Origin of the sequence: Streptomyces sp. NPDC001787 (assembly GCF_040297465.1) — a bacterium.
GTDB lineage: Bacteria > Actinomycetota > Actinomycetes > Streptomycetales > Streptomycetaceae > Streptomyces.
This window is the reverse complement of sequence record NZ_JBEOZE010000006.1, coordinates 172653-375165: the sequence shown is the minus strand read 5'-3', so window position 1 is coordinate 375165 and position 202513 is coordinate 172653. Positions and strand designations below refer to the sequence as shown.

Here is a 202513-nt window from a genome sequence, read left to right as displayed (position 1 = left end):
GACTCCCTCGGCGCGGCGGTCGGTGCCTCGCGTGCCGCGGTCGACGCCGGGTGGTACCCGCACTCCAGCCAGGTCGGGCAGACCGGCAAGTCGGTCTCCCCGCAGCTGTACATCGCCTCCGGGATCTCCGGCGCGATCCAGCACCGGGCCGGGATGCAGACCTCGAAGACGATCGTCGCGATCAACAAGGACGCCGAGGCCCCGATCTTCGACCTCGTCGACTACGGGATCGTCGGAGACCTCTTCGACGTCGTGCCCCAGCTCACCGAGGAGATCAACACCCGCAAGGCCTGACCCCCACCACACACGCAACACGCACACAGCACGCACGCAGCACAACAGCACCACCCACAGCACCACCCCGGCCGGGGCCGCACGGTGACACCCACCGCGCGGCCCCGGCCCCGTTCCCCACACCATTGACGCAGGTCCGACGGCCTCGGCGATCAGGACCTGAGGGCTCCGCGGCGGCGCTGCCAGTCGGTGACGCCGTCGCACCAGTCGTCCAGCTCCGCCCTGAAGAGAGCGGCACAGTGGTCGACGAGTTCGGCACCGAGCAGCCGTACCGGAAGCGGGGACGTGCTGAACCGGTCGAGTGCCTGCCAGGGGGTGGTGGGCAGCCGGTCCTGTTCCTTGCCCGGCGGGGGCAGCGGGAGGCCGTCCTCGATCCCCGAGAGCCCGGCGGCGAGCAACGCCGCGACGACGAGGTGGGGTTGGGCGTCGGCCCCCGGGAACCGGCATTCGAGCCGCAGGGAAGGTCCGTGACCGGCCAGCCGGACGGCGGCGGTGCGGTCGTCGGCACCCCAGCGGACCGAGGTCGGCGCGAAGTCGCCGGTGCGCAGCCGCACATAGGAGTTGACGGTCGGCGCCCAGATCGGGGTCAGGTCTCCCGCCGCCCGCAGCACTCCGGCGAGAAACGCCCCCAGGAGCGGGCTCGGGCGGCGCGGGTCGCCCCCGTCGGGTCCCAGGTTGTGGCCGTCCACGTCGTTCAGCGAGAGGTGGACATGGCAGGAGCTGCCCTGCCCCGGGCCCTCCGCCGCGAGATAGGAGGCGGTGACACCGTGGCGGGCCGCGGCCTGCCGTACGAGGGTCTGCTGGACCATCGCGTCGTCGCAGGCGGCCAGCGCGTCACGGTGACGGAGCACGATCTCGTACTGACCGGGGTGGCATTCCGCACGCGCCGACTCCACTCCCAGTGCCGCCCCGCGCAGCGTGGAACGGATCTCGCGCAGCAGGGGGGTCAGGTTCTCCGTGCCGCCCAGCGCGTAGTCGATGCCGTGGGCGGTGACGGGAGAGCCGTCGGCGCGGTGAAATGTCACCTCGTGTTCCAGGCCGACGGACGGCACGATGCCCAGCGCCTCGGCGGCGGAGAGCCTCTGCCGCAGGACGGTGCGGGGCGCGACCGTGACGGGACGGCCGTCCGGCCAGGCCGCGTCGCACACGACGTACCAGCCGCTCCCCTCCGCGAGGCCGTCTCCCGGATCGGGCTGTGGCAGCAGCGTGGCCGGGTCAGGGCGCAGGACGAGGTCGGAGTAGGTGCCGTAGTAGCGCTGGAGCTCGGGCGCCGGGGAGGTGCCGCGCTCCACGGTCCAGGCGCAGAGATAGGTGCAGGCGCCGTAGCCGTCGTCGAGCACGGACTCCAGGGCGAAGGCTCCGTCGAGGTCGACGGCGGCGAAGCGGGCGTGCGGATCGGGAGCCAGGAGGGTGATCCGCGAGGGGGCCCGCCCGGCCAGCTCCTCGCGGATGGTGGCCCCTGCCCCGGCACGGGCCGCGAGGGTGCGCGGGCCGGCGGGACGCTGCCAGAAGGCGGCGGCCGGGCGTGGGCCCGTGTTCACCAGGCGCCCTCCGGGTCGGGACCGGCCAGCGGGTTGGGTACGCGGCCGAAGCGCACGTCGAACTCCTCGTCCCGGTCGACGCGTTCGAAGCCCTCCCCCGCGAGGTGCTCCCGGTTGAGACACACCCGCTCGACGTCCGGGGCGAACAGGTCGAGGTCCGGGTAGCGCCCGGCGTCCTCGGGGAAGCGGTCGGCGTAGGCGCGGACGACCGTGCGCACCTGCTCCCACATCGCGGGACGGGAGTGGCCGAGGTCGTCGTGGGCGATCTCGGCGAGGAAGCGGATCTGGCCGGAGAAGACGGACGAGAACAGGGACTGGGCCATCAGCGGCGCCGGCCAGCGCAGCATGTCCGTGCGGGCTTCCGCCGCGAGCGTGTCGTGGACGGGAAGTTCGGTGTCGACGAGGTCGACGCCCTGGGCGAAGTCCTTGATCATGACGCGCAGCGGGCGGCCGTCCGGGTCGGTGATCAGGACGAGGTTCTGGCTGTGCGGGCAGAAGGCGACACCGTACCGGTGGAACCAGTGCAGCAACGGGGTGAGGATCAGGTCGAAGAGCCTGCCGAACCAGTCCTCGGCCGCCATGCCGGAGGTGTGGATCAGATGGGTGAGGACGCTGTCGCCGCGGTGGTCGCGGTAGGGAAGCGCGGCCAGCGACACGGCGCGCTCGCCGGGGGCGACCCGGGTCCGCAGCGGCTCGCGCCACAGGACGCCGAGCGTCTCGTGGAAGCGGTAGGGCAGCTCTTCCAGGGGGCCGAGAAGCGGGTGGGTGACGGAGACCGCGGCGACTTCGCCGAGCAGATCGAAACGGTACTCCTCGCGCAGCAGCGGGTCGCTCCCGTGGATGCCGAGCAGCCATTCGGTGACGGCGGGCCCGGCGAGGGTGGCGGCGGAGTTCAGGCCGCGGTAGACGAGGGTGTTGCGCACCGAGCAGGCGGTCTTGACGTCCCGTCGGGTGGGGTGGCTGACATTGGCCAGCGTACGGACGGTCTGGTGCGGCACATAGGTGTCGGCCGAGTCCCCGAGGTGCACCACGCGGCCCGTGGCCAGCTCGGCCGCGTAGAGGGTGCCGACGATCTCGTCCCACTGCCAGGGGTGGACCGGCATCCACACATAGTCGGCGGGGTCGGTGCCGGCGGCGGCGCTGCTGTCGGCGAGGCGCTCGGTGAACGCCCGCCGGGTGGCCTCGTCCAGTTCCTCGGCGAGCAGGGTGGCCGCGTCGAGCCCGGCCACCGAGCGGAACGCGGCCAGGTCCCGGTGGACGGCGGCCCAGCGGACGGCGAAGGCTGTACGGGCCTCGGGGGCGAGCCGGACCCGGTCGGCGGCGGAGAATCCGACCCGGCCCTTGTTGACGACGATGCGCGGGTGGCCGGGCAGATACCCCTCGGCGATGTCGTAGGGCAGGGCGGCGAGTTCGGCGGCGGTGATCGGGGCGGTGAGGCGGAGCGCCTCGTTGGAGACGGTGGCGGTCAGCTCGCCGAGGACGTCCGCGAGGCGCGTTCCGGTGAGGCCGAGGACCTGGCGGGAGTCGGTGACCAGCACGCGCGGGTCATCGGCCGAGGCGAAGGACTCCGCGCCGTCGGGACGTGCACGGTGACGGGTGACGGACTTCGGGGTGACGACCCAGCAGCGGAAGGCCCCGTGCCGGGCACGGAAGCGGTACGTGACCCCGTCCGGCAGGTCGAGCCGCCAGGCCGGGTCGCCGCCCCCGGTGACGGGGGCGGCGTCCGGGACCGGCTCGAAGAGGTACTCGTAGCTGAGTTCACCGAGCATCTTCTCGGTGATCTGCCTTCCGGCCTCCCGCCAGGTGACGGCGGCCCTGCGAGCCGCTTCGCGAGCGGACCCGGGGCCCGCCTCGTCGACGGCGGGCTGTGGCTGTGGCTGTGGGTCTATGTACGCGGTCACGGACATCCTCCGGTGGTGCCGGTAGCGGGGCTGGTGGCGTTGGCAGGACCGGCGGCGGGGCCGGTGCCGGCTGCGGGGCCGGCGGCGGCCGTGCCGGGCGTGGCACCGGGCTCGGTGGCGCCGCCATGTGCTCCGGAACGGTCCCCACCGCCGAGGCCGAACGTGGTGAAGGCGGTGCGCTCGGGCAGCGGGTAGGTGTCCTTGCCGGTCAGCGCGTTGATGATGACGGCGGAACGCCAGGCCGCGAGCCCCAGGTCGGGGCTGCCGACCCCGTGTGTGTGCTGTTCCGCGTTCTGTACGAAGACGGAGCCGCCGATCTCCCCTTTGAGCACCAGCCGCTGGGCCTCGTCGACCTGGGGGCGGCCTGCCCCGTCGCGCACGATGTGGGGGTCCAGTGCGGCGAGGAGACCGTCGACGGGCCGCTCCCGGTAGCCGGTGGCGAGGACGACGGCGTCGGTGCCGAACCGGCCCCGGGTCGCCTGCCGGCCGTGCTCGACGCGGAGTTCGATGCGCCCGCTGCCGGTGGCGACGGCACCGATGACCTCGATGCCGGGTGTCAGGGTGACATCGGGCCAGCCGCCGTCGAGACTGCGCCGGTAGAGCTCGTCGTGGATCTCGCCGAGCGTCTCCCCGCTGACACCCTTGTACAACTGCCACTGCCTCGGCAGCAGTTGATCACGTACGGTCTGCGGCAGGCCATGGAAGTAGCGGGTGTAGTCGGGCGTGAAGTGTTCCAGGCCGATCTTGCTGTACTCCATGGGGGCGAACGCCGGGGTCCGGGCGAGCCAGGTCAGCCCCTCTCCCCCGCCGGGCCGCGAACGCAGCAGGTCCAGCAGCACCTCCGCGCCGGACTGGCCGGAGCCGACGACGGTGACATGCCGGGCGGCCAGCAGCCGGTCCCGGTGGGCGAGGTAGTCGGCGGAGTGCAGCACCAGCGAGCCGGGGTCCTCGGCGAGGGCCCGCAACGGCACGGGGACGTACGGCGCCGTACCGACGCCCAGGGCGACATGGCGGGTGTGGGCGAGACCGGCCGCGAGCTCTTCGCCGTCCGGGCCGAGCCGGGTGAAGCCGACGGCGAAGGAGCCCCGTGCGGCGTCCCAGGCCACGGTGTCCACCCGGCGGCCGAAGTGGGTGGAGGCGAGCGTGCCGCTGACCCAGCGGCAGTAGCTGTCGAAATCGGAGCGCTGGATGTGGAAACGCTCGGCGAAGTAGAAGGGGAAAAGCCGCTGACGGGTCTTCAGGTAGTTGAGGTAGGACCACGGGCTGGTCGGCTCGACCAGACTCACCAGGTCGGCCAGGAAGGGGACCTGGAGCGTGGAGCCCTCGATGAGGAGGCCCGGGTGCCAGTGGAACGAGGCGCGCTGCTCGTGGAAGGCGGCACGCAGGCCGGGCACACCGTCGGCCAGTGCGGCGAGCGAGAGGTTGAAGGGCCCTACGCCCACCCCCAGCAGATCGAGGGGCTCGTTCTCCGGTCGGGGCGTCATCGGGTTCCTCCGGCTGGAAGTGCGGGGATGCCGGGCACTCCCGCTCCGCGCGGCGGCAGCGGTCCCGGAACGATGTCGTGGCGGGCGACGGCCTCGGCTAAGTCGCCGCCGCCAACGGTCCTCTGAGCCCATGTCAGGCCGCTCGCACCGTCCATGAACCGAGCAGTCGGCATGACGAATACCCTTCGGTCGAAGTGCGCGGGTGCGCGGGTGCGGGGGTGCGGGGGTGCGGGCCCCCCGGGAGGCAGCGGGAGGCCGTTCAACAGCTGCGCGGGCACGTCGCGCAGAGGCTGTCGGGGCGAATCGTGTAGTACAGACAGCAGCCCGTGCGGGTACGGGTGTACCCGCCGGCCGGGTCCGGGGAAGGACGGAAGCCCGCGCCGCCCATGTACGGAGCGGTGTTGCCCGGAAGCAGGGTGTCCGCCGCCCGGGTGGCGGAGGCCTCCTCCCCCAGATGCCGCCCCATGTGCCAGATCCCCCCGGCCAGTTGATCGGTGACCATGCCCCACAGGGCGCGCGGCCTGCGCCGCACCAGGGGCCGGAACGCGTCGAGCACCGGCCCGGTCTGGCGGGCGACGGAGGCGCGCAGTTCCGCGCGCAGGGCCTCCTCGCCGGACAGGACGCGCACACCGGGCAGATCCGCCGCGCGGTCACCGGGCAGACAGGTCAGCCCCAGGGGCCGGACGGCGAAGGCCCGGTTCTGCCACGCGTACCGGATCCGGTCCAACGGCAGCCACGGCACCCGGCGTTGCAGGTACCAGGGCCCGCTGAGCGTCAGACACGCGGTGAACAGATAGCGCTGCAGCGCCCAGGTGGCGGCCACGTCCCTCCGGGGCGGCTGCCCGTACGCCACCCGGATGCGCTCCGCCTCCGCATCCACCAGGTGTTCCACCCGCTCCGGTTCCGCGGCGATCCGGCTCCCCCGGACCCAGTCACCGGCGCCCCCGGCACCCCCGGCATCGGTACCGGTGCCGACACCACCGGTATCCCGGACCTCGTGTTCCCGTTCCTCGTCCCCGGCCGCGATGCGCACGAGGGGCGAGACCGCCTCCAGCCGTGTGTAGGCGTCCGCGACGAGGGCGGACCAGGTGGGGGTGGCGACATCCGAGGCGCTGACGAGCGGCACTGCACTTCCCGGTTCTCCGAAAGCAATGAGGTTAGGCTTACCTTATATGGCCTGGGAGGTCGGGCGACCACCGTCACCCCGGCGCCACGCCCGGCGAGTTGGGGCGCGCGGGTGCCGCCGGCCTCACGGCGTACGCCGGGCGGTCGCCGCCCGGCGCGGGGGCCGGCCCTCGCACGGCGCCCGGCGCGGAGGGATGATGCTGGTCGGAAACGACGTTGTGAGTGGATATGACCGGCCCGGACGGGACGGTGGAGATGTGGAGGCAGGACTGTGCACGGTGAGTACAAGGTTCCCGGCGGCAAGCTCGTCGTCGTGGACCTCGATGTCGAGGGCGGCGCGCTGCGCAACGTACGAGTGGCCGGGGACTTCTTCCTCGAACCCGACGAAGCCATCCTGGCCATCGACGCGGCCCTCGAAGGCGCCCCGGCCAACACCGACACCGCCGGTCTCGCGGCCCGCATCGAGGCGGCGCTGCCGGAGTCCACGGTGATGCTCGGGCTGTCCGCGGAGGGCGTCGCCGTCGCCGTCCGCCGGGCGCTGGCACAGGCCACCGAGTGGAGCGACTACGACTGGCAGCTCATCCACGAGGCCCCCCAGTCCCCCGCTCTGCACATGGCCCTGGACGAGGTCATCACCGCCGAGGTCGCGGCCGGCCACCGCCCGCCGACGCTCCGGGTCTGGGAGTGGGCCTCCCCCGCCGTGATCATCGGCAGCTTCCAGTCCCTGCGCAACGAGGTCGACCGGGAGGCCGCCGAGCGGCACGGGGTCGGCGTCGTGCGCCGTATCTCCGGCGGGGGCGCCATGTTCGTGGAGCCGGGCAACACCATCACGTACTCGCTCTCCGTCCCGGACTCCCTCGTCTCGGGCCTGTCCTTCGCGGACAGCTACGCCTACCTCGACGACTGGGTGCTCGGGGCGCTCTCCGACATGGGCATCCGGGCCTGGTACCAGCCGCTGAACGACATCGCCACGGACGCCGGAAAGATCGCGGGCGCGGCGCAGAAGCGCGTGGTGGGCCGGGAGGGTGCCGTGCTCCACCATGTGACCATGTCGTACGACATCGACGCGGACAAGATGCTGGAAGTGCTCCGGATCGGCAAGGAGAAGCTCTCCGACAAGGGCACCAAGAGCGCCAAGAAGCGCGTCGACCCGCTGCGCCGTCAGACCGGGCTGCCGCGCGAGGTCATCATCGACAACATGATCGACTCGTTCCGCAACCGGCACGGACTGACCCCCGGCAAGGTGACGGACGAGGAGATGGCCCGCGCCGAGGAACTCGTGCGCACCAAGTTCGGTACGGCCCAGTGGACGGCGCGGGTGCCGTAGCCCGCCCTCGGGAGGCGGCCCCGCTCCCGCCCCCGGCCGGCCCCCGTCCCGGCCCGCGGACGCGACCGCCCCGGCCGGGCACGGGGCCGGCCGGGGCGGGACTGCGGAACAGCGGGACGGGCGTGACCGTCAGACGAGCGTGGCGATCGCCTCGTTGAACGTCGCGGACGGGCGCATGACCGCGGCGGCCTTCGCCGGGTCGGGCTGGTAGTAGCTGCCGATGTCGACCGGCGAACCCTGCACCGCGATCAGCTCGGCGACGATGGTCTCCTCCTGCTCGGCCAGCGTCTTGGCGAGCGGCGCGAACGCCTCGGCGAGCTTGGCGTCGTCGGTCTGCCGCGCCAGCTCCTGGGCCCAGTAGAGCGCCAGGTAGAAGTGGCTGCCCCGGTTGTCGATCCCGCCGAGCTTGCGGCTGGGCGACTTGTCCTCGTTGAGGAAGGTGCCGGTGGCCCGGTCCAGGGTGTCGGCGAGGACCTGGGCACGCGCGTTGCCCGTGGTCGTGGCCAGGTGCTCGAAGCTGACCGCGAGGGCGAGGAACTCACCCAGGCTGTCCCAGCGCAGGTAGTTCTCCTTGATGAGCTGCTGGACGTGCTTGGGAGCGGAGCCACCGGCGCCGGTCTCGAACAGTCCGCCACCGTTCATCAGGGGGACGACGGAGAGCATCTTCGCGCTGGTGCCCAGTTCGAGGATGGGGAACAGGTCGGTGAGGTAGTCACGCAGCACGTTGCCGGTCACCGAGATGGTGTCCTCGCCGCGGCGGATGCGCTCCAGGGAGTACGCGGTCGCTTCCTCGGGCGTCCTGATGGAGATGTCGAGGCCGTCGGTGTCGTGGTCGGCCAGGTAGGTGGTGACCTTGGCGATGAGGTTGGCGTCGTGCGCACGGCCCTCGTCCAGCCAGAACACGGCCGGGTTGCCGGTCGCGCGGGCGCGGGTGACGGCGAGCTTGACCCAGTCCTGGATCGGCAGGTCCTTGGTCTGGCACATCCGGAAGATGTCGCCCGCCGCGACGGCCTGCTCCAGCACGACGTCGCCGTTGTCGTCGAGGACCCGCACCGAACCGGTGGTGGGGATCTCGAAGGTCTTGTCGTGGCTGCCGTACTCCTCGGCCTTCTGCGCCATCAGACCGACGTTGGGTACGGAGCCCATGGTCGACGGGTCGAAGGCGCCGTGCGCGCGGCAGTCGTCGATGACGACCTGGTAGACGCCCGCGTAGCTGCTGTCCGGCAGGACCGCCAGGGTGTCGGCCTCGTTGCCGTCCGGGCCCCACATGTGGCCGGAGGTGCGGATCATGGCCGGCATGGAGGCGTCGACGATGACGTCGCTGGGGACGTGGAGGTTGGTGATGCCCTTGTCGGAGTCGACCATCGCGAGGGCCGGGCCCTCGGCGAGCTCGGCCTCGAAGGACGCCTTGATCTCGGCGCCGACCTGCGGCACGGAGTCCAGGCCCTTGAGAATGCCGCCGAGGCCGTCGTTCGGGGTGAGACCGGCCGCGACGAGCACGTCGCCGTACTTGGCGAAGGTGTTCGGGAAGAAGGCGCGGACCACGTGGCCGAAGATGATCGGGTCGGAGACCTTCATCATCGTGGCCTTCAGGTGCACGGAGAACAGCACGTCCTCGGCCTTGGCGCGGGCGACCTGCGCGGCGAAGAACTCGCGCAGCGCGGCGACGCGCATGACGGCCGCGTCCACGACCTCGCCGGCGAGGACCGGAACGGACTCGCGCAGCACGGTGGTGGTGCCGTCGTCACCGGTGAGCTCGATGCGCAGCGAGCCGTCCTCGGCGATGACGGCGGACTTCTCGGTGGACCGGAAGTCGTCGACGCCCATGGTCGCGACGTTCGTCCTGGAGTCGGCCGTCCAGGCGCCCATGCGGTGGGGGTGCGCCTTGGCGTAGTTCTTGACCGACGCGGGGGCGCGGCGGTCGGAGTTGCCCTCGCGCAGGACGGGGTTCACCGCGCTGCCCTTGACCTTGTCGTAACGGGCGCGGACGTCCTTGTCCTCGTCGGTCTGCGGGTCGTCCGGGTAGTCCGGGAGGGCGTAGCCCTGCTCCTGGAGCTCGGCGATCGCGGCCTTCAGCTGCGGGATGGACGCCGAGATGTTCGGCAGCTTGATGATGTTGGCGCCGGGAGTCCTGGCCAGCTCACCGAGCTCGGCGAGGGCGTCATCGATACGCTGGTCGGCCTTCAGCCGCTCCGGGAAGCCGGCGATGATCCGTCCCGCCAGGGAGATGTCGCGGCTCTCCACCGTGACCCCCGCGGTCGAGGCGTAGGCCTCGACGACGGGCAGGAACGAATAGGTCGCCAGGGCAGGGGCCTCGTCGGTGTGCGTATAGATGATGGTCGAGTCAGTCACCGGGTGCTCCGCTCCACGTCTGCAACATTGCTTGACATCAAGATATCCCGTGGCCGCTCCTCTCTCCACAAGGCCCCCGTACTCGTTCCTGGCCGCCCGGCCCTTCGGCGCCTGTGTTCCAGGGCCTCCCCCGGCCGGGCGCACCGGGAACCGCTGGTCAGCCTTCCCGGACGGAGGTGACGCCGAGCGCGGCGGGGGCGGGCGGGCGGTGCTCGAACCAGCGCCGGTCGTCCTCCAGCTGGGCGGCGAGCGCGATCAGCCGTTCCTCGCTGCGGGAGGGGCCCAGGAGCTGTGCGCCCAGGGGGAGGCCGTCGCGGGTGAACCCGGCCGGAACGTTGATGCCGGGCCAGCCCAGGACGTTCCAGGGCCAGGCGTACGGGCAGGCCGCGGCCATCGTGAGGTCGGTGCGCCAGGCGCTCAGCCGGTCGAAGGTGCCGATGCGGGGCGGTGGGGCGGCCGTGGTCGGGGTGAGCAGTACGTCGAACCCGGCCCCGGAGGCGTCGAAGAGCGCGCCGATCCTGCGGTGCTGGTGCACTTCGCGGGCGCGGGCCGCTCGTACGATCCGGCCGCCGAGGCGGGTACCGGTGCGCAGGGCGCTGCGGGTGCGCGGGTCCAGGAGGGCGGGGTCGGGGTGGCGGGCGGCGAATTCGGCGATCCCGGTGGTGGCGCGGGGGACGAAGGCGAGGCCGATCAGCCCGTAGCGGGGGCGGGCCTCCTCGACGTGGTGGCCCAGGCGGGCCAGGGCCTCGGCGAGCGCGGTGACGGCCCTGCGCACCTCCGGGTCCGGGGCGGCGCGGGTGAGGGTGAGCGGGGGCCGCCAGGCGAGCGCGACGCGCAGCCGGCCCGGGTCGCGCAGCGCGGCGGCCGAGGCGCTGACGGAGGGCGGGCGGTGCGGGTCGTCCGGGTGCGCTCCGGCGACCGCGTCCAGCAGGAGCGCGGCGTCGGCGACGGTACGGGCCAGGGGGCCGTTGACGGTGAGGCCCTGGAAGGCGTCGCTGTGGGGGTGCGTGGAGATCCTGCCGCGCTGCGGTTTGATGCCGACGAGGTGGGTCCAGGCAGCGGGGATCCGGACGGAGCCCGCCCCGTCCGAGCCCAGCGCCGCAGGCACCAGCCCGGCGGCGACGGCCGCCGCGGAGCCCCCGGACGAGCCGCCCGGGGTGTGCCCGGTGTTCCAGGGGTTGCGGGTGGCGCCGAAGGCCGCGCCCTCGGTGAACGGCCACTGGCCCAGTTCGCAGGAGTTGGTCTTGCCGACCACGACGGCCCCCGCGGCACGCAGCCTGCGGACCGCCTCACTGTCGGACGCGGCCGGGGGCAGGTCGCCGTCGCAGCCGAAGTGGGTGGGCAGGCCCGCGACATCGGTGTCGTCCTTGACGGCGACCGGCACGCCGAGCAGCGGCAGCCGCTCCCCCGCCGCGAGCCGCCGGTCGGCTGCCGCGGCCTCGGCGAGCGCGGCCTCGGCCCGCAGGTGCCGGAAGGCGTTGACGGTCCCCTGCGTCGCCTCGATCCGGGCGAGACTGGCTGCGACGAGTGCGGTGGAGGTGGTGTGCCCCTCGGCCAGCAGCCGTGCGCTGTCGGCCAGACCGGGCGGCGCGTGCGCCGGTGACGGCTCCGGTGCCGGGGTCCCCGCCGGCCGGGGTGGGGTGCCCGGTCCGGTGCGCTCGGTGGGTTCGGTTGAGGACATGGGCTGCCGCCTCCCTCGTGTCCGTCGGATCCACCGGTTCTCCCGGTTCCGCCCGCACGAACTTACTGGAGGGTAACGAAGCGGGGGCCGCCCGCTCAAGCGTTTCGCACGGCGGGCCGTGCGGGAGGGGAGCACGCGAGGAGCGGGCGAGGAGCACGGGCTTCGCCCGCCGTGCGCACCGTCGCGCGCCGCGCACCGCGCGGGCGTACTCTCGAAGGCACGGATTCACCCGGATCGCACACACCCTGGACAGGCCCCGGAAACAGGCGCCGAGCAGGCCCGAGGAGGCCGTCGGCAGGCCCTTTCGAAGGAGGCGGCGTGACCGGTCACCGGATGGGCGTACGCAGAACCGTCACAGCGGCGGTGGTCTCGCTCGCCGCCCTCACCGTCACGAGCGGCACCGCGGCGCACGCCGACGACGACATCGGCTCGCTCAGCGCCCAGGAGATCGTCGACCGTTCCCGTGACGCGTTCCTGAGCGTGGACTCGCTGCACCTCACCACTCGCGGCGACCTCGGCAGGGCGGATTCGCCCATGACGCTGGACCTCGTCCTCGACCGGGACGGCAACTGCGCGGGCGGCGTCGACCTCGGCGACGACGAGGGCTCCGTGAAGATCATCAAACGGGGCGACACCGTGTGGCTGAAACCGGACTCGGCCTTCTGGAAGAACCAGGTGCCCATCGGCGGCTCGGCCTTCGAGGCGATCCTCGACGGCCGGTACATGAAGGGCACCGCCACCGACCCGCGGCTGCGTACGGTGAGCGAGGCCTGCGATCTCGATACGTTCCGCAAGCTGGTCACGGACAACGCGAAGTCCGGCGCCGGCCGGGGCACCCTGGTCAAGGGCGAGGAGACCGAACTCGCCGGCTCCCCGGTGATTCCGGTGGTCCGGACCACGGGCGACAGGACGCTGACCCTGTACGTGGCCACCGAGGGCAAGCCCTATCCGGTGCGGCTCACGGTGAAGGGGCCGTCCGCGGACGCGGTCGTGGGCTTCTCGGCCTTCGACCGACCGGTGCCCGCGGCGACCCCCTCGGCGGACGAGAGCGTCGACGTCAGCGCCCTGCTGGGGCGGACGACCTCTCCCGTCTGACCGACCGGACCCCGGCGCCGGACGCGGCCCGGCGCCGGACGCGGCCTCACCGCACGCGCGGGACGCGCTCCTTGCGGCTGAGCACCGCGTACAGCACCAGCGACGAGACCAGCCCGACCGCCCAGCCGTAGTCGGCCAGCGGCTTCAGGAACGGGATCACTCCCCCGGCGGGGAAGGGACCCTTGCCCGGGGCCGAGTGGGATCCGCCCACGGCCAGGACGCCGCCGAGCGCGAAGGCGGCGACGGCGCGCCGATTCCAGCCGTTGGTGTACCAGTAGCGACCGCCGGGCCGGTAGAGGTCCGCGAGGTCCAGGACGGTGCGGCGGATGATCCAGTAGTCGGCGATGAGGATGCCCGCGACCGTACCGAGCAGTCCGCCGACCAGTCCGAGCCAGGTGAAGATGTACAGCTCGGGGGTCTCGGTGAGCTTCCACGGCATGATCAGCACGCCGACGATGCCGGTGATCAGCGCGCCGGTACGGAAGTTGATGAGCTTCGGCGCGAGGTTCGCCAGGTCGTAGGCGGGTGAGACGACGTTCGCCGCGATGTTCACGGAGACCGTCGCGACGAGCACGGTGATCAGGCCGAAGAGCAGCCCGAAGACGTTGTCGGTCCTGGCGACGAGCTGGACCGGGTCCCAGATGGCTTCGCCGTACACGGCCTGCGAACCGGAGGTGACGAGGACCGACAGCAGGGCGAAGAACGTCATCGTGGTCGGCAGCCCGAGCGACTGCCCCCGGACCTGGGCGCGTTGACCGGCGGCGAAGCGGGTGAAGTCGGGGATGTTCAGCGAGAGCGTGGCCCAGAAGGCGATCATGCCCATCAGCGACGGGAAGAAGACCGGCCAGAAGTCCTTGCCCCAGCCCAGCGCCGACGGCTGGTCCAGCAGCGGACCGAATCCGCCGGCCTTGACCGCGACCCACACCAGCAGGACGACGGCACCGACGAGGACGAACGGGGCCGCCCAGTTCTCGAAGCGGCGCAGGGTGTCCATCCCCCGGTGGATGATGGCGAGTTCGAGCGCCCAGAACAGGACGAAACAGAGCCACAGCGTCCACGGCTGGCCGCCGATCTCGGCGGCCTTCGCCCAGCCTCCGAAGATCTTGCCGAGCAGGGTGAAGATCCCGACCCCGCCGATCCAGGTCTGGATGCCGAACCAGGCGCAGGCGACGGCCGCCCGGATCAGGGCGGGGAGATTGGCGCCGCGCAGCCCGAACGAGGCGCGCGCCAGCACCGGGAAGGGGATGCCGTACTTGGGTCCCGCGTGCCCGGTGAGCAGCATCGGCGCGAGCACGATCAGGTTGGCCAGCGCGATGGTGAACACGGCCTGTTTCCAGTCCATGCCGAGCGCGACCAGGCCGGAGGCCAGCAGCCAGGACGGGATGTTGTGGGCCATGCCGATCCAGAGGGCCGCGAAGTTGTACGTCGTCCAGGTGCGCCGTTCCAGGGGTACGGGCAGCAGGTCCTCGTTGGCGAAGCGGGGGTCGTCGGGGATCCGGCCCGGGGCGAGTTCGACGCGGTCGAGAGCGGTGGGTATCGGTTCCGGCGGCGGTGCGGGTGGGACGGTCGAGGTCATGGCGGGCTGGACCCTTCGCTCGGGAGCGGTTCCGTGCGGGGCGGGGGTGTCGGGTGTGGCGCGTGGGACCGGGGATGGCACATGAGGGGACCGGGGATGGCGCGTGGGGGCGCCGGACGTGCGGTGCGGGAGCCGGCCGGTACGCGGGGCCGCCGCGGAGGGGACGGCGCCGCGCGTGCGGTCAGGCCGACAGGGCCGGAATGATCTCGGAGCCGTACGCGTCGATCGTCGCCTCACGCGCGTCGTGCATGTTGTAGACGGCGAACTGGTCGACTCCCAGGTCGCGCAGGGCCCGGAGCTTCTCGATGTGCGCCTCGGCGGGGCCCAGCAGACAGAACCGGTCGACGATCTCGTCCGGAACGAAGGCCGTGTCCGGGTTGCCGGTGCGGCCGTGGTGGCTGTAGTCGTATCCGGACCGCCCGGCGATGTACTCGGTGAGGGCCTCGGGGACCAGACCCGAGTGCTCGCCGTAGCGGGACACGAGATCGGCGACGTGGTTGCCGACCATGCCGCCGAACCACCGGCACTGCTCCCGGGCGTGGTCGAGGTCGTCGCCCACATAGGCGGGGGCGGCGACGCAGATGGTGATGGAGTCCGGGTCCCGTCCGGCGTCGGACGCCGCCTGCCGTACCGCCTTGATCATCCACTCGGTGAGGAAGGGATCGGCGAGCTGGAGGATGAATCCGTCCGCCTTCTGCCCGGCCAGGGCCAGGGCCTTGGGCCCGTACGCCCCCATCCAGACGGGCAGCCTGCCGTCCTTCACCCAGGGGATCTGGACCCGCTGGCCGTCGACGGTGGCCTCCCGTCCCTCCGCCAGGTCACGGATGACGTCCATCGCCTCGCCCAGGCGGGCCAGGGTGTTGGGCTTGCGGCCCGCGACGCGCATCGCGGAGTCACCGCGCCCGATCCCGCAGACGGTCCGGTTGCCGTACATGTCGTTCAGGGTGGCGAACGTGGAGGCGGTGACCTCCCAGGTGCGGGTGCCCGGATTGGTCACCATCGGGCCGACGATCAGGTGCTCGGTCTGCTCCAGGATCCGGCTGTAGATGACGAAGGGCTCCTGCCAGAGCACCGCCGAGTCGAAGGTCCAGCCGTAGCGGAAGCCGTTGCGCTCGGCGCGGCGCATGAGACCGACGACGGCCGAGGCCGGCGGGTCGGTCTGGAGTACGAGTCCGAAATCCATGACAGGTTCTCCTAGTCCAGTGACTGACTGACTGACAGATGGCCCGAGGGATGCGTGCCGTGACCGGTGCGGCCGGTCCTCACATGGTCGAGCAGTCGCCGTCAGCGGCTCCGGGATGCTGCCCTTGGCTGACGCGCTTCGGAGGGAATCCTTCCATGAGGCCGTGCCGAACCGGGTGCAACGACGCCTCGGACGCGAGTCGCGGAGGGACAATCGTGGACTGCTTTCGGGGCCGTGGGAAGAGGCCGTCCGGACATGGTCATCGGAGAGCACACCCCATATTCGAACGCGTGATCCATATCACCGCGTCGCCACTCCGTGCACAGGGGCCTCTCTACGTCACACCGGCGCAGTGACACGGACCGTCGGGCAGCCGGTTCAGGGCCCTGGAGTTCACCGAGTCGACGGCGCGGCGGGACCAGTCCAGCCAGTCCGTCCCCGCACCGGAACCGGACTCGTCGAGGAGCAGCCGGTGGAGCCCGGCCCATACCCCGGCCGTCGACCACTCCGTGAAGCGTCGGTGGGCCGTCGCCCCGGAGGGTCCGAACGAAGCCGTGGGCAGCTGCCGCCAGCCGCAGCCCGAGGTGGCCACGAACACGATCGCGGCCAGCACTTCCCGGTCGCCGTGCCGCCGACGACCGCCTCCCTGAGGCCGTGACGGGGCCTTCGGCACCACGCGCTGGAACAGCTCCCACAGCTCGTCCGGCACCAGCCGCTCCACAATCCCCGCCACGCCGAAAGCCTACTCGGCCACCGGGACACGGGACGGTGACCGCACGACTCGCGCGCCGTCGGTCAACCCGCCTGCGGGGGAGGGTGGTTGGGGGGCCTCGGTCAGGCGCCGCCGAAGGCGACGACCAGCCCGACGACCAGGGCGAGACAGATCAGGGCCGTCGCGACCGGCCGGCGCCGGCCCGTGCGGGAACGGCGCCGCGGCCGGTCCTTCGAGAGCTGCGACGTCCTCGCCCCGCCCGTGCGGGTGTCGGCGGTCTCGGCCAACAGGCCGCGGCAGCAGGCCGCGAGACGGGCGATGTCGCCGTCGAGCGGGGCGATGGTCTCGGCGCGGGCCGGGGCCGTGGTGCCGCCGTCCAGGATCCGGCCGGCGCGGACCAGCGCACGGTCGAGCCCATGGGCGGTGAGGCTGATCCACCGGCCCGCGTCCTCGCCGCGGATCACCACGGTGCCGCCGCGCTCGCGGTAGACGGTGTGCTGCCGCCACAGCAGCTTCGCCAGCGGCCCGGCGATGTCACGCAGCGTCGGCGTCTGTCTCCTCTCGTCGTTCAACGCGGCGCGGTCCATGCCTCGGAGGCGTGCGAGGGCGCACTCCGGCAGAGCGGCGGGGCGGCATGAGCACGGCTGTGTTCCTGCCGGGGCCTGTGCCCCGGGATGTGTCTGGACAACTCGTCAGTCCTTTCGGGCATCACACCGGTCGGCGTGATCACCGCAGGACTCTAAGGCCTCGGCCGCGGGCCGCAGTTGAGAGGGGCCGGATTCCCGTGAGCCACCGGTCGCGGTTGTCCGGATCACCACGAACCGCGCCGCCCCCGACCGGCCGAGGCGTCGACCCCGCCGATCGGGAACGGCCGGGCAGCGGCCGGGGGCTGTTGCGCCGGGAGGACGGGACAGCCCTCAGCCCACCTCCCGCACCCCGTTTCCCCGCAGCCCGGTGAGGGCGACGCCCACGCCGGCCACCCCGACGAGCGCTATCGCGGCCAGCGCGGTCCGCGGCCCGTCGTACCGGGTGAGCAGCGCGGCGACCGCGGGAAGCATGATGACCGATCCGGCCTGCACCCCGGTCTGATAGACGGACACCACGCGTCCGCGCAGGGCGGGTTCGGTGTTCTGGACTGCCTGCATGTTCAGGGCCGCGAAGGACAGCACGAACGCCGCGCCCACCAGCAGCAGCGACGGCAGCGGCCCGGTGAGGTACGAGGCGGACTCCGGGCGGGCCAGCAGGAACAGCTGGCCCGCCGACGCGCACACGGCTCCGGCGGCGATCGGCCGGGCGGTGCCGAACCGCTGGATGCGGCGCGCGGCGAAGGGCACCGAGACCGCCAGCGGGACACAGGCCGGCAGGAGCGCGAGCGCGGTCCGCCAGGGCGACCAGCCGTACTCGCCGCTCAACCGGAAGGTGATCAGCAACAGCAGGCTGATGTAGGTGCCGTTGAGGGTGGCGGCACCCAGGGTCGAGCGGACCAGGGGCCCGTTGCGCAGCACCGTCCGGGTCAGCCGGGGCGGCTTCGTCCGTACGGTGGCCGGAATCACCCGTATCCCCCACACCAGCAGCCCCAGCGCCACCGGGGCGGGGAACAGGAACGTCCAGTGCCAGGCGTCCGCGGCCAGCAGGCCGGAGAGAAGCAGTCCGACCGTGAATCCGGCCGCTCCGAACAGTGAGTAGACCGATACCGCTCTGCGCTGCCGCGGCCCACCGGGAAAGGTGGCGCCGATGAGCGCCAGCCCGGCGGGCGCGGTCAGGGCCGCGCAGGCGCCCTTGACGACCCGGGACGCGATGAGCACCGCGGTGTCGTCGCTCAGACCCCCGACGACGGAGGCCGCGGCGAACAGCAGCATCGCGGCGAGGTAGCAGCGTCGCAGTCCCCAGCGGGCGCCGAGGACCGGTCCGTACATCAGCATGGCGGCGAAGCCGAGGGCGAAGCCGCTCATCAGCCACTGCACGGACATCAGCGGGAGCCCGAGGTCCGCGCCGATCGACGGCAGCGCCACGAGGACGACCGAGACCTCAAGGGCGTCGAGGACCATGTTCCCCGACAGGACGAACAGCAGCGGCCACTGACCTCCCCCCGTACGGGAGGGGGAGGTCCTGGCGGATGCCGGCGCCTCAGCCACCGGCCGACACCTTGTCCCGCTCCGTTCCCGGGGTCCGCTCGCCGGACAGCTTCGCGAGCAGTGCCGGGAGCCGTTCGCTGATCAGCTCGATGTTCCGGGCCACCAGGTCGTCGGGCATGCCGGCGACGCTCGCCCAGAAGATGAGGTGCTTGACCGGAAGTCCCCTGGTCCGCTCGTGGATCCGGGCGGCGGCGTCCTCCGGGGTGAGGATCTCCAGCGTGGCCCAGCCGTTGTCGCCGGGGCTGTCGGGGAAGTCCTCCGGCCTGAGCAGCGGCGGCCTCGGCTGATCGGTGCCCTGCACCGACAGCTGCCGGTAGCTGTTCATCTGATGGGCCAGATGCGGGGCGACCCGGGGCCAGGCCGCTTCGGGGTCGTCGGCCAGGATGACCGGGAGCAGGTCCGATACGCGGGCGTCGGCGGGATCGTGGCCTCCCTCGACCAGACCGGCCCGGTAGTGCGGGAACATCTCGGTGGAGATGTGCAGCAGCCCGATGCCGAGCCGGCCGGCGATGCGTGCGCCTCGCGGACCGTAGAACCCGCCCCACAGCGGCACCGGGCGCTGGATCGGGCCCGGGGTGATGCCGCCCTCCTCCCACAGCCTGCGCACCTCACGGATGTTCCGCTCGACACCGCTGAACCGGTGACCGAAGTCGGCGCCGAACAGGTCGTACTCGGGCACCCGGTAGCCGGCGCCCATCCCGAGCTCCAGCCTGCCGCCGCTGATCAGGTCCACGATCGCGGCGTCCTCCGCGAGCTGGGCGGGCCTGCGCAGATTCGGCAGCATCACGGCGGTGCCGATGCGTACGCGGCGGGTCCGCGCCGCCGCGGCGGCGGCGAACGTCAGCGGCTGCGGCAGATAGCCGTCCTCGAAGAGATGGTGCTCCGTGAACCAGATGCCGTCCGCGCCGCGCCGGTCCGCCTCCTCGCAGAATTCCAGGGAGCGTGCGTAGTGGTCGGCCCACGGCCGGTGCCAGGCGTCCGGGTTGCGCAGATCGAAGAGGATTCCGACGTGCATGCTGAGGTCTCCGTTCGTGGTGGGCCGGGAAGCGGAAGAGCGGGCAGCGGTCAGCCCAGGAGGGTTCCGCCGCTCGCGTCGATGAACGCCCCGGTCACCCAACGGGCCTCGTCGGTGGCCAGAAATGTCACGACGTCCGCGACGTCCACCGCCGCGCCGACCCTCTTGAACGCCGACAGCTGGGCCATCTGCTCGACGGCCTCGGGGATGGCGAACACCGGGCTGCCGTTGTCGGTGATCCCCGGCGCCACGCTGTTGACGGTGATGCCGCGCGGGGCGAGGTGCCGCGCGAAGTGCAGCGAGATCTGCTCGATCGCGCCCTTGGTCATCGCGTACGCCGCCTGGACCGGGTTGGCGAACCGGGTCAGTCCCGACGAGATGTTGATGATGCGGCCGCCGTCGGAGAGCAGCGGCAGGGCGCGCAGCACGATGAAGTACGGAGCCTTCGCGTTCACCGCGAAGAGCCGGTCGAACTCCTCGGGAGTGACGTCCTCGGGCGCGATGTCCGGGGAGGTCCGGCCCGCGTTGTTGACCAGGATGTCGAGCGTGGTCTCGCCGGTCCGCTCCTTCAGCCCCCGCTCCAGACCGAGGAACAGCTCGTGCACATCGCCGGGCACTCCGAGTTCGGCCCGCACCGGGAAGGCCCGGCCGCCGTCGCGCTCGATCAGCCGTACGGTCTCCGCCGCGGCGTCCTCGTTGGAGGAGTAGTGCACGGCGACCAGAGCGCCCTCCTCGGCCAGCCGCTGGGCCGTGGCCCGGCCGATTCCCCGGCTCGAACCGGTCACCAGCGCGGTCTTGTTCGTCAGCCTGCCCATCCTGGAACTCCTGTTGTCCGAAGGGGTCGTGGAAGGTGGTGCGGTGGTGCAAGGTGGTGCGGTGGTGGGACGTGGTGCGGCCCGTTGCCCGAGGGGCCGGAAGGGCGGCGGGCTGTCGAGTCCGCTGATCACCCGGGACAGCCGCCTGCGGACGTCGCCGGACCCCATCAGCGCGGTGAAGGTCTCCCGGAGCCCCTCCACCTCGTGCCCGCCGAGCAGCAGGAACGACTGCGCCTGGATATGGGTGAGGGTCCGGGCGCCGACGGCATGGCGTATCCCGCCGTAGTCGTCGAGCAGTTCGTCACCGGCCGTCCCCGCGATCCGGTCCGCCAGCCGGCCGCCGAGTTCGGCGGCGTCCTGGAGCCCCAGGTTGAGCGCCATCCCGCCGACCGGCATCTGCACATGCGCGGCGTCCCCGGCGAGGAGTACCCGGCCCCGGCGGTAGCGCGTGACCTGGCGCAGGGTGTTGTCGAAGGCGTTCAGCCACAGCGGCCGTCCATGGCCGATGCGCTCGCCCGTCACCTTCGTCCATGCCCCGGCGACCTCGTCGAAGCCCGGCTCACCCGTGCGTTCCGCGGGGGCGGCGCCGAACACGTGCACCATGACCCGGGTACTGCCGTCCGGCCAGCGGTGGGCGGTGGCCAGGCCCTTGGGCAGCCGCTCGAACCGACGGTCCGGGATGTCGATGCCCGCGACATCGGCGCGCAGCATCTCCCGGGTCGCCGCCTCGCCGGCGAAGTCGAAGCCGGCGAGCCGTCGTACGGTGGAACGCCAGCCGTCGCAGCCGACCGCGTAGGAGCCCGTCAGCTGTTCCCTTCCGCCGTCCGACGTGACGGTCTCGACCAGCACCCGGCCGTCCCGGTCGGCGAGACCGACCAGCCGCCGGTCCCGCCGTACGACCGCGCCGAGTTCGACGGCCCGCTCCTGGAGCACCGCCTCGACGCGGGTCTGGGGGCACTTCCACTGTCCGGCGTACGGATGGCCGGGGTCGGCCGCCCCCAGGTCGAGCCGGATGCCGCCGAAGTGTCCCGGTCCCCCGTCCGGGAGGGTTCCGAGCCGGTCCAGGATGCCGCGTTCGGCGAACAGTTCCATCGTGCGGGCGTGCAGGGTGGATGCCCGCGACTCACTCATCGGCGCGGCCAGTTGCTCGACCACCTGGACCCGTACGCCGTGTGTGCGCAGGTCCCCGGCGAGCAGCAGTCCGACGGGGCCGGCGCCGACGATCACCACATCGGTGTCGGCCCCGGTCCGGGGCGGCGGTGCGGACATCGGTCAGCGCCGTGCTTCCGCGTACGCCCTGGCGTGGGCGAGCGTCGCCCGGCTGTTGGTTCCGAGCGCTTCCCTGATGAACTCCCGTGCCTCGGGGATTCCGGCGTCGGGGCCGAGGATCGCGGTGATGTTCTCCTCCTTGATCACCACGGTGTGCTGGGAACTCGCGGTGGCGGTGTTGTCCGGCTCCTCGTCGAACCGCCAGTACCCGGTGTGCAGGGTCATCAGCGCGGGCAGCGTGGTCTGCTTGTACACGATCCGCCGGTGCGGGAAGCACACCCGGACCGATTCGGTGAGATGCGTGGAGCCGTCCTTGGCGCGGGTGTGCATCCGCAGCACCTGGAGCCCCGGGGTGTCCTCGGTCAGTTTCACCTCGCTCACGTGCGGGAGCCGTTCGGTCCACAGCTGGGCCTCGTTGACGAAGTCGTAGAGATCCTTCGCGGACCCTTCGGCCCGTACGGAGTCCACGAACGAGAGCGTCAGCGCGTCGGCCCGCGCGGTCTCCTCAAGTCCGGCCTTGACGGCGGGGAGTTCGGCTCTGCTGTTGCGGTCCACGGCCTCGTCGATCCACCGCAGGCCTTCCGGGTCGTCATCGATCGCCCGGTATTCGTGCAGCAGCCGCAGCCGGGTCTCGTCGGCTCCGAGGGGCTCGATGATCCATGTGCCGCTCATCTCCGCGACGGGAGGTGCGGAGACCTCCTGCCGGAAGGTGATGCGCAGTCCTTCCGGGTCGAGTTCCCGGCGTGACGTCCAGTTCTTCGCCTCGCCGTTGGCGGTGGCCCAGATGCGTATCCGCTCCTGGTTCCCCTCCCGCTCCAGGTACTCGACGTACACCGACGGCGGGAACAGCCGCGGCCAGTTCTCGACCTCGGCGAGCAGTCGGTAGACCTCTGCGGCACTCGCCAGGACGGTGATCTCGTGGGCGACCTCGCGGCCGGCTTGCTCGGACATGCCGTTCTCCCCTCTCGTCCTTACGTCAGAAGTTGCCGAGCCCGCCGCACACGTTCAGCGCCTGGGCGGTGATCGAGGCCGCCGGATCCGAGGCGAGATAGCCGACCAGGCCCGCCACCTCCTCGGGCGTCGAGTACCGGCCGAGCGGGATCTTGGCCTGGAACTTCTGCAGGATGGCGTCCTCGGTGGTGTCGTACGCGTCCGCGTAGCCCTGCCGGACCCGCTGTGCCATCGGGGTCTCCACATAACCGGGGCACACCGCGTTGACCGTGACCCCGGTCGGCGCGAGTTCGTTGCCCAGTGCCTTGGTGAATCCGACGACACCGTGCTTGGACGCCGAGTAGGGGGCGCCGAGCACCACGCCCTGTTTGCCCGCGGTGGAGGCGATGTTGATGATCCGCCCCCGGTTCTTCGCCCGCATGCCCCCGGCGTTGAGCACCTCGCGGGTCATCGTGAAGACACTGGTCAGATTGGTCGCGATGACGTCCGCCCAGAGGTCGTCCGCGATGTCGGCGGTCACCCCGCCGCCGCTGCGGCCCGCGTTGTTGACCAGGACGTCGATCGTCCCGAACCGGGCGACCGCGGCCCGCACCACCTCCGCGATGTCCTCCCGGGACCGTACGTCGCCCGTCGTGCCGTCCACGTCGAGGCCCTCGGCCCGGAGGGCCTCGACGGTTTCCGCGACCGCCTTCTCGTCCCGGGCGCAGAGGAACACCCGGTGTCCCTGCTGGGCGAGCAGGCGGGCCGAGGCGAGACCGATTCCGCTGGTCGCACCAGTGACCAGGGCGACCCTGGCAGTGATGTCGGGCATGTTCCGCACCGTCCTTTCCCGGTCAGAGCGCCCGCGCGGCGGGCAGATGGGTGTTGACGAGGTCGATCAGCTCGCGCGGGGTGCGGGCTCTGGCCAGCACCTCTTCGTCCAGGCTGATGGCGAATTCCCGCTCGATCCGGCCGGCGGTCTCCAGCAGGGCGAGCGATTCGTATCCGAGGTCCTCGAAGGCGGTGTCGATGATGTCCGCGTCGAGGTCGACGCTCTCGTCCGTACCCGCGCCCTCGCGCAGGATGGTCTTGAGCTGTTGGAGGGTGAATGCGTCGGCGGGCATGTCCGGTCCCTTCGTCAGAGGCGGGTGTGATCGACGGCGCGCACGACCATGGCGGAGTTGAATCCGCCCTGGCCACGGGCGAGTACGAGTGCGCTGCGCAGTTCCGCGGGGCGCGCCGTACCGGTCACCAGGTCGATCTCGTACGTGTGCGACAGCGTGGAGCCCGCGGTCGGCGGGATGACTCCGTCGCGTATCGACAGGAAGGCGGCGGCGAGGTCGAGCGGGGCGGCACCGGAGTACAGCCGGCCCGTCGTGGTCTTCGGTGCCGTCACCGGCACCCCGCGGGGCCCGAAGACCTTGGTGATCGCCTCCGCCTCCGCCCGGTCGAGTTCCGGGACGGCCGCGGCGTCCGCGAACACCACCGAGATGTCCTCGGGCGCCGACTCCGCGTCCTTCAGGGCGAGTTCGATCGCGTTCTGCAACGTCGGCGCCCGGTCGGCGCCGGGCCTGGGGTCCAGCGTGGAGGCGTGGCCCGCGATCTCCCCGTAGACGCGCGGAGCACCGCGCTCCAGGGCGTGTCCGGCGTTCTCCAGCACCATCAGCGCGCCGCCCTCGCCGGGGACATGGCCGCGGGCCCGGTCGTCGAAGGGCAGGTACGCGCGTTCCGGGTCGTCACTGGTGCTCAGCCGGCCGCTGGTGAGCTGGGCGACCCAGCCCCAGGGGCAGATCGACGCGTCGACCGCGCCGGAGATCACCATGCTGGTGCCCTTGCGGATCTGCCTGCGGGCCTGCGCGACCGCGTCGAGCCCGCCCGCCTGGTCGCTGACCACCACGCTGCTCGGTCCGCGCAGTCCGCCGCGGATGGAGATCTGTCCGCTGTTGACCGCGTAGAACCAGGCGAACGACTGGTACGCGCTGACGTACTGGCCGCCCTTGCTCCACAGCGCCCTCAGCTCGTTCTGGCCGAACTCGAAGCCGCCGGAGTGGCTGGCCGTGATGACCCCCACGTCGTAGTCGGGCAGTTCGGACGGGACGACACCGGCGTCCGCGAACGCCCAGTCGGCGCCGACCAGGGCGATCCGGGTCATCCGGTCGGTCTGGGGCAGCAGCCGTCCGGGCAGATGCTCCCCGGCTTCGAATCCGCTTATCTGACCGGCCAGCCGGCACGGGTAGGGCGAAGGATCGAAGTGGGTCACCCGGCCGATGGCGCTGCGGCCGGCCAGTGTGGCCGACCAGTACTCCTCGATGCCCAGCCCCGTGGGCGCGGCCACTCCGAGTCCGGTCACCCAGGTGCGGGGCGTCATCGGAGCCTCCGGTCGGGCTTCGCCAGCACCACCGCGCTCTGGAAGCCGCCGAATCCGCTGCCCACCGAGAGCACCGCCTCGGTCTTCCAGTCACGGGCGGTCAGCGGTACGTAGTCCAGGTCGCACTCCGGGTCCGGGGTGTGCAGATTCGCCGTCGGCGGCACCACGTCGTGCGTCATGGCGAGTACCGAGGCGGCGATCTCGATCGATCCGATGGCGCCGAGCGAGTGCCCGACCATCGACTTGATGGAGCTGACCGGGGTGCGGTGGGCGTGGTCCCCGAGGCTGCGCTTGAACGCGGCCGTCTCGTGCCGGTCGTTCTGCTTGGTCCCGGAGCCGTGCGCGTTGATGTAGTCGATGTCGTCGGGGTTGAGCCGGGCCTCGTGGAGCGCGACCCGGATGGCCTCGGCCATCTCCTTGCCGTCGGGGCGCAGTCCGGTCATGTGGAAGGCGTTGGAACGCGTCGCGAAACCGGCCACCTCCGCGTAGATCTTCGCGCCGCGGGCCCGTGCGCTCCCCCACTCCTCCAGCACGAACACCGCCGCGCCCTCACCCATGACGAACCCGTTGCGGCTCGCGTCGAACGGGCGCGAGGCGTGCGCCGGGTCGTCGTTGCGAGGGGTCGTGGCCTTGATCGCGTCGAAGCAGGCCACGGTGATGGGCGAGATGGGAGCGTCGGCCGCACCCGCGATCATCACGTCGGCCGAGCCCTCCCTGATGACGTCGGCGGCGTAGCCGACCGCGTCGAGGCCGGAGGTGCAGCCGGTCGAGACCACGGTGCTCGGTCCTTCGGCGCCCACGGCCCAGGCGACCTCGGTCGCGAACGAGCTGGGCACCAGGTAGTTGTAGAGATGCGGAACGGCGTAGGTGTGGTCGACCAGTTCCAGCCGGCCGTCGTCGCTGACGGTGCGGTACTCCTGGTCCAGGCCGGTGGTCGCGCCCACCGCGCTGCCGATCGTCACCCCGGTGCGGTGCGGGTCCAGCGTGCCGAACTCCAGCCCGCTGTCGGCGACCGCCTCGCGTGCGGTGACGACGGCGAACTGTGCGGCCCGGTCCATCCGCCGGATCTCCTGCGGGGTCAGCCCGGACAGTTCGGCGTCGAAGTCGACCTCGGCGGCGACCTGGGAGCGGAAGGGCGAAGGGTCGAAGAAGGAGATGCGGCGGGTGGCGGTCCGGCCGTCGGTGAGCAGCTTCCAGAAGGCCTTCGCGCCCTGGCCGCCCGGAGCGGTCACACCGATGCCGGTGATCACGACGCGGCGGGCGCCGGTGGTGCTGTGCGCTTCGCTCATGACTCCCGCCAGTGGTAGAAGCGCCGGGCCATGGCGTCCGCGGGCGAGCGCCAGGTCTCGGGGTCGTAGGCCTCGATGTGCGGTTTGAGGTCCTCGCTGATCCGGACGAACCGGGAATCGGTCTTCGCGTCCTCGATCAGCCCGGCGCCGTTGTCCTCGTCGAAGTCCTGCAGATGGAAGTAGAGGCCCCGGTACGCGAAGAGCTGGCGGCGGCGGGTGCCCATGCGGCCGGGCATGTCGGTCGCGTCGAAGGCGCCGAAGAGTCCGGCGACCTCCTCGGCCGACGCCGAAGCCATCCTGGCCACGATCAATGTGCTGTGCATCGTTCCCTCTCGTGTGCTCGTCGGCCCGTACTCGTCGGGCTCGTGTCCATCGGGCGGCGCGTGCTCAGCGCGCCGGCCCGAACCAGCGGTCCAGGGCCATCGGCAGGTCGTGGTGGCTGCCGGGCGCCGCCCAGGCGACATGCCCGTCGGGCCGGACCAGGACGGCGGCGGTGCCGGCCAGCGGGCTGTCCGCCGGGATGTCGTGCGAGGTCGCCGTCACGATGTCGACCCGGTCGCGCCACCCCTGCGCGCGCCGTCGCAGCCGGGCGTTGTCGTCGAGGTCGAGGAGCACGCCGCGGGCGGGCCGCAGCAGCGTGCCGCTGTCGGTGCGCCCGCCGCCGCGGACCAGTGCGAGCCGCGGCATGCGCGCCCCCAGCAGGGGGTGGCTGCCGCCGCCCACGTCGTAGCGGATGTCCAGGCCGCTGACCCGGGCGGCGAGATGGCGTTCGACCTCCGCGTGGTCCAGCAGTTCGCCGAGCACCTCCCGCAGGGGTCCCACCTCGTCACCGCCGAGGATGAGCGTGCTCTGTGCCCGCGTGTTCGTCAGCAGCTTGCGGCCGACCTCGTGCCGTTCCCCGTGGTAGCTGTCCAGCAGCGCCCCGGGCGCCGTGCCGCGCACCACGGCGGCGAGCTTCCAGCCCAGGTTCACCGAGTCCTGCACGCTGGTGTTCATGCCCTGCCCGCCCGCGGGCAGATGGACATGCGCCGCGTCTCCGGCCAGCAGTACCCGGCCGCGCCGGTACTCGGTGACCTGACGGGCGGCGTCGGTGAACGCGCTGACCCACACCGGCTCGGCGGCGGAGATGTCGATGCCGGTCAGGCGTTTCCAGACATCGGCCACTTCACCGAAGCCGGGCGGCCCGGTGCGCCTCTCCGGCGGCGGAGTGCCGCGCTCCCCGACGATGATCCGGTGGATCCCGCCGGGCAGCCGCGCGACCATCACCATGCCCCCGGGGGTCTGCTCGCCGATCATCCGGGGTTCCAGTTCGACGCCCCGTACATCGGCGAGAAACAGTTCCGTGGTGGCGGGCGTGCCCGGGAAGTCGAAGCCGGCGGCCTTGCGCACGGCGCTGCGTCCACCGTCGCAGCCGACCAGATACCGGGCCCGCAGCGCCCGTTCGCCGCCGCGGACCGTCACGGTCACTCCCTCGGCGTCCTCCACGAATCCGGTGAACTCCTGCCCGCGCCGGATGTCCGCGCCCAGCTCCCCGGCCCAGCCTTCGAGCACGGCCTCCGTCCTCGACTGCGGGACGGCCACGGCGGACCGGTGCGGGGCGCCCAGCAGCCCGAGGTCCAGCGGCAGACCACCGAAGTGGCCCGCCTCGCTCGTCCGGATCTCGCCGAACCGGGGAAGCAGACCCCGCTGGTCGAACACCTCCATCGTGCGGATGGTGAACCCGATGCCGCGTGACTGCCCCGTCGGTGCCGGCAGCCGGTCCAGCACGATGACGTCGATGCCCGCCAGGCGCAGTTCTCCGGCCAGCATGAGCCCGGCGGGGCCGGCACCGACGACGATGACTGAAGTGTCCATGCGTTCCTCCGGAGATGTCAGCGAGGTGGCAGAGAGAAGGCCATCAGGAATTGCGGCGCAGGCGCTTATTTCTTGTCAAGATTCTCGGCGATCCGCGCGAGGACCTCGTTGGCCGCGAGAAACTCGTCCTCCGAGATTCCGGCGAGCGATTCCGCCGCATGCGCGTTTACCAGCAATTCGGCCCGCTGGTGCGCCGCCTCGCCCGATTCGGTGAGCGTCACGGTTTCCTCCGTCACCGTGACCCAGCCCCGGACATCGAACTCGTCGATGACGGACTGATACGAGTCGACACCGTCGGCGACCAGGAATGGAGCGAATGCGGCGTCGATCCCCGCCACGGAGTCCACCTTGATGCTGAGGGCGTGCAGCACTTGCCACTGCCGCCGGGTCAGCTTCTGACCCGCGAGGGATCTCCCGGTGGACGCGTCGAACTGCTGGTGAAGAAGGAGGAGCCAGTAGCCGAGGCGCTTCGTCGTGTTCTGCTGGAGCATAGAGCGCACCCTCCCGGGGTTCACGGGCCGATTACCCGGCCACAACGACCCTGACAGCCGGCCGCAGTTCCGTACAAGGGAGGACGGTAGATCCTACGGTGAACCCGCAGGATTCCTATCGGCGGACCGGCCGATTGTTTCGGCGGTATTACCTGAAAGCATTCTCTTGTTTACGGGACGCGAAAGCGCCGCCCCCCTCGGTGCGGTGGGCGGCGCTCGGAGCCGGGTCGGGGCTCGGGGCGTGCGGGTGCTCAGGACATGTCGGTACTCAGTGCGGCGACCAGCTCCCGCCGGCCGGAAATGGAAAGCTTCCGGTACACGTTCGACAAGTGGAATTCCACCGTCCGGACCGTCAGGAACAGCGTCTCCGCGATCCGCCGGTTGCTGTAGCCGGCTCGGGCGAGCTGCGCGATCTTGACCTCCTGCCGGGTGAGCCCACGGATGTCGCGGGCGGCGCTCAGCCGTTCAAGCGCGGTCGTGACGCGGTCCGACCAGAAGGTGTTGCGGCACTCCCTCGCCACCACGGAGGCCGCCTCCAGATGGCGCCGCGCGCTGGTGAGGTCCTTGTGCTCGACCCGCAGCACGGAGAGGTCGTAGAGCGCCCGGACCAACTCCGTACGCGCACCGCCGAGACAGAGCAGCGCGACGGCCTCGTCGAGCAGGGGCACCGAAGTCTCGTCCCGCCGCGCCACCGCCACCGCGTGCAGCGCCGTGCCGACACTGCGCGGGGACCCCCATTTGCGGGCCGCGATCAACTCGTTCTCGGCCAGCGCGAGCGCCAGGTCGAATCTGCGCGCGGCCAGTGCGCCGAACGCGGCCTTCGAACGCCAGGGAATCACCGCGGGGTTGACGACATGGAACGCGGAGAGGATCCGGCCGCAGGCCGTGAAGTCGTCGATGGCCTGCGCGAACCGGCCCGTGGCGGTGTGCAGGGCGCCCCGGGCGGCCAGGATGTGCACCCGGTCGGGCAGCGCCTCGTCGAGCCGGCCCGCCAGCTCGTGTTCGAGCAGCACCTTGTGCGCGCGTTCGTACTCACCGAGGTCGACCAGCGCTTCGACCAGCCAGGAGGCCGCCAGCAACTCCAGTGACCCCGGCATCGTGTGGGTGAGTACGGACCCCAGGAGATCCGACGCCCAGCGCGCGTCGCCCAACAGGAGGCTGCTGCGCGCCTGGAGCAGGGTCAGCAGATCGTGATGGCGGGACGATCCCGCCCACAGGGGATCCTGGGCCAGCCGTTCGCACTGCGCGTTCGCGGACACCACATCGCCCGCGTAGAGCAGCGTGAGGATCGCCCGCCACATGCACCGGGCGTCGGCGCGCGACTCGGCCTCGTCGAGCACGCGCTCCGTCCGCTCGATGACCGTCACACGGCTCGTTCCGAGGTTGGCCAGCTCCATGGTCCGCACAACCGGGCAGGTGTCCGCGGACAGCACGCGGTGGCCGGGCCCCACCCCCGCTTCCCCCGGAATGTACGGGGACGTGCCGCCGCGCGGGCGAGGTGCGGCCCGGTGGTCGAGGTCCTGGATTCCGGGAAGATCCGCTGTCAGGGTTCCGGGTGCGTCGAGAACGTAGGTGTCCGCTGATATATGCCTGCCGTAGTCCTTGGCCATTTCGCTGCTAACCCCCATCGCTGATGATCGGTCTCACATGGCGTCGCATGGTAAATGGGCTCGATCCCGGCCGAAGCGAGAATGCTCCGCGCCATGGCACCCCGCGCCCGGCACCCGATACGGGCGGGGAATCCGGGGCGGGTCGCGATGGCGGAGCGGGGACGGCCGGGTGATTCACGGATCGGTGCCTGCGGACCGCCGTCGGCATGCGGTGGCGGCAATCCTTCCCGACAACGGCCGGACGGCACTGTCCGGCGTGACCGAGCGGCTGTTCGTGGTGGTGGTCCGGGTCGGCCGGATGAAGAGCACGGGGCCTTGACAGCCGCATTAGACCGTACGCGGATCGCGCCGGGGACGGGAACTTTTCCGGCCACTGTCGACGATCTCATTTGGTACCTCGGGCGATGCGGTGGGATTCACGAAATCCGGGAGGGTGGAGCGAGGGCACGAGGATGATCACGACTGGCGGCGAGGCCTGAACCAGCCGCCCCGTCGCGTCCCCACAGAGGAATCCCGGACAGCTACCGGGGCTTCGGCACATGCCAAATGAGATTGCACAGAGAACGGACGATACAGGCTTATCCGGCAGAGATTTGGCCGGAGTGAGAATTACCTTTATCAGACCCTTCACATGCGATGGCCGAAAAATCTCACACTTTGGCACAATATCGCTGCCCGGATCTGTTCGGTATCCCGCCGAGTACCCCGCACGAAGCCCTCGTTCACTTCCGACCGGCCAACGGGAAAGGTGTGGAATGAGGAGAGGAATGGTGGGGCATCGGTGCGAGAGCGCCGAACCCACAGGCGGGGAGGCGCAATTGCGGGGAATGGGGCGATGAGGTGTCCCGTCCGCCCGAAGGAAGCCGCATGCGCGCGAAGGCGCGTGACGGCACGTGACGGCTCATGAAGGCGCATGCGGGCCCCATCGCGGCGGTGCCTGCGGGCCGGATCACGGGGGCGCCTGCGGGCCCGCGTCCCGGCGGCATCTGCGGGCCGGATCACGGCAGCACACACGGGCCGGATCCCGGCGGGCGCGGCCCCACCGCCACGAGCGTGCCGCGCCGCGCCCGGCCGCCGCCGGCGGAGCGGCCGGCCGGCCCCGGCCGCTCTCTCAGCCGACCAGCAGGGCCGCTGTCACCAGCTCCTCGCGCCCGGAGATACCGAGCTTGCGGTACGTGTTCGACAGGTGGAACTCGACCGTGCGCGCCGTCAGGTGCAGGCCGGTCGCCACCTCCTTGTTGGTGCGGCCGGCGAGGGCGAGCCGGGCGACCTTCTTCTCCTGCTCGGTGAGCGAGGGCGTCCAGTGGCCGTCGGCCATCCGCCGGAGGGTGGCCGCGGCGTGGGCGGACCACGGCCGCAGCTCCGTGTCGGCGGCGGCGGAGAGGAATCCCTCGGCCTGTTCACGCCGTCCGAGCGACAGCAGCAGGCACCCGAGGCCGAAACGCACCTTGGTCAGCTCCAGGGTGTCGGGGGCGCCGGACAGCAGCGCCTCCGCTTCGCGGACCGCCTCGATGCCCCCGGCGTCGTCCCGCTGGGCGATGCCGAGCGCGTTCAGAGCGATCCCCCGCGCGCGTTTCGTTCCCCAGCGCCTGGCCAGTTCATGCTCCTGACGTGCGAGGACAGCGGCGAATTCGGTTCGCCCCAGACCCGAGGCGCACACCGCGGCCCGGGAACGCCACGGAAGTACGGCCGGATTGTGCACCCCCCACATGCCGACGCACTCGCCGCTCGCGAGCGCGTCCTCAAGACCCAGCCGGAAGTTCCCGGCGGCCAGATGCGCGGCGCTGCGGGCGGCGAGGAGCTGTGCGCGCTCGGGGTGACTCGTACCGGCGCCGTCGAACCCGCTCTCGTGCAGGGCGATGTACGCCTGGCGGTGCTCTCCGACCGCGCTGAGTGCCTCGGCGTGCCACGCGGCGGCCACACCGACGAGTTCCGGACTCGCGTCACGCTCCCGCCGGACCCGCCCGAACACCGAAACGGCCTTCGGCACCTTCCCCGAAGCCGCCCAGATGCGCCCGCGCAGCAGCGCCAGCGCGTCCCGGTGAAGGGCCGAGCGGGACCACTGCGCCACGGTGGCCGCCCGCGCGCAGGCACCGTTCGCGCCCGCCAGCTCGTTCGCGTAGATCAGGGTGAGCACGGCCGCCCAGAACCCGCCGATGTCGTTCCGTCCGGGAGATCCCAGCACGATGCCGGCCTGCCGGACGGCCTCCGCCCGGTTCAGCCCCCGGTTGGCCAGGAGCAGCGCGCGTACCGCACCGGCGCGCGCCGCGGTGCTGTACCCGAACCGTCCGTCGCCCTCCGCCGAACCGAGCATCCGGGCTCCCGGTACGTACGTCAGGTCGGCCAGGTCCGGTGCGCGGACCGCGTGCGCGTCGCGCAGGGTTTCCCGCAGGGCTCGCTCGACCAGGACGTCCGCCTCCCGCCAGCGCCCGCGGGAGACCAGTTCGTGCCGCTTGCCTCTGGCCTCCGCCAGCAGGTGACACGGTTCGGCCACGGCATGCTGACAGCTCAACTCCGACGCGGTCATATCCTTGTCCCCCATCACACGTCCGCGATGTCTGGTTCCGGGTGTCCGTCGAGGCGCCGGTGGCGGGGCCGCCGGGTGACACCGGACCGGTGCCCGGACGCGCCGGACGGTCCGCGCCCCGGCCGGCGCGCATCGGTGGGTGGGCGCTCGGGAAGCGGTGCCCCGGGTGGGGCGGCGGTTTCGCGCCGGTCAGCGGCGGGCCGGGACCGTCCGGCACGGGATTCCGGCTCGCCGGAGCGCCGCATCGCTGGGACGCTGCCGGAGGCTCTCGCCGTGCGACCGCGGGTGCCGGCCCCCTCTCCTGAAGTGTCCGGGCGGGTGCTGATCGCCCGGCCGTGAGTGGAGGGACCACCCGGCCGCCCCCACCCACCACACGGTCTCATCAGCGCTTCGGGAGAAACAAGGGAAGGCCGCAAAACCTACGGTCGGCCCACAGGTTCGGGCTCCGGCGACCGCACCGTCCGCCCGTACCGGCCGCCCGTACCGGTGCGCGGGGCGGCCACCGGGGGTGCCGGTACCGGGGGCGCCCGTACCGGTGGGGCCGTCGTGTGCGGTCGTCAGCGGAAGCTGTCCGCCAGCGGGTGCAACTGCTGGTCCAGCACCTCGAACCCTCCGTCGACGCGGATCACCTGGCCGGAGGTGAATCCGAAGCCGTCGTCGGCCACGAGGGCCACGGCGCGTGCCGCGTCGGCCGGTTCCACCTTGCGCCCCGCCACGGAACGGTCGGTCGTGTACTTCCAGAAGCCCTCGGTGAACTCCGAGGTGGCGTCGGTGTGCACGGCGCCGAAGGCGACGGTGTTCACCGTCACCCCGTACTGGGCGGCGATACCGGCGATATGACGGCTGAATGTGTTCAGGGCCGCCTTGGCGACGGAGTGGGCCATGGCCATGCCGATGGTGTCCGACGCCGTGCTGGAGATGTAGATGATCCGGCCCGACCCCTGGCCGCGCATGACCGCGAGCGTGCGCTGGGTGAGGAAGAAGGATCCGGCCAGCTCCCCGGTGATCTTCGCGGCGAACGCGTCCCATTCCAGTTCGGCGAAGGGCACGAAGGGCGGGGTCACGGTGTTCGCGTTGCAGACCAGCAGGTCGATACGGCCATGGCGGGCCCCTACCCGCTCCACGAGCGCGGTGACCTCGCCCTCGTCGCAGACATCGGCCCGGACCGCCTCCGCGGTACCGCCGCTCGACTCGATCGCCGTGACCACTTCGGCCGCCGCACCGGCGTCGCTGCGGTAGTTGACGATCACGTGGTAACCCCGGCCGGCCAGCTCCCTGGCCGTCGCTGCTCCGATGTTGCGGCCCGCGCCACTGATCAGGGCGACGCGCTTCGGCTGATTCACGGTTTCTCCCGTTCGGTGTCGCCGGCATTCCCTGCCCTAAGGGCTGTCCCGCAATTCCTGGTGGATCAGCGCGCAGCGTCGGATGCGGTGCATCGCAAGGCGGAGAGGCGCCCGCATACTGGATGTATTCGGGCGTTTCGACAACGCGGCGAGGTGCCGTGGCTGTCGTCGTGCGCCCGCCAGGAATTGCGGGACAGCCCTTAGGGCTGCCCCGACCCTAATCGGGCCGGCGAATTCGCCGGTTTCGGAATGGCCCCAGCAATGGAGGACGGGCCTTGCTCCGCCCGTCGCACGACTGCGAACCTGAGCGCGGTTTCGGCAATGGACGGAAACGGATCCGACAGCGCTCGAAAGGAATCACATGGCGGACGGCGTGGGCCGGGAGGCCCGAATGGACGAACTGTCGGCCAGAGTGCGGGAGCTGGAGGCGGTCCGCGAACTGACCCAGCTGCGCAACGCGTTCCATCACTGCCTCAACGGCCGGGACTGGCCCGGCCTCGGCGCCGTGTTCACCGCGGACGCCCATCTGAACTACGGAAGCTTCGGCGACGCCCGCGGCCGCTCGGCGATACAGGAGTACTACAGCACCCTGCTGCCGAAGATGGTCGAGCTCCAGGGTGCCTCGGAGGTGGTGCTGATGAACTTCAACCAGGCCCACCAGGTATCGGTCGACGGCGACCGTGCGACTGGCGTCTGCTTCTTCGAGGAGCACGTCAGGTTCGACGAGGAGGACGTGGTGCACCAGAGCGTCGGCCGGTTCTCCGACAGCTACGTACGGGAGGACGGACGATGGCTGATCGACGGGGTCCGGCTCCAGCACTACTGGGTCGTCCCGGAGAACAAGGAGTGGCGCTGGCCCTGGTGACGGCGCGCGGGCGGCGCCGTCCGGCGTCATCAGAGGAAGCCGGTCATCGCCAGGAACAGGTGGCGCCGGTCGGGAAGCCGGAACTTCCGGTAGACCGCCGAGAGATGGTGTTCCACGGTGCGGCGCGTCAACGACAGCCGACCGGCGATCTCGGCGTTGCTGTACCCGGCCCAGACCAGTTTGACCACGGCCGTCTCGTGCTTGGTCAGCACCGGTTCGCCGTGCAGTGACAGGAATCCGGACAGCGCCTCGGCGGCCCGGTCGGCGGCGTGCGGGTTCCCGCCCCGTCGCGCGAGATCGCTGATCCGCCGCAGGATCTGCCGCGTCCACACCTCGTCCCGCTGGAGCCCCGGTACGCTGCCGATGACCTGGACGGCGTACGTGACGTCACCGCGGGCGTCGGACGCGGCGAGCAGATCGACGGCCTCGGTGACGAGATCCCTGGCGTCCGGGCCCTCCCCCAGCAACGCGGTGGTGAGCAGGGACCTGCCGATCTCCCGGGGGGAGCCCCACCGCCTCGCCCCGTCGAGCTCGGCGCGGGCGAGCGTACGGGCCGGTTCGACCTGTCTGAGCTCCCGCAGGCACAGTGCGACGCCGCTGCGCCACGGGATCACCGCGGGGTTGGCGAAGTCGCAGGCGGCGACCTCGGCCCCACAGGCCAGGAAGTCCTTCAACGCGTGGTTCGAGCGGCGCAGGGCGAAGTTGAGCTGCCCTCTGGCGTGGAGCAGCAGCGCCTTGCCCGGCAGGTGCGCGGGGAGGTTTCCCGCGTAGCCGCGGACGGTCAGCAGGTTCTCCGCCGTGTACGGCTCGCCCAGTTGGACCAGTGCCTCGGTGAGCCAGCCGACCACGACCGCGTCCAGCGATTCGGCGATGGGGCCCTGCACCAGTTCGCCGAGGATGCGCCGGGTGCTTCCCGGATCCCCGACCAGGAGGCCGATCCGGCCGCGGACGATCTGTATCACCTGCGCGGCGGGGCCGGTGCCCGACCACCGGGGCTGCTCGGACAGGCGCGAGCAGTGCAGGTCCGCCAGCAGCAGGTCACCGGCGAGGACGAGCGCGAGCAGGGAGCGGTAGACACAGCCGGAGTCGGGGCACCGGTCGGCCTCGTAGAGCTGGGCGTCGGCATGGGCCACGACCTCGGCCCGGTCGGTGCCGAGGCTGAGCAGCGCGGGGCAGTCGCGGATGCCGGTTCCCCGGCATCCGCAGGTCCGGGGGGCCCGCTCGCTGCGGGGGCCGCCGAGGAGACGGATGAGATCGGGCGATTCCGGCCGGGCGGGCGGGCCGGGAAGCGAGGTGAGGATCGAGCTGGTGACCCGCTGCACAGGCGTACCTCCTGGATCCTGTCCGGGGAGTCCCGGCGTATGCCCGAAGGGCGTGGCCGGCGGCCGGGAACCCCCGGCGTCGGCCCATCACGCTACTGCACGGTCTCCCGCTGTCATTTCGGAGCGCCCGCAGTTTCCTCCCCCTCCGGGCTGTGGCTCCCCGGTCCGCCGGCGCGTTCGTGCCTGGCCACGCCGGGTCCCGCATTGACACACGGATCGAACTGTCACTAGCCTGGTTACAGTTCGGTCGGCGAGCGTCGGCCGAGAGAAGAGGATCACGGTGAGCGTCAGCAGCAGGAGTGCGGTGGCGATTCACGCGCTCACGATGCTCGGGCGCTGGCGTGATCACTCGCTGACCTCCGCGGAGATCGCGGAGAGCCTGGCGAGCAACCCCGTTCTGGTACGGCGGATCCTCGGCAGCCTGCGGGATGCCGGTCTGGTCTGGTCCACCGAGGGGCGTAACGGCGGCTGGTCGCTCGCCCGCCCCGCACGCGAGATCACGCTCTACGACGCCTACACCGCCGTCGAGGCGGGTCCGGTCCTGTCACGCCACCCCCATCCGCCGAGCGCCGAGTGCGAGGTCGGGCGCAATATGCAGGCCCTGCTCGAAGTGGAGTTCCGGGACGCGGAGCGGGCGATGGAGGAACGGCTCGGCCGGACGACCATCGCCCACCTGGTCCAGCAAGTACTGGCCGGCGAGCGCGAGCTCGCCCAGCGGAATCACTAGGGACTCCTTCCGGGGAAGGCCCCTGACCGACCGGTGGCGGAGGCTCGGCCCTCCGCCGCCTCTATGCCCTAACTGTAACTACGATGGTGGCAGAAAGTCACCCGAAGGACGTGTCGAATGACTTCCACGTCGACAACGACCGAACGGACCGGCTCGGGACTGGCCTTACTGGCGGTGCTCATGCCGGCGATCCTCGTCACGGTCACCGCCAGCGACATGGTCGTTCTGATGCTCCCGACGATCGGGGCGGAGTTCGGGGCCACCGAGGCGGAACTCGCCTGGGTGGTCACCGGGTTCCTGCTGGTGTTCTCGGTCGGGATCCCCCTCTACGGCCGCATCTCCGACCGGGTGAGCCTGCGGCGTCTCTTCGCCTTCGCGCTGGTGACCTACGCCGTCGGCAGCCTGATCTGCGCGCTCGCCCCGAGCCTGCTCGTGCTGGTGACCGGGCGGATCGTGACGGGCATCGGCGCGGCAGCGATCCCCGTGCTCTCGATCATCGCCGTCACGCGGCTGCTCCCGCCGGAGAGGCGCGGCGTCGGGATCGGCGTCGTCTCCGCGGGCGCGGGCATCGGCACCGCCGCCGGACCGGCGGTGGGCGGTGGCGTCGGCCAACTCCTCGGCTGGCCCGCGCTGTTCTGGATCATGCTCGTCGTCTCGCTGCTGCTGCTTCCCGCGGCCCTGCGCGTACTCCCGGACGAGAGTCCGGCCGGCAAGGGCCGGCTCGACCTTCCCGGCGGCATCCTCCTCGGCTTCGGAGCCGGCCTGGTCCTGTTCGGCATGACCCAGGCCCAGGTCAACGGCTTCTCCGCACCACTGTCCTGGGGCAGTCTGCTGGTCGCGGTGGCGGCGCTCGTCCTCTTCGGGTGGCGTACCGTCCGCGTCGAGCAGCCCTTCGTGCCGCCCGCGCTGTTCACCAACCGTGTCTACCGGACCGGCATCCTCGTCGCGTTCCTGGCCATGATCGTCAACCTCGGCGGGCTGGTGTTCGTCCCGCTGCTGGTCGTCGAGGTCAACGGTCTCACTCCGGGAGAGGGCGCCCTGGTCATGATCCCGGCCGGGATCTCCGTCGCCCTGCTCTCCCCGCTGATCGGCCGTCTCGCCGACCGCGTCGGCACCCGCCCCATGGTGCTCACCGGACTCACGCTGATCGGTGTGTTCTCGCTGTGGCTGTCGAGCTTCACCGACGGCTCCTCGGTGATCCCCGCCGGTGTGGGGGTCCTCGGGCTCAGCATCGGCTTCATCCTCGTGATGACCACCATCATCGGCGCCGCCGCGGGCGAACTGCCCCCGGAACAGGCCGGCGTCGGCCTCGGCATCCTCCAGGGCGCCCAGTTCCTCGGAGCAGGCACCGGACCCGCCGTGTTCGGCGTCCTGGTGTCCGCGAGGCAGCAGAGCGGCAGCGACGCCTTCAACCCCTTCTACTCCGATCACGACGGTTCCGCGTACTCCGACGTCTTCCTGGCCATGGCCGGACTCGTCGTCCTCACGCTGATCGTCGCCTCTCGGATGCGTCCCGCCGCGGCGCCCTCGGCGGCACCGGTCAAGGAGGCGAGCGGCGTCCAGTAGGCCGGAGCGTCCTGTGGCGGCGCGCGTCGGCCCCCCTGTGCCGGCGCGCGCCGATCCGGCGGCCGGCCGCACACGCGGCACGGAACCGAAGCCCGCGGGACAGTCCCCGGCGGCCGGGCGGCCGATGACGATCGCCCGGCCATCCCCGTATCAGGGGCCCACCAGATCCACCGGCCTTCGGTGGACGAGCTGACGAGCGACAAGGGGACCGGCATGGCCACGGAAGAACAGACCTTCTCCCGGGAGAACATGGAGTTCGACGCGCTGTACGCGGGTCGCGCGGCGTTCGGCGGTGTGGAACCGGGCGAGACGGTGATCCCCTGGGACATCGGCGAGCCCCAGCGGGCCGTCGTGGACCTGGTGCGGGCGGGAGCCTTCGCCGGCAAGGTGCTCGACGCGGGCTGCGGACTGGGCGAGAACGCCATCCTGCTGGCGGGCGAGGGCTATGAGGTGACCGGCGTGGACGGTTCGCCCAGCGCGATCGAGCAGGCGGCGCACCGCGCCTCGGTCCACGACGTCCAGGTCCGCTTCCTGGTCGCCGACGCCACCGAACTGACCGGCATCGGGACCGGTTTCACCACCGTGCTCGACAGCGGTCTGTACCACTGCCTGGACGGCGGGCAGAGGTCCGCGTACGCCGCGGCACTCCACCGGGTGAGCGCGCCGGACGCCACGCTCCACCTGTTCTGCTTCGCGGAATCCATGCCGGCGGGGACCCCCATCACCGAGGAGGCCCTGGTCGGCAAGGACGATCTGCACGCGCACCTCGGCCCGCACTGGCAGATCCTGGACATCACCGAAGCCGTCTTCGCCACGGCCTTCACCCGCGAACTCCTGGCCAGGATGGCAGCGGCCGGTTCCCCGGACACCACCGCACAACCGGGTCCCGACGCCGTCCAGGTGGACGAGCACGGGCGGGTGCTGACCCCGATGTCCTACGTACGCGCCCGGAGGCGGTGACCGGAGACACGACACATCGGCCGGTGGCGCGACATGAGGAAGGCCGGGGAGAGAACTCCCCGGCCTTCCTCATGAGCCGGTTCCCCGCCGGGTCATCCGGTCACCGGTAGAACCTCGCCGTGCTGTGCAGCTGATGTTCGAGCACGTCGTAGCCGGCGTCCACCCGGATCACCTGGCCGACCGCCGCGCCGAAGCTCTCCTCGGCGACGGCCACCACGGTCCTGGCCGCGTCCTCGGGGGTCAGCATCCTGCCCAGTACCGACCGCTCCTCGGTGTACCTGCGGAGTTCGTCGTCGAGCACACCGGCCGAGGCCTCCGTCGCCACGGTCGCGAAGGCCACGGTGTTGACCGTGACCCCGTGCTCCGCGGCCGAGGCGGCGACATGGCGGCTGAAGGTGTTCAGCGCCGCCTTCGCGGTCGAATGCGCCGCCACACTGCCGACCCAGTCCGCGGCGGTGCTGGAGATGTAGACGATCCGCCCCGCCCCTCGCCGCTGCATCTCGGGCACCACGCTCTGGGTGAGGAAGAACGCGCCGGCCAGTTCCCCGCCGACCTTCCCGATGAAGGTGTCCCACGACAGCGAGAGCAGCGGCTCGAACTGCGGGTTCACCGTATTGGCATTGCAGATCAGCACATCGATCCGGTCGTGGTCGGCATACACCTTCCGCACCATTTCCCCGACCTGCTCACCGTCGCAGACATCGGCCTGCCGCGCCTCCGCGGAGCCGCCGGCCCTCTCGATGGCGTCGACCACACCCTCCGCCGCCGCGGTGTTCTCGCGGTAGTTCACCACCACGTGGTACCCGCGCCGCCCCATTTCCCGGGCGGTCGCCGCGCCGATGCCCCGGCTCGCACCACTGATCAACGCCACCCGGCGTGGCTCACTCATAAGTCCTCCAGTTCGCTCGCACCGCGCACATCCCTGCGCCTGACGCTAATTCCGGGGGGTGTCCGCCGTCCCTGTGGCCGTCCCACAGGGTTCGCCCGCGGATCACCAGGTGACGGGAAGGCGCTTGACCCCGAGCACCAGTGATTCGGTGCGGTACTCGATCTCCTCGAACGGCACCGCGAGCCGCAGGTCCGGAAAGCGGCGGAACAGCGCGGGCAGCGCGAGGCGCAGTTCGAGTCGGGCGAGCTGCTGGCCGACGCACTGATGACGGCCGTAGCCGAAGGCCAGATGCGGTACGGGCTTGCGCCGCAGATCCAGCTCGTCCGCGGACGGGGTCAGGCCCGTGCCGTGATTGGCCATCAGGGTGGAGATGACGACATGCTCACCGGCACGGATCACCTGGTCGTCGACCGACAGATCCGTGGCCGCCCGCCGGACCAGCGGGGGCGCCACCGCCAGCAGCCGCAGCAGTTCCTCGACGGCGCCGACGGACAGCGAGCCGTCGGCGTCGTCGCGCAGGAGCGCGAGCTGTTCCGGATGCGACAGCAGCGCCAGCGCGCTGAGCCCGATCATGCCGGAGAGGGTTCCGTGTCCGGCCACGAGGACGTCCAGGCCCATGCCGACCAGTTCGTCATCGGTCAGCTCCGCGCCGTGCTTGCGCACCAGGTCGCCGAGGATGTTGTCGCCCGGGTCCCGCCGGTGCGCCGCGACCAGCCCGGCCATGTAGCCGGTCATCGCCGCGAAGTTGTCCTGCTGGACCTCCAGCGTGGTGTCGATGCTGCTCGCGGTCGAACTGCGTTCCAGGATGGCCGCCCGGTCCTCGACCGGCGCCCCCAGCAACTCGCAGATCACCATCAGGGGCAGCGGCTCGGCAAACGTCCGGATCAGGTCCGCCCCCGGCCCCGCCTTCTCCACGGCGTCGAGATGTTCCTCGACGATCCGCTCGATCACACCGCTGAGCGCCCGGATCCTCTTCATCGTGAAGGCTCCGGACTGCATCCGGCGGTAGCGGGTGTGCTCGTCACCGTCGTAATTGAGCAGGACGCCCGGCTGGTTCATCACCGAGCGCGGGCCGCTCCAGTCGGGGTCGAAGGCGAACCCGACCTCGTAGCGGGGGTCGGAGAGGACCGCGCGGGCGTCGTCCTCGCGGGTGACGAGGACGGCCTCGACCTCGCCGAGCTGCGAGTTCGGCACCGGCACCCGGCGCAGCGAGGGGTCCTGGTGCAGTTCGACGAGATCGGGTCCGGGCCGGAACGGACAGGTGGCCCGGCGGTGGTTGTGGGGCATCGACACCGGATCGGTCATGGCGTTCGCTACCTTCCTGACGACGTGAGGGTCATTCAGCAGATTGCGCGTACGGTCGGGCACCGGCCCACCGAAGATAACAGACCGATCGGTCCGGCAACAGATTCCCCCGCGCGGACGCCCGCCCGGGGCCCGTGCGTCAGGAGACGCCGAGACGGTCGCGCAGCAGCTCCCGCGTCACGCGGTCCAGCCGCGCCGCCGCGCCCTTGTCGAAGGCCGGGCGGAGAAGACTGAGCGGCACGCCCTCCACGAAGGCGCTCAGCGGTTCCCGGGGCGGAGAGTCGATGATCGCGGCGATCGGCGGAATGGCCGCCTCGACCGGCTGCGCGGCCTGTTTCATCTGGTCGACGTACGCGGCGGTGGCGGGGTCGAAGTCGCCCGCGAAGCCGGTGCGCGTACCGCCGGGGAACAGCAGCACGTACCGGGCGCGGTGCCCCCCGCCCCCCTCGGCGAACGCGACACCGAGAAGGTCGTTCAGCCGTCCCCCCTGGAACATGGCCTGCCAGCCGTCGTAGCCGCGCTCCAGCCCGAGGTCGTCCCACCGGATGCCCGCCGCACCCGCACCCGGGCCGGCGATGTTCATGATGACCGGAGCGTCGGCCTTGTCCATCAGGCCGGCCAGACCGTATCCGAGCAGGTACCGACTGAGGTAGTACAGCGCGAAGTTGTGCTCGAACCCCTCGGAGGTCACCGCGCGGAAGCTGCGGAAGTACCGCGCGCATAACACCAGGGCGTCCACCGCCGCGAACCTCGCGCCGATCTCCTCGATGACGCGCCGGTTCTCGCTGACGAGGCTGAGGTCGGCCTCGACGAAGAAGGCCCGGTCGCCCGCGCCCGCCTTCCGCGCGGCACCGAGGAACGCCCTCCCCTTCGCCGGATCCGGGCCGAGGACGACCACCTGATCCCCCCGGCCCAGATAGGTGTGCGCGAGCGCCTGCCCGATACCGGAGGTGCCCCCTGTCACAACAATGGTCTTCACTGCGGTCCTCCTGGAGAACAACGATGCGCGGATGGGGTTCGGGGCAGCCGAAACACCGCCCCGTGGGCGGACTCCACCCTGGTTCCGGGCAGACTCCACCCCTGGACGTGAGGGGAGAGAGAAATCAGACGGCCGCGGCGGCGATGCCCGACCGGACCACGTCCCGGGCGAGCCCGACGGCCGTGGCCGCGGCACCCGTGGGCCCCAGGGTCGAACCGCTCACATAGAGCCCGTCGATGATCAGCATGATCCGGTCACCGAGCATGTCCGGGTCCGCGGCCGGGGTGCGGCGCGCGAGTTCACGCAATTGCTCACGCACTTCCTGGAAGTGCTTCAGGGACACCTGATGTGCCGGATGATCGGGGTCGGGGAATTCCGCGTGCGTGTTGCGCAGCGGACAGCCCCTGGTGTTCGGCGCCATGCCCTGGACCGCGCGGACCAGTTCGACGAGCTGGTCCTCCGGTCTGTCGACCGCGGCGCACACCTCCGCCACGGTCCGCTCCCAGGCCAGTGCCGACCGTTCGAGATAGGCCACCACCAGCTGGTCCTTGCTGGGGAACTCCCGGTAGAGCAATTGCTTGCCGCACCCGAGCTCATCGATGATCTGCTGCATTCCGACCGCGTGCACGCCACGCCGGTCGAACAGGTCGGCGGCGGCGGCCAGGATGCGCTCTCGGGTACCGGGAGCAGGGGTCCGGGGCATGCGACGACTTTAGCAGACCAATCGGTCCCGTACGAGGATGTCCGACGCGGAAGCGGGGCCGGAGGACCTGAACGGCTGGTCGGCCCGGAGGACCGAAACGGTCGGTCGGCCCGGCCGGCCCGGTGGCGGGGCACGTCGTCGGATCGACCCGGCGTCCGGTCCGGCGGGCCGCGGGTGCCCGATGACACCCGCGGCGCCGGCCCCGCGGCGGCCCTCAGTTCACGAACTGGCAGACGCCGCGCGGCAGATACGTCCCGTGCCCCGCGTGTCCCACGTAGTCGCGTCCGTCGATCACGGGGACACCGCGCGAGAGCACCGTCTCCACCCGGCCCGTCACCCTTTTGCCCTCGTAGGCCGAGTAGTCGACGTTCATGTGGTGCGTGTCGGCGGACATGACCTGCTCGGCGTGCGGGTCGTAGATGACGATGTCGGCGTCGGCCCCCGGGGCGATCGTGCCCTTCTTCGGATACAGGCCGAACATCCGGGCCGGCGCCGCGCAGGCGATCTCGATCCAGCGGCGGCGGCTGATGTGGCCGTCGACAACGGCCTGGTGCAGCAGGTCCATACGGTTCTCGACACCGGGCATTCCGTTGGGAATCTTCGAGAAGTCCCCCCTGCCCCGCTCCTTCTGTCCCGTGAAGCAGAACGGGCAGTGGTCCGTGGAGACCACCTGGAGGTCGTTCGTCCGCAGCCCGCGCCACAGCGCCGCCTGATGCTCCTTCGGGCGCAGCGGAGTGGAGCAGACGTACTTGGCGCCCTCGAAGCCGGGTTCCGCGAGATTGTCGGTCGACAGGAAGAGGTACTGCGGGCAGGTCTCGCCGAACACGGGAAGGCCCTCGTCCCGGGCCCGCGCCAGCTCGGTGACGGCCTCCCGCGCCGACACGTGCACCACGTAGAGCGGCGCCCCCGCCACCTGACTCAGCTTGATGACCCGGTGCGTCGCCTCCGCCTCCAGAAGGGCCTTCCTGACCTCACCGTGATAGCGCGGATCCCTCTCCCCGCGCGCCAGCGCCTGTTCCACCAGTACGTCGATGGCGAGACCGTTCTCCGCGTGCGTCATGATCAGCCCGCCGTTGGAGGCGGCGCGCTGCATGGCCCGGAGGATCTGTCCGTCGTCGGAGAGGAAGACGCCCGGGTACGCGGTGAAGAGCTTGAAGGACGTGATGCCCTCCGCCACCAGGAGGTCCATCTCCTTGAGCGAGGACTCGTTCACATCGGACATGATCATGTGGAAGGCGTAGTCGATGGCGCAGTTGCCGTCGGCCTTGGCGTACCAGGAGTCGAGGCCCTCGCGCAGCGACCCGCCCCTGCTCTGGATCGCGAAGTCGACGATGGTGGTGGTGCCGCCCCAGGCCGCGGCCCGGGTTCCGGTCTCGAAGGTGTCCGAGGCGTAGGTGCCGCCGAACGGCATCTCCATATGCGTATGCGCGTCGACGCCACCGGGGATGACGTACTTTCCGGTGGCGTCGATCCTCCGCTCGGCGCTCCAGCTGTCGGCGGCTTCGGTGCCGTGGGCGGCGAGTGCGACGACGCGCCCGCCTTCGATGAGTACGTCGGCCTGGAGTTCGTCGGACGCGGTGATGACGAGGCCACCGCGGATGACGGTGCGGCTCATGTACCCCTCCTCACTGTGGCGGAATGGGTCTACGCACGTAGACGAGGTGCGTGGTGAAGAACGTAGAAGTCGGTTGCCCACTGTGGCAATACCACTGCCGTCAACCGATGAAGACGTTTCGGTTTCCCGCCCGCGACACCCCACCGGCCCAACGCGCGGCGCGGCGTGGCGCGATGGGATGCGATGCGATGCGGCACGAGAGGAACGACGCCGCCCCATGTGCTTCTGGCACCCCGGGTGCTATGCACGGCCTTCCGCCGCCACATCGGCACGCCTTGATAACGAAACGATTAAGGGTCTGGTCCAAATGTTGAGTGCGGTTCATCGACTGGCCCCACAACCGGCGCGAGGCGCTCACCACCGGCGGCGAATCTCTGACACGCAGCCGGACACCCCGAAGTCCGGTGCGTCCCACCGATCCCGGAGGATCACGTGCACATCTCGCGCTCCGCGCGTACCGCGCTGGCCGCGGCCACCGTCGTGGCCGTCGCCCTGCCCCTGGCCACCTCCGTCGCCCACGCCGAGGAGTCCAAGGCCGCCCCCGCCGCCCCGTACGCCGGTCTGCCGTCCGGTACGAAGCAGGCGAAGACCCTGGTCATCGGTGTCGACGGCGCCTCGATCGACGCCTTCGGCCGGGCCTCCGTACCGAACCTCGACAAGCTGATGTCGACCGGGATGACGGCCCGCAGCAACCTGTTCGCCAACCCCATGGCCCCCACGGTCTCCGGTGCGGGCTGGTCCTCGATCGCCACGGGCGTCTGGCCGGACAAGCACAACGTCAAGGACAACAACTTCACCGCGCCCAACTACGGTCAGTACCCGGACTACGCGACCCGTCTGGAGACCGCCGACCCGGCCACCTCCACGCTGGTCGTCGGCACCTGGAACCCGATCCCCCAGATCGTCTTCGGCGCCGCAACCGACCTGCGCATCGCGGGCGGCAACGACGCGGGCACCACCGCGAAGGCCGAGGACTACCTCGCGCACGGCAACCCCGACTCCACCTTCGTCCACCTCGACGAGGTCGACGGCGCCGGCCACAGCTCGGGAACGGGCAGCGACGCCTACCTCAAGGCCCTGGGGGTCGCCGACGCCCAGATCGGACGGCTGCTCGACGCCGTCACCTCCCGTCCCACGTACGCCCAGGAGGACTGGCTCGTCGTCATCACCTCCGACCACGGCCACACCCCGACCGGCGGTCACGGCGGCAACTCTCCCGGTGAGCGCGGCACGTTCGTGATCGCGCGGGGCAAGGGCATCGCGCCCGGTTCGGTCCGGCACGATGTCAGGATCACCGATATCGCCCCCACCGTCCTGCGCCACGAGGGCGTCGCCACCGACCCCGCCTGGAACCTGGACGGCACCGCGCTCGCCGAGCTGAAGCCCGACGCCTTCGACGCGCTGCGCGGCTCGCTGCGCGCCCCGGTCGACGAGACGAAGCTCCCGGCGGCGACGAAGGGCTGGACGAACACCGCGCCCGCCGGCTGGAGCATCGACAATGCGCGGATGCCGGCCGGGGGCGTCACCGAGTGGCGCGGGTGGTCCTTCGCGACCGACGAGTTCTGGACGAACGCCGAGCTCGGCCAGGGCCGCGAGACCAATGTCCGGGCCCGCGACGTCTTCGCGGTCGCCGACTCCGACGAATGGGACGACAAGGCGCACGACGCCGGGCAGTTCGACTCGACCCTGGTCAGCCCCGCGTACCGGCTGAACGGCGCGGCGACGGCGAACCTCTCGTACGCGACGGACTACCGCGTCGACGGACCGCAGACCGGCGATGTGTACGTCTCCTACGACGGCGGCGCCCCGCAGCTCGTGAAGTCCTACCGGGCGAACGCCAACACCGTCGAGCGCGTGAAGCTCGATGTCCCGGCCGGGGCGAGGACGGCGCGGTTCAGCTTCCGCTACACCGGCACGAACAGCGCGTTCTGGACCGTCGACCAGGTCGCCCTCGGCCAGCCCGCCCCGCCCTCGCAGCTCGCCGTCGCGTCCTTGAAGGCGCACACCAAGCTGCTCGGCAGGCCGGGTTCCCCGTCCCCGTGGACGGTCACCGCCGAGGGCGTCGTCAGGACCGCCGAAGGCAGGCCGGTGCGCGGGGCGAAGGTCACCGCGGAACTGGTCCTGGACGGCAAGGTGCGCAGGCTCACCGGCACCACCGGCAAGGACGGCTCGTTCCGCTTGCGGACCGTCGTGGGCCGGGGCATCGCCAAGGCCGCGCTGACGGTCACCGATGTGCGCTACCGGGACCTCGCCTACTACGGGGAGCTGGACCCGGTCCGCACCCTGGACCTCACCCGCCCCACCGGTCACCGGGGCTGATCCGACGGCCGGGGCGGCACCGGTACTTCGGTACGCCGCCCGGCAGGTGAGCCGGGTCCCCGGGGCCGCACCGCCCCGGGGCCCGGTCCCCTCAGTCCGCCGCGCGCAGGGCCTCCGCCAGGATCTCGGCGCCCTCCTCCGCCTCGGCCACGGTGAGCGACAGCGGCGGAGCGATCCTCAGCACGCTGGTGCTGTGGCCGCCGCCCTTGCCGATGAGCAGCCCGCCCTCGCGGGCCGCCTCCAGCACCGCCGCCGCGGCTTCCGGATGTGCCTCGTCGGTGCCGGGCTTCACCAGCTCGACGCCGATCATCAGGCCCCGGCCGCGCACCTCCCGTACGCACGAGGAACGCGCGCCGATCGCCCGGAGGCGTTCGATGAGCAGACCGCCGACCCGCCGCGCGTTGCCCTGGAGGTCGTGCTCCAGGAGGTACGAGAGGTTGGCGAGTCCGGCGGCCATGGTGACCGGGGAACCGCCGAACGTCGAAATGGAGTTGGCGTCCAGGCAGTTCATGACCTCGGCGCGGGCGACGACCCCGCCGATCGACATGCCGTTGCCGATGCCCTTGGCGAAGGTGAGGATGTCCGGCGGCCCGTGCTCGCCGTGCGCCTGCCAGCCCCAGAAGTGGTCACCGGTGCGGCCCCAGCCGGTCTGTACCTCGTCGGAGATCCACAGGATGCCGTGTCGGTCGAGCACTTCGCGGAAGGCGGCGAACAGCCCGTCGGGCGGCGAGGTGAAACCGCCGACACCCTGGATGGGTTCGGCGATCAGCGCGGCGGCCTCCCGGGTGTGTCCGAGCAGATCCTCCAGATCGGCGACGCACGCCTTGATGAACTGCGCGTCGCTCAGCTCCGCGTACGGGCCGCGGGCGCGGACGCCGCCATGGACGTACAGCGTCTGCAACGGTGACAGACTCGTGGGCGACCAGGCGTGGTTGCCGGTGATGGAGACCGCCGCGAACGAACGCCCGTGGTAGCTGTTGCGCATCGCGAGGATCTGGTTGGACCTGCGGTACGCGGTGGCCAGGAGCAGCGCGGTGTCGTTGGCCTCGGTGCCCGAGGTGGTGAAGAAGACGCGGGCGTCGGGGATGCCGGAGAGCGTGGCGACACGCTCGGCGAGCTCCACCATCGGGCGGTTGAGGTAGAGCGTGGAGGAGTGGATGATGCGCCCGGCCTGCTCGGCGACCGCCTTGGTGACCTCCGGCAGGGCGTGCGCGGTCATGGTGGTGAGAATGCCGCCGAAGAAGTCGAGGTACCGCTTGCCCTCGGCGTCCCAGACGTGGCGCCCCTCGCCGTGGGTCAGCTCCAGTGGCCGCCGGTAGTAGAGCGCCATCCAGTCGGGGCTGACCGCCAGATGGCGCTCGTGCAGACCGCTCACGGCTCCACCAGCCCGTCGTACGCGTCCGGCCGGCGGTCCCGGTAGAACGCCCACTGCCGGCGGACCTCCTCGATCAGGCCGAAGTCGAGGTCCCGGACGAGGAGTTCCTCCTCCTTGTCGCCTGCCACATCGCCGACGAACTGACCGCGCGGATCGACGAAGTAGCTCGTTCCGTAGAAGTCGTTGTCGCCGTACTCCTCCTGGCCCACACGGTTGATCGCGGCGATGAAGTACTCGTTGGCGACGGCGGAGGCAGGCTGTTCCAGCTGCCAGAGATGGCTGGAGAGACCGCGCGAGGTGGCCGACGGGTTGTACACCAACTGGGCGCCGTTGAGTCCGAGTTGGCGCCACCCTTCGGGGAAGTGCCGGTCGTAGCAGATATACACGCCGACCTTGCCCACGGCCGTGTCGAAGACCGGCCAGCCGGCGTTCCCGGGCTTGAAGTAGTACTTCTCCCAGAAGCCCTTGACCTGCGGGATGTGGTGCTTGCGGTACTTGCCGAGGTACGAGCCGTCGGCGTCGATCACCGCGGCGGTGTTGTAGTAGAAACCGGTCTGCTCGATCTCGAAGACCGGCACCACGATCACCATGCCGGTCTCGCGGGCCAGGTCCTGCATCCGCCGGACGGTCGGCCCGTCGGGCACGGCCTCGGCCCAGCGGTAGTGCTCGGGTTCCTGCACCTGGCAGAAGTAGGGGGCGTTGAACACCTCCTGGAACCCGATGATCCGCGCCCCCTGCCGGGCGGCCTCGCGCGCATGTTCCTCATGCTTGGCGATCATGGATTCGGTGTCGCCGGTCCAGGTCGCCTGGACAAGTGCGGCGCGTACGACGTGGGACATGAACTGCTCCTTCGACGCGGCGTCCGAGAGCCTCTACGCATTTCTACGCACGTAGACATGTGCATTGGAGGAGAACGTAAGCCCCGCCACACCGCGGGGCAAGACCATCGCCGTGAACCGATGGAGTCGATCATGATTCGTACCCGAGCGGTCCATACAGGTCAGACATGATCCACAAGGCGGCCTCCCACGGACAACGCCGTACCGATTCCCCTCGCGTTGGAGTGCGCTCCAGCCCATGACCTCCCAGGGAGGGGACCGTTGGGCGGACGTGTGACGGCGCCGGCCAGGGCGGCGGAGGTGACGGCCTCCCCGGCCGGCGCACCGCCGAAGCGGGCGCCGCGCGGCGACGCGGCACCGGCCGGCGGCGGCGGGCACGCGGCGACGCGGCCCCGCGGGCCTCAGAAGGTGACGGCGATCCCGGTGTGCGGGCGCTTGCCGAGCCGTACGACCGTCGCGGGCCAGTCGACGAGCCAGAACTTCCAGGTGTACTTGCGGGCCAGCACCTTGCGCACCGCCCGGGTCCCCGCCTCGTCCAGCAGCCGCGCGGTGCCCTCGGCACTCGGCGCGCCCTCCGCGATCCGGCCGCGCAGATCGCAGACCGTGACGCGGACCCGGGTGTCGTTGCGCAGCCGCTTGACCTTCCACGAGTCGGAGCGGGTCCAGACGCAGAGCACCTCGCCGTCGGCAGCGGCCCAGACGGGCGTGGCGACGGGGGTGCCGTCCTTCCGGTAGGTGGTCAGGCTGACGTACTCGCTGCGGGCGAAATCCTGGAGAGTCACACGCGTGACCCTAACGGCTGCCCCGCCGTCCCCGGCGGGCGCTCGGCGGCAGCCGTCAGGCGATCAGGGGCACCGCGTCCGGTTCCGGTGCGCAGCGGGTGAGCAGTTCGTCCATCGAGAGTCCGAGCGCCCCGGCCAGTGCGGCGACGGTGAAGAAGGCGGGGGTCGGCGCCCGGCCGGTCTCGATCTTGCGGAGGGTCTCGGCGGAGATTCCGGCGCTCGCGGCGACCGCGGCCATGCTGCGTCCGGCGCGCGCCTCGCGGAGCAGCGAGCCGAGCCGTTCGCCGCGAAGGCGCTCTTCGGGTGTCAGTGGCGTACGTACCATGCCGTCATTCTAATACCGCTCGGACCGGTATAGTAATTGGCATGGTGCAACTCAAGACAGACACATCCATCGAAGCGATGCGTGAGACCGGCCGCGTCGTCGCACGGCTGCTGGCCCGCGTGAAGGAGGCGGCGGCGGTCGGCGTCAGCCTCCTCGAACTCGACGGGACGGCCCGCGACGTCCTGCGCGAGGCAGGGGCCACCTCGCCGTTCCTGAACTACCGGCCGCACTTCGCGCCCACCCCTTTCCCCGCCGTGATCTGCGCGTCCGTCAACGACGCCATCGTGCACGGCATCCCCACCGGCTACCGGCTGCGTGACGGCGATCTGGTGAGCATCGACGCGGGCGCCGTCCTGGACGGCTGGGCCGGCGACTCGGCGATCAGCTTCACCGTGGGCCGCGCGCGCCCCGCCGACACCCGGCTGATCGACACGGCGTTCGCCGCGCTGGAGGCGGGCATCACAGCGGCGGTCGTCGGCAACCGGATCGGGGACATCTCCCATGCCATCGGCACGGTCTGCCGGAAGGCCGGTTACGGCATCCCGGAAGGATTCGGCGGTCACGGTATCGGCCGTTCGATGCACGAGGACCCGGGCGTACCGAACGAGGGACGGCCCGGACGCGGTATGCCCCTGAGGCACGGAATGGTGCTCGCGATCGAGCCGATGCTGATCGGCGGCGGTCAGGACGTGTTCCATCCGGACAAGGACGGCTGGACGCTGCGGACCGACGACGGCAGCCGGGCGGCACACGCCGAGCACACGGTGGCCATCACCGACGACGGACCCCGCATCCTCACGGCGCTGTGATACGGCCCGGGTGGGCGGTCCGCGCTCACCCGCGGTCGAGGAACATCCTGGCCAGAGCCTCACCCTCGGCAGTCGCCTTCGTGCGGCTCTCGATCGGTGAGACCCGGGAGTTCCTGAACACGAGGTAGGTGACACCGGAGTCCGTGCCACCGGTCCGGGGGTCGGGGTCGATGCCGAGCGCCTCGGCGGTGGCGTACGAAGCCTCCCCGATGACACCGCTGGGTCCCGTGTCACCGACGACGGCGTAGCGCACCCGGTCCCGGTGGACGACGGCGACGACACTGCCGCCGGAGATCCCGGACCTGCGGTAGTCCCAGACCGAACCGGGCGCGGGCACCACCACGTACGGCAGCGCGGCCGAGTCCAGCGGCTTGCCCCGGGACGTCCGGAAGGCCGTCTCCGGCAGGAAGTACGGGTCGGTCTTCCGGTTGCAGGCCTCGGTCTTCCGGCCGTCGCAGTCGATGTCCATGTCCGCCTTCCAGAACACGGCGTCCGTCGTCCCGCACACCGGGACGGTCGCCTTCGGCCGGTGGGCGTCCGTGCGGTAGGAGCCGCGCGAGATCCGCGTACAGGACGTCGTCCCGGCCAGCAGCGCCGAAGCGGTGACCGGGCCCGCCGGGGCCGCGGCCCCGGAAACGGCCCGCCGGTGGGCCGAACCGGTGCCGCCGGCTCCGGGGCCGGTCGCAGTGGCGGGCAGCGCCGCCGGGCCGAGCAGGGCGGCACCGCAGGCCGCGGTGAGAACGAGCGTTCGGGTACGCACCGTGCGAGAGCGCCTTTCCACTGGGCCGAAGGTCTCCTGGGAGCCCTTGCTGAGCTGTCGCCGCCGAGGCCGCGGGGCCGGTACATCGCGTGGTGCCGCCACATACCGGCCCCGCGGGCCGTGACTCGTCCGGGCGGAGGTCAGCGCCTGCCGCCCGGATGCACCACCATGGCCGAGCCGCCGCCCCGCCGCACCTTTTCCGCCGCCGCCAGCCACCGGCCGTCCGGCAGCCGCTGCACTCCGGTGGCCGCACCGATCTCCGGGTTCGGCTTGAAGACGTGTCCGAGCGCCTCCAGTTCCGCCCGCACGGGGCTGTCCCAGAGTCCCGGCTCGATCTCCGTGGTCGGCGAGTTGCGCTGGCTGGCGCGCGGCGCCGCGATGGCATCGACCAGCGGGAGCCCCCGGTCGAGGTGGCCGGTCAGCGACTGGAGCACGGTGGTGATGATCGTCGCGCCGCCCGGTGAGCCCAGGGCCAGCACCGGCTTGCCGTGCTTCAGCACGATGGTCGGCGAGATCGACGACCTCGGGCGCTTCCCGGGCCCCGGCAGGTTCGGGTCGTGCACCGCGGGGTTGGCGGGCGCGAAGGAGAAGTCGGTCAGCTCGTTGTTGAGCAGGAAGCCGCGGCCCGGCACCGTGATGCCGCTGCCGCCGGTCGACTCGATGGTCAGGGTGTACGCGACGACGTTGCCCCACTTGTCGGCGGTCGTCAGATGGGTGGTGTTCTCCCCCTCGAACGTCGTCGGGGCCGCCGTCCCCCCACTCGCGCAGGCCTTCGGATCGCGGGGGTCGCCGGGGGCCAGCGGGCTGGTCAGCACCGCGTCGTCCTTGATCAGGCACTCCCGCGAGTCGGCGAACCGCTGGCTCAGCAGTCCACGTGTCGGCACGTCCTCGAACGCCGGGTCACCCACCCAGCGCCCCCGGTCGGCGAACGCGATCCGGCTCGACTCGATCAGCCGGTGCAGGTACTGGACCTTGCTCGCCCGCGAAAGGTCCGTGGACTTGAGGATGTTGAGCGCCTCACCGACGCTCGTACCACCGGAGGAGGACGGCGCCATGCCGTACACGTCGAGCCCCCGGTATCCGACCTTCGTCGGGTCCTGCCGCAGCACGCGGTAGGCCCGCAGGTCCCTGCCCGTCAGATCGCCCGGCCGGACCACACGGGTGGCCTCCGGGTCGACGGGAGGCCTGCGGACGGTACGGACGATGTCGTCGGCCAGGTCGCCCCGGTACAGCTCGCCGATGCCCTCCCGGCCCAGCTCCTCGTAGGTACGGGCCAGGTCGGGGTTCTTGAAGACCGAACCCACCACCGGCAGCCGGCCACCGGGCAGGAACAGTTCGGCGGAGGCCGGGAAGTCGGCGAACCTGGCCTGATTCCCCGCGGTCTGCGAGCGGAACGTTTCATCCACGACGAATCCGTCGCGGGCCAGCCGCTCGGCCGGTTTCAGCAGGGTGCGCAGCGGCTTGGTGCCCCAGGTGTCCAGCGCCTTCTCCCAGGTCGCCGGGGTGCCGGGGGTGCCGACTCCGAGGCCGCTGGTGACGGCGTCGTCGAACGGGATCGGCTTCCCGTTCTCCAGGAAGAGCGAGGAGTCCGCGCTGCGCGGTGCGGTCTCCCGGCCGTCGATGGTCCGGACGGTGCGCTTCTTCGCGTCGTAGTGGACGAAGTAGCCACCACCGCCGACACCCGCCGAATACGGCTCGGTGACACCGAGCGCGGCCGCGGTCGCCACGGCGGCGTCGACGGCGTTGCCCCCCTTGCGGAGCACCTCGATACCGGCCGCCGACGCGTCCTCGTCGACGCTGGCGACCGCGCCCCCGTACCCCACCGCCACGGGCGACTTGGACGGACCCGGATGCGCGGGGGCGAGAGGCGCGGATCCGGCGGGGGCGGCTGCCCCGACCGAGGCGACCACCGCGAGGACGGCTAAGAACGTCGTACTACGCCCGACTGAACGGCGCATGCGAACCTCCAGTAAACGACAGTCCGCGCAGGGTAGCCCCGTGCCGCCCCGATCGTCAGGACCGCCTCGGGCGAGAACCCGGATGCCCCTGCCTCCGTCGCACTGCGGCCCATGTCACACACGGAATTCCGGAATATCCGGGGATTTACGGAACCCGGAGTCGGGGGCGAGGACTCTCTCCTGACGAGAAGCACATGTCCTGGAGGTTTTTCCGTTGAGCTCTGCACGCCGGCGCATACGCCGATCCGTTCCGGCCGGCCGCCCGGCCCGGCGCACCCTGATCGGCCCGGTCGTGGTGCTCGGCGCCGCACTCACCGCCTGTTCCGGCGGGCCGGCCACCTCCTCGGAGCGGGTGGCCGGATCGGCGAAGAACCCGGACACCAGCATTTCGGTGAATCTGAAGGGCACGCGGGCCGCGGCGGGACAGCCGGTGAAGGTGACGCTGGCGCGGGGCGAGCTGAAGAAGGTCACGGTGACCGGCGCGAAGGGCGAGGCGCTGAACGGGCGGATAGCGGCCGACGGCAGGAGCTGGACGTCCGCGCGGGTCGCGGCCCCGGGCACCGCGTACACCGTGGCGGCCGAGGACAAGGACGGCGGCAGCGACCGGGCGGGGTTCACCACGGCGGCGGCGGACAAGGTCAACAAGCTGACCCTCGCCCCGGGGAAGGACACCACGGTCGGCATCGGTCAGCCCCTCTCGATCGTCTTCGACAACCCGGTGAAGGACAAGGCCGCCGTGGAGAAGGGCCTGAAGGTCTCCACCTCGGACCACACCGAGGGCTCCTGGGGCTGGCTCCAGGACTACTCCGGCAAGGACCGGGTCGACTGGCGGCCGAAGGAGTACTGGAAGCCCGGTACGAAGGTCACCCTGGACGCGGAGCTGAACGGCGTCGACACGGGTGCGGCGGGCGGCTGGTTCGTGCGCGACTACGCCACGACGTTCACCATCGGCTCCGCCCAGGTGGTCAAGGTGGACCTCGACAGCCACCGCCTCGCCCTGCACCGCGACGGCAAGCAGGTCCTGGACGTCCCGATGTCCGCGGGCACCCCGGGCGGCGACAAGGCGTCCTGGCGGGGCACGGCCGTCCTGATGTCCAAGGAGGGCACGATCAACATGCGCTCCGAGACGGTCGGGCTGGGCGACGCCTACGACAAGATGGTCGACTACTCGATGCGCCTGACCTGGTCGGGCATGTACGCGCACGCCGCACCGTGGAACACCGCCTACTTCGGCCGCGCCAACCACAGTTCGGGCTGTGTCGGCATGAGCGACGCGAACGCCGCCTCGTTGTACGGACAGGTCCGGGTCGGCGACCCGTTCGAGATCACCGGGGCCGACGCCAAGGGCACGGTGGCCGAGGGCAACGGCTACGGCGCGTGGAACGTCTCCTGGGCCGACTGGCAGGCGAAGAGCGCGCTGAAGTGATCGTGGGCGGCGCGGCTCGGCCATGGACCCGCCCGCCCCGGCCGCCGTCCCCCTGCTGCCCGCGCGGCTTCGCACACCACGGTCACCGGCACCGAGGAGAGCGGCACCCTCGTCGCCCGATTCCGCGACGTGGGGCCGCTCGGCCCCGGCAGACCGGCCGGCAACGCCCACCGCACCTTCCGCGGGCGGACCCCCGGGCCGGCCGGTCCCCGTGGCCCCGGAGCGGTTCTCCACGGCCTACGGCGTCCCGGCCGGTACCCGGCTCGCCCTGGTGACCGACACCGTCGATCCGCTGTACATCGAGCACAACCCGACCGGCGCGCAGCTGACCTTCTCCTCGCCCGGCACGGATCCGAGTTGCCTCCCGGTCCCGCCGCGCGAGAAGTGATCACCGGCTGACGCCGGGCGGGCACTGCCCGGCTACTGCCCTCGCGGCAGCAGCGTCCCTGGTTCGGCCGCGGCAACACCTACCGCCTCGGTCTTCGGATTGCGCCGCTGCCGTTTCGCCACCCAGGTGGCGAACCACGAAAGCAGCATGCACATCCCGATGTAGATGGGTGAGATCACCATCACCACAGGGATGAAGGGGAGATCGTAGTCGAGATTCGACGCGATCAGCTTTCCCGCGTGGAGGAATTCCTCGTAGGTGATCAGATAACCGAGCGAGGTGTCCTTCAGGGCCACCACCAGCTGGCTGATGATGGTGGGCATCATGGCGCGCACCGCCTGGGGTGCCAGCACGAAGGTCGTGACCTGCGTCTTGCGCATGCCGAGCGCGTACGCGGCCTCCCCCTGGCCGCGCTCCACGGAGTTGACGCCCGTGCGGAACACCTCCGCGAGGACGGAGCCGTTGTAGAGGGTCAGTCCGGCGACCAGGGCGGGCAGCGGCTGTACCTTCAGCGCCGCGAAGATGAAGAAGATCATCACCAGCACCGGCATGGCCCGGAAGAACTCGACCAGCAGCGTCGCGATCCAGCGCACCGGCCGGTGCGCGGAGAGTCGGCCCACGGCGAGCACCCCGCCGAGCGCCAGCGAGAGCACCGCGGCGTACGCGAACGCCTTGAGGGTGTTGCCGAGCCCGCGCAGCAGCAGTTCCTGGATGCCCTTGTACTCGAAGGGCATCCACTTCTCGCTGGTGAACTGGTCGGTGTCGAAGAGCAGATAGACGACCCAGCCGACCAGCGCCAGGATCAGGACCGTGGAGCCGACCCCGTACAGGAAGTGCCGCTTGCGGGTCAGCGGGCCCGGGATGTCGTAGAGGGCGGTCGCCGAGGGGGTGGAGTGGGCGGTCATCGGGCGACTCCCCAGCGCTTCTCCAGCACGTTGAACAGCGCGCTGATGGACAGGGTGATGATCAGGTAGCCGACGGCGATCCAGATGAACGTCCAGATGATGCTGTAGCCCAGTTCATTGAGCGTCTTGTAGGTGCCGAGCAGTTCGGTGACGCTGAACGCACCCGCGATCGCCGAGTTCTTGGCCAGGGCGATGAGGGTCGAGCCGACCGGCGGGATCACCGAGCGGAAGGCCTGCGGCAGCACCACGCTGCTCAGGGTCTGCCCGAACGTCATCCCCAGGCTGCGCGCCGCCTCGCCCTGCCCCGTGGGTACGGTGTTGATGCCGGAGCGCAGCACCTCGCAGATGAACGCGGAGGTGTAGCAGCCGAGCGCGAGGACCGCGAAGACCTTGAACGGCAGGACCAGTCCGAAGCGCGGCAGTCCGAGCAGGACGGCGAAGAACAGCAGGGTGAGCGGGGTGTTGCGGAGCACGGTGACCCAGACCGTACCGAGCGCCCGGAAGGAGCCCACCGGAGCGACCCGGCAGGCGGCCATGACGAAGCCGAGGACCAGCGCCAGGACCGAGGCGTAGACGGTGAGTTCGACGGTGCCGAGGAAGCCCTCGCCGTAGAGCGAGAAGTTCTCTGTCAGTACATCCATGTGCGGCCGTCCCCTCAGGTCGCCGGGTAGCGGTCGATGGGCGGCGGCTTCGGCGCGGGCACTCCGGACAGGCCCAGCGTCGCTTCGAAGGCCTTCTTCCAGTTGCCGTTCTTCTCGTTGGCCTCCAGCGCGTCGTTGATGGCGGCGCGTAGCGCGTTGTCGCTGCGGGGCACGCCGATGCCGTACGGCTCCTCGGAGAACGGCTTCCCGACGACCTTCATCTCGTCCGGTGCCTTCGCCGCGAAGCCGAGCAGGATCGCGTCATCGGTGGTGACGGCGTCGACCTGGTAGGTCAGCAGGTTGTCGACACAGATCGAGTACGTGTCGTAGGCGACGAGGTCCGCCTTGGGGTAGTCGGCCGCGATGCGCTGGTAGGGGGTGGAGCCCGCCGCCGAGCACACGGTCTTCCCCGCCAGGTCCTGCGGTCCGTGGATGTCGTTCTCGTCGGTGCGCACCAGCAGCCCCTGCCCGGCCATGTAGTAGGGGCCGGCGAAGCCGACGAGCTTCTTGCGCATGTCGTTGATGGTGTAGGTGCCGACGTAGTAGTCGATCTGCCCGTTCTGGAGGGCGGTTTCGCGGTTGGCGGAGGCGATCGTCCTGAAGCTGACCGACTTCGGCGCGAAGCCGAGCGAGGCCGCTGTCATCCGGGCGATCTCGATGTCGAAGCCGGAGTAGATCCCGCTGGCCGGGTCCTTCTCGCCCAGATAGGGCTGGTCCTCCTTGGCGCCGACCACCAGATGGCCCCGGCGTTTGGCCTTCTCCCAGGTCGGGGAGTCGGGCAGGTCGAAACCGGTGTCGACCGTGTACTGCGGCAGCGCCTCCGGCTTCGGGCCCTTGACCGGCGGGCTGCCCTCCTTGCCGCACCCGGCCGCGAGCGCGGCGAGCAGGAGACCGGCCAGAGCGGCTGCCTTCGTCCCGGTGCGGGACCTTGTCGTACGGGACCTTCTCGTACGCGAGTTCGTCGTACGCAACATGGAGCCTCCCGTCAGTGCTTGAGGATCTTGGACAGGAAGTCCTTGGCGCGGTCGCTCGACGGGGACGTGAAGAAGTCCTCCGGCGTGCGGTCCTCCACGATGCAGCCGTCGGCCATGAAGACGACGCGGTTGGCGGCGGAACGGGCGAAGCCCATCTCGTGCGTGACCACGACCATGGTCATGCCCTCCTGGGCGAGCTGCTGCATGACCTCCAGCACCTCGTTGATCATTTCCGGGTCGAGCGCCGAGGTGGGCTCGTCGAACAGCAGGGCCTTGGGGTCCATGGCCAGGGCGCGGGCGATGGCCACGCGCTGCTGCTGGCCGCCGGAGAGCTGCGCGGGGAACTTGTCGGCCTGCGAGGCGAGACCGACCCGCTCCAGCAGCTCCCTGGAACGCTTGTCGGCCTCGTCCTTCTTGCGCTTGCGGACCTTGAGCTGGGCGAGCGAGACATTGGCCAGCACGGTCTTGTGCGCGAACAGGTTGAACGACTGGAAGACCATGCCGACTTCGGCCCGGAGCTGTGCGAGCCCCTTCCCCTCCTCCGGGAGGGGTCTGCCGTCGATGCTGATGTGGCCCGACTCGATCGTCTCGAGTCTGTTGATCGTCCGGCAGAGCGTTGACTTGCCGGATCCGGACGGGCCGATGACCACCACCACCTCCCCGCGGCCGACGGTGAGATTGATGTTCTGCAGGACGTGCAACTCTCCGAAATGCTTGTTGACGTCCCGCAGCTCGATCAACGGATCGACGGCCATACGCTGCCCTACCCACTTGTCGCTGTGTCGAGGTCAGCGCAAACTATCCATCCCGATAAGGGACTTCGCACCCGACACGCGTAAATGGTGCATAAGGCTTTTTATCTCGGCCGGGCCGCGGGGTCAGCCTTCGGCGGACTCCGCGTACACCTGGGAGAGCTCGGGGCTGCCCGCCATCGCCCAGTCGAGACCGGCCTCGACGACATCGATCTCGCGCCCGGAGGCCAGGCGCACCACGGGCCGGCCGCTCGGCCAGATGTCCCACACCGCGCCGGGGACGGTGCGCACGAGGACCGTCCCGAGGTAGAGGCCGGCGTCGTTGCCCAGCCAGGGCAGCTCCTCGGGGTCGTCGCGCCAGCGGGGCGGCAGCTGGTCGAGCGCGGTCAACGAGGCAGGGCTGTCGTCGAGTTCGAGGCCGTTCTGCCCTGCTCGGACGCGCAGCAGTTCGCATTCGGCGAGCAGCTCGGCCACGCCGTCGGGATCCACTTCGACGGCGGCCGCGAGCGCCGCTCCGTGCGTACCGCCCTGACGCTTACGCCAGTTGTCCAAGAAAGGGATGTTCATACCACTAGGGTCCCATCCCCGCCGCGTTCCGCACCACAAGGCGCGCGGCCGTTGCCGATCCGACACCCGGATCGGGTTGCGCTGGACACCTCCCCCGGTCGCGCGACCCGGTATCCGGGCCCGCGGGACCGGCATCTAGGGTGCGGACATGATCTCGCAGACCTATCTGTCCGAACTGTTCTCCCTGGAGGGCCGGGTCGCCGTGGTGACCGGCGGCAGCTCCGGCATCGGCCGGGCGATCACCGGAGCCCTCGCCCGTGCGGGGGCGGGCGTGGTCGTCGTGGCGCGCCGCGAGGCGGAGCTGGCCGCGACGGTGGACGAGCTGACGGCCGAGGGCTGCCGGGCGGCCTGGGTGAGCGCCGATCTGAGCACCGCCGACGGTGTGCGCGGGGGTGCCGAGGCGGCGGCAGCGCCCTTCGGGGAGCCGGACATCCTGGTGAACTGCGCCGGGATCAATCTGCGCCCGCCGATGAGCGAGCTGGGCGAGGACGTCTGGGACACCACGATGACCGTGAATCTGAAGGCGCCCTACCTTCTGGGGCAGCGCTTCGGGCCGGGCATGGCCGAGCGGGGCTTCGGACGGATCATCCACATCACCTCGCAGCAGGCCCACCGCGCGTTCGTGCAGAGCGGCGCGTACGGGGTGTCCAAGGGTGCGCTGGAGTCGCTGGCCCGTTCGCAGGCGGAGGCCTGGTCGCCGTACGGCGTCACCTGCAACACACTGGTGCCCGGCTTCGTGATGACCCCGCTCAACGAGCGGCTCTCCGCCGACCCGGAGAGGGTGGCGGCGCTGGCCGCCCGCACGATGACCGGGCGCAACGGGCTGCCCGAGGACTTCGCGGGCGCGGCGGTGTTCCTGGCGGGCCGGGGCTCGGGCTATGTGACGGGTCAGTCGATCTTCGTCGACGGCGGGTTCTCGGTGCACTGAACCCGCCGCCGCGCGTCGGTCAGGATTCCTGCTGCCACAGGGTCGCGGCCGCTTCGGTCACGGCGGTTTCGACGGCGGCCGAGGCGGCGTCCTTGCCGATGCCGAGTCCGGTGAGCACACCGGAGCCGTCCTCGAACTCCAGCAGGGCCAGCAGGACGTGCTCGGTGCCGACGTAGTTGTGTCCGAGCCTGAGCGCCTCACGGAAGGTCAGCTCCAGGACCTTGCGGGAATCCGCGTCGTACGGGATCAGCTCGGGCACCTCGTCGGCGGCGGGGGGCAGAGCGGCGGCGGCGGCGGTACGGACGGCGTCCGGGGCCACCCCCTGGCCGGCGATGACCCGGGCGGCGATGCCTTCGGGCTCGGCGAGGAGACCGAGTGCCAGGTGGGCCGGGAGGATCTCGGCGTGCCGGGCGGCCTGGGCCTCGTTGTGAGCGGCCATGACGACGTTGCGGGCGCGCTGGGTGAAGCGGCCGAATCCCTGGCTCGGGTCCAGGTCGGAGGCGGAACCGGTGCTCGCGTCGGTCTTCTTGGGGACGAATCGCTTCTGGGCGGCCTGCCGGGTCACTCCCATGCTCCGGCCGATGTCCGTCCAGGAGGCGCCGGAGCGGCGGGCCTGGTCCACGAAGTGGCCGATGAGGTGGTCGGCGACGTCACCGAGGTGGTCGGCGGCGACGACCGCGCCCGACAGCTGTTCCAGGGCGTCGGTGTGGCTGTTCTTGATGGCCGCGATCAGGTCGTCGAGGCGTACGGACGGCGTGGCGGGAAGAGGCTGCGTCATGCGTCAACCGTAGGTTGACACTCTTCAGGTGTCAACCCACGGTTGTCAGCAGATCCCGCTGCCGCCCCTCAGAGGTCGAGGTCGACGACGACCGGGGCGTGGTCGGACGCGCCCTTGCCCTTGCGCTCCTCGCGGTCGACGTAGCTGTCCTTGACCGCGGCCGTGAACGGGGCGTTCCCGTAGACCAGGTCGATGCGCATGCCCTTGTTCTTCGGGAAGCGCAGCTCGCGGTAGTCCCAGAAGGTGTACGGACGGTCGTACTTGAGCGGGCGGGGCATGACATCGCTCAGCCCCTCCTCCCTCAGCGCCGCCAGGGCGGCCCGCTCGGCGGGGGTGACATGGGTGGCGCCCTCGAAGAGGGCGGGGTCCCAGACGTCCTCGTCCACCGGGGCCACGTTGAAGTCGCCCAGCACCGCGAACGGCAGCGGGCCCGCGGCGTCCTCGGCGACGGCCTTCCGAAGCGCCTCCAGCCAGCGCAGCTTGTAGGCGTAGTGCGCGTGCTCGACCTCGCGGCCGTTGGGCACATAGACCGACCAGACACGGGCCGGACCGCAGGTCGCCGAGATGGCCCGCGGCTCCTGCGCCCCGTCGTACTCCGGGCCGTCCGGCAGCCCCATGACCACGTTGTCGAGGCCGACCCGGGAGAGCAGCGCGACCCCGTTCCACCGGCCCGTGGCGTTGACCGCGGACTCGTAGCCCAGCTCCCGCAGCGCGTCCGCGGGGAACTGCTCGGCCGTGCACTTGGTCTCCTGGATGCACAGCACATCGGTGCCGGTGCTCTCCAGCCAGGCCAGCAGCCTCGGCAGCCGGGCAGTGATCGAATTGACGTTCCAGGTGGCGATGCGCATGGCAGCAAACCTAGCCGGTCCCACTGACAGTCGCCCCCGTGCCGGGCGGTGCGGCCGGCCGGGCGCTCAGAGCTCCGTGGTGTCCCCCGGCGCCATCCGGCCGTGACCGGCCCCGCCGAGGCGGCCGATCTGGTTGTCGTAGATGGGCCGCGCGAGATCGGTGAGCAGGGCGTCGTGGATGTCGATGGCGCGCCGCGGCTTCACCTCCCGTACGTAGTCGATGACCTCGGAGATCTTGTTCCACGGGGCCATCACCGGGAGCAGCAGGGTGTCCACCGCCCGGTCGGGGACGGTGAGCGCGTCCCCGGGGTGGAAGACGGAGCCGTCCACCAGGAAGCCGATGTTGGTGATCCGGGGGATGTCCGGGTGGATCACGGCGTGCAGTTCCCCGTGCACGGCCACCTCGAACCCGCCGGCGGTGAACGTGTCTCCGTGGCCCACGGTGTGCACCCGTCCGGGAAAGGCCGCCGAGAGCTGTCGGGCCACACTGTCCAGTGTCCAGATCTCGGCCGCCGGGTCGGCCTCCAGTCCGGCCCGCAGCCTCGCCTCGTCGAAGTGGTCCGGGTGTTCGTGCGTGACCAGGATGACGTCGGCGCCGATCGCGGCGTCGTCCTCGGAGAAGCCGCCGGGGTCGATGACGAGCGTCTGCCCGTCCTTCTCGATCCTGATGCAGGAGTGCGTCTTCTTGGTCAGCGTGAGAGGCGATGCGTTCATACCGCCCATCCTGCTACGCGGGCGGCGTGGTTTCCTCCTGGATCACGGACCGCGCGATGGCGAAGGCGGCCCCCGCGGCCGGAATGCCGCAGTACACGGCGGTCTGGAGCAGGACCTCCTTGATCTCGGCGGGCGTCAGTCCGTTGCGCAGCGCGGCCCGCGTATGGGCGGCGAGGCCTTCCAGACGGCCGGAGGCGACCAGCGCGGTGAGCGTGACGCAGCTGCGGGTTCTGCGGTCCAGGCCCTCCCGGGTCCAGATCTCACCCCAGGCGTACCGCGTGACCAGCTCCTCGAAGTCCTCGGTGAACGCGTCGGCCGAGGCGTTCACCGTGTCGACATGGGCGTCGCCCAGCACCTCGCGGCGCACCTTGACGGCGTTGGCGTACGCCTCGCCGCCGCCCGCCGCGCCGGTGTCGGGACGGACGGCGGCGGGGGCGATCTCCGCGACGGGCAGGACGGGGGCGGAGAGGGCCGGGGCGACGGGCGGCGCCGGAATGGCGGCGATGGTGTCCTGCCAGGACGTGGAGAAGTGCATCAGGAGCAGGTCGCTGACGGCGGCGGGCTGCTCGACGGGGGCGAGGTGGGAGGCGCCGGGGACCAGGGCGAGCCGGGCATCCGGTATGCCCGCGACCAGGGTGCGCGCCTCGGCGGGACCGGTCACCTGGTCCTCCGCGCCGACCAGGACGAGGGTGGGAACGCCGATGCGGCCGAGTTCGGTACGGATGTCGAAGGCGGCGAGCGCCTCGCAGGCCGCGATGTAACAGCCGGGGTCGGTGGTGCGGACCATCTGCACGGCCCATTCGACGATGGCCGGCTGGGCCGCGGCGAAGCCGGGGGTGAACCAGCGCTCCGGGGCGGTACGGGCCATCGGCTCCAGCCCGTTGGTGCGGACGATCACCCCGCGCTGGCGGAATTCGTCGGCGCTGCCGAACCGGGGCGAGGCCGCCACCAGGGCCAGCGAGGCCACCCGGTGCGGGTGCCGCAGGGCGAGGTCGGCACCGATCGCGCCGCCGATGGAGCAGCCCGCGTACCCGAAGCGCTGGACGCCGAGGCCGTCGAGGGTGGCGAGCAGCCGGTCGGCCAGGTCGCCGACGGCGGTGGCCGGGTGGGCGGGGGCACCACCGTGGCCGGGCAGGTCGTACCGGAAGACGCGCCAGTGCTGGGACAGCTCGGGTACCTGGCGGTCCCACATGTGCCAGGAGGTACCCAGGGAGGGGCCGATCACCAGGATCGGCGCGTCCTCCGGCCCGTCGAAGCGGTACTGCAGGGTTTCAGTCGTCGTCTTACTCACCCGCTCACGCTCCCATATCTCACATTCTCCGAACGGAGGGGGTCGGGAGAGGTGCCGGACCTCCCCATATTTCCGCCGCCGGACATCCACAGACCCGTGTGCCCAGTGATGTGCGCGCGGGGCCGGGCCCCCGCCCGGGGCCGGGCGTTCAGGGGGTCGCCGCGGAGACGACGTAGACGACGGGGTTCGCCGGGTCGGTCATGTTGACCGTGATGTTCTGGGTGGGACGCGGATCCTTGTTGGTGTGGGTCGTGCCCGCCCAGTTCGCGCCGGGGCCGAAGTACCAGCCGGTGATCTTGAGGTCGCGTTCGCCGATGGTCACCGCCCCGGTCTCCAGGGCCGCGCGGCCCGTTCCGACCCCGGTGAGGAACCGGTCGAGCCCGGCGGAGGTCGTACGGAACTTCACGTACATCCGGCTGGCCTTCCAGTTGTTGGTCTCGTAGTACTGGACGCCTGTCGCGTTGCCGGGGATCGGTACCTCGAAGATCCGGCGCTGCATCCCCGACGGCCAGTCCTCCCGCAGGCCCTGTGCGGAGGCCTCCGCCTCCTTGTCCTTGCCGGAGCGGCGGCTCTGGCCTGCGGAGATCAGCAGGTATCCGGCCGGGATGCCGATCAGCAGCACGATGATCGTCGCCGTGATCAGCCGTCGTCTGATCACCCGGCGGCGGTCCTGCGGGGGCTTGCCGTCGCCGTCGCCGGGCGGAGCGGGCTGGCGCGGCACGACGGGGTGCTCGGCTGCGGTCATGTTCGGGTGTCCCTTGGTGCTGCGGCTGCTGCGGATGCGGTCACTGGTGCGAGGACGCCGCTCGGTGCGGTCGCGGTTCAGTCCGCGGTGCGGGTGGACCGCGTGCTGCGGATCGTGCTCGCGGCCTGGTCGTAGATCTGCGCGTACCGCTCGTACCGTTCGACGCGGCGGCGGTTCGCGCGGCGGAATCTGCGGGCGACCAGACGGGCCAGGTCCGCGGCGCCGACCATACCCGCCTCGGGGCCGAGCTGGGCCTTCGCGATCCGGGCCTCGGGGCGGTAGCCGCGCCCCGTGAGGTGGCGTTTGAAGGCGTCCCGGGCGGGGCCGATCAGCAGGTCGTCGGCGGCGCTGACGCCCCCTCCGATGACGAAGCAGGAGGGGTCGAGCGCGGCGGCCAGATTGGCGATGCCGACGCCGAGCCACTGGCCGATGTCCTGGAGGAGCTCGATGCACATCGCATCGCCCTCCCGGGCCAGTTCGGTGATGAGCGGACCGGTGATGTCGGGGATGTTCCCCTTGACCCGGTCCAGCAGGTAGTGCGCGACCGGGGAGTCCGCGGCGGCCAGTTCCCTGGCCTCGCGCACCAGGGCGTTGCCGGAGCTGTACTGCTCCCAGCAGCCGCGGTTGCCGCAGGGGCAGCGGTGTCCGCCGGGCACGACCTGCATGTGGCCGAACTCACCCGCGACCCCGTACTTCCCGCGCTTGACCTGGCCGTCCTCCAGGATCGCGCCGCCGATGCCGGTTCCGAGGGTGATCATGACGAGGTGGTCCTCGCCCCGGCCCGCGCCGAAGCGCCATTCCGCCCAGGCCGCCGTGTTGGCGTCGTTGTCGACCATGACGGGGACGACCAGGCGGGAGGCGATCGCGTCGCGCAGCGGTTCGTCGCGCCAGGCGAGATGGGGGGCGAACAGGACCTTCGAGCGGTCCGCGTCCACCCAGCCCGCCGCACCGATTCCCACGGCGTGCACGTCGTGCCGGTCGGAGAGGTCCAGGACCAGCTCGACGATGGTGTCCTCGACGACCTTGGGGCTCTTGGACTTGTCGGGCGTCTCGGTGCGCAGTTGCTCCAGGATGTTGCCGTCCGCGTCGACGACGCCGGCCATCACCTTCGTCCCGCCGATGTCGATGCCGACGGTCGGGACCCGGGGCGCCGTGAGGTGCGAGCGCCGCTCCCTGGTGCCGACGGTCTTGAGGACGGTGGCGCGGGCGGAGCCGCGGTGTGTGAAGTCGCGGTACGTGCTCATCGTCCCTGCGGGGTCTGGGGGGCCGGTCACGTGCTGCCCGGCGGCGGACGGCGCCCACCACGCCCGATTCTGCCACTGCCGGACCCCGGCCGCCGTTGGACGGGGCCCGGCGGCGCCGGAACGCTCAGCTCCGCTACGGGGCGCCGTCGGCGGCCGGGGGCACGTCGATGCGCCCGGGTGCGGGGGCGCGCTCCAGCTCGTGGCTGAGCTCCTCCAGCTCGCTGCCGCCCGCCATCTGGCGGGTGAGCTCGTCCAGGGTGATGTCGTCCTTGGTGTGGCTGCCGGACATGGCGCCGCGCTTGAGCAGCACGAACCGGTCGCCCACGAGATAGGCGTGGTGCGGGTTGTGCGTGATGAGGACCACGCCGAGTCCGGCGTCCCTGGCCGCCGCCACGTACTTGAGGACGACCCCGGACTGTTTGACGCCGAGCGCCGCCGTCGGCTCGTCCAGGACCAGGACCTTGGCACCGAAGTGGACGGCGCGGGCGATGGCCACGCACTGGCGCTCGCCGCCGGACAGGGTGCCGATCGGCTGGTCGACGTCGCGCAGGTCGATGCCCATGCGCAGCAGCTCGGCGCGGGTCGTCTCGCGCATCCGCCGCACATCGAGGCGCTTGAACGGACCCGCGCCGGTCGTCGGCTCGGAGCCGAGGAAGAAGTTCCGCCAGACCGGCATGAGCGGGACGACCGCCAGGTCCTGGTAGACCGTGGCGATGCCGCGGTCCAGGGCGTCGCGCGGGTTGGCCAGGGCGGTCTCCTCGCCGTCGATCAGGAAGGTCCCGGCATCGTGCCGGTGCAGCCCCGCGATGATCTTGATGAGGGTGGACTTGCCCGCTCCGTTGTCACCGAGGACACAGGTGATCTCGCCCGCGTGGACCACCAGCGAGACGTGCTCCAGCGCCTTGATGTTGCCGTAGAACTTGGCCACGTCGGCCAGCTCCACGAGGGCCCGGTCGGCCGTCACTTTGTCGCCTCCGCGCGCTTGCGTACCCATGCGTTGAGCAGGGTGGCCAGGAGCAGCATCGCCCCCAGGAAGAACTTGAACCAGTCCGGGTTCCACTCCGCGTACACGATGCCCTTGCTGGTCATGCCGAAGATGAAGGCGCCGACCGCGGAGCCGATCGCGGAGCCGTAGCCGCCGGTGATCAGACAGCCGCCGATGACGGCCGCGATGATGTACGTCAGCTCGTTGCCCACGCCCTCGCCGGACTGGACGACGTCGTAGCTGAACAGCAGGTGCTGCCCGGAGACCCAGGCCGCGAAGGCCACCCCGAGGTAGAGGCCGATCTTCGTACGGATCACCGGGACGCCGACCGCGCGGGCCGCGTCGGCCTCACCGCCGACGGCGAAGATCCAGTTGCCGAAGCGGGTACGGAGCAGGATCCAGGTCGCGACCGCGACGAGCGCCGCCCACCACAGGATGGTCACCTTGAACTCGACGTCGCCGATCGTCAGCTGGGAGGCGAAGACCTTGCGGGCCGACTCGAAGCCCTCCATGTCGCCGATCGCCTTGGTCGACACGGTGCCGCTGATGAGCTTGGTGAACCCGAGGTTGAGCCCGGTCAGCATCAGGAACGTACCGAGCGTGATGATGAAGCTCGGCAGCTTGGTACGGGTGAGCATGAAGCCGTTGAACGCGCCGACGGCCAGGGTGACCAGCAGGGACACGAAGACGCCGACCCAGACGTTGGCCGTCATCTGGTAGCTGAACATCGAGGAGATCAGTGCGGAGCTGGTGACCAGCACACCGGCGGAGAGGTCGAACTCGCCGCCGATCATCAGCAGCGCCACGGGCGCGGCCATGATCCCGATGGTGGAGGCCGCGTACAGCACGGTGCCGAAGCTGGAGGCCTGGAGGAAGCTGTCGGCGACGATCGTGAAGAAGAGGAAGACGGCCGCCGCGCCGACGACCGAACCGAGCTCGGGGCGGCCGAGCAGCCTGCGCAGCGGTGAGGTGCGCAGCAGCCGTTCGTCGGCCCGGTCGGCGGGCGGGGCGGGCGCGGGGGACGGAGCCGGTGCCGCGGGCTGTCCGGATCCGCTCATCGGGTGCCCCGCTTGGTGTACTCGGCCAGCGCGTCGGCGTCGTCGGCCGTGATGACCTGCGGGCCGGTCAGGACGGGCAGGCCGCCGCCGAGCACATTGCGGTTGTAGCGGTAGAGCCAGAGCAGGTCGACGGCCTCGTAGCCCTGGAGGTAGGGCTGCTGGTCGACGGCGAAGCCGAGCTTCTTCTCCTTGAGACCGGTGGCGACCTTGGCGTTCAGGTCGAAGGTGTCGATCTCCGCCGCGCTGCCCGCGGTCCGCTTGGCCTGGACGGCGGCGTCGGCGAAGGGCGCGCCGAGGGTGACGACCGCGTCGATGCTCTTGTCCGCCTGGAGCTTGGCCTCGATGGACGCCTGGACGTCGGGCATGTTGGTGCCGTCGACGTACAGGTTCTGCATCGTGCCGGCGAAGGCCTTCCGGGCCCCCGCGCAGCGCTGCTCGTGGCCGACGTTGCCCTGCTCGTGCAGGATGCACAGGGCCTTCTTGCGGCCCCGCTCGTCCAGCTCGTCGCCGACCGCCTCACCGGCGATGGACTCGTCCTGGCCGATGTGGGTGAGGGCGCCGAACGCCTTGGACTCCGCGGAGCCCGAGTTCACCGTGATCACCGGGATGCCGGCCTTGACGGCCTTGGCGACGACGGCCTTCATGGCGTCGGGCTTGGCGAGCGTGACGATCAGCCCGTCGACCTTCTTGTCGATCGCGGTCTGGACGAGCTGGGCCTGCTGCTGCGCCTCGTCGTTGTGCGAGTACAGGAAGTTGATGTTGTCCTTGACCGCCGCCTGCTCGGCACCCTTCTGGACGATGTCCCAGAAGGTGTCGCCATCGCCCGAGTGGGTGACCATGGCGAACGTCCAGCGGGGTGTGTTCACCGCGGCCCGGCCCTCGGCGGCCGCGGCCGCGCGTTCTTCCGCCCGCTTGCCACCGGTGCTGCTGCATCCCATGAGGGAGGCGCCGAGCACCGCCGCCAGCACGGCGCCCATCGCGCGTACCCCTGTCCGAACCGTTGCCACGACGCCGTGCCCTTCTTGTGCTGCTCACTGTGCTGCTGTGTGGGGCCTGGGAGAGTTCCGCTCCCGGCCCGGCTGCCCAAGTATCCCCGAGCCCCGCCCGTCATCGCCCGGCAGGGCGGCTGTGGGAGTTGTAGCGGCGTTGTATGACCACCGTCAAGAGTGTGTCCGGGGATACGTCCGGCGGGCCGGCCGGCCCGGGGCTCAGGGACGTACGAGCAGCTGGAACTCGAACGCGTAGCGCGAGGCCCGGTAGACGTGCGAGCCGAACTCGACCGTACGTCCGGAGTCGTCGAAGGTGACCCGCTCCATCGTCAGCAGCGGCGCGCCCACCGCCTCGCCGAGCCGGCCGGCCTCCCGCTCGCCGGCGGCCCGCGCGCCGATGGACTGACGGGCGCTGTGCAGGGTGATTCCCGCGGCGCGCATCATCCGGTACAGCCCGGTCGTCTCCAGCCGTTCCGTGCCGAGGTCGAGGAGCCCGCGGGGCAGGTGGTTGCGCAGCAGGGCCATCGGTTCGCCGTGCGCGTACCGCAGCCGCTCCACGAAGTGGACCTCGCTCCCCTCCTCGACCCCGAGCGCCGCGGCGACCGCGGCGGTGGCCGGTTCGAGGGCGGCGCGCAGCACACGGGTGGTCGGCTGCTGGCCGGCCGCCTCCAGGTCGTCGTAGAGGGAGCTGAGCTCCAGCGGGCGCCGGACCTGGCTGTGCACGATCTGGGTGCCCACGCCCCGGCGGCGCACCATCAGCCCCTTGTCGACGAGCGACTGGATGGCCTGGCGCACGGTCGGCCGGGACAGTCCGAGGCGGGCGGCGAGCTCGACCTCGTTGCCGAGCAGGGTGCCGGGGGCCAGCCGGCCCTGTTCGACGGCCGCCTCCAACTGCTGCGCCAGCTGGAAGTAGAGCGGCACCGGGCTGGTGCGGTCCACGCTCAGCGGGAGCGGCTGGTCGGTTCCTCGTTCGGTCACGGGCCGAGCGTAGTTCGATTGTCCGGACAAAGCCATGGCGGCCAGGGGCGCGGAGGCCGGGCGGTGGGCGACCGGGCCGCCATTTGTCAGGACAAACGCTTGACATGACGACAGGGCAAACGTCACCTTGGGGCCATGCGCATCGGACTCATCGGAACGGGACGTATCGGCACTTTCCATGCGGTGGCGCTGAGCCGCCACGACGCCGTGGACGCACTGGTGGTGGCGGACGCCGACCCGGACCGGGCGGCAGCGGTCGCCGCGCGGACCGGCGCGGAGGCCGTGGCGGTGGACGAGGTGTTCGCGTCCGGCCCGCGGGGCGTCGACGCGCTCGTGATCTCCTCGGCGACCGCCGCCCACGCCGGACTCATCGAGCGGGCCGCCCGCGCCGGGATCCCGGCGTTCTGCGAGAAGCCGATCGCCCTCGACCTGCCCGCCACCCTGAAAGCCCTGGACGCCGTCGAATCGGCGGGCTCCGTACTCCAGTTGGGCTTCATGCGGCGCTTCGACGCCGGGTTCGCCGCGGCCCGCGACGCCGTGCGGGAGGGGCGGCTCGGGCGGCTGCACACCGTGCGGGCGGTCACCTCGGACCCGGCGCCGCCGCCCGCCGCCTATCTCCCGCTCTCCGGCGGCCTGTACCGGGACTGCCTGGTCCACGACTTCGACATGGTGCGGTGGGTGACGGGCCGCGAGGTCGGCGAGGTGTACGCCACCGGGTCGGACGCCGGACCCCCGATGTTCCGCGAGGCGGGCGACGTCGACACGGCGGCCGTCCTGCTGACCCTGGACGACGGCACGCTGGCCACGGCCACGGCCACCCGGTGCAACGGCGCCGGGTACGACGTACGGATGGAGCTGGCGGGCGAGCGCGACCAGCTCGCGGTCGGCCTCGACGACCGCACCCCGCTGACCTCGGCCGAGCCACTGGGGCCCGGCGCCCCGCCGAAGCCGTGGCCGGGCTTCCTGGAGCGGTTCGCCCCCGCGTACGAGGCGGAGCTGGACGCCTTCCTCGACGTGGCCCGGGGCGAGCTGGTCAATCCGTGCGACGGGCGGGAGGCGCTGCACGCGCTGCGTATCGCCGAGGCCTGCGAGCGCTCGCGCCGCGAGCGCCGGCCGGTGAGCCTGCGGGAGATCCCCGGGGGCTGACCGGCCGCGCGCTCCGGACCGGCGGGTTACGCGCTCACCAGGCCACCGGCAGGCTCATCGGCCCCCGCATGAGCATCCCGGTGCGCCACTTCAGTGCCGCCGGGTCCGCGGCCAGGCGCAGGTCCGGACAGCGCTCCAGCAGCGACCTGATGGCGATCCGGGCCTCGATGCGGGCCAGTGGCGCGCCCAGGCAGTAGTGGATGCCGTGACCGAAGGCGACATGGCCGCGGGCGTCCCGGGTGATGTCGAAGCGGTCCGCCGCCTCGTACCGCGCGGGGTCCCGGTTGGCGTCCGACATCGCCACGAGCACCAGCTCCCCGCCGCCGGGGATGACCGTGCCGCCGACCTCGATCGGTTCGGTGGTGAAGCGGTACGTCGGGGTCTCGACCGGTCCCTCGAAGCGCAGGATCTCCTCGACCGCGTTGTCGATGAGGCCGAAGTCCGCGCGCAACGCCTCAAGTTGACCGGGGTGGGTGAGCAGATTGAGCACCCCGTTGGTGACGAGGTTGACGGTGGTCTCATGGCCCGCGACGAGCAGCAGCCAGGCCATGCCCACCAGTTCGTCGGCCGAGAGCCGGTCACCGTCCACGTCCGCCGTGTGGATCAGCCCGCTCATCAGATCGTCGCCCGGCCGCTCGCGCTTCTCGGCGAGCAGACCCTCCAGGTAGGCGGTCACCTCCGCCGTCGAGGTCTCCCGGGCCTCGGCGCCGATCGCCGAGACGGCGTTGTTGGACCACTCACGGAACGCCGACCGGTCCAGGAACGGCACCCCGAGCAGCTCACAGATGACGGACATCGGCAGCGGGAACGACAGCGCCTCGACGAGATCGGCGCTCCGGTTCGGCGCGGCGAGCATCGCGTCGAGCAGCTCGTCCGTCATCTCCTGCACGCGCGGGGCGAGTTGCTCCATGCGCCGCGGGGTGAACTCCCGGGTCACCAGCTTGCGCAGCCGGGTGTGGTCGGGGGCGTCCACACTGAGCATGGACGTACCGGCGGAGACCTTGGCGATGCCCAGCGCGGGCGAGGCCTTCTGCCACGCCTTGGACAGCCTCTGGTCGGCCAGGAGTTCCCGCCCCACGTCGTAGCCGACGACGAGCCAGGCGGGCGCGCCCTCGGGTATGCGGACCCGGTGTACCGGGCCCCGGGCCCGCAGCCGGGCGTACACGGGGTAGGGGTCACGGGTGAAGTCCTCGCCGAGCGCGGCGAGGTCGAGTACGGCTTCGGTGGTCAACGCGGTTCCCTTCCGGGTGACGTGGCGAAAGGTGCGGATCACGGAGCGGAGGTACGGGCCGACGGGCCGGGCGTGTCAGCCCGTACCGGGTGGAGTCACCAGCGCACCGGCAGCCGCCGCACTCCGCGGAACAGCAGGCCGGACAGCCACTCCGGCTCCCCGGCGTCCGGGTCGCGGGCGAGGTCGGGGCAGCGCTCCAGCAGGGCCCGGATCGCGATCCGGGCCTCCATCCGGGCCAGCGGCGCGCCCAGGCAGAAGTGCACACCGTGCCCGAAGGCCAGGTGCCCCTGGGTGTCCCGGCGGATGTCGAAGGTGTCCGGGTCCGGGAAGCGGTCCGGGTCACGGCCGCCCGAGGCCAGTGCCACCAGGACCGGCTCGTCCTTCGGGATGACGGTGGAGCCGACCCGTACGTCCTCGCGGGCGAAGCGGAAGGTGGCGGTCTCCACCGGGCCGTCGTACCGCAGCGTCTCCTCGACCGTGCCGTCGATCAGTCCGTCGAGGTCGGCGCGGAGCAGGGCCAGCTGTTCCGGATGGTCGAGCAGCGCCCGTACGGCGTTGGAGATCAGGTTGACGGTCGTCTCGTGTCCCGCGACGAGCAGCAGGAAGGCCATGCCCACCAGTTCGTCGGGGGACAGGCGGTCGCCGCCCTCGTCGCGCGCCCGGATCAGCGCGCTCATCAGGTCGTCGCCCGGCGATCCGCGCTTGGCCTCGATCAGCTCGACGAGGTAGTCGCCCATCGCGCCGACGGGGTCGCCCTCCCGCTGTTCCTCGGTCGGCGAGACCACCCCGTTCGACAGCCGGCGGAAGGTGTCCCGGTCCAGGTCCGGGACACCGATCAGTTCGCAGATGACGGTCATCGGCAGCGGAAAGGCGAGCGCGTCGATGAGATCGCCGCTTCCCTCGGCGGGCAGCGCGTCGAGGAGTTCGCGGGTGATCTGCGCGACGCGCGGGCGCAGCGACTCGATCCGCCGGGAGGTGAACTCACGGGCGACGAGCCTGCGCAGCCGGGTGTGGTGCGGTGCGTCCAGCTCCAGCATGTTGGTGCTGATCGCGTTGTCGCCGTCCGGCCAGTGCCCCGTGGGCCGCCAGTCCTTCGCGAACCGCGCGTCCGCGAGAGCGGCCCGGCTCTCCTCGTACCCGACGATCAGCCAGGCCCGTTCGAGCTGGTCGGTCCGGATGGCGTGGACGGGTCCCTCGGCACGCAGCTTCGCGTAGTACGGATACGGGTTGGCCCGGAATTCCGGCACATCACTCAGATCGATCACGGACACGGTCCGCCCCCTTCAGCTCCGGTTCGCTCAGCGTATGCCGACCCCGTCCCCGCCCTCCTCGTCGAGCAGCCCCGCATCGTGGATCAACAGAGCAATCTGGACACGGTTGTTGAGTTCGAGTCTGGCGAGAATCCGTGACACATGCGTCTTCACCGTGGCCACACTCAGATACAGCGAGCCCGCGATCTCCGCGTTGGAACTGCCCCGTCCGACGCCGAGCGCGACCTCCTTCTCCCGCACGGCCAGCTCGTCGAAGCGCCTGCGCGCCCGGTCCGCGCGGCTGTTGCGGTCGTCCTGCGCACCGCCCGCGGCGCGGGCCATGAGCTGCCGGGTGACGGCGGGCGAGAGCACCGGGTCACCGGCCGCGACCCGCCGGACCGAATCGACGATCTGCGCGGGCGGGGTGTCTTTCAGGACAAATCCTGCGGCTCCGGCGCGGATGGCGCGCAGCACCTGTTCATCGGCGTGGAAGGTGGTCAGAACGACGACTTCGGGCGCCGAGGGGCGGCGGCGCAGTCGCTCGGTGGCGGTGAGGCCGTCCATGCCGGGCATCCGGATGTCCATCAGCACCACATCGGGGTGCAGCCGGTCGACCAGACCGGCCACCTCGTTGCCGTCGGCGCCCTCCCCCACGATGTCGATGCCGTCCGCGCCACCGAGCATCAGGGTGAGCCCGGCCCGGACGAGGGGGTCGTCGTCGACGATGAGCAGCCGGACCGGTCGCGCCACCGGGGGCGTGGGGGACGTCGGGGTGTTCATGACGGCCACCGTAGCCAGGTCCCTCGACGGCCGTGTACCCCACCCCGCGTCAGCCGGGCACCGCCCCCGCGGACGGGCGCCGGCGGCCTCACGCGGCGGGCCAGGGCAGCCGGGCGCGGACGGCGAACCCGCCGCCGGGCTCGGGTCCGTGGTCCAGATGTCCCCCGGCGAGCGTGGCGCGCTCGGTGAGGCCGATGAGCCCCTGGCCGGAGCCGGGCACCGGCTCGAAGGGCTCGGTGGGGGCCGGGTTGCGGACCTCGATGGTGAGCCCGTCGCCCGGTCCGCCGGTCACGGTGACGGTGACCGGGGCACCGGGTGCGTGCTTGCGGGCGTTGGTGAGGCACTCCTGCGCGATGCGGTAGACGGTGCGGCCGGTGGCGGCGGGCGCGGCGGCGGGGTCGGCGACCCGGTTGTCGAGGGTGACCCTCATCCCGGCCGACCGGGACTCGGCGATCAGCGCGTCCAGGGTGACGAGGGTGGGCTGCGGCCGGTGTGCCTCGTCGCCGCCCCCGGGTCCGCGCAGCACACCGATGATCTCGCGGAGGTCCTGGAGCGCCTCGTGCGCGCTGTCCCGGATCACCCCGGCGGCCCTGGCGACCTCGGCCGGGGGTGCGTCGGGCCGGAATTCGAGGGCTCCGGCGTGCACGCTGAGCAGGGTCAGCCGGTGGGCGAGGACGTCGTGCATCTCGCGGGCGATGGCCTCGCGGGCCAGCCGCTGTGCCTGCTCGGCGCGCAGTCCGGCCTCCGCCTCGGCCCGGCGGGCCCGCTCGCGCAGGGTGAGGACCAGCTGGCGTCTGGACCGTACGACCATGCCCCAGCTGAGCACCAGCAGGATCAGCAGTACGCCGATGATGGTCGAGGCGATGAGCGAGGTTTCCGGATCCGGGCGCAGATAGGGCTGCAGGGGGGCGACGGCGAGGGCGCCCGCACCGACGATCGCGACGGGTCTGAAGGACCGGTGCACGGCCAGGCTGAACAGCGCGACCAGCAGAGCGCCGGCCGCCACCGGCTCCACCACACCCACGACGGTCAGCGCCACGGCCAGTCCGACGGGCCAGCGCCGGCGGACCCAGAGGGCACAGCAGGCGGCCGCGCCGAGCACCGAGTCCACGAGGACGACCACTTCCGGCGTCGTGCGGTCGGCCTCGATGGCGGCGAGGACGAGCACGCCGAAGAACGCGGCGCACAGGAAGGCCGTGATGTCGACGGCCCAGTCCCGCACGGTGCGGCGCGACCGTGCCCGGTCGTCGGGCAGCTCCGGGTCGGCCATCGCCGACGGCAGCAGCCAGCTGTACTCAGTGCGCGTCATACCGACAAAATACGCAGGTGAGCGGCCCGGAACGGCTGTTCCGCGGCAGGAAGCGACCAAAGTCGTACGGTCCCGAGACCTTCGGCGCGAGGAGTCAGACCGGTGGCCGACGCGGAGCCCGCGGGGCGGACGCGAGGCTTCGGCGCATGAAGAAAATCATCGAGTCGGTCGGGTTCCTCGTCTTCGCCCAGGGCGCCGCCGGGCTCCTGTACGAATGGACCGGGTGGTTCCGGCTGGGGACGCTGGTGCGGCGGCTCGACTTCATGAGCGAATACGGAGTGTTCGTCAATATCGTGCTGCTGGTGACGGGCGCCGCGGTGATGATCGCGGCGGACTCGATCACATCGTGACGCCGGCCCGGACGGTGTGCCGCGGTGGTCAGGACGCGGCCGGGGCGCCGTCCGCGCCACGCCGGCCCCACGCCGTGCCCGCCAGCACGAGCACCGCACCGGCCACGCCGAGGACTCCGAGCCGCTCGCCGCCGATCGCGATGCCCACGGCGGCGGCCCACAGCGGTTCCGTTCCGAGGAGCAGGCTGACGCGGGACGGCGAAGTACGGCGTACGGACCACATCTGCACGAAGAACGCGAAGAGCGTGCAGAACACGGAGAGGAAGACCAGACCGGCCCATTCCCGGGCGCCGAAGTCCGCCGCGACCGTCCACGGTGCGGAGCCGGTGCCGGGAACGGCCGCGAGGACGGCGAAGACGGCGACGGCGCTGCCGAGCTGGACGGTGGTCAGCGAGAGCGAGTCCGCGTTGCGGACCGCCCGGATGCGGGCCATCGCCAGCACATGAACGGTACGGGCGAGGGCCGCGAGCAGCATCAGCAGATCACCGGCCGAGGGGCTGGTGAACCCGCCTCCCTGGGTCAGCAGCACCACACCCGCCACGGAGAGTCCGGCCGCGGCGACGAAGCCGGCGGACGGCCGGACCCGGGTCACGGCGGCCTCGGCCAGCGGGGTGAAGATCATGGTGAGACTGATGATCAGCCCGGCGTTCGTCGCCGAGGTCTGCACCACACCGTAGGTCTCCAGGAGGAAGATCCCGCTGAGTACGAGTCCCAGCAGCCCGGCCCCCCGCCACTGAGCGGCGCTCAGCGCCCGCAGACCGCGCCACCCGGCGACGGCCAGAGCGGGCAGCACGATCGCGAAGCGCAGGACGAGAACGGCGACGACGGTACGGTTCGTGGTGATGCCCTTGGCCGCGAGATAGCTGGCACCCCAGACCGCGGCGACCAGCAGTACGGGCAGATCGGTGACCCAGGCCCGGCGCGGCGGCGCGAGGGCGGGCACGGCGACGAAGGACACCTGGTTCTCCTGGTTCTCCACACGGGGAAGCGCTGTGGAGACCTCGCCGGCTCGCACGCGAAGCGATCACGCTACCCGGCGGGAACCGCCTACGGGAACACCTGTCCCCGCGCCCGTTCACCGACAACCGGGCGTCCGCACCGGCCGCGCTCCTAGAATGGCGGAGGGACCGGGCGGACCGAGCGGATCGGACGCGGCAGGTGGATCCAAGGGGGTCGGGAGCATCGGACGGAGCGCGCGGATCGAGCAGGGGACGGACACCCGGGAGCAGGTTCTCGGGCGTGCGGTGCAGGTCGCCTCGGCACAGGGACTGGAAGGCCTTTCCCTCAGGGGGCTGGCCGGGCAGCTGAAGCTGAGCACGAACGAGGTGTTCGCTCTCTTCGGCTCGAAGGAGGAGCTTCAACTCGCCACCGTCCAGCGGGCCGTCACCATCTACGTCGAGCATGTGCTGAAGCCGGCGCGGGCCGCGCCGGCCGGACTGGGCCGCTTGTGGATCCTGTGCGAGAGCTGGATCTCCTACTCCCGGGAGCGGGTGTTCTCCGGCGGCTGCTTCTTCTACGCCACCATCGCCGAGTTCGACGCGCGGGAGGGCAGGGTGCACGACGCGCTGGCGTCCGCGCAGACCGGCTGGATCACCTTCGTCGAGCAGACGGTCGAGGAGGCCCGTGCCCTCGGCGAACTCGCGGAGGACACGGACGTCTCCCAACTGGCCTTCGAGATCATCGCGTTCCTCGAACTGGCCAACGCGGAGTCGGTGCTGCACGACAACACGATCGGATACACGAAGGCGGCGCGCGCCATCCTGGGGCGTCTGCGCTCCTGCGCGACGGACGCGTCGGTCCTGCCGTCGGCACCGTAGCCGGTGGGGCGATGTCCGGGGGCCGGCTCATTCGTCCAGGGCGAACGTCCCGTGGTCCGGCCGGCCCGTGGGGTGGTAGGTGTTGATCGCGACACCCGTGGACGTGGTGCGGGCGGCGGTCAGCTCGAAGGCGGTCGGCAGCCCGCCCTCCGGGAGGAGCCGGAAACCCGCCCCCAGGACGACGGGGTGCACCAGCAGGTTGTACTCGTCGATGAGGCCGTGCGCCATCAGGGACTGCGCTAGCCGGCCGCTGCCGTGGATCTGGATCTCCCCGCCCCGCGTCCGCTCCTTCAGGCGCGTCACCTCGGTCACGAGATCACCGTCGATGACGGTGGTGTGCTGCCACCTCGGGTCCTTGAGCGTCGAGGAGACGACGTACTTCGGGAGCCCGTTGAGCTTGCCCGCCACCGGGTCGTTCTCATCGGTGACCTTGGGCCAGTACCCGGCGAAGATGTCATAGGTGCGCCGCCCGAGCAGGAAGGCCGCGGGGCGCCCGAACACCTCGGTGATGAACTGCCCGAAGTCGTCGTCCGCGAACGGCACCATCCAGCCGCCGTGCTCGAAACCGCCGCTGCGGTCCTCGTCGGGGCCTCCGGGTGCCTGCATGACTCCGTCGAGTGTCACGAAGGTCGTGAGAGTCAGCTTGCCCATGGCGATGCTCCTTGTGGTTCCGCGTCCGGACCGGTCGACGGGGTCCGGCCTGCCCATCCATGACTCCACTCTCGCCCCTGACTCATCGGTCCACCCGCCGAGCGGGGGCGTACGGGGGTACGGGCACGGGTGCGGGCGGGAGCGGGTGGCCGGAGCATGCGACGGGAGTGGGCGTCCGTTTCCCGCCGGTCTCCGGACCGGCGGACGGCTTTCCTTGTCCTTGTCACCGGCCGGCCCGTGGACCGCGGGACGTCCGGCCGGTGCGACACCACTCCCCCAACGGCAAGGAATCCGCCATGTCCAGCACCATCGCCGCCGCCGTCACCACCGGCTCCCCCAGGGCCGCACTCGTCACCGGGGGCAGCCGCGGCATCGGCGCCGCCACCGCCCTGCGGCTCGCGCGGGAGGGGGCCGATGTGGCCGTGACGTACGTCCAGGACGAGGAGGCCGCCACCGCGGTCGTCCGGAGGATCGAGGGCTACGGGCGCCGCGGTGTCGCCCTGCGCTGCGACGCCGCGGACGCGGGGGCCGCCGCCGGGGCCGTCGGCCGCGCGGCGGACGCGCTGGGCAGGCTCGACATCCTCGTCAACAACGCGGGCATCGGTGTCCTCGGGCCGATCTCCACGCTCGGCACCGCCGATGTCGACCGAGTGCTGGCCGTGAACGTGCGGGCGGTCTTCCTCGCCTGCCGGGCGGCGGCCGGCCGTCTCGCCGACGGGGGACGCGTCATCACCGTCGGTACGGCCCTGAGCCGCTACGCCGGTGGCACGGGCGGCACGCTCTACGCGATGAGCAAGTCCGCCCTGGCCGGTCTCACCAAGCCGCTCGCCCGGGAACTCGGTCCGCGCGGCATCACGGTGAACCTGATCCAGCCCGGTCCCGTCGACACGGACCTCAATCCGGCCGACGGCCCGTTCGCCGAGGGCCAGCGCTCCGCGACCGCGCTCGCCAGGTTCGGCACGACGGACGAAGTGGCGTCCCTGGTCGCCTACTTGGCGAGTGCCGACGCGGCGTACATCACCGGGACGGAGGTCGTGGTCGACGGCGGCCACGCGGCCTGACCCGACGGGCCCGCACGGGGGAGGTCACCGGTTGCGCGGGGTGACCTCCGCCATCCGGGACCAGCCCTCGCCCGGCACCTCGACGTTGATGATCTCGGGCACCTCGGCGACCATGTCCGACATCGTCGCGATCGCCGCCGTGAAGTGGTCGGACTTCACATGCGCCTCGCCCGCCGTCGCGTCGGCGAAGGCCTCCAGCAGCACGAACTGGTTCGGGTTCTCGACGCTGTACGACCACTCGAAGAACACGTTGCCCGGCTCCGAACGGGTGGCGACGGTGAAGTCCTCCAGCGCGGAGAGCCAGTTGTCGCGCTCGGCGACGAGAACGGTGAACTTGACGGCGATGAAGATCATGGCAACTCCTGGTCGGGACGTCCGGAGGTGCGGCGCCGCGCCCCGTGGGGCACCTCGCCGCACCTCGACCAGGGTGACACAAGCTCGCTTATCCGGACTCATCGGGCACACCCGAACGCTCCGGATCCGGTCCGGACCGCCGCACCCGTGTCAGCCGCCCAGTTCCTCGTGGCGGGCGGCCAGCCGCGCCGCACCCTCGGCGGTGAGTGAGCCGAAGAGCCGGAGCCGGGAGATGCCGCCGTCCGGGAAGATGTCGATCCGGACGTGGCTGCCCCGGACGGCCCGCTCCAGGACGAATCGGTGGTTCGTGTCGGGCTGGAGCCGGGTCCTGGGCAGGATCTCGGTCCATTCCCCGCCGCCACCGCCCGCTTCCCCGTCCGCTCCCCCGATACCGCTCGCGTCCCGGTCCGCGTCGCCGCCGCTGTGCCCGTCGCGTACCGAAAGGCTCGCCCAGCCCGCGGAGTTGCCCACCAGATACGCGGTGTCGATCTCGACGGCCCGGATCTCCGCCTCGGCGGCGAGCGCGTAGCGGATCCAGTCGTTGCCCCTGTCGCGCCGGCGCCTGGTCTCCCAGCCGTCGTCCATCTTCCGGGAACGGCCCGGCTGGATGGTGTTGGTGGCCGGGGAGTAGAAGCGGTCGGAGGCGTCCTCGACCTGTCCGCCGTTCTCCAGCGCCGCGAGGTCGAAGGTGCCGAGCGCGGCCAGCCAGGCGGGGTCCGGGACGACCTCTCCGTACACCCGGAGCCGGGCGATTCCGCCGTCCGGGTGCTGGTTGACCCTCAGGTGGGTGAAGCGGGCTCCGGCCTCGACCACGAACCCGTTGGCGGCATGGCCGCCGACGGCCGTACGGGGTACGAGCGTTGTCCACACGACGTCGGGGGCGAGCAGCTCACCGGGGGCCGGGGAGCCGGGGACACAGGCGGCCTCGATGGAGACCGCCTGCGGGTAGTTGCCGCGGAAGTGGGCGGTGTCCACGACGATTCCCCGGACGACACCGGGGGCGCCGAGCCGTACCAGGGCCCAGTCGTGGTCCTCGTCGGCGGGGTGCGGCTCGGTGGCGCTCGCTCCGCGTCGGCGGCGGGTCTCCCAGCCGTCCATGACCTTGCCCTTGTGGCCGAAGCGCTCCGGGTCGAACTCGGCGGGCTCCGGCTTCAGCAGGTTCTCGCGCTCGGCGAAGAACTCGTCGTTGGCGGCGATCACACCGGCGCCGAGCCGCCGGTCGGCGAGGTCGACGAGGTGGCTGAAGGGGAAGTCGGCGCTGCGGTGGTCGGCGTACGGGTCGCCGCCCGCGTAGGGGCTCGCGTCTCCGGTGAAGTGCGGTATCGCCGAGTCCGTCATGGTCAGTGATTCCTTTCGAGGAGGCGGCCGGTGGGCTCGGCCAGGACGCCGTCGGCCGCTATGCGGACGCCGCGCAGCCAGGTGGAGCGCACGACGCCGTGCAGGGTCCGGCCCGCGTACGCGGTGACCTGGTTGCGGTGGAAGAGCTCGGCCGGGTCGACGGTGAAGGTCTCCTCGGGGGCGAGGACCGCGAAGTCGGCGTCCCGGCCGGCTTCGATGGCGCCCTTGCGGGTCAGTCCGGCCAGGGCGGCGGGCGCGGCCGACATCCAGCGGACCACGTCGTCGAGGGAGTGACCGCGTCTGCGGGCCTCGGTCCAGATCGCGGGCAGGCCGAGCTGGAGGGAGGAGATGCCGCCCCAGGCGGAGGCGAAGTCGGGGGTCTTCAGATCGGTGGTGCAGGGCGAGTGGTCGGAGACGACGCAGTCGATGGTGCCGTCGGCGAGCCCGGCCCACAGGGCATCCTGGTTGGCGGCCTCCCTGATGGGCGGGCAGCACTTGAACTCGGTTGCGCCGTCCGGGACTTCCTCGGCGGTGAGGGTGAGGAAGTGCGGGCAGGACTCGACGGTGACACGCACTCCCTCGCGCTTGGCGGCGGCGATCAGCGGCAGGGCGTCGCCGGAGGAGAGGTGCAGCACGTGGACGCGGGCGTTCAGCCGCCCGGCATGGGCGATCAGGCCCTCGATCGCGGCGTTCTCGGCATCGCGCGGGCGGGAGGCGAGGAAGTCCGCGTACGCCGGGCCGCCGCGCTGCGGTGCGGCCGACAGCTGGTGCGGGTCCTCGGCGTGCACGATGAGCAGCCCGTCGAATCCGGCGATCTCGGCCATGGAGCACACCAGTTGCTCCTGGTCCAGCTCCGGGAACTCCTCGACCCCCGAGGGCGACAGGAAGCACTTGAAACCGAAGACCCCGGCCTCGTGCAGCGGTCGCAGATCCTTGGTGTTGGACGGGACCGCACCGCCCCAGAAGCCGGTGTCGATGTGCGCCTTGGGAGCGGCGACCCGCTGCTTGGCGCGCAGATTCCCGACCGTGGTGGTCGGCGGCAGGGAGTTGAGCGGCATGTCCAGGAGGGTGGTGATCCCGCCCGCCGCGGCCGCCCGGGTGGCGGTGGAGAAGCCCTCCCACTCCGTCCGGCCGGGGTCGTTCACATGGACGTGGGTGTCGACGAGGCCGGGCAGCAGGACATCGTCGCCGAAGTCCTCCAGCCGGGCGCCGCCGGGTACACCGGCGTCGTACGGCAGCACGGCCTCGATCGTCCCGCCGGCGACGGCGACGGCCGCGGGGCGGGTGCCTCCGGGGGTGACGACGCGCGTCGAGCGCAGTACCAGGTTCACGTCCGGACCGGACACCCGTGCTCCTCACTCAAGAATTCAACGAACTGTTGAACGAGTCTTCACTCGGGGATCCGGACCGTCAAGACCCCCGCCCGCCCCGCCGGAGGGCCGGCGGACCCTGCGGCGCCCACCCGTCAGCCCGACTGGAGGTTTCCACAAAGTAAAAGTCGTATTTCGGAGGGCGGAACGTAGCATGGACCAGGAGCGGCACCGCCGCACCACCTCGCCGACCGTCGGCACCTGGACAAAACAGGCCCTGACCGGCAAGGACGCCGCACCGGGAGCAGTGGGCCGATCCGGAACAGCCCGGTAGGCTGCTGCCTTGCCTTCCGCTTCGAAAGGACCGTTGACGTGCCGCCGTCCCACGCCAGCACATCCGACTCCAAGCCCACCGGTTCCAGCGGTGGGGTGCAGTCCCTTGAGCGCGCCTTCGATCTGCTGGAGCGGATGGCCGACGCCGGGGGCGAGGTCGGACTGAGCGAGCTCTCCGCGAGCAGCGGGCTTCCGCTGCCCACCATCCACCGGCTGATGCGCACACTGGTCGTCTGCGGCTACGTCCGCCAGCAGCCCAACCGCCGCTACGCGCTGGGCCCCCGGCTGATCCGGCTCGGCGAGTCCGCTTCCCGGCTGCTCGGCACCTGGGCCCGCCCCTACCTCCAGCGTCTGGTGGAGGAGACCGGCGAGACGGCGAACATGGCGCTGCTGGACGGCGACGAGATCGTGTACGTCGCCCAGGTCCCCTCCAAGCACTCGATGCGGATGTTCACCGAGGTGGGCCGCCGGGTGCTCCCTCACTCCACGGGGGTGGGCAAGGCGCTGCTCGCGAACACTCCCGCCGAGGAGGTACGGGCCCTTCTCGCGCGCACCGGGATGCCGGCCGCCACCGAGAAGACGATCACCACCCCGGACGGTTTCCTCGAAGCGCTGGAGCAGGTGCGCAGGGCCGGTTACGCGGTGGACGACAACGAGCAGGAGATCGGCGTCCGCTGCCTGGCGGTGTCCGTGCCCAACTCCCCCACTTCGGCCGCGATCTCCATCTCGGGCCCGGCGGGACGGGTGACGGAGACGGCGACGGAGCGGATCGTGCCGATTCTCCAGCAGGTGGCGAAGGAGCTCTCCTCGGCGCTGGCGAGCAGCGGTTCGGCCGGCTGACCTGCGGGCGGAGCCGGGGCCCCCGCCCGGCCGCCGGCGGGCGCGCGTCCGGGCTGTCGGCGTCCCGGCCGTCTGCGGGGCCGGTCAGGCGGCGGGCTCCGGTACGGTCAGCCGCCCGTCGTCCATCGTCACCGTCCGGTCCATCCGGTCCAGGTGCGCCCGGTCGTGCGTGACCAGCACCGTGGCGGTGGACCTCTGCCGGGTCAGGGTGGCCAGCAGGTCGAGCACGGCGGCCCCCCGTTCGTGGTCGAGCGCGCTGGTCGGCTCGTCGACGAGCAGGACCGCCGGTTCGTTCATCAGGGCCCGCGCGATATTGATCCGCTGACGCTGGCCGCCCGACAACTGGTGCGGGCGGCGGTGCGCCCGGTCGGCGAGACCGACCGCGTCGAGCAGTTCGAGGGCCCTGCCGCGGGCGGTGCGGGCCGCCCGGCCCGACAGATGCGCCATCACCTGGAGCTGTTCGACGGCGGTCAGTGAGGGCAGCAGGTTCGGCTGCTGGAAGACGATGCCGATCCGTTCCCGGCGCAGCGCCGCCTGCTCCGCGCGGCTGAGCCCCGAGGTCTCCGTACCGGCGACGACCACGTTCCCCTCGTCCGGGGTGACCAGGGTGGCGGCCACCGCGAGCAGGCTCGACTTCCCGGAGCCGGACGGCCCGACGACCGCGGTGAGCGAGCCGGCGGGAACGTCCAGCGAGACCCGGTCCAGTGCGGTGAGCCTGCCGTCGCCGTCGGGGTAGGTGAGGGTGACATGTGACAGCGTGAGGGTCATCGGGCACTCCCGAGCGCGGTGAGCGGGTCGACGGCGGTGATCCGCCGGATGGACAGGGCGGCCCCGAGCGCGCCGAGGGCGATCATGACGGCCGCCGGGACGAGGACGGTCGACGCGTCCAGGACGAACGGCACGGCACCCCCGCTGATCAGAGCGCCGAGCCCGGAGGCGAGCGCGGTGCCCAGCCCCGTACCGAGGGCGAGCATCACGACGGCCTGCCCGAGCGCGTCGCGCAGCAGATACGGCGTGGAGGCGCCGAGCGCCTTCAGGACGGCGACATCGCCGCTGCGCTGGATCGTCCAGACCGTGAAGAAGGCGCCGATGACGAGGGCGGAGATGGCGAACAGGAAGCCGCGCATCAGCTGGAGGGAACCGTTCTCGGCCTGGTAGGAGCCGATCGCGGTCAGTGAGCCGTCGAGGGTGAACGTGCGGGTGTCCGCCGCCTTGTCACCGGCCGCCAGATCGGCGCCGCCGGTCGTGGTCAGGGCGATGACCGTGGCCTCCTGGGCCGGTCCCGCGCCGTCGTGCCCGATGCGCTGCCAGTCGTCGAGGGAGGTCCAGACGACCGGCGTGTGGCTGTAGGAGTCGTCCGCCGAGACGGCGGCGACCCGCTGCTCCAGGCCGCCCAGACGGATCCTGTCCCCCGCTCCGATGCCGAGGTCCTCGGCCGCCCCCGCGGAGAGCACCACCTCCCCGGGGGCCACCCGGGACCCGGCGGGCGCGAGTCCGCCGTCCGGCTCGACGCCGAAGGCGGACACGGCGGCCGTACGGTCACCGGCGGCGGCGTTCAGGGTCCGGATGCCGAGCGGCTGCGCGGCGGTGACACCGGGCTGCTCCGCCCAGCTCCGCCAGGCGCTCTCCCGGACGGTCGAGTCGGTGAAGGACACCGACCGGCCGTCCGGTGGCGCGGCGAAGGCGAGGTGGTCGGCGTTCAGCCCGGTGACGGCCGAGGTGTTCTCCCGGGCCAGCCCGGCCGTCAGACCGGACAGCAGCCCCACCAGCAGTGTGATCAGCACCACGACCGATCCCATGAGCGCGAAGCGGCCCTTGGCGAACCGTAGATCTCTCCATGCGACGAACATGGCTCCAGCCTCGGGCACCGGGCCGGCGGAAACATCGCGCGGCGGAGGGGCCCGACATCAACCTTTCGATTGACCGGCCGCGCGCGAGGCGCGTCTAGGCTGGACGGACCATGGATTCGCGTTCGCACACCCCGGTCACCGCCGCTCTGCGGCTGTGTCTGCACGCCCTGCTGCTGGGTCTGCTGGTGCTCGCCGCGGCCCGCGCCCTGAGCGAACCGGTCGCGCACGCCCCGGCGGCCGTCGCCCTGGCGGCGGTGATGGCCGCGGTGTACGCGGCGGGCGCCCTGACCCCGTCCGTCCGGCCCCGGACCCGGGCCGCCGCGCTCTGGCTGGCCGCGCTGGGAGCGGTGTGGCTGGCCCTGCTCGTCCTGTCGCCGGACGCCCTGTGGCTGGCCTTCCCGCTCTACTTCCTCCAGCTCCATCTGCTGCCGACGCGCTGGGGCCTGGCCGCCGTGACGGTCACCGCCGGGGCCGCGATCGCCGGCTTCCTCCTGCACGGGCAGGAGATCAGCCCCGGCGCGTTCATCGGCCCGCTGCTCGGGGCCGCGGTCTCGGTCGCCACCGTGTTCGGGTACGACGCCCTGTTCCGGGAGAGCGAGCGGCGCCGCGAGCTGATCGAGGAACTGGTCTCCACCCGGGCCGAGCTGGCGGGGGCGGAACGTACCGCGGGCACACTGGCCGAGCGGGAACGGCTGGCCCGGGAGATCCACGACACCCTCGCCCAGGGGCTGTCCAGCATCCAGCTGCTGCTGCGGGCCGCCGAGCGCTCGCTGCCGGCGGACGCCCCGGCCGCCGCGCACGTGCGCCGGGCCCGTGAGGCCGCGCAGGACAATCTGGCCGAGGCCCGCTCCTTCGTCCGCGCGCTGACGCCCCCGGATCTGGAGCACGGTTCGCTGGCCGCGGCCCTGGAGCGGCTGTGCGCCCGCACCACGTCACCCGGTCTCACCGTGCACTTCGCGGTCAGCGGCACCCCGGTGGAACTGCCCACCCCCTATGAGGTGGCGCTGCTGCGTACCGCGCAGTCGGCCCTGGCCAACGCGGTGCAGCACGCCGAAGCCGGGCGGGCGGAGGTCACCCTCAGTTTCATGGACACCTCGCTCTCCCTGGACGTCGTCGACGACGGCCGGGGCTTCGACCCCGCGTCCGGGCCGCCCGACGAGGCGGGGAGAAGCGGCTTCGGGCTGCCCGCGATGCGGTCGAGGGCGCGTTCGCTGGGCGGCACCCTGAGCGTGGAATCGGCTCCCGGGCAGGGCACGGCGGTCGCCGTCACGCTCCCCCTCCCGCAGGCCCGGCAGACCCCGACGGAGGCGAACACCCTATGAGCGACCCCATCCGGCTGCTGCTCGCCGACGACCATCCGGTGGTACGGGCGGGGCTGCGCGCCGTCCTCGACACCGAGCCGGACTTCCGGGTCGTCGCGGAGGCCGCCACCGCCGAACGGGCCGTGGCCCTCGCCTCGGCGGGCGGCTTCGACGTCGTCCTGATGGATCTGCAGTTCGGCCCCGGGATGCATGGCGCCGAGGCCACGGCAGCGATCACCGCGGCAGCGGACGCGCCCCGGGTGCTGATCCTCACCACGTACGACTCGGACGCCGACATCCTGGCCGCGGTCGAGGCGGGCGCCAGCGGCTATCTGCTCAAGGACGCGCCGCCGGAGGAACTGGCGGGCGCGGTCCGCACGGCGGCGGCCGGCCGCTCGGCGCTCGCCCCGGCGGTGGCCCACCGGCTGATGGACCGGATGCGTACCCCCGCGGAGGCGCTCACCAAGCGCGAGCTGGAGGTCCTGCAACTGCTGGGCGAAGGGCTGTCCAACCAGCAGATCAGCAAGAAGCTGTTCCTCAGCCAGGCGACGGTGAAATCACATCTGGTGCACATCTACGCCAAGCTGGGCGTCGACTCCCGCACCTCGGCGGTCGCGGCGGCGACGGCACGCCGGCTGATCCGCCGCTGACCCCCGGGTCCTTCGAGGCCGGTCCCCCACCGGCCCCCACACGCGATCAGCGGCGCGGCGGCTCCCCGAAGAGATCCACCGCGTTCCGCACGTCCCTCAGTCCGGCCGCCAGCGCGCTGACCGAGCCGATCGCCCCCGCGATCAGCAGCAGCGAGCGGCGCAGCCGGGGAATCTCCGGTGTGCCGCTGATCGCCATGGCGTCCAGCGACGCCAGCTCGTCCTCGGCGATCCCCCGGTCCGGGAACTCCGCCGGGTGACCGGCCAGTTCGCGGCGGAGCCGGGCGACCGCCGTACGCAGCTCCGCGACTCTCGGGTCCTCACCGCTGCCGGTGACCCGCTTCTGCTGCCCCACGCTTCGCAACAAAGCACTCCCCCTCGCACGTCTTTGTGCACGTGTACCGACCAGGCCCCGGACCGTGGTCAAGTGCCTGGGGTTGCCCGCAAGTTAACGCCATGAAAGGTGGCGTGCGCCACTCCGAGGACAGAATTCGGGGTTACCCCTGAGGGTGACATTCTTTTCGCCTGTGCGAACCCCGCGGTGGTATCCAGGGGCCATGGCTCCTACAGACGAGAACCCCGTGGTCGCCGGGGTGCTGCTCGCCGCCGGCGGCGGCCGGCGGCTCGGCGGCAGACCGAAGGCCCTGCTCGGGCACCGCGGCCGTCCACTGGTCGAACACGCCGTGCGGACGCTGCGCGACGGCGGCTGCGGACCGCTGCACGTGGTGCTGGGCGCGGCGGCCGACGAGGTGCGGTCCCGTGCCTCTCTGGAGGGGTGCGCGGTGACCGTGAACACGGAGTGGGAGGAGGGCATGGGCTCCTCGCTCCGGACCGGGCTGGCCTCCCTCGCGGGGACGGGCGCGGACGCCGCGCTCGTCCTCCTGGTGGATCAGCCGGGGATCGGCGCGGAGGCGGTGGCGCGGGTGCGTGCGGCGTACACGTCGCGGGCGGCGCTGGCAGCCGCCTCGTACGGCGGGGAGCGGGGTCATCCGGTGCTCCTCGGCGCGGACCGGTGGGCCGAGGCCGCCGCGACGGCGGTGGGCGACCGGGGTGCCCGCGCCTATCTGCGGGCGCACCGCGATGCGATCACGCTCGTCGAGTGTTCCGATGTGGCCCAGGCGTTCGACATCGACACCGCGGAGGATCTGGCGCGTCTGGAATGAACGGCCCGCGGGCGTCCTGGCACGGTGGGCCGCCGGAGGCGCACGTGTGTCGACCCGGAGAATCTCGACATCAACAAACCATTGAACTTCCACCATGAGGAAACTACTATCCACTGGTCAGAAGCCCTCTGCACCTCGGACGGCACCCCCGGCCGCATCCCGGAGCCATGGCACGCCGTGCCGTTCCGGGCGATCCGGCGGCCCCGGCACGCCGTCCGCACCACCCGCTGAAGGAGTGACAGCTCATGTCCGCACCAGCGCCGTCCCCGCTGGCCATCGTCGATGCCGAGCCCCTGCCCCGGCAGGAGGAGGTCCTGACCGACGCGGCGCTCGCGTTCGTGGCCGAGCTGCACCGGCGGTTCACACCGCGCCGCGACGAGCTGCTCGCCCGGCGCGGCGAGCGCCGCGCCGAGATCGCCCGTACGTCCACCCTGGACTTCCTGCCGCAGACGGCGGCGATCCGCGCGGACGACTCCTGGAAGGTCGCCCCGGCCCCGGCCGCGCTCGACGACCGCCGGGTGGAGATCACCGGTCCGACCGACCGCAAGATGACCATCAACGCCCTGAACTCGGGCGCCCGGGTCTGGCTCGCCGACTTCGAGGACGCGTCCGCCCCCACGTGGGAGAACGTGATCCTCGGCCAGCTGAATCTGATCGACGCCTACACCCGCGCCATCGACTTCACCGACCCGAAGTCGGGCAAGTCGTACGCCCTGAGGCCCGCCGGCGAGCTGGCGACGGTCGTCACCCGCCCCCGCGGCTGGCATCTGAACGAGCGTCACCTCCAGCTCGACGGGACCCCGGTGCCCGGCGCGCTGGTCGACTTCGGCCTCTACTTCTTCCACAACGCCCAGCGCCTCGTCGACCTGGGCAAGGGACCGTACTTCTACCTCCCGAAGACGGAGTCGCACCTGGAGGCCCGCCTCTGGAACGACATCTTCGTCTTCGCCCAGGACTACGTCGGCATCCCGCGGGGAACGGTCCGCGCGACGGTCCTGATCGAGACGATCACGGCGGCGTACGAGATGGAGGAGATCCTCTACGAGCTGCGCGACCACGCCTCCGGCCTGAACGCCGGCCGCTGGGACTACCTGTTCTCCATCGTCAAGAACTTCCGTGACGGCGGCGCCAAGTTCGTCCTCCCGGACCGCAACGCGGTGACGATGACCGCCCCGTTCATGCGGGCGTACACCGAACTCCTCGTCCGCACCTGCCACAAGCGCGGCGCGCACGCGATCGGCGGCATGGCGGCGTTCATCCCGTCCCGCCGCGACCCCGAGGTCAACAAGGTCGCCTTCGAGAAGGTCAAGGCCGACAAGGACCGCGAGGCGCACGACGGTTTCGACGGCTCCTGGGTCGCCCACCCCGACCTCGTCCCCATCGCCATGGCCTCCTTCGACGCCGTTCTGGGCGAGAAGCCGAACCAGAAGGACCGCCTGCGCGAGGACGTCTCCGTGGCGGCGGGCGACCTGATCGCCATCGACACCCTCGACGCCAGGCCCACGTACGACGGCCTGCGCAACGCCGTCGCGGTCGGTATCCGTTACATCGAGGCATGGCTGCGCGGCATGGGCGCGGTCGCCATCTTCAACCTGATGGAGGACGCGGCCACCGCGGAGATCTCGCGCTCGCAGATCTGGCAGTGGATCAACGCGGACGTGGTCTTCGAGAACGGCGAACACGCCACCGCCGAACTGGCGCGCAGGGTCGCGGCCGAGGAACTGGCCGCGATCCGCGGGGAGATCGGCGAGGAGGCGTTCACCGCGGGCAGGTGGCAGCAGGCCCACGACCTCCTGCTCCAGGTCTCCCTGGACCAGGACTACGCGGACTTCCTCACCCTCCCCGCGTACGAGCAGCTGGCCTGACCCGGGCCACGACAGCCGCCCGGCCCCGCCCCCGGTACCGCACAGCGCCGGGGGCGGAGCCGTGCGGCAGCGAAAGCGGACAGCACCCCACCCCAACATTTAGTTAGGTTAGGCTAACCTGACCATGATCAACGTGACGGAGGGGCTGTCGACGTGCGGACGGACGAGAACGGAACCAGGCGGATACGGCTCGCCGGGATCGCGGGCATCGCGGCCTCGGTCGCCTGGCTCATCGGGGACATCCTGCTCCTGGGCGAGCCCGTGGCATCACCCGGGGACCATCCCGTCCTGAAGGGCTACGACGGAACGGCGGGGGACTCACTGGCGGCGATGCTGTCGGCGTCCTCGGCACAGCTGGCGTGGGGAGCGCTGCTCGGCGTACTGACCGGTCCGCTCTACCTGGTCGCGTGCTGGCATCTGTACCAGGGACTCCGGCCGGCGCCGCGACCGCTCTCACTGCCACCGATGGTGCTGCTGGCCACGGGGTTCGCCCTCGCCCCCTTCGTGCACGGCTCCTTCTACTACTGGGGGCAGGCCGCCAGGGCGGTCGACGCCTCCGGTGTACGGTCCGCCGCGCTGGACGCGTTGCCGGGCGACATGGCGGACGTGCTGTTCATTCCCTACGGCGTGCTGCTGTTCTGCTGGGTGCTGGGTTCCGCCTGGATGGCCGTATCCGTGTTCCGGGGCGCCACCGCGTTCCCCCGGTGGATGGCCGCCGTGAATCCGCTGGTCTGCATCCTCGCCGGAGGGCTCGTCGCCGCGCTGACGCCCGGCGCGGCGGGGACCGCGATCCAGGGCGCGCAGCTGAGCATCGGCAATCTGCTCTTCTTCTCGCTGTCGACCGCCGTCCTGTGGAAGGCCCGCCCCGGCGCCGGGGCGCACCCGCCCGCGCCGAGCACGGCCGCCGGCACCTCTGCCGGGACGGCTTGAACGTCCCACACACCACGCCGCCGGTCCGGGGCGCTCAAGCCGTCCCGGCCACCTCCGCCTTGGCCGCCGCGTCGTCCAGCGACTTGAGCACCGAGACGGGATCTCCCTTGTCCAGCACGGCGCGGCCCACGTCCCTGCGTATCGCGCCCCGGACGTCGGGCCAGGACCGCATGTTCACCGGGGCGAAACGGGCCTGCGGCAACTGGTCGATGAAGGGCCACAGGGGACGCTGGGCGGGTTCGTCGCGCACCGCGTCGGACGCGGTGTACGTCACCGGGAGCGCGGACTGGCTGCCGCCGTAGGCCGCCGCCGACTGACCGCTGTACAGGAAGTCGAGGAACGCCCCGCACTCCTTGCGGTGGCCGTTGCGCTTGAACGCCATCAGCCAGTCGCTCAGGCCGATCGGCGCGGGGGTGCCGCCGTCCTTCGCGGGGAACGGGGCGTGCGCGTACGGAAGTCGGGCCTGGTCGGCGGCGCCCATCAGGACGGGGTGGGCGATCATCATCCCGATGTCGCCGCGGAGGAACTGCTCGTACGCCTCGGTCCGGTCGAGCCTCTCCGGGGCCGTGCCCGCCAGCTTCCCGGCGACCAGCTCGTCACGCAGCCAGGTCAGCGCGTCGATGTTCGGCTGCGTCTCGAAGTCGTAGCCGACCAGGTCCGTGAAGCCGCCGCCCGCCGCGAGCATCCAGGAGAGCGCCTCGTCCTCGGCCGCCTCGGGTCCCAGCTGGAGCCCGTACGGCGTCTTCACGCCGATCGCCTTCAGCGCCTCGGCGGCGGCGCGCAGTTCGTCCCACGACGCGGGGGCGTCGCCGACGCGCGCACGGCGGAAGAGCTCCTTGTTGTAGAAGAGCCGGGGCGTGCTGGCCAGGAACGGGAACCCGTACAGCTCGCGGTCGACCGTGCCCGCGTCGGCGAAGGAGCGGATGAAGTCGGCCTGCGTCGAGATGTTGAAGAGCTCGCCCGCGGTGTAGAGCCGGTCGTCCTCGCCGTAGGGGGCGAAGATGTTCGACTGTGCGATGTCGGGCTCGCGGCCCTCCTCGACCCGTCGGGCGAGCGTCTTGTCGATCTTATTGAACGGGACCCGCTCCAGTTTGACCTTGATGCCGGGGTGCTTCTTCCGGAAGGCGGCGATCACCTTGTCCCACTGGTCCCCGAGCGAAGCTCCCACGCTCTTGTCGTAGCTGGCCACGAGCACATCGAGCGTCGCGCCCGAACCGGCGGAGTCACAGCCGGCCAGCCCGAGTCCGGCCGTGGCGCCGGCGAGGCCGGCCGTCTGGAGAAGAAACCGCCGCCGACGCACCGCTGTTGCCACCTTTTGCTCGTACCCGCACCGATTGGGTGACAGATTCTGCCACATAGGCACTGTCTGCCAATCAACTGAGGGTTCCTTATGGGCATAACCTGCCTCGCATGCAAGGTGCTTCGTTGACGGAGCGGCGCAAGGCCGCTACCCGGTGGGACATCGCCCGTGCCGCGGCCGCACTGTTCGTGGAGAACGGTCTGCGGGCCACTCGCGCCGAGGACATCGCGCGGGCCGCGGGTGTCGCGCCGCGCACCTTCTACCGCTACTGCGCGACCAAGGAGGAGGCCGTCGCCCCGCTGTTCGCCGTCGGAGCGCGGCAGTGGGTGGAGGCGGTGCGCGACGCCCCCCGCGCCCTGCCCCTGCCCGGCGCGCTGCGGCACGCGGCGGCACGGGCGCTGGCCGCGGCGCCCGGTGACACGGAGAACAAGGAGTCGCTGGAGTGGGTGCGTTCGCTGCTGCGGATGGCGGCGGACAGCCCGGCGCTCCAGTCGGTCTGGAACGACGCGTGCCGCGCATCGGAGGCCACGCTGGCCGCGGTGCTCGCGGCGCGGACCGGACCGCCCGCCGACGCGGGCGCGCTGGACATCCGGCTGGCGGCGGCCGTGGCCGGAGCCGCGGTGCGGGTCGCGGTGGAGACCTGGGCCGCGGGGGACGCCCCGGCCTCGGGAGCGGAGGGTCCCGCCGCGCTGGCGGAGCGCTGCCTGGCGTCCATGACGGACGCGTCGGCCTGGCGTCCATGACGGCGCGTCGGCCCGACGTCCGCAGCGCGGCCTGGACCGACCGCGCCCCGTCTCAGGTCCAGACCGCGCCCAGTGCCACGAACCCGCAGATCAGCACGAAGAGGATCGCCAGCAACGGCCAGACGAACCGCAGGTACTTGTCGTAGCCCACCTTCGCCAGCGCCACGCCGCCGATGGTGACGGCCGTCGTCGGCACCCACAGGTTCATCCAGCCGCTCGCCGCCTGCCAGGCGGTCACGACGACCGCGCGCGAGACGCCCGCGAAGTCGGCGAGCGGGGCCAGGATCGGCATGGCGAGGGTGGCGTGGCCCGAGGTCGAGGGGATCAGGAAGGCGAGCGGCAGGTTGACGATGAAGACGAAGACCGCGAACACGGCCGAGGAGGTGCCCGAGACCAGGCCCTCGATGGAGTGCAGCACGGTGTCGGTGATCTGCGAGTTGTTCATGATGACCGTGACACCGCGGGCCAGCACGATGACCAGCGCGGGCGAGATGAAGTCGGCCGCGCCCTGGATGATCGTCGCGCTGAGCTTCTGTTCGCCGAACCGGGCGACGACCCCGACCACCACGGCCGCGACCAGGAAGAGCGCCGCCAGTTCCGGGAAGGACCAACCGAGCTCGAAGCCGTACGGGTCGGCGTCGGCGTCACCCGTGATGGCGCTGGACCAGGGCACCACCGAGAAGATCATGAAGGTGAAGACCAGGGCGACCAGCACCAGGATGGTCTTGTGCAGGCCGGTCAGGTCCGGGGGCTCGCCCGCGTCCGCCGCCGTGTGGTCACGGTCGCCGGGCAGGAAGCCGGAGAGCGAGCGGCCGGGGTTCCGGCGGACCCGCGTCGCGTACCGGATGACGTAGGCGATGGTCACGGCGGTCAGGACGACCCACATGACCGCGCGCAGCACGATGCCGTCACCGAGCGAGATGTCGGCCGCGGACGAGGCGACGCCGGTCGCGAACGGATTGACCGTGGAGCACAGCACCCCGATGCCCGCGCCGAGGATGATCGTGCCGGTGGCCACCATCCGGTCGTAGCCCAGGGCCAGCATCAGCGGCACGATCAGGCCGTAGAAGCCGAGGGTCTCCTCCGCGAATCCCTCCACCGTGCCCAGCAGCGCGAAGACCAGCATCACGCCCGCGATGAGGAGCGCCCCCCGGTCGCGGAGCCGGTGGGCGAGGCGGCCGATGCCCCGGTCCAGGGCGCCGGTGGCGAAGACCACCGTGATGAACGCGCCGATCGCGATCACGAACAGGAACACGCCCGCGCTGCCGTACAGTTCACCGGCCAGATCCGGCCCGACCTGGCCGGTCCTCTCGTCCTGGACACCGTAGAGGCCGTTGACCGGCGAGAGGAAGAGATCGTTGAGGCGGTCGACGAAGCTCTGTCCGGAGTCGACCCGGTGGTACGTGCCCTGGACCGGCGAGCCGTCCTTGTCGCGGTCGTAGGTGCCGGAGGGGATCAGGAAGGCCAGTGCCCAGACCGCCAGCGTGACGATGGCGAGAATCGTCAGGGCGCTGGGGAAGGTGAACTTCTTCTTCGCCGGGGGTCTCTCCTCCGGGGCGGCCCGGGTGTCCGCGTCGCTCATGCGGCGCCCCCGCCGCCGTGCGCGGCGGCGAACTCCCGCAGGAAGGCGGCCTCGGCGATCACCGCCGAGCGCAGTTCGGAGAACAGCACCCGCTCATTGGGCGCGTGGAGGTTGCACATGCTGTCCTGGGCGCCGAAGAGCAGCACCTCGGCGCCGGGGACCGCCTTGGACAGCCCGTTGACCAGGGGGATCGAGCCCCCGCTCGCGACGAACGCGGGCTCCGCGCCCCAGCCCTCGCGCAGGGCGGCGAGCGCGGCACGGTAGGCGGGGCCGCCGGTCGCGGGCTCGAATCCGGGGCCCGTGTCGCCGGGGGTGACGGTGAGCGGAATTCCGAACGGGCGCAGTGACTCCAGATGGGTGACGAGCAGGCCCCTCGCCTCCCGGGGATCCTGCTCCGGATGGAAGCGGAGGTTGAGCTTGGCGCGGGCGTAGGGGACGACCGCGGATGCCGCGTGGTCGACACTCGGGGCGTCGATGCCGATCACGGTGATCGCCGGCCCGCTCCAGAGCCGTTCGCCGAGGCTGCCGGAACCGATGAGCGGAATGCCGTCCTGGACCCCCGCGAGGCTCCGGAACTCCTCCTCCGTGTATGTGGTGCCCTTCCACTCCTCGCGGCGCAGACCCTCGACCGCGACATCGCCGTGCACATCGTGGAGGGTGGCGAGGGCCTTGAGCAGAACGAGCATGGCGTCCGGGGCCGCGCCCCCGAATTCGCCGCTGTGGCGCGGTTCGGCGAGCGTACGGACCTCGACGACGACTTCGGCCGCCCCTCGCAGGCCCGTGGTGAGGGTGGGGCTGCCGGGTCGGAGGTTGCCCATGTCGGCGATGACCATGGCATCGCAGGCGAACCGGTCGGGATCGGTGGGCGGGTAGTCGTCGAAGGCGCTGCCGTACTCCTCCTGCCCCTCGATGACGATCTTCAGCCCGACCGGGGGCCTGCCCCCGTACGCCCTCAGCACGCCCAGATGGACGAGGAGATTGGACTTGTCGTCGGCGATGCCCCGGGCCCGCAGCCCGCCCTCGACGGCGGTGGGCTCGAAGGGCGGTGACAGCCACAGGCTCTCGTCGCCGGCCGGCTGCACGTCGTAGTGGCCGTAGAGCAGCACGGTGGGGGCGTCCGGGGACGGCGGGGGGATCTCGGCGACGATGATCGGCGCGGTGTCGGGCAGGTCCAGCCGTTCGACGCGCTCGACGCCCGCGCCGCGCAGCAGGTCCACGAGAAGGTCGTGGGCCTGCCGCACGGGCTCGGGCGGGAAGCCGGGGAAGGCCACGGACGGAATCGCCGTCAGCCGTTCCAGATCCGAGACGAGTCCGTCCATCAGCGCGTCGACCCGGGAGCTCAGGTCCATCGTTCAACCCCTGTTCCTCGTCGTGCCCAGTTCTGAGGGTTCCGGGATCAATGGACCATATGGGGCGGCTCGCCGCACGCCTGAGAAGCGCTCAGTCCCCCAGGACCACGGTGCGCTGGGCGGAGAAGTCGCCCCACTTGCCGTCCGGAAGCTTGGCGCGCAGCTTCAGCGAGTACCGGGTACCCGGCGGATCGGTGAGCGTCAGCCGGTAGGTGGCACGGCCCTTGGGCGGGGTTCCGCCCCAGACGATGGTGGTGGTCATCCTCCCGTTGAGATACAGCTCGTACGCGGGGATCTCACCGCCCGTCCGGGGCTGGTCCCAGGACAGGTCGACGACGAACACCTTCCCCTCGGCCGAGGTGGTGGTGCGAAGACCGGTGGGGGCGGTGCTCGCGGGGGCGCCGGGGGCGGAGTCGGTGGTGAGGTCGAAGGCGTTGCTGTCCGGCGAGGACTTGTCGGAGGCGTCCCGGGCCCGGACGGTGAAGGTGTAGACGGTGCCGGGGCGCAGTCCGGTGAGCCGCGCGGTGGTGGCGGTGCCCGGGACGCTGTGGATCCGGGAGTCCTCCTGGTAGATGTCGTACGAGGTGACGCCGACGTCATCCGTGGAGCCGCCCCAGGTCAGGGTGGCTCCACGGCCGCCGTCGGCGGTGCCGCGCAGCTTCACCGGGGCGGTGGGCGCCCGGTCGTCCTCGGGCGGGGTGGCCTGGGTGGTGACGGGTACGGCGGGGCTCGGCTCCGAGAGGTTCCCGGCGGCGTCCCGGGCCCGGACGGTGAAGGTGTAGGCGGTGGAGGCGGTCAGCCCGTCGACATCGATCATCCGCTTGGCCGCCGGGACGGACTTCACCTTCCTGCCCTCGCGGTAGATCTCGTAGCCGGTGATCGCCTTGTTGTCGGAGGCGGGCTCCCACATGACGTGCACCGATGTGGAGCTGCTGGCCTGGGCGGTCACGCCGTGGGGGGTGGTCGGACTCTGGGTGTCCGCTTCGGCGGAACCGCCGCACGCGGTGAGTGTGGCGAGGAGCAGGGCGGCGGAGCAGGCCAACGCGGCAGGTGCGTGGGGGCGTTGCACGGTCTTGCCTTCCATCCGGACAGCAATGGTCCAGACCTGTATGCCATGGTGCGGGGGTCGCCGACAAGAGGGCGGAGAGGAACGTTCCGCAATGTGCCGGTGTGCACCCGGCAGGGGTGACCGGCCGGCCGGCGATGAGTTTTCCGGACCCGGACGGTCAGAACTGTATGAACCCACACGGCGCACCCGCCCCTGCCCTCGATCTGGAACCGGCCGCCCGGCGGATGGCCGCGCTGCTCGGCTCCGTCGACGACCACCGGCTGACCGCCCCCACCCCCTGCCCGGGACAGCCCTTACGCCGTGCGGGAGCTGCTCGCCCATGTGGTCGGGCTGACGACGTCCTTCCGTGACGCGGCACGCAAGGACCTCGGACCGGCGTCGGACGTCATCCCCGGTTCGGTGCCCCTGGTGCTCGGCGACGACTGGCGCGAGGTCCTGCCCCCGCTGCTCGACGAGTTGGCGGCGGCGTGGCGGGCACCCGCCGCCTGGGAGGGCATGACCCGGGCAGGCGGGGTGGATCTGCCCGCCCCGGTGGCCGCGGCGGTCGTGCTCAACGAGCTGGTCGTCCACGGCTGGGACCTGGCCCGGTCGACCGGGCAGCCGTACCGGGCGGACGAGGCGAATCTGCGCTCCTGCGAGGCGCTCCCGGCGCCCGCCGAGGACCGCTCGGGCGACGACGCGATCTTCGGCCCGCCGGTCCCCGTCCCGGCCGGCGCCCCGCTCGTGGACCGGGTCATCGCCCTCGGCGGCCGTCGCCCGGACCGGCAGCCGGAGGACTGACCTCAGCCGGCGCTCGCGGCTCCCCCGCCCAGCGCACCCACCGCGGCACGGGCCCGCACACGCGCCCGCTCGTCGACGAGTACGGCGGTGCCGTGCACACCGGACACCTCCAGTCTGAGGTCCTGTCCGGCCAGCCGGACGAGCCGGCCACGGACGTCCTCGGTCCCCGCCTCCGGGCCGAGGGCGATCAGGGCCTCCAGTGCCTCGACCGGGGCGGTTCCGGACTCCGCCGCGTCCAGCAGCAGCCCGGCCGTCCTGCCCGCGTCGAGCCGGCCGGGGGCGAGGGCGAGCAGGGCGAGCACCGCACCCGGCACCTGCGCCGGATCCGTCAGCAGCGCCTCCAGCGCGGGGACGAGCGGTCCGTCCGCCGGGACCGTGCCGAGTCCGGCGGCGACCCTCGTCGCCTGGACGAACGCCCAGCGGGTCCAGGTCATCTCGGTGTCGGAGAGCACCCCGGTCAGCACCGGAACGGCTTCCGCCGGGTCGCCGGTGATGCGGTGCAGGGCCGCGGCGATCTCGATGTCCGCCTGCATCTCGGGGATGCTGCGGTGTGCGCCGGGGGCGTTGAACGCGGCCCGCAGCGCGGGCACGAGCCCCGCCGCTGCCGGTCCCAGCTCCGCGGCGGCGGCAGCCGCCTCGCGTATCCCGTTGCGGTCGTCCGCCAGCCGGGCGGCGACGGCGGCCAGCAGCAAAGTGCCGTCCCCGGTCAGGGCGTACAGGGCCCGCGCGGCCTCGAAGCGGTCCTCCGCCGGACCGGACCGGGCCGCCGTGCGCAGCAGTTCGCCCACGGCTCCCCGTTGTCCGGGCGGGCAGACCGCGGCCAGCACCTTGGGCACCAGCCGCGGGAACCGGGGCAGCGCGGCGCACAGTTCGGGCACGGCGTCGGCCGCGTCGGCACCCCAGGACTCCAGCAGGGCCGCCACCCGGAACGGGCTGTTGCCGCCGGGTCGCAGCGTGGTGAGCCACTGCCGGAGCGCCGCGAGCAGTACGGAGTCGTACGGCAGGGCCGGTGCCGCCGCGAAGTGCCCGCCGCATGCCGCGTCGAGGGCGCGCGGACGCTGGGCCGGATTCCGGGCGAGGAGCGGGGCGGCCCGCTCCGGAGCCACGGCGACCAGCACTTCGAGCGCGCCGTCGGCCGCGTCCCCCTCCCCCTCCGCGAGGCGGGCCAGCGTGTCGGCCGCGGGCGCGGCGAGTGCGCCGAGCGGCTTCAGGGCCTGCCGTACGGACGGGACGTCCGCGCCGCGGGGGCCGGTGGCCAGGGCGAGCAGGGGCGCGGCCAGCCGCTGTGGCGCGCCGCGGGAGAGCCGGCAGGCGGACTCGGCCGCCCGCACCGCTTCCTCGCACGCCTCGGGTGAAGCGCTGCTCAGTGCGGCGTCGAGCAGGGTGAACGCCGCGTCGCGGTCCTCGTCGGTGTCGCGGAGCAGCAGGGCGTCGGTGACATGGAGCAGGGGCTCGGCGCGGTACTGGTCGACCCGGCCGGTCATGAGGCCCTCGGCCGGGAGCAGCGACAGCATCGCCCCGTGGTGACTCCGGCCCCAGGGCAGTCCGGTGTCCACACAGGCCAGCAGGGCCGTGATCCGCAACTCCGCCGGGTGGTCCGGGCCGATCGCCTCCGTCGCCGCGGACGCCGTGCCCGCCGGGTCCAGCTGCGCCAGGGCCGACAGCAGTTCGGCGCGCACGAGCGGGACCTTCTCGACGGCGGCCCGCTCGCGGAGCACCGGCAGCACCCTCGCGGCCGCCCCGGTCATCGCGGCGGCCCAGACGGCGCACTGCCGCACTTCGGCGTCATCGGAGCCGACCGAGGCGAGCAGCAGGGGCAGTTGGCCGACGACGGCCCGACGGCACGCGGCCTCGTCGCTCTCCCCCGGCCCCTCGCCCTCCCCCGCCTCCGCGGTCGTGGCCGCCCCGTCGTTCCGGCCGTCGCCGTCGCCTTCGCCGTCGAATTCCGCACCGCCCTCCGCGATTCCGCCGAGCAGGGCCAGCAGGTCGGCCGTACGTATGCCCAGGGCGGCCAGCCGGGCCAGGAACGGCACCGCCTGTGCGGACGCCTCGTACACCGAGCCCTGGTGGAGAATGCTCGCGTAGAGGTCACCGAGCGCTTCGTCCGCCGCCTCCTCGTCGTCCCCGGCGAGCGCCCGCAGGCAGTCCGGCACATCGGCGGCGCTGCCGTAGGCGTGTTCGTAGTCGGCCCAGGGCCGTGCGTCGAGTTCGGCGAAGAACGGTGCGAGATCCATGCCGAAGATCTTGGCAGCGAGGACTGACAACGCCGCCGGACACGTGGCCCGGCGGCGTGGAGGACGAGCGGCGGCCGGCCCGGTCAGCTGGTGAAGAACTCGGTGATCTGCTGCGCGACCTGATCGGCCCGGGTCTCGTGCACCCGGTGGCCACCGGGAACCGTGATCAGCCGGCAGTCGGGGATCAGGGACGCCATGTCGGGCAGCCGGTCCTGCGGCATGCCGCTCTCCGGGCCGCCCGAGATGAGCAGCGTCGGCGCGACGATCTCGCCGAGGCCCTCCGCCCACCGCGGGTCGGGGTCGGCCAGCTGGGCCCGGACGGCGGGCACGGCGTTCCCGTCGTAGTCCACGGGCCCCTCGGGCCGCCCCGCCGGTCCCGGTTCCCCGGGCCATGGCGCGGGGGTCTCCACCAGTACGAGGCGCTCCACCCGGTCCGAGTGCTCCTCGGCCAGCAGCTGGGCGACGACTCCGCCCATGCCGTGACCGGCCAGGCCGACCCGGTCGAGCTCCAGTTCGTCCAGGAAGCCGAGCACATCGTCGCGCATCAGGTCCAGGCCGTACTCGTCCGGCCAGTCGCTCTCCCCGTGCCCGCGCAGGTCGAGGGCGAACACCCGCCACTCCTCACCGAGCAGGCTTCCGGCCGCCTCCCAGTTCGCGGCGGAGCCGCCGAGACCGTGCAGCAGGACGACCGGGGAACCGTACTGGTCACCCCAGGCCCGGTACGCCAGCCGCACATCGCCGACATCCACAACAGACTGATCTTCCATGCCCCTGACGCTACAGGCCGGGCGACCCTCCGGCTCCCGGCCCCGTCCCCGCCCGGTGGAGCGCAGTCGTCCACCGGCCCCGCACCGCGCGTCCCCCGCGCGAGGCGGGGCCGTTCCGTCTCCGGACCGCGGCGGGACCACCGCCCTCAACTCACTTGTGCCGAAGGGGTGTACGGCACACCTACCACCCTGATAGTAAAGCTTCCTAACAGAACTCCGGCACGGCGAACTCCCCTGGAGGACAGGTGCACAACCCCCAAGACGGCACCGTACGTCGCACCACCCGGCTCATCCGCCCCGTCGGCATCGCCGCCGTGACGCTCGGGCTGGCTCTCACGGCGATCCCCCTCGCCGCCCACGCCGACGACGCCCCCTCCCGCCCTTCGGCGGACCGGCCCGCGCGGGCCGCACAGCCGCTCAGGGCCGCCGCGAGCGGGCTGGACGATCCGGCGAAGAAGGAGATCGCCATGCAGCTGGTCTCCAGCGCGGAGAACTCCTCGCTGGACTGGAAGTCGCAGTACAAGTACATCGAGGACATCGACGACGACCGCGGCTACACGGCGGGCATCATCGGCTTCTGCTCCGGCACCGGTGACATGCTCGACCTGGTCGAGCTGTACACCGACCGCAAGCCGGGCAATGTCCTGGCGAAGTACCTGCCCGCGCTGCGCGAGGTCGACGGCACCCCCTCGCACGAGGGTCTCGACCCGAACTTCACCAAGGACTGGGTGAAGGCCGCGTCCGACTCGGCGTTCAAGCAGGCCCAGAACGACGAGCGCGACCGGGTCTACTTCAACCCGGCGGTCAAGCAGGGCAAGGCCGACGGTCTCGGCACGCTCGGCCAGTTCACCTACTACGACGCCATCGTGATGCATGGCGACGGCGGCGACAGCACCAGCTTCAGTTCCATCCGCAAGCGCGCGCTGGCCAAGGCCAAGCCGCCGTCGCAGGGCGGCAACGAGACGACGTACCTCAACGCCTTCCTCGACGCCCGCGTCTGGGCGATGGAGCAGGAGGAGGCCCACTCGGACACCAGCCGGGTCGACACCGCCCAGCGGGTGTTCCTGAAGAAGGGGAACCTCAACCTCGACCCGCCGCTCGACTGGAAGGTGTACGGGGACAGCTTCCACATCGGCTGACCCGGCCACCGCACCGCCGGCACCACTCTCACGGCCCCGCATCTCGGCGGACCTGACGAGCACCCACCCGTCCACGCCTGTGGCGCGTACGAGCGGCCCCCGTGCGGACCGCCGTACGCGCCACAGCGCCGTACGGGCCGCTCAGTGGACGCCCGCACCGGCCGCGGCGGGGACCGCACGGTCCCCGTTCGCGGTCTCCTCCTCCGGCCCCTCGGGGGTGCGCCCCAGGTGGTTGAAGGCCAGGTTGAGCAGGATCGCCACGACACAGCCGGTGGAGATGCCCGAGTCCAGGACGACGAGCAGGTCCTCGGGGAACGCGTGGTAGAACCGCGGCGCGGCGATGGGTATCAGGCCGATCCCCACGGCGGCGGCCACGATCAGCGCGTTCTCGCCCTTCTCCAGTGCGGCGGTGGCCAGCGTCTGGATGCCGCTCGCCGCGACCGAACCGAACAGCACGATGCCCGCACCGCCGAGCACCGGCAGGGGCACCAGTGCGATGACGGACGCGGCGACCGGGACCAGGCCGAGCACGATCAGGATGCCGCCGCCCGCGGCAACGACGAATCGGCTGCGGACCCCGGTCATCGCGACCAGCCCGATGTTCTGGGCGAAGGCACTGCACATGAAGCCGTTGAACAGCGGGCTGATGGCACTGCCCAGGGTGTCGGCCCGCAGCCCGCCCTCGATGGTCCGCTCGTCGGCCGGGCGCCCGACGATCTTGCCGAGGGCCAGCATGTCCGCGGTGGACTCGGTCATGCAGACCAGCATGACGATGCACATGGAGATGATCGCCGCGAGCTCGAACTGCGGGCCGCCGAAGTGGAACGGCGTCGGGAAGCCCACCAGTCCGGCGTCCTGGACGGCGCCGAAGTCGGTGATGCCGACGGGTATCGCGATCAGCGTCCCGATGACCAGGCCGAGCAGGATCGCGATCTGCTGGAGGAAGCCGCGCAGCAGTCTGCGCAGGGCCAGCACGATCACGAGGGTGCCGGCGGCCATGATGATGTTGGTCATCGAGCCGTAGTCGCCGGCCGCTGCGTTCCCGCCCTGGGACCAGTTGAAGGCCACCGGCAGCAGCGAGACCCCGATCAGGGTGATCACGGTCCCGGTGACGACCGGCGGGAAGAAGCGGACCAGCTTCCCGAAGTACGGGGCGAGTACGAATCCGAGAAGGCTGGCGACGATGATCGCGCCGAAGATCACGGCGATCCCGTCGTGCCCGCGGTCCTTGCCGATCGCCACCATCGGGGTCACTCCGGCGAAGGAGACCCCGTTGACGAACGGCAGCCGGGCGCCGATGCGCCAGAAGCCGAGGGTCTGCAGAAGGGTGGCTATGCCCGCGGTGAACAGGCTCGCCCCCATCAAGAAGGCGGTCTCCTTGGCGGTGAGACCCACGGCGGGCCCCACGATCATGGGCGGGGCCACCACTCCGGCGTACATGGCGGCCACGTGCTGGAGCCCGCTGGTGAACATCTTCAGCGGGGGAAGTGTCTCGTCGACCGGGTGCTTATGGTCGGTTCCTGCGACTGCGTCGTTGCGAAACCTGGGCTTAGCGGCCACGGCGGTTCCTCCGGTCGGGTACACGTCGTCGGCGACGTGGGTGTCAGGGAGGTGGAGCGAAGCGGTGCGGTGGTGCGGCTCTCGGCAGGTCGTGCGGAACCACTGCTGTTCCTTCTTCCAACAGCGGCTGCCGCTCCCGCAGTTGATGGTGAGTCACTGAGGGTGCGGGTGCCCATGGTTGTGCGGCGGGGGTGCGCCGCGCGCTCTCGCGGGCAGCGTTCGTCACCGGTCCGCGGGGCGCGCGTTCGGGCGCGCCCCGCGGACCGGCTTGCCGTGGACCCCGCTCGGGTCCGCGGCGGCCGGACGTGGGCCGTCCCCCTCGTCCGGCCGGTCGGGGGGCCGCGGAGCGTCAGGCTCCGGCGGCGATCCGCGCGAGGCGGCGGGCCTCGTCGCGGGTGGCGCGGGCGATCACGTCCTCGTCCACCGTGATCAGGTGGTTCCCCTCGACGACGGGCTTGCCGTCGATGAGGGAGAGGGTGACGGGGGCCGCGGCACCGAGGACGAGCGCGGTCACCGGGTCGGCGATGGAGGCGTGGGCCAGGGTGTCCAGCTTCCAGAGCACCAGGTCGGCGAGCTTCCCGGCCTCCAGCGAACCGATCTGGCCGGCCCGTCCGAGGACCTGGGCACCGCCGTACGTGGCCAGGCGCAGCGCCTGACGGGCGTTCAGGGCCTTCTCGCGGTGGGCGCCGAGGCGGTTGATCAGCAGGGCGTTGCGCAGCTCGGTGTGGAGTTCGCCGGACTCGTTGGAGGCGGTGCCGTCGACGCCGAGGCCGACCGGGACGCCCGCGGCGAGCATGTCGGGGACCCTGGCGATACCGGCGGCGAGGCGGGCGTTGGAGGACGGGCAGTGGGCGACGCCCGTTCCCGTACGGGCGAAGGCGGCGATGTCGGAGTCGTTCATGTGGACGCAGTGCGCCATCCACACATCGTCGCCGAGCCAGCCGGTCGACTCGAAGTAGTCGGTCGGCCCCATCCCGAACAGTTCTTTGCAGAACCGCTCCTCCTCGACCGTCTCGGAGCCGTGGGTGTGCAGCCGGACGCCGCGACGGCGGGCCAGCTCGGCCCCCTGCCGCATCAGTTCGGTGGAGACGGAGAACGGCGAGCAGGGGGCGACGGCGATCCGGGTCATCGAGCCGAACGAGGCGTCGTGGTGTGCGTCGATGGCCGCCTCGGTCCCGGCGAGCGCGCCCTCCAGCGTCTCGACGGCGAAGTCCGGCGGCAGACCGCCGTCCTTCTCGCTGCGGTCCATGGAGCCCCGGGCGAGGGTGAAGCGCACGCCCATGTCGCGGGCGGCTCCGATGATGGCACCGGAGAGGTCACCGGAGCCCTCGGGGTGGACGTAGTGGTGGTCCATCGCGGTGGTGACACCGCCGCGGGCCATCATCGCCAGGGAGCCCTGGGCGGCGGCGCGGACCATCGGCTCGTCGATGCGCGCCCAGGTCGGGTACAGCGCGACCAGCCAGTCGAAGAGGTTGTGGTCCGTCGCCAGACCGCGGGTGATCCACTGGTAGAAGTGGTGGTGGGTGTTGACCAGGCCGGGAGTCGCGAGGTGTCCGGTGCCGTCGACCCGGCGTACGACGCCGGTCAGGCCCTCCGGTGCCCTGCCCGCGCCGACGGACTCGATGCGGTTGCCCGCCACGACGACATGCCCCGATGCGTACTCGGTGTCGTGGGCGTCGACGGTCGCGATCGAGCAGTTCTCGATGACGATGCGCTGAGGGTCTGCCGAAGCTGCCATGGTGCTTCCTTCTTCTCTCATCGGCGATGTGGGCACGGCAGGACCCCAGGAGGATTTGAGTGCCACAGCGTTGCGGCTGTGGGTGCCGAGATGGTGGAGGAACAGGGTGTGGCGCCGCTGTTGATCAGTGGCGGAGTGACGAGGCCCGCGTGCACGGCGGCGCCGTGCCGGAGCACGGCGGGGGCGGGCCGCGAGGGCGGAGGTCTCTCGCCCACCGGGTGAACTTCCGTACCGGCAGCGGCCGGTGGAGCGGAACACGGGCCTTTCGCCGGACCCGTCGCGGGCTGTGCCATGGGGGTTCCCTCCGGGAGGGCCGGCCCCCGCCCGGCTGTGGGCGGACGGGGCCGGCTCAGTTCCGCGTCAGAGGTTGGTCATGTCGACCGGGATCTGCGGCTCGACGCCGTCCCGGAGCACGGTGGCCTCGATCAGGCCGTACGGCCGGTCCGCCGCGAAGTAGACCTCGTTGTCGTTCTTGAGGCCGAACGGCTCCAGGTCCACCAGGAAGTGGTGCTTGTTGGGCAGCGAGAAGCGGATCTCGTCGATCTCGCTGCGGCTGTTGATGATGCGCGAACCCATCTGGTACAGGGTCTGCTGGAGCGAGAGCGAGTACGTCTCGGCGAAGGCGTGGAGCATGTGCTTGCGCGCCTGCTCGTAGGACTTCTCCCAGTTCGGCATCCGCTGCTCGTCGCTGGTCCAGCCGTACCGCCACTTGGCGGACACCTCGGTCGCGAGGATGCGGTCGTGCGCCTCCTTGAGCGTCGTGTACCGGTCCTTCACGTAGCCCCAGAACTCGGAGTTGGTCGAGTTCATCACGGTGAGGTCCTTGAGCCCCGAGATGATCTGCCAGTTCGAGCCGTCGTAGGTGATCTGGGTGGTGCGGGTCTCCTGCCCCTTGCGGACGAAGGAGTGCTTGACCTCGTCGGCGCCGATGAACCTGGAGTTGGCGTCGGAGGTCGCTATGCGCTCCCAGGAGTACTCCTCGATCCTGATCCGGGCGACCTCGATCGGCTCCTGCGAGGTGAGGAAGTGCCGGGCGAGATGGATGCCGAACTGTTCGGCGGACTCTATGCCGTACTTCTTGGCGAACGCGTACACCGTGTTCTTCGTGGTGTCGGTCGGCAGGACATGGGCGTTGGAGCCGGAGTAGTGCACATCGTCCATGTCGCCGGAGAGCGCGACCGAGACGTTCAGGTCCTTGATGTGGTGGGTGTCGCCGTCCCGCGTGATCCTGACGACGCGGTTCTCCGCTTTGCCGTACTGGTTCTGGCCGAGAATCGTGGGCATGTCTGCTAGCTCCCTCGGTAAACGGAGTAGCCGAACGGGTTGAGCAGCAGCGGTACGTGATAGTGCTCGCCCGGCTCGACGGCGAACGCGATCGCCACTTCCGGGAAGAACGCACCGCTGTCCCTTACGCGGGGGGCGTCCTGCTGCGCCTCGGCTTGCTTCTGGGAAAAGTACGACCCGGTGTCGAGGACGAGCCGTACATGGGTGGTGCCCTCCGGCAGTGCCGGCAGGTCCTTGCAGCGCCCGTCCGCATCGGTCGCGGACGCGCCGAGCGTCACATACTCCGCTCCGGCGCCGCCGCGGGCGGCGAGGGAGACGGTGACGGCCCCGGCGGGGCGGCCGATGCTGGTGTCCAGCACATGCGTGGACACCGATGCGGTGGTGTCGGTGCTCAAGACCGTTGCTCCTTGTTCTCAAGAGACCTGTACGAGGTTGCTCTCAGGAGTCCTGTACGAGGCGGGTCAGCCGGATGCGGTTGATCTTGCCCAGTTCGGTGCGCACGATCTCGCGCTCCCGCTCGGGAGAGTTCCCGGTCCGGGTCTTCAGCGCGTCGCGCATCCGCTCACCGGTGGCGCCGGTGGCGCAGATCAGGAAGACATGTCCGAAGCGCTCCTGGTAGGCCAGGTTCAGTTCGAGCATCTCGGTCTTGAGCTCCTCGGAGGCACCGGCCATCCCCCGCTGTTCACGGGAGGAGACCGGGTCCCCGGGCTTCGGGCGGCCGATCGGCGGGTGGCCGGCCATCGCCTCGGCCAGATCCGCCGCGGTGAGATGGGCCGTGGTGGCGTCGCTCGCGGCGAGAAGGGCGTCGGCCGTGGCGTACGGGCGCCGGGAGAGGATGGCCCTCCCCCAGGCCGCACTGGCACAGACCTCGTGCAGTGCGGCGATGGCCACGTTGTCCGCCAGGGTGTTGAACCGGGCGAGGCCCGGTGTGGAGCTCGAAGTCACGGGAGCCTCCGTGGCTGTTTTCCGCTGTGCGTCGTACGGGCTGCGGATAGCTAACGCCCTCGGCAACATCACGTCAACACTTTGTTGAAATCTCGCGGACGAGGAAAGCCGCCGTCCCGGCATGCGGACGGCGGCTTTCCTCGATGTTCGCTCAACTACTCACCCTTGGCGGCATTTTCCCTATTCAAGTAGTTGTAGACGGTGAAGCGGCTGACCCCCAGAGCACCCGCCACGGTCTCCACTCCATGCCGTACGGAGAAGGCGCCGCGCGCCTCCAGGGCCCGGACGACGGACTGCTTCGTCCGGCGGTCCAGCTCGGCGAGCGGCATCCCGTGCCGTCGTTCCATCGCGGCGAGAATGCGGTCCAGCGAGTCGGAGAGCTGCGGCAGCCGTACGGCGACGACGTCCTCCCCCTCCCACGCGAGCACCACATCGTCCGCCTGCGCCAGCTCGGGGCCCAGCAGTTCGGCGCCCATGGCGTCGACGAGCGGCTTCACCGCGGCGACCAGGGGGTGGTCCACCGCGTCCAGGTGCTGATCCGCCGATCCGGTCACCGCGCTTCCTCCCCGATCACGTTGACCTGGAGCGAGACCCGGGTGGCGCCGGAGGCCAGGGCCTCGCGCAGCAGGGAGCCCACGGCGGTGAGCACCTCGTCCGCGCGCCCTTCCGCCGTGTTGCCGAACGGGCCGACGTCCACCGCGTCGAGTTCGGCCGACTGGATGACCTCGCGGGCCACCACCGCGTGGGCGGGTGCCTCGTCGAGATCGAAGGGCTCGGTGGTGAATTCCACCCTCAAGCGCACGGTGCCTCCCTGATGTCCTTGCCGGTAGCCGCCGCGGAGGCGGGCCTCCGCGGTTCGGCCACGACCTTAACCCGCTGGTGACGGGCGGCGGGCGGTCGCGGGCCCGCTCTCAGAGCGGCAGCACGCAGACCGCCACCGGGGCGCTCACCGGTTCACCCGCGGGGCTCAGCGCGCCGTCGGCCCGGTCCACCCGGAAGACGGTGACGGTGGACGAGCGCTGGTTGGCGGCGAAGAGCAGGGCACCGTCCGGGGAGAAGGCGATCTGGCGGGGGAAGTCGCCGCGGACCGGCACGGTGTCCAGCAGCCGGAGCGCCGCGCCGTCCCGCTCGACCGCGTAACGGGTGAGGCTGTTGTGCCCCCGGTTGGCCAGATAGGCGAAGGCGCCGTCGGCGGTCACGAGCAGCTGGGCGGGGTAGCTGGTACCGGGGCCGGTTCCGGTGGACTGGCCGGCTCCGGGCGTCAGGGTGCCGGTGGCGGGGTCGTACCCGCAGACGACGGTGGTGTTGTCCAGCTCGCAGGCCAGGTAGGCGAAGCGCCCGCCGGGGTGGAAGGTGATATGCCGCGGTCCCGCCCCCGGCTCCAGCGCCGCGCGGGAGACTTCGGCCAGGGTCCCGGCGGCCGTGTCCAGCCGGTAGGTGTACACGGTGTCGTTGCCCAGATCGACGGCGAGGACATGGCCGCCGTCGGGCGAGGTGAGGATCTGGTGGGCGCGCGGCCCGTCCTGGCCCGGTCCGGGCGGCGGTGAGGTGTGTGCGACGAGGTCCGTGCGTTCACCCAGCGAGCCGTCGTCGGCGATGGGGTGCACCGCGACACTGCCCGAGGTGTAATTCGCGCTGAGCAGCCACTTTCCCGTGGGGTGCACGGACAGATGGGTGGGACCGGCGCCGCCGGTGCCGCGGGTGCCGAGCACCCGGTGGGACCCGTCCGGCGCCAGGGCGATCGCCGTCACACCGCCCTGCCGCTGCTCGTCGACGGCGTAGACGGTGGCGCCGGACGGGTGCGCGGCGAGGTACGAGGGGTTGTCGACGCCACTGATCACGGGACCCGTGGTGAGGGCCCCGGTGGTGGTGTCGTACGTGGCGGTGCCGATCCCGGTGCCACCGCCCGGGTCCGAGGTGTACGTACCGAGGAGGAGCGGCCGGGTGGCGCGCGGGGCGGCCGGCGGTACGGCCGCGGGCAGGGAACCGGTCGCCGCGGCGGGGGCGGCGGACAGGGCGGCACCCGCCAGCAGGGCTCCGAGAAGGCTGCGACGGGTGGTGGCGGTGTGATTCATGCGAGGCACCTCATGTGGGGGGGGCGGTTGCTTCGGATGCGCAGCCACCCTGGCCCGGTCCGGGGCCCGTCAGCAAGGGGACCCTCCGGGCCGCCGCCCCGCGCGCCACGTCCGCCGGATTTCGGGCACCCCCTTGACAGCCCCATCACCCGCCGGGCAATCTTCCGTTACGCAGAAACTAACTTCCGCAATACGGAAGGAGCGCCGAACCCCTCATGGGATACCCGGACCAGCGCTTCGATGTGAACCTCTCGATCCTCTTCACGGAAGTCCCGCTCCTGGAGCGCCCCGCGGCAGCCGCCGCGGCGGGCTTCACCGCGGTCGAGCTGTGGTGGCCCTGGACCGAGACCCCCACCCCGCCACAGGCGGAGCTCGACGCGCTCAAGCAGGCGCTCGACGACGCCGGCACCCGGCTGGTGGGGCTGAACCTCTACGCCGGACAGCTGCCCGGCCCCGACCGCGGCGCACTCTCCGTGCCCGGCCCGGAGTCGGACCGCTTCCGCGCCAACATCGAGGTGGCGGCGGCGTTCGCGGCCTCGGTCGGCTGCAAGGCCCTCAACGCGCTGTACGGCAACCGGGTCAACGGCGTGGACCCGACCGTGCAGGACCAACTCGCCCTGGAGAACCTGGTGGTGGCCGCACGGGCCGCCGACCGGATCGGGGCGGTCCTGCTGATCGAGACCCTCAACGCGGCGGAGTCGCCGCGCTATCCACTGGTGAGCGCGCCGGCCGGGATCGCGATCGTCGACAGGGTCAACGCGGCGACGGGCCTGGGGAACGCGAAGTTCCTGATGGACCTCTACCACCTGTCGATGAACGGCGAGGACCTGAGCCAGGTGATCAAGGCGTACGCCGCGAAGACCGGCCACGTCCAGATCGCCGACAACCCGGGACGCGGCGCGCCGGGCACCGGCTCGCTGCCGCTGGAGCGGCTCCTGGACGAGCTGGCCGGGGCCGGCTACGCGGGACGGGTCGGCCTGGAGTACAAGCCGGGCGACCGGCCGAGCGCCGAGTCCTTCGCGTGGCTCCCCCGGTAGGGGACGCCGAACCCCCTCACGTACACCCGTTTTCCAGGAAGGCACCCTCATGAGCAACAACCTCCCCAAGGTTGCGTGGATCGGGCTCGGCATCATGGGCTCCCCCATGTCCGAGAACCTGATCAGGGCCGGTTACGACGTCACCGGGTACACCCTGGAGCAGGACAAGATCGACCGTCTGGTCGCGGCCGGCGGCAAGGGCGCCTCCTCGATCGCCGGCGCGGTCGCGGACGCCGATGTCATCGTCACGATGGTGCCCGCCTCCCCGCAGGTCGAGGCCATCGCGTACGGCCCCGAGGGCATCCTGGAGAACGCCCGGCGCGGCGCGCTGCTGATCGACATGTCCTCGATCACCCCGCAGACCTCCGTGGACCTCGCCGGCCACGCCCGGGACAAGGGCATCCGCGTACTGGACGCCCCGGTGTCCGGCGGCGAGGCCGGCGCCGTCGAGGCCGTACTGTCGATCATGGTGGGCGGCGAGCGGGCGGACTTCGACGCGGCCGGGCCGCTGCTCGAAGCGCTCGGCAGGACGATCGTCCTCTGCGGCCCGCACGGCTCCGGCCAGACGGTGAAGGCCGCCAACCAGCTGATCGTCGCGGTCAACATCCAGGCGTGCGCCGAGGCCGTGGTCTTCCTGGAGAAGTCCGGGGTCGACCTCGCCGCCGCGCTCGACGTCCTCAACGGAGGACTGGCCGGTTCGACCGTGCTGACCCGCAAGAAGGACAACTTCCTCAAGCGCGACTTCGCGCCGGGTTTCCGGATCGATCTGCACCACAAGGACATGGGCATCGTCACGGACGCCGCCCGCGAGGTCGGCGCCGCGCTGCCCGTCGGCACCGTCGTGGCCCAACTGGTCGCCTCCCTGCGCGCGCAGGGGGACGGCGGGCTGGACCACTCGGCCCTGCTGCGCTCCGTCGAGCGCCTCTCCGGCACGCGGGTCTGACCCCCGGCCCCGCCCGGGGCCCCTGAACTCCGGGCCGCGGTGGCGCTGACACCTGTCCTGTCGCGCCCAGGCGCCACCGCGGTCCGGACCCATCTCCCCGATTTCAACAAACTGTTGACGCACCGTTCCCGGCGAACCTACGCTCCCCAAGCCGTCAGCAGCTCCGTACGGAAGGTCATCCCGACATATGGCTAAGCGTGTGCTCACGACCGAGTCAGGCGCCCCGGTCGCCGACAACCAGAACTCCGCCACCGCCGGCGTCGGTGGACCGATCCTCCTCCAGGACCAGCACCTCCTGGAGAAGCTCGCCCGCTTCAACCGTGAGCGCATCCCGGAGCGCGTGGTGCACGCCCGCGGTTCCGGCGCCTACGGATACTTCGAGGTGACCGACGACGTCACCGGCTTCACCCGCGCCGCCTTCCTCTCCGAAGTGGGCCGCCGCACCGAGACGTTCATACGGTTCTCCACGGTGGCCGACTCCCTGGGCGGCGCCGACGCCGTCCGGGACCCGCGCGGCTTCGCCCTCAAGTTCTATACGGAGGAGGGCAATTACGACCTGGTCGGCAACAACACCCCGGTGTTCTTCATCAAGGACCCGGTCAAGTTCCCCGACTTCATCCACTCGCAGAAGCGCGACCCGTTCACCGGCAGGCAGGAGCCGGACAACGTCTGGGACTTCTGGGCGCACGCCCCCGAGGCCACGCACCAGGTCACCTGGCTGATGGGCGACCGCGGCATCCCCGCCTCGTACCGCCATATGAACGGCTACGGCTCGCACACCTACCAGTGGACGAACGCCCAGGGCGAAGCCTTCTTCGTCAAGTACCACTTCAAGACGAACCAGGGAGTGCGCTCCCTCTCCACCGACCAGGCCGCCGAACTGGCCGGCAAGGACCCCGGCTCGCACCAGACGGACCTGCTCCAGGCCATCGAACGCGGCGTCAACCCGTCCTGGACGCTGTACGTGCAGATCATGCCTGCCGCCGAGGCCGCCGGATACCGCTTCAACCCGTTCGATGTGACCAAGGTCTGGCCGCACAGCGACCACCCGCTCCAGCGGGTGGGCCGGCTCGTCCTGGACCGCAACCCGGACAACGTCTTCGCCGAGGTCGAGCAGGCCGCGTTCTCCCCGAACAACTTCGTGCCCGGCATCGGCCCCTCCCCCGACAAGATGCTCCAGGGCCGGCTGTTCGCCTACGCGGACGCGCACCGCTACCGGCTGGGCGTCAACCACACCCAGCTCCCGGTCAACGCCCCCAGGGCCGCCACCGCGGACAACTACGGCCGCGACGGTCTGATGGCCACCCGCAACGGCTCGCGCCACGACAAGAACTACGAGCCCAACTCGTACGACGGTCCCGCGCAGACCGGAGCGGCGCTCGCCGCCCCGCTCGCCGTCCACGGCTGGACCGGCACCCATGAGGCGCCCGCCCACACCAAGGACGACGACTTCTTCCAGGCGGGCGAGCTGTTCCGGCTGATGTCCGAGGACGAGAAGGGCCGGCTGGTCGCCAACATCGCCGGGGGCCTCTCTCAGGTCACCCGCGACGATGTGATCGAGAAGAACCTCGCCCACTTCCGTGCCGCCGACGCCGACTACGGCCGGCGCGTGGAGGAGGCGGTCCGCGCCCTGCGCGAGGACTGAGCCTCCGCTCCCGGGCCCTGCCCGCGCCGCGCACCCGGATGAGGGGTCCGCGCGGCGCGGGCAGGCCGGGGCCGCGGCGGCCGAGCGACGCCAGTGCGGTGGTGACGGGGCCGGACGCCGCCCTCCGACCTGAAGGAGGCGGCCGTCGCGGACCCATCGCCGGCGCCGCGGTCCCGTTGCGCCCGCTCCGCACCGTTCCCCATCTGTCCGCGCGAGGGCGCGGAGTACGGGTGTCCTCCGTACTCCGCGCCCTTACGCCGTTCCCCGCACCGGACGGGTGCCCCGCCTGCGGCGGAAAGGCCCCTTCCCCCCGGGAGAGCGGAGGAAGGGGCCGGGTGCGGCTCCGGATCAGGACACCGCGAGGGGGCGGATCGCGGTGGGCGCGTGGGCCGGCTCCGTCGCGACGTCCTCGAACTCGTTGACCGAGGCGATGTCGGTGCCGCTCATCGCGATGTTCGTGACGCGCTCCAGGATCGCCTCGACGACCACCGGCACCCGGAACTCCGCGGCGAGCTTCTTCGCCTCCTCGAAGGCCGGCAGCAGCCGGTCCGGCTCGGTGACCCGGATCGCCTTGCAGCCGAGGCCCTCGACGACCTTGACGTGGTCGACGCCGTAGACCCCGAGCTCCGGCGAGTTGAGGTTCTCGAACTCCAGGCTGACCTGGAAGTCGATGTCGAAGTTGCGCTGCGCCTGGCGGATGAGCCCCAGGTAGGAGTTGTTGACCAGGACGTGGACGTACGGGATGCGGTGCTGCGCGCCCACGGCCAGTTCCTCCAGCATGAACTGGAAGTCGTAGTCACCGGAGAGCGCGACCACCGAGCCGTCCGGGTCCGCGGTGGCCACACCCAGCGCCGCCGGGATCGTCCAGCCGAGCGGGCCCGCCTGGCCGCAGTTGATCCAGTGGCGCGGCTTGAAGACGTGCAGCATCTGCGCGCCGGCGATCTGGGAGAGCCCGATGGTGGTGACGTAGCGGGTCTCGGGCCCGAACGCCCGGTTCATCTCCTCGTACACGCGCTGCGGTTTGAGCGGCACGTCGTCGAAGTGGGTCCGGCGCTGGAGCGTGGCCTTGCGCTCCTGCGTGGAGGCGGCCCAGGCCGAGCGGTCCTTGAGCCGGCCCGCCGCCCTCAGTTCGTGTGCCACCTCGACGAAGAGCTTCAACGCGGCCCCGGCGTCGGAGGCGATGCCGAGATCGGGGGCGAAGATCCTGCCGAGCTGGGTGGGCTCGATGTCGACGTGGACGAACGTACGGCCCCGGGTGTAGACGTCCAGCCTGCCGGTGTGGCGGTTGGCCCAGCGGTTGCCGATGCCGAGGACGAAGTCGGACTCCAGGAAGTTCGCGTTGCCGTAGCGGTGCGAGGTCTGCAGGCCCACCATGCCGGCGTTCAGCTCGTGGTCGTCGGCGAGGATGCCCCAGCCCATCAGGGTGGGGACGACCGGGACGCCGGTCAGCTCGGCGAACTCCACCAGCAGCGCGGAGGCGTCGGCGTTGATGATGCCGCCGCCCGCGACGAGCAGCGGTCGCTCGGAGGCGTTCATCATCTCGACGGCCCGCTCGATCTGCCTGCGGGACGCGGCGGGCCTGTGGACCGGCAGGGGCTCGTACAGGTCGGGGTCGAACTCGATCTCGGTGAGCTGCACATCGATCGGCAGGTCGATGAGGACCGGGCCGGGCCGGCCGGTGCGCATCAGATGGAAGGCCTGCTGGAAGACACCGGGGACCTGGGCGGCCTCCAGCACCGTGGTCGCGGCCTTGGTGACCGGCCCGGCGATGGACGCGATGTCGACGGCCTGGAAGTCCTCCTTGTGCAGGACCGCGGTCGGGGCCTGGCCGGTGATGCAGAGGATCGGGACGGAGTCGGCGATGGCGGAGTACAGACCGGTGATCATGTCCGTGCCCGCCGGGCCCGACGTACCGATGCAGACGCCGATGTTCCCCGCCCCGGCGCGGGTGTACCCCTCCGCCATGTGGGACGCGCCCTCGACGTGCCGGGCCAGGGTGTGGTGAACCCCGCCGGATGCCTTGAGGGCCGCGTAGAACGGGTTGATCGCCGCACCCGGCACACCGAACGCGTTACGGACACCTTCGCGCTTGAGGATCTCAACTGCCGCTCGGGCAGCGGTCATACGAGGCATTGAGTGCTCCTGCTCGGGCTTGGTGGAGTCGGGCTCTGTCGCGCCACCTGAGAGCACCAATTCCGCATTACGGAAGTTTGGTTCTGCTATACGGAAGTAATCTAAAACGAGGCTCCCGTGCCGTCAAGGCAGCGCACCATCGGGGCGCGCGCCGTCGGGGCGGTGCGCCGTCGCCGGGCCGCGTGAAGTCGGGCGATTCCCTCCCCAGGGCCTCGCTCTTGGTAGACGATGGGCGGGACGAGGGCACGGCGCGGCGGACGCGGCGGCAGGCGTGCCGCCGAAGCCGCGCAACGCGGGCGCCCGGCAGGCCCGCGCCGGAGGGAGACGATCGTGGAGTCCGTGCAGCTGCGGTGCCCGGCCTGCGGACGCGGCCACGCGTACACCGCACCGGCCTACCCCTGTCCGTGCGGCACCCCCGTCGTGCCGCCGCTGCTGCGGGACGCGCCGGTCGAGCCGGTCACGCACCGCACCTGGGACGACGACTGGGTGACGGCGCGCTGCGCCGACTGCGGACGCCTGGACCAGTGGCCGCAGCCGGAACTGTGCTGCCCGTGCGGGGCCGTTCTGCGGGTTCCGGTGCGCCCGGTGACCACGGAGGTGGAGCCGAAGACGCCCGACGCACCCGGGTCCGGCGTCACCGCACCCGACGCCGGGACCGGCCCCGCCCATATCCCGCTGCCGCGCACGGCCGCCCATCCGCGCCCGTCGTTCCGGCCGCTGACGATCCGTACCGGCCGGGACGCGGTGAGCGCCGCCGCCCGGTATCTGCAGTGGCTGGGCTACCACGACATCGTCCAGCCCGAGAAGCGGCCCGCGTCCCGGATCGACCTGCGGGCCGCCGGAGTCGTCGCCCAGGTCGACGCCGGCGACCGGCCGACCGGCCTGCGCGATGTCGAGTGCCTCTGGCTGAACGCCCTGAGCGCCTCGGTGGCGGGCGTGTTCTTCTCCCTGGCCGGCTACACGCAGGACGCCAGGTCACGCGCGGACACCCTGGGCGTACCGCTCTTCCTCATGGATCCCACCGGGACGCCGCAGCCGGTGAACAGCCCGGCGGACGAGCTGATCAGCACCGGGGCCTGAGTCCGGTATCCACCACCGGCGACCGAGGCCGCTCGTCATACTGGACGCATGCGTATCCGCCTCGCCAGAGGTTCCGACCTCCCCCTGCTCCAGGACATCGAACGTGCCGCGGGCGAATCCTTCCGCACCCTCGGCATGGCGTCCATCGCCGATGACGACCCGCCGCCGCTCGACGTCCTGGACGGATACCGCCGCGCCGGCCGCTGCTGGGTCGCCACCGACGCCCTCCCGGCGGCCGGCGGCCGTCCGGCCGGGTATCTGATCGCCGATCCCGTCGACGGCGCGTTCCACATCGAACAGGTCTCGGTCGATCCGTCGGCCGCCCGCCGGGGCGTCGGCCGCGCGCTCATCGGGCATCTCGCCTCCTGGGCGGCCGAGCGGCGGCCGACCGCCCTCACCCTGACCACGTTCACCGACGTCCCGTGGAACGCCCCGTACTACACGCGCATCGGTTTCCGGACACTCGGGGAGAGCGAACTCACCGACGGCCTGCGCAAGATCAGGGCGGAGGAGGCGGAACACGGCCTGGACCGCTGGCCACGGGTCTGTATGCGCCGCGAACCCTGAGCCGCGCCGGACCGGTTCAGGACTTCGGGGCACGGCGATGATGTCGCTGTCAGTGGCGGCAAGTAAGCTCAGCGCATGGTCTTAACTCCTCGGCGCCCGATACCGTCCACCCCCGCCCGACCGGCGTCCCCGTCCGCTTCCGCGTCCGCGCCCTGCTCCGGGCCGCCGTCCGCGCCCGCTGCCGGGCTCCTGCCCGCGCCCGCGTCCGCCGACGCGGCGAACGAGGCCATTCGCGCGCTCGTCGACGCGCGAGCGGGTCAGGAGTGGTCGCCCGTGGAGTCCGCGAAGTACGAGATCCTGCTGATCGAGTGGGCGGCGGCGACCCGGACCGGCGGCCCCGACGTCATCGAGGCCGCCTGATCCACCGGTCCGCCCGTGCGCCCCCGTGAGGGGACGGCACTCAGCGGCCGTAGGTCTCGCGCAGTTCGATCTTCCGCACCTTCCCGCTGACCGTCATCGGGAAGGAGTCCAGGATCCTGAGCGCGCGCGGGATCTTGTAGTGCGCCAACTGCTCGCGGCAGTACGCGTCCACCTCCTTGAGCGTCGGCGGATCAGCCGGGTCGCGGGGGATGACGCAGGCCAGGATCTCCTCGCCGTACCGCTCGTCCGGCACCCCCACCACCTGGACGTCGGCGATCTTCGGATGACCGTAGAGAAACTCCTCGATCTCCCGCGGATACACGTTCTCGCCGCCCCGGATGATCATGTCCTTGATCCGGCCGACGATCTGGACATAGCCGTCCTCGCGCATCACCGCGAGGTCCCCGGTGTGCATCCAGCGGCCCGCGTCGATCACCTCGGCCGTCCGGTCGGGCTGTTCCCAGTAGCCGAGCATCACGCTGTAGCCCCGGGTGCACAGCTCACCCGCCTCACCGCGCGGCAGGGTCACCCCGCTCACCGGGTCGACCACCTTGACCTCGATGTGCGGCAGCACCCGCCCGACCGTGCCGGTGCGGCGCTCCAGATCGTCGTCGCGGCGGGTCTGGGTGGAGACCGGGGACGTCTCCGTCATCCCGTAGCAGATGGACACCTCGTCCATGTGCATCTCGGCGACGACCCGCTTCATCACCTCGACCGGGCAGGGGGACCCGGCCATGATCCCGGTGCGCAGCGAGGAGAGGTCGTACGAGGCGAAGCCGGGCAGGTTCAGCTCGGCGATGAACATCGTGGGGACGCCGTAGAGCGAGGTGCAGCGCTCCTGCTGGACCGCCCTGAGGACCGCGGCGGCTTCGAAGGAGGGGCCCGGGATCACGATGCAGGCGCCGTGCGAGGTGATGCCGAGATTGCCCATCACCATGCCGAAGCAGTGGTAGAAGGGCACCGGCAGACAGACCCGGTCCTGTTCGGTGTAGGCGATCTGCTCCCCGACGAAGTACCCGTTGTTGAGGATGTTGTGGTGGGAGAGCGTCGCGCCCTTCGGGAAGCCGGTCGTGCCCGAGGTGTACTGGATGTTGATCGGGTCGTCGCAGGACAACTCCGCTTCCCGAGCGGCGAGCTGACCGGAGGACACGGACCGCGCGGCGGACACGAGCGCGTCCCAGGAGGGATCGCCGATGTAGTGGACGGCGCGCAGGGCCGGGCAGTTGCCGCGCACCTGGCCGACGAGCGCGCGGTAGTCGCTGGAGCGGTGGGCGAGCGAGGCGACGAGCAGGGAGATGCCGGCCTGGTTGAGGACGAACTCCAGCTCGTGCGCCCGGTAGGCGGGGTTGATGTTGACCATGACGGCGCCGATGCGGGCCGTCGCGTACTGCACGAGCACCCATTCCGGGCAGTTGACGGCCCAGATCCCGACCCGGTCGCCCTTGGCCACTCCGGATGCCATCAGGGCGCGGGCCAGCTCCTCGACGTCGGCGCCGAATTCGGCGTACGTCCAGCGCCGGCCGGACTCCATGTCGACCAGCGCCTCGCGCGTGCCGTGCGTCTCGATCGCCCGGTCGAGGTTGCGGCCGATGGTGTCGCCGAGCAGGGCGGTGGTGCCGGTGCCGTGCGCGTAGGACGGTTCGTTCATCGCAGGTCCCCCTCGTCGAATTCGGTGCCCGTGCCACGGGCGGTGCGCTCGCGCAGTTCGATGCGGCGGATCTTGCCCGAGACGGTCTTCGGCAGCTCGGCGAACTCCAGCCGGCGGATGCGCTTGTACGGGGCGAGCACCGACCTGGAGTGGTCGAACAGCACCTTGGCCGTGTCCGGGCCGGGCTCCCAGCCCTCGGCCAGCACGATGTACGCCTTCGGCACGGCGAGCCTGACCGGGTCCGGCGCGGGTACGACGGCGGCCTCGGCGACCGCCTCGTGCTCCAGCAGCGCGCTCTCCAGCTCGAACGGCGAGATCTTGTAGTCGGACGCCTTGAACACGTCGTCGGCGCGGCCGATGTAGGTGATGTAGCCGTCCTCGTCCCGGGCACCGATGTCACCGGTGCGGTAGTAGCCGCCCGCCATGGCCTCGGCGGTACGGTCCGGGTCGCCGTGGTAGCCGGTCATCAGGCCGACGGGGTGGGTGGAGAGGTCGAGGGAGATCTCGCCCTCGGCGGCGCCGGGCTCACCGCTGACGGGGTCGAGGAGTTCCACCGTGAAGCCGGGGCTGGGCCGCCCCATGGACCCGGACTTCAGGAGCTGGCCGGGGGTGTTGGCGACCTGGACGGCGGTCTCGGTCTGGCCGAAGCCGTCCCGGATGGTGACGCCCCATTCACGCCGCACCGTCTCGATGACCTCGGGGTTGAGCGGTTCGCCGGCCGCCACGACCTCGCGCGGCGGCGTCTTCAGCTGGGAGAGGTCGGCCTGGATCAGCATCCGCCACACGGTGGGCGGCGCGCAGAAGCTGGTGACGGCCGAACGGTCCATCTCCGCCATCAGCCGGGCCGCGTCGAAGCGGGTGTAGTTGAAGATGAAGACGGTGGCCTCGGCGCTCCACGGGGCGAAGAGGTTCGACCAGGCGTGCTTGGCCCAGCCGGGCGAGGAGATGTTCAGATGCACGTCGCCGGGCTTGAGGCCGATCCAGTACATCGTCGACAAGTGCCCGACGGGGTAGGAGACATGGGTGTGCTCGACCAGCTTGGGACGGGCGGTCGTGCCGGAGGTGAAATAGAGCATCAACGGTTCGTCGGCGTCGGTCTCCCGGTCCGCCGTGAAGGTCGTGGGCAGGTCGTCGGCTCCCGCGTACGACAGCCATCCCTCGACGCCCGCCTCCGTGCCGCTCCCGCCCCCGGCGTCGTCCCCGGCCGCGCCGCCGACGGCGATCCGGGTGTAGTCACCGGGCACCTCGTCGAACTTCGCCGTGTCCGCCGCCCGCACGAGCACATGGCGGACCCGTCCGCGCTCGACGCGGTCGCACAGGTCGACGGGGCCCAGCAGCGGGGTGGCGGGGATGACGACGGCGCGCAGCTTCATCGCGGCCAGCGCCGTCTCCCACAGCTCGACCTGGTTGCCGAGCATGACGAGGATGCGGTCGCCCTCCCGCACGCCCTGGGCCCGGAGCCAGTTCGCGGCCTGGTTGGAGCGGGCGGACATCCGGGCGAAGGACACCTCGGTGCGCCGGCCGTCCTCCTCCACGATGTGCAGGGCGGTGCGGTCGTTGTTCTCGGCGATGGCGTCGAACCAGTCGAGCGCCCAGTTGAAGTGATCGGACCGGGGCCAGCGGAACCCCTCGTACGCCTTCGCGTAGTCCTCACGGTGTTCCAGCAGGAAGTCCCGGGCGGCCCGGAACGTCTCCGTCGCACTGGTTGCCGACATGTGCCCTCCTCATTGCGGACCGGACCGGTCGCTTAACATCATGTAAACAGTGACCCAGGTCTCACCACCCCCGGACGGGGGTGGTACGAACAGGGCGGAGAGACGTCAACGTGCCCGAATCGGTCGATACGGTCGAGATGCAGGCCGCGCTGCTGCGGCTGCGGCGCTCCAGCGGGCTTCCGGTGGCCTTCGGAGGGCTGCTGTCCGACGCGCGCCACGCCCGCATCATCGAGCTGAACGGGGCGCAGACCAGCGCGCTGCGGGGGCTGGTCATCTCGGCCGGCAGCGGGCTCGGCGGCAAGTCGATCGCCTTGTCGCGGCCGTGCGCGGTGACGGACTACGCCTCCTCGCGCCACATCAGCCACGAGTACGACACGGCCGTCGCGGCCGAGGGCCTGCGTTCGGTCGTGGCGGTGCCGGTCGTGGTGCGCCGGAAGGTGCGGGGCCTGCTGTACGGGGCGCTGCGGGAGCCGGTCACGCTGGGGGACCGTACGTTCGACGCGGCGGTGGCGGCGGCCCGCGATGTGGAGCAGGCGCTCGCGGTACGGGACGAGGTGCAGCAGCTCCTGGCGGCCACCCGGGAGCAGGTGACCGATCCGCGCACGGGCCCGGGGGCCTGGGAGAACGTCCGCGAGGCGCACCGCGAGCTGCGTGCGCTGGCCCCGAAGATCGGGGACCCGGTGCTGCGGGAGGAGCTGCTCACGGTGTGCGGGCGCCTGGCCTCGGCGTCCGGGGCACGGGTCCCGGCGGCCCGGACGGTGCAGCTGGCGCCGCGCGAGGTGGACGTCATCGCCTGTGTGGCGGCCGGAGCGACGAACGCGGCGGCGGCGAAGCGGCTGGGGCTGCGGCCGGAGACCGTGAAGGGATATCTGCGTTCCGCGATGCGCAAGCTCGGGGCGCACACCCGGCTCGAAGCGGTGGTGGCGGCGCGCCGGGCGGGGCTGCTGCCCTGAGCGCGCCCCGCCGGTGGTCCGTGCGGCCCGGCGGGGCTCGTCAGTCCCCGGAGTCTCAGTCCCCGAAGTCGAGGAAGGCGGCGAACCGGACGTCGTACACCGTCGCCTCCGTCATCACCGACAGCATCCGTACGGCCTCCTCGGTGACGGCGTCCCGCTCCGCGCTCACGAGCCTGCCGAGCGGCTGCACCGTGAGGGTCGCGGTGTCCCCGCTCCGCTCGACGCGCCAGACGGCGGCGAGGAACCCGTCGACCAGGACGGTTCCGTAGGACTGGTTCCCCACCCCGTTGCGGCCCTTGTACGCGGGCGGGATCACACGGGCCCGGTCGGCGTGGCCGAGCAGGACGTTGTCGAACTCGGGCAGGAAGCGCGGTGGTGCCGGGGTGCCGGGGTCGGGGCGCGGGGCATCGGGCAGGTCGAAGAGTTCGACGCCGTTCTCGTCGCGGAAGGTGCGCAGCACGGGCCGCAGCCGTTCGAAGACCTCCCGCAGCCGGGTCAGTCCCGCCCAGGTCTGCATGTCCTTCACGGAGGCGGGTCCGAAGGCGCCGAGGTAGCGCAGGACGGTGGCGTCGGGGGCGGGGACGGGCGACGCGGGGCGGCCGAGCCAGTGCTCGACGGTGGTCAGCTCGACCTGCCCGCTTCTGTCCCACAGCCCGCGCGGGGTCACCTGCACCAGGGGCAGGGTGCACCGGGCGGCCACCGAGAGGGCCTGCGGATCGGCGTCCGGCCATTCGGTGAGCAGGGCCGCGCGCAGTTCCTTGTTGGTACGGGGCCGTTCCTCGACGAGTGTCCGGCTGATCGCCGCGAGCCGGCCGATGTCCACGCCGACCAGGCCCCGGCGGAACGTCTTCAGCTCCCGGTCGCGTGCCGCCTGGACCAGCGGGCGCAGGGTGAGGGCGTCGTCGGCGGTGTGGGTGTGGATGGTGGACCGGAGGGTGACGATCCGGACCACCTCGCGGGACTCCATCAGTGCGGAGAGCTCGGCGGGGTCGAACCCTTCGAGCCGGGCGAAGAGCTGGAAGTAGGGCGGCCTGGTGTTCTGGGCCTGGAGCCCGACCAGGTGCGCCACGGCGTCCCCGGCGGACAGGGCGGCCCGGCGCAGCAGGAGCTGGCGCTCCAGGGTGGCGCGGTTGAGGGCCCGGACGGAGAGCACCGGGGGGCGGTCGGGCGGGTTCGTCGTGGCGGCCATGTGCGCACGCTACGCGGGCCGCCGCCCGTGCGGCGGCGAGGGCCGTCCCGCGTCCGGGTCCGCTCGGAACCGCTGTACGCGCCCCCGTTCAGGGCCGGCCGCGCGCCGGGACCTGTTCGGCGGGCGGTACGGGTCCCGGTGCCGTTCCGTCGCCGAACGGACGGCCGCCCAGCTCCTCCCGGTGGTGCGGGCCCAGCCAGCCGGACAGGTCGGGGCCGAGCGGCACGATGCCGGTGGGGTTGATGCCGGTGTGCACCCGGTAGTAGTGCTGTTTGATGTGGTCGAAGTCGACCGTGTCGCCGAAGCCGGGTGTCGTGTACAGGTCCCTGGCGTACGCCCACAGGACGGGGTCCTCGGTGAGCTTCGTACGGTTGCACTTGAAGTGCCCGTGGTAGACGGCGTCGAAGCGCACCAGGGTGGTGAACAGCCGGATGTCCGCCTCCGTGATCGTGTCCCCCACCAGGTAGCGGCGGCCGGCCAGGCGCGCGGAGACCTGGTCGAGGCGGCGGAAGACATCGGCGTACGCGGCTTCGTAGGTCTTCTGGCTGTCGGCGAAACCGGCCCGGTAGACACCGTTGTTGACATCCCGGTAGATGCCGTCCATGACCTCGTCGATCTCCTCGCGCAGCGGCTCCGGGTAGAGGTCGGGGGCGCCGGGGCGGTGCAGTGCCGTCCATTCGGTGGCGAGGTCGAGGGTGATCCGCTGGTAGTCGTTGGTGACGAGCCTGCCGCTCGGTACGTCCACGACGGCGGGCACACTGACCCCGCCGGGATAGCCGCGCTCGCGTGCGTCGTACGCCTCGCTCAGGTAGCGGATGCCCAGGACCGGGTCGCGGCCTCCCTCGTCCAGGGTGAAGCGCCAGCTGCGGTCGTCCTGGACCGGGTCGGTGACGGCGAGCGACAGGGCGTTCTCCAGGCCGAGGAGGCGCCGCGAGACGAGCGCCCGGCTCGCCCATGGGCAGGCGCGGCTGACGACGAGCCGGTAGCGGCCCGCCTCCACCGGCCAGCCGTCGCGGCCGTCGGCGGTGATGCGGTCGGCGAAATGGCTCCGGGAGCGTGTGAAGGGCTTGCGGCCGTACGAGGTGTTCCCGTTCGGGCCGCCGTCCTGGGTGGTGCTCATACCGCACTCCTCGATGGGTTCGTGGCTTTCTCCGCACGGCGTCCGGCCCGTCGCGCGGACCCCACGTCGGCCAGGGCGACGATGAGCCCGGCCAGGACGAACGCGACCGAGACGACGAGGCCGTGATCGTAGGCGGTGGCCCAGCCGTCGGTGCCGACCTGGGAGAAGAACACCGAGCCGACGGCGGCGATCCCGATGGCGGAGCCGACGCGCTGGCCGGTCTGGAGCGTGCCCCCGGCGCTTCCGGCGTGGGCCACCGGTACCTCGGCCAGGGTCAGCGTCTGGTTCGGGGCGATGACCAGGCCGCTGCCGATTCCGGCGAGGAGCAGCGGGGCCGCCATCGCCCAGCCCACGGACCGTCCCGGCACCAGGTGGGCGGCGAGCGCGGTGGCCGCGAGCCCCACCGCGACCATGACGAGGCCGGTCACGATGAGGGGACGCCCGTAGCGGCCGACCAGCCGGCCGCCGATCCCGGCGGACACACCCGAGCCCAGGGCGAAGGGGGTGATGGCGAGACCGGCCTCCAGGGCGGAGTAGTGCAGCCCCGACTGGAGGTAGAGGGTCGTGATGAAGAAGATCGAGGTGAACCCCGCGAAGTACACGAGGATCATCAGACAGCCCAGCCAGTAGGACCGCAGCCGGAACAGCGAGAGGTCCAGGACCGGTTGGACGGAGCGTGCCGCGCACCGCGACTCCCAGCCGGTGAACGCCGCCAGCAGCACGGCCGCCAGGACCACGAAGAGCCACTTGGCGTTGCCCGGCCACTGCTGGGCCTGCACGAACGGCAGCAGCAGGGCCAGCACTCCCGCCCCCAGGAGGACGACTCCGACGGGGTCGAGGTCGCGCGGCCGTACCCGGGACGCCGAGGGGGTGTCCGGGAGCAGCCGCCGGGCGAGCAGATAGCAGACGACGCCGAGCGGCAGGTTGACGTAGAACACCCAGCGCCAGCCCCCGGACGCCCCGGCGACCTGGATCAGCAGACCGCCGAGCAGCGGCCCGACGGCGGTGGAGATCCCGACGACGGTGCCGAACATGCCGAACGCCCGGCCCCGTTCCCGGCCGGAGAACATCTGCTGGATCAGCGCGGAGATCTGCGGGGAGAGCAGACCGCCCGCCATGCCCTGGACCAGTCGGGCGATCACCAGCCAGAGGCTGGACTGAGCGGCCCCGCAGGCGGCCGATGCCAGGGTGAAGAGCGCGAGTCCGGCCAGGAACACCGCCCGGCGCCCGCGTGCGTCCCCCAGCCGGCCCGCGGGGATCAGGAAGAGCCCGAAGGCGAGGGCGTAGCCGGAGAGCACCCATTGGAGGTCGGACTCGGGGGTGTGCAGCCCTTCCCGGATCGACGGCAGGGCCACATTGACGATGGAGACGTCCAGCAGCGTCATGAACCCCGCCACCAGACAGACGGCGAGTGCGCGCCAGCGCCGGGGGTCGGGGCCGCCGGAATCGGGGCCGGGACCCGCACCGCGCCCCGCCGGCCCAGGGTGCGCCGTGCTCTCTGCCATGTTTCGCACCCTAGGGCGCGGCCCGGTTTTCCTCCATACGGGGCGACCGGATCGACGCACTCCGGTTAATGGTTAGGAAACTTTCCCAACACTGTTGACGGGAATCGGAAAGGACCTTTACTTTCAGTTTGCCGACATGGCGCCTCCCTTCCACCGACCCCCGACGGGAGCACCACCATGCACCAGCGCACCAATCCCCCCACCCAGCGGCCGACCGCGTCCCGACGCCGCCGCCGTGCCCGGACCGCGCTCCTCGGCGCGGCCGCCCTCGCACTCGGTACCGCTCTGCTGGCCCCCGCCCCGGCGGGCGCCGCCCCGGCCGCCGCAGCGACGCCCCTGGCCGCGAACGGCCAGCTGAAGGTCTGCGGCCTGCAGCTCTGCAACGCCTCGGGCCAGGCGGTCCAGCTCAACGGCATGAGCACGCACGGCACCCAGTGGTACGCCCAGTGCGTCACCAACGGCTCGCTCGACGCGCTGGCCACCGACTGGCGCGCCGATGTGCTGCGGATCTCCACCTACGTACAGGAGGACGGGTACGAGACCGACCCGCAGGGCTTCACCGCCCGTGCACAGAAGTTCGTCGACATGGCCCATGCGCGGGGCATGTACGCGGTGATCGACTGGCACATGCTCGACCCGGGCGACCCGAACTACAACCTCAGCCGGGCGAAGACCTTCTTCACGGCGATGGCGAAGAAGTACAAGGACAACCCCGGTGTGCTCTACGAGATCGCCAACGAGCCCTCCGGGGTGAGCTGGTCGACGGTCAAGTCGTACGCGGAGAAGATCATCCCGGTCATCCGGGCCCAGGATCCCGACGCGGTGGTCCTGGTCGGCACGCGCGCCTGGTCCTCGTTCGGCGTCTCCGAGGGCGCGGACGAGCAGGAGGTCGTCGACAACCCGGTCAACGCCTCGAACATCATGTACACATTCCACTTCTACGCCGCCTCGCACCAGGACGAGTACCTGGACACCCTGGACCGGGCCTCCGACGAACTTCCCGTGTTCGTCACCGAGTTCGGGACGCAGAACTACGCGGGCGAGGGTGCCGACGACTTCGCGATGTCGCAGCGCTACCTCGACCTGATGAAGCGCAAGAAGATCTCCTGGACCAACTGGAACTACTCGGACGACAACCGCTCCGGCGCGGTCTTCAAGACCGGCACCTGCGACGGCACCCAGTGGACCGGCACTTCGGTCCTGAAGCCGGCCGGGGTCTGGATCCGCGAGCGCATCCGCCAGTGACCTGCGGACCGGACCCGTCCCGGGCGGACTCACCTTCGGACACGCCCTCGGGCAGGGCCCCGGACCGGCCCTAACCGCCGAGGCGGTCCGCGAGGTCGTCGAGGCAGGCCACGAACCACACGTGCCGGCCTCGGTCGACCTCGCGGACGAGGTCCCTCAGCGCCGAACTCGCCCGCAGACGGTCCGAGATGTCCCCGACGACGGCCAGCTGGAGCCGGTAGTTCGCGAGCTTCTGGAAGATCTCTCCGGCGAGACCGGTACGGAGGTCGTAGAAGCCGGGGGCGAACCGCTCCGCCGGAACCGCGACCACCTCCGCACGGCAGAAGGCCGGGGCGACGAGGTGGTCCAGCGCGTCCTGCGCACCGGCGATGGGCGCCCCCTCGGCGTCGCAGACGAGCACCGGCACTCCATGGTGTTCCACGACGAGGTCAGCCACGGCGCACCGCCTGTCCGCCGTCGGCCAGGAACATGCCGTTGCCGGGGCCCAGGGCCCCCTCGATCAGGTGCAGCAGATCCGCCGTGGCGCCGGCGCCACCGAGGATCACGATCTTCATCCGGGCCAGCTTCGCGTCGTGGACCGTCTGGACGCGCAAGGGCTCGGCCGTGTCCCGCCCCGACCGCGCGGCGGCGGTGACCAGGGTGCTCAGCCTGCTCGCCCCGTCCTCGCCGATCGCGTCGATCTGCACGATGCTCGACACCTCCAGATGACCGCGCGGGGCGGCGTCCCCCGGGGGCGCCCCCTCGCCCGTGAGCCCGGCCAGCGCCGCCAGGTCCGCGCGGCTGACGCGGTACTGCTTGCCGATCCGGACGGCCTTCAGCCGGCCGTCGCGGACATAGTTCCGGACGGTCCGTACATGCAGCCCCAGCAGCTCGGCGACCTCGCCCATCGAGTACAGCTCGCGTTCAGCGCTCTCCATAGGGAGGAACCTTACCCTGAACAACCCTCAGAAAGGATCGATAGGGAAGGATGAGGAGTGATAGGGAATCATCGAGAGCAGCCGCGCGGTCATCTGCCGCATCGGCACGAACCCCCCACATCGACTCCACATCGACACGATGCGTGGAATTAACCTCTGATGCCTTGTCACGCCCCATCTACGCGCATAGTTTTCAGCCCTCACTACACAGTTGGGGGCACCTCCCGTGCGCATATCCAGACCCGGTTCCGTCCTGCTGACCGGCGCCGTCGCCGTCGCTCTCTCGGTGACCGCCCTGCCCGCCGCCTTCGCGGCCCCGTCCTCGTCGGCCGTGATCTCCGAGGTGTACGGCGGCGGCGGCAACTCGGGCGCGACGCTCACCCGGGACTTCATCGAGCTGGCCAATGCCGGTTCCACCCCGTTCGACCTGGGCGGCTTCAGCGTCCAGTACCTGCCGGGCAGCCCGTCCGCCGGTTCGCTGTGGCAGGTGTCCGCGCTGAACGGAGCCGTCGCCCCCGGCGGCCGTTACCTGGTCGCCCAGGCCGCGGGCACCGGTGGCACCGTGGCCCTGCCGACCGCCGACGCCACCGGTACGGTGGCGATGTCCGCGGCGAGCGGCAGCGTCGCCCTGGTCTCCGGCACCACCCCGCTCACCTGCAGGACCGCGGCGGACTGTGCCGCCGACACCAGGATCGTGGACCTCGTGGGCTACGGCTCCGCGGTCGTACGGGAGGGCGGCGGGCCCGTGCCCGGCGCCTCCGCCACCGCGTCCGTCGCCCGCGCCGCCTCGCTCGCCGACACCGACGACAACGCCGCCGACCTCGCCGCGGGCACCCCGACCCCGGTCAACGCCGCCGGTGACACCTCCGGCGGCACGGATCCCGGGGAGCCCGGCGGCCCGACCGAGCCCGGCACCGTACGGGTGCACGACATCCAGGGCACCACGCGCCTCTCGCCGTTCACCGGCCGGTCGGTCGACGGCGTCCCGGGCATCGTCACCGGTGTCCGGAGCACCGGCTCCCGCGGATTCTGGATCCAGGACACCGCGCCCGACGCCGACGCCCGTACCGGCGAGGGGCTGTTCGTCTACACGGGCTCCGCCGCACCGGCCGTGGCCGTGGGCGACTCGGTGCTGGTCAGCGGCAAGGTGGCCGAGTACTACCCGTCCGCCACCGCCCAGTCCCTCACCCAGCTCACCTCGCCGCGGACCACCGTGCTGTCCTCGGGCAACGCCCTGCCCGCGCCGGTCGTGCTCGACGCGGCCTCGGTGCCCGGCGTCTACGCGCCCACCGCCGCGGGCGGGTCGATCGACGCGCTCCCCCTCGACCCGGCGACATACGCGCTGGATCTGTACGAGTCGCTCGAAGGCACCCGGGTCAGGATCGCCGACACCCGTGTCACCGGCGCGACGACCGCGTACGACGAGGTCTGGGTCACCGTCAAGCCGCGGGAGAACCCGACGAGGCGGGGCGGCACGCTCTACGCCTCGTACAACGACCAGAACACCGGCCGCATCAAGGTGATGTCCCTCGACCCGGCCCGGCCGGTCCCCGCGGCGAACGTGGGCGATGTACTCTCCGGCGCCACCACCGGCGTCCTGGACTACGCGTCCTTCGGCGGCTACAACCTCCAGGCCACCGAGCTGGGCACGCTCACCGACAAGCGGCTGAGGCGTGAGGTCACCCGGAAGCAGAAGCGCAAGGAACTGGCCGTCGCCACGTACAACGTGGAGAACCTGGACGCGCTCGACGAGCAGACCAAGTTCGACACGCTGGCCGAGGGCGTCGCCGTCAGTCTCGCCTCGCCCGACATCGTGTCGCTGGAGGAGATCCAGGACGACAACGGCGCGAAGAACGACGGCACGGTGGGCTCCGAGGCGACGCTGAAGCGCTTCACCGACGCGATCGTCGCGGCGGGCGGTCCGCGCTACGCCTGGCGCTACATCGCGCCCGAGAACAACAAGGACGGCGGCGAGCCCGGCGGCAACATCCGCAACGTCTTCCTCTTCAACCCTCAGCGCGTCACCTTCACCGACCGGGCCGGCGGCGATGCCACCACCGCGGTGAATGCCGTGGACACCAGGAAGGGCGTCGAGCTCTCCGTCTCGCCCGGCCGGATCAACCCGGCGAGCGCCGCCTGGGACGACAGCCGCAAGCCGCTGGTCGGCGAGTTCCGCTTCCGGGGCAAGCCGGTCTTCGTCATCGGCAACCACTTCGCCTCCAAGGGCGGTGACCAGCCCCTGCACGGCCGCTACCAGGAGCCGACGCGCGGTTCGGAGACCAAGCGGGTGCAGCAGGCGGCGGAGGTCAACACCTTCGTCACCTCGCTGCTGAAGGCGGACAAGTCGGCGCGGGTCATCACCCTCGGCGACCTCAACGACTTCGCGTTCTCCCCGACGATGGACGCGCTGACCCGTGGCAGGGTCCTCAAGCCGCTGATCAGCACGCTGCCCGCGAGCGAGCGGTACAGCTATGTCTACGACGGCAACTCGCAGACGCTGGACCACATCCTGACGAGCCCCGGCATCCGCCGCTTCGACTACGACGTGGTGCACATCAACGCGGAGTTCGCCGACCAGGCGAGCGACCACGACCCGCAGGTGGTGCGCGTGGACGTCGGCGGCAACGGTCACGGACACGGCGGTGGGCACGGCCACGGACACGGCCACCGGCGCTGAGGCCGGCGCCCGGTCCGGGCGGACCTGTTCGCTCAGGTCCGCCCGGCCGGGGCGGGGGTCGTCTGCTGCCGGGGGACGGCGGGCGGCCCCACGGGGAGGTCGGTGAAGAAGCGGGCGACCAGCTCGGCCACATCGTCGGCCCGCTCCAGCACGACCCAGTGGTCCGACTCACCGATCGTCAGGAAACGGCTGCCCTCGATGGTCGCGGCGAACTCCCGCTGCCGTTCCGGCGAGGTCACCGTGTCGTGCTCCCCGGCGAAGACCAGGGCCGGTACACCGGACAGCCCGCCGGAGAAGTCCCGCCGGTCCGTCAGGGCCCGTTGCAGCGAGTCCGAGACGTGCGGCGAGTGGGTGAGCGCGTGCAGGAACGAACGCCGGACGTAGCGCCGCGCCAGCTCCCTGCGGTGCACCGGGCGCTCCGGGTCCAGACACATCAGGGCGTCGGCCGCGAACGCCGCGAAGCCCTCACGGTCCCCCTCGGCCAGCAGGTCCACCGCCCGCAGCCAGCCCGCCCGCTGGTCGGCACCGATGTGTACCGGTACGCCGCCCAGGGCCAGTCGGGCCACGCGGTGCGGGTGGTGCCGGGCGAAGTCGAAGGCGATGGCGGTGCCGTACGAGAAGCCGAAGAGGTTGACCTTGGGAGCGCCGAGGTCGTCGACGATCCGCAGGACCGCTTCGCGCAGCACCCCCGCGCTGGGGCCGGCCGGCAGCGGGTCGGCCGTACCCATACCGGGCAGATCGGCGGTCACCACATCGGCCAGCGGTCCCAGCCGTTCGTCCATCTGGGGCCAGCCGAACATGCCCTGAAGGGCGCCGCCGATGACGAGCACCGGTTCGGTGGCGGGCGCGCCCGCGTCCTCGGGACGGGTCAGCACCCGATAGGCGTAGCGCATTCCGCCGACCGACAGGGGCCGGATGATCTCCTCGGACATGGTCCCTCTTCCCTTTCCCGTCAGGCCCTGGTGAGTACGAGCGCCGCGTTGTGGCCGCCGAAGCCGAGCGAGGTCTTGACCGCGCATTCGAACACGGCCCGCCTGGCCTCCTTGCTGACCACGTCGACCGGGATCGCGGGATCTGGCGTGTCGAGGTTGACGGTGGGCGGCACCAGCTGGTGCTGGAGGGCGAGGACGGTCAGGGCCGCCTCGATGCCGCCCGCGGCTCCGAGGGTGTGCCCGGTCATCGCCTTCGTCGAGGTGACGAGCGGGTCCTCGCCCAGGACCCGGCGCAGCATGGTCGCCTCGATCAGGTCGTTGGACACGGTCGAGGTGCCGTGGGCGTTGACATGGCCGACGTCCGAGGGCGCGACGCCGGCGTCCGCGAGCGCGGTGCGCAGGGCCCGTTCGATGCCGAGGCCGCCCGGGTCGGGGGCGACGGTGGAGTGGGCGTCGCTGGAGGCGCCGTAGCCGTCGACATGGGCGCGGACGGTGGCACCCCGGGCACGGGCGTGGTCGGGGTGTTCCAGCACGAGGAGACCGGCGCCCTCGCCGACGACGAAGCCGTCCCGGTGGGTGTCGAAGGGACGGCAGGCGGCCTCCGGGTCCTCGCGACGGGTGGAGACGGCCTTCATCTGGCAGGCGCTGGCGAGCAGCAGCCGGGTGCAGGACGACTCGGCGCCGCCCGCGATGACGATGTCGCAGGCTCCGCTGCGCAGCATCTGGTGGGCGGTGCCGATGGCGACGGTGCCGGAGGAGCAGGCGGTGGAGACCGCCTGGCTGGGGCCGTGGATGCCGAGGTCCAGGGTGACGCTGCTGGCCGCGCCGTTGACGACGGTGAGGGGCGCGAGCTTGGGGGAGACACGCCGGGGGCCGCGCTCGGTGAGGGCCGTGTGCTGCTCGTCGTAGAAGGGGAGTCCGCCGTGCGCGGAGCCGATGACGACGCCGACCCGGCCACTGTCCCAGAGCGAGGTGTCCAGTCCCGCGTCGGCGACGGCCTCCCGCGCGGCGATCACGGCGAGCTGGGCGAAGCGGTCCATCAGCCGCTGGACGGCCACGCCGAGGACGGCCTTCGTGTCGAGGCCGGTGACCGTGTAGAAGAAGTCGCAGGGCAGGCCCTGGAGCTCGGGCCGCCGCAGGACGGAGGGCGCGGCGGCGGCCTCGCTGACGCCGCGCCAGGCCGCGTCGGCGCCGACTCCGGCGGCGGTGACCAGGCCGATGCCGGTGACGGCGGCACGGAACGGCTCGGTGCGCGGCCGGGTGAACGGCCGGGTGGACCGGGCGGGTGACGGATCGGTGTGCGGGCGGGCCGTCACGCGCAGGCCCTCTCGTGCACGGCCGCCACCAGTCGGCCCACGGTGTCCCGTGAGGTCAGGGCGACATCCTCCAGGTCGATGGCCAGCCGGTCCTCGATGAGCAGCCGCAGCTCCTCCAGGGCGAGGGAGTCCAGGCGCAGCTGACGGAGCGGCACCTCGGGGCGGATGGCCAGGGGGTCGGTGCCGAAGTTCGCTACCAGCAGGGCGCTGATCTCTTCCGAGGTTCTCATCGAGGTCGCTTCCGAGGTGTTCATTGAGGCGCTCCTCCGCTCAGTGACGCGGTGACGCCGGCCGCGTGGGGGGGTCAGGTGGCCATCGGGGGACGCCGGCTGCTCCGGAGGGACCATTTATACGCCTTCGCGGCCCTGCTTCCGGCCCTCGTTCCCCCGTGCGGTGGGGGGTTGTCCAGGTGTACGAATCCACGGGTTCCGGCAGGGTGAGTGCCAGGATGGCGGACGACGCACCGTACGAGAGAGGGAGAGTCCGGATGACGGCGGAGCAGGACGGCGAAGCGGCGGTACGGATCAGCCCGGCCGACTGGGTGGCCCGGCAGGCCGAGCTGTACGAGTCCTCCGGCGGCACGCGGGGCACCACGCAGCTCGGGGTGCCGTGTCTGCTGATGGACTACGTCGGGCGGCGCAGCGGGGCCGTGCGGCGCACGGTGCTGATGTACGGGCGGGACGGCGAGGACTATCTGATCGTGGGATCCAACGGCGGGTCCGACCGTCCTCCGCTCTGGTACCTGAACCTTCTGGCCAACCCCGAGGTCGAACTCCGCGTAGGGACCGAACGCTTCGGCGCACGGGCCGAGACGCTTCCGGCCGAGGAGAAGGCCCGGGTCTGGCCGGGGCTGGTCGAGCTGTTCCCCCGGTACGCCCAGTACCAGGCGGGCACCGACCGCGACATCCCCGTCGTCCGGCTCACCCGACGCTGAGCGATGCCCTTCACGGACATCGGTCCGTCACCATGTCACCCTCTCAACTCCTTTGACATCAAAGGGAATTAGCAGCACCGCTTCGACGCGCCCGGATGTCGTTGTCATGCTCCATTCATCTCGATAGCCTGGGCGCGCTCAACGGCCCTCGGCCCACCCCACCCGGGCCCGAGGGCCTTCTTCTCTCCCCCCACGGAGCCCCACCGGGCTCACAGAGACCCCACAGAGCAGGAGCACCCATGCCCCGACGACACACCGCCGTCCACCGCAGAGCCCGCGCGTCCCTGCTGGCGGCACTCACGGTCACGGCCCTGGTCGCGGCCGGCCACCCGGCGGCCTCGGCCGGCCCCGGGAGCGCGGCCGACGCGACCGCCCCGGCGACCGCCGCCGAGCCGATGAACCGGGCCTTCGCGCGGGCCGCCGAGGAGTTCGGCGTACCGCGCGACCTGCTGGCCGCCGTCGGCTACGGCGAGACCCATCTGGACGGACACGGTGGAGCGCCGAGCCAGGCGAACGGCTACGGCGTGATGCACCTGGCGAGCAACCCGGCCAACCATTCCCTGGAGAAGGCCGCCGCGCTGACCGGCGAGTCGCTCCCCCGGCTGCGCCGGGACACCGCGGCCAACATCCGGGGCGGCGCTGCCGTGCTGCGCGGCCACGCCGACGCGCTGGGCCTGGACCGCGCCGAACGCCGGGACCTCGACGCCTGGTACCCGGCCGTCGCCCGCTACAGCGGCGCCCGGGGACCGGCCGCGGCGCTGTACGCGGACGCGGTCTACACCTTCCTGGCCGAAGGGCTGCGGACGACCGTGCCCGGCGGCGAGGAGGTCACGGTCACCTCCCGCCCGGTCGCCCCGGCCAAGGGCGGTCTCGCCGCGGCCGGCGTCACGGCACAGAGTCCCGACTACCCCTCGGCGCTCTGGGTGCCCGCCCACGCGAACAACTACGCCACCGGGCGGTCGGCGTCGGTCGACAAGGTGGTCGTCCATGTCACCCAGGGCTCGTACGCGGGCTCCATCAGCTGGTTCCAGAACGCCACGTCCCAGGTCAGCTCCCACTACGTGGTCCGCTCCTCGGACGGCGAGGTCACCCAGATGGTGCGCGACAGCAACACGGCGTACCACGCGAGGAGCGCCAACGCCTCCTCCCTCGGCATCGAGCACGAGGGCTGGGTCGACGACCCGTCGTGGTTCACCGACGCGATGTACCGCTCCTCGGCCGCGCTGACCCGCCACCTGTGCGACCGCTACGGGATCCCGAAGGACCGGGCGCACATCATCGGCCACAGCGAGGCCCCCGGGAACGACCACACGGACCCCGGCGCCAACTGGAACTGGACCTACTACATGCAGCTCGTCGGGGGCGCCCCCGGCGACGGCACCGGCAGCGAGGGGCTCGACTTCACCTCGTACACGACCCAGCAGCAGGGCGCGTCGGGGGCGCGGGTCACGGCCGTCCAGCGGCTGCTGACGCAGCAGGGGTACGAGCCGGGCGCCGTGGACGGACAGTTCGGCCCCGCCACCAAGAGCGCGGTCCAGGCCTTCCAGAGCGCCCGCGCGCTCACCGCGGACGGCACGGTCGGGCCGAAGACCTGGACCGCTCTGCTGTCGGCCGGAACCGCCCCGACGCTGACCCTGGGCAGCTCCGGCGACGAGGTGAAGCGGCTCCAGCGGAGTCTGACCGCCGCGCTCGGCTCCACGGTCGGCATCGACGGGAGCTTCGGTCCCGCCACCGACACGGCGGTGCGCGCCTACCAGAGCGCCCGCAAGCTCTCCGTCGACGGGAGCGTCGGACCGGCCACCTGGTCGGCCCTCCAGGCGGGCAGCTGACCCGTCCGGAGCGAAGCGGGGCGTTCCGTGGCACACCGCCACCGGAACGCCCCGGCGCGGGAAGCCTCCCGCCAGGCACATGGGGCACATGGGGCACTTGAGGCACACGCGTCACGTTTCGGTAACCTGCCGGAAACCCTTGACGTTTGTCCTGACACGTTCTTAACCTCACTGCATCAGTACCGAAGTACCGGACCGGGTCCCTGGGGACCCGGTGGTTCGCCGGATCGGCAGTTCAGCAGTTCACGTGCTGCGGCGCTTTCCGCAGTGTTTTGACAGGCACAGACATAGACCACCTGTCGGTGGTTTCGTCATGCCTGTTTCCTGTGCTCCCCGTGCCGCCGATGGGTCTTCCTCGAAGGCGGATTCATGGCACAACGTCCGAGCGTCAAAGGCGTCGGCGACGTCGTTGCGCTCATCGATGGGCTGGGAAAGATCACCGGCCGGGCGCAAGTCATCTGGTTCCTCGTGTTCGGCGGGCTGTTCCTCGACGCCTATTCGAATGCCGCGCTGAGCGCGGGCCTGGGGCCCATGACGTCCCAGATGGAGCTGACCAGCACGCAGGTCTCGGTCCTCACGGCCACCGCTCCGGCCCTGGCGATCCTCTTCAACCCGATCGGCGGCTGGCTCGCCACCCGCTTCGGCCGGGTTCCCCCGCTGCTGCTGGCCAAGGTCTTCGCCATCGCGGGCGCCCTGACCGCCGCGTTCGCCGACGACTTCGGTGTCGTCTGGGTGGGCCGCGTCATGGTGGGCATCGCCTACGGCATCGACTTCGCCGTCGCCATGGCGCTGCTCGCCGAGTACACCCCCGCCAAGCTCGGCGGCCGGCTGAACCTGTGGCAGGCGGTCTGGTACGTCGCCACCACCAGCAACCTCGCCCTCGCGCTCCTCTTCTTCAACATGGACGTCGGCGCGGACATCTGGCGCTGGTCGGTCGGCTCCGCCGCGGTCGTCGCCATCGCCCTGCTCCTCGGCCAGTGGCTGATGCTCCAGGAGAGCCCCACCTGGCTGGCCAGCAAGGGCCGGCTGGACGACGCGGTCCGCAACCTGGACAGGATCTACGGGATCAAGGCCGTCGCCGGACAGCCCGACGCGGCCACCCGGGCCGCCTCCGCCGCCCCCGCCATCGGATTCCGCCAGGCCGGGGTGCTCTTCAAGGGCGACTACCTGCCGCGCACCGTCCTGTCCTCGGTGATCTCGCTCGGGCAGTCGATGCAGTACTTCGCCGTCGGCTGGTACCTCCCGCTGATCAGCCTGACGATCTTCGGCGAGAGCTTCGAGAAGGCCACCATCGGCTCGATGGTGTTCAACGCCTTCGGCATCGCGGGCGGTCTGCTCTCCGCCTACTTCGGCCGCCGCCTCGGACTGCGGCTCAGCTCCGCGGCCGGTTTCGCCGGGGTGTTCGTCGCCCTGCTCGCGATGGGTCTGACCTTCGAGAAGGTCCCCACGGCCGTGGCGTTCCTGCTGCCGGTGCTGTTCATCCTGTGCCACTCCACGGGCCCCGGCGCCAACGGCAAGTCCATCGCCGCCCTCTCGTACAGCAGTGATGTGCGCGCGCTGGGCACCGGTGTCACCGGCATGGTCGGCAGCTTCGGCAGTGTCGCCGGGCTGTACCTCTTCCCGCAGATCAAGGAATCCCTCGGCCTCGCCGACACCTTCCTGGTGCTCTCCGCGGTCCCGCTGCTCGGCATGATCACCTGCCTGGCGATCAAGTGGGACCCGATGAAGGCCGGCCAGTCCCCGGACGGGGCTGCCTCGGACGCCTCCGGCGTGGGCCCGCAGGCCGATTCCCCCGAATCCGCGAAGGCCACGACCGCGCGCTGACGGTCGGCCGCGCCTGCCGCATCACACGATGGTCCCCCTCCCCCGTACCGCCGGATCCGTACGTACCGCTCCGTACGGCCGGCTCCGTACAGCTCGCGATGCTCGCAATGAAAGGGCTGCAATGACGCAGACGTTCCCCGGCGCCGCCCCACGGCGCGGAGTGCTGGCGATCGACGAGGGCACCACGGGCACCCGGGCCGGAGTCGTCCTCGACTCCGGCGCCGCCCACGAGGTGTTCTACCGGCCGATCAAGGTCAGCCATCCGGACGACCTGTCGGTCGAGCAGGACCCGATGGAGATCTGGACCGCCACCCTGGAGGTGGCCCGCCGCGCCGTCGGCCGGGCCCGTGAGGACGGCATCGCGATCACCGCGGTGGCGCTCTCCACCCAGCGGGCCACCGCGATGCTCTGGGACCGGGTCACCGGGCGGCCGCTGCTGCCCGCGGTGGTGTGGCAGGACCGGCGGTACGCCGCCGAGCTCACCTCCTACGAAGCGGAGTGGGACACCGCCCTGCTGGCCCGCCAGGGCCGGCCGGTCGGTGCCCGCGCACCCTTCCTCTGGGCCGCGCGGCAGATCGCCGCGCACCCGGAGGTGGCCGCCGCGCACCGCGCGGGCCGGCTGCTCTTCGGCACCGTCGACACCTGGCTGATCTGGCGGCTCACCGGTGGCGCCGTGCACGCCACGACGCCCACCAACGCCGCGTCCAGCGGTGGCTATCTGCTGGAGCGGCACGCCTGGGACGAGGAGTGGATCGGCCGGCTCGGCTTCCCGCTCGACCTGCTGCCCGAGCTGCGTTCCGACGACGCCGGGTTCGGGCACACCGACCCGGCCGCCCTCGGCATCGCCGTGCCGCTGGCCGCCTCCATGGGCGACCAGCACGCGGCCCTGCTCGCGCTCGGCGGGCTCACCACCGGGCAGGGCATGATCATGTACGGGACCGGCGCCTTCGTGGACGCCGCGACCGGCACCGTGCCCGCCCTGCCCCGGCCGGACATCTCCGGGGTGCTCGCCCAGCCCGGCCGGCGGCAGGGCGACATCAGCCACTACAGCCTGGAGGCCTACACCTCCACCGCGGGCTCGGCGCTGCGCTGGCTCTGTGACGATCTGGGCCTCTTCGCCTCGCCGAAGGAGCTCGGTGAGGAGGCGGGCCGGGTCCCCACCCGGCCGGGCCGCACCCCGCGTTTCGTCCCGGCGCTCGCCGGAGTACGTACGCCGGTCTGGCACCCGGAGGCCACCGCCTCCCTCACCGGGCTCACCCTCGCCACCACCCGCGCCGACCTCGCCCGCGCCGTGCTCGACGGGATCGCGCACTCCGTGTGCGACCTGATCGACGGGGTCGCCGACACGATGGGCACGCCGTTCACCCGCCTGCGGGTGGGCGGCGGGGTCTCCGGCAGCGACCCCCTCATGCAGATCCAGGCCGACCTGACCGGTCTGCCGCTGGAGCGGGTCGCGGACTCGGCCACCGCGAGCCTGCGCGGGACCGCGTATCTCGCCGGGGTCGCGCAGGGTCTCTGGTCCTCGCTGGAGGAGGTCGTCGAGGCCCAGCCGAACGGCCGGGTCTTCACGCCCTCCGTCCCGGCGGCCGAGCGCACCGCGCAGCGCGCCGCCTGGCGGGACGTCCTGATCGGCCACCTCAAGGACCCGGCGCTGCGCCCCCTGGAGGCGCCCGAGACGTAACCGCACACCCCCCACCGACGGCACCCTCACCGTCGCCCCGGCGGACCCTTCGACCACGCGGCCGCCGTACCGAAACACCAGGAGTTGATGTTGTGATCACCTTGCCCGCCCGGAAACCACGGCGCAGCGCCGCGGCGACCCGCCGAACGCCGCTGCTGCTCGACCGCGCCGGAATCAAGCGCCGGCTGGCCGACGACACCTTTGACGTCGTCGTCATCGGCGGCGGGATCACCGGGGCGTACGCGGTGCTGGACGCGGCCTCCCGCGGGCTGCGCGCCGCGCTGGTCGAGAAGGACGACTTCGCCTCGGGCACGTCGTCGAAGTCCTCGAAGATGGTCCACGGCGGCCTGCGCTACATCGAGCAGGGCAACGTCAATCTCGTACGTCACTCGCTCCTGGAGCGCCACCGCTTCCGCAAGAACGCCCCGCACCTGGTGCACCGGCTGCCGTTCCTCTTCCCGATCCTGGAGAAGGAGGGCATCTTCGACGCCCGCCTCGCCAAGGGCTTCGAGGGTCTGCTGTGGACCTACGACCTGGTCGGCGGCTGGCGGATCGGCAAGCTGCACCAGCGCCTCAGCGTCCCCGAGGTCCTCGCGCAGGCGCCGACGCTGCGCGCGGAGAACCTGAAGGGCGGGCTGATGTACTTCGACGCCCGCACCGACGACGCCCGGCTCGTGCTCACCATCGTCCGCACCGCGGCGGCCCTGGGGGCGACGGTCCTGAACGGGGCGAAGGCCGAGGGTCTGCTGACGCAGATGGGCAAGGTGGCCGGGGCCCGGGTCTCCGTGGACGGCGACACCATCGACATCCGCTCCCGGGCCGTCGTCAACGCCACCGGGGTGTGGACCGACGAACTGGACGCGAAGGCCGACGACGGCCACAAGCCGCAGGTCCGCCCGGCCAAGGGCGTCCACATCGTGGTGCCGTGGGAGAAGGTGCGGATCAACTGCACGGTCACTGTCCCGATCCCCGGCCGGGCCCGCCGCGCGACCTGCACCCGCTGGGGCAACAGCGTGGTGCTCGGCACGACGGACGAGGACTACCAGGGCTCCCCCGACGATGTGCACTGCACGCGCGAGGAGATGGACTTCCTGCTGGAGGGCGCCAACACCGCGTTCGAGGGGAAGCTCACCCCGGACGACGTGGTCGGCTCCATCGGCGGGCTGCGTCCGCTGGTGGGCGGCAAGGAGGGCGCGACCCTCGACATGCGCCGCGACCACCACATCACCATCGGGCGCACCGGCATGGTGACGGTGACCGGCGGCAAGCTCACCACCAGCCGGCACATGGGTGAGCTGGTCATCGACAAGGTGATGACGGTGCTGGGCCGCAAGGGCTCCAGCCGTACCGCGAACCTCCCGCTGCTCGGCGGCGCCGGGTACGACGCCGAGGCGGTCGCCGCCTCCGGCGGCATCGCCGCGCACCTGGGCGAGCGCTTCGGCACCGAGGCCCGCTTCGTCGGCGACCTGATCCAGGACGACCCGTCGCTGGCCGCGCCGATCGTCGCCGGACTCCCGTACACCGAGGCGGAGGTCGTGTACGCGGCCCGCGCCGAGCTGGCCCGCTCCGTCGACGACGTGCTCTCCCGCCGGCTGCGGGCCCGGCTGTTCGCCCGGGACGCCTCCGCCGACGCCGCCGCCGCGGTCGGCGCGATCCTCGGCCGGGAACTGAACCTCACACAGGCCGAGGTGGAGCGCTCGGTCTCCGAGTACCTCGCCGCCGTCCGTCACGAAAAGTCCGTACTCCTCGAAGGGGCAGCAGCATGATCAGCCGTCAGACCATCACCCACCCGTTCAACCGGGGCAACTACACGATCGGCGCCCCCAGCTTCGCCAAGTGGGCGCAGAACACCCCCATCGGCGACGGCGAGGCCGCGCTCCAGAGCGACCCGGTCGAGGTCCCCGAGAGCGTGATCGAGGCGCTGCGCGGGGCGGCGCACGCCGTGCACACCGCCCGGGACGAGGTCGTCACCCGGACCCGTGACTGGTGGGCCGGTTCGATGATCGGCGAGACCGAGGGCCGTCCCGCGACGCCGGACGCCGTGGTCGTCGAGGCCGCGGACGCCGACCAGATCGCGGCCGTGCTGCGGATCTGCCACGAGGCGGGCATCCCGGTCACCCCCTCCGCCGGCCGCTCCAATGTCACCGGTGCGGCGCTCCCCGTCTTCGGCGGGGTCGTGCTGGACGTCTGCGCGCTGAACCGGATCACCGGCTTCGACGCCGAGTCGAACGTGGTGGACGTCGAGGCCGGCATGTTCGGTGACCTCTTCGAGAAGCAGCTCCAGGAGGAGTACGGCGTGACGACGGGCCACTGGCCCTCCGCGTTCGCCGTCTCCACGGTCGGCGGCTGGATCGCCTGCCGCGGTGCCGGCCAGCTCTCCACCCGGTACGGCAAGATCGAGGACATGGTCGTCGGGGTGGACGTCATCCACGCGGACGGCACCCGTGCCACCTACGGCGACTACGCCCGCGCGGCGGTCGGCCCGGACCTGCGTCAGCTGTTCATCGGCTCGGAGGGCACCCTCGGCGTCATCGTCTCGGCCCGGCTGCGGGTCCACCCGCTGCCCGAGTACGCCAACGCCGTCGCCTACGGCTTCGCGACCTTCGCGGAGGGCCTGGACGCCTGCCGCAAGATCATGCAGCGCGGTGCGACGCCGGCCGTTCTGCGCCTGTACGACACCCTGGAGTCGGGCACCCACTTCGGCCACCCCGACACCAATCTGCTGCTCATCGCCGACGAGGGCGACCCGGCGATCGTCGACGCGTCGATCAAGGTCGCGTCCGAGGTCTGCGCCGCCTACGGTCCCGAGCTGGACAGCAAGGCGGTCTTCGAGCGCTGGCTGGACGAGCGGATGCTGGTCGGCAAGTCGGCGGACGGCTTCAAGCCCGGCCCCGGCTTCGTCGCCGACACCCTGGAGATGGCCGCGTCCTGGGCCGACCTCCCGGCGATCTACGACGAGGTGGTCGCCGCGATCCAGTCGGTGGACGGCACCCTGGCGGCCTCGGCCCACCAGTCCCACGCGTACACCGACGGTGCCTGCGTGTACTTCTCGCTGCGCGGCGATGTGGCGCCCGAGTCGCGCCGCGACTGGTACCGCTCGGTGTGGGACGCGGCCAACGCCGTACTCATCAAGCACCGGGCGGCCCTCAGCCACCACCACGGCTGCGGTCTGCTGCGCGGCCCCTACCTGGAGGAATCCCTCGGGGCGGGCTTCGCGACGTTCGTCGCGGTGAAGGCGGCCCTGGACCCGGCCGGGATTCTCAACCCTGGCAAACTGGGCCTTCCCAGCCGATTCGGTACGTCTCCGCTGAACTGACCCAGCAGCCGCGAGGCCCGGCCGGCCCCCATGGGCCGGCCGGGCCCAACCCCTTCCCAGGCAGGCCCTTGCCATGACCCCTTCCCCGTCCCGGTTCAGCGCCCCGCTCGATCCCCGGCTCGCCTCGGCCTTCGCCGAGGTGCCGGTGATCGCGTCGGTCGTCGGCACCCAGCCGCTGCGGCAGTTCCTGACCGCACCGGCCAGGGTGTGCATCCTCGCGTCGTTCGCGGTGGGGCAGCTGCCCCAGGTCGTGCCGGCGCTGGGCCGGGCGGGGAAGACCGTGTTCGTGAACGTGGACAGCAGCCCCGGTCTCGCGCAGGACCGGGGCGCGCTGGAGTTCATCAAGAACATGGGCGCGCACGGCGTGGTGAGCACCCGGCTCTCGCTGATAGAGAAGGGCCGCCCGCTCGGCCTGCTGACCATGATGAAGGTGTTCGTCACCGACCGGTCCAACCTGCGCCGTTCCACGGACGCGATCTCCCGCGGGGCGCCGGACCTGGTCGAGATCATGCCCGCCCCGATCATCGGCCGGATGACCGCGCAGGCGCAGCGCGCGATGTCCCCGTCGGTCGCCGCGGGCTTCGTGGAAACCCCCGCGGACGTGGCGCTCGCCCTGGCCCTCGGTTCGGCCGCGGCCGCCACCTCCGACCCCCGCCTCTGGCATCTGCGCCGGGACCAGCTGCCGCCGGTTCCGCCGTCCGCCCTCAAGAGGCCCGCCGCACCACAGGAGTAGTCCCCGTGAGTTACGTGATCGTCGCCCGCTACCGCACCAAGCCCGGCGAGGAGGACACCGTCCTGCCCCTCCTCGACACGATGGCCGCCGCCTCCCGCCAGGAGCCCGGCAACCTCGCCTACCGGGTCCACCAGGGCATCGAGGACCCCCGCGCGATCGTGCTGTACGAGGAGTACGCCACCGAGGCCGACTTCACCGCGCACTGCGCGACCCCGCACTTCCAGGACATCGTGCTCGGCAAGGTCGTCCCGCTGCTGGAGAGCCGCGACGTGCTGCGCTGCGCCCCGCGTGAGCAGGTGCGGGCATGAAGACCCGTGCGGTCGTGCTGCGCGGGACGTCGACGTCCCGCCCCTATTCCGCGACCCGTCCGGTCGAGGTGGAGGAGCTGACCCTCGGCGCGCCGCGCGAGGGCGAGGTACTGGTCCGTATCGCGGCCGCGTCCCTGTGCCACTCCGACCTCTCCGTGGTCAACGGCGACCGGGTCCGCCCGCTGCCGATGGCGCTGGGCCACGAGGCGGTGGGCGTGGTCCAGGAGACCGGTCCCGGTGTGCGCCGCTTCTCCCCCGGCGACCATGTGGCTCTGGTCTTCGTCCCGAGCTGCGGTTTCTGCGCGGACTGCGCGGCGGGCCGCCCCGCCCTGTGCGCGCAGGCGGCCGCGGCGAACGGTTCGGGTGGCCTGCTGCACGGTCCCTCGCTCCTGACGGACGCCGCCGGCCGGACGGTCCACCACCAGCTCGGCGTGTCCGCGTTCTCCGAACACGCGGTGCTGGCCCAGGAGTCACTGGTCCCGATCCCGAAGGACGTGCCGTTCGCCGTCGCCTCGATGTTCGGCTGCGCGGTCCTCACGGGCGCGGGCGCGGTCATCAACACGGCGGCCCTGCGGCCCGGTCAGTCCGCGGTCGTGTACGGCCTCGGCGGCGTCGGCCTCTCCGCGGTGCTGGGCGCCCGTGCGGCCGGGGCGTACCCGGTCGTCGCGGTCGACCCGGTGGCGGAGAAGCGGGAGCTGGCCCTGCGACTGGGCGCGACCCACGCGTACGCCCCCGAGGAGGCGGTGGCTGCCGTGCATGAACTGACGGGCGGCGGCGCCGAGTTGGCGGTCGAGGCAGTGGGCAGCCCGCGGGTGATGGCGGACGCCCTGGCGGCCGTCGCCCGCGGCGGCAGGGTCGTCTCGGTGGGCCTGCCCGCCCCGGACCGCGTCCTGGAGGTCCCGGCGCTGGCCTTCGCGGGCGAGGGCAAGTCCCTGCTCGGCTCGTACATGGGTGACGCGGTTCCGCGCCGGGACATCCCGCGGTTCCTGGACCTGTGGCGGGCGGGCCTGATGCCGGTGGAGCTGATGCACACGGGCACGCTGCCGCTGACCGGCATCAACGACGCGATGGAGGAGCTGGCCTCGGGCCGGGCGATCCGTCAGGTGATCGACACATCGGGCCTGCTGGGGAGTTGAGCCCGCGCGGACCGTTCCCGCGGCGGGCGCCGGGCGCCCCCCGGGAGCGCGCGGACGCGGCCGGGGCGTTGTGCCGGAGTGTGAGGCGGGTGCGCCCGTGCTGCCGCGGGAACGACCGCCGTGCGCCTGTCGCCCGGCTTCCACACCGGGTGATTCTGGGCGGGACCGGCACACACCGACGCGCTCAGAGGCGGTTCAGCATGGCTCGTACACAGTCCATCTGCGGGGCACCGACGACGAAGGGCACCCGGTGCCGACGGCTGGCGATGCTGGGTGCCTCACGGTGCGACCGCCATCGCGGGGACTGGTCGAAGTACACCGTCGAGCGCCGCAAGGCGATGGAGAAGCGGGCCAAGTCCCGCCGGGAGCGCAGGAGGTAGCGAACCGGGGAGCCCTGTGCTCACGGTTCACCGCCAGGGACCGGGATGTGCCCGCGGGCATGTCCCGGTCCTGCCGTTCCCGGCCCCTCCGCCGCCCCGGACCGGACCCGGGTAGAGTGGCGGGCATGTTCCTCCCCCGTGCCTAGGACACGCACCGACCGCACCCACCGCGTGGGTGCGTCACTCCGCTGTCCCCGCACGTTCCGGCGCCCCGACGGCAGCCACGCACGAGCCCGTCGGCCCGGCGCCGCCTCTTCGAGGAATGTCCCATGTCTTCACCGACGCCTTCGCCGCACCCCTCCACGCCCCCGTCCGCCTCCCCCTCGTACGCGGCCGTCCTGCGCACGCGCCACGCTCCGAGCACCTTCGGCGCCGCGCTGCTGGGGCGGCTCAGCTATGGGATGGTGCCCCTCTCCCTGCTGCTGGCGGTCAAGGACACCACCGGCTCCTACTCCGTGGCGGGGGCGGTCATGGCCCTGTTCGGGGCGGCGAGTGTGCTGCTCTCCCCCGTCCGCGCCGCGCTCATCGACCGGTACGGACCACGCCGCTCACTGCCGTTGATGGCCGGCGCGTACGCGGCGACGCTGGCGCTGCTGGCCCAGGCCACCTGGCAGCCCGGCACCCCGGGGATCCGCCTCGGCGCGCTGGCGCTGGCCGCGGGGGTCTGCACACCGCCGCTCGGGCCGGTCATGCGGACCGTGTGGAGCGGCCTCGTACCGGATCGCGCGCTGCTGCGGCGGGCCTACAGCCTGGACGCCGTGGCCGAGGAACTGCTGCTCGTCACCGGGCCGCTGCTGGTCGGGCTGCTGATCGAGTACGCCCGGCCCGCGGCGGGTCTGGCCATCGGCGCCGGGCTCGTACTGGCCGGCTCGCTCGCGCTGGCGTACTCCCCCGCCGTCCGGGGCATCGGGGGGCTCCCGTCCGGTCCGGCGTCCGCGCCCGGCGGGCCCGGCGGAGACAGCTCCGGCGGGCGGACCCAGCTCCTGCGCCGCACGGCCGGGCTGCGGCACGCCGTTCTGGTGATGGCCGGTGTGGGGCTGTGCATCGGAGGGCTGGATCTGCTGGTGGTGGCCTTCGCCGAGCAGCGCCACCAGGGCTCGGCGGTGGCATGGGTGCTGGCCGCCCTCTCGGCGGGCAGCGCGGTCGGCGGCCTCGTCAACGGCGCCGTCCCCTGGCGGGTCCCCAGCCGGGTGCGGCTGGGGGCGTTCGCCGGTGCGCTGGGGCTGGCCCTGTTCGCCGCGGGCTTCTCGCCGAACGTTCCGGTGCTGATGGTCATGATCGCGCTGGCCGGGCTGTTCGTGGCCCCGGTCCTCACCACGGCCTATCTGCTCGCCGACGAGTCCGTCGCGCCCGGCGGCCGTACCCAGGCCGGAGCCTGGGTCAACACGGCGCTCAACGCGGGGATCTCGGCGGGCACGGCCGGGGCGGGGCTGCTGGCGGGCCGCCTGCCCCTGGCCGTGTGCTTCACCGTCGCGGCCCTCCCCGCGCTGCTCGGTGCGGCGGTGGCGGTCCGCCGGACCCCGGCCGGCGGAACGGCGGAGCCGAACGAGCCGAACGAGCCGAACAAGCCGAACGAGCCGAACGAGCCGAACGAGCCGAACGAGCCGAACGAGCCCGTCTAACCGACCGGGTAGCCGATGTCCTTGATGTCCTCGGCCAGCTCCGCGGGCACCCGTTCGGGACTGAGTGCCGCGACGACCTCGCCGGTCAGCGGGCGCAGCGCGAACACATGGCGTACCGCGTCGAGGTCCACCGCCATCTCGAAGTAGTCCTCGGCCCATTCCTGGTAGCTCTCCGGGCTCCGGGCCACGAGGAGCTGGAAGAGCCAGTCCGCGCCGTCCGACTCCTCGCCGTCCTCGGGGAAGTCGATGGCGCCGGCGTGCCACCGGTCGTCGTCGCGCTGCCGCCACAGGCACGCGGTGACGACCGGCATGCCGTGCTCGTCCGTGAACGAGGGCTCGTCGATGTACGCCCGGAAGACCGGCGGGACGTCGTCGAGCACACCGGGCCAGGGCACGTCGTCGACGTACGGGCTCATGGGTGACTCGTGGTCGAACCCGCGGAGGTAGGCACCGGCGGGCGAGATCACGAGGGAGTACTCGTTGCCCGATCCGTCCCGCATCGAGGCCATCGCCTCCGTCGCGGACCACCGCGCGTCGAAGCTGTGCCACCGGTAGTCCCATTCCGGGCACAGGATGGCGTCAAGCATCGCCATCGAGCGGCAGAGGTCGGTGAGGACGGGTATGTCCGGCAGCCTGCGGGCCACGTCATGAACGCTCATACGGCCATCCAACCGCACCGGCCCGGCCGGTCCTTCAGGCGGCACCCCCGGTTCCGCTTCCGCGGTCCCCGCGTCCCGGCGCGTCGTCCGCCGGTGCCGTCCGCCAGGTCTCCCAGACCTCCGCCAGATCGGCCTCCATCTCCGGGGCCACCGTGTCCAGCAGCCGCACCTGCGCTCCGGGGCCCGCCAGGCGGGTGCGGTAGGGGTGCGGCGGGGCCGCGGGAACCGTGCCGAGCGCGGTGACGGAGCCGATGACACGGTTCGGGCCGAGGATGCCGGGCAGTTCACGGATCTCCGCGTCCCCGAGGTCCAGGTCCTCGACCAGCAGCTCCCGGCCGTCGTACGTGGCGTGGGTCCGCGCCCGCAGGCGCCCGCCGCGCTCGCCGCTGCGGCCCAGTACCAGGGTCTCGCGCCAGAGCATCCGGGCACCCGCGGCCATGTCCACCACCATGTGGCGCTCCACGTCCGCTCCGGCCGAGATCACGAACGGCTTCGCGTCCCAGTGGAGTTCGCCGCCCTCCGCGATCTCGATCCGGGCCAGCCAGGTCGAGGTACCGCCGCGGTGGTCGTACGCGACCAGGCCGGACGGTTCGACCAGGCGCAGCCGCGCTCCCGGCCCGACCCTGACGCGGAGGGCCAGGTCGTCGCCCGCGAGGAGCCCGGCCCGGGTGCCGACGAGGGCGATGTGCAGGGCGTCCGGGTCCGGGAGGAGGGGGCGGGGGGCCAGGAAGGCGCCGGGCGTCAGGTCCCGGGCGATGTGGCGGCCCGTCCCGTCGCGCTCGACGGTGAGCACCGTCGGTTCGGCGGCGCCCCCCGCCCGCCCGCTCACGGGTGCGTGTGGCTGTGGGGCGCCATCGGGCCCGGGTCGGTGGGGACATGGGTGCCGGAACGGTGGCGGACGAGCAACGCCCGCACCCAGTCGGCGAGTTCGGCGACCGAGACCGGGTCCTTCTTGGACAGCGCCAGCACCGGGAGGCCGTCGCGGGCCGCTTCGGCGTCGGCGACCATGGCCGCCACGTCGACCTCCACGTACGGGGCGAGGTCGGTCTTGTTGATGATCAGGAGGTCCGCGCCGGTGATGCCGGGGCCGCCCTTGCGGGCCACGTCTCCGCCGCCCGCGACATCGATGCAGAAGAGCTGCGCGTCGGCGAGGGCGGGGCTGAAGGTGGCGGTCAGATTGTCGCCGCCGCTCTCGACGAGGACCAGGTCGAGCGGGCCGTACGCCTCCTCCAGGTCCTCGACGGCGTCGAGGTTGGCGCTGACGTCGTCGCGGATGGCGGTGTGCGGGCACGCTCCGGTCTCGACGGCGCGGATGCGTTCGGTGGGCAGGACGCCCGCCGAGCGGAGGAAGCGGGCGTCCTCGTCGGTGTAGATGTCGTTGGTGACGACGGCCATGGCCAGTTCCCCGGCGAGCTCGCGGCACAGGGTGGCCAGGATCGAGCTCTTTCCGGTGCCGACCGGGCCCGCGACGCCGAGCCGCAGGGCCCGGGGCTGGTTCAGGGGCTCGTGGAAGTGGGGGTTGGCGCGGTCGTCGGGGCTGCCGGTGGGGGCATGGGTCGGCGCGTGGGCGTGGGCGTGGGCGTGGTTGTCAGGCAAGGAAGAGTCTCCGTTCGCGTCGTTCGTGTTCGAGTGCCCACTGTTCGGTGAGCAGGGCCGTGCGGGCGGGCAGTTCGCCCGGGGTCCGTACGGCGAGGGCCGCGGTCACCGCCGCTGCGGCGTCCGGCTCGGCGGCGAGGATCCAGGCCACCGAGTCGAGCGGGTCGCCGGGCAGCAGTTTGAGCGCGGCGGAGGTGATGGTCTGGAGTTCGTCGTAGACGACCGCGTGGGCCAGTTCGGCCTCGGTCGCCCCGACGACGGCGGCGAGCGCGCCGAGCGTGACCGGCCGCAGCGGGCGTGGGTGGAGCGCGGACAGGGCGGTGACCGCCGGGTGGTCCGGGGCGAGGCGGCGGGCCAGCCGGTGCACGCCCCGGCCGAGCGTGGCGGAGGCCTCGCGCAGCGGGGCGGCCGGAGTCCGGGCCGCGAGGGCGTGCTGTACGGGGCCGTAGTCCACCGGGTCCTGTCCTGCGGCGCGCAGGGCGAGGACGGCGGCGGCCGCTTCGGTCACGGCGGTGGTGTGCAGCCGGGCCCTCAGGAGTGCGGGGATGCGGTCGCGGGTGAGTCCCGCCGCGACGGCCGGTTCGAGGCCCGCGCTGTAGGTGTACGCGCCGACCGGGAGGCGCCCGTCGGCCAGCAGGAGCGGGGCGAGCACACCCATCAGAACATGCTGTACCGCTGGGCCAGCGGCAGTTCGGCGGCGGGGGCGGGCTCGACGAGCTCCCCGTCGATGCGGATGGCGAAGGTCTCGGGGTCCACGTCGATCGCCGGGAGCGCGGTGTTGTTCGGCAGGTCCGCCTTGGTGAGGTGGCGGGTGGGCCGTACGGCGACGAGTTCCCGTCGCAGGCCGAGGCGTTCGGCGAGTCCGTCCTCCAGTGCGGCGGGCGCGACGAAGCTGACGGACAGATGGGGGGCGGCACCGGCCGCCGCGGTGGGGCGGAGGAGAACCGGCTGGGTGGTGGGGATGGCCGCGTTGGCGTCGCCGAGCGGGGCGTACACCACCATGCCGCCCTTGATCACCGCTGCCGGGCGGATGCCGAAGAAGGCGGGGTCCCAGAGCACTAGGTCGGCCAGCTTGCCGGGTTCGACGGAGCCGACGACATGGTCGATGCCGTGGGCCACGGCGGGGCAGATCGTGTACTTGGCGACATAGCGGCGGGCGCGCTCGTTGTCGGCGGGGAGTTCGGAGCCCCGGTCGCCGAAGCGCTGCTTCATCACGTGGGCGACCTGCCAGGTGCGGCAGACGACCTCACCGATCCGGCCCATGGCCTGGGCGTCGGAGGAGGTGATGGAGAGGGCGCCGATGTCGTGCAGGACGTCCTCGGCGGCGATGGTGGTGGCGCGGATGCGGGACTCGGCGAAGGCCAGGTCCTCGGGTACGCGCGGGTTGAGGTGGTGACAGACCATCAGCATGTCGAGGTGCTCGGCGACGGTGTTGACGGTGTGCGGGAGCGTGGGGTTGGTGGACGCCGGCAGCACATGGGGGTGCGAGGCGACGGTGATGATGTCGGGGGCGTGGCCGCCGCCCGCGCCTTCGGCGTGGAAGACGTGGATGCCGCGTCCGGCAATCGCGTCGAGGGTTCCCTCGACGTAGCCGGCCTCGTTGAGGCTGTCGGCGTGCAGCGCGACCTGGAGGCCGTAGGCGTCGGCGGCCTTCAGCGCGGCGTCGATCGCGGCGGGGGTGGCACCCCAGTCCTCGTGGACCTTGTACCCTCCGGCGCCGCCGAGTGCGGCCTCGCGCAGGGCTTCCTCACCGACGGTGGAGCCCTTGCCGAACAGCATGATGTTGAGCGGGACGCTGTCCAGGGACCGGTGCATCATCGCGAGGTTCCAGGCACCGGGCGTGACGGTGGTGGCCTTGGACGCCTCGGTGGCCCCGGTGCCGCCGCCGATCACGGTGGTGGTGCCGGTGGCGAGCGCCTCGTGGAGGGTCTCCGGCATCAGGAAGTGGACGTGGGTGTCGACGGCCCCGGCGGTGAGGATGCGGCCCTCGCCGGAGACGACATCGGTGCCGGGGCCGATGACCAGGCCGGGGTGGACGCCGTCGCTCATGTCGGGGTTGCCGGAGCGGCCCAGGGCGACGATCCGGCCGGCCCGGACGCCGACGTCGGTCTTGACGATGCCCCAGTGGTCGAGGACGACGACATTGGTGATCACGAGGTCGAGGGCGCCCTCGGCGCGTGACGTGGTGGCCTGGGCCATCGACTCGCGGATGGACTTGCCGCCGCCGAACACGGCCTCGTCGCCGCCGAAGCAGCGGTCCTCCTCCACCTCGATCCACAGATCGGTGTCGGCGAGGCGGACGCGGTCGCCGGTGGTGGGTCCGTAGAGCGCCGCGTAGGCGGCGCGGGTCATCTGTGCCATGTCACACGGCCTCCGTCTCTGTGGTGCGGGTGCCGGGCACCAGGATGCCGGGCACCCTGCGGCGGCCGCCGAGCTCGACGAGCGTGACGTCGGCGCCGACGCCGGGTTCGAAGCGCAGCGACGTGCCCGACGGGATGTCGAGGCGGAATCCTTCGGCGAGAGCACGGTCGAAGGAAAGCGCGGGATTCGCGTCGGAGAAATGCAGGTGCGAGCCGACCTGAATGGGCCGGTCGCCGTCATTCACAACGGTGAGCTGCAATTGGGTAAGGGTGTCATTGATTTTCAGTACGCCGGATCCGGTCCGGATCTCGCCGGGGATCACGGGATCGGCGAGGTGATCGTGACGAGCTTGCGCCCATCGGGGAACGTCGCCTCGACCTGGACGTCGTGCAGCATCTCGGGGACGCCTTCGAGCACGTCAGCGCGGGTCAGGACGGTACGGCCCGCGGTCATGAGGTCCTGGACGGGAGCACCTTCGCGGGCGCGCTCCATGGCCCAGCAGGCGAGCAGGGCGACGGCCTCGGGGTAGTTGAGACGGACACCGCGCTCACGCCGGTCCCGGGCCACCATTCCGGCGACGCTCAGCAGCAATTTCTCCGTGTCGGACGGAGTGAGAAACATGGGAAACCTCCATGGCGGCAGTCCCCGGAATTCCCGGAATCGCCGTGACCACGCTCCTCTTATAAGCCTCCGAGTGGCTCCGTGGCAACTCGCTCCACACCGCAAAAAGTCCCTTTCTAGGGTTATCGCCCGCCATATACGGGCAAAGTGGACAAATTTCAAGCTTCAAGAGAACGTAAAGAGAGGTGGTCCCGCAGCCCCCGCCGGGGCTGCGGAACCACCTCAAATGGTTCTCTCAGCAGGTCACTTCAGACCGAAGGCCCTGATGATCTCCTGGTCGACGGCCAGGCCGCCGGGGCCCTCCGCGCGCACCTTGAGGGAAACCGAGGTGGCACCCTTCTTCGGCGTCCTGAACTTCGCGGTCCACTCGCCCGACGAGCCCTTGCGCAGCTCCGCCGCGCTCCAGGTCCTGCCCTCGTCGTAGCTGACCGACAGCGAGGCCCTGGTCGCCTTCACGGCGCCGTCCAGCCACGCCTGGGTACCGGCCTCCAGCCCGACCTCGGTCCACTTGCCGGCCTTGACGTCACCGGCCAGGTCGGTGTCCACGTCGTAGTCCAGCTGAAGCAGCGGGATGTCCGCCTGCTGCGGCCCGTTGGCGTCCAGCGCGCCCGAGACGAAGTTCCACTCGGTGTGCGTACGCGTCGAGGTCTTCCAGATCCCGGCGTCCCGGGCGGAGTCGATCACCAGGCGGTACGGCAGTTTCTCCGCGGGCAGGTCCCAGGCGTATCCGGCCCGGCCCGCACCCTTCTTGATCAGCGTGTCGCCCTGGTAGAACCCGTACGAGGTGGTGTCGTACTCGTTCTCCGGCATCGAGCCGGAGTGGCCCTCGCCCGAGTCCGTCCACGGCGTGATGTTGAACTGGATGTCGTTGCGGGCGGTACGGAACGGCCCCCAGTAGCCGGTGCCGAGACGGGGGCCGACCACCGGGGCGAACCACTCGTCGCGGTAGGTCCTGCCCGCCTTGTAGTCCAGCGCCGCGCCGCGCATCTCGTGTCCCGAGACGGAGGCGTCGGTGGGGAGGACCGCGTGGTTCTCGTACCAGAAGGAGTCACCCGGCAGCGGGTTGACCCACTCCGTGCGGGTGCCCGGGAACTTCTCGTACTCCTCGAAGCCGACACCCGGGCCGTAGTCCGGGATGTCGTAGCGGTATCCGGCGCCGAGCGCCGCCTTGTGGCCGTAGAAGGTGTTCTCCACCTTCGCCAGCTGACGGGTCGACGGGGCGAAGGCCAGCGAACGGTCGGGGATGGTGCCGTCGTGCCGGTCGACCAGGTCGTAGACGTAGTCCGCGAACTTCTTCTGGTCGACGGAGAGCTTCTTGCCGCGCTGCGCCGCCTTGATCAGCGTCTGGCCCGCGGTCTTCTGCACCGAGGCGACCGGGATGGTGGCCTGCTCGCCGTAGGGGACGTAGGACTCCATCGCGACCCCGCGGTCGTCGTTGACGACGAAGAGCGCCTTGGCGCCCGCGGCGAGCGCGCCCGCCAGCCGCTCCGCCGGGGTGACCGACCCGCTGCGGTTGACCACGACGGCCTTGCCCTTGGCGTTCAGGCCCTTGTAGTCGGCCGCGGCACCGTTGCCGGCGAAGACGCCGGTCAGCTTCTGCTCGCTGTCCTCGGCGACGGGGGAACCGCCCTGCACGAAGGCCGGGATGTCATGGCCGTCGGCCGTCAGGTCGATCAGCTCCTCGCCCTGGCGCCAGCGGGTCAGGAAGCTGAAGCCGCCCTGGGTGACCTTCTTGGTCGGGCTCGCCCACAGCTGGTCGTGCGTCAGCGGGATCTGGTACGCGTCGCGCTGGAGCGTGCCGTCCGGAGCCGTACGTGCCATGTCATATCGCAGCTGGCGGGTCTCGGTCTCCTTCGGCGTCCGCACACTGACCTTGCGGGCCTTGGAGGCGTCGAGGGTGACGGTGGTGGACTTGTCCAGGATGATCTCGGGGGCCGCGAGGAACGCGATGCCCTTCGAGTCCGCCCGGTCGCCGTCGATCTCGGGGGCACTCCAGGCGGTGTAGTTGCCCGGGGGCAGCCGCAGTGTCGTGTCACCGGAGACATTGACGACGTTCAGCTGTGTGTCGCCGAGCGCGGCGAAGACGACCTGTCCGTCGATCGGCTTGCCGGCGCGGTCGCGGAGCTCCAGGGTCAGGTCGTACAGCTCCTGCTCCTTGTTGAGCGCGAAGCCGGTGTGCGCGACGACGGTGCCCGCCGCGTCCTTGGCGAGGACCTGGCCGGAGAACTGGGTGTTGTTGGCGACCTTGGACGGGTCCAGCGACAGCACGGCCTCGGCGGTGGAACCCGCCGGGACGGTCAGCGTGGAGGTGGACAGCGTGTACGCGTCCGCGTCCGTGTCGGTGGCCAGGCTGAGCGTGACGTCCTTGTCACCCGTGTTGCGGTAGGTGATGGTCCGCTCGGAGACCGGATCGGCGGGGCTGTGCGGCCAGTCGTACGAGGCGACCGCGACGGAGCCGGTGGCCTCGACGGTCGTGTCGATCGCCGCCTTCACATCGAGCCGCCCGGTGCCCTGCTCGTACGGGGTGTAGTCGGGCAGCGCCTTGGACGAGCTCATCAGCGCGTCCTTGATGCGCTGGCCGGACCAGTCCGGGTGACGCTGCTTCAGGATCGCCGCGGCGCCCGCGACATGCGGGGTGGCCATCGACGTACCGGACATCGACTGGTACATGCCCTCGATGCCAGGGACCGACTGCGAGGCCGCCGCGTTGATGTCGACGCCGGGGGCGGACAGGTCCGGCTTGAGCCCGTGGGACCTGACGAGCGGGCCCATGGAGGAGAAGCCCGCGCGGACGTCCTGCTTGTCGACGGCCGCGATGGTGAGGGCCTTCTCGGCCGAGCCGGGCGAGCCGATGGTGCCCGCGCCGTACGCGTTGCCCGCGGCGATCACGAACAGCGGACCGCCGTCGGCCGACAGCGCGTCGACGGCCTGCGACATCGGGTCGGAGCCGTCGTCCGGCACCGGCGAGCCGAGGCTCATGGAGACGACATCGGCGCCCTCCGCCTTCGCCCACTCCATGGCTTCGATGATCCCGGAGTCGGCGCCGGAGCCCTCGTCGCTGAGGACCTTGCCGACGAGGAGGTCCGCGGACGGCGCGACGCCCTTGTTGGCGCCCTCGGAAGCGGCACCCGAACCGGCGATGGTGGACGCGACATGCGTGCCGTGGCCGTTCTTGTCGTCGACCTCCTCACCGGGCACGAAGCTGCGGGAGCCGACGATCCGGTCCTTGACGTCGGGGTGGTCGGCGTCGATTCCGGTGTCCAGGACTGCGACCTTGGTGCCCTTGCCGTCGAAGCCGGCGGCCCACGCCTGCGGGGCGTTGACCTGCGGCACCGACTCCTTGAGCAGCGCCTCGGAGCGGCCGTCGAGCCACAGCCTGGCGATGCCGTTGTCCAGCGAACGGGCCTTCTCCGTGCGGACGATGTCGCTCCAGAAGGAGCGGGCCTCGTCCTTGTCGGCCTTCAGCGCGGCGCCGTGGATGGACTTGAGCGTGCGGACCTTCTTCGCTCCGCGCGGGGCCGCGGGCAGCGCCTTGGCCCTGCTCGCCGGGTAGGTGGCGATCAGCGGGATGCCGCCGGTGGAGCTGTCGTCGTACCCCATCTTCACCAGGGCCGAGACGTTGAACAGCCGCCGGTCGAGCTTTCCGGCCGCGAGCAGCGCCGTGGCCTCGTCGGGCAGCACGTACAGGTCGTCGCCGGCCTGCTGGACGTGGACACCGCCCGGCGCGCCGTCGGGACGGTCCACGGTGACGGTGTCCTGGTTGCCGGGACCGTCCACGAAGTGCACGACGTCCCCGGTGAGCAGGGTGATGTCGTGGCTCTCGACCCGGGCCTCGTGGCGGCCTTCGGCGGAACGCGGCTGGGGGGCGGCGGCGGCCGATCCCGCGACGGGAAGCACGGCGCCGCTCACGAGTGCGACGGAGGTCGCTATGAGCAGCGCTCTGCGTCCTGTGCGAGCGGGTCTCGCCCTGCCGGAAGCGGAGGAGGGGGAAAATGTCATGCAGCTGATCTACCGGTAAATGCGCGGCCACGGACGGGTTCCGGGCTGGCAGGAATGCGCCGTGGCGGTAATCCGCCCATCGGTGGGCGGCGCCGAGGGAAACGATTTCAGGCCGTATCCGGGGACTCGTCCCACACTTCCCGGGCCCGGAACCGGCCCTTCTCCGGGGCGGGGCCGGGCCCGGATGGTCTGTTTCAGGCCACCGAGGCGAGCGGCGAGCCGTCCTCGTGATGGATCGGGGTGTGGGCGCCGGTGAGCGGTACACCGCTGCCGCCGCGCCGCACGGCGACGATCTCGGCGGCGATCGACAGGGCCGTCTCCTCCGGCGTACGGGCACCGAGGTCGAGGCCGATCGGCGAGCGCAGCCGGGCCAGCTCGGGTTCGGTGACCCCGGCCGCACGGAGGCGTTCGTTGCGCTCCAGGTGGGTGCGGCGCGAACCCATCGCGCCGACGTAGGCGACCGGCAGCTTGAGTGCCGCCTCCAGCAGCGGTACGTCGAACTTGGCGTCATGCGTGAGGACACAGAGCACGGTGCGCGCGTCCACCTCGGTGGCGGCGAGATAGCGGTGCGGCCAGTCGACGACGATCTCGTCGGCCTCCGGGAAGCGCGCCCGGGTCGCGAACACCGGCCGGGCGTCGCACACGGTGACCCGGTAGCCGAGGAAGGAGCCCGCCCGCACGAGTGCGGCGGCGAAGTCGATGGCCCCGAACACGATCATGCGGGGAGGCGGAACGCTCGACTCGACGAGCAGTTGGACTGGCCTGCCGCAGCGCGAACCCTCCGCGCCGATGGTGAGCGGCCCGGTGCGGCCCGCGTCGAGCATGGCGCGGGCCTCGGCGGAGGCCGTACGGTCCAGCGCCGGGTGGCCGCCGAGCCCGCCCTCGTACGTCCCGTCGGGGCGCACGAGGAGCGGGCGGCCGAGAAGTCCGGCGGGGCCGTCGGTGACGCGGGCGACAGCGGCCGCCGCCCCCTGAGCGGCCGCCGCCAGCGCGGCGGCGAACACCGGGCGGGCGGGATCGTCCACCCGCACCGGTGTGACCAGGATGTCGATGACGCCGCCGCAGGTCAGACCGACGGCGAAGGCGTCCTCGTCGCTGTAGCCGAACTGCTCCCGGACGGTTCTGCCGTCGTCGAGGGCCTGTCGGCACAGCTCGTACACCGCTCCCTCCACACATCCCCCGGAGACCGATCCGACGGCCGTGCCGTCACGGTCGACGGCGAGGGCGGCTCCCGGCTGCCGGGGCGCGCTGCCGCCGACCGCCACCACGGTGGCGACGGCGAACTCGCGGCCCCGCCCGACCCACCGGTGCAGCTCTTCGGCGATGTCCAGCATGGCGTGTCTCCTTGGGCGAAGTGGGAGGGGCGGGCGTCAGTGGACGCCCAGCCAGCTCTCGATCGGATGGAGGGCGAAGTACACGATGAAGATCACGGTCAGGCCCCACATGAAGGCCCCGACCTCGCGGGCCCGGCCCTGGGCGAGCTTGATGGCGGCGTACGAGATGACGCCCGCGGCGACGCCGGTGGTGATGGTGTACGTGAAGGGCATCAGGACCACGGTGAGGAAGACCGGGATGGCGACGGAGCGGTCGCCCCAGTCCACGTGCCGGGCGTTCTGCATCATCATCGCGCCGATGACGACGAGGGCGGCGGAGGCCACCTCGGTCGGCACGATCGCGGTGAGCGGGGTGAAGAACAGGCAGGCGGCGAAGAAGAGCCCGGTGACGACGGAGGCGAACCCGGTCCGGGCCCCCTCGCCGACCCCGGTGGCCGACTCGACGAACACGGTCTGCCCGGAGCCTCCGGCGACTCCGCCGATCGCGCCGCCCGCACCGTCGATGAACAGCGCCTTGGACAGTCCCGGCATCCGCCCCTTGTCGTCGGCGAGCCCGGCCTCCGTACCGACCCCGATGATGGTGGCCATCGCGTCGAAGAAGCCGGCCAGCACCAGGGTGAAGACGATCATGCCGACGGTCATCACCCCGACATCGCCCCAGCCGCCGAACTCGACGTCCCCGAAGAGCGAGAAGTCCGGTGCGGAGACCGCGCCGCCGTTCAGCTCCGGCGGGCCGCTGCTCCAGGACTTGGCGTCGATGTCGGCGATCGCGTTGACGGCGATGGCGATCAGGGTGCCGACGACGATGCCGATCAGGATCGCGCCGGGGATGTCGCGGGCCTGGAGCATGAAGATCAGCAGCAGGGTCACGCAGAAGATGAGTACGGGCCAGCCGGAGAGTTCACCGGCCGGGCCGAGCGATACCGGGGTCGCCTTGCCCTGGTGGACGAAGCCGGCCTTGTAGAGGCCGATGAGGGCGATGAAGAGCCCGATCCCCATGGTGATGCCGTGCTTGAGCGCGAGCGGGATCGCGTTCATGATCATTTCGCGTAGTCCGGTGACCACCAGGAGGCAGATCACCACACCGTAGATCACACACATGCCCATGGTCTGCGGCCAGGTCATATTGGGCGCGACCTGTGAGGACAGCACGCCGGAGACGCTCAGTCCGGCGGCGAGCGCCAGCGGGACCTTGCCGACGAAACCCATCAGCAGGGTGGTGGCGGCCGCCGCGAGCGCGGTCGCGGTGATCAGGCCGGGCTGGCCGAGGAGGTTGCCGTCGACGTCCTTGCCGCCGAGGATCAGCGGGTTGAGCAGGAGGATGTACGCCATGGCCATGAAGGTCGTGACGCCGCCGCGCACCTCGCGCGCGACCGTGGATCCTCGTTCGGATATGTGGAAGTACCGGTCGAGCCAAGATCTTCCGGCGGGGACGCGCGAGCCGGGGCCCGCGTCCTCCGCACCGGTCCTGGGCTCCGCTGACTGCTGAGTCATGATGCCTGACTCCCAAGGTTCACAGGGGCACCCGCGTGGTGAGTACTGAGTGCGGGATTTGGGATGACTGCGCTGGCGGCACGACCCGGGGGACGGCCCGAGGCGAACTGTTCATGCAGGTAAGGATGTACTGAGGCCTTGCGAAGAGCCGCGAGCGGTACGGCACTTGGTGGTCTCCGGACGGTGCGGTACGCGGGGAAGTGTGACGTTCACGGCACTTCGCACCGCCCGGAGAGTTCAGGGGGAACGGCCGGGGCGCGTCCGGGAAGTCCGGGGACGCGGAGTCCGGCGGGTTCCGGGCGTGCGCCCGTGGGCCGGGGGCGCGGGGGCGCACCGGCCGGCGGAACGCCGCCGGCACGGCAGCCCGGGAGCCGTTGCCCGCCGGCGGAACTCTGCGGGCAGGGCCGCCCCGGGAGCCGTGCCCGGCGGCGGCCCCTCAGGCGCCGGTGAGGTGCTCGGGGCGCACCGGAGTCCTGTTGAGCTCCAGACCCGTGGCGTTCCGGATCGCCGCGAGGACGGCCGGGGTGGAGGAGAGGGTCGGGGCCTCGCCGACGCCGCGGAGCCCGTACGGGGCGTGGTGGTCGGCCAGTTCGAGCACGTCGACCGGGATCGTCGGGGTGTCCAGGATGGTGGGCAGCAGATAGTCCGTGAAGGACGGGTTGCGCACCTTCGCGGTCTTCGGGTCGACGATGATCTCCTCCATGACGGCGATGCCCATGCCCTGGAGGGTGCCGCCCTGGATCTGGCCGATGACCGACAGCGGGTTGAGAGCCTTGCCGACGTCCTGGGCGCAGGCCAGTTCGATGACCTTGACGAGGCCGAGTTCGGTGTCGACCTCGACGACGGCGCGGTGCGCGGCGAAGGAGTACTGGACGTGGCCGTTGCCCTGCCCGGTGCGCAGGTCGAACGCCTCGGTGGGGCGGTGACGCCACTCCAGCTCGATGTCGATCGCCTCGGTCCCCAGCACATCGGCCATCTCGGCCAGTACCTCGCCACCGTCGGTGACGACCTTGCCGCCCTCCAGCAGGAGTTCGGCTGTGGCCCAGGCGGGGTGGTACGTACCGAACTTGCGCCGGCCGAGCTCCAGGACCTGCTCCCGGACGGCTTCGCAGGAATTCTTCACGGCGCCGCCGGTGACGTACGTCTGACGGGACGCGGACGTGGACCCGGCCGAGCCGACCCGGGTGTCGGCCGGGTGGATGGTGACCTGGCTGACGCCGAGTTCGGTACGGGCGATCTGGGCGTGCACGGTGACGCCTCCCTGGCCGACCTCGGCCATCGCGGTGTGCACGGTGGCGACCGGTTCGCCGTTGATGACCTCCATCCGGACACGGGCGGTGGAGTAGTCGTCAAAGCCCTCGGAGAAACCGACGTTCTTCAGGCCGACCGCGTAGCCGACGCCACGGACGACGCCTTCGCCGTGCGTGGTGTTGGAGAGTCCACCGGGCAGGGCGCGGACGTCGACGGAGCTGCCCGCCGCGTCGGCGGCCAGCCACTGCTGCGCGGGCGGCAGCGGCCGGGACTTGACCCGTCGCAGCAGCTCGGCGACCGGGGCCGGGGAGTCGCAGGGCTGGCCGGTCGGCAGCAGGGTGCCCTGCTCCATGGCGTTGATCCGGCGGAACTCCACGGGGTCCATGCCCAGCCTCGCCGCGAGCTTGTCCATCTGCGCCTCGTACGCGAAACACGCCTGGACCGCGCCGAAGCCGCGCATGGCTCCGCAGGGCGGGTTGTTGGTGTAGAGCGCGATCGCCTCGATGTCGACGTCCTCGATGGCGTACGGGCCGGCCGAGAGCGAGGAGGCGTTGCCGACGACCGCCGGGGAGGCCGACGCGTAGGCGCCGCCGTCCAGGACGATGCGGCACTTCATGTGTGTGAGCTTGCCGTCCTTGGTGGCGCCGTGCTCGTAGTGGAGCTTCGCCGGGTGCCGGTGGACATGCCCGAAGAAGGACTCGAACCGGTTGTAGACGATCTTGACCGGCTTGCCGGTGCGCAGCGCCAGCAGGCAGGCGTGGATCTGCATCGACAGGTCCTCGCGGCCACCGAAGGCGCCGCCGACGCCGGAGAGCGTCATACGGACCTTGTCCTCGGGCAGCCCGAGGACGGGGGCGATCTGCCTCAGGTCGGAGTGCAGCCACTGGGTGGCGACGTACAGTTCGACGCCGCCGTCCTCGGAGGGTACGGCGAGGCCGGACTCCGGGCCGAGGAAGGCCTGGTCCTGCATGCCGAAGGTGTAGTCGCCCGTGACGATGACATCGGCCCGCTTCGCGGCCTCGTCGGCGTCGCCGCGGATGATCGGCTGACGGTGCACGATGTTGGGGTGCGGGACATGGCCGATGTGGTGGTCCTCGCGCCCCTCGTGCACCAGGACCGCGTCGGGGGCGGTCGCGGACGCCTCGTCCGTGATGACCGGCAGTTCGGCGTAGTCGATCCTGATCAGGGCGGCGGCCCGGCGGGCGGTCTCCGGGTGGTCGGCGGCGACCAGCGCGACCGGCTCCCCGTGGTGGCGGACCTTGCCGTGGGCGAGAACGGGGGTGTCCTGGATCTCCAGGCCGTAGTTCTTCATCGCGGCGGGCAGGTCGTCGTAGGTCAGCACGGCGTGGACACCGGGCATCGCGACGGCCTCGCCGATGTCGATGGACCTGATCTCGGCGTGCGCGACGGTGGAGCGGAGCGTGTGGCCCCACAGCATGTCCTCGTGCCACATGTCGGAGGAGTACGCGAACTCTCCGGTGACCTTCAGGGTGCCGTCGGGGCGCAGGGTCGACTCGCCGATGCCGCCCTTGGTGGGCGAGCCCTGGGTGATCTTGGTGGGAGTGCCGGCCGGGACGGTGGCGGCTCGTGGACGCAGCGCCATGGCTATCGGACCGCCTCTTCCTGACGGGCGGCCGCGAGACGGACCGCGTCGAGGATCTTCTCGTAACCGGTGCAGCGGCACAGGTTCCCGGAGAGCGCCTCACGGATGTCCTGGTCGGACGGGGAGGGGTGCTTCTCCAGCAGTTCGTCGGCGGCGATCAGCAGGCCGGGGGTGCAGAAGCCGCACTGGACGGCTCCGGCGTCGATGAACGCCTGCTGGACCGAGGACAGCTCGGTGGCCTCGCCGCTCTGCGCGTCGGCGGGCCTCGCCTGCCATCGCCGGGCGGCGTCGAGCGTCGTACCGCAGGCCCCAAAGGCGCAGCCGCTGCCCGGATGGGCGTCCTCGCGGTGCCTGGCGTAGTCGGCCAGGCCCTCGACGGTGACGACCTCGCGGCCCTCCACCTGACCGGCGGCGACGAGACAGGAGCAGACCGGCACACCGTCCAGCCGGACCGTGCAGGAGCCGCACTCACCCTGCTCGCAGGCGTTCTTCGAACCGGGCAGACCCATGCGCTCACGCAGGACGTACAGGAGCGACTCGCCCTCCCAGACATCATCGGCTTCCTGCCGACGGCCGTTGACCGTGAAATTCACTCGCATGGTTATGCAGCTCCTTCAAGCGTGCGGCCCTCGCCCCGGTACTGCTCCCAGGTCCAGCCGAGCGTGCGGCGGGCCATGACGCCGACCGCGTGCCTGCGGTACTTCGCGGTGCCGCGGACGTCGTCGATCGGGTTGCAGGCACCGGCGGCGAGCGCGGCGAACTGCTTGGCGACGGACGGGGTGATGATCTTTCCGCTCTCCCAGAAGCCGCCCTCCTCCAGCGCGGCGTTCAGGAACTCCTCGGCCTCCCTGGCCCGGACCGGGGTCGGGGCGGCGGAGCCGATGCCGGTGCGGACGGTGCGGGTCGCGGGGTGCAGCGCGAGGCCGAAGGCGCAGACGGCGATGACCATCGCGTTGCGGGTGCCGACCTTGGAGAACTGCTGCGGTCCGTCGGCCTTCTTGATGTGCACCGCCCGGATCAGCTCGTCCGGTGCGAGCGCGTTGCGCTTGACGCCGGTGTAGAAGGCGTCGATGGGGATCATCCGGGTCCCGCGCACGGAGGCGGCCTCCACCTCGGCTCCCGCGGCGAGCAGGGCCGGGTGGGCGTCACCGGCGGGCGACGCGGTGCCCAGGTTGCCGCCGACGCCGCCGCGGTTGCGGATCTGCGGGGAGGCGACCGTGTGCGAGGCGAGCGCCAGTCCGGGCAGCTCGGCCCGGAGGTGCTCCATGATGGCGCTGTACGGGACGGAGGCGCCGAGCCGTACGTTCTCCGGGCCCGCCTCCCACTCGGACAGCTCACCGACGCGGTTCAGGTCCAGGAGGTACTCGGGCCGCCGGTGGTCGAAGTTGATCTCGACCATCACATCGGTGCCGCCCGCGATGGGCACCGCCGTGGGGTGCTCGGCCTTGGCGGCGAGCGCCTCCTCCCAGCTGGCGGGGCGAAGGAAGTCCATGAGTGGCTCTCTTCTTCTCAATCGGGTCGTTCGCTGGGGCTGGGGACGGCCGGCCCTCGACTGGCTCGTTCATGTGCTGTTCACGTGGTGTGACCCAGTACACAAGCCTCCGCTCCGGCCGGTGCAGTCACCGAAACACTGAAGGAGTTGGCTGGTCTCCTCCCTCGTCTTGTAGATTCGAACGAATGGTGGGAATCAGTGACCTCACCGCAACTCACAGGTACCCCCGCTGCCCCTCCGTCTCTCCCGCCAACCGGTCGGTCCCCCGATCCGGCCACCGATCCGCCCCCGGTCCGTCCCCCTCGAAGAACCGGTCGAGTCCCCTCGACCGGTCCGTCCCACCGACCGGTCCGTCCGCCCGTCCGTCCCGCCGACCGTCCGCCCCACCGACCGTCCCTCCGTCCCACCGAAGAACCGATTCGTCCCACCTACCGAAAGAACGGCGGCAACGAGATGCGGCTGCGCGCACTGCTGGACACCGAGGCGCTGGGCCTGCGGCTGCTCGGCGGCGAGGACGAGCTGGACCGCGCGGTCCGGGGCGTCATGACCACCGATCTCCGCGACCCCAGCCGCTACCTCTCCGGCGGCGAACTGGTCCTCACCGGTCTCGCCTGGCGCCGTGACGCCGCGGACTCGGAACCGTTCGTCCGGATCCTGGTGGGGGCCCAGGTCGCCGGACTCGCGGCGGGCGAGGCGGAACTCGGCGACATCCCCGAGGATCTGGTCGAGGCGTGCCGGCACCACCGTCTCCCACTCTTCGCCGTGAACGAGACCGTGGCATTTGCAACGATCACCGAGCATGTCGTGCGCCAGGTCTCCGGCGAGCGGGCCGGGGACCTCGCCGCGGTCGTCGACCGGCACCGCAGGCTGATGACCTCGGGCCCGGCGGGCGGCGGCCCGGAGGTGGTCCTGGACCTGCTCACCTCCGACCTGGACCTTCGCGCCTGGGTGCTCTCCCCCACCGGCCGGCAGATCGCGGGGGCGGGTGAGCCGCTGCCCGCACGGACCGGGGCCGAACTGGCCGGACAGCACCTGGCCGCGACCCGCACCGGACGCCGGGGGCCGCACCGCGCCACGCTGGACGGTACGACGTATTCACTGTTCCCGATCCGGAACAGCGGTCGTGGCGCCCTGCCGGCGTCCCGCGACGTGCGCGAGTCGGTGCTCTCCGACTGGCTGCTGGCCGTCGAGGCCGACGCGGGCGACTGGCCGGCCGCCCGGCTCGATCTGCTCCAGGGCGTCACCCAGCTGATCGCCGTCGAACGCGACCGGCGCGACGCCGCCCGCACGGTACGCCGCAGGCTCGCCCAGGAGGTTCTGGAACTGGTCCAGGCGGGCGCGCCCCCGGCCGAGATCGCGGCCAGGCTGCGGGTCGCCGCACCGGTCCTGCTGCCGGGCCTGGGGACCGCCCCGCACTGGCAGGTCGTGGTGGCCCGGGTCGAGTGGACCACCGAGGGCGGACCGGCCGCTTCCGGTTCCATTCCGGACATCGCGGGCGGCCCCGTCGCCCAGGCGCTGCTGGAGGAGATCCTGGTGGACCCGGCGGTCAGCGGCCCGGACACCGCCGACCGGATCGCGGTCGCCCACACGGGCGACGAGGCCATCGCCCTCGTACCCCTGTCCTCGGCGAACCCGGCGGGACCGGCCGACGGTGCCGACGGTGCCGACGAGGAGAGGGACGGGGCCGGTGAGACGCCGGAAGGGGACGGTCCGGCACTGCACGCCGACGTGCTGCTGGCCGCCGTCCGCGATCCGCTCTCCGCCGGGCTCGCCGACGACGGCCGGCTGACACTGGGTGTCAGCGCGGCGGTGCACTCCGCCGAAGGCCTGCGCGGCGCCCTGGAGGAGGCCCGGCACGCCCGCCGGGTGGCGGCGGCCCGGCCCGGCCGGGTCTGCGCGGCCGGGCACCACGAACTCGCCTCGCACGTACTGCTGTTGCCGTTCGTGCCCGACGACGTGCGCCGGGCCTTCACCGCCCGGCTGCTGGACCCGCTCCGCGAATACGACCGGCGCCACCGCGCCGAGCTGATCGAGACGCTGGAAGCGTTCCTGGACTGCGACGGTTCCTGGACCCGCTGCGCGGCCCGGCTGCACCTGCACGTCAACACGCTGCGCTACCGCGTCGGACGGATCGAGCAGTTGACGGGACGTGATCTTTCCCGCCTGGAGGACAAGCTCGATTTCTTCCTGGCCCTGCGTATGAGCTGATCTCCCGGGCCTCCCGGACCCCCAACAGGGCCCGGCCGATTGTGAATTATTTCACCTGACATCGGCCGGACCCCTTGGCCCGGCGTGCCAATCCGTGCTGAGATGCGCCCAGACTCAACAGCTCAATGGCGCGCTCGGGGAGGGCAATGTGGCGCATACCGCCATGTCTGGTTCCGGAACGACAGCAGATGACGATCCGCCGCTCCAGACAGCGGTATGGCGGCTGCGGTCACGCGCCTGCTGGACGGATGCGGCCGCGCTGCTCGAACCGCACGCGGTGACCGACCCGGCCGCCGCGCTCCAGCGGACCTCACTGCTGACCGAGCGATGTCTCTACACCGGCCAGGGCTGGACCGACGCGGAGGACGCGCTGCGCACCGCCGAGGCACTGGCCCGGAGCGACACGGAGCGCGGGTCGGCCGCCTGCGAACGCGGCTATCTCGCCTATGCCTCGACGCTCCTCGGGACACGTGACCGGGCGGACGAGGCCAGTGTGGCACTGAGCAGGGCCGCCGCCCTGCTGGCGCCCGCCGCACCGGGACGCCCGCTGCTGGACTTCCGCCGCGGGCTGATCGCCCAGAACATCGCCGACTCCCCGCAGTCCGCGCGGGCGGCGTACCGCAGGGCGCACGCCGGTGCCACGGCCCAGGGCGACGAGCTGCTTCTCTCGTTCACCTGGCGGCACCTCGCCTCGCTCGCGCTGCGCGAGGGAGAGCTGGCCGAGGCCCGGCACGGCTTCGCGGAGTCCCTGCGGATAAGGGAGGAGCTGGGCTATCTGGTGGGTACGGCCCCGGCGCTCATCTCCCTCGCGGACGCCGAGGCGGAGCCGGAGGCGGGGCGGCTGCGCGCCGAGGCGGGCCGGCTGTTCCGGCTGCTCGGCGGCGTGCCGACCTGGCTGGCACCGCGGCTGGAGCCCCCGGCACCGGAGACGGCCGGGGCGAACTGAGCGACCGTGCGGCGGTGCGGCGCCGTGTGACCCGGTGCCATGTGACCCGGCGCCGTGTGACCCGGTGCCCGGCTGTTCCGATGCCGTGTGATCCGGCGCCGTGTGACCGGATTCCGTATGACCCGGTGGGCGGGGAACGTGCCGCTCGCCGGGATCAGCCGCCCGCACCCGCGAAGTGTTCCCGCACGAGGGACTGCACGACGGCGACGTCCTGGGCGATGAGGGCGTCCAGCAGGGCGGTGTGTTCGGCGGCGTCGGCGAGCAGTTCGGCCCGGTGGGTGGCCGAGTGGCTCACCGGCGGCCACTGGGAACGCCGGTGCAGATCGTCCGCGACCGCGACCAGCTGCTCGTTGCCGGAGAGCGCGAGGACCGCGCGGTGGAAGGCCCGGTCGGTCTCGGCGTAGCTCGCCCGGTCGCCGACCGCCGCCGCCGCGACCGTCGCCTCCGCCAGCGGGCGCAGCGCGCTCCAGCGGCCCGCCGGCACGGTGCGGGCCAGACGGAGCATCACCGGGACCTCGATCAGGGCACGTACCTCGGCCAGCTCCGCCAGCTCGCGCGGTCCCCGTTCGCTGACCCGGAACCCGCGGTTCGGTACGACCTCGACGGCACCCTCGATCGCCAGCTGCTGCATCGCCTCGCGCACCGGGGTCGCGGAGACACCGAAACGGGCGCCGAGCGCGGGCGCCGAGTAGACCTGTCCGGGTACCAGCTCACCGTCGACGAGGGCGGTGCGCAGGGCGTCCAGGATCTGGCCGCGCACGGAGTGCCGTTGCACGGCCCGCGCCGCGGGGGCGACGGGCGGGGCAGCGGGCGGACGGGCGGGAGGCCGCACGGTCAGGGGGGCGGGCGGCTCGCTGTGGGTGTGCTCGCCACGCGCCTGTTCGGGCACCCGGACGACCCGCAGGGCGTCCCCGTACGCTGCGGGCGTGCACGGCGGCCGTACGTCCTCGCGCGCTCTGCCCTGCTCCACCCGGACCTCCTCGGCCAGCCGCGGGCCCGGCTCGCGTGTGCCATGCCCCCTGTGCACGATAGGCGGAGGACGCCGCAGTTCAAACATCGATCCATTCGGGTAAGGTAAGGCTTACCTGTAAACGATCGTGATTCGGTGGTCCGAGATGACCGTCTCCACTCTGCCCTCCAGCACCGCGGCGTCCTCTGTGACGGCCGCGTACGCACGCCTGACCGAGGTGTTCCCGGGACTGCGCGCCGAGCTGCTCGCGGAGGGCGTGGCGGCGCCTTCGGGAGCCGGATGGGTGGGTGCCGCCGAGCTGGCCCGGGGCGGCGGCGCACTGGACACGTTCCTCGCCTGGGACAACGCCCAGGTGCTGCGGGATCACGGGCACCAGGCCCGCCCCGACGTGGTGGCCAGCTTCGGGCTCCACCGCTACTCCTGGCCCGCCTGTCTGCTGATCACGGTGCCGTGGTTCCTGCACCGCCGCGTGCCCCGGATCCCCGTCGGGGATGTCTCCTTCCAGCGGGCACTCGGTCATTTCACCATCCGGGTGCGGGAGTTCGCCTGTCTGCCGGACGACCCGGCGGCGGCACTGCCCGGCGCCCGGGTGGTCCCGGACGAGGCGGCGCTGCGGGCGGAGGTGCTGGACGCGGTGGCCGAGCACATCGGCCCGGTGCTGGAGGGGTTCGGGCCCCGAATGCGGCGCGGGAAGCGGGCGCTGTGGGGCATGGCGACGGACGAGATCGTCGAGGGCCTCTGGTACATCGCCCATCTGCTCGGCGAGGAGCGCCGTGCGATGGCCGAGCTCGAACTCCTGCTGCCGGGCACCACCAAGCCGTACGTCGGCAACGCCGGATTCCGGGAGCTGACCGGACCGAACGGCGAATCGCTGCCGACCCGCGACCGGGCCAGCTGCTGCCTCTTCTACACCGTGCGCCCCGAGGACACCTGCGTCACCTGCCCGCGTACCTGCGATGCCGAGCGGGTACGGAAGCTCACGCCCGCCTCCTGATCCACACCGCCCGACCGGATGACGCGATTCGAACGTAATCGGTCTTCTTCGTCAGGGCATTCGATCAGATTCCGTCCATAAGTATGCTGTGTCACCCCAATGGCGTGCTCTTGTCCCAAAACCCCCTGACCGGGGTGGGATTTCCGTCACGATGGCGCCCGAAACGCCCTACGTGACGCAAGGGACCGCGCATGAGACTGACCGACATATCGCTTGACTGGCTGCTTCCGGGCGCCGTGCTGCTCGTGGGGGTCATGGCGGCGGTGACGGTGGTCGCGCGCGGCAAGCGCGCCGCTGGAAAGGCCGCGGCCGACGACAACTGGGAACGCAGCGAGGAACGCCGCAGGCGCAAGGAGGCGCTCTACGCGACCGCCTCGTACGTCCTGCTCTTCTGCTGCGCGGCGGTCGCCGCAGCCTTGTCCTTCCATGGGCTCGTCGGCTTCGGCCGGCAGAACCTCAACCTCACCGGGGGCTGGGAATACCTCGTCCCGTTCGGCCTCGACGGCGCCGCGATGTTCTGTTCCGTGCTGGCGGTCCGCGAGGCCAGCCACGGCGACGCGGCCCTCGGCTCCCGGCTGCTGGTGTGGACGTTCGCCGGCGCCGCCGCCTGGTTCAACTGGGTGCACGCGCCGCGCGGCATGGACCACGCGGGCGCCCCGCACTTCTTCGCGGGGATGTCCCTCTCGGCCGCCGTGCTCTTCGACCGCGCGCTGAAGCAGACCCGCCGGGCCGCCCTGCGCGAACAGGGCCTGGTGCCCCGGCCGTTGCCGCAGATCCGGATCGTACGGTGGCTGCGGGCGCCCCGGGAGACCTTCGGCGCCTGGTCGCTGATGCTCCTCGAAGGCGTACGCACGCTGGACGAGGCCGTCGACGAGGTACGGGAGGACCGGCGGGAGAAGGAACAGGACCGGCTCCGCCGCCGGGACCAGGAGAAGCTGGACCGGGCCCGCATCAAGGCGCTGAACCGGCAGAACCGGGCCTGGGGACGCGGTGGCCGCGGAAGTGTCCGGGCGGCGGCGGACGTCCCGGCCATCGCACCCGCTTCGGGCTCCGCGCAGTCCGTCGCGGAGCCTGCCATAGCAGAGCCGGGTCAGCTGCCTTTGCGACCCCGGCCATCCCTGCAAGCCGTACACGGCCCGAAGCGGACCGCGAACGGCTCGAACTCGAAGGATCCCGCCGCACCGCCCCCGGGGAATGACTCCCGGACCGTCGACCTCACCGCCGAGGACGACACCCAGGCCCTGCCCCGGCTCGACTCGCTGGAGCAGAAACTGAAGGACCTGGAGCAGCAGTTCGGCTGAGTACATGAACAGGTGAGCAACTGAATCGAGTGGGTGATAGTGACTGGGTGACAACGGATGAGTGGGTACGTGGGCGTGTGGACGAGTGGAATCACGCATGATGTGTTCCGTGCGTACGCCCGCCCATGTGCCCGCGGGCGCGGATGGCTGGTCCCGCTCGCTCACGGAACGGTGAGGCGCCCGGTCAGGGCCTCCCGCCCCTCAGCTCGAACCAGACCACCTTGCCCAGCATCTGGGTATCCACACCCCAGGCATCGGCGAGGCTCCGCACCAGAATGAGGCCCCTGCCGTGCGTACCGTCGTCGGCGTTCGGTACGTACGGCGCGGGCAGGTCCGACATGAAGTCCCTGACTTCCACCCGGATTCTCCCGGGTCCCGCGGTGGCCGTGACCACCGCTCCATGACGGGTGTGGATGAGCGCGTTGGTGACCAGCTCGCTCGTGAGCAGTTCCGCCTCGTCGATCCGCTCGGCCACGGCGTGCCGCCCGAGGAATTCCCTCAATTCCCGGCGCACCTCCCCCACGGCGGATCTGTCCGTATGGCCGATTCTGCGGCGCATTCGGTCGGGCGGATTCCCCGCCCCGGCCCGTCGGCCATCCGGCTCTCGGTCCGCGGCATCCGTGGTTCTTCCCTGCCGCTTCGTCATTTCCCCCGCGCGCACTGTGAACCGACCTCCCCTGCTCCGACAATTCCTCGAACAGCTTCACGGGATGCATGCCCCGCCCGAGCGTTGTCACGCTTGTCGATTCATCAACAAGGAACCGGAGGCCGCGCGGAGCCGCGCCGGTGAACGCGGTCGCACCGTCTCCTCACTGCCTCCACCGCCGGGAAATGTCTTCGCCATACAGGCGCACCTGCGGTTAACTTCCGCAGAATTCACACGAGTTGGTGTTGACGGATGCAGATCTACGCGCGTCATCATGATGGGTATGCGAATCCCCCCACGGATCACCATGCTCGGCGGCACCGCCGCCCTCCTGTCCGTCCTCTTCGCCTCGGGTCCGGCTTCGGCGGACACCGCCGCACCCCCAGCCCCCACCACCACGCTCTCCACCTCCCCGTTCCTCACCGCCTCGTACGTCACCCACTCGTACGCCGCCTCCGCGCCCTTCGCCGCCGCCTCGGTCGGGAGCATCTGCTACTCGGACCTGCCGTCCCAGGCGCACGACACTCTCGATCTCATCGATGCGGGCGGCCCGTTCCCGTACGACCAGGACGGCACCGTCTTCCAGAACCGGGAAGGCATCCTGCCGGACCGGAGCACCGGGTATTACCACGAGTACACGGTCATCACCCCCGGCTCGCCCAACCGCGGCGCCCGGCGGATCGTGACGGGTGAGGAAGTCCAGGAGGACTACTACACCGCCGACCATTACGCGTCCTTCGACCTCGTCGACCACGACTGCTGATCCCGCACCCACCGGTCCGGTCCGCGCCGTCGCTCCCCCACCTGCGGCGCGGATCACCGGACCGGACCCGCCCGGCCTCCCGGAGGCCGGGCGGAAACGGAGCGGAAACGGAAACGGAGCGGAACGGTGGCCGCCCCCGGCAGCCACCGCCCCGCCCCTCACACGCCGCTCAGCAGATCGGTCAGAATCGCGTCGCGACGGTGGCTCCGTCGAATCCCTTGACCGAGTAGAGACTGATGAAGTGCCTTCCGGCGCTGGGGTTCTGGACGGTCAGGGTGTGCTCGTTCCCGTCCCCCGTGGCACGGCTGGTGTAGTCGCCGGTCATCGCCCACGAGTTGGCGTTGTAATAGAGGTCGGCTTCACCGTTGCCGCCCGTCATCGTGATCTTCAGCTCTGTCGTGCCCGAAGGAATGTCGATGTAGTGGTAGGAGTAGTTGCCCTCGGTGGCCGACAGATTGCTGCGCTTGCAGTTCTTCGCCAGCTTCCTGACATCGCTCTCCGTGCACTCGGGTCCCAGATCCACCGGCGGGTTGGTGGCAGTGCCGCACTTGCCGGCGGCACACGCCGTCAGCCAGGAACTCCAGTCCGCGTCGTACCGACTGCCGATGGTCGAGGTGAGCAGAGTGCGGGCACCCTCCCAGTCACCGCTGCGGTAGAGGCCCAGCAGCTGGTCGACGTCGCCGCGATGCGACTGGAACATGTAACGGGCCGCCAGGTAACCCCAGTTGTAGATGCGGGTCTGGTCGGCGTTCTCGTAGGTGGTGTCGAAGAGCGAGCGCAGGGTGTAAGTGCCCTTGCCGGCCTGGCTGATCGCGGCGTCATAGGTGACATTGCGGTACGAGTAGGAGACGTACTCCGCGAAGCCCTCGACCCACCAGATGGTCGGGGTCGTGAGACCGTCCTCGAAGTCGCCGTGCATGTTGAACCGGCCGTCGAGGTAGTGCGTGTACTCGTGGTTGAGGTTCCAGATCTGGAACTCCGGCCTGACCCACTCCGCTTCGTAGGCGATGAACCGGGGCTGGTTGCCCTCGACGGACGGGTCGCCCTCCAGGTACATCCCGCCGTTGTTCGTGTTGATGCCGTAGATCGCGCCGGCGTAGGTCTGGTAATCGGTGCTGGAGTCGAAGACCACGACCTCGATCTTGTCGTTGTGGTCGTCGGCGACCGGTCCCTTGTCCCGTGCGATGTTGTGGAAGTAGGCGTCCTGGTTGCGCAGGCTGGTGCAGCTCGCCTCCAGGTCGGTGGTCGAGATCTCCTGGGCCAGGATGTTGATGCTGTCGCTGCACGTGTGCTTGACCGGCAGGACGGCGGCCTTGAGGCGGGCGGAGAGGTCACAGATGTCGTATGTGGAGCAGTTGGCCCGGTCGTAATAGTCCGCCATCTCGGCCACACCGACCCAGAGCGCGGCGGTGGGTCCGGTGATGGAGCTCTTCTTGAGCAGCGAGACGGCCAGGGGGCTCGCCTTGCCGCGCAGCGACGGCTCCTGGAGGAAGCGGCCGAGCTCACGGCCGGCGTTGGAGGCCAGGTAGGACCGCTCGGTGCCCAGCAGATCCAGGTGGTTCGCCGCGAAGTCGTGCAGCGCGTCGATCACACTGGGGTCGGCCTCCACCGCCGAGATGAACTCCGGCACCTGGTGACCGCGGAATGTCACGGTGTACACGGCGTTGACCGCGTTGAGCATGTACCAGGAACTGTTGTATGAGGAGTCGTATCCCGCGAGCAGCCGCTTGACGACATTCAGATAACGGGCGTTCTCCACGGCGCTGTCGATGAGGATGACCGCTTCGGACAGGGTCTCACCGTTGGCGTCGGTCACATCCGAGGAGTGCGGGGAGGCGAAGAATCCGTCCAGGGCTCCCTGGATGGCGGAGCGGAGCGCGGGGCCGTAGCTGCCGACCGTCGACGGGTCGTAGTACTGCACGTAGTAGCCGGCCCTGAGGAAGAGGACCAGTTGCGGCATACCGGTGCTGCTGTCGCCGGGGTAGGCCGCCGTACGCGCACGCATGGCGTCGGCGATGGTGACCATCTGCGCCTCGCGGAAGACGTTGTAGCCGTCCTGGCCCTTGATGGTGAACAGGGTGTTGACGCAGTCGGTGGTCGACGAGATCACCTGCTGCACGAGCGCGTCACCGGTGCGCCCGGCGAAGTCGCTGACATTGCACGCCGCGGCGGCGGTGAGACCGCGCGACTTGGCCGCGAGGCGCGCCTTGCTGGACATCGAGGGGGCGCGGCGGCTCGGTGCGGTGGCCGCGGAGTCGTCGTAGTCCCGCTTGAGCGCGTCCTTGTCCGCGGACTGGGGCGCCCGGTCCGCGGGCTTGAGGGGCGCGGTGCCGACATGCTCCGGGTCCTCGGCGGTCGGGGCCGACGAACGCGCGGTGGGACCGTCCGGGACCGGGGCACCGGTGGCCGGGGCGCCCGATGCCTTCGCCCCGGACTTCGCCCCGGCAGCGAGGGCGAACGACGGCTGGGCCGACTGGGCCGGGCCGGCGAGCAGCCCCACACCCAGACAGGCCGCCAGTACCGCGGCTGAAATTCCGGCGGATATCCGGGCTGGTGACCGGGTGGATGTCCCGGTTTCTCTCTGTCGAACCGATCGGTTCTTCACGTGCCGCCTCCCAGCGGAGTGGTGGCCGCGCCGGGGAACGCGCGGCCTGTGGAGGGTTGAGCAGGGTGGGGAAGCAATGGAGTTGACGGCCAACCGAATGGCATGAGCACGACTCCACGTCCCTGCGATCAGTACAATGGCACATGTCACATGTCCTTCGGAAGCCGTTGAACCCACATTCATTGCCCCGCAACTCAGCCGAGCGGCAGGCGAGTCGGCCGGCCCCACGGCGGACGGCGGGGATGAGCAGGTCGGGGCCGGTGCGAAGGCCTGGTCATGGGTCCGGGGGGCATGGGTCCGGGGGGCATCGGTCTGGGGGCATGGGTCCGGCGGTCATGGGTCCGTCGATCGCCGCCCGTGCCCGGCTCCGGCTCGTCCACCCGCCGCCCGGCGGCCGGCCGCCGCCTGCCAGCGCCCTTTCGGCGGACCCGGAGAAGCCGGGCCGGCCGGGCCCGGAGAGAACGGCCTCCGCCCCATCGGGCTGGATCACAGCGTCGCGTGACGCGACCGCGCTCACGAACAAAGGGGCGATCGGTTGTTCATGTTCGTCGTGCCGGCCCTGGCGCTGTCCATCCTCGCCATCATCTGGGCCGTCCTCGGAGTGCACGCCCTACCGCTCTGCCGCCTGTCCGGTCAGTGGCTCCAGCAACGAGTACACCGGCCCGGGCTCCGGGGAGCGGGCGCTCTGCTGATGGTGGTCAGCTGGAACGCGCACCCGCCATCACTCCTCGTCGTGGGAATCGGCCTCGTCGTCCTGGGGCATGCCGTGAAGCCCACGCGATGAATCCGCCGGCCGGGAGTCCGCCGCGAGCCGATGCCGAGCTGACGGCGCACCCTGGGCTCCGCGGGGCCGACACCACTGCCGGCCCGCGCTCAGCCCCGCTCAAAGCTGTGGGAGCGGCCGATGGCGGAGAACCCGCGGCGCTCGTACCAGTGCCGGGGCCAGTCCGCCGCGTCGGCGGTCAGGAAGCGGGTGGCGCAGCCCGCATCCGCTGCCAGGCGCAGGGCGGTGGTGAGTACCGCGTCGCCATGGCCGCGGCCGAGGTGGGCGGACGCGGTGATCAGGTCCTCGATCTGGGCGATGCCGGTGGCCGGGTCCAGATAGAGGTCGGCCCATGAGGCGACCTCGCCCGCCCCGGTGCGGGCTCCGATGAAGTGGACCGTATCGGCCCCCCGGTGGCGGGCCTGACGTCGGTCGACGAGGTGGCGTACGACCTCGTCGTCGACGTCCGGCAGGAAGCCCCGCCATCGCCGGGCGAGAGGGACACGCAACGCGTCGAGGTCGACCTTCTCCGCGTTTCCGCCCGCCGGTACCGGGCCCGTGTGCACCATGATCAGATAGGTGGAATGGGTGTATCCGGCCCGGATCAGCGGCTCCGCGCATGCCTGCGCGACGCTGTCGTCGAGGACCGAGACCAGCCGGTGCGGCAGATGCCCGAGTGCCTCGTCCATGAGCGCGGGCAGCGACTCGGCTTCGACAGCCGTGTCGATGACCACCTGGTTGTTCGCGCGGGAGTGTGCGTAGGCATCGTCGTATGCGGCGAATCCTCCGGGGAGGTCGACGACCCGCGCGGCCTGACGGCGGGCGAAGGCCGACAGGAAGGAAACGATGGGCTGCAGCTCCGAGTTCGGCATGGCAGGAGCCTAGGGCGTCAGACGCCCGACAGCCCCTGCCCCTGCCCCTGCCCCTGCCCCACCCTGCGGTGCGTGATGCGTTCGGCGCCCTCGCCCTCGCCCGTCTCTCCGCCATCGGCCCACAGGGACCGGACATGTGACATATGAGCGAGCATGCAGATCTCGGCGCGCTTGGCGTCTCCCGCGACGATCAGATCGAGCAGTTGGATGTGCTCCTCGGCGGAAGTGATCAACTGCCCTGTCTCTGCCAGCCGGTTGAGGCCGAAGAGCCGTGAGCGCTTGCGGAGGTTCCCGACCTCCTCGACCAGCCGGCGGTTGCCGGCCAGGGCGAGCAGCTCCAGATGGAAGCGCCGGTCCGCCTCCAGATAGCCAAGGATGTCGTGTTCACGCGCGGCGTCGACGATCGCCAGCGCCAGCGGCCGCAGGGCCTCCAGCTGCCGGGTCTTCCCCAGCCCGGCGATCCGGCCGACGGTGGGAACCTCGATCATCGCCCGGAGCTCCGTGAAGTCGTCGAGGTCCTGCTCGGTCAACTCCGTGATCCGGAAACCCTTGTTGCGCACGGCCTCGACCAGACCTTCGCGGGCCAGGTCGAGCATGGCCTCACGGACCGGGGTGGCGGAGACTCCGAACTCCGAGGCGAGCGCGGGCGCGGAGTAGATCATCCCCGGACGCAGATCACCGGCGATGAGCGCCGCCCTCAACGCGTGGGCCACCCGGTCCCGCAGATGCTCCTGGGCCGAGATGGTGTTGAGGGATGAGAGGCGGGTCATGTGATTTCCTCCAGCACCGAGCGGGGCCTCAGAATACAATGTCACGTTACGCCTGCGTCCCGCTTTCGGTGGTCCCCTGACCTGCGGTGCGCCCCCGCCCCGGGCTCCTCACAGCAGGAAGCCCTCGGGGAACGGATCTGTCGGGTCCAGGAAGAACTGCGCCGTACCGGTGATCCAGGCCCGGCCCGTCACCGTGGGAACGACGGCCGGGATACCGGAGACACTGGTCTCCTCCACGAGCCTTCCCGTGAACGAGGTACCGATGAACGACTCGTTGACGAAGTCGGTGTTCAGGGGAAGTTCGCCCCTGGCGTGCAGCTGGGCCATGCGTGCGGAGGTACCGGTCCCGCAGGGGGAGCGGTCGAACCAGCCGGGGTGGATGGCCATCGCGTGCCGGGAGTGCGCGGCATCGGACCCCGGGGCGAGAAGCTGGACGTGCTTGAGGCCGCGGATGTCCGGGTCGGCCGGGTGGACGGGCGGGTCGGTGGCGTTGATCGCGTCCATCACCGCGAGCCCGGCCGCGAGGATGTCGTCCTTGCGTGCGCGGTCGAAGGGCAGCCCGAGGTCGGCCAACGGCAATATGGCGTAGAAGTTGCCGCCGAAGGCCAGGTCGTAGCGCACGGTGCCGTGGCCGGGAACGTCGACCTTGCGGTCGAGACCCGCGCTGAAGGCGGGCACGTTGGTGAAGGTCGCCGAGGTCGCCGCACCGTCCTCGACCCGGACCTCGACACTGACCGGACCGGCGGGAGTGTCCAGCCTGACGACGGTGAGCGGTTCGGTGACGGCCACCATGCCGGTCTCGACGAGGACGGTGGCCACACCGATGGTGCCGTGACCGCACATCGGCAGGGCGCCGGAGACCTCGATGTAGAGGACACCGTAGTCGGCGTCCGGCCGGGTGGGGGGCTGGAGGATCGCGCCGCTCATGGCCGCGTGGCCCCGGGGCTCGTACATCAGCAGCGTACGCAGGTCGTCCTGATGTTCCAGGAAGTACCGTCGCCGCTCCGCCATCGTGGCGCCGGGGATGGTGCCGACCCCGCCGGTGATCACACGGGTGGGCATCCCTTCGGTGTGCGAGTCGACAGCGTGGAAGATACGGCGTGTGCGCAAGGTTCCTCCTTGGACGGCCCCGTGGACGCGGGGCGGGGACGGGCACGGGGCGGCCAGCAGGGCAGAGGCAGGACAGCCGCGGATACGGAGTGTTCGCCGGTACGGCGGTGGCGCGGGCGCAGCGGGAGCGGGAGCGGGTACGGACGCGGGTACGGGTACGGACACGGTTGCGCGTACAGGTACAGACACGGGTACGGGTACGGGGCAGTGGCGCGCGTACCCGTACGCACCCTTCGCTGCCGCCGTGCGCCGCGGTGGACGGTCCGGAAGGCCCTTCGGGGCTGCCGCGCCCCGGCCCCGGTCCCGCCCCGCCCCCCGGACGACCGGAAGGTCAGTTCATTCCCTCGGCGACGGCCTTCTCGGTGTCCGCCCGGACGGCGGCGACCGAGGTTTCGGGCAGCGGGAACCGGGGCGGCCTGGTGGGGCCACCGTGCCACCCGACGAGATCCATCGATGCCTTGATCGCCTGGACGAACTCCGGCTTGGAGTCCCAGCGCAGCAAGGGGTGCAACCGCCGGTAGAGCGGCAGTGCGGTCTCCAGATCTCCGGCGACGGCGGCTCGGTACAACGTGACACAGCTCGCGGGCAGCATGTTGGGACAGCCCGCGATCCAGCCGACAGCTCCCGCCAGGGCCAGTTCGAGCAGGACGTCGTCGGCGCCCACGAGGACATCGAGACCGGGAGCCAGTTCCGCGATCTCGTACGCACGGCGCACATCACCGCTGAACTCCTTCACCGCGACGATGCTGCCCTCCTGGTGGAGGCTGGCCAGCAGCGCGGGTGAGAGATCCACTTTGGTGTCGTACGGGTTGTTGTACGCGACGATCGGCAGGCCGGCTTCGGCGACCGCGGCGTAGTGGGCGCGGATCGCCGTGTCGTCGCAGCGGTAGCCGTTGGGAGGGAGCAGCAGAACGGATCCGGCGCCCGCGTCCGCGGCTTGTTCGGCCCAGCGCCGTGATTCGTCGCTTCCGTAGGCGGAGACCCCGGGCATGACCCGGGCACCGTCGCCCGCGGCCTCCACGGCCACCCGGACCATGCGGTCGCGCTCGTCGTCGGTGAGCGTCTGGTACTCCCCCAGTGAGCCATTGGGGACCACACCGTCGCAGCCCGCCGCGATGAGGCGGCTGACATGTTCGCCGTACGCGTCGAAGTCGACGGACCGGTCCTCCCTGAGAGGCAGCGGCGTCGCGACCATGATCCCGTGCCACGGACGCGACCGGAGAGGGGTGTGCGTGTCGTTCGTCTGCATCAGGACTCCTTGAGAAGAGATGTGACATGCCACTGGTGGCCGCGGTCCGGGGTGCGGGCGGGGGCCGGGTGCGGGTGTGACAGGACGCGTAGCAGGAGAGTGTGGCCTCAGTCCACCGTCCCGGGCTTGTGCGGATCGCCGGCCAGCGCGGACAGCGGGACCGGGCACGCCAGGGGCCGCCGTCCGGGACCCGCCCCGCCGGCCGCCGGGCCGACGAGTTCCCGTACCGCGAATCCGCAGGTCTGCCCCTGGCACCAGCCCATTCCCGCCCGGGTGAGGAGCTTGACCGTACGCGCGTCCCCGGCGCCCAGTTCGGAGACCGACGTCAGGATCCGCCCGGCGGAGACCTCTTCGCAGCGGCAGACCTCCGTATCGCCGGACAGCCACTGCCGCCAGCCGGGACGTGGCCGGTGTACGGCGCCCATGACCTCGGCGAACCGGCGCATCCGGGTCCGTGCCCGGTGCAGCGTCACCGCCCGCCCGCTCCGTGCTCCGCCGCGGGACACCTCCTGCGGGCCGGCCTGGCGGGCCACCGAGAGAGCGGCCAGTTCGCCCTCGATCAGCGCCAGTTGCACCCCTCCGATACCGCCCGTCTCCCCCGCTGCCCAGACCCCGGGCACGCTGGTGCGCAACTGCGCGTCCACGACCACCCCATGGGTGCCGTCAGCACGCTCGCGGGTCTCACAGCCCAGCGCGGTGGCCAGTTCGACGCGCGGCTCCAGCCCATGGCCGAGTGCCACGGCATCGCAGGCGTGGTGGCGCTCCGTGCCCGGCACCGGCCGCCAGTACCGGTCCAGACGGCTGACGGTGACACCCTCCACCCGGTGACCGCCGTGCACCGCCGTCACCGCGCTGTGCATCCGGATACGCACCCCGTGGCGCAGCAGCTGGAACGCGTTGCGGGCGCCTTCGGCGGACTTGGCCGGGTTGGCCGCCAGGGTTGCCAGGGACCGCGCGTAGGACTCGTACCCCGCCGCCTCGACGAGCAGTGGGACCTCGGCCCCGGCCCGGACCAGGGAGACCGCGACCGCCTGGAGCAGCGGGCCGCTGCCCGCGACGACGATCCGCCGGCCCGGCAGAACCAGGCCGGACTTGAGCATGGCCTGCGCCCCCGCGGCACCGACGACACCCGGTGTGGTCCAGCCCGGCGACGGCAGGTGCCGCTCGTGCGATCCGGTGGCGATGAGCAGCCTGTGCGCGTCGATCTCCGTCCGGGCCTCCCCCTCGGTCCCGGTCAGCGCGTGCAGCCGCCAGCGGTCGTCCACCCGTTCGACGGCCCACACCTGGTGCCGTGCGAGGTGCCGTATCCGTCCGGCGTGTACGTGCCGGTCGAACCGTGCGGCGAGGACGGTGAACACCGACCAGCCGTGGTGCAGGGCCTCGGGCCGGGTGGCCCCGAGCCCCGGTTCCGGGGAGCGGTAGAACTGCCCACCGGGGCGCGCGGCCGCGTCCAGTACGGTCACCTCGACCCCGTGGTCGGCCGCGGTCACCGCCGCCGCCATCCCGGCGGGCCCGGCGCCCACCACCGCCAGCCCGGCCGCCCCGTCTGGAGAGGGGCCCGCCTCCGGTGCCGGCGTCAGCGGTTCACCTGGTGATCCGTCCCGCATGACCGTCCCCCTCCTGTGTGGTGATCTCGTCGCCGGGTGCGGCGGGCAGCAGACAAGCCCGTTGGTTGGGGCGTCCGTTGACGGTGGCGAGGCAGTCGAAGCACGATCCGATCCCGCAGAAGGCGCCGCGCGGGCTGCCGTTCACACGGGTCGTGCGCCAGCTCAGGATTCCCGCGCCCCAGAGCGCCGCGGCGATGCTCTGTCCGGGCAGGGCGCGGACCGGGCGGGAGTCGATGGAGATCGTGAACTCCAGGTCGGGTGTCGCTCCGACCAGCTCGGCCGGGGTGCGTGCGGCCCGGTGTCGCGGAACGCGTTTCACGACGAGGACTCCCTTCGGTTCTGCCGTGGAATCCGACGGCGGGGCTCTTCCGAACGCCCGGACTCCTCCGGCCGACCGGACTCCTCCGACTGACGGGACCCCTCCGGCTGACGGGGCACAGCCCATTGGCCGGGCTCCGCCAACCGGGCGTACGGACCATGCCGTTCGAATCGTTCCGGGCTGAACGGGCGGGCGTCCACAGCGGGTTCCTCCCCCCGGATGGCCGCCACGACGAGCTGCCCGGTGGCCGGGGCCAGACCGATCCCCGCCCCCTCGTGACCACAGGCGTGGTAGAGGCCGGGAGCGCGGGGGTCGTGGCCGATCGCGGGCAGGTGGTCGGGCAGATAGGGGCGGAAGCCGTGGTAGGCGCGCAGCACCCGGACGTCGGCCAGGAAGGGGAAGAGAGCGGCGGCCTGGGCGGCCAGCCGGCTCAGGACCGGGACGGACAGCGACCGGTCGAAGCCGACGCGTTCCCTGCTGGCTCCGATCAGCACCGGACCGGAAGGGGTTCCTTCGACCACGGCGGACGTCTGGAGTGCGGCGGACTCGCTCGACACGTCCGCCACGTACTCCGCCGCGTACACCTTGTGCCGGATCAGCTGCGGCAGGGGCTCGGTGACCAGGACGAACCCGCGTCGTGGCAGGACCGGCAGCCGCACCCCGGCCATGGCCGCCAGCTCGCCGCCCCAGGTCCCGGCGGCGTTGACCACGGCGGGGGCGCGCAGCTCGCGTCTGCCGGTCCGGACGCCCCGCACGGCGCCATCCGGCCCGGTGAGTACGGCGGTCACTTCCTCGCCGGCGTACAGCGACGCCCCCGCGTCGCGGGCGGCACGCATCAAGTGGGCTGCCGCCAGGGCGGGTTGGACCTGGGCGTCCTGAGGGTAGAGGAAGCCCCCGGCCAGTCCGGGCGCCAGATGCGGTTCGAGCCCGGCCAGTCCGTGCGAGGTGACGGGGTTGGCCTCCACCCCGGCCGCCCGCTGGTCCCGCGCCGTCGCGGTGAGCTGCGCCAGGGACTCCTCACCGGCCGCCACCACCAGTCCGCCCTTGGTCTCGTACTCGATGTCCGGCGGCAGGCGGTCGGCCAGCTCCCGCCAGAGTGTGGACGACAGGAGCGCGAGATCCAGCTCCGGGCCGGGCACCTTGTCGGAGACCAGGAGATTCCCCTCACCGGCTCCGGTGGTACCTCCGGCCACCGGTCCCCGGTCGACGACGGCGACGGAGAGTCCGGAACGGGCCGCGTAGTAGGCACAGGCGGAACCGACGATGCCGGCGCCGACGATGACGACATCCAGGGGCTGTCTCGTGAGCACGGCAGTAATATGTCACATTGCTCAGAGGGTGCCAAGAGAGCGTGCGACAGGGAGATTTCGGCGGTTGCCGGGCTATCGGAAGTCCTCACCGGGCATGCCCTCGCGTGACGTTCCACGCGCACAGATTCCGGAGGCACCCGATGCATGACGACCGCTCCCTGGTGGAGGGCCGCCTCGAACGAGCGCTCCACCAGTTCATCCGCCCCGCCCAGTACGCGGCCCGTACCCCGCTGGCGCTGTCCGTCTGGCATGCCCCGGGCGAACCCGTGCCCGTGGGCGAGGCCCTCCGAGGCACGTACGAGCCCTTCGCCACCGGTACGGAGTGGGGCAAACCCTGGTCCACCAGCTGGTTCCGGCTCGAAGGGACGGTGCCCGGCGCATGGGCCGGGCGCCGGGTGGAAGTGGTCGTCGATCCCGGGTTCTCCGGCCAGGGGCCGGGGTTCCAGGCGGAGGGCATGCTGTACGACACCTCCGGCGTCCCGCTCAAGGGCATCCACCCGCGCAACCGCCACCTCACCGTCGCCGAAGCTGCGGCGGGCGGTGAACCGGTCGCGCTGCTCCTGGAGGCGGCGGCCAATCCCACCGTGCTGGAGCACGGCTTCGAACCGACCCCGCTGGGCGACGTCCTGACGGCCGGGGACAGCCCTCTCCACCGGTTCGCCTCGGCGGACCTCGCCGTGCTCGACGAGGAGGTCTGGCATCTCGTCCTGGACATCGAGGTGCTGTCCGAGCTGACGCGGGAACTGCCCGCGGACCGTTCCAGGCATCATGAGATCCTGCGCGCGCTGGAACGCATGCTCGACGCGCTCGACCTGCACGATGTCGCGGGCACGGCGGCGGCGGGCCGGGAGGAACTGGCGGAGGCGCTGTCCCGCCCCGCGTCGCCGAGCGCACACCGTCTCTCGGCCACCGGGCACGCGCACATCGACTCGGCCTGGCTGTGGCCGCTGCGCGAGACGGTGCGCAAGGCGTCCCGGACCTTCGCCAATGTCACCGCGCTCGCCCGGGACTATCCGGAGCTGGTCTTCGCCTGTTCGCAGGCGCAGCAGTACGCCTGGGTCAAGGAGCACCAGCCGCACATCTGGGAGCGGATCAAGCAGGCGGTCGCGGACGGACAATGGGCGCCGGTCGGTTCGATGTGGGTGGAGTCCGACGCCAACATGCCGGGCGGTGAGGCGCTGGCCCGCCAACTCGTGCACGGGAAGCGGTTCTTCCAGGAGGAGCTGGGCGTGGAGACGGAGGAGATCTGGTTGCCGGACTCCTTCGGTTACACGGCCGCGTTCCCGCAGCTGGCCCGGCTGGCTGGGGTGCGGTGGTTCCTCACCCAGAAACTCTCGTGGAACCAGCACAACAAGATGCCGCACCACACCTTCTGGTGGGAGGGCATCGACGGGACCCGGGTGTTCACCCACTTCCCGCCGGTCGACACCTACAACGCCCAGTTCCACGCGAGCGAACTCGCCCACGCCGAACGGAACTTCGCCGAGAAGGGGCGGGCCACCCGCTCCCTGGTGCCGTTCGGCTGGGGCGACGGCGGGGGCGGACCGACCCGCGAGATGCTGGAGAAGGCGCGCAGGCTCCGGGACCTGGAGGGATCACCCCGTGTCTCGATCGAGAAGCCGTCGGCGTTCTTCGCGGCTGCCGAGGAGGAGTACGGGGCGCAGGCGCCCGTCTGGTCGGGCGAGCTGTATCTGGAGCTGCACCGGGCCACGTACACCACTCAGGCCAAGACCAAGCAGGGCAACCGGCGCAGTGAACACCTGCTTCGCGAGGCCGAGTTGTGGGCGACGGCGGCTGCGCTGCGGTCCGGCCACCGCTACCCGTACGAAGCGCTGGACCGGGTGTGGAAGACGGTGCTGCTGCACCAGTTCCATGACATCCTGCCCGGCTCCTCGATCGCCTGGGTGCACCGCGAGGCCCGTGACACCTATGAGGAGGTGCGCGCGGAGCTGGCGGACCTGGTCGCCGAAGCGGTGGCCTCGCTCGGTGCCCCGGCGGGGCTGGTGGCGCTCAACTCCTCGCCGTACGCACGCGACCAGGTGATCGAACTGGACGCCGAGGCGGCCGGGGTGCTGCCTTCCGGAGCCCGGGTGCAGGAGCTGGGCGAGGGGCGTGTGGCCGTGTCGGTCCGTGCGCCGGGGCTGGGCGCCGGGCCGCTGGACGGCTCGGCCGTTCCGGGCGAGCCGGTCACGGCGGCCGGGTCTCCGGACGAGGGAACCGTGCTCGACAACGGGCTGCTGCGGGTCACCGTCGACCGGGACGGACTGGTCTCCTCGGTACGCGATCTGGCCGCGGGGCGGGAGGTGCTGGCCCCGGGGCTGCGGGCCAATCTCCTTCAGCTGCACCCGGACCACCCCAATCACTGGGACGCCTGGGACATCGACCGGCACTACCGTCGTACCCGCACCGATCTGACCGGGGCCGACTCCGTGGCCCTGGTCGAGGAGGGGCCGCTGCGGGCGGCCGTACGGGTGGTGCGTTCGTTCGGGAAGTCCACGGTCGTGCAGGAGCTGCGCCTCTCGGCCGGGAGCCGGCAGCTCGACATCGAGACGGAGGTGGACTGGCGGGAGTCCGAGAAGGTCCTCAAAGCGGCCTTCCCGCTGGACGTCCACGCCGAACGGTCCACGGCCGAGATCCAGTTCGGCCATGTCCACCGGGCGACGCACGACAACACGGGGTGGGACGCGGCCCGCTTCGAGATCTGCGCCCACCGCTGGCTGCGGGTCGCCGAGCCGGGCTACGGCGTCGCGCTGCTCAACGACTCGACGTACGGCCACGAGGTGACCCGGACCCCGCACGGGTCGGGGCTCGGCACGACGGTACGGCTCACGCTGCTGCGCGCCCCGCACAGCCCGGACCCGCACACCGACCTCGGCATCCACCGGTTCCGTTACGCGCTCGCCCCGGGCGCCGAGGTCACCGATGCCGTACGGGAGGGGCTCGCGCTCAATCTGCCGCTCCGGGCGGCGGTGGCACCGGCCGTGCCGTCCCTCGTGGACACCGGACATCCGGCGGTGACGGTGGAGTCGGTGAAGCTGGCCGAGGACCGCGGCGGCGATGTGATCGTACGGCTCTACGAGTCGGCGGGGGGACGGGCCGAGACCCGGCTCACGGTCGGGTTCCCCGTCGTCCGGGCCCACATCACCGATCTGCTGGAGCGACCGCTGCGCCCGGCGGACACCGACGGGGACGGACTCGTGCTGGCCCTGCGGCCGTTCCAGATCCTCACGGTGCGGCTGACCCCGGCGTAACGGCAGCCGGCGGCGCCACCCGCCCGGCCGCCTCCCGCCCCGCCCGGCCCTCGCGCTCCTCGCGCCCCGCCCCTCGCCCCATTCACCCCGGCGCGACCCGGAGGTATCAGGGGCGGGGGACGTTGCGCAGGTTGGAGCGGGCCATCTGCAGCATCCGGCCCACTCCCCCGTCGAGCACGATCTTGCCGGCGGACAGCGCGAAGCCGGTCACCATGTCCGCGCTGATCCTGGGCGGGATGGAGAGGGCGTTGGGGTCGGTGACCACATCGACGAGTGCGGGACCCTTGTGCTTGAAGGCGTCCTTGAGGGCGCCCTCCAGGTGCTTGGGCTTCTCCACCCGTACCCCGTACGCCCCGGCGGCGCGGGCGACGGCGGCGAAGTCCGGGTTCTTGTTGGTCGTGCCGAACGACGGCAGGCCCGCCACCAGCATCTCCAGTTCCACCATGCCCAGGGAGGAGTTGTTGAACAGCACCACCTTCACCGGCAGGTCGTACTGGACCAGGGTGAGGAAGTCACCCATGAGCATGGTGAATCCACCGTCACCGGACATCGACACGACCTGCCGGTTCCGGTCGACGAACTGGGCGCCGATGGCCTGCGGCAACGCGTTGGCCATCGAGCCGTGGCTGAACGAACCGATCACCCGGCGCTTGCCGTTGGGCGAGAGATAGCGGGCCGCCCATACGTTGCACATCCCGGTGTCCACGGTGAACACCGCGTCGTCGTCGGCGAGTTCGTCCAGCACCGAGGCGACGTACTCCGGGTGGATCGGCACGTGCTTGTCGACCTTGCGGGTGTACGCCTTGACCACGCCCTCCAGCGCGTCGGCGTGCTTCTTCAGCATCCGGTCGAGGAATTTGCGGTCGGTCTTGGGCTTCACGCGCGGTGTCAGACAGCGCAGCGTCTCGCGTACGTCGCCCCAGACGGCGAGATCGAGCTTGGAGCGCCGCCCCAGGTGCTCGGGACGCACATCGACCTGGACGATCTTCACATCGTCCGGGAGGAAGGCGTTGTACGGGAAGTCGGTACCCAGCAGGATGAGCAGATCGCACTCATTGGTCGCCTCGTAGGCGGCGCCGTAGCCGAGCAGTCCGCTCATCCCGACGTCGTACGGGTTGTCGTACTGGATCCACTCCTTGCCGCGCAGCGCGTGACCGACCGGGGCCTTCACCCGCTCCGCGAACTCCATCACCTCGGCATGCGCGCCCGCGGTGCCGCTGCCGCAGAACAGCGTCACCCGTTTGGCCTCGTCGACCATCCGGCAGAGCTTGTCGATCTCCTCGTCCCCGGGCCGCACCGAGGGCCGCGAGGTGACGAGGGCGTGCTCGATCGACTTCTCCGGCGCGGGCCGCGATGCGATGTCACCCGGCATCGAGACGACGCTGACGCCGCCGCGTCCGATCGCGTGCTGAATGGCCGTCTGGAGCAGTCGGGGCATCTGCTGCGGGTGGGAGATCATCTCGTTGTAGTGGCTGCACTCCTGGAAGAGCAGCTCCGGATGGGTCTCCTGGAAGTAGCCGAGCCCGATCTCGCTGGAGGGAATGTGCGAGGCGAGGGCGAGCACCGGGGCCATGGAGCGGTGGGCGTCGTAGAGCCCGTTGATGAGGTGCAGATTGCCGGGGCCGCACGAGCCGGCACAGGCGGCCAGGCTGCCGGTGATCTGGGCCTCGGCACCGGCGGCGAACGCCGCGGTCTCCTCGTGCCGGACCTGGATCCAGTCGATGGCCGCGTTACGCCGGATGGCGTCGACCACCGGGTTCAGACTGTCGCCGACCACCCCGTACAGGCGCTTGACCCCTGCCCTGACGAGGATGTCGACGAACTGCTCCGACACGTTCTGCTTGGCCATGGGTGCGCACCCTCTCTGCCGTGTGCTCCGTGCACGCTCGGCTTACCGGACTCCGGAGAACGGAACACCGACCGGGCGGTCTCCGGAGTCCATCAACCCACGGCGGGCGGGGTTACGCCTCCCAGACGGCCGCGCTCGTCCGGTCGTCGGCGTACCCCTCCACCCTGAGCTGGGTGTCCGCGAGGAAGGCGGGCAGTCCCGGTGGGCCGGGGCGGGCCCAGCGCCCGGCGAGCTCCGCGGCGAGCGCCGGCTCCCCGCGCATCGGCTCGGCGAGCCCGTTGCCGCACAGCAGGAGTGTGTCCCCGGGGCGGGCCACGGACGCCCGGAACCGGAAGGGCTCGGTGTCCGGGGCGTCCTCGGCCCGCTCTCGGCCGTCCGGGGGGAGCGCGATCCTCGGCTCCAGGTCGTGCCAGGCGCCGTCCCGGAGCCGGAAGAGCCCGCCGCTCCCGACGCCGAAGAAGACCCGGGTGCGGCACTCGGGGTCGGCGGGCAGCAGCAGACAGCGCAGCCCCGCGGTGTACTCCTTCGGTTCGAGGCCCAGTTCCGCGGCGCGGGCGCGGAGCTTTCCGTAGGTGCGGTCGATGAGCCGGTGGAGCCCCGACTTCAGATCGCCCCGGCGCCCGGCCCGTATGTCCTCGGCGAGCCGGGCGTGACTGCGGCCGACGGCCCCGCCGATCCAGCGGCACGCCTCGGCCGCCGCGTGCCGCGTCCCGTCGGCGGTACGTGCGCCGCCGGCGATCGCGACGAGGACCAGGGCGCTCTCGCCGGACCCGAAGCGGGCGGTGAGCAGGGCATCCCGCCGGGGTTCGCCCCGCAGGCGTGCCGCTTCGCCCCGGACGGAGGCGGTGCGCAGGGTGTACGTGCCGTACCGGGCGCCGTCGAGCACGGTGTCGGGGACGAGCGCGTCCAGGTTGTGCGGCGTGGCGGCGGGCAGGGCCGCGGGGTCGGAGTCGTCGGTGGGCGGCCGGTCGCCGAGGTGCCCTACGACCGGGCGGGGCGCGGGGACGACGGCGGGTGCGGGGGCCGCGGCGGGTGGGGCCGCGACGGGTGGGGCCGCGACGGGTGGGGCCGCGGCCGGTAAGCCGGCCGCGACGGGGGCGGGGGCGGGCGCCGGCGGGTGTCCGGCGGCATCGGGCCCGGCGGCCCGGCGGGGCAGCGGCGGAGGGGGCGTAGACGGTGTGAACGGAGGTGGTGAGGGCGGCGGTGGCGGGGGTGGGACCGGCTCGGCGAAGGTCCGCGGCTCCGGCGGTCCGGACGGCGGCTCCCAGGGGGCGCGGAACGCCATGGTCCGAAGGGGCGCCGGGGGTGCCGGGGGCGGGGCCTCTGGAGCCACCGCGTCCGACACGGAGTCGAAGCGGTCGTCGAGGCTGTCGGCCGCGCCGCTCGGACCGGTGTCCGGCGCGGCCTCGTCGTACAGCTTGCGCCACCAGTCGTCCTCATGGGCGGCGGGTGTCTCCCCCTGCTGACTCATGCCCTTATTGTCGACCGCGAGGCACCCGCGAAAACGGGGCATCCGGAAAACGTGGCGCGTAAAAGAGGTCCGCCGGGCGGCCCCACCCCCCACGGGAAGGACGCCCGGCGGACCGGTCGGTGTGTCCGGCAGTACGCCGGCCGGTACGTCCAGGTGCTACGTCCAGCCGCTTCGTCCCGCCGTGGTGATCAGCGCACCACGTACGCGTCGTTCACGGTCTGGACGACCGTGTTGCCGTTGGCGTCCGTCAGTTCGGTCCTCAGGGTGACCGGCTTGCCCGACGCGCCCTTGTGGTTCACGGTCGCGGACCACCGGCCCGCCTGCTGGCCGGTGACGGCCTCGGACCAGGTCCTGCCGCCGTCGTACGAGAAGGAGACCTTGGCACCGGTGAGCCTGCCGGGCGTGTAGCCGGCGTGGCCGGTGACCGTGAGGCCGATGCGCTGGCCGTCCGTGGCAGGCAGCGTCTTCATCCCGTCCGACGGGACGTCGTAGCGCGGGAAGAGCAGCGGGATGCCCTGGGAGTAGACATCGGCCTTCCGCTCGGAACGGAACTTCCAGGTGGTCTCCGTCGCCGTCGAGCGCTTCCACACCGCGGCCGGATGGCCGATCTTCGTGGTCGACATGGTGAGTTCGTACGCGCGGTCCTCGGCCGGGACGGTGAACGTGCCGAACGGGTACCCGCTGCTGCCGATGACTTCTCCGCCGCTGGTCAGCCTCATGCCGCCGATGTCACCGAACGAGCCCTGCTCTCCCACGTGTTCGGTGTCGGAGACGAACCCGGGGGCGACCCCGATCACATTGTCCTGCCGCTCGGCTGCGAGGACTTCCCTTCCTGCCGCGTCGCGCGGGGTGCCCGGCGTCAGCAGACCCCGGTACCACTCCTCGGTGCGCTTGTCGCCCGCCCGGTAGGTCCGTGTCCGGTCGGTCATGAACTCGCCCCAGGGGAAGCTGGAGGCGAGCATCTTCCGCCAGGTGCTGTCGCCCGCCGAGTAGTACTCGGTGCGCTTGCCCGGTGTGGCGAGCGTGTCGAATCCGGCGACGGAGTAGGTGCCGCCGTACGGCCGGGTGACCATCAGCGTGTCCACGAAGTCGGCGGCCACACCCATGGAGTCGTGCGTCGCGGTGACCGAACCGAGCTTCTTGTCACGGACCTTGTAGGTACGGTCCGAGGTGATCTGCCCCGTCTCGGGGAAGGCCAGGTTGTAGACGAACGGGCTGACCGCCGTCGCCTTCCAGGACACCTCGGCCGGGCCCTCGCCGAGCGCGGCGATGAGGACGGCGGCCTCGTCGGCCCTGAGACCGAGGACCGGCAGCGGAGCGGAACCGTAGCCGGTGCTCGGCTTCCAGTCGCCCGCGGCGGAGCGGTGCACGAGGAGAGCCTTGGCGCCCGCGGCCTCGGCGGCACGCGCCTGGGCGGTGACGCCGGCCGCGGCGACCTTCACGAGGGCGATCCGGCCCTTGGCCCCGGCGGCCGCCAGCTCGGCGGCGGTGCCGGTGCCCGCGTCGACGACCTCGGCGCTGCCGGTGCCGTCCAGGTTGACGGAGCCCGTTCCCGCGGGTCGCGGATGCAGGGCCGGTCCTCCGACGAGGGAGAACTTCTCGATCTGCGGCGCGTAGGCGCGCCAGAAGCTGTCGAACTCGAATTCGCCGTCACGGGGCTTGCCCTGGACATCGACCAGGTAGTTCTTGACGAGCCCGGTGCCCGAGAGGGAGCCGGAGTGCAACCAGGTGTCGTCCCACGAGCGTCCGAACGCGAGCGTGGTGGTGCGGGTCTCGGTCGCCCGGTCCTCGGTCTTCACGGTGAGCTTGTGCGCCTTGCGGGCGTCCAGCACCACGGTGGTGTCCTCGGTGACGTTCAGCTGCGGCCTGGCGAGGTAGCCGACGGACTCGACGAGCTGCCCCGTGGCGTCCTTCGGGTCGGGCGAGGCGATGAAGCTGGAGACGAAGTACGCTCCGGGGCGCAGCTGGTACGTCTGGTCGGCCGCGCCCTCGTTGAAGCGGCGTTCGCCGGATGACGTGTCGGTGCCGATGACGTCGAGCGAGGACACGCCGTCCGCGGGCTTGCCGGTGCGGTCGATGAGCTTGACGCGCAGGGTGACGGTCTCCGGGGCCACGTACAGGGAGAACGGGGTGGCGACCTCGACCCCGTCGGCGGTGGCCAGGACGCGTCCGGTGACATCGCCGTACTGGCTGCTGTCCAGACGTGCGTCCGGGGCGAGTTCCAGGGGGACGCGGACGGTGGCGCCGGCCGGTACGGTGACGGACTTCCGGCCGAGTCCGGCGATGCCGGAGCGGACGGCCGAGCCGTCGTTGCCGGTGACGCCCGCGACCTTCAGCGACAGCTTGACCGGCTTCTTGCCGAGGTTGGTGTAGGGCACGTCGACGGAGGTGCGGTCGCTCTTGTCCTGCGGCCAGTTGAACGTGCCGCCCTGGACGGCCGGGGAGCCGAGCACGGACGTGTCGATGGCCCGCGCGACATCGAGGCGGCCCGCGCCGGTCTCGCGTACATCACCGGGGACGGCGCTCTTCGCGGAGGAGACCAGGGCCGCCTTGACCTGCTGGGCGGTCCAGTCGGGGTGACGCTGCTTCACGATCGCGGCGGCGCCCGCGACATGCGGGGTGGCCATCGACGTACCGGACATCGACCGGTACGCGTACGGGCCCCGTCCGCCCGCCGCGGCGGCCGAGATACCGACGCCGGGGGCGGAGATCTCGGGCTTGAGGGTGTGCGAGACGATCGCCGGGCCGAGGCTGGAGAAGTTCGCGGTGGAGTCGTCGCGGTCGACGGCGCCGACGGTCAGCACGCTGGGGGCGCAGCCGGGCGAGGAGACGGTGTTCAGCGACGGACCGATGTTGCCGGCCGCGACCACGAACAGGGTGTCCTTGCTCTTTCCCAGTTCCTCGGCGGCGAGGCTCATCGGATCGGTGCAGTCGGTGGGGGTCGCGCTGCCGAGGCTCATCGAGACGACGTCGGCCTTGTTGTCGACGGCCCACTGCATGCCGGCGATGATCCAGGACGCGGCGCCGGAGCCGCTGTCGTTGAGGACCTTGCCGACGAGGAGGCCGGTGCCGGGCGCGACGCCCTTCTTCTTCCCGTCGCTCGCCGCGCCGGAGCCGCCGACCGTGGACAGCGTGTGGGTGCCGTGGCCCTGGCGGTCATCGGTGGAGTCGGAGTCGGTGAAGTTCTCCGAGGCGGTGATGCGGCCCTTGAGGTCCGGGTGTTCGGCGTCGGCGCCGGTGTCGAGCACGGCGACCTTGGTGCCCTTGCCGTCGTAGCCCGCGGCCCAGGCGAGGTCGGCGCCGACCTGCTTGGTCGATGTGTCGAGACTGGCTTCGACCTTGCGGTCCAGCCAGAGCTTCTCCAGCCCGGCGGCGGAGCGCGACCGGGGTGCGGTGATGTCGGCCCAGAAGGCGGCGGTCCGCTTCTTGTCGGCCTTGAGCGCGACTCCGTCGATGGCATCGAGGGCCATGCCGCGCTCGGCTCCGCGCGGGGTGGGCCGGGCGCCGCGTGCGGTGTCCTGGCCGTAGGTGGCGATGAGCGGCACGGTCGTGGAGTGCGCGTCGTCGTAGCCCTGGCGGATCAGTCCGGTGACGTTGAAGAGTTCCTCGTCCACCGTGCCCGCGGCGAGCGCCCCGACTGCCGTGTCCGGGTAGACATACAGGTCCTTGCCGGACTGCCGGGTCTGGACGAGGGGGACGGTGCCGTCCTCGCGGGGCAGCGCGGTGGCGGACGAGGCCCCCGAACTGTCGGTGCTCACCAGCACCTTGTCGCCGGTGACGAGGGTCACGGTGACCGCCCCGCCGTCCTTCGCGGCGCCGGCCGCGCTGCCGGTCAGCGGCTTCTTGGCGGTCGCGTCGTCCGGTGGTGCCGCCACGGACGGGGCGATCGCGGTGACGGCCAGGACCGCGGCGGTGGCCGCCCCCAGTGCCGTACGCGATATCGGGCGCATGGTTCTCCCCTGGTCAATCCGGAATGAAGTAGCACAAGGCGCAACATTCCAGAGGTTGTTGGTGCTGCGGTGGCGCCACATTGGCAGAGGGGCCACCGGTACGGGGATGATGTGAGCGGCGGGTTTACGCCGTGGCCTCTTCCCGCCACGGCCGGTCGGCCGGAGCAGGCGCGGCGATGCGCGATCACGACGCCCGGGGAGGGCCGGAGAATGCTGGGTGCGATAGGCCTCGACGAGATCCAGGAAGCGGCCTACCGCGCGCTCGTCGCGACGGGGGCCGCCGAACTCTCCGATCTCGCGCACCGGCTGGCGCTTCCCGAGGCGGACACCGAACGGGCGCTGCGCCGGCTGGAGCAGCAGGGGCTGGCTGCCCAGTCCTCGGCGAGGCCGGGACGCTGGGTGGCGGCGCCTCCGGCGGTGGCGCTGGGTGCGCTGCTGATCCAGCAGCGCCACGAGCTGGAGCAGGCGGAGCTGGCGTCGGCGCTGCTGGCCGAGGAGTACCGCGCGGAGGCGAGCGAGCCCGCGGTGCACGATCTGGTGGAGGTGGTGACCGGGGCGAGCGCGGTCGCGCACCGTTTCCATCAGTTGCAGCTGGGGGCGACCTCGGAGGTCTGCGCCCTGGTCACCGGGAATCCGATCGCGGTGAGCGGTATGGACAACGAGTCCGAGGAGCGGGCGGCGACGCGCGGGGTGTCCTTCCGGGTGGTCGTGGAGCGCGAGGTGCTGTCGATGCCCTCCGGGATCATGGAGCTGTCGGCCGCACTGAGCCGTGACGAGCAGTGCCGGGTGGTGGACCGGGTGCCGACGAAGCTGGTCGTCGCGGACGGCGGGCTGGCGATGGTGCCGCTGACCGGGCGAGGGGCGGAGCCTGCCGCCCTGGTCGTTCACGCCAGCGGGCTTCTGGAGTCGCTGATGGGGCTCTTCGAGGCGGTGTGGCGGGAGGCGATGCCGCTGCGGCTGGGCGAGTCCGGCTGGGTGCGGGAGGACGAGACCGGGCCCGATCCGACGGATCTGGAGATCCTGTCGCTGCTGCTGGCGGGGCTGACGGACGCGAGCGTGGCGAAGCAGCTGGAGCTGGGGCTGAGGACCGTTCAGCGCCGGGTGAAGGGACTGATGGAGCTGACCGGGGTGTCGACCCGGCTCCAGCTGGGCTGGCACGCGTACGAACGGGGCTGGGTGTCACGCACCCCGCGCGTCTGAGCCGGCCGGCGGGACGGGGCGTACGCGGGCGGGTACGGGAGTACGCGCAGGTGGCCGGGGCTGTGCTGACGGGCGGGAGCCGCCGGTCTCCGGCAGGCTGGTGGGATGAGTGTGTGGCAGCTCGTCGCCGTCGGCCTGGTCATGCTGCTCGGGCTGGTCGGCGTGCTGGTGCCGGGCGTGCCGGGACAGGCGATCGTGTGGGCGGCGGTGCTGTGGTGGGCGCTGGCGGACACGACTCCGGTCGCCTGGAGCGTACTGATCGGCGCAACGGCCGTACTGCTGCTGAACCAGGCCCTGAGACCTCTGCTGCCACCGAGGCGCCCCGGCGAGTCGGGAACGCCCCGCAAGACGTTGATGATCGGCGGGGTGACCGCGATCGTGGGGTTCTTCGTGCTGCCGGTGGTGGGTGGGATCCTCGGGTACGTCGGTGCGATCTACGGCGCCGAGCGGCTGCGGCTCGGCAGCCGGGGCGCGGGCTGGACGTCGGTCCGCTCGGTGATGCGGGCGACCGGTTTCTCGGTACTGGTGGAGCTGTTCGCCTGCCTGCTGGTCGCGGGGGCGTGGCTGGGCGCGGTGCTCTGGGGCTGAGCCCCGGGGAGCGCGCCCTGGTCGAGAAGTCCCGCGCTGGGGCCTGCCGGCCTGATCCGGCGGACGGGTCAGTACGGCCGCGGCCTCACGGCCCTTCGAGCTCCAGATGACGTACGGCGTACGAGCGCCAGGGCCGCCAGGACTGCCGCGCCCCGCCGCCCGGCTCCCCGTCCGGGTCCGGATCGACGTCGGGATCGCCGAGTGCCCGCATCCGGATCAGCGCCGCGCTGCGCGGGTCCATCCCCGGCAGCCGGCGCAGCGCCGCTTCCGCCTCGTCCCGGTCCGCACCGGCGTCCAGCCGTACGCCGCCGTCGGCCAGCGCCGCCGCCAGCGCCACCAGCGCGGGTTCCACCGGAGCACCGGCCAGCACGCCCGGCTCGGGGAACACATGGGTGAGACCGCCGCACGGCACATCCAGCACCTTGCCGTACCGCACCACCAGCTCCTCCGCCCGCGCACGCCCCACCAGCGTCCGTACGGCGAACTCCTCCGGGGACGCGGTCCCCGGCGACCGCAGCCCCGGCCGCGCGGCGACGAGCGGTGCGAGCCGGGGGTGGGCACCGAGCGCCTCGTCGACGGCGTACGGATCGGCGTCCAGATCCAGGAGCCGGCGCAGCCGCTGCACGGCGGTGGTGAGGTCGCGCAGATCGGTCAGCTGGATCCGGGCCCGGAGCCACGGCCCCGGCGACGCCTCGTCGACGGCGACGATGCCCGTCCCGTACGGCAGCCGGAGCGTGCGGCGGTAGGTGCGGTGACCGGGCGTCCCGCTGATCTGCTCGATCCTTGCCACGGTCGTGGAGCCGAGCAGGTCGAACATCTCCCGTGCGGCGTACGGGCCCCGGTGGGCGAGCCGGAGCGGTATCCCGGCCCGGCGGCCCTCCCGCTCCGCGGCCCCCAGGCCCGTACCGGCCTCGGTCCGCAGTGCGCTGGGCGTACGGGCGTAGATCTGCCGGATCGTGTCGTTGAACTGCCGCACACTGGCGAAGCCGGACGCGAAGGCGATCTCGGTGACCGGCAGGCCGGTGGTCTGCAGGAGCAGCCGGGCGGTGTGCGCACGCTGGGCGCGGGCGAGCGCGACGGGCCCGGCCCCCAGCTCGGCGTTGAGCTGACGCTGGACCTGCCGCGGGCTGTAGCCGAGGCGTTCGGCGAGACCGGGGACGCCCTCCCGGTCCACCACGCCGTCGCTGATCATCCGCACGGCCCGGCCCGCCACATCGGCGCGGACGTTCCACTCGGCCGAGCCGGGGACGGCGTCCGGACGGCAGCGTCGGCAGGCGCGGAAGCCATGGCGCTGGGCGGCGGCCGCGGTCGGGTAGAAGCGGACGTTCTCGCGCTTGGGGGTGACGGCGGGGCAGCTCGGCCGGCAGTAGATGCCGGTGGTCACGACGGCGAAGAAGAACTCTCCGTCGAACCGTGCGTCGCGGCTGCTCACCGCCTCGTACCTGGTCTCTTCGTCCATCACACCGTCCAGTGTGCGGCAGCCCCCGCTGCCGCACTCGCGGTATTCGGACATCGAACCACCGGCGCCGGGGCCACCGGACACCGGCCCGGGTGGCGGTGACTACCGCACCCGGCCGCGCTTGGCCTGCATCGCCGCCCGCCCCTCCGCGCCCTTGCGCTTCCAGTCCCGCAGGATCTCGGAGCGCATCCGGGCATCGGTCTTGGCGACGATGCGCTGGTTCTCGCGCAGCAGCTTGCGGTAGCTGTCGAGGCGCCGCACGGGCAGCGTCCCGTCCTCGATCGCGCCGAGCACCGCGCAGCCGGGCTCGGCCTCGTGGGCGCAGTCGTGGAAGCGGCACTGCCGCGCCAGGTCCTCGATCTCCGAGAAGACCTGGCCGACCCCCTGTTCCGCGTCCCACAGCCCGACGCCGCGCAGCCCGGGGGTGTCGATGAGGACACCGCCGTGCGGCAGGACGAGGAGGTTGCGGGTCGTGGTGGTGTGCCGGCCCTTGCCGTCGACGTCGCGGGCGGCCCGCACCGTCATGACGTCCTCGCCGAGCAGGGTGTTGGCGAGGGTCGACTTGCCCGCGCCGGAGAGCCCGAGCAGCACGCTCGTACCGCCGGAGACGACGGCGGAGAACACGTCGAGCCCCTCGCCGGTGGCGGAGCTGACCGGCAGTACCTGGACTCCGGGCGCGATGGACTCGATGTCCTCGACGAGGTGGGACAGCGTGGCGACGTCCGGCACCAGGTCGGACTTGGTGAGCAGCACGATCGGCTGGGGATCGCTCGCCCCGGCCGCGGATCCGTCCCGCAGCAGCGCGTCACCGCTGGAGCTGGACATGGCGAGCGCGAGGAAGCGCTCAAGACGCCCGAGGTCGAGCTCGACGGCGAGCGAGACACAGATGGCGATGTGATCGATGTTGGTGGCGAGCACCTGTCCCTCGGAACGCTGCGAGGACGTCGAGCGCACAAATGCGGTACGCCGCGGCAGCAGCGTCCGCACGAACAGGGGGTCGCCGTGGGGATCGACGGCCACCCAGTCCCCGGTGCAGACGATCCGCATCGGGTCACGGGGCACCACGAACGCGGTGTCCGCACGGAGTGTGCCGTCGGGGGTGATCACGTCGCACTGACCGCGGTCCACCCGTACCACGCGGCCGGGCAGGAGTCCCTGTTCGGCGTACGGGGCGAAAGCGGCCGCCCAGTCGTCGTCCCAGCCGTAAGGAGCCAGCGGGTGCGACGAGGACGGGACGGAAAGAATCGGGAAAGACAAGGGGGAACCCTTCACAAGGGTGGCCCCGGCACCGCGCGCTCGGCGCGGGAGGTTCACACGAGGGTCAGCCGGTGGCCACGGGGGTGAGAACGATGCTCATCTGGTTGTGGGCAGTGCCCATCGCAACGACAGTCATCAATGTCCTCACCTCCTGTTTCCTCACGTAGGTCGCCCCGCCGCGCGGAACGTTGCCCACCATAGCCCGGTCCCGCCCGGCGCCGTCAACAGCTTTTCCCCGGGCCCGGCGGGAGGGGACACCTACCGGCTCGGCGCCCCGACCGCGGCCGGACGACGGCCGGGCAGCGCCTGGAACCGGGCCCGCGCCGGGATGCCGGCCGGAGATATCCGCCAATCTCCCTCGATCAGGTGATACGCATGCACATCGACCGGTCCCTGGCCGTTAGGGTGCCGAGCATGACCTCACCCCAGACCGCCACCGGCACGTTCACACAAGCCCAGTTGGGCACCCAGATCCTGATCGGCTGGAGCGGCGAACACCCCGACCAGGGCCATGATGTCGCCTTCCTTCTCACCTACTCGCTGGGCGACGGGCAGGACGGCCCCGAGGCCGGGGAGGCCGCCCTGCGTGTGGCCCTGGAGCGCGCGGGCCTCCAGGTCGGCGGAGGTGTTCAGGACGCCTCCGAGACACCGGGCATCCAGGCGAAGCTCCTCGTCCAGGCCGGTCAGGCCGTCCTGACGCTTCCTCACCTCAAGGCCCAGTACACCGTCCCCGCGGAGTGGCTGGCCGCCGCCGAGGCGCAGGGCCAGGTGTACGTGATGTTCGCGACCCGCCCCTGGCCCGAGGCCGTGCCCGGACAGCCGGTCAGCGAAGAGCAGTTGCGGGGATTCGCGGCGAACCCGGAGGTCGTGAGCACGGCCGCCCACTGCCTCCTGCCCGTACGCGCCCTGGCCTGACCCTCCCGCGCGCCGTCCGGCCGCGACGATGCCCACCACCCCCCGTGGAGTGGTGGGCATCGTCGTGTGCGGTGCCGGGGCACATGAGTACGGGCGGCCCCGAGGGAGAACCCTCCGGGCCGCCCGCGCTCAGCGGTGTCAGTTGTTGCCGACGCCGTTGCCCGAGAGGACCGGGATGTCGTCCAGGACGTGCGACAGCGGCTCGTCGCCCTTGGCCTGGGTGGAGTTGTCGGCGCACTGCTGGTTCTGCGGGTTGGACAGGACGTTGATGTCCTGAACCGTGATCGGCACCAGGCCGATGAGCGAACCGACATTGACCTTGGCCGGGAGACCGATGCAGAGCTTGTTCAGGGTGCCCTGGACGAGCTGGTTCTGCGGGCTCCAGTCGCCGTGCGTGGCGGCGTTGCCAAAGGCCTGCGTGGCACCGTTGCCGTTGAGCGTGGTGGTGCCACCGTCGTTGCCGATCGCCATGGCCGTGGGGGCCGCGGCTGCGGACAGACCGATCAGGGACACAGCCACTGCCGCGCCGGCCATCATCTTCTTCATCAAGCTTCACCTTTCGGAGCGTTCCGTTGTGGAACGTACTGATCAACCCCCGCCGGAGCCATCGGTTCCGCACTACCACTCAAATGGGTGTGATCCGGCGTGAGGTCGACGCGGCGCGGTCATGTCCCGGCGATCTCGTGCGATGTGCGCGCCGCCGGGACGAGGCCGCCCCGGACCGCCGCGGGCTCCTGGGACGCGGCCGGACCGGAGCCTCGCCCGGCCGCCCGCCACTCGGCGACCAGCCGGTCGTAGATCGGTGTGCTGTCCTGTGCGGGCTGCTGTCCGCCCCGCGGCGGTCGACTCTCGTACTCATCCATGGAGAGGCCCTACCCGCGTGCGGCGGAACCGTCAGCCGCTGCTGCGGCATCCGGCCCAACCACACACCGCCCGACCACACACCGCTCGGTCGTGCGCCGCCCGGTCACGCGCCGTGCACCGGGCACGGAGTTCGCCCACGACGGGTCCTTCGCGCACGACGAAGGGGCCAGTGCATCCGCGCGACCGAAGAACGGTCGCTGTGCGGATGGACTGGCCCCACCTGTGGTCAGGCGTTGCGGACAGGCAGATTCCGGGCCGCTCCCCGGGAGTTCGGAGAAGTCAGCGGCGAGGGCCCGGAGTTACGCGGCCTCAGTTGTTGCCGACACCGTTGCCCGAGAGGATCGGGATGTTGTCCAGGATGTGCGACAGGGCCTCGTCGCCCTTGGCCTGGGTGGAGTTCTCGGTGCACTGCTGGTTCTGCGGCGACGACAGGACGTTGAGGTCCTGGACCGTGATCGGCACCAGGCCGATGAGCGAACCGAGATTGGCCTTGGCCGGGAGGGCGATGCAGGGCTTGTTGAGCGAGCCCTGGATGAGCGCGAACTGGGGGCTCCAGTTGCCGTGGGTGGCGGAGTTGCCGTAGGACTGCACGGCGCCGTTGCCGTTGACCGACGTGGTGCCGCCGTCATTGCCGATGGCCATGGCGGAGGGGGCAGCCGCAGCGGAGACACCGACGACCGAGGCAGCTACCGCCGCCGAGGCCAGAATCTTCTTGATCATAAAAAAGCCCTTCTGGGAAATTCTTGTGCCCGCCTATCCGGAGCGTCCTGACCAACTCTGTCCGGCGGGGATGGGTTGTGCTCATTCACTCGAACGATTCCACCGCCTCACAGGAATTCGAAAAGAACTCCTGCGGGGCGGCGGGCATCGGAGGGAATGCGAAGCGGTGGGGAAGTGATGCCGTACGACGGTCAGCCGCCGATGGTCATTCCACCGAGCATCGGGGCTGCCGCCTGGGCCACGCCGGTGGCCTCGCCCGCCAGCTTCCCGACGGTGCCGTCCTTCTGCACCGTCTCGGTGGCCGCGCCGACCGTGTCGACCAGCGGGTCCACCATCTCCGGGGTGCTGGCCATCAGCTGGTTCAGGCCACTGTCGAGGCTGAAGTTGGGGGCCGTGTCAGTAACGGCGAAGGCGGGAGCAGCCGTTCCGAGAGCGACCACGGAACCGGCAACGAGCGCAGCGGTCTTCGCGTACTTCACTTTCAGGTTCCCTTCTGCGCGGCATCTGTTTCGGTCACGTTCCCGTGCCGCACACAAGCTCTCTTTGCCTGTGACTTCTGCCGCTTTCCGTGAACAACGATCAGGCCGCGCACGGGAAACTACGCCGCTACAGATTTTTCCCGCCCGTACGGGGACCTGCCGAAAGTCCGCACGACGTTCGCACGGGGAAAAGGGGAAGGCCCCGGATCGACGATGGACGATCCGGGGCCGACCGAGGCCGAGCCATGGCTCAGCCGGTCTTCATTCAGCTGTTGATGCAGGTGTTGCCGAAGCTCGGGTTCAGCAGACCGATGATGTTCACGGTGTTACCGCAGACGTTGATCGGAACGTGGACCGGGATCTGCACGACGTTGCCGGACAGAACGCCCGGGGAACCGACGGCGATGCCCTCGGCACCCGCGTCGGCCATGGCCGGCGCGGCGAATCCCAGCGCCATGAGGGCTCCGGCGGCGACGGCGGCAACCTTGGTGTACTTCACTTTCATCCCTTTCCGCGGCGGAGTCTGGAGCGGTACGACTTTCGTATCGCCCGAGCGGAGTCTCTCGCGCTCGTGACTTCGACGCTGTAATTCGTAACGATTAACGACCGGGATCGAAACCGCCCAAGAAGAAGATTTCTCGGATTCCGCCCGAATGACGCAGTATCAGTCGACCCACATCACCGGCCGGTTCATATGACCAGCCGATGTACGGCCGTCCGTGGAGACAGCAGCAGGCCCGGACCGCTCGGTGGAGGAAAGCCGGCGGTCCGGGCCTGTGGTCGCGGTCCGGTCAGCCGTTGTGGGCGCCGTTGCCGGAGAGGATCGGGATGCTGTCCAGGATGTGCGACAGGGCCTCGTCACCCTTGGCCTGGGTGGAGTTCTCGGTGCACTGCTGGTTCTGCGGCGACGACAGAACGTTGATGTCCTGGAGCGAGATCGGCACGACGCCGATCAGCGAACCGGCGTTGGCCTTCAGCGGCAGACCGATGCAGGGCTTGTTGAGCGAGCCCTGGATCAGGCCGAACTGCGGGCTCCAGTCACCGTGGGTGGCAGCGTTGCCGAACACCTGCGCGGCACCGTTGCCGTTGACCGAGGTCGTGCCTCCGTCGTTGCCGATCGCCATGGCCTGCGTCGCGCCGAGACCGAGGATGGAGGCGGCGACAGCGCCCGTAGCCAGAACCTTCTTGATCACGATTAACCCTTCTCGAACCCGTTGCCCCGTACCGGAGCCTCCTGACCAACTCGCGGCCCGGCATTTGGTTCTCTCCATTCACCCGAATGCCGGACAGCCGGGATTCGTTGACGGGGGCCCACCAGGCTTCCGCCCCATCAGGGTGACCTTCTGTCCGCGTGTGCGAAACATCTTCCGGAAGGAAATTCGGGATGCCGATTAGGTGATTCGTGAAGGAATTGCGACCATTCTCCACGGAGGAACCGCCGCCGAACGCGTGAAAGTTGCCGTCCGGGCGAAGGCCGGAAAATATCGGAGGACCGAAGGGGCGCCTTCGCGTCCACCAACTTTCAACCAGCCCCTCCAGGCCAAATACGAACGTTCGTACGTCACACGTTCGGCTGATTACAAGATTTCCACTGACTTCCAAGTTTCCCTCACAACCCAGGGTCGTTAGGGGTGTCGTCCAGCGCGCACGTGCGTCTCGGCTCGAACGCGGCACCGCTCGGTGGCTCTGCGGGCGAATCGCCCACGCGAAATGTCCTAAGGAAGGGCAAGTAATGCGACAGGTTCTGAACAAAAGCATGATCGTCATGGCGGCGGCGTCGGGCATCCTGACCGCGGCCGGCGGTTCCGCGTACGCCGATGCCTCGGCCGCCGGTGCCGCGGTCGGTTCACCGGGGGTCGGCTCGGGCAACGCCGTCCAGGTGCCGGTGCACATCCCGGTCAACGCCTGCGGCAACACGGTCAATGTGATCGCGCTGCTGAACCCCGCCTTCGGCAACGCGTGCAAGAACGTGGACTCCGGCGGCCACCACGGACAGCAGAGCGGATCCAGCGCCCAGGGCGTGACGGCCGGCTCCCCCGGTGTCCTGTCGGGGAACCTGGTCCAGGCCCCCGTGGATGTCCCGGTCAACGCCTGCGGCAACAGCGTCAATGTCGTCGGCCTGCTAAACCCGGCCTTCGGCAATCAGTGCGCGAACGTGAGCGGCCCGGACCACCACGAGCCGCCGACCGAGCCGCCCACCGAGCCGCCCACCGAGGAGCCGCCCACGGAGGAGCCGCCGGTCGAGGAGCCCCCCACGGAGGAGCCCCCCGTCAATGAGCCGCCCGTCGAGGAGCCCCCGGTGAATGAGCCGCCGGTCGAGGAACCGCCTGTCCATGAGCCCCCCGTCAATGAGCCGCCGGTCGACACCCCCCGGCCGGAACGGCCCGGCTCGCACCTCGCCGAGACCGGTGCCGCAGGCCTCGGCATGGCTGCCGGGGCGAGCGCCGCGCTGCTGCTCGGCGGGGCGGTCCTGATGCGACGCACCCGCGGCACGCGGGTCTGAGCCCGGCCCCTCCGGGCGACGAGGCCCGGCCGGGCGGCTGAGGCCGTCCGGCCGGGTCACCGGCGGGCGACGGGGACACCGTGCCCGGACGTCGGCGTCCGG

At 71.5% G+C, this 202513-nt stretch carries 175 protein-coding genes and 3 pseudogenes; 56 read left to right on the top strand and 122 right to left on the bottom strand.

Annotated elements, in window-relative coordinates:
- Nucleotides 1-294, top strand: a 294-nt coding sequence (locus ABT170_RS11950; protein WP_351866235.1) for an electron transfer flavoprotein subunit alpha/FixB family protein, incomplete at its 5' end; no start/stop codon positions are given.
- Between the two features lie 152 nt (nucleotides 295-446).
- On the opposite strand, the gene ABT170_RS11945 is transcribed toward ABT170_RS11950, so the two are convergent.
- The 4 genes from ABT170_RS11945 to ABT170_RS11930 form a co-directional block, all read right to left on the bottom strand.
- Nucleotides 447-1835 (bottom strand): glutamine synthetase family protein, encoded by a 1389-nt coding sequence (locus tag ABT170_RS11945; protein WP_351866232.1) that lies wholly within the window; start codon nucleotides 1833-1835, stop codon nucleotides 447-449.
- Nucleotides 1832-3736: an IucA/IucC family protein gene (locus ABT170_RS11940; protein WP_351866230.1), complete on the bottom strand. Its 1905-nt coding sequence runs from the start codon at nucleotides 3734-3736 to the stop codon at nucleotides 1832-1834. Before ABT170_RS11940 ends, ABT170_RS11945 begins: the two co-directional genes overlap by 4 nt.
- Nucleotides 3733-5220, bottom strand: a complete 1488-nt coding sequence (locus ABT170_RS11935; protein ID WP_351866228.1) for a lysine N(6)-hydroxylase/L-ornithine N(5)-oxygenase family protein — start codon at nucleotides 5218-5220, stop codon at nucleotides 3733-3735. Before ABT170_RS11935 ends, ABT170_RS11940 begins: the two co-directional genes overlap by 4 nt.
- A gap of 259 nt (nucleotides 5221-5479) precedes the next feature.
- Nucleotides 5480-6346, bottom strand: a complete 867-nt coding sequence (locus tag ABT170_RS11930; RefSeq protein ID WP_329944985.1) for a (2Fe-2S)-binding protein — start codon at nucleotides 6344-6346, stop codon at nucleotides 5480-5482.
- 270 nt (nucleotides 6347-6616) lie between these two features.
- Here ABT170_RS11930 and lplAB point away from each other — a divergent pair, with 270 nt between their 5' ends.
- Nucleotides 6617-7672: a lipoate-protein ligase LplAB gene (gene lplAB / locus ABT170_RS11925; RefSeq protein WP_351866224.1), complete on the top strand. Its 1056-nt coding sequence runs from the start codon at nucleotides 6617-6619 to the stop codon at nucleotides 7670-7672.
- 129 nt (nucleotides 7673-7801) lie between these two features.
- Here the strand turns inward: lplAB and ABT170_RS11920 are convergent, their stop codons facing one another.
- Both ABT170_RS11920 and ABT170_RS11915 read right to left on the bottom strand, forming a co-directional pair.
- The gene (locus ABT170_RS11920) at nucleotides 7802-10024 is read right to left on the bottom strand and encodes an NADP-dependent isocitrate dehydrogenase (RefSeq protein ID WP_329944983.1); all 2223 of its coding nucleotides are present in this window, start codon (nucleotides 10022-10024) and stop codon (nucleotides 7802-7804) included.
- Between the two features lie 157 nt (nucleotides 10025-10181).
- Complete coding sequence (locus tag ABT170_RS11915) at nucleotides 10182-11705, bottom strand: amidase (protein ID WP_351866221.1); 1524 nt, start codon at nucleotides 11703-11705, stop codon at nucleotides 10182-10184.
- Between the two features lie 318 nt (nucleotides 11706-12023).
- Here ABT170_RS11915 and ABT170_RS11910 point away from each other — a divergent pair, with 318 nt between their 5' ends.
- Nucleotides 12024-12800, top strand: a complete 777-nt coding sequence (locus ABT170_RS11910; RefSeq protein ID WP_502970505.1) for a hypothetical protein — start codon at nucleotides 12024-12026, stop codon at nucleotides 12798-12800.
- A gap of 46 nt (nucleotides 12801-12846) precedes the next feature.
- Here the strand turns inward: ABT170_RS11910 and ABT170_RS11905 are convergent, their stop codons facing one another.
- The 18 genes and pseudogenes from ABT170_RS11905 to ABT170_RS11820 all read right to left on the bottom strand — a co-directional run bounded on the left by ABT170_RS11905 (nucleotide 12847) and on the right by ABT170_RS11820 (nucleotide 33917).
- A complete protein-coding gene (locus ABT170_RS11905; protein ID WP_351866218.1) occupies nucleotides 12847-14376 on the bottom strand; it encodes an NCS1 family nucleobase:cation symporter-1 in 1530 nt (509 codons plus the stop codon).
- A gap of 181 nt (nucleotides 14377-14557) precedes the next feature.
- A complete protein-coding gene (locus ABT170_RS11900) occupies nucleotides 14558-15559 on the bottom strand; it encodes a TIGR03842 family LLM class F420-dependent oxidoreductase (protein WP_329944980.1) in 1002 nt (333 codons plus the stop codon).
- Between the two features lie 358 nt (nucleotides 15560-15917).
- A pseudogene (locus ABT170_RS11895) lies at nucleotides 15918-16292 on the bottom strand (transposase); the annotation flags it as partial.
- A gap of 101 nt (nucleotides 16293-16393) precedes the next feature.
- Nucleotides 16394-16843 (bottom strand): hypothetical protein, encoded by a 450-nt coding sequence (locus tag ABT170_RS11890; RefSeq protein WP_329944979.1) that lies wholly within the window; start codon nucleotides 16841-16843, stop codon nucleotides 16394-16396.
- A gap of 345 nt (nucleotides 16844-17188) precedes the next feature.
- Entirely contained in the window at nucleotides 17189-18406 is a 1218-nt protein-coding gene (locus tag ABT170_RS11885; RefSeq protein ID WP_351866214.1) for an MFS transporter, read from the bottom strand.
- Nucleotides 18399-19421, bottom strand: coding sequence for an LLM class flavin-dependent oxidoreductase (locus tag ABT170_RS11880; protein WP_329944977.1), 1023 nt, complete (start codon nucleotides 19419-19421; stop codon nucleotides 18399-18401). The genes ABT170_RS11885 and ABT170_RS11880 overlap by 8 nt, the downstream gene beginning before the upstream one ends.
- A 50-nt stretch (nucleotides 19422-19471) precedes the next feature.
- Nucleotides 19472-21505, bottom strand: a complete 2034-nt coding sequence (locus ABT170_RS11875) for an SDR family oxidoreductase (protein ID WP_351866209.1) — start codon at nucleotides 21503-21505, stop codon at nucleotides 19472-19474.
- A gap of 3 nt (nucleotides 21506-21508) precedes the next feature.
- Complete coding sequence (locus ABT170_RS11870) at nucleotides 21509-22456, bottom strand: aromatase/cyclase (protein WP_329944975.1); 948 nt, start codon at nucleotides 22454-22456, stop codon at nucleotides 21509-21511.
- A 25-nt stretch (nucleotides 22457-22481) separates the two neighbouring features.
- A complete protein-coding gene (gene fabG / locus ABT170_RS11865) occupies nucleotides 22482-23267 on the bottom strand; it encodes a 3-oxoacyl-ACP reductase FabG (protein WP_329944974.1) in 786 nt (261 codons plus the stop codon).
- A gap of 22 nt (nucleotides 23268-23289) precedes the next feature.
- Nucleotides 23290-23559 carry an acyl carrier protein gene (locus ABT170_RS11860; RefSeq protein WP_329944973.1) on the bottom strand — a complete coding sequence of 90 codons (270 nt, stop codon included), beginning with the start codon at nucleotides 23557-23559 and terminating at the stop codon, nucleotides 23290-23292.
- A 14-nt stretch (nucleotides 23560-23573) separates the two neighbouring features.
- Nucleotides 23574-24803, bottom strand: a complete 1230-nt coding sequence (locus ABT170_RS11855; protein ID WP_329944972.1) for a ketosynthase chain-length factor — start codon at nucleotides 24801-24803, stop codon at nucleotides 23574-23576.
- Nucleotides 24800-26092, bottom strand: a complete 1293-nt coding sequence (locus tag ABT170_RS11850; protein WP_351866204.1) for a beta-ketoacyl-[acyl-carrier-protein] synthase family protein — start codon at nucleotides 26090-26092, stop codon at nucleotides 24800-24802. The genes ABT170_RS11855 and ABT170_RS11850 overlap by 4 nt, the downstream gene beginning before the upstream one ends.
- Nucleotides 26089-26415 (bottom strand): TcmI family type II polyketide cyclase, encoded by a 327-nt coding sequence (locus tag ABT170_RS11845; protein ID WP_351866201.1) that lies wholly within the window; start codon nucleotides 26413-26415, stop codon nucleotides 26089-26091. Before ABT170_RS11845 ends, ABT170_RS11850 begins: the two co-directional genes overlap by 4 nt.
- A 64-nt stretch (nucleotides 26416-26479) precedes the next feature.
- On the bottom strand, nucleotides 26480-27946 hold the full coding sequence (locus tag ABT170_RS11840; protein ID WP_351866198.1) for an FAD-dependent monooxygenase: 1467 nt from the start codon (nucleotides 27944-27946) through the stop codon (nucleotides 26480-26482).
- Between the two features lie 65 nt (nucleotides 27947-28011).
- Complete coding sequence (locus ABT170_RS11835) at nucleotides 28012-28437, bottom strand: hypothetical protein (RefSeq protein ID WP_329944968.1); 426 nt, start codon at nucleotides 28435-28437, stop codon at nucleotides 28012-28014.
- A gap of 251 nt (nucleotides 28438-28688) precedes the next feature.
- Nucleotides 28689-30065 (bottom strand): helix-turn-helix transcriptional regulator, encoded by a 1377-nt coding sequence (locus ABT170_RS11830; protein WP_351866194.1) that lies wholly within the window; start codon nucleotides 30063-30065, stop codon nucleotides 28689-28691.
- 1093 nt (nucleotides 30066-31158) lie between these two features.
- Nucleotides 31159-32589 carry a LuxR C-terminal-related transcriptional regulator gene (locus ABT170_RS11825; RefSeq protein ID WP_351866191.1) on the bottom strand — a complete coding sequence of 477 codons (1431 nt, stop codon included), beginning with the start codon at nucleotides 32587-32589 and terminating at the stop codon, nucleotides 31159-31161.
- Nucleotides 32590-33131: 542 nt separating this feature from the next.
- Nucleotides 33132-33917 carry an SDR family oxidoreductase gene (locus ABT170_RS11820; protein ID WP_329944965.1) on the bottom strand — a complete coding sequence of 262 codons (786 nt, stop codon included), beginning with the start codon at nucleotides 33915-33917 and terminating at the stop codon, nucleotides 33132-33134.
- 361 nt (nucleotides 33918-34278) lie between these two features.
- On the opposite strand from ABT170_RS11820, the gene ABT170_RS11815 reads away from it, so the two are divergent.
- Entirely contained in the window at nucleotides 34279-34782 is a 504-nt protein-coding gene (locus ABT170_RS11815) for a nuclear transport factor 2 family protein (protein ID WP_351866188.1), read from the top strand.
- A 29-nt stretch (nucleotides 34783-34811) separates the two neighbouring features.
- Here the strand turns inward: ABT170_RS11815 and ABT170_RS11810 are convergent, their stop codons facing one another.
- The gene (locus ABT170_RS11810) at nucleotides 34812-36104 is read right to left on the bottom strand and encodes a helix-turn-helix transcriptional regulator (RefSeq protein ID WP_351866185.1); all 1293 of its coding nucleotides are present in this window, start codon (nucleotides 36102-36104) and stop codon (nucleotides 34812-34814) included.
- 280 nt (nucleotides 36105-36384) lie between these two features.
- On the opposite strand from ABT170_RS11810, the gene ABT170_RS11805 reads away from it, so the two are divergent.
- The 3 genes from ABT170_RS11805 (at nucleotide 36385) to ABT170_RS11795 (ending at nucleotide 39357) form a co-directional block, all read left to right on the top strand.
- Nucleotides 36385-36831 (top strand): Rrf2 family transcriptional regulator, encoded by a 447-nt coding sequence (locus tag ABT170_RS11805; protein ID WP_351866182.1) that lies wholly within the window; start codon nucleotides 36385-36387, stop codon nucleotides 36829-36831.
- A 117-nt stretch (nucleotides 36832-36948) separates the two neighbouring features.
- On the top strand, nucleotides 36949-38397 hold the full coding sequence (locus ABT170_RS11800; protein ID WP_329940437.1) for an MFS transporter: 1449 nt from the start codon (nucleotides 36949-36951) through the stop codon (nucleotides 38395-38397).
- 213 nt (nucleotides 38398-38610) lie between these two features.
- Nucleotides 38611-39357: a class I SAM-dependent methyltransferase gene (locus ABT170_RS11795; protein ID WP_329940438.1), complete on the top strand. Its 747-nt coding sequence runs from the start codon at nucleotides 38611-38613 to the stop codon at nucleotides 39355-39357.
- A 100-nt stretch (nucleotides 39358-39457) separates the two neighbouring features.
- Here the strand turns inward: ABT170_RS11795 and ABT170_RS11790 are convergent, their stop codons facing one another.
- From ABT170_RS11790 to hydA, 5 genes are all read right to left on the bottom strand, one after another.
- Nucleotides 39458-40246, bottom strand: a complete 789-nt coding sequence (locus ABT170_RS11790) for an SDR family oxidoreductase (RefSeq protein ID WP_329940439.1) — start codon at nucleotides 40244-40246, stop codon at nucleotides 39458-39460.
- A gap of 102 nt (nucleotides 40247-40348) precedes the next feature.
- Complete coding sequence (locus ABT170_RS11785) at nucleotides 40349-41551, bottom strand: cytochrome P450 (RefSeq protein ID WP_351866178.1); 1203 nt, start codon at nucleotides 41549-41551, stop codon at nucleotides 40349-40351.
- A gap of 139 nt (nucleotides 41552-41690) precedes the next feature.
- Entirely contained in the window at nucleotides 41691-42530 is an 840-nt protein-coding gene (locus ABT170_RS11780; protein ID WP_329940441.1) for an SDR family NAD(P)-dependent oxidoreductase, read from the bottom strand.
- Nucleotides 42531-42654: 124 nt separating this feature from the next.
- Nucleotides 42655-43233 (bottom strand): TetR/AcrR family transcriptional regulator, encoded by a 579-nt coding sequence (locus tag ABT170_RS11775; RefSeq protein WP_266925343.1) that lies wholly within the window; start codon nucleotides 43231-43233, stop codon nucleotides 42655-42657.
- 214 nt (nucleotides 43234-43447) lie between these two features.
- Nucleotides 43448-44848, bottom strand: coding sequence for a dihydropyrimidinase (hydA, locus tag ABT170_RS11770; RefSeq protein WP_329940442.1), 1401 nt, complete (start codon nucleotides 44846-44848; stop codon nucleotides 43448-43450).
- Nucleotides 44849-45280: 432 nt separating this feature from the next.
- Here hydA and ABT170_RS11765 point away from each other — a divergent pair, with 432 nt between their 5' ends.
- Nucleotides 45281-47167 (top strand): alkaline phosphatase family protein, encoded by a 1887-nt coding sequence (locus ABT170_RS11765; RefSeq protein ID WP_351866173.1) that lies wholly within the window; start codon nucleotides 45281-45283, stop codon nucleotides 47165-47167.
- Between the two features lie 91 nt (nucleotides 47168-47258).
- Here the strand turns inward: ABT170_RS11765 and ABT170_RS11760 are convergent, their stop codons facing one another.
- The 4 genes from ABT170_RS11760 to ABT170_RS11745 form a co-directional block, all read right to left on the bottom strand.
- Entirely contained in the window at nucleotides 47259-48542 is a 1284-nt protein-coding gene (locus ABT170_RS11760; protein WP_329940444.1) for an aspartate aminotransferase family protein, read from the bottom strand.
- Nucleotides 48539-49381, bottom strand: coding sequence for a nitrilase-related carbon-nitrogen hydrolase (locus ABT170_RS11755; protein WP_329940445.1), 843 nt, complete (start codon nucleotides 49379-49381; stop codon nucleotides 48539-48541). Before ABT170_RS11755 ends, ABT170_RS11760 begins: the two co-directional genes overlap by 4 nt.
- A gap of 401 nt (nucleotides 49382-49782) precedes the next feature.
- Nucleotides 49783-50163 carry a PPOX class F420-dependent oxidoreductase gene (locus ABT170_RS11750; protein ID WP_351866169.1) on the bottom strand — a complete coding sequence of 127 codons (381 nt, stop codon included), beginning with the start codon at nucleotides 50161-50163 and terminating at the stop codon, nucleotides 49783-49785.
- 55 nt (nucleotides 50164-50218) lie between these two features.
- Nucleotides 50219-50488: a helix-turn-helix domain-containing protein gene (locus tag ABT170_RS11745; RefSeq protein WP_329940447.1), complete on the bottom strand. Its 270-nt coding sequence runs from the start codon at nucleotides 50486-50488 to the stop codon at nucleotides 50219-50221.
- 41 nt (nucleotides 50489-50529) lie between these two features.
- Here ABT170_RS11745 and map point away from each other — a divergent pair, with 41 nt between their 5' ends.
- A complete protein-coding gene (gene map / locus ABT170_RS11740; RefSeq protein WP_329940448.1) occupies nucleotides 50530-51297 on the top strand; it encodes a type I methionyl aminopeptidase in 768 nt (255 codons plus the stop codon).
- Nucleotides 51298-51322: 25 nt separating this feature from the next.
- On the opposite strand, the gene ABT170_RS11735 is transcribed toward map, so the two are convergent.
- Together ABT170_RS11735 and ggt are read right to left on the bottom strand one after the other, a co-directional pair.
- Complete coding sequence (locus ABT170_RS11735) at nucleotides 51323-52057, bottom strand: glycoside hydrolase family 75 protein (RefSeq protein ID WP_351866165.1); 735 nt, start codon at nucleotides 52055-52057, stop codon at nucleotides 51323-51325.
- A 140-nt stretch (nucleotides 52058-52197) separates the two neighbouring features.
- Entirely contained in the window at nucleotides 52198-54015 is a 1818-nt protein-coding gene (ggt, locus tag ABT170_RS11730; RefSeq protein ID WP_329940450.1) for a gamma-glutamyltransferase, read from the bottom strand.
- A 214-nt stretch (nucleotides 54016-54229) separates the two neighbouring features.
- On the opposite strand from ggt, the gene ABT170_RS11725 reads away from it, so the two are divergent.
- Nucleotides 54230-55441: a L,D-transpeptidase gene (locus ABT170_RS11725; RefSeq protein WP_351866162.1), complete on the top strand. Its 1212-nt coding sequence runs from the start codon at nucleotides 54230-54232 to the stop codon at nucleotides 55439-55441.
- Between the two features lie 63 nt (nucleotides 55442-55504).
- Nucleotides 55505-55829 (top strand): annotated as a pseudogene (locus tag ABT170_RS11720) (CocE/NonD family hydrolase C-terminal non-catalytic domain-containing protein); the annotation flags it as partial.
- Between the two features lie 32 nt (nucleotides 55830-55861).
- Here ABT170_RS11720 and ABT170_RS11715 read toward each other — a convergent pair.
- The 5 genes from ABT170_RS11715 to ABT170_RS11695 form a co-directional block, all read right to left on the bottom strand.
- Nucleotides 55862-56734, bottom strand: coding sequence for an amino acid ABC transporter permease (locus ABT170_RS11715; RefSeq protein ID WP_351866159.1), 873 nt, complete (start codon nucleotides 56732-56734; stop codon nucleotides 55862-55864).
- A complete protein-coding gene (locus tag ABT170_RS11710) occupies nucleotides 56731-57375 on the bottom strand; it encodes an amino acid ABC transporter permease (protein ID WP_329940453.1) in 645 nt (214 codons plus the stop codon). The genes ABT170_RS11715 and ABT170_RS11710 overlap by 4 nt, the downstream gene beginning before the upstream one ends.
- A gap of 14 nt (nucleotides 57376-57389) precedes the next feature.
- Nucleotides 57390-58349: a glutamate ABC transporter substrate-binding protein gene (locus tag ABT170_RS11705; RefSeq protein ID WP_329940454.1), complete on the bottom strand. Its 960-nt coding sequence runs from the start codon at nucleotides 58347-58349 to the stop codon at nucleotides 57390-57392.
- Nucleotides 58350-58360: 11 nt separating this feature from the next.
- A complete protein-coding gene (locus ABT170_RS11700) occupies nucleotides 58361-59104 on the bottom strand; it encodes an amino acid ABC transporter ATP-binding protein (protein WP_266925319.1) in 744 nt (247 codons plus the stop codon).
- Nucleotides 59105-59227: 123 nt separating this feature from the next.
- On the bottom strand, nucleotides 59228-59668 hold the full coding sequence (locus ABT170_RS11695; RefSeq protein WP_329940455.1) for a DUF6278 family protein: 441 nt from the start codon (nucleotides 59666-59668) through the stop codon (nucleotides 59228-59230).
- A 148-nt stretch (nucleotides 59669-59816) separates the two neighbouring features.
- Between ABT170_RS11695 and ABT170_RS11690 the strand changes: the two genes are divergently transcribed.
- Nucleotides 59817-60596, top strand: coding sequence for an SDR family NAD(P)-dependent oxidoreductase (locus ABT170_RS11690; protein WP_329940456.1), 780 nt, complete (start codon nucleotides 59817-59819; stop codon nucleotides 60594-60596).
- A 19-nt stretch (nucleotides 60597-60615) separates the two neighbouring features.
- Here ABT170_RS11690 and ABT170_RS11685 read toward each other — a convergent pair whose 3' ends face one another.
- The 10 genes from ABT170_RS11685 to ABT170_RS11640 form a co-directional block, all read right to left on the bottom strand.
- Complete coding sequence (locus ABT170_RS11685) at nucleotides 60616-61374, bottom strand: Clp protease N-terminal domain-containing protein (RefSeq protein WP_329940457.1); 759 nt, start codon at nucleotides 61372-61374, stop codon at nucleotides 60616-60618.
- A gap of 68 nt (nucleotides 61375-61442) precedes the next feature.
- The gene (locus ABT170_RS11680; protein ID WP_329940458.1) at nucleotides 61443-62222 is read right to left on the bottom strand and encodes an exodeoxyribonuclease III; all 780 of its coding nucleotides are present in this window, start codon (nucleotides 62220-62222) and stop codon (nucleotides 61443-61445) included.
- Nucleotides 62223-62288: 66 nt separating this feature from the next.
- Complete coding sequence (locus tag ABT170_RS11675) at nucleotides 62289-62936, bottom strand: MBL fold metallo-hydrolase (RefSeq protein ID WP_329940459.1); 648 nt, start codon at nucleotides 62934-62936, stop codon at nucleotides 62289-62291.
- A 13-nt stretch (nucleotides 62937-62949) separates the two neighbouring features.
- Entirely contained in the window at nucleotides 62950-64227 is a 1278-nt protein-coding gene (pcaDC, locus tag ABT170_RS11670; RefSeq protein WP_351866152.1) for a bifunctional 3-oxoadipate enol-lactonase/4-carboxymuconolactone decarboxylase PcaDC, read from the bottom strand.
- 148 nt (nucleotides 64228-64375) lie between these two features.
- Nucleotides 64376-64972: a hypothetical protein gene (locus ABT170_RS11665; protein WP_329942729.1), complete on the bottom strand. Its 597-nt coding sequence runs from the start codon at nucleotides 64970-64972 to the stop codon at nucleotides 64376-64378.
- A 77-nt stretch (nucleotides 64973-65049) separates the two neighbouring features.
- On the bottom strand, nucleotides 65050-66216 hold the full coding sequence (locus ABT170_RS11660) for an ROK family glucokinase (protein WP_266925304.1): 1167 nt from the start codon (nucleotides 66214-66216) through the stop codon (nucleotides 65050-65052).
- Between the two features lie 133 nt (nucleotides 66217-66349).
- Nucleotides 66350-67210 carry an ATP-binding cassette domain-containing protein gene (locus ABT170_RS11655; protein WP_329942728.1) on the bottom strand — a complete coding sequence of 287 codons (861 nt, stop codon included), beginning with the start codon at nucleotides 67208-67210 and terminating at the stop codon, nucleotides 66350-66352.
- Nucleotides 67177-68259, bottom strand: a complete 1083-nt coding sequence (locus ABT170_RS11650) for an ABC transporter permease (protein ID WP_329942727.1) — start codon at nucleotides 68257-68259, stop codon at nucleotides 67177-67179. The genes ABT170_RS11655 and ABT170_RS11650 overlap by 34 nt, the downstream gene beginning before the upstream one ends.
- Entirely contained in the window at nucleotides 68256-69266 is a 1011-nt protein-coding gene (locus ABT170_RS11645; protein ID WP_502970504.1) for a sugar ABC transporter substrate-binding protein, read from the bottom strand. Before ABT170_RS11645 ends, ABT170_RS11650 begins: the two co-directional genes overlap by 4 nt.
- A gap of 201 nt (nucleotides 69267-69467) precedes the next feature.
- On the bottom strand, nucleotides 69468-70226 hold the full coding sequence (locus ABT170_RS11640; RefSeq protein ID WP_329942726.1) for a GntR family transcriptional regulator: 759 nt from the start codon (nucleotides 70224-70226) through the stop codon (nucleotides 69468-69470).
- 135 nt (nucleotides 70227-70361) lie between these two features.
- Here ABT170_RS11640 and ABT170_RS11635 point away from each other — a divergent pair, with 135 nt between their 5' ends.
- Nucleotides 70362-71372, top strand: a complete 1011-nt coding sequence (locus tag ABT170_RS11635; RefSeq protein ID WP_351866147.1) for a Gfo/Idh/MocA family protein — start codon at nucleotides 70362-70364, stop codon at nucleotides 71370-71372.
- A gap of 34 nt (nucleotides 71373-71406) precedes the next feature.
- Here the strand turns inward: ABT170_RS11635 and ABT170_RS11630 are convergent, their stop codons facing one another.
- The 4 genes from ABT170_RS11630 to ABT170_RS11615 all read right to left on the bottom strand — a co-directional run bounded on the left by ABT170_RS11630 (nucleotide 71407) and on the right by ABT170_RS11615 (nucleotide 75942).
- A complete protein-coding gene (locus tag ABT170_RS11630) occupies nucleotides 71407-72603 on the bottom strand; it encodes a cytochrome P450 family protein (RefSeq protein WP_351866144.1) in 1197 nt (398 codons plus the stop codon).
- A gap of 95 nt (nucleotides 72604-72698) precedes the next feature.
- The gene (locus ABT170_RS11625) at nucleotides 72699-73874 is read right to left on the bottom strand and encodes a cytochrome P450 family protein (protein WP_351866141.1); all 1176 of its coding nucleotides are present in this window, start codon (nucleotides 73872-73874) and stop codon (nucleotides 72699-72701) included.
- A gap of 27 nt (nucleotides 73875-73901) precedes the next feature.
- A complete protein-coding gene (locus ABT170_RS11620) occupies nucleotides 73902-74633 on the bottom strand; it encodes a response regulator transcription factor (protein ID WP_329942722.1) in 732 nt (243 codons plus the stop codon).
- 88 nt (nucleotides 74634-74721) lie between these two features.
- Nucleotides 74722-75942, bottom strand: a complete 1221-nt coding sequence (locus ABT170_RS11615; RefSeq protein WP_329942721.1) for a sensor histidine kinase — start codon at nucleotides 75940-75942, stop codon at nucleotides 74722-74724.
- Nucleotides 75943-76088: 146 nt separating this feature from the next.
- On the opposite strand from ABT170_RS11615, the gene ABT170_RS11610 reads away from it, so the two are divergent.
- Nucleotides 76089-76292, top strand: a complete 204-nt coding sequence (locus ABT170_RS11610; protein ID WP_329942720.1) for a hypothetical protein — start codon at nucleotides 76089-76091, stop codon at nucleotides 76290-76292.
- Nucleotides 76293-76320: 28 nt separating this feature from the next.
- On the opposite strand, the gene ABT170_RS11605 is transcribed toward ABT170_RS11610, so the two are convergent.
- Nucleotides 76321-77250: a DMT family transporter gene (locus tag ABT170_RS11605; protein WP_329942756.1), complete on the bottom strand. Its 930-nt coding sequence runs from the start codon at nucleotides 77248-77250 to the stop codon at nucleotides 76321-76323.
- A 157-nt stretch (nucleotides 77251-77407) separates the two neighbouring features.
- Here ABT170_RS11605 and ABT170_RS11600 point away from each other — a divergent pair, with 157 nt between their 5' ends.
- Complete coding sequence (locus tag ABT170_RS11600) at nucleotides 77408-78109, top strand: TetR/AcrR family transcriptional regulator (protein WP_329942719.1); 702 nt, start codon at nucleotides 77408-77410, stop codon at nucleotides 78107-78109.
- A gap of 27 nt (nucleotides 78110-78136) precedes the next feature.
- Here ABT170_RS11600 and ABT170_RS11595 read toward each other — a convergent pair whose 3' ends face one another.
- Nucleotides 78137-78760 carry a dihydrofolate reductase family protein gene (locus ABT170_RS11595; protein ID WP_351866137.1) on the bottom strand — a complete coding sequence of 208 codons (624 nt, stop codon included), beginning with the start codon at nucleotides 78758-78760 and terminating at the stop codon, nucleotides 78137-78139.
- Nucleotides 78761-79056: 296 nt separating this feature from the next.
- On the opposite strand from ABT170_RS11595, the gene ABT170_RS11590 reads away from it, so the two are divergent.
- On the top strand, nucleotides 79057-79821 hold the full coding sequence (locus tag ABT170_RS11590) for an SDR family NAD(P)-dependent oxidoreductase (RefSeq protein WP_329942717.1): 765 nt from the start codon (nucleotides 79057-79059) through the stop codon (nucleotides 79819-79821).
- A gap of 24 nt (nucleotides 79822-79845) precedes the next feature.
- Here the strand turns inward: ABT170_RS11590 and ABT170_RS11585 are convergent, their stop codons facing one another.
- The 3 genes from ABT170_RS11585 to allB all read right to left on the bottom strand — a co-directional run bounded on the left by ABT170_RS11585 (nucleotide 79846) and on the right by allB (nucleotide 82859).
- Nucleotides 79846-80175 carry a putative quinol monooxygenase gene (locus ABT170_RS11585; protein WP_329942716.1) on the bottom strand — a complete coding sequence of 110 codons (330 nt, stop codon included), beginning with the start codon at nucleotides 80173-80175 and terminating at the stop codon, nucleotides 79846-79848.
- 150 nt (nucleotides 80176-80325) lie between these two features.
- On the bottom strand, nucleotides 80326-81513 hold the full coding sequence (alc, locus tag ABT170_RS11580) for an allantoicase (RefSeq protein ID WP_351866133.1): 1188 nt from the start codon (nucleotides 81511-81513) through the stop codon (nucleotides 80326-80328).
- Nucleotides 81514-81515: 2 nt separating this feature from the next.
- Nucleotides 81516-82859, bottom strand: coding sequence for an allantoinase AllB (allB, locus tag ABT170_RS11575; protein WP_351866130.1), 1344 nt, complete (start codon nucleotides 82857-82859; stop codon nucleotides 81516-81518).
- A 336-nt stretch (nucleotides 82860-83195) separates the two neighbouring features.
- Between allB and ABT170_RS11570 the strand changes: the two genes are divergently transcribed.
- Nucleotides 83196-83996 carry an IclR family transcriptional regulator gene (locus ABT170_RS11570; RefSeq protein ID WP_266925274.1) on the top strand — a complete coding sequence of 267 codons (801 nt, stop codon included), beginning with the start codon at nucleotides 83196-83198 and terminating at the stop codon, nucleotides 83994-83996.
- A gap of 84 nt (nucleotides 83997-84080) precedes the next feature.
- Here the strand turns inward: ABT170_RS11570 and ABT170_RS11565 are convergent, their stop codons facing one another.
- Both ABT170_RS11565 and ABT170_RS11560 read right to left on the bottom strand, forming a co-directional pair.
- A complete protein-coding gene (locus ABT170_RS11565; protein WP_329942713.1) occupies nucleotides 84081-84764 on the bottom strand; it encodes an ABC transporter ATP-binding protein in 684 nt (227 codons plus the stop codon).
- Entirely contained in the window at nucleotides 84761-85846 is a 1086-nt protein-coding gene (locus ABT170_RS11560) for an ABC transporter permease (RefSeq protein ID WP_351866125.1), read from the bottom strand. The genes ABT170_RS11565 and ABT170_RS11560 overlap by 4 nt, the downstream gene beginning before the upstream one ends.
- Nucleotides 85847-85956: 110 nt before the next feature.
- Here ABT170_RS11560 and ABT170_RS11555 point away from each other — a divergent pair, with 110 nt between their 5' ends.
- Nucleotides 85957-87168, top strand: coding sequence for a sensor histidine kinase (locus tag ABT170_RS11555; protein WP_329942711.1), 1212 nt, complete (start codon nucleotides 85957-85959; stop codon nucleotides 87166-87168).
- A complete protein-coding gene (locus ABT170_RS11550; RefSeq protein ID WP_329942710.1) occupies nucleotides 87165-87797 on the top strand; it encodes a response regulator in 633 nt (210 codons plus the stop codon). Before ABT170_RS11555 ends, ABT170_RS11550 begins: the two co-directional genes overlap by 4 nt.
- 46 nt (nucleotides 87798-87843) lie before the next feature.
- On the opposite strand, the gene ABT170_RS11545 is transcribed toward ABT170_RS11550, so the two are convergent.
- Nucleotides 87844-88161 (bottom strand): DUF5955 family protein, encoded by a 318-nt coding sequence (locus ABT170_RS11545; protein WP_443034280.1) that lies wholly within the window; start codon nucleotides 88159-88161, stop codon nucleotides 87844-87846.
- A gap of 190 nt (nucleotides 88162-88351) precedes the next feature.
- On the opposite strand from ABT170_RS11545, the gene ABT170_RS11540 reads away from it, so the two are divergent.
- The 3 genes from ABT170_RS11540 (at nucleotide 88352) to ABT170_RS11530 (ending at nucleotide 91752) form a co-directional block, all read left to right on the top strand.
- Complete coding sequence (locus ABT170_RS11540; RefSeq protein ID WP_351866121.1) at nucleotides 88352-88957, top strand: nucleotidyltransferase family protein; 606 nt, start codon at nucleotides 88352-88354, stop codon at nucleotides 88955-88957.
- Between the two features lie 245 nt (nucleotides 88958-89202).
- On the top strand, nucleotides 89203-90822 hold the full coding sequence (gene aceB / locus ABT170_RS11535; protein WP_329942707.1) for a malate synthase A: 1620 nt from the start codon (nucleotides 89203-89205) through the stop codon (nucleotides 90820-90822).
- A gap of 153 nt (nucleotides 90823-90975) precedes the next feature.
- Nucleotides 90976-91752, top strand: coding sequence for a DUF6796 family protein (locus ABT170_RS11530; RefSeq protein ID WP_351866118.1), 777 nt, complete (start codon nucleotides 90976-90978; stop codon nucleotides 91750-91752).
- A 34-nt stretch (nucleotides 91753-91786) separates the two neighbouring features.
- Here the strand turns inward: ABT170_RS11530 and ABT170_RS11525 are convergent, their stop codons facing one another.
- Nucleotides 91787-93064 (bottom strand): extracellular solute-binding protein, encoded by a 1278-nt coding sequence (locus ABT170_RS11525; protein ID WP_351866115.1) that lies wholly within the window; start codon nucleotides 93062-93064, stop codon nucleotides 91787-91789.
- A 98-nt stretch (nucleotides 93065-93162) separates the two neighbouring features.
- On the opposite strand from ABT170_RS11525, the gene ABT170_RS11520 reads away from it, so the two are divergent.
- Complete coding sequence (locus ABT170_RS11520) at nucleotides 93163-93795, top strand: TetR/AcrR family transcriptional regulator (RefSeq protein ID WP_329942704.1); 633 nt, start codon at nucleotides 93163-93165, stop codon at nucleotides 93793-93795.
- Between the two features lie 52 nt (nucleotides 93796-93847).
- Here the strand turns inward: ABT170_RS11520 and ABT170_RS11515 are convergent, their stop codons facing one another.
- The 3 genes from ABT170_RS11515 to ABT170_RS11505 all read right to left on the bottom strand — a co-directional run bounded on the left by ABT170_RS11515 (nucleotide 93848) and on the right by ABT170_RS11505 (nucleotide 97810).
- Nucleotides 93848-95377 (bottom strand): YfcC family protein, encoded by a 1530-nt coding sequence (locus tag ABT170_RS11515; protein WP_329942703.1) that lies wholly within the window; start codon nucleotides 95375-95377, stop codon nucleotides 93848-93850.
- Nucleotides 95374-96726 (bottom strand): M20/M25/M40 family metallo-hydrolase, encoded by a 1353-nt coding sequence (locus ABT170_RS11510; RefSeq protein ID WP_351866111.1) that lies wholly within the window; start codon nucleotides 96724-96726, stop codon nucleotides 95374-95376. The genes ABT170_RS11515 and ABT170_RS11510 overlap by 4 nt, the downstream gene beginning before the upstream one ends.
- A gap of 91 nt (nucleotides 96727-96817) precedes the next feature.
- Nucleotides 96818-97810 carry a fibronectin type III domain-containing protein gene (locus tag ABT170_RS11505; protein ID WP_351866108.1) on the bottom strand — a complete coding sequence of 331 codons (993 nt, stop codon included), beginning with the start codon at nucleotides 97808-97810 and terminating at the stop codon, nucleotides 96818-96820.
- Nucleotides 97811-97962: 152 nt separating this feature from the next.
- On the opposite strand from ABT170_RS11505, the pseudogene ABT170_RS11500 reads away from it, so the two are divergent.
- Nucleotides 97963-98575, top strand: a pseudogene (locus ABT170_RS11500) (TIGR03086 family metal-binding protein).
- A gap of 2 nt (nucleotides 98576-98577) precedes the next feature.
- On the opposite strand, the gene ABT170_RS11495 reads toward ABT170_RS11500, so the two are convergent.
- Together ABT170_RS11495 and ABT170_RS11490 are read right to left on the bottom strand one after the other, a co-directional pair.
- Nucleotides 98578-100809 carry a hypothetical protein gene (locus ABT170_RS11495; RefSeq protein ID WP_351866106.1) on the bottom strand — a complete coding sequence of 744 codons (2232 nt, stop codon included), beginning with the start codon at nucleotides 100807-100809 and terminating at the stop codon, nucleotides 98578-98580.
- Between the two features lie 83 nt (nucleotides 100810-100892).
- Nucleotides 100893-101576: an alpha/beta fold hydrolase gene (locus ABT170_RS11490; protein WP_329942699.1), complete on the bottom strand. Its 684-nt coding sequence runs from the start codon at nucleotides 101574-101576 to the stop codon at nucleotides 100893-100895.
- A gap of 245 nt (nucleotides 101577-101821) precedes the next feature.
- On the opposite strand from ABT170_RS11490, the gene ABT170_RS11485 reads away from it, so the two are divergent.
- Nucleotides 101822-102715, top strand: coding sequence for a chitosanase (locus tag ABT170_RS11485; RefSeq protein WP_329942698.1), 894 nt, complete (start codon nucleotides 101822-101824; stop codon nucleotides 102713-102715).
- Between the two features lie 141 nt (nucleotides 102716-102856).
- Here the strand turns inward: ABT170_RS11485 and ABT170_RS11480 are convergent, their stop codons facing one another.
- The 8 genes from ABT170_RS11480 to ABT170_RS11440 form a co-directional block, all read right to left on the bottom strand.
- On the bottom strand, nucleotides 102857-104275 hold the full coding sequence (locus ABT170_RS11480) for a nucleobase:cation symporter-2 family protein (protein ID WP_329942697.1): 1419 nt from the start codon (nucleotides 104273-104275) through the stop codon (nucleotides 102857-102859).
- Nucleotides 104276-104624: 349 nt separating this feature from the next.
- Nucleotides 104625-106013 (bottom strand): 8-oxoguanine deaminase, encoded by a 1389-nt coding sequence (locus ABT170_RS11475; protein WP_329942696.1) that lies wholly within the window; start codon nucleotides 106011-106013, stop codon nucleotides 104625-104627.
- A 360-nt stretch (nucleotides 106014-106373) separates the two neighbouring features.
- On the bottom strand, nucleotides 106374-107297 hold the full coding sequence (gene pucL / locus ABT170_RS11465; RefSeq protein WP_329942695.1) for a factor-independent urate hydroxylase: 924 nt from the start codon (nucleotides 107295-107297) through the stop codon (nucleotides 106374-106376).
- A 5-nt stretch (nucleotides 107298-107302) separates the two neighbouring features.
- Complete coding sequence (gene uraH / locus ABT170_RS11460; RefSeq protein WP_329942694.1) at nucleotides 107303-107692, bottom strand: hydroxyisourate hydrolase; 390 nt, start codon at nucleotides 107690-107692, stop codon at nucleotides 107303-107305.
- Between the two features lie 43 nt (nucleotides 107693-107735).
- Nucleotides 107736-108242, bottom strand: a complete 507-nt coding sequence (uraD, locus tag ABT170_RS11455; RefSeq protein WP_351866100.1) for a 2-oxo-4-hydroxy-4-carboxy-5-ureidoimidazoline decarboxylase — start codon at nucleotides 108240-108242, stop codon at nucleotides 107736-107738.
- A gap of 155 nt (nucleotides 108243-108397) precedes the next feature.
- Nucleotides 108398-108796 (bottom strand): helix-turn-helix domain-containing protein, encoded by a 399-nt coding sequence (locus ABT170_RS11450; RefSeq protein ID WP_443034279.1) that lies wholly within the window; start codon nucleotides 108794-108796, stop codon nucleotides 108398-108400.
- Entirely contained in the window at nucleotides 108793-109032 is a 240-nt protein-coding gene (locus ABT170_RS11445) for a thiamine-binding protein (RefSeq protein WP_329942755.1), read from the bottom strand. The genes ABT170_RS11450 and ABT170_RS11445 overlap by 4 nt, the downstream gene beginning before the upstream one ends.
- 121 nt (nucleotides 109033-109153) lie before the next feature.
- Nucleotides 109154-110317, bottom strand: a complete 1164-nt coding sequence (locus ABT170_RS11440) for a lactonase family protein (protein WP_351866097.1) — start codon at nucleotides 110315-110317, stop codon at nucleotides 109154-109156.
- 215 nt (nucleotides 110318-110532) lie between these two features.
- On the opposite strand from ABT170_RS11440, the gene ABT170_RS11435 reads away from it, so the two are divergent.
- The 3 genes from ABT170_RS11435 to ABT170_RS11425 all read left to right on the top strand — a co-directional run bounded on the left by ABT170_RS11435 (nucleotide 110533) and on the right by ABT170_RS11425 (nucleotide 113942).
- Complete coding sequence (locus tag ABT170_RS11435; RefSeq protein WP_351866095.1) at nucleotides 110533-111354, top strand: TIM barrel protein; 822 nt, start codon at nucleotides 110533-110535, stop codon at nucleotides 111352-111354.
- A gap of 49 nt (nucleotides 111355-111403) precedes the next feature.
- A complete protein-coding gene (locus ABT170_RS11430) occupies nucleotides 111404-112297 on the top strand; it encodes a 2-hydroxy-3-oxopropionate reductase (RefSeq protein WP_329942690.1) in 894 nt (297 codons plus the stop codon).
- A gap of 187 nt (nucleotides 112298-112484) precedes the next feature.
- Nucleotides 112485-113942: a catalase gene (locus ABT170_RS11425; protein ID WP_329942689.1), complete on the top strand. Its 1458-nt coding sequence runs from the start codon at nucleotides 112485-112487 to the stop codon at nucleotides 113940-113942.
- Nucleotides 113943-114290: 348 nt separating this feature from the next.
- On the opposite strand, the gene gcl is transcribed toward ABT170_RS11425, so the two are convergent.
- A complete protein-coding gene (gene gcl / locus ABT170_RS11420) occupies nucleotides 114291-116075 on the bottom strand; it encodes a glyoxylate carboligase (RefSeq protein WP_329942687.1) in 1785 nt (594 codons plus the stop codon).
- Between the two features lie 330 nt (nucleotides 116076-116405).
- On the opposite strand from gcl, the gene ABT170_RS11415 reads away from it, so the two are divergent.
- The 3 genes from ABT170_RS11415 to ABT170_RS11405 all read left to right on the top strand — a co-directional run bounded on the left by ABT170_RS11415 (nucleotide 116406) and on the right by ABT170_RS11405 (nucleotide 118082).
- Nucleotides 116406-117155, top strand: coding sequence for a hypothetical protein (locus ABT170_RS11415; protein ID WP_329942686.1), 750 nt, complete (start codon nucleotides 116406-116408; stop codon nucleotides 117153-117155).
- 48 nt (nucleotides 117156-117203) lie between these two features.
- Nucleotides 117204-117722, top strand: coding sequence for a GNAT family N-acetyltransferase (locus ABT170_RS11410; protein ID WP_329942685.1), 519 nt, complete (start codon nucleotides 117204-117206; stop codon nucleotides 117720-117722).
- A gap of 75 nt (nucleotides 117723-117797) precedes the next feature.
- A complete protein-coding gene (locus tag ABT170_RS11405) occupies nucleotides 117798-118082 on the top strand; it encodes a hypothetical protein (protein WP_329942758.1) in 285 nt (94 codons plus the stop codon).
- Between the two features lie 40 nt (nucleotides 118083-118122).
- Here the strand turns inward: ABT170_RS11405 and ABT170_RS11400 are convergent, their stop codons facing one another.
- Both ABT170_RS11400 and ABT170_RS11395 read right to left on the bottom strand, forming a co-directional pair.
- The gene (locus tag ABT170_RS11400) at nucleotides 118123-119730 is read right to left on the bottom strand and encodes an AMP-binding protein (protein WP_329942684.1); all 1608 of its coding nucleotides are present in this window, start codon (nucleotides 119728-119730) and stop codon (nucleotides 118123-118125) included.
- Nucleotides 119727-121445 (bottom strand): AMP-binding protein, encoded by a 1719-nt coding sequence (locus tag ABT170_RS11395; RefSeq protein ID WP_351866088.1) that lies wholly within the window; start codon nucleotides 121443-121445, stop codon nucleotides 119727-119729. Before ABT170_RS11395 ends, ABT170_RS11400 begins: the two co-directional genes overlap by 4 nt.
- A gap of 110 nt (nucleotides 121446-121555) precedes the next feature.
- On the opposite strand from ABT170_RS11395, the gene ABT170_RS11390 reads away from it, so the two are divergent.
- Nucleotides 121556-122398: a response regulator transcription factor gene (locus ABT170_RS11390; RefSeq protein ID WP_329942682.1), complete on the top strand. Its 843-nt coding sequence runs from the start codon at nucleotides 121556-121558 to the stop codon at nucleotides 122396-122398.
- A gap of 55 nt (nucleotides 122399-122453) precedes the next feature.
- Here ABT170_RS11390 and ABT170_RS11385 read toward each other — a convergent pair whose 3' ends face one another.
- From ABT170_RS11385 to ABT170_RS11375, 3 genes are all read right to left on the bottom strand, one after another.
- The gene (locus tag ABT170_RS11385; RefSeq protein WP_351866085.1) at nucleotides 122454-123587 is read right to left on the bottom strand and encodes a winged helix DNA-binding domain-containing protein; all 1134 of its coding nucleotides are present in this window, start codon (nucleotides 123585-123587) and stop codon (nucleotides 122454-122456) included.
- A gap of 88 nt (nucleotides 123588-123675) precedes the next feature.
- Complete coding sequence (locus ABT170_RS11380) at nucleotides 123676-124707, bottom strand: glutathione S-transferase family protein (protein WP_329942680.1); 1032 nt, start codon at nucleotides 124705-124707, stop codon at nucleotides 123676-123678.
- Nucleotides 124704-126212, bottom strand: a complete 1509-nt coding sequence (locus ABT170_RS11375; protein WP_329942679.1) for an MFS transporter — start codon at nucleotides 126210-126212, stop codon at nucleotides 124704-124706. Before ABT170_RS11375 ends, ABT170_RS11380 begins: the two co-directional genes overlap by 4 nt.
- Nucleotides 126213-126389: 177 nt before the next feature.
- Between ABT170_RS11375 and ABT170_RS11370 the strand changes: the two genes are divergently transcribed.
- Entirely contained in the window at nucleotides 126390-127457 is a 1068-nt protein-coding gene (locus ABT170_RS11370; RefSeq protein WP_351866081.1) for a glycoside hydrolase family 5 protein, read from the top strand.
- Nucleotides 127458-127527: 70 nt separating this feature from the next.
- Here ABT170_RS11370 and ABT170_RS11365 read toward each other — a convergent pair whose 3' ends face one another.
- A complete protein-coding gene (locus tag ABT170_RS11365) occupies nucleotides 127528-127893 on the bottom strand; it encodes a DUF4180 domain-containing protein (protein ID WP_329942677.1) in 366 nt (121 codons plus the stop codon).
- Nucleotides 127886-128374, bottom strand: a complete 489-nt coding sequence (locus ABT170_RS11360) for a helix-turn-helix domain-containing protein (protein WP_329942676.1) — start codon at nucleotides 128372-128374, stop codon at nucleotides 127886-127888. Before ABT170_RS11360 ends, ABT170_RS11365 begins: the two co-directional genes overlap by 8 nt.
- Before the next feature lie 226 nt (nucleotides 128375-128600).
- On the opposite strand from ABT170_RS11360, the gene ABT170_RS11355 reads away from it, so the two are divergent.
- Nucleotides 128601-131051, top strand: coding sequence for a DUF8508 domain-containing protein (locus ABT170_RS11355; RefSeq protein WP_351866077.1), 2451 nt, complete (start codon nucleotides 128601-128603; stop codon nucleotides 131049-131051).
- A gap of 32 nt (nucleotides 131052-131083) precedes the next feature.
- Here ABT170_RS11355 and ABT170_RS11350 read toward each other — a convergent pair whose 3' ends face one another.
- The 3 genes from ABT170_RS11350 to ABT170_RS11340 form a co-directional block, all read right to left on the bottom strand.
- Nucleotides 131084-131983 (bottom strand): alpha/beta fold hydrolase, encoded by a 900-nt coding sequence (locus ABT170_RS11350; protein ID WP_329942673.1) that lies wholly within the window; start codon nucleotides 131981-131983, stop codon nucleotides 131084-131086.
- 20 nt (nucleotides 131984-132003) lie between these two features.
- A complete protein-coding gene (locus ABT170_RS11345) occupies nucleotides 132004-133203 on the bottom strand; it encodes a beta-ketoacyl-[acyl-carrier-protein] synthase family protein (protein WP_351866255.1) in 1200 nt (399 codons plus the stop codon).
- Between the two features lie 92 nt (nucleotides 133204-133295).
- Nucleotides 133296-133529 (bottom strand): acyl carrier protein, encoded by a 234-nt coding sequence (locus ABT170_RS11340; RefSeq protein WP_329942753.1) that lies wholly within the window; start codon nucleotides 133527-133529, stop codon nucleotides 133296-133298.
- Nucleotides 133530-133786: 257 nt separating this feature from the next.
- Here ABT170_RS11340 and ABT170_RS11335 point away from each other — a divergent pair, with 257 nt between their 5' ends.
- From ABT170_RS11335 to ABT170_RS11285, 11 genes are all read left to right on the top strand, one after another.
- On the top strand, nucleotides 133787-134233 hold the full coding sequence (locus ABT170_RS11335) for a nitroreductase family deazaflavin-dependent oxidoreductase (protein WP_329942672.1): 447 nt from the start codon (nucleotides 133787-133789) through the stop codon (nucleotides 134231-134233).
- Nucleotides 134234-134472: 239 nt separating this feature from the next.
- Entirely contained in the window at nucleotides 134473-136062 is a 1590-nt protein-coding gene (locus ABT170_RS11330) for a peptidoglycan-binding protein (RefSeq protein WP_351866073.1), read from the top strand.
- A gap of 369 nt (nucleotides 136063-136431) precedes the next feature.
- Nucleotides 136432-137886, top strand: coding sequence for an MFS transporter (locus ABT170_RS11325; protein WP_351866070.1), 1455 nt, complete (start codon nucleotides 136432-136434; stop codon nucleotides 137884-137886).
- A gap of 121 nt (nucleotides 137887-138007) precedes the next feature.
- A complete protein-coding gene (locus ABT170_RS11320; protein WP_329942668.1) occupies nucleotides 138008-139567 on the top strand; it encodes an FGGY family carbohydrate kinase in 1560 nt (519 codons plus the stop codon).
- 92 nt (nucleotides 139568-139659) lie between these two features.
- Nucleotides 139660-141333, top strand: coding sequence for a glycerol-3-phosphate dehydrogenase/oxidase (locus tag ABT170_RS11315; protein WP_329942667.1), 1674 nt, complete (start codon nucleotides 139660-139662; stop codon nucleotides 141331-141333).
- On the top strand, nucleotides 141330-142883 hold the full coding sequence (locus ABT170_RS11310; protein ID WP_329942666.1) for an FAD-binding oxidoreductase: 1554 nt from the start codon (nucleotides 141330-141332) through the stop codon (nucleotides 142881-142883). The genes ABT170_RS11315 and ABT170_RS11310 overlap by 4 nt, the downstream gene beginning before the upstream one ends.
- Nucleotides 142884-142956: 73 nt before the next feature.
- Nucleotides 142957-143616: a glycerol-3-phosphate responsive antiterminator gene (locus ABT170_RS11305; protein WP_329942665.1), complete on the top strand. Its 660-nt coding sequence runs from the start codon at nucleotides 142957-142959 to the stop codon at nucleotides 143614-143616.
- A gap of 5 nt (nucleotides 143617-143621) precedes the next feature.
- Nucleotides 143622-143924: a putative quinol monooxygenase gene (locus tag ABT170_RS11300; RefSeq protein ID WP_329942664.1), complete on the top strand. Its 303-nt coding sequence runs from the start codon at nucleotides 143622-143624 to the stop codon at nucleotides 143922-143924.
- Nucleotides 143921-145060: a zinc-binding dehydrogenase gene (locus ABT170_RS11295; protein WP_351866064.1), complete on the top strand. Its 1140-nt coding sequence runs from the start codon at nucleotides 143921-143923 to the stop codon at nucleotides 145058-145060. The genes ABT170_RS11300 and ABT170_RS11295 overlap by 4 nt, the downstream gene beginning before the upstream one ends.
- Before the next feature lie 200 nt (nucleotides 145061-145260).
- Complete coding sequence (locus ABT170_RS11290; protein WP_329942662.1) at nucleotides 145261-145440, top strand: hypothetical protein; 180 nt, start codon at nucleotides 145261-145263, stop codon at nucleotides 145438-145440.
- Between the two features lie 269 nt (nucleotides 145441-145709).
- Complete coding sequence (locus ABT170_RS11285; RefSeq protein WP_351866060.1) at nucleotides 145710-147062, top strand: MFS transporter; 1353 nt, start codon at nucleotides 145710-145712, stop codon at nucleotides 147060-147062.
- Here ABT170_RS11285 and ABT170_RS11280 read toward each other — a convergent pair.
- The 13 genes from ABT170_RS11280 to ABT170_RS11220 all read right to left on the bottom strand — a co-directional run bounded on the left by ABT170_RS11280 (nucleotide 147059) and on the right by ABT170_RS11220 (nucleotide 163472).
- Nucleotides 147059-147721 carry a hypothetical protein gene (locus tag ABT170_RS11280; RefSeq protein ID WP_351866058.1) on the bottom strand — a complete coding sequence of 221 codons (663 nt, stop codon included), beginning with the start codon at nucleotides 147719-147721 and terminating at the stop codon, nucleotides 147059-147061. The two genes, ABT170_RS11285 and ABT170_RS11280, sit on opposite strands and share 4 nt — an antisense overlap.
- A gap of 34 nt (nucleotides 147722-147755) precedes the next feature.
- A complete protein-coding gene (locus ABT170_RS11275; protein ID WP_329942659.1) occupies nucleotides 147756-148550 on the bottom strand; it encodes an urease accessory protein UreD in 795 nt (264 codons plus the stop codon).
- Complete coding sequence (gene ureG, locus ABT170_RS11270; RefSeq protein ID WP_443034278.1) at nucleotides 148547-149317, bottom strand: urease accessory protein UreG; 771 nt, start codon at nucleotides 149315-149317, stop codon at nucleotides 148547-148549. Before ureG ends, ABT170_RS11275 begins: the two co-directional genes overlap by 4 nt.
- Nucleotides 149310-149975: an urease accessory protein UreF gene (locus ABT170_RS11265; RefSeq protein WP_329942658.1), complete on the bottom strand. Its 666-nt coding sequence runs from the start codon at nucleotides 149973-149975 to the stop codon at nucleotides 149310-149312. The genes ureG and ABT170_RS11265 overlap by 8 nt, the downstream gene beginning before the upstream one ends.
- Nucleotides 149975-151678 (bottom strand): urease subunit alpha, encoded by a 1704-nt coding sequence (locus ABT170_RS11260; RefSeq protein ID WP_329942657.1) that lies wholly within the window; start codon nucleotides 151676-151678, stop codon nucleotides 149975-149977. The genes ABT170_RS11265 and ABT170_RS11260 overlap by 1 nt, the downstream gene beginning before the upstream one ends.
- Before the next feature lies 1 nt (nucleotide 151679).
- On the bottom strand, nucleotides 151680-152000 hold the full coding sequence (gene ureB, locus ABT170_RS11255) for an urease subunit beta (RefSeq protein ID WP_329942656.1): 321 nt from the start codon (nucleotides 151998-152000) through the stop codon (nucleotides 151680-151682).
- On the bottom strand, nucleotides 151997-152299 hold the full coding sequence (locus tag ABT170_RS11250) for an urease subunit gamma (RefSeq protein ID WP_329942655.1): 303 nt from the start codon (nucleotides 152297-152299) through the stop codon (nucleotides 151997-151999). The genes ureB and ABT170_RS11250 overlap by 4 nt, the downstream gene beginning before the upstream one ends.
- 243 nt (nucleotides 152300-152542) lie before the next feature.
- Complete coding sequence (locus tag ABT170_RS11245; protein ID WP_351866251.1) at nucleotides 152543-156196, bottom strand: S8 family peptidase; 3654 nt, start codon at nucleotides 156194-156196, stop codon at nucleotides 152543-152545.
- A 296-nt stretch (nucleotides 156197-156492) separates the two neighbouring features.
- Nucleotides 156493-157632 (bottom strand): XdhC family protein, encoded by a 1140-nt coding sequence (locus tag ABT170_RS11240; protein WP_329942654.1) that lies wholly within the window; start codon nucleotides 157630-157632, stop codon nucleotides 156493-156495.
- A 36-nt stretch (nucleotides 157633-157668) separates the two neighbouring features.
- The gene (locus tag ABT170_RS11235; protein ID WP_351866051.1) at nucleotides 157669-159126 is read right to left on the bottom strand and encodes an NCS2 family permease; all 1458 of its coding nucleotides are present in this window, start codon (nucleotides 159124-159126) and stop codon (nucleotides 157669-157671) included.
- Between the two features lie 436 nt (nucleotides 159127-159562).
- Complete coding sequence (gene pucD, locus ABT170_RS11230; RefSeq protein ID WP_351866049.1) at nucleotides 159563-161980, bottom strand: xanthine dehydrogenase subunit D; 2418 nt, start codon at nucleotides 161978-161980, stop codon at nucleotides 159563-159565.
- A gap of 2 nt (nucleotides 161981-161982) precedes the next feature.
- A complete protein-coding gene (locus tag ABT170_RS11225; protein WP_351866046.1) occupies nucleotides 161983-162579 on the bottom strand; it encodes a (2Fe-2S)-binding protein in 597 nt (198 codons plus the stop codon).
- A gap of 2 nt (nucleotides 162580-162581) precedes the next feature.
- Nucleotides 162582-163472, bottom strand: coding sequence for an FAD binding domain-containing protein (locus tag ABT170_RS11220; protein WP_329942650.1), 891 nt, complete (start codon nucleotides 163470-163472; stop codon nucleotides 162582-162584).
- A gap of 453 nt (nucleotides 163473-163925) precedes the next feature.
- Between ABT170_RS11220 and ABT170_RS11215 the strand changes: the two genes are divergently transcribed.
- Complete coding sequence (locus tag ABT170_RS11215) at nucleotides 163926-165680, top strand: PucR family transcriptional regulator ligand-binding domain-containing protein (protein WP_351866043.1); 1755 nt, start codon at nucleotides 163926-163928, stop codon at nucleotides 165678-165680.
- Between the two features lie 163 nt (nucleotides 165681-165843).
- Entirely contained in the window at nucleotides 165844-166626 is a 783-nt protein-coding gene (locus ABT170_RS11210; protein ID WP_329942648.1) for a hypothetical protein, read from the top strand.
- Nucleotides 166627-166780: 154 nt separating this feature from the next.
- Here ABT170_RS11210 and ABT170_RS11205 read toward each other — a convergent pair whose 3' ends face one another.
- Nucleotides 166781-167596 (bottom strand): GntR family transcriptional regulator, encoded by an 816-nt coding sequence (locus ABT170_RS11205; protein ID WP_351866039.1) that lies wholly within the window; start codon nucleotides 167594-167596, stop codon nucleotides 166781-166783.
- 145 nt (nucleotides 167597-167741) lie between these two features.
- Between ABT170_RS11205 and ABT170_RS11200 the strand changes: the two genes are divergently transcribed.
- Nucleotides 167742-168590, top strand: coding sequence for a (2Fe-2S)-binding protein (locus tag ABT170_RS11200; RefSeq protein ID WP_351866036.1), 849 nt, complete (start codon nucleotides 167742-167744; stop codon nucleotides 168588-168590).
- A gap of 191 nt (nucleotides 168591-168781) precedes the next feature.
- Complete coding sequence (locus tag ABT170_RS11195; protein ID WP_329942645.1) at nucleotides 168782-169891, top strand: DUF2637 domain-containing protein; 1110 nt, start codon at nucleotides 168782-168784, stop codon at nucleotides 169889-169891.
- A 184-nt stretch (nucleotides 169892-170075) separates the two neighbouring features.
- Here ABT170_RS11195 and ABT170_RS11190 read toward each other — a convergent pair whose 3' ends face one another.
- Nucleotides 170076-170438, bottom strand: coding sequence for an ATP-binding protein (locus tag ABT170_RS11190; protein WP_329942750.1), 363 nt, complete (start codon nucleotides 170436-170438; stop codon nucleotides 170076-170078).
- A gap of 382 nt (nucleotides 170439-170820) precedes the next feature.
- Here ABT170_RS11190 and ABT170_RS11185 point away from each other — a divergent pair, with 382 nt between their 5' ends.
- Complete coding sequence (locus ABT170_RS11185; RefSeq protein ID WP_351866033.1) at nucleotides 170821-171300, top strand: guanyl-specific ribonuclease; 480 nt, start codon at nucleotides 170821-170823, stop codon at nucleotides 171298-171300.
- Between the two features lie 181 nt (nucleotides 171301-171481).
- Here ABT170_RS11185 and ABT170_RS11180 read toward each other — a convergent pair whose 3' ends face one another.
- On the bottom strand, nucleotides 171482-173905 hold the full coding sequence (locus tag ABT170_RS11180; protein WP_502970502.1) for a M9 family metallopeptidase: 2424 nt from the start codon (nucleotides 173903-173905) through the stop codon (nucleotides 171482-171484).
- A gap of 541 nt (nucleotides 173906-174446) precedes the next feature.
- On the opposite strand from ABT170_RS11180, the gene ABT170_RS11175 reads away from it, so the two are divergent.
- The gene (locus ABT170_RS11175; protein ID WP_329942642.1) at nucleotides 174447-174689 is read left to right on the top strand and encodes a hypothetical protein; all 243 of its coding nucleotides are present in this window, start codon (nucleotides 174447-174449) and stop codon (nucleotides 174687-174689) included.
- An 89-nt stretch (nucleotides 174690-174778) separates the two neighbouring features.
- Here the strand turns inward: ABT170_RS11175 and ABT170_RS11170 are convergent, their stop codons facing one another.
- The 7 genes from ABT170_RS11170 to ABT170_RS11140 all read right to left on the bottom strand — a co-directional run bounded on the left by ABT170_RS11170 (nucleotide 174779) and on the right by ABT170_RS11140 (nucleotide 181905).
- Nucleotides 174779-175540 (bottom strand): GNAT family N-acetyltransferase, encoded by a 762-nt coding sequence (locus tag ABT170_RS11170; protein ID WP_329942641.1) that lies wholly within the window; start codon nucleotides 175538-175540, stop codon nucleotides 174779-174781.
- Nucleotides 175541-175557: 17 nt separating this feature from the next.
- Nucleotides 175558-176310 carry a GntR family transcriptional regulator gene (locus ABT170_RS11165; RefSeq protein WP_351866026.1) on the bottom strand — a complete coding sequence of 251 codons (753 nt, stop codon included), beginning with the start codon at nucleotides 176308-176310 and terminating at the stop codon, nucleotides 175558-175560.
- Between the two features lie 108 nt (nucleotides 176311-176418).
- Nucleotides 176419-177420, bottom strand: coding sequence for a proline racemase family protein (locus tag ABT170_RS11160; protein ID WP_329942639.1), 1002 nt, complete (start codon nucleotides 177418-177420; stop codon nucleotides 176419-176421).
- 331 nt (nucleotides 177421-177751) lie between these two features.
- Nucleotides 177752-178669 carry a dihydrodipicolinate synthase family protein gene (locus tag ABT170_RS11155; RefSeq protein WP_329942638.1) on the bottom strand — a complete coding sequence of 306 codons (918 nt, stop codon included), beginning with the start codon at nucleotides 178667-178669 and terminating at the stop codon, nucleotides 177752-177754.
- Nucleotides 178670-178776: 107 nt separating this feature from the next.
- The gene (locus ABT170_RS11150) at nucleotides 178777-180276 is read right to left on the bottom strand and encodes an FAD/NAD(P)-dependent oxidoreductase (RefSeq protein WP_351866022.1); all 1500 of its coding nucleotides are present in this window, start codon (nucleotides 180274-180276) and stop codon (nucleotides 178777-178779) included.
- A complete protein-coding gene (locus ABT170_RS11145) occupies nucleotides 180254-180595 on the bottom strand; it encodes a (2Fe-2S)-binding protein (protein ID WP_329942636.1) in 342 nt (113 codons plus the stop codon). Before ABT170_RS11145 ends, ABT170_RS11150 begins: the two co-directional genes overlap by 23 nt.
- The gene (locus ABT170_RS11140; protein WP_351866019.1) at nucleotides 180592-181905 is read right to left on the bottom strand and encodes an NAD(P)/FAD-dependent oxidoreductase; all 1314 of its coding nucleotides are present in this window, start codon (nucleotides 181903-181905) and stop codon (nucleotides 180592-180594) included. Before ABT170_RS11140 ends, ABT170_RS11145 begins: the two co-directional genes overlap by 4 nt.
- Nucleotides 181906-182045: 140 nt before the next feature.
- On the opposite strand from ABT170_RS11140, the gene ABT170_RS11135 reads away from it, so the two are divergent.
- Nucleotides 182046-185156 (top strand): alpha-mannosidase, encoded by a 3111-nt coding sequence (locus ABT170_RS11135; protein WP_351866016.1) that lies wholly within the window; start codon nucleotides 182046-182048, stop codon nucleotides 185154-185156.
- Between the two features lie 106 nt (nucleotides 185157-185262).
- Here the strand turns inward: ABT170_RS11135 and ABT170_RS11130 are convergent, their stop codons facing one another.
- The 3 genes from ABT170_RS11130 to ABT170_RS11120 form a co-directional block, all read right to left on the bottom strand.
- Complete coding sequence (locus ABT170_RS11130; protein ID WP_329942633.1) at nucleotides 185263-187005, bottom strand: pyruvate dehydrogenase; 1743 nt, start codon at nucleotides 187003-187005, stop codon at nucleotides 185263-185265.
- Nucleotides 187006-187117: 112 nt separating this feature from the next.
- Nucleotides 187118-188476 (bottom strand): protein phosphatase 2C domain-containing protein, encoded by a 1359-nt coding sequence (locus ABT170_RS11125; protein ID WP_351866013.1) that lies wholly within the window; start codon nucleotides 188474-188476, stop codon nucleotides 187118-187120.
- Nucleotides 188477-188664: 188 nt separating this feature from the next.
- On the bottom strand, nucleotides 188665-192426 hold the full coding sequence (locus tag ABT170_RS11120) for a S8 family serine peptidase (RefSeq protein ID WP_351866010.1): 3762 nt from the start codon (nucleotides 192424-192426) through the stop codon (nucleotides 188665-188667).
- Nucleotides 192427-192636: 210 nt separating this feature from the next.
- Here ABT170_RS11120 and ABT170_RS11115 point away from each other — a divergent pair, with 210 nt between their 5' ends.
- Both ABT170_RS11115 and ABT170_RS11110 read left to right on the top strand, forming a co-directional pair.
- Complete coding sequence (locus tag ABT170_RS11115; protein WP_329942630.1) at nucleotides 192637-193626, top strand: helix-turn-helix domain-containing protein; 990 nt, start codon at nucleotides 192637-192639, stop codon at nucleotides 193624-193626.
- A 105-nt stretch (nucleotides 193627-193731) separates the two neighbouring features.
- Nucleotides 193732-194214, top strand: coding sequence for a DUF456 domain-containing protein (locus tag ABT170_RS11110; RefSeq protein ID WP_351866007.1), 483 nt, complete (start codon nucleotides 193732-193734; stop codon nucleotides 194212-194214).
- Nucleotides 194215-194299: 85 nt separating this feature from the next.
- Here ABT170_RS11110 and ABT170_RS11105 read toward each other — a convergent pair whose 3' ends face one another.
- Both ABT170_RS11105 and rsgA read right to left on the bottom strand, forming a co-directional pair.
- The gene (locus ABT170_RS11105) at nucleotides 194300-195673 is read right to left on the bottom strand and encodes a DNA-3-methyladenine glycosylase 2 family protein (RefSeq protein WP_351866248.1); all 1374 of its coding nucleotides are present in this window, start codon (nucleotides 195671-195673) and stop codon (nucleotides 194300-194302) included.
- 102 nt (nucleotides 195674-195775) lie between these two features.
- Complete coding sequence (gene rsgA / locus ABT170_RS11100) at nucleotides 195776-196930, bottom strand: ribosome small subunit-dependent GTPase A (RefSeq protein ID WP_351866004.1); 1155 nt, start codon at nucleotides 196928-196930, stop codon at nucleotides 195776-195778.
- Between the two features lie 414 nt (nucleotides 196931-197344).
- On the opposite strand from rsgA, the gene ABT170_RS11095 reads away from it, so the two are divergent.
- Nucleotides 197345-197845 carry a DUF5949 family protein gene (locus tag ABT170_RS11095; protein ID WP_329942628.1) on the top strand — a complete coding sequence of 167 codons (501 nt, stop codon included), beginning with the start codon at nucleotides 197345-197347 and terminating at the stop codon, nucleotides 197843-197845.
- A gap of 138 nt (nucleotides 197846-197983) precedes the next feature.
- Here the strand turns inward: ABT170_RS11095 and ABT170_RS11090 are convergent, their stop codons facing one another.
- From ABT170_RS11090 to ABT170_RS11065, 6 genes are all read right to left on the bottom strand, one after another.
- Complete coding sequence (locus tag ABT170_RS11090) at nucleotides 197984-198391, bottom strand: rodlin (protein WP_329942627.1); 408 nt, start codon at nucleotides 198389-198391, stop codon at nucleotides 197984-197986.
- A 119-nt stretch (nucleotides 198392-198510) separates the two neighbouring features.
- Nucleotides 198511-198708 (bottom strand): hypothetical protein, encoded by a 198-nt coding sequence (locus ABT170_RS11085; RefSeq protein WP_329942626.1) that lies wholly within the window; start codon nucleotides 198706-198708, stop codon nucleotides 198511-198513.
- A 310-nt stretch (nucleotides 198709-199018) separates the two neighbouring features.
- The gene (locus ABT170_RS11080) at nucleotides 199019-199429 is read right to left on the bottom strand and encodes a rodlin (protein ID WP_329942625.1); all 411 of its coding nucleotides are present in this window, start codon (nucleotides 199427-199429) and stop codon (nucleotides 199019-199021) included.
- A gap of 191 nt (nucleotides 199430-199620) precedes the next feature.
- Entirely contained in the window at nucleotides 199621-199908 is a 288-nt protein-coding gene (locus tag ABT170_RS11075) for a hypothetical protein (RefSeq protein ID WP_329942624.1), read from the bottom strand.
- A 265-nt stretch (nucleotides 199909-200173) separates the two neighbouring features.
- Complete coding sequence (locus ABT170_RS11070) at nucleotides 200174-200407, bottom strand: chaplin (RefSeq protein ID WP_329942623.1); 234 nt, start codon at nucleotides 200405-200407, stop codon at nucleotides 200174-200176.
- A 292-nt stretch (nucleotides 200408-200699) separates the two neighbouring features.
- Nucleotides 200700-201101, bottom strand: a complete 402-nt coding sequence (locus ABT170_RS11065; protein ID WP_329942622.1) for a rodlin — start codon at nucleotides 201099-201101, stop codon at nucleotides 200700-200702.
- Between the two features lie 539 nt (nucleotides 201102-201640).
- On the opposite strand from ABT170_RS11065, the gene ABT170_RS11060 reads away from it, so the two are divergent.
- Entirely contained in the window at nucleotides 201641-202411 is a 771-nt protein-coding gene (locus tag ABT170_RS11060) for a chaplin (RefSeq protein ID WP_351865998.1), read from the top strand.
- The last annotated feature ends 102 nt before the right edge of the window (nucleotides 202412-202513 follow it).

What these genes read in the sequence shown, in the direction of transcription:
- ABT170_RS11935 (WP_351866228.1), bottom strand. Translation starts at nt 5,220, where the DNA reads ATGACGCCCCGACCGGAGAACGAGCCCCTCGATCTGCTGGGGGTGGGC.
- ABT170_RS11915 (WP_351866221.1), bottom strand. Translation starts at nt 11,705, where the DNA reads ATGTCCTCAACCGAACCCACCGAGCGCACCGGACCGGGCACCCCACCC.
- ABT170_RS11905 (WP_351866218.1), bottom strand. Translation starts at nt 14,376, where the DNA reads ATGACCTCGACCGTCCCACCCGCACCGCCGCCGGAACCGATACCCACC.
- ABT170_RS11900 (WP_329944980.1), bottom strand. Translation starts at nt 15,559, where the DNA reads ATGGATTTCGGACTCGTACTCCAGACCGACCCGCCGGCCTCGGCCGTC.
- ABT170_RS11880 (WP_329944977.1), bottom strand. Translation starts at nt 19,421, where the DNA reads ATGCACGTCGGAATCCTCTTCGATCTGCGCAACCCGGACGCCTGGCAC.
- ABT170_RS11875 (WP_351866209.1), bottom strand. Translation starts at nt 21,505, where the DNA reads ATGTCCGCACCGCCGCCCCGGACCGGGGCCGACACCGATGTGGTGATC.
- ABT170_RS11870 (WP_329944975.1), bottom strand. Translation starts at nt 22,456, where the DNA reads ATGTCCGAGCAAGCCGGCCGCGAGGTCGCCCACGAGATCACCGTCCTG.
- fabG (WP_329944974.1), bottom strand. Translation starts at nt 23,267, where the DNA reads ATGCCCGACATCACTGCCAGGGTCGCCCTGGTCACTGGTGCGACCAGC.
- ABT170_RS11860 (WP_329944973.1), bottom strand. Translation starts at nt 23,559, where the DNA reads ATGCCCGCCGACGCATTCACCCTCCAACAGCTCAAGACCATCCTGCGC.
- ABT170_RS11855 (WP_329944972.1), bottom strand. Translation starts at nt 24,803, where the DNA reads ATGACGCCCCGCACCTGGGTGACCGGACTCGGAGTGGCCGCGCCCACG.
- ABT170_RS11850 (WP_351866204.1), bottom strand. Translation starts at nt 26,092, where the DNA reads ATGAGCGAAGCGCACAGCACCACCGGCGCCCGCCGCGTCGTGATCACC.
- ABT170_RS11845 (WP_351866201.1), bottom strand. Translation starts at nt 26,415, where the DNA reads ATGCACAGCACATTGATCGTGGCCAGGATGGCTTCGGCGTCGGCCGAG.
- ABT170_RS11840 (WP_351866198.1), bottom strand. Translation starts at nt 27,946, where the DNA reads ATGGACACTTCAGTCATCGTCGTCGGTGCCGGCCCCGCCGGGCTCATG.
- ABT170_RS11835 (WP_329944968.1), bottom strand. Translation starts at nt 28,437, where the DNA reads ATGCTCCAGCAGAACACGACGAAGCGCCTCGGCTACTGGCTCCTCCTT.
- ABT170_RS11830 (WP_351866194.1), bottom strand. Translation starts at nt 30,065, where the DNA reads ATGGGGGTTAGCAGCGAAATGGCCAAGGACTACGGCAGGCATATATCA.
- ABT170_RS11825 (WP_351866191.1), bottom strand. Translation starts at nt 32,589, where the DNA reads ATGGGGGACAAGGATATGACCGCGTCGGAGTTGAGCTGTCAGCATGCC.
- ABT170_RS11815 (WP_351866188.1), top strand. Translation starts at nt 34,279, where the DNA reads ATGGCGGACGGCGTGGGCCGGGAGGCCCGAATGGACGAACTGTCGGCC.
- ABT170_RS11800 (WP_329940437.1), top strand. Translation starts at nt 36,949, where the DNA reads ATGACTTCCACGTCGACAACGACCGAACGGACCGGCTCGGGACTGGCC.
- ABT170_RS11795 (WP_329940438.1), top strand. Translation starts at nt 38,611, where the DNA reads ATGGCCACGGAAGAACAGACCTTCTCCCGGGAGAACATGGAGTTCGAC.
- ABT170_RS11790 (WP_329940439.1), bottom strand. Translation starts at nt 40,246, where the DNA reads ATGAGTGAGCCACGCCGGGTGGCGTTGATCAGTGGTGCGAGCCGGGGC.
- ABT170_RS11785 (WP_351866178.1), bottom strand. Translation starts at nt 41,551, where the DNA reads ATGACCGATCCGGTGTCGATGCCCCACAACCACCGCCGGGCCACCTGT.
- ABT170_RS11775 (WP_266925343.1), bottom strand. Translation starts at nt 43,233, where the DNA reads ATGCCCCGGACCCCTGCTCCCGGTACCCGAGAGCGCATCCTGGCCGCC.
- hydA (WP_329940442.1), bottom strand. Translation starts at nt 44,848, where the DNA reads ATGAGCCGCACCGTCATCCGCGGTGGCCTCGTCATCACCGCGTCCGAC.
- ABT170_RS11755 (WP_329940445.1), bottom strand. Translation starts at nt 49,381, where the DNA reads ATGTCCCACGTCGTACGCGCCGCACTTGTCCAGGCGACCTGGACCGGC.
- ABT170_RS11745 (WP_329940447.1), bottom strand. Translation starts at nt 50,488, where the DNA reads ATGGTACGTACGCCACTGACACCCGAAGAGCGCCTTCGCGGCGAACGG.
- map (WP_329940448.1), top strand. Translation starts at nt 50,530, where the DNA reads ATGGTGCAACTCAAGACAGACACATCCATCGAAGCGATGCGTGAGACC.
- ggt (WP_329940450.1), bottom strand. Translation starts at nt 54,015, where the DNA reads ATGCGCCGTTCAGTCGGGCGTAGTACGACGTTCTTAGCCGTCCTCGCG.
- ABT170_RS11715 (WP_351866159.1), bottom strand. Translation starts at nt 56,734, where the DNA reads ATGACCGCCCACTCCACCCCCTCGGCGACCGCCCTCTACGACATCCCG.
- ABT170_RS11710 (WP_329940453.1), bottom strand. Translation starts at nt 57,375, where the DNA reads ATGGATGTACTGACAGAGAACTTCTCGCTCTACGGCGAGGGCTTCCTC.
- ABT170_RS11705 (WP_329940454.1), bottom strand. Translation starts at nt 58,349, where the DNA reads ATGTTGCGTACGACGAACTCGCGTACGAGAAGGTCCCGTACGACAAGG.
- ABT170_RS11700 (WP_266925319.1), bottom strand. Translation starts at nt 59,104, where the DNA reads ATGGCCGTCGATCCGTTGATCGAGCTGCGGGACGTCAACAAGCATTTC.
- ABT170_RS11695 (WP_329940455.1), bottom strand. Translation starts at nt 59,668, where the DNA reads ATGAACATCCCTTTCTTGGACAACTGGCGTAAGCGTCAGGGCGGTACG.
- ABT170_RS11690 (WP_329940456.1), top strand. Translation starts at nt 59,817, where the DNA reads ATGATCTCGCAGACCTATCTGTCCGAACTGTTCTCCCTGGAGGGCCGG.
- ABT170_RS11685 (WP_329940457.1), bottom strand. Translation starts at nt 61,374, where the DNA reads ATGACGCAGCCTCTTCCCGCCACGCCGTCCGTACGCCTCGACGACCTG.
- ABT170_RS11680 (WP_329940458.1), bottom strand. Translation starts at nt 62,222, where the DNA reads ATGCGCATCGCCACCTGGAACGTCAATTCGATCACTGCCCGGCTGCCG.
- ABT170_RS11675 (WP_329940459.1), bottom strand. Translation starts at nt 62,936, where the DNA reads ATGAACGCATCGCCTCTCACGCTGACCAAGAAGACGCACTCCTGCATC.
- ABT170_RS11665 (WP_329942729.1), bottom strand. Translation starts at nt 64,972, where the DNA reads ATGACCGCAGCCGAGCACCCCGTCGTGCCGCGCCAGCCCGCTCCGCCC.
- ABT170_RS11660 (WP_266925304.1), bottom strand. Translation starts at nt 66,216, where the DNA reads ATGAGCACGTACCGCGACTTCACACACCGCGGCTCCGCCCGCGCCACC.
- ABT170_RS11655 (WP_329942728.1), bottom strand. Translation starts at nt 67,210, where the DNA reads ATGGGTACGCAAGCGCGCGGAGGCGACAAAGTGACGGCCGACCGGGCC.
- ABT170_RS11650 (WP_329942727.1), bottom strand. Translation starts at nt 68,259, where the DNA reads ATGAGCGGATCCGGACAGCCCGCGGCACCGGCTCCGTCCCCCGCGCCC.
- ABT170_RS11635 (WP_351866147.1), top strand. Translation starts at nt 70,362, where the DNA reads ATGCGCATCGGACTCATCGGAACGGGACGTATCGGCACTTTCCATGCG.
- ABT170_RS11620 (WP_329942722.1), bottom strand. Translation starts at nt 74,633, where the DNA reads ATGAACACCCCGACGTCCCCCACGCCCCCGGTGGCGCGACCGGTCCGG.
- ABT170_RS11615 (WP_329942721.1), bottom strand. Translation starts at nt 75,942, where the DNA reads ATGACGCGCACTGAGTACAGCTGGCTGCTGCCGTCGGCGATGGCCGAC.
- ABT170_RS11610 (WP_329942720.1), top strand. Translation starts at nt 76,089, where the DNA reads ATGAAGAAAATCATCGAGTCGGTCGGGTTCCTCGTCTTCGCCCAGGGC.
- ABT170_RS11600 (WP_329942719.1), top strand. Translation starts at nt 77,408, where the DNA reads ATGGCGGAGGGACCGGGCGGACCGAGCGGATCGGACGCGGCAGGTGGA.
- ABT170_RS11595 (WP_351866137.1), bottom strand. Translation starts at nt 78,760, where the DNA reads ATGGGCAAGCTGACTCTCACGACCTTCGTGACACTCGACGGAGTCATG.
- ABT170_RS11590 (WP_329942717.1), top strand. Translation starts at nt 79,057, where the DNA reads ATGTCCAGCACCATCGCCGCCGCCGTCACCACCGGCTCCCCCAGGGCC.
- ABT170_RS11585 (WP_329942716.1), bottom strand. Translation starts at nt 80,175, where the DNA reads ATGATCTTCATCGCCGTCAAGTTCACCGTTCTCGTCGCCGAGCGCGAC.
- alc (WP_351866133.1), bottom strand. Translation starts at nt 81,513, where the DNA reads ATGACGGACTCGGCGATACCGCACTTCACCGGAGACGCGAGCCCCTAC.
- ABT170_RS11565 (WP_329942713.1), bottom strand. Translation starts at nt 84,764, where the DNA reads ATGACCCTCACGCTGTCACATGTCACCCTCACCTACCCCGACGGCGAC.
- ABT170_RS11560 (WP_351866125.1), bottom strand. Translation starts at nt 85,846, where the DNA reads ATGTTCGTCGCATGGAGAGATCTACGGTTCGCCAAGGGCCGCTTCGCG.
- ABT170_RS11555 (WP_329942711.1), top strand. Translation starts at nt 85,957, where the DNA reads ATGGATTCGCGTTCGCACACCCCGGTCACCGCCGCTCTGCGGCTGTGT.
- ABT170_RS11550 (WP_329942710.1), top strand. Translation starts at nt 87,165, where the DNA reads ATGAGCGACCCCATCCGGCTGCTGCTCGCCGACGACCATCCGGTGGTA.
- ABT170_RS11540 (WP_351866121.1), top strand. Translation starts at nt 88,352, where the DNA reads ATGGCTCCTACAGACGAGAACCCCGTGGTCGCCGGGGTGCTGCTCGCC.
- aceB (WP_329942707.1), top strand. Translation starts at nt 89,203, where the DNA reads ATGTCCGCACCAGCGCCGTCCCCGCTGGCCATCGTCGATGCCGAGCCC.
- ABT170_RS11520 (WP_329942704.1), top strand. Translation starts at nt 93,163, where the DNA reads ATGCAAGGTGCTTCGTTGACGGAGCGGCGCAAGGCCGCTACCCGGTGG.
- ABT170_RS11515 (WP_329942703.1), bottom strand. Translation starts at nt 95,377, where the DNA reads ATGAGCGACGCGGACACCCGGGCCGCCCCGGAGGAGAGACCCCCGGCG.
- ABT170_RS11510 (WP_351866111.1), bottom strand. Translation starts at nt 96,726, where the DNA reads ATGGACCTGAGCTCCCGGGTCGACGCGCTGATGGACGGACTCGTCTCG.
- ABT170_RS11505 (WP_351866108.1), bottom strand. Translation starts at nt 97,810, where the DNA reads ATGGAAGGCAAGACCGTGCAACGCCCCCACGCACCTGCCGCGTTGGCC.
- ABT170_RS11495 (WP_351866106.1), bottom strand. Translation starts at nt 100,809, where the DNA reads ATGGATCTCGCACCGTTCTTCGCCGAACTCGACGCACGGCCCTGGGCC.
- ABT170_RS11490 (WP_329942699.1), bottom strand. Translation starts at nt 101,576, where the DNA reads ATGGAAGATCAGTCTGTTGTGGATGTCGGCGATGTGCGGCTGGCGTAC.
- ABT170_RS11475 (WP_329942696.1), bottom strand. Translation starts at nt 106,013, where the DNA reads ATGGCAGCTTCGGCAGACCCTCAGCGCATCGTCATCGAGAACTGCTCG.
- pucL (WP_329942695.1), bottom strand. Translation starts at nt 107,297, where the DNA reads ATGCCCACGATTCTCGGCCAGAACCAGTACGGCAAAGCGGAGAACCGC.
- ABT170_RS11440 (WP_351866097.1), bottom strand. Translation starts at nt 110,317, where the DNA reads ATGAATCACACCGCCACCACCCGTCGCAGCCTTCTCGGAGCCCTGCTG.
- ABT170_RS11435 (WP_351866095.1), top strand. Translation starts at nt 110,533, where the DNA reads ATGGGATACCCGGACCAGCGCTTCGATGTGAACCTCTCGATCCTCTTC.
- ABT170_RS11430 (WP_329942690.1), top strand. Translation starts at nt 111,404, where the DNA reads ATGAGCAACAACCTCCCCAAGGTTGCGTGGATCGGGCTCGGCATCATG.
- ABT170_RS11425 (WP_329942689.1), top strand. Translation starts at nt 112,485, where the DNA reads ATGGCTAAGCGTGTGCTCACGACCGAGTCAGGCGCCCCGGTCGCCGAC.
- gcl (WP_329942687.1), bottom strand. Translation starts at nt 116,075, where the DNA reads ATGCCTCGTATGACCGCTGCCCGAGCGGCAGTTGAGATCCTCAAGCGC.
- ABT170_RS11410 (WP_329942685.1), top strand. Translation starts at nt 117,204, where the DNA reads ATGCGTATCCGCCTCGCCAGAGGTTCCGACCTCCCCCTGCTCCAGGAC.
- ABT170_RS11405 (WP_329942758.1), top strand. Translation starts at nt 117,798, where the DNA reads ATGGTCTTAACTCCTCGGCGCCCGATACCGTCCACCCCCGCCCGACCG.
- ABT170_RS11400 (WP_329942684.1), bottom strand. Translation starts at nt 119,730, where the DNA reads ATGAACGAACCGTCCTACGCGCACGGCACCGGCACCACCGCCCTGCTC.
- ABT170_RS11395 (WP_351866088.1), bottom strand. Translation starts at nt 121,445, where the DNA reads ATGTCGGCAACCAGTGCGACGGAGACGTTCCGGGCCGCCCGGGACTTC.
- ABT170_RS11385 (WP_351866085.1), bottom strand. Translation starts at nt 123,587, where the DNA reads ATGGCCGCCACGACGAACCCGCCCGACCGCCCCCCGGTGCTCTCCGTC.
- ABT170_RS11380 (WP_329942680.1), bottom strand. Translation starts at nt 124,707, where the DNA reads ATGAGCACCACCCAGGACGGCGGCCCGAACGGGAACACCTCGTACGGC.
- ABT170_RS11375 (WP_329942679.1), bottom strand. Translation starts at nt 126,212, where the DNA reads ATGGCAGAGAGCACGGCGCACCCTGGGCCGGCGGGGCGCGGTGCGGGT.
- ABT170_RS11370 (WP_351866081.1), top strand. Translation starts at nt 126,390, where the DNA reads ATGCACCAGCGCACCAATCCCCCCACCCAGCGGCCGACCGCGTCCCGA.
- ABT170_RS11360 (WP_329942676.1), bottom strand. Translation starts at nt 128,374, where the DNA reads ATGGAGAGCGCTGAACGCGAGCTGTACTCGATGGGCGAGGTCGCCGAG.
- ABT170_RS11350 (WP_329942673.1), bottom strand. Translation starts at nt 131,983, where the DNA reads ATGTCCGAGGAGATCATCCGGCCCCTGTCGGTCGGCGGAATGCGCTAC.
- ABT170_RS11340 (WP_329942753.1), bottom strand. Translation starts at nt 133,529, where the DNA reads ATGAGAACCTCGGAAGAGATCAGCGCCCTGCTGGTAGCGAACTTCGGC.
- ABT170_RS11335 (WP_329942672.1), top strand. Translation starts at nt 133,787, where the DNA reads ATGACGGCGGAGCAGGACGGCGAAGCGGCGGTACGGATCAGCCCGGCC.
- ABT170_RS11330 (WP_351866073.1), top strand. Translation starts at nt 134,473, where the DNA reads ATGCCCCGACGACACACCGCCGTCCACCGCAGAGCCCGCGCGTCCCTG.
- ABT170_RS11325 (WP_351866070.1), top strand. Translation starts at nt 136,432, where the DNA reads ATGGCACAACGTCCGAGCGTCAAAGGCGTCGGCGACGTCGTTGCGCTC.
- ABT170_RS11320 (WP_329942668.1), top strand. Translation starts at nt 138,008, where the DNA reads ATGACGCAGACGTTCCCCGGCGCCGCCCCACGGCGCGGAGTGCTGGCG.
- ABT170_RS11310 (WP_329942666.1), top strand. Translation starts at nt 141,330, where the DNA reads ATGATCAGCCGTCAGACCATCACCCACCCGTTCAACCGGGGCAACTAC.
- ABT170_RS11305 (WP_329942665.1), top strand. Translation starts at nt 142,957, where the DNA reads ATGACCCCTTCCCCGTCCCGGTTCAGCGCCCCGCTCGATCCCCGGCTC.
- ABT170_RS11295 (WP_351866064.1), top strand. Translation starts at nt 143,921, where the DNA reads ATGAAGACCCGTGCGGTCGTGCTGCGCGGGACGTCGACGTCCCGCCCC.
- ABT170_RS11290 (WP_329942662.1), top strand. Translation starts at nt 145,261, where the DNA reads ATGGCTCGTACACAGTCCATCTGCGGGGCACCGACGACGAAGGGCACC.
- ABT170_RS11285 (WP_351866060.1), top strand. Translation starts at nt 145,710, where the DNA reads ATGTCTTCACCGACGCCTTCGCCGCACCCCTCCACGCCCCCGTCCGCC.
- ABT170_RS11280 (WP_351866058.1), bottom strand. Translation starts at nt 147,721, where the DNA reads ATGAGCGTTCATGACGTGGCCCGCAGGCTGCCGGACATACCCGTCCTC.
- ABT170_RS11265 (WP_329942658.1), bottom strand. Translation starts at nt 149,975, where the DNA reads ATGGGTGTGCTCGCCCCGCTCCTGCTGGCCGACGGGCGCCTCCCGGTC.
- ABT170_RS11260 (WP_329942657.1), bottom strand. Translation starts at nt 151,678, where the DNA reads ATGGCACAGATGACCCGCGCCGCCTACGCGGCGCTCTACGGACCCACC.
- ABT170_RS11250 (WP_329942655.1), bottom strand. Translation starts at nt 152,299, where the DNA reads ATGTTTCTCACTCCGTCCGACACGGAGAAATTGCTGCTGAGCGTCGCC.
- ABT170_RS11240 (WP_329942654.1), bottom strand. Translation starts at nt 157,632, where the DNA reads ATGCTGGACATCGCCGAAGAGCTGCACCGGTGGGTCGGGCGGGGCCGC.
- ABT170_RS11235 (WP_351866051.1), bottom strand. Translation starts at nt 159,126, where the DNA reads ATGACTCAGCAGTCAGCGGAGCCCAGGACCGGTGCGGAGGACGCGGGC.
- pucD (WP_351866049.1), bottom strand. Translation starts at nt 161,980, where the DNA reads ATGGCGCTGCGTCCACGAGCCGCCACCGTCCCGGCCGGCACTCCCACC.
- ABT170_RS11225 (WP_351866046.1), bottom strand. Translation starts at nt 162,579, where the DNA reads ATGCGAGTGAATTTCACGGTCAACGGCCGTCGGCAGGAAGCCGATGAT.
- ABT170_RS11220 (WP_329942650.1), bottom strand. Translation starts at nt 163,472, where the DNA reads ATGGACTTCCTTCGCCCCGCCAGCTGGGAGGAGGCGCTCGCCGCCAAG.
- ABT170_RS11215 (WP_351866043.1), top strand. Translation starts at nt 163,926, where the DNA reads ATGCGGCTGCGCGCACTGCTGGACACCGAGGCGCTGGGCCTGCGGCTG.
- ABT170_RS11210 (WP_329942648.1), top strand. Translation starts at nt 165,844, where the DNA reads ATGTCTGGTTCCGGAACGACAGCAGATGACGATCCGCCGCTCCAGACA.
- ABT170_RS11200 (WP_351866036.1), top strand. Translation starts at nt 167,742, where the DNA reads ATGACCGTCTCCACTCTGCCCTCCAGCACCGCGGCGTCCTCTGTGACG.
- ABT170_RS11195 (WP_329942645.1), top strand. Translation starts at nt 168,782, where the DNA reads ATGAGACTGACCGACATATCGCTTGACTGGCTGCTTCCGGGCGCCGTG.
- ABT170_RS11185 (WP_351866033.1), top strand. Translation starts at nt 170,821, where the DNA reads ATGCGAATCCCCCCACGGATCACCATGCTCGGCGGCACCGCCGCCCTC.
- ABT170_RS11175 (WP_329942642.1), top strand. Translation starts at nt 174,447, where the DNA reads ATGTTCGTCGTGCCGGCCCTGGCGCTGTCCATCCTCGCCATCATCTGG.
- ABT170_RS11170 (WP_329942641.1), bottom strand. Translation starts at nt 175,540, where the DNA reads ATGCCGAACTCGGAGCTGCAGCCCATCGTTTCCTTCCTGTCGGCCTTC.
- ABT170_RS11165 (WP_351866026.1), bottom strand. Translation starts at nt 176,310, where the DNA reads ATGACCCGCCTCTCATCCCTCAACACCATCTCGGCCCAGGAGCATCTG.
- ABT170_RS11155 (WP_329942638.1), bottom strand. Translation starts at nt 178,669, where the DNA reads ATGCAGACGAACGACACGCACACCCCTCTCCGGTCGCGTCCGTGGCAC.
- ABT170_RS11150 (WP_351866022.1), bottom strand. Translation starts at nt 180,276, where the DNA reads ATGCGGGACGGATCACCAGGTGAACCGCTGACGCCGGCACCGGAGGCG.
- ABT170_RS11135 (WP_351866016.1), top strand. Translation starts at nt 182,046, where the DNA reads ATGCATGACGACCGCTCCCTGGTGGAGGGCCGCCTCGAACGAGCGCTC.
- ABT170_RS11130 (WP_329942633.1), bottom strand. Translation starts at nt 187,005, where the DNA reads ATGGCCAAGCAGAACGTGTCGGAGCAGTTCGTCGACATCCTCGTCAGG.
- ABT170_RS11125 (WP_351866013.1), bottom strand. Translation starts at nt 188,476, where the DNA reads ATGAGTCAGCAGGGGGAGACACCCGCCGCCCATGAGGACGACTGGTGG.
- ABT170_RS11120 (WP_351866010.1), bottom strand. Translation starts at nt 192,426, where the DNA reads ATGCGCCCGATATCGCGTACGGCACTGGGGGCGGCCACCGCCGCGGTC.
- ABT170_RS11115 (WP_329942630.1), top strand. Translation starts at nt 192,637, where the DNA reads ATGCTGGGTGCGATAGGCCTCGACGAGATCCAGGAAGCGGCCTACCGC.
- ABT170_RS11110 (WP_351866007.1), top strand. Translation starts at nt 193,732, where the DNA reads ATGAGTGTGTGGCAGCTCGTCGCCGTCGGCCTGGTCATGCTGCTCGGG.
- ABT170_RS11105 (WP_351866248.1), bottom strand. Translation starts at nt 195,673, where the DNA reads ATGGACGAAGAGACCAGGTACGAGGCGGTGAGCAGCCGCGACGCACGG.
- ABT170_RS11095 (WP_329942628.1), top strand. Translation starts at nt 197,345, where the DNA reads ATGACCTCACCCCAGACCGCCACCGGCACGTTCACACAAGCCCAGTTG.
- ABT170_RS11090 (WP_329942627.1), bottom strand. Translation starts at nt 198,391, where the DNA reads ATGAAGAAGATGATGGCCGGCGCGGCAGTGGCTGTGTCCCTGATCGGT.
- ABT170_RS11085 (WP_329942626.1), bottom strand. Translation starts at nt 198,708, where the DNA reads ATGGATGAGTACGAGAGTCGACCGCCGCGGGGCGGACAGCAGCCCGCA.
- ABT170_RS11080 (WP_329942625.1), bottom strand. Translation starts at nt 199,429, where the DNA reads ATGATCAAGAAGATTCTGGCCTCGGCGGCGGTAGCTGCCTCGGTCGTC.
- ABT170_RS11060 (WP_351865998.1), top strand. Translation starts at nt 201,641, where the DNA reads ATGCGACAGGTTCTGAACAAAAGCATGATCGTCATGGCGGCGGCGTCG.